The sequence below is a fragment of the Cupriavidus sp. KK10 genome (assembly GCF_018223725.1).
GTDB classification, from domain to species: domain Bacteria; phylum Pseudomonadota; class Gammaproteobacteria; order Burkholderiales; family Burkholderiaceae; genus Cupriavidus; species Cupriavidus necator.
The window spans coordinates 4,404,995-4,633,998 of sequence record NZ_CP073677.1; the positions used below are offsets into that span (position 1 = coordinate 4,404,995).

Below are 229,004 nucleotides of genomic sequence, written 5' to 3' on the forward strand. Positions count from 1 at the left end.
ATGCCTGGTTCTGGGCGTTCCATCTGCGTGCAATTTCACATAGGCTTGCCAGAGCTTCAGCATGGCCGCGGAACCTCGCTGCACGGCATCTCCGGTTTCGATCTCTGCGTGTTCGAACAGTGCAGCGACCCCGGGCAGATCACCGGCGTCCATGCGCTCGGCATAGATGTAGAGGAGATTGGCAAGCTGCACTGCATCGTCGGTCATCGACTTGTCTCCGGTAGATTGGGAGAATTAAAGCAGTCCGGCGATATTCCGGCATCGTCCGCTTGGAGTAAGAAGCCCTCACCCCATCCCCACCACACTGGACAGCAACATCTTCACCAGCACCGCCTGCCGCGTTGCCCCGGTCTTGGCAAAGATGCCCCGCAGGTGTGCCCGCGCCGTGTTCTTCTTGACGCCAAGCCGCATCGCGGCTTCATCCAGCGTTAGCCCGTCGACCATCAGTAAAGCCAGTTCGATCTCGGTCGGGGTCAGGTGGAACAGCTTGCGCAGGTTGGCGTGGGTGTTGCGCGGCGATCCTGCCGGGTCGCGGATGAACACCGCCACTGCGGGTCGGCGTGACTTGTCTTCGCTGCGATAGCTGAGCGGGATCGGCCGCACCAGCACGCTCAGGGGCGTGGGCGCGGCGGGCCGGCTCAGCGTGGTGACTTCGCTGCGCGGTGCGGCCAGCGCGTGGGCCTGGGCAGCGCCTTCCAGGATCTTGCGGAACCTGCGGTTTTCCACCGGGCAGTGCGCGTGCAGCGCGCCGTCTGACAGGTAGAGGCCGTCGCGCGCCTGCAGCAGGCGGCCGGCGACGTCGTTGGTCCGGATGGTCCTGCCGTGCTCGTCCAGGATCACAGTGCCGACCTGCAGCCGGTCGACGGCATCCGCGTACAGGGACCGTTCAGAAGCAAGAACGTCGAGCGCGGCATGCAGGTCCACTGCGCGCTTCAGGTGCGGCAGCAGGCCGTGCAGCAGTGCCTTGTCGGCCTCGCCGAAGTCCTGTCCCGCGTCGGTGCGGCTGATGAACAGCGCGCACTCCACGCCGTCGGGCGTGACCAGGTTGGCCGCCAGGATATAGCGCAGGCCCAGTGGTTGAAGGTATTGAGTGTAGAACGGATGCGCCAGCCAGCCGGCTTCGCCAAACAGTTCGTCGGCGCTGAAGAGCCGGTCCGGGTGCAGGTCCAGGAAGGGGCACAGCGCGTAGTACTGCTCGCTGTATGAGGGCTCGCCCGGCAGGTGCGGGCCGTAGTCGGAGGCATTGACGATCAGGCCCGGCCGGTCGGTGGCCGGGTGGCGCAGCACCAGCGTGACGAAGGTGGCGCCCAGGCGCTGGCGCACGCTTTCCAGGAAGCCGGCCCAGGGCACGGCTTCGGTCGGGCCCTGGTAGAGCTGGGCGAGCAGGGCGCTCAGCTCGGCGGCCGGCAGGGGGTCTGGCAGCATGATGGCGGTGCGACGGTTTGCTCCCCTCTCCCGCATGCGGGAGAGGGGCAGGGGGTGAGGGCCGGCGGTGGCATACCACCAGCCCGATCGTGGACATTCCCGCCCTCACCCCAACCCTCTCCCGCAAACGGGAGAGGGAGCATCCAATCGGTCATGCAAAGGCAATGACTTGCGCCAGACGTGGCGGCAGTCCAGGGCAGGAATCCCTGTCCCATCGTACCGACCCCGTCCGTCGCCTCATCGTCCGTTCGGCCTAGGGTTTCTCCCGCAGCCACGCCACGATCCGCTCCGCCGCCTGCTCCGCCGTGTCGACGGTGGTGTCGATGCGGATCTCGGGCCGCTCGGGCGGCTGGTACGGCGAGTCGATGCCGGTGAAGTTCTTCAGCTCGCCGCGCCGCGCCTTGCGATACAGGCCCTTGGGGTCGCGTTGCTCAGCCACCGCCAGCGGCGTGTCGATGAAGACTTCGACGAAATCGCCGTTGCCGGCGAGCGCGCGCGCCATGTCGCGCTCCGAGCGGAACGGCGAGATGAAGGACACCAGCACGATCAGGCCCGCATCGAGCATCAGCCTTGCCACTTCCGCCACGCGCCGGATATTCTCGACGCGGTCGGCCTCGGCGAAGCCCAGGTCCTTGTTCAGGCCGTGGCGCACGTTGTCGCCGTCGAGCAGGTAGGTGTGGTGGCCCAGCGTGTGCAGGCGCTTTTCCACCAGGTTGGCGATGGTGGACTTGCCTGCGCCGGAGAGCCCGGTGAACCAGACGATGCGCGGCGACTGGTGCTTGAGCGCGGCATGGGCGCGGCGGTCCACGTCGATGGCCTGCCAGTGCACGTTCTGCGCCCTGCGCAGCGCAAAGCGCAGCATGCCGGCGCCGACCGTGTTGTTGCTGAGGCGGTCGATGATGATGAAGCCGCCCAGCTCGCGGTTGCGCGCGTAGGGATCGAAGGCCACCGGCTGGTCCAGATGCAGGTTGCACACGCCGATCTCGTTCAGCTCCAGCGTGCGCGCGGCCAGGTGTTCGAGCGTGTTGACATTGACCTTGTACTTGGGCTGCGCCACGGTCACGCCCACGGTGCGTGTGCCGAGCTTGAGCAGGTAGGGGCGCCCGGGCAGCATGGCGTCCTCGTTCATCCACACCAGCGTGGCCTCGAACTGGTCGGCCACCGCCGGCGGGTCTTCCGGGCAGGCCAGCACGTCGCCGCGGCTGATGTCGATCTCGTCCTCCAGCGTCAGCGTCACCGCCTGGCCGCGCATGGCGTGCTCGCACGCGCCGGCGGCGCCAACGATGCCGGCCACGCGGCTCTCGCGGCCCGAGGGCAGCGCGCGCACGCGGTCGCCGCGGCGGATCTCGCCGGCGCTGACGGTGCCGGCAAAACCGCGGAAGTCCAGGTTGGGCCGGTTGACCCACTGCACCGGCAGCCGGAACGATTCGCCCTGCACGGGCGCATTGTCGATCGGCACGTTCTCCAGGTGGGCCATCAGCGTCGGGCCGTGGTACCACGGGGTATTGGCGCTGGGCTCGGTGATGTTGTCGCCGCGCAGGGCCGACATCGGAATGCAGGTGATATCGGTCAGGCCGATCTGCCGGGCAAACTCCCGGTACTCGTTCTCGATGCGCGTATGGACCTCGCGCGAGTAGTCGACCATGTCCAGCTTGTTGACCGCCAGCACCACGCGGCGGATGCCAAGCGTCGCCACCAGGTAGCTGTGGCGGCGCGTCTGGGTCTGCACTCCGCGGCGCGCATCCACCAGCAGGATGGCCAGGTCGGCGGTGGAAGCGCCGGTGACCATGTTGCGCGTGTACTGTTCGTGCCCCGGCGTGTCGGCCACGATGAACTTGCGCTTGTCGGTGGCGAAGAAGCGGTAGGCCACGTCGATGGTGATGCCTTGTTCGCGCTCCGCGGCCAGGCCGTCCACCAGCAGCGCGAAGTCGAGGTTCTGGCCCTGCGTGCCCATCTTCTTCGAGTCGGCTTCCAGCTGGGCGAGCTGGTCTTCGAACAGCATCTTCGATTCATACAGCAGCCGGCCGATCAGCGTGCTCTTGCCGTCGTCGACGCTGCCGCAGGTGATGAAGCGCAGCAGGCTCTTGCTTTGCTGGGCGCGCAGGTAGTGGGCGATCTCGCCCGAGGTGCCGGTGGCTTGCGCGGCGTCTTGCGCAAGCGCGGGCGCGGTGTCGATCAGGGTTTCCATCAGAAGTATCCCTCCTGCTTCTTCTTTTCCATCGAACCGGCTGAGTCGCTGTCGATCAACCGTCCCTGGCGCTCCGAGGTGGTCGCCAGCAGCATTTCCTGGATGATGCCGCCGAGGGTGTCGGCCTCGCTCTCGATCGCGCCGGTGAGCGGGTAGCAGCCCAGCGTGCGGAAGCGCACCTTGCGCAGCTGCGGCGTTTCTCCGGGGCGCAGCGGCAGGCGCTCATCGTCGACCATGATCAGCGTGCCGTCGCGCTCCACCACCGGGCGCTCCTTGGCGTAGTAGAGCGGCACGATGGGAATGTCGTTCAGGTAGATGTATTGCCAGATGTCCAGCTCGGTCCAGTTGGACAGCGGGAACACGCGCAGGCTTTCGCCCTTGCGCTTGCGGGTGTTGTACTGGCGCCAGAGCTCGGGCCGCTGCATCTTCGGGTCCCAGCGGTGCTGGGCGGTGCGTACCGAGAACACGCGCTCCTTGGCACGCGACTTTTCCTCGTCGCGGCGCGCGCCGCCGAAGGCGGCGTCAAAGCCGTAGTGGTCCAGCGCCTGCTTCAGGCCCTGGGTCTTCCACACGTCGGTATGGACGGCGGAGCCGTGCTCGTGCGGGCTGATATTGCGTGCCAGCCCCTCGGGGTTGACATGCACGCGCAGGTCCAGGCCAAGGCGCGCGGCGGTCTGGTCGCGGAATGCGATCATCTCGCCGAACTTCCACGTGGTATCGACGTGCAGCAGCGGGAACGGCGGCCGCGCGGGGTGGAAGGCCTTCATGGCAAGGTGCAGCATCACGGCGCTGTCCTTGCCGATGGAATAGAGCATGACGGGGTTTTCGCATTCCGCCACCACCTCCCGCATGATGTGGATGCTCTCCGCCTCCAGTTGCTCCAGGTGGGTCAACATCGGGATCTCCTCTTGGTTTGCCGGCGCCGTGCAGGGATGTCGCGGCGGTCAGGCATGGACACAAGGTAGCGAGCCGGGGCCCTTCGCCACTTCGTCCGGGCGGACTAAGAAATGGCGGGACACGGCGCGCATTTCCTAGTCCACCCGGACGAGGCTGGGGCGGCCCCGCGCTGGGTATCGTTGCTTCGCCGACGAACCACGGGAGCAGGCAGATGGCGAACTCCGCCGAAGAACAATTGCTGTGCGGCCAGACCTGGGCCGAGTTTTGCGAGGTCCTTAAGCGCAGCGGGCGGCAGATCCTGCGCCCGGAGGCGCCGGCGGACGCGCTCACGCGCGCCGAGGGCTTCCGCTACCTGAGCCGCCTGCTGCGCATTGCGCTGGAGATGCATGTGGAATTCGCCGATCCGGCGTTTCCCGACTTCTTCTCACCGTCGCACGAAACCGCCAAGATCGGCGCGGACAATCCGGACAATCTCTATCGCTACGCACGCCTGGACGGCGGTGCCGAGTACCGCATCCGCGGCCGGCGCGGCACGGTGGCCTACCTGAGTTTCGGTACGCAGAAGGGCGGCTACGAAACCGACGGGCGCATGGTCCAGACCGGCTTTCTCGACAGCAACAAGCTGGCAGTGGCGGCGGATGGCAGTTTCGAAATCGTCCTCAGCGCGCGCCAGCACGAAGGCAACTGGGTGCGCATGGAGCCGGGCACCAATGCGCTGGTGGTGCGGCAGACCTTTATGGACCGCAAGGCTGAGACCCCGGCCGAACTGCACATCGAGCGCCTCAGTGGCAGCGACAAGCCGCCCGTGCTCGATGCCGAGCGCCTGCACGGCGGCCTGCTGCGCGCCGCGGGCTTTGTCGAGGGCACCGCGCGCATCTTCGCCGACTGGGCGCAGGGCTATGGCGGCCATGTCAACGCACTGCCGCCCGCCGATCAGGCCGTATGCCAGGCCGCAGGCGGCGATCCCAACATCTTCTACTACCACTCCTGCTGGGCGCTGGCGGACGACGAAGCGCTGGTGGTCGAGGTGGACCGGGTGCCGGCCTGCGATTTCTGGAATTTCCAGATCAACAACTACTGGATGGAGTCGCTCGACTACCGCTACCACGACATCTGCCTGAACAAGCACAGTGCCCGGCTGGATGCCAGCGGCGGCGTCACCGTCATCCTCAGCGCGCGCGATCCTGGCCTGCCCAACTGGCTGGAGACCGCGGGCCACCGCAACGGCACCATGTGCTGGCGCTGGGTGGGGGCGGCGCAGCCGGTGCATCCACGCACGCGCGTGGTCAAGCTTGAATCGCTCAGGAATGAATGCAGGGAGAACGTATGAACACCATCGCATCCGAACACACCACGGTGCTTGACGTGGAGCGCTTGCTGGCACAGGCCAGCGAACAGGCCGGCGGACTGACTGACTTTGGCCCGGGCGACTACCGCGAGGCGCTGGAGGTGCTGTCCGACTCGCTTGCACGCGAAGCCGGGCTGTCGCCGCAGGGCGCGCAGATGCTGCAAGGCAAGCTGCAGGCGCAACTGGTGAACCGGCTGGTGATCCAGGACTACTGCCGGCGCCATCCCGAGATCCTGGAAGAGGGCGTCGACGATCCGCTGGTGATCGTCGGCCTGCCGCGCACCGGCACCACGCTGCTGCAGCGCATGCTGGCCACGGACGCGCGCTTCCACTCGGCGGCGTGGTGGGAAACGCGCTACCCGGCGCCGCTGCCCGGCGAGGACGTGCGCGGCGCCGGCCGGCGCATCGGGCTGGCGCGCGAGGAAGTGGCGCAGATGATCCGCTTTATCCCGGACATCCTCGCCATCCATCCGCTCGACGCCATGGCGGCCGACGAGGAATTCATGCTGATGGAGCATTCCTTCCTGTGCGCGATGGATTCCTACGCCAACGTGCCGTCCTATACCGACTGGCTGGCGCGGCAGGACCGCACCCAGGTCTATGCCTACCTGAAGACCATGCTGCAGTTCCTGCAGTGGCAGAAGCGGCAGCGCGGCGAGGCGCCGGCGCAGCGGTGGGTGCTGAAGACGCCGCAGCACCTGCATACGCTGGAAATCCTGTTCCGGGTCTTCCCCGGCGCGCAGGTCGTGCTGACCCATCGCGACCCCGCCCAGACCATTCCGTCGATGGCCAGCATGGCGCATACGCTGTGGAAGCTATACGCCGATGCGCCCGACGCCGTCACGGTGGGGCGGCAGTGGGGCGGGCAGATGCAGCGCGCCACCGCCCATGCCATGACGGTGCGCGACAGTCTGCCTGCCGACCGCTTCCTCGACGTGCGCTTCGAGGATACGGTGAGCGATCCCTTCGGCGTGGCGCAGGCGGTCTACCGCTTTGCCGGCATGCCGCTGACCGAGTCCGCCCGCGCCGGCATCTGGGCATGGATGGAGGGCAACCCGCGCAACCAGCGCGCGGCGCACGCTTATACGCTGGAGCAGTTCGGCCTGAGCCAGGAACAACTGGAACGCGATTTCGCCGGCTACCGCGCGCGGCACATCCTGAAGCAAAACTAAGACAGCGCACTGCGCATCACAGGAGACAACACCATGCTGTTGAAGGACAAGATCGTCATCGTATCCGGCATCGGCCCCGGGCTGGGCGTCAAGCTGGCCGTGGAGGCGGCGCGCGAAGGCGCCCGCGCCGTTGCCATCGCCGCGCGCACCGCGGCGAAACTGGACGACGCCCAGGCCCGCATCGACGCACTGGGCGCCGACTGCGAAGTGCTCAAGGTGGTGACCGACATCACCGACCGGGCCCAGTCCCGGCATCTGGCCGGCGAGACCATGCGCCGCTTCGGCCGCATCGACGCGCTGGTCAACAGCGCCTTCCAGCACGGCAACTTCCCCGAGCCGGTGGAAGCGGCCGACCTGGATGTCTGGCGCCAGGTGTTCGACACCAACGTGTTCGGCACCATGACCCTGACGCAGGAGGTGGCGGCGCTGATGAAGCCGCAGGGCGGCGGCGCCATTGTCATGATCAACACCCAGGCCACGCGCAAGCCGATGCCCGGCGAATCGGGCTACGCGGCGTCCAAGGGCGCGCTGGCAGTGGCGGTCAAGTACCTGGCGCGCGAACTGGGCCCGCATGGCATCCGCGCCAACAGCATCTTCATGGGCTGGATGTGGGGGGAGCCGGTGCAGGGCTATGTGCGCCACGCCGCGGCCGAGCAGGGCGTGAGCGAGGACACCGTGATCGCGCCGGTGGCCGCGCAGATTGCGCTGGGCCGCATGCCGACCGACGACGACTGCGCGCGCGCGGCGCTGTTTCTCGTGTCAGACTACGCTAGGGCCATCACCGGCGCTTCGCTGGATGCCAACGGCGGCGATTTCATGCCCTGAGTCCTGACCACACCTGCCATGACACGCTACTTTGCCTTCAACGGCGATGCCGACGGCCTGTGCGCCCTGCAGCAGCTGCGCCTGGCGGATGCCGGCGACGCCACGCTGGTCACCGGCGTCAAGCGCGATATCCGGCTGCTCGAGCGCATCGACGCCGGGCCGGGCGACACCGTGACCGCGCTGGACATCTCGCTCGAGCAGAACCGCGATGGCCTGATGCGGCTGCTCGGCGCCGGTGCGCGGGTGGACTACTTCGACCACCACCATGCCGGCGAACTGCCCGGGCATGCCGGCCTGCGCGCGCATATCGACGAGGGGCCGGAGGTCTGCACCAGTATCCTGGTCGACCGCCACCTGGACGGCTGCCACCGGCGCTGGGCGATCACCGCCGCGTTCGGCGACAACCTGGGCGGCGTGGCGCGCGCGCTGGCGGCGCAGGCGGGGTTGGGCGAGTGCGAAACCGCGGTGCTGGAACAGCTGGGCACGTGCCTGAACTACAACGCCTATGGCGAGTGCGTGGCGGACCTGCATTTCGATCCCGCCGAGCTGGCGCGGCACATGCTGCCGTTTGCCGACCCGCTGGCGTTCGCCGCGCAATGCGGGGCCTATGCGGTGCTGTGCGAGGGCTATGAGGACGACATGGCCCGCGGGCGCTGCCTGGCGCCCGCGCACGAAGTGCCCGGCGCCGCGCTGCTGGTGCTGCCGGACGCGCCGTGGGCGCGGCGCGCGATCGGCGTGCTGGCCAATGAACTGGTGCGCGGCCGGCCCGGCGACGCCATCGGCCTGCTCTCGCCGAAGTCCGGCGGCGGCTTTGCCGTCAGCGTGCGGGTGCCCGCGCACAGCGCCACCGGGGCGGCCGATTTCTGCCGCGGCTTCGAGACCGGCGGCGGCCGGCGCCTGGCAGGCGGCATCAACCACCTGCCAGACGCCGAAGTGGAGCGCTTCACGCGCAGCTTTGCCGATTGCTTCGGCTGCCGTTCCTGACAGTTCAGCACGGCGGCACGAACTCGGTGACCTCCAGGTCGAAGCCGGTGACGGCGCGATACGGCACCGGATGGCTGAGCAGGCGCAGCTTGTGCGCCCCCACATCGCGCAGGATCTGCGCCCCGACCCCCAGCGCGCGTTGCGCGAAGGCCGGCGCCGGCGAGGCGGCGGCCGGCGCTGCCAGCCGGTCCAGCCGCTGCTGCGGCGATTCACGTTCATCCAGCAGCACCAGCACCCCGCAACCTTCGGCGCCGATGCGCGCGAGCGAGCGCTCCAGGTTCCACGCGGGCTGGGCCGGCGTGCCGAAGCCCAGCACGTCGCGCTGCATTTCCACGGTCTGAACGCGTGTCAGCACCGGCTGCCCAGGATCGGGCTGGCCCAGCACCAGCGCCAGATGGAGCGCATCGACCGGCGTGTCATGGTAGGCGTGCACGGTGAAGCATCCGTAGGGCGTGGCCAGTTCCGTCGAATGCGTGCGGCGCAGTGCGCTTTCGGTCAGCAGCCGGTGGTGGATCAGCCCGCTGATCGAAACCGCCGGCAGGCCATGGTGCCGCGCGAAGGCTAGCAGCGCGGGGCCGCGCAGCAGGTCGCCATCGTCATCGAGCAGCATCGCATAGGCGCCGGCGGCGACGCGCCCGGCCAGCGCCGGCAGGTCGGAGCAGGCCTCGGCAAAGCCCGCGCGGCGCAGCACGCCGTCGGGCTGCGCCACCACCGGGAAGATGTGGCCGGGCTGGACCAGGTCATGCGGCTGCGCGCGCGCTGCCGCCGCCACGCGCAGCGTGAGCGCGCGGTCGGCGGCGGAAATGCCGGTGCTGACGCCGCTGGCCGCTTCGATCGACACCGTGTAGCGCTCGCGCTGGCGGTGGTTTGCGGCCATCGGCGGCAACTGCAGCAGCGCGCGGCGCGCCTCGGTGATCGCCATGCAGACCAGGCCGCGCGCCTCGGCGGCCATGAAGTTGACATCGGCCTCGCTGGCGCGTTCCGCGGCAACCAGGACGCAGCCAGTGGCTTCGTCGGTCTCGTCTTCGATCACCAGCACACGCTGGCCCGCGACCAGCGCCGCGAGCACGTCGGCCATCGGCGGCAGGGGGGTGGCGGGGCTCATGCTGCCTCCTGTCGGGCCACCAAAGGCCTGGCGCAGCGACGTAGCGGCCGCATCCAGCGCATCGCTGGCGGCATCGATCATCCCTTGCATGCTGATAAAACCGTGGAACTGGCCCGGCCAGCGGCGCACGGCGCCGCCGCCGCCCGCGCGCTGCAGGGCCTCGCCATAGGCCTCGCCCTGGTCGCGCAGCGGGTCGTATTCCGCGGTGATGATGGTGGCCGGCGGCAGGCCATGCAGCTCGCGCTGGTGCAGCGGGCTGGCGCGCACATCGGTGGCGTCGGCCGGGTTGGCCAAGTACTGGGCGCGATACCAGTCAAGTTCCGCGGCGCCGAGGAAGTAGCCCTGCGCGCATTCGCGATAGCTGGCGCTGGCGGCCGCGGCGTCGCTGCAGTCCAGGTAGGGGTAGAGCAGCAGCTGGTGCCGCAGCGCGATGCCGCTGCCGCGCAACTGCTGGCAGGCCACGGCGGCAAGGTTGCCGCCGGCACTGTCGCCAGCCACAGCCAGCCGGGCCGGGTCGGCGCCCAGTTGCGCCGCATGCGCGGCGGCCCAGCGCACGGCCGCGACGGCGTCGTCGGCGGCGGCGGGGAAGCGTGCTTCCGGCGCGAGCCGGTAGTCGACCGACAGCACCAGCGCGACGCTGCGGCGCGCCAGGCTGCGGCAGATGTTGTCGTGCGAATCGAGGCCGCAGAGGACAAAGCCGCCGCCATGGAAATAGACCACGAGCGGCAGTGCCGTGCTGTCGTCGGGCCGGTACAGGCGGGCCTGCAGCGGGCCTGCGGCGCCAACGATGGTGAGGTCCTGCTGCGTGGCGACGGTGTCGCCGGGCGCGAACGCGGGCATGGCCGCCAGCGCGGCGCGGTAGTCGGCGGCGCGCAGGGTGGAAAAGTCGGGGCTGGGCATGGCGGCCATGGCTTCAAGCACGGCGCGGGCCTGGGGATCGAGCGGCATGGGGTCTCCTGGATTGCAGTGGGGAAATCGGTGTCAGAGCGCGAACGCCGGCGGGGTGCCGGCGGCAATGCCTTGCGCGCGCGCCAGCGCCGCTTGCACGGCCTGCTCGTGCGGCAGGATCCAGAACCGGCCGGCCGAGACCCCGTCCAGAATGTAGCGCGCGACCGCGTCCGGCGTCATGCCGGCGGCAATGCCGCTGCGCAGCGCGCCGTTCATCTGGTCCACCTCCTGCGGCCCGCCGCCGTCCAGGCCGGCCGCGATGCCGGTGGCCACCGGACCGGGGCAGACCACGGACACGCCCAGCGGCAGGCCCGCAGCCTGCAGCTCCAGCGCGAGCCCTTCGCTGAGCGCCACCACCGCTTGCTTGGACAGCGTGTAGGGGGCCAGCCAAGGCCCCACGGCGAGGCCGGCCATCGAGGCCACGTTGACGATATGGCCGGCGCCTTGCGCCGCCATGCGCGGCACGAAGCAGCGCAGCGCGTGCAGCACGCTCCACAGGTTGACGCGCATCACGTGGTCGAACACCTCCGGCGGCAGCTCCCAGCAGCGGCCGGTGGCGAGCACGCCGGCGTTGTTGACCAGCAGGTCGACACGGCCCAGGCGCAGGAAACTTTCCTCGCACAGGTGCTCGATCTGCCGCACGTCGCAGACATCGGTAGGCACGGCGATGACGTTTGCCCCCTGGCCGGCAAGCGTCTCGCGCACCGCTTCAAGCGCGCGGGCGTCGATATCGGCCAGCGCCAGCGCGTAGCCTTGCGCTGCCAGGGCCTGCGCGAGCGCGCGGCCGATGCCGCTGGCCGCTCCGGTGATCACTGCGGCCTGCTGCCGCGGGTCTGCCGCCATGGTCATGGTTCTCCGTGAAAAGAAGGCGGCGGGGATCGCCGCGCATGGCTGACTTGTAGCGGCAGCGCGGCGGCACGGCATCGTCTGTTTGGGTAGGAGGGCGGCGTCACATGGTGTCTAGGGGTTTGCCCTTGAACGCCCTGGATGGGTCTGTCCTTAGTCTGTTTGGAGTATGTGTTCGGCCCGCCGGCGCGTGAGGATTGGCCTGTCCCGCAAGACTAGTCCGGCCAGCGTTTGTAGCCGGTCTTGACTAGGGCAAACCATGAAGGCGGGGGCAAGCCGCGACCCCTATGCCGTCCCTATAATCAGGGCACAAAAAAGGGCCACAGAGCCCGTAGCAGGCCAGCGCCGACCCGGCAAGTCCGAAGCGCTGAGCACGCCACAATGGAGACAGAGGAAATGCTGATGGAGGTTAGCCAGAACCAGGCGACCGCACACCTGTTCGCACAGGCAACGGTGTCGCTGTCGGAGTTCAGCACATTGCTGGGCAATATCTACCAGGGCCCGATGGAGCAGGTGCCCTGGGGCAAGGCACTGGAACAGATCCGCCGCCAGCTCAACGCCAACTATTGCACCCTGATCCTGCGCTCGCCGGCCACGGACCGGCCCGGGCTGATGGTCAATGCGTCCGAACATGGCTCGACCTTGCCCGGCGAGACCTCCTACAACAACTACTACTACGCGCTCGACCCGTTCATCGGCCTGCCGTCGGACCGGGTGGTGACCATCGATGAACATCTCGGGCCCGGCGCCTGGTGCCAGAGCGAGCTCTACCAGCAGTTCCTCAAGGACATCGGCATCCGCTACATCCTTGGCGCAGACCTGCGTACCGATGACGGCGTCGAATGCCGCTTCCGCGTGTGCCGCGAGCATGACGGGCGTGACTTCTCCGCCGCCGACAAGGCGCTGTGCACCGCGCTGCTGCCGCACCTGAAGCGCGCGGTGGACCTGCACTCGCGCATCGACGTGGTTGAATCGGAACGCACGGTGTATGCCAGCGCCATCGACCGCATGCTGGTCGGGATGGTGATCCTGGACGAGTCCGGCGCCATCATCAAGACCAATGCCGCCGCCGATGAAATCCTTGGCGCCAAGGATGGCATCCGCGTCGCCAAAGGCGGGCTGGACGTGGAATACGGCCAGGAGAACCGCAAGTTCCAGCGCCTGCTGCGCCAGGCCATGATGGGCCACCTCGGCACCACGCCGGCGCTGATGGAGGCGATGTCGATCACGCGCCCGTCCGGCAGCGCCAGGCTGGGCGTGCTGATCCGCACCATCCCGCTCAGCGAGTGGTCCGAGGACAACCGCAAGCGCCCCGCCTGCGTGGTGTTCATCCGCGACCCGGAGCGGCGCTCGCAGGCCTCGCACGAGGTGGTGCGCCAGCTCTTTGACTTCACGCCGGCGGAGACGCAGCTGGCGCTCCAGCTGGCCAACGGGCTCACGCTCGATGAGGCCGCGGACGAGCTCGGCATCAGCAAGAACACGGCGCGCGCGCACCTGCGGGCGATTTTCTCCAAGACCGGCGTGACCCGGCAGGCCACGCTGGTGCGTATGCTGCTGAGCAGCGTGATTTCGCTGGGCTAAGCGACGTAACGCACGTCAAGGCTTTGCGCTGAGCACCAGCGCAAAGCCTTCCGGCGTTTCCAGCACCGCGCGCGTCTCATGCGGCCCCTGCGCCGCGGGCAGCGTCACGCTGGCGCCGGCACCCACCAGCCGCGCCATCGCCGCGGCGATATCGTCACCCTCATCCACCTTGAAGGCCAGCGCGGGCTGGTCCACCAGGCGTTCCTCGCCGGCCACCAGCGCCAGCGTCAGCGCGCCCGCGTCGAGCGCGCAATAGCGGCTTCCGTCGCGAAATTTCACCGGTAGTCCAAGTCCTTCCGTGAAGAACGGCAGCGCGGTGTCGATGTCCGCGACGGGGTAAAGCAGCAGCCTGGCTTGCATGATGTCCTGATCCTCCTGGTGAAAGCGGGCGTGATGCCCGTGGCCAATGATAGGGATGCTCCATGTCCTGCTCATAATCCAATCAGACGATGTTGCAACGCCTTGCGCCGACCACACTGCGATCACACAGGCCGCTTCGGGCCGGTGGCGCGGCAACCGGCGGCGCCCCGGCGGCGGTCCTGAACCATCAATGCCAGAGAAGGGGACTGCAATGCGTTTTTCACTGATCTATGAAGCCCAGACCGTCGATGCCTCGCGTGCCGGCGACCACAAGGTGTTCGATGAAATCATGGAACAGGTGGTGCTGGCCGAGGACATGGGCTTTGACGTGGTCTGGGCGGTCGAGCACACCGCACTGACCAACTATGCGCACATGAGCGCGCCGGAGACCTTCCTGGCCTTCGTTGCCGGGCGCACGCAGCGCATCGGCATCGGCCACGGCGTGGTGTGCCTGCCGCCGGCGATGAACCATCCGGTCAAGGTGGCCGAGCGCATCGCCACGCTGGACATCCTGTCCGGCGGCCGCGTGCACTTCGGCGTGGGCAAGGGCGGCACCCAGCAGGAGGCCGGCACCTTCGGCTACGACCTGAACAGCCTGCACCCGATGATCGACGAATCGATGTACCTGATCCCGAAGATCATGACGCAGGACGAGATCGAGCACGACGGCGAGTTCATCAAGATCCCGCGCCGCCCGATCCACCCCAAGCCGCGCCAGGACCCGCACCCGCTGATGTACCTGGCCTGCACCAATGCCGACACGCTGCAGCGCGCCGGCGCGCGCGGCATGGGCGCGCTGGTGCTCGGCTTTGGCGGCCCCGAGGATGTTGCCAGGAAGAACGAAATCTACCGTACCGCGTGGGAGACCCGCAAGCCGGAGGACCAGGTGGGCTTCCGCCCGCACCAGCACCTGGCCGCGCTGTGCCCGACCATCGTGCTGGAAGACGGCCTGGCCGCGCGCAAGATCGGCATCAAGGGCCAGCGCTATTTCATGGAGTCGCTGTCGTACTGGTATGCCGGCGGCGAGCGGCCGGACCCGTCCACCTGGGACGACGAGCATGTCACCGCCACGGACGCGCAGGGCAAGGCCGTCATCAACACGAAGTTCGCCTCCGAGAAGGTCTCGGTGGATTTCAGCGACCCGTCGATGATGATGCTCAACCCCAACCATGCCTACGGCACCGTCGAGGACTGCATCGGCTACGTGCAGCGCCTGATCGATTCCGGCGCCGACGAGATCCTATTCATCTGCCAGATGGGCACGGTGCCGCAATGGGCGCAGCTGGAAACCATCCGCAATATCGGCGAGCACGTGATCCCGCACTTCCGCAAGCAGGGTCGGAAGCTGCGCGCGCTGGCTTGATCACGGCTACGTCACGCTGCGGTTTTCTCCCCTCTCCCGCTTGCGGGAGAGGGGCAGGGGGTGAGGGTAGGCGGTGGCATACCGCAGGCCTTACTTCGCAGGACACGCCCGCCCTCACCCCAACCCTCTCCCGCAAGCGGGAGAGGGAGCACGCAAGCGGAAGCTGAAGGGCCTGAAGCACATAGCTAGTCCCAACAGACGATGGCACCCCGCCCCGCCGGTGCAAACATCGATGCCAGCCCAAGACAAAGCGACATAGCAACAAGGAGACCGCGGTGCATCACGACAACAATCCCAAGGAACTGGCGGAACGGCTGATCGCGCGTGCCGAACAGATGATTCCGGTGCTGGCCCAGCGCGCCGCGCAGGCCGAGGCCGAAGCGCGCATTCCCGCCGAGACCATTGCCGACATGCAGGCCGCGGGCTTCTTCAAGGTGCTGCAGCCCCGCCGCCACGGCGGCTACGAGCTCGATCCGCAGACCTTCTTCCGCATCCAGATGGCGCTGGCCAAGGGCTGCATGTCGACCGCCTGGGTCTATGGCGTGGTCGGTGTGCACAACTGGCAGCTGGCGCTATTCGACGAGCGCGCGCAGCAGGAAGTGTGGGGCAGCAACCCTGCCACGCTGATCGCCTCGACCTATATGCCGGTGGGCAAGGTCACGCCGGTCGAAGGCGGCTATCGCTTCTCCGGCCACTGGAAGTTCTCCAGCGGCAGCGAGCTGTGCGACTGGATCTTCCTGGGCGGGCTGGTGCCGCCGGCCGAGCCGGGCGGCGCCTATGACTACCGCACCTTCCTGCTGCCGCGCTCCGACTACAAGATCGTGCGCAACTGGGATGTGCTGGGCCTGCGTGCGACCGGCAGCCACGATATCGTGGTCGAGGACGTGTTCGTGCCCGATTACCGCACCCACCGCGCCGTCGATGGCGCCATGGGCACCAGCCCGGGGCTGGCGGTCAATGACGCGCCGCTGTACCGGCTGCCGTTCGCGCAGATCTTTGTGCGCGCGGTGTGCACCGCCTGCATCGGGGCGCTGGAAGGCACGCTCGATGACTTTGTCGCCTATGCCGACGGCCGCGTCAGCAGCAACGGTGGCGGCAAGACTGCGGAAGACGGCGGCGCGCAGATGGCTTGCGCCAACGCGCAGGTGGCCATCGACGAGATGCGAACCATCCTTGAACGCAACTTCGACGAGCTGCTGGCCGTTGCGCGTGAAGGCGGCCAGGTGCAGACCCCGCGCCGCCTGCATTTCCGCTACCAGTCCGCGCAAGTGGCCGAGCGCTGCGCGCAACTGGCCAACGGCCTGCTGCGCTATGCCGGCGGCAACGGCATCTACCGCAGCAACCCGATGGTGCGCCGTTTCCTCGACCTGCATGCGGCCCGCGCCCACTACGCCAACAACCTGGACCGCTTCGGCCAGAACCTGGGCGGCGTGATGATGGGCCGCGCCAACACTGACTTCTTCATCTGAGCCGCGCGCCGGCACGGAGACCCAATATGAGCCAGAGCAGAGCGCGCATGCAGCCCAGCGAGTTTGACGTGGTGGTGGTCGGCTCGGGCGCCGGCGGCATGCTGGCCGCCTGCCGCGCCGCGGACCGCGGACTGTCGGTGGTGGTGCTGGAAAAGAGCAGCCAGTACGGCGGCACCTCGGCGGTGTCCGGCGGCGGCATCTGGATTCCGCTCAACCACCATATCGCGCCGGCAGGTGGGCGCGACGACTACGCCACGGCGCTGGAATACATCCTGGCGTGCGCCGGCGAGCACGGCGATCCGCAGCGCGTGCGCGCCTATCTTGAGCAGGCGCCCCGCATGCTCCAGTACCTGGAGCAGCAGGCCGGCGTGCGCTACTACACGCTGCCGCGCTACGCGGACTACTTCCAGAAGGTTCCGGGTGCGATGCCGGGTTACCGCGCGCTCGACCCGATGCCGTTCGACGGCGCGCAGCTGCGCGAGGAATTCTCGCGGCTGCGGCCGCCGTCGCCAGGCACGCTGGTGGGCGGGCGCGTGGCCGTGACCTCGGCCGAGGCGCATGCGCTGCTGTGCCGCGCGCCCGGCTGGCTGGGCCTGGCGGCGCGCCAGTTTTCCCGCTACTGGCTCGACCTGGGCTGGCGCCGCAAGACCCGGCGCGACCGCCGGCTCACGCTCGGCAACAGCCTGGTCGGTGGCCTGCGGCGGGCCATGATGGACCGCGCGATCCCGCTGTGGCTCGATACCGCGCTGCAGGACCTGATCGTCGAGGACGGCACCGTCCGCGGCGTGCGCGCGGTGCAGGACGGGCGCGTGGTGGAGATCCGCGCGCTGCGCGGCGTGATCCTGGCCGCCGGCGGCTTCGAGCGCAACCAGGCCATGCGCGAACAGTACCTGCCGCAACCGACCCAGGCCGCCTGGAGCGCGACGCCGCCCAACAACACCGGCGACGGCATCCGCGCCGCCCAGGCCGCCGGCGCCGGCGTGGCGCTGATGTCCCACGTCTGGGGCGCACCCACCGTGCATGTGCAGGGCGAGGAAAAGCAGCGCGCGCTCTTTATCGAGCGCGCCATGCCCGGCTGCCTGGTGGTGAACGGGCAGGGCCGGCGCTTCGTCAACGAGGCCGCGCCGTATTCCGAGTTCGTGCCCGCCATGTACCGCGACCACGAGAAGACCGGCAGCAGCGTGCCGGCGTGGATGGTGTTCGACGCCACCTTCCGCCACAAATACCCGTGCGGGCCGATCCTGCCCGGCTCGGTCATGCCGGACCGCAGCATTCCGGCAAGCCTGTCCGGCATCCTGGTGCGCGCCGACTCGCTGGCACAGCTGGCGCAGCGGATCGGTGTCGATGCCGGCGGCCTGGCCGACAGCGTGGCGCGCATGAACCGCTACGCGGCCACCGGCGTGGACGAGGAGTTCGGCAAGGGCGACAACCTGTTCGATACCTACTACAGCGACCCGGCAGTGCAGCCCAACCCGTGCCTGGCGCCGATCGGCAAGGCGCCGTTCTACGCCGTGCGGCTCGATGCCGGCGACATCGGCACCAAGGGCGGCCTGGTGACGGACGCCAGCGCGCGCGTGCTGCGCGACGACGGCACCGCCATTGCCGGGCTCTTCGCCATCGGCAATACCAGTGCCTCGATGATGGGCACCAGCTATCCCGGCGCGGGCTCCACCCTGGGCCCGGCCATGACCTTCGGCTTTATTGCTGCCGACGTGCTCTCCCAGAACGCGCGCCAGCCTGCCGCCGCGCCCCATGCTCAAACCGTACAGGAGGCCTTATGAGCGCCAACCTCGAACCCAGCACCGCGCTGCGCGATGACATGCTGATGGCGATGCGCCGCATGGCGCGCTCGGTGGCGGTGATCAGCTGCCGCCATGGCGAGCGCCGCTATTCGATGTCCGTGACCGCGGTCGATTCGCTGTCCGCGGACCCGCCTTCGCTGCTGATCTGCATCAACCGCAATTCGTCGATCTACCCGCCGCTGGACGCCGGCGCGGACTTCTGCATCAACCTGCTGGCAGCCGACCACCGCGATATCGCGGTGGATTGCAGCGGCCGGCTCAAGGGCGAGGAACGCTTCACCAGTGGCGAGTGGGAGGACGACCTGCTTGGCGTGCCGTGCCTGCGCGACGCGCAGGCGAATCTGGTGTGCCAGCAGGATGGCCGCTTCGACTACGGCACGCACGCAGTCTTCATCGGACGCCTGCGCGAGGTAAAGCTGGCTGGCGAGGTGTCGCCGCTGGTCTATGTCGACGGTGCCTATACCACGTCCGCGCCGCTTGGCGCACTGTGTTCGGCCTAAACCGGGAGCGCAAGCCAGCATGTACCCTCCGACCGATTCCGCCACGCCGGTCCACGCGCCGCTGCGCCTGGACGATCCGGCCGCACACCCGTGGCAGGCCGCCTGCGATGCCGTGGTGGTGGGCTTCGGCGCTGCCGGGGCCTGCGCCGCGCTGGAAGCCGCGCATGGCGGCGCGCGCGTGATCGTTGCGGAACGCTTCGAAGGCGGAGGCGCCAGCGCCAGGAGCGGCGGGGTGGTCTACGCCGGCGGCGGCACGCGCTACCAGTCCGCCGCGGGCTATGCCGATACACCGCAGGCGATGGCGGACTACCTGCGCCAGGAGACGGGCGGGGTCGTCAGCGATGCCACGCTGCAGGCGTTCTGCCAGCGCAGCCGCGAGATGATCGGCTGGCTGGAAGGCCTGGGCGTGCGCTTTGCCGCCACCGTGCCGCCGCGCAAGACCTCGTATCCGGCGCAGCCCTATTACCTCTACTACTCCGGCAACGAAGCGGTTACCGGGTATGCGCAGCATGCCGCGCCCGCGCCGCGCGGCCACCGCGTGAAAGGCCCCGGCATGTCCGGCCGCATGCTGTATGGCGTGCTGCGCGCCGCCGTGCAGGCCCGGCCGGAGGTGACGGTGATGCGCCAGACCGCGGCACGGCGGCTGATTCTCGACCAGGACGGCGCGGTCGTCGGCATCGAGCTGTGGCAGCTGCCGCCGGGCCGCCACCAGAAGCGCCACGCCCGCCTGGCGCGCCTGGCCGAGCGCCTGCACAACGCAGCGCCTGCGCTGGCCGACCTGCTGCGCGAGCGCGTGCTGCAACTGGAACTGCGCCATGCGCGCCCGGTTGCGGTGCGCACCGGCGCGGTGGTGCTGGCCGCCGGGGGCTTTATCTTCAACCGCGCCATGGTGGCGCGCCACGCCGGCAAGTATCTGCAGACCTGGCGCCTTGGCGCGACCGGCTGCGACGGCAGCGGCATCCGCCTCGGCGAGTCGGCGGGCGCGGCCACGCGGCACCTGGAGCGGGTCTCGGCATGGCGCTTCATCAATCCGCCGTTCGACTGGGCGCGCGGCTGCGTGGTCGATGCGCAGGGTGCGCGCATCGGCAACGAGGAAACCTACGGCGCCACCCTTGGTCACGCCATCTGCGAACGGCACGGCGGGCGGGCCTGGCTGGTCCTGAACCGCGAACTGGCGCGCGCCGCTCTGCGCGAATGCCTGGGCGGCCGGCTGTGGGCCTTCCAGGCCTTGCCCGCGGCGCTGCTGATGTTGGCGGGGTCGCGGCGCGCCGCCAGCCTCGAGGCGCTTGCCAGCAAACTGGGCATGCCCGGCGCGGCGCTGCGGGCCACTGTCGATGCCTATAACGCCGCGGCCCGCGGCGAGATCCCCGATCCGGCCGGCAAGTCGGCGCCGATGTGCGCGTCGCTCGAAACCGGGCCGTGGCTTGCCATCGACATCTCGGCCAACAGCCGCGTCTTTCCGTGTCCTGCCATCACGCTGGGCGGCTTGTCAGTGGAAGAGTCCAGCGGCCGTGTATTGGCTGCCGCTGGCGGGGCACCCATTCCAGGGCTTTATGCCGTGGGCCGTACTGCCGTCGGCATCGCATCCAACCATTACGTAAGCGGCCTGTCGCTTGCCGACTGCATCTGGTCGGGGCGCAACGCGGGCCGCCACCTGACACGACAGCCTGCCGGCGACCGGCAGGCACACACCAACGAGGAGACTACCCATGAGCCAACGTACTGAAGGAAAGATCGCCATCATCACCGGGGCCGCCAGCGGCGTCGGCAAGGAAGACGCACTGCTGCTGGCGCGCGAAGGCGCGCGCGTGGTGCTGACCGACCTCAACGAGGAAGCGGGCCATGCCCTGGCGCGCGAGATCGGCGAGACCGCGCTGTTCGTGCCGCATGACATCGCCAGCGAAGCGGGCTGGCAGCAGGTGATGGCGCGCACCGAAAAGCAATTCGGCGCGCCCAGCGTGCTGGTCAACAATGCCGCCATCCTGATGCTGGGTTCGGTCGAGGACGCCACGCTGGAGCAATGGCAGCGCGTGATGCGCATCAATGCCGACGGCTACTTCCTCGGCTGCAAGTACGGCGTGGCCGCGATGAAGGCGGGCGGCGGCAGCATCGTCAATATGTCGTCGGTGGCGGCGCTGGGCGGCATGGGTGCGTTCTGCGCCTACAGCGCCAGCAAGGGCGCGGTGGCCGCGCTGACGCGCGCGGTGGCGGGACACTGCAAGCAGAGCGGCTACCGGATCCGCTGCAACTCGATCCACCCGGACGGCATCCTCACGCCGATGACCGCGGCCTTCCTGCCGGGCGGTGCCACGGCCCTGCCGGAGGAGGTGGGCGGCGCCGAGCCGATGCAGCGCATGTGCCATCCGCGCGACGTGGCCAACCTGGTGCTGTTCCTGGCCTCCGACGAATCGCGCTTTATCAACGGTGCGGAACTGCGCATCGACAACGCGCAGACCATCATGGGCGTGGCCTGACCCCGCCCCGAGCAAGAGAAGGACATCATGGCGCCAGTGCAATTCCACCGGCTGCAGATCGCCGAAGTCGTCACGGAAACGGACCAGGCGCATTCGCTGGTATTCGCGCTGCCGGACGGCCTGCGCGATGCGTTTGCCTACCGTCCCGGGCAGTTCCTGACCCTGCGCGTGCCCGTGGACGGCGTGCCGCTGCAGCGCTGCTATTCGCTGTCGAGCACGCCTGAGGTGGACAACGCCCTGCGCGTGACGATCAAGCGCGTGCAGAGCGGGCGCGTGTCCAACTGGATCTGCGACCATCTGGGCGCGGGCGATACGGTCGAGGTGATGCCGCCCGCCGGGGTGTTCACCCCGCCTGCGCTGCATGGCGATTTCCTGCTGCTGGCCGGCGGCAGCGGCATCACCCCGGTGCTGTCGATCGCCAAGGCGGCGCTGCGCCACGGGCGCGGCGCGGTCACGCTGGTCTATGCCAACCGCGACGAACGCTCCATCATCTTCCGCGAGGCGCTTGCCGAACTGGCGCGCAGCCACCCAGGCCGGATGCTCGTGATCCACTGGCTCGACAGCGTGCAGGGGCCGCCGACGCAGCGCCAGATCGAGGAACTGGTGCGGCCGTGGAGTGTGGCACAGTGCTTTGTCTGCGGACCCGGCCCGTTCATGGACGGCGCCCAGGCCGCGCTGCAAGCACTGGGCGTGCCGCGCGGGCAGCTGCATGTGGAGCGCTTCGTGTCCTTGCCCGATGTGCCGGTGGCAAAGGCGCCGGCAAGCGGGGCCGCCAGCGCGGGGGACACCCCCCCGGCGTCCCCCGCGCCCGCGATGCGCGGTGCCGCACTGACCGTGCAGCTCGACGGCGAGACCCACCATGTCAGCGTGGCGCCGGACGAAACCGTGCTCGACGCGCTGCAGCGCGCCGGCGTGGCCGCGCCCAACTCCTGCCGCGCCGGGCTGTGCGGCGCCTGCATGTGCCAGGTGACGCAGGGCGACGTGACGCTCGGCGAGAACCATGTGCTCGACCGCGCCGACCTGGAGGCGGGCTGGACCCTGGCTTGCCAGGCCCGCCCGTCCAGCGGCGAAATCCACCTGAAGTTCCCGGATTGACATGACCCCATCTGACATCATCGACGCCATTGCGGCACCGGCCGGCCTCGACCTCGCCGCCGCCAACGACGACATTGCCGCGACCATTCCCGAGCTGGTGCGGCGCGCGGCCAGGCGCCACGGCGAGCGCATCGCCATCCAGGAAGACGGGCTGCGCCTCACCTACGCCGCGCTCGACGCCAGCCGGATACAGGCGGCCAGGGCGCTGATGGCGCTGGGCGTGCAGCCCTGCGACCGCGTTGCCGTCTGGGCGCCAAACTTCTCCGAATGGATCATCGCTGCGCTGGCCACGCACAGCATAGGCGCGGCGCTGGTGCCGCTCAACACGCGCATGAAGGGGGCCGAAGCCGGTGCCGTGCTGGCCGACAGCGGCGCGCGCCTGCTGTTCTGCGTCGACGGTTTCCTCGGCGAAAGCTATCCGCAGATGCTGGCGCCGCACCGCCCCGCCACGCTGGAACGGCTGGTGATCCTGCGCCCCGGGCAGGGCCGGGCGCCGGGCCCCGACGAGCTGGCATGGGAGGCCTTCCTCGCGCTGGCGCCACAGGCGGACATGGCGGCGTTCGCCAAGCGCGAGGAAGGCGTGCGCGGCGACACGCTGATGGACATCATGTTCACCTCGGGCACCACCGGGCGCCCCAAGGGCGTGATGACCGCCCACGCGCAGAACCTGCGCGCCGTCGACGGCTGGGCCGCCATCACCGGGGTGCGGCCGGGCGACCGCTACCTGATCGTCAATCCGTTCTTCCATACCTTCGGCTACAAGGCCGGATGGCTCGCCGCGCTGTCGCGCGGGGCCACGGTGCTGCCCCACCTGGTGTTCGACGCCGAGGCCGTGATGACGCGCGTGGAGAACGAACGCATCACGGTGCTGCCCGGGCCGCCGACGCTCTACCAGACCCTGCTCAACGCGCCGCGCCTGCGTGAGTTCGACCTGTCATCACTGCGTGTCGCGGTGACCGGCGCCTCGGCGATTGCGCCCGCGCTGATCCAGCGCATGCGCGACGAACTGGGCTTCGACACCATCATCACCGGCTACGGCCTGACCGAGTCGTGCGGCTTTGCCACGCTGACCCGCGCCGGCGACGACGCCGAAACCGTCGCTGCCACCTCCGGCCGCGCCATGCGGGGCATCGAGATCCGCTGCATTGACGGGCAGGGGCAGCCGGTCGCCACCGGCGAGCCGGGCGAGGTGCTGGTGCGGGGCTACAACGTGATGCAGGGCTACTTCGGCCTGCCCGAAGCCACCGCCGAAGCTATCGACAGCGACGGCTGGCTGCATACCGGCGATGTCGGCACGCTCGATGCGCGCGGCTACCTGCGCATCACCGACCGCATCAAGGACATGTTTATCGTGGGCGGCTTCAACTGCTACCCGGCGGAGGTGGAGAAGCTGCTGGTGGCGCATCCGGCCGTGGCCCAGGTGGCGGTGGTGGGCATGCCGCACGAGCGGCTGGGTGAAGTGGGGCGTGCCTACGTGGTGCTGCGCCACGGCGCGCGCGTGGACGCCGAAACCCTGATCGCCTGGGCGCGCCGGCACATGGCCAACTACAAGGTGCCGCGCGAGGTGCTGTTCGTGACGTCGCTGCCGGTCAGCGCGGCAGGCAAGGTGCTGAAGTACCAGTTGCGCGAAGCCTGATGAACAAGGAACCGATCATGACCGACATTGCTGCCATTGCCGACCGCGTCGCGCGGCTTGAAGCCGCGGAGGCGATCCGCGCGCTCAAGCTACGCTACCTGCGCGCTTGCGATGACAAGGACCCGGACGCGATGCGTGCCTGCTTCGTGCCGGACAACGCGCATATCCACTATGACCGGATCGGCAGCTTTGCCGGCCGCGAGGCGCTGGTGCAGTGCTTTGCGGAGCTGGCGTGCCGGCCGACGTTGCGGGAGATGCATTTTGCGGGGCAGGCGGATATCCGTGTGCTGGATGACAACACGGCGCAGGGTAGCTGGGATCTGGCCTACCTGGCGCTGGATGATGCCAGTGGTTCGCGTACCTTCCTGACCGGGCGCTATGCGGATGAGTATGTGCGGGTTGATGGTGCCTGGCTGATCCGGTCGACGGGGTTCACGACGGGGTTGTTGTCGCAGGGAGGGTAGGAGGGCCGCGCTTGTTTGCTCCCCTCTCCCGCTTGCGGGAGAGGGGAGCGCATGCAAGAGGTGGTGGCAAGTTCCAACGCTCGCGCGCGCCCAATTCCTATTCCACAATCGCCGGATGCACCGGTGGCGGCCCGCCCAGTGCCTGCCGGTACGACGGCGGCTGCACCCCTTCGGCATCGACGATGCCATAGGCCAGCGCCGCCTCGGCGCCGATCAGCACGCGGCCGGATTTGTCCATCAACGCGGGATCGCGATACAGCGCATCGATAATGCGGCCCGTGAACTCCGGCGTCTCCGCCACCGGCGCGAAGCCCGCGTACTTGTCCGGATGCTTCTCCCATACCCGCAGCGTGCGGGCCGTGCGCAGTGGCCCCATCCACAGCGACACCGCCGCGACGCCGCAGGGCCGCAGGTCGACCGCCATGTCGTGCGCGAACTTGTCGATGCCCGCTTTTTGCGCCCCATAGGCCGGACCGTGCATATAGCAGTTGGCGCCGAATGACGAGGTGAACACGATCAGCCCGCGGCCCTGCGCGGCCATGATGGGCGCGGCATGCCAGCTGGCGACGTAGCCTGAGCGCAGGCCCACGTCGAGGATGCCGGCCATCTCCAGCGGCTTCTGCCAGAACGGCCCCGGCATGATGAGCTCGTCGTGCAGGAAGGTCGCATTGTTGACCAGGATGTCGATCCGACCGGATTCCTCGCCCACACGCCCGAACAGGCGCGCCACCTGCGCATCGTCGCGATGGTCGCACGCGACCGCGATGCCGCGCCCGCCCAGCGCATCGATCTCGCGCGCCGTGGCGTGGATGGTGCCGGGCAGCGGCGCGCTGCCTTCCTGCTCGGTGCGTCCGGTCACGTACACCGTAGCGCCTGCCGCGCCGAGCGCCAGCGCGATGCCCTTGCCGGCACCGCGCGAGCCGCCCGTGATGACGGCGACGATGGCCTGTTCCGCCTGCTTCATGTGTGTCTCCTGTGTCATTGATGTCATCGAAGCTTGGGGCGGGCGCGGCGTCGTTACATCCTTCGTTCGGACTACTCGGTACCCGGTCCGGATACTCCACGCGGACGATGGCCCCCGGCCCGGCAAGACCGACGATAGTCCCCATCCCAACGACTGCCCGCGCGGCGTATCGCGGCGCTGGCGGTCACAACAAGGAGTGAGACTGGCCATGTCCGAACTGGAGTGCAAAGAAGCCATCCATGCCCTGACCTGCCGCTATGCGCAGGCGGTGGACCGGCGCGATTTCCCGAAACTAGCAGCGCTGTTCACGGCGGACGCATGGCTGAGCGGGCCGGGCTTCCGCATGGACGGACCGCAGGCGATTGCTGACGGCATGGCATCGCTCGGGCAGTACAGCGCCACGCAGCATCACGTGCACCAGCAACTGGTCGAAGTCGATGGCGATACCGCGACCGGCGAGACCTATTGCGTGGCCAACCACCTGTACGAGCAGGACTGCGTGCCGCGCAAGCTGGACTGGGGCATCCGCTACCAGGACCGCTTCGTGCGGCGCGACGGCCAGTGGCGCATTGCCGCGCGCGAGCTGTTGGTGGACTGGACGCAGGACCTGCCGCTGCGGGGGGCATGATGACGACCCGTGTACTGGAAGGCAAGACGGCCCTCGTCACCGGCGGCGCCGGCGGCATCGGCGCGGCCAGCGCGCTGGCGCTGCTGCGCGACGGCGCGGCGGTGGTCCTCATGGGGCGGCGGCGCGAAGCGCTGGAGGCGGCACGGCGCAGCCTGCGCGCGCAGGTGGCCGGCGCCACCGTGGCAATCAGCGTCGGCGACGCTTGCCGCGAGGATGACGTGCAGGCCGCGCTGCAGCAGGCCTGGGAGCTGGAGCGGTGCCTCGACATCGTGGTCGCGACCGTTGGCGGCGGCGGTTTCCGTCCGCTGCTGATGCATGACGCGGCCTCGCTGATGGCGGAGCTGGAGCTGAACATCGCCAGCGCGTTCCTGGCGGTGCGCCACGCGTCGCCGCTGATGGCACCGCGTGGCGGCGCGATCGTCTGTATCTCGTCGAACGCGGCGCGCATGACCTGCCGCTGGCTGTCGGCATACTGCGCCGCCAAGGCGGGGCTGGAAGCGTTCGTGCGCGCCGCGGCCGAGGAGCTGGCGGGATGCGGCATCCGCGTCAATGCGGTGCGGCCGGGGCTCACCCGCTCCGGCGCGACCGGACCGATGTTCGACAACCCGGCCATCCTCGACAAGTTCGTCGCGCAGATGCCGCTGGGCCGCGCCGGCGAACCGGACGACATTGCCAGCGCGGTGCGCTACCTGGCGGGGCCGGAATCGGGCTGGGTGACCGGACAGAGCATCGCCGTGGACGGCGGCAGCGAGCTGCGCGGCAATCCCATCCTCGATGAAACCGTGGCGGCGGTGTATGGCGAAGCCGCGCTGCAGGCCGTGCTAGCCGGCAGGATTCCCGAAGCCGGCTGAAGCCGGCAACCCAAGGAGATAAGCAATGAATCAAGTCAGGGACAAGGTTGCGCTGGTCACCGGCGCGGCCAGCGGGGTAGGGCGCGCCGACGCGCTGCTGCTGGCGGCCGAAGGCGCGCGCGTGGTCATCAGCGATGTCAACCAGGAGGCCGGGCAGGCACTGGCCCGCGAGATCGGGGATGCGGCCATGTTCGTGCGCCACGACATTGCCAGCGAAGAGGACTGGCGCAAGGCCATGGCCGCCACACAGGACCGCTTCGGCCGGCTCGACGTGCTGGTCAACAATGCGGCCATCTGTCCGCTCGGGTCGATCGAGGAAACCTCGCTCGACAGCTGGCGGCAGGTCATGCGCGTCAATGCCGACGGCTATTTCCTGGGCTGCAGGTTCGGTGTGCAGGCAATGAAGGGCAACCCCGCCGGGGGCTCCATCGTGGTGATGTCGTCGGTGGCGGCGCTGGGCGGGCTGCCGATGATGTGCGCATACAGCGGCGCCAAGGGCGCCGTTACCGCGCTGACGCGCAGCGTCGCCGTGCACTGCAAGCAAAGCGGCTACCGGATCCGCTGCAACTCGATCCATCCCGATGGCGTCTGGACGCCGATGACGCAGGCGCTGGTGCCGGACCTGGATCCGGCCGCGCTCGGCATCGGCACCGACCCGATGGCACGCATGTGCCAGCCGGAGGATGTGGCCAACCTAGTCCTGTTCCTGGCTTCGGACGCGTCGCGCTTTATCAATGGCGCCGAATTGCGCATCGATAACGCGCAGTTGATCTCGGGGCTGTAAGAGCCGCTGCGGCGGCCGGCGCAAGCAGGCCGCCGCAGCGCCGAGCTAGTGTCCCGAGTCAGAAATTCGTAGACAAAATCGCTTGATGCTGGCGAGGATGTCATCGGCGGACTTTGTCCACACGAAAGGCGTGGGGTTGGCGTTGTTCAGGTCAAGGTATTGGCGGATAGCTTGCTCAAGTTGTCGGGTTGAGCGATGCGTGCCGCGGCGGATGTATTGTTCGGTGATGGTTGCAAACCAGCGCTCCACCTGATTGATCCACGAGGCGGAGGTCGGTGTGAAATGAACATGGAAGCGTGGATGGCGAGCGAACCAAGCCTTGATCGACGCCGTCTTGTGCGTGCCGTAGTTGTCCATGACGAGATGCACATCGAGCTTGGGTGGCACGTTGGCTTCGATCGTGCGTAGAAACTGCAGGAACTCACTGCTGCGATGTCTGCGATGCAATTCACCGATAACTTTTCCTGTGGCGATGTCCAGCGCGGCGAACAACGTTGTCGTGCCATGGCGCATGTAGTCATGCGTGCGTCGCTCGGGGATGCCTGGCGCCATCGGCAAAATCGGCTGCGTGCGGTCCAGCGCCTGAATCTGGCTCTTCTCGTCAACGCACAACACCATGGCCTTGAGCGGTGGGTCGAGGTACAACCCCACGATATCTCGCACCTTCTCCACGAACAATGGGTCGCTGGACAGCTTGAAGGTCTCCTGTCGATGCGGCTGCAGCCCAAAGGCGCGCCAGATACGCGTCACGGTCGACTGCGACAGATCTGCCGCGCGAGCCATGCTGCGCGTGCTCCAGTGAGTAGCCCCGGCTGGCACGGATTCGAGCGTCTTGGCAATAATCGCATCGACCTGTGCGTCAGCGATGGTCCTCGGCGCCCCTGGGCGCGGAGCATCCAGCAGCCCATCCAGGCGATCCGCGACGAATCGCGAGCGCCACTTGGAAACCGTATGCACGTCGACACGCTGCTTTGCGGCAACGGTCTTGTTGTCCAGGCCTTCAGCACTGGCCAGCACGATGCGCGCGCGCAAAGCCAACGCCTGTGCCGTCTTGCGCCGCATCGTCAGCGCCTTGAGCTGCTCGCGTTCAGCCTCACTCAAGATTAGTTCCGCCTTTGGTCTTCCCCTCATCGCTACCTCGCCCCGTGCGTGCCTTCAATGCAGAGTACAACGCGAGCCAAATAATGCAATCAATTTCTGACTCATGACACTAGCTGTACTGCGCCACGATCTCGCCGACCGTGCGCAGGATGTCGCGGCGCCGATAGCCGAGCAGGGCGGTCTCGGCCGCATCCGGCTCGTAGTAGAGGGTGTTGCCCCTGCCGAAGCAGATGGCCGAGTCCGGCAGCAACGGGTGCTCCTGGTCGATGACAGGCGGCACCGGGCGGCCCGCGTCGCGGAAGAAGGCGCCGAAATAATCCTGGAACGACAGGTTCTCGTCACCTACCAGGTAAGCCTTGCCGTTTTCACCGCGCAACAGCGCGCCTTCGATCGCTTCCGAGAGCGAAGTGGCCGAGATGAAATTGACGCCGCCGGGCGGCGCGAAATCCGGCATCGGCGCAAAGTTGCCGCGGGCGTAGTCGGTATAGGCCTTGAACATCGGGACCATCAGGCCCGGCACCGTGCCCACGACGAATGGCGCGTTCACGCTGCTCACGCGGAAGGCATCGGTGGCCAGCGCGCGCACGCCTTCATCGGCCAGCTTGCGCGAGCGGATATAGGCGTTGTCCTCGGCCAGCTGCGGCTGCGCCTGCGGGTAGAAGCTGCCGACGTAGACGGCGACCCGGATCCCGGCAGCGCGCGCCGCGCGCAGGAAACGCGGCACGCCCTCGATGTTGGCGCGTTCCCAGTGTGCGGCTTCGTCGCCGCCAGGCGGCACGTGGCGCACGTCGTTGCCGGCGGCGAAGACCAGCGCGTCGAAGGCGCCGAGCTGCGCGGCCGGCACGTCGTTGGCGATGTAGTCGCAGCGCAGGAAGTCCAGCCCGCCCAGCGCCGTGCCAGCCGCGGGGCGGTTGCGCCCCGCGATGGTGACCTCGTGCCCGCGGCTGCGCAGGTGCAGGGCCGCGTGGCCCCCGATCATGCCGGTGCCGCCGACGATCAGTATCTTCATGCTTGTCTCCTTGGTGGGGTGGTGTGGCCGCGGTGCGCGGCCATCAGAGGTTCATGCCGTTGCCGGCGATGACCGGCATGTTGGTCCACGCGCCCTTGAGGTCGCGATACCAGCCGGCCGCGGCCAGCGCGCCGCCATTGACATGCAGCGCCGTGCCGGTGATCCAGGCCGCGCGCGGGCTGGCCAGGAACAGGATGCCGTCGGCAATGTCGCGCGGCGTGCCGAAGCGGCCCAGCGGAATCCAGCGCGGGATATGGTGCTGGTGTTCCGCCGCGACCATCTGCGACACCGGAACCTGCGGCGTTTCGGTGGTCTCGGGGGCGATCAGGTTGACGCGGATGCCCGCCGGCGCCAGCTCCAACGCCAGGCTCTGCGTGAAGCCGGTGATGGCAGCCTTGAAGGCGCCGTAGACGCTGCAGTACGGAATGCCGCGGAAGGCCTCGATCGACGACACCGTGACGATGCTGCCGGCAGCACTGCGCCGCAGCAGTGGCAGCATGGCGCGCGTGACGGTGAAGACGTGGCCCAGGTTGGCGGCGTAGAGGCTGGCGATCTCGTCGTCGGCATAGAGCTCGAACGGCTTGGCGATGCGCAGGAAATCGCCGACGTTGTTGACCAGCACGTCCAGCACTCCGAAACGCTGTTCGACCTGCGCAGCCAGTTCGCGCACGATGCCGGCATCGGTGGCATCGCCCTGTACCACCAGCATTTCCGTGCCGGGCTTGTTCAGCAACTCCCGGGCCTGCTCGGCGCGCTGTTCGTCGATCTCGATCAGCGCCACGCGCGCACCCTGTTCCAGGAAGGCTTGCGCGGCGGCGAGCCCGATGCCGGCGCCGCCGCCGGTGACCAGCACGGTCTTGTCGGTGAAATCCATCTGAGTCGTTCTCCTTCGGTTGCACTGTGGTGTGCGGCCATTTGATCGGCGGCAGGCGCGATGGGCATCGTCCGATTGCAGGTCAGGGAAAACACTTAGATGGCGCGAACCAGGGCAAACAAGAGCGCCGCGTGACGGACATCGGCAGGCAGCCTCCCTATAATCTGCGCTGCCCAGGTGCCGCAGAGCACCGGTCAGTCCACGCATGGGGTGTGGAAACAGGAGACAGACAATGTTGATGGCGACCGTTGAGGCGCAAGGGGTGGCGTCGCCCTGGTTTGCGCAGTCCGGACTGAGCCTGCCGCATTTCAGCGCGCTGCTGGCGGCGGTCTATGAAGGGCCGATGGAACCCGTGCCCTGGGGCCGCGCGCTGGAAATGCTGCGCAAGCAACTTGGTGCCAGCTATGTGAGCTTCATCCTGCGCTCGCCCGCGAGCGACCGCAGTGGCATCGCGGTGCACGCGTCGCAGCACGGCACTTCGCTGGAGGCCGAGGCGTCGTACAACACCTACTACTACGCCATCGATCCCTTTATCAACCTGCCTACCGACCGGGCCGTGACGGTCGACGAAGCGATGGGCCCCGGCAACTGGTGCCGCAGCGAGATCTACCGGCAGTTCCTGCAGCCACTTGGCGTGCGCTACCTGCTGGGCGCGGACATCCGCACCGAAGACGGGGTCGAGTGCCGGCTGCGCGTCTGCCGCCAGCACGACGCGCAGGACTTCTCCGAGGTGGACAAGGCGGCCTGCGCCACCATCCTGCCGCACCTGAGGCGCGCGGTCCGGCTGCATTCCAGGCTGGATGTGGTCGAATCGGAGCGCAGCCTCTATGCGGGCGCGATCGACCGCATGCTGGTGGGCATGGTCATCCTCGACGCAGCCGGCGCAATCCTGAAGAAAAATGCGGAAGCCGATGAGATCCTGGCGGAGAACGACGGCATCCGCCTCAATGGCGGCAACTTCGAGATCGCCTACGCACAGGAAAGCCGCAAGTTCCAGTACCTGCTGCGCCGCGCCCAGATGGGGCACCACGGCAGCGCGCCGGCGCTGGCCGAAGCCATGTCGATCACCCGCCCCTCGGGGCGCGGCAAGCTGGGCGTGCTGATCCGCACCATTCCGCTCAGCGAATGGTCGGAAGACCACCGGCATCGCCCGGCCTGCGCTGTCTTTATCCGCGATCCCGAGCGCAAGTCGCGCGCCTCGCACGAGGTGGTGCGCAAGCTGTTCGACCTCACGCCCGCCGAGACCGCACTGGCACTGGTGCTTGCCGACGGCATGACGCTTGACGAAGCCGCCGAGGCGCTGGGCACCAGCAAGAACACGGCGCGCGCCCACCTGCGCGCGATTTTCTCCAAGACCGGGGTCACGCGGCAGGCCACGCTGGTGCGCATGCTGCTGAGCAGCGTCGTGACGCTCGGCTGAGCGCCATGGCTTGATCCACGCACGCGTGTTCCAGGACGCGCGTAATGCCCTTATGGCCCGATGATCGGTCCTCCTAGTCCGAATGGAGGATGAGACCCGCCATCCGCGCCCCTAGCATGCATCCGACAAGCGGGCGCGGCACACGGACGGCACCTCAGACGGACGCAGCGGCGCGTGCTGTCCACGCCCGGTCCTGTTCTGCGCACGCATCAACCTGTCCGGCCCCGGCCGGCACCAGTACCAGGGAGCGTGGAGCATGGAAAAAGTCATCTATATCGTCTGGCGCGAATCTCAGACCGAGCCGGGGGAGTTCGCGCGCCGGCTGCGCACGACGCTTGCGGACAAGCTATTGGCGCTGGGCGCGCGCGGACTGCAGGTGAACGTGGCCGATGACGCGGTGTTGCCGGCCGCGGGCCTGCGCCAGGCGAATACCCGCCCGCAGATGGATGGGCTGGTCTCGGTCTGGATGGACAGCGCCATCGACTGCCTGCGGCAGCCGTTCGACCAGGCGATCGAGGCCGCCGTGGGCCGCATGGCCGGCTACCTTGTGACGGAGTCCCAGCCCATCCGCAATACACGTTTCCCGGCCGCGCCGGGCGAACGCACGCCCGGCTTCGCGCAGCTTGCCTTCCTTACCCGGCCGCCCCGGCTTACGCCGCAGGCCTGGCTGGACATCTGGCACAACCACCACACGCCAGTGGCGGTCGAGACCCAGGACAACTTCCTCTACGTGCAGAACGTGGTGGTGCGGCCGGTCACCTACGCCGCGCCGCACTACGACGCCATTGTCGAAGAGGGCTTCCCCGATGCGGCGATGACCGACCCGCAGGCGTTCTTCGACGCGGCCGGCGACGAAGGCAAGTTCCAGCGCAACCTGCAGGCCATGATGGAAAGCTGCCAGCGCTTCATCGACTTCGACAAGATCGACGTGATTCCCACCAGCCAGTACCTCGTGCGCCCGGCGGCGGCCTGACGCCCGCGCCGGACCGGCTAGTCCCACTGGACGATGTGCCGGGCCGCAGCGCACGGAAGAATGGTCCCATCAGCCAACAGTGGCAACGAACCTGAGGAGACCGGCATGTTGGATATCCGTGCGCTAGGCTACATCGTAGTCGAGTCCACCGACCTGGGGCAATGGCGGCACTATGCCGAACAGGTGCTGGGCATGGCCTGTTCCGGCGCCCCCGGCGGTGCGCTGTACGTGAAGATGGACGAGCGCGACTACCGCTACCTGGTGGTGCCGGGCGCGCGTGACCGCTACCTGGCATCGGGCTGGGAGCTGGCCGACGAGTCGGCCTACCGCCATGCGCTCGACACGCTGCGCCAGGCCAAGGTGGAGGTCGTGCACGCCAGCGCCGCGGAACTGGCACAGCGCCGCGTGCAGGCCATGGCCTGGTTTTCCGATCCCTCGGGCAACCGCCATGAGATCTCCTGGGGCATGCGCTCGGACTTCCTGCGCTTTGTCTCGCCGCTGGGCGTGCCGCGCTTCATCACGGACCCGATGGGGGCGGGCCATGCGGTCCTGCCCGCGCCGGCCTTCGACGAGACCTATGCCTTCCTGTGCGAGGTGATGGGTTTCGGCCTGTCCGACATCTTCCGCGTGCGCTTTACCAACGACCCGGCCGAACCGGAAAAGCGCATCCACTTCCTGCATTGCGGCAACGCCCGCCACCACAGTCTGGCGATCTTCGAGATGCCGTCGGAATCCGGCTGCATCCACGTGATGGCCGAGGTCCCCGACATGGCCGAGGTGGGCCGCGCGCTGGACCGCGTGCAGCAGCACGGCGTGACGCTCTCGGCCACGCTGGGCCAGCACTGCAATGACCGCATGACTTCCTTCTACATGAAGACCCCCGGCGGCTTCGACCTCGAATTCGGCCACGGCGGCCTGGTGGTGGACTGGAGCCACCACGCGGCCTACGAGGCCACGCGCGTCAGCCTGTGGGGACACGACTTCAGCATCGGATACCGCTAAACACACCATGACCAAGACAATCGACAAGACCATGAGCGCGGCCGACGTGGTCGGCCGGCTCGCCGATGGCATGACCATCGGCATCGGCGGCTGGGGCCCGCGCCGCAAGCCGATGGCGCTGGTGCGCGAGATCCTGCGCTCGCCGCTGAAGGACCTGAGCGTGGTCGCCTACGGCGGCCCCGAGGTGGGCATGCTGTGCGCGGCCGGCAAGGTGCGCCGGCTGGTGTTCGGCTTCGTCTCGCTCGACGTGATTCCGCTCGAGCCCTACTTCCGCCAGGCGCGCGAGCGCGGCGTGCTGGAAGTGACGGAGCTGGATGAAGGCATGCTGCAGTTGGGCCTGCGCGCGGCGGCCGCGCGCCTGCCGTTCCTGCCGACGCGCGCCGCGCTGGGCACCGACGTGCTGGACATGAACCCCCAGCTGAAGACGGTGCGCTCGCCCTATGCCGACGGCGAAGTGCTGGTGGCGATGCCGGCAATCAAGCTCGATGCCGCGCTGTTGCACGTGAACGACAGCGATGTGCTCGGCAACACCCGCATCGACGGGCCCGATCCGTTCTTCGATGAATGGTTCGCACGCGCCGCGCACCGCTGCTATGTGAGCTGCGAAACGCTGCACCCGCGCCTTGAGGATGAAGACCTGGCGCGCGCGCGCAACAACGCCTTCGAGCGCTCGCTGGTAAGCGGCGTGGTGCACGTGCCCGGCGGCGCCCATCCCACTTCCTGTGCGCCGGCCTACGGCTGGGACCTGCCCGCGCTGAAGGCGTACTGCGCCAGCGCCGAGGCCGAGGACGGCTTCCGCGCCTACCGCGACGAGGTGGTGGGCGCGAGCGAAGCGGCCTACCTGGAGCGCATCGGCGGCCTTGGCCATGTGCACGACCTGCCGCTGCCGGTACTTTGAACCCGCCAACCCAAGGAGCGACCGTGAGCGCCACTTATGAATTCACCCGCGCCGAGCTGATGATTGCCGCCGCCGCCCGCGAATGGCGCGACGACGGCGAGGTGCTGGCCACCGGCATCGGCACCGGCCCGCGCATCGCCGCCGGCCTGGCGCGGCTTGCGCACAATCCGGGCCTGCTGCTGACCGACGGCGAGGCCTACCTGGTGGAAACGCCGGTGCCGCTGGGCCCGCGCGAGCCGGGCTACAAGGTGCGCGCCAGCGGCTGGATGGGCTACTCGCGCGTGTTCGACTGCCTGTGGGGCGGGCGGCGCCACGCGCTGGTGATGCCGACGCAGATCGACCGCTTCGGCCAAACCAATATTTCCTGCTCGGGCGGCACGCATGCGCAGCCCAAGACCCAGCTGCTGGGCGCACGCGGCTTTCCCGGCAACAGCATCCACCACGCCAATTCCTTCTTCGTGCCGGCCCACGGCACGCGCGCGTTCGTCGCCGGTGAAGTCGACATGGTCTGCAGTGCCGGCTACAACCCGGCCCGCCAGTTGGAGGGCATGCGCAGCTTCGTTGACCTGCGCGTGATCGTCACCGACCTGTGCGTGATGGATTTCGGGGGGGCTGACCATGCTATCCGCGTGCGCTCGCTGCACCCGGGCGCGAGCTTTGACCAGGTGCAGGCGGCCACGGGCTTTGCGCTGGCGAATACACCCGGCGAGGCCCTGCCGGAGACGGCGCCGCCGACACCGGAAGAGCTGCGGCTGATCGCCCAGCTTGATCCGCACAACCTGCGCGCGGCAATCGTGCGCGGCAATCCTTCCGGACGCGTGTGAGGCCGACATGACAACGCCAGCTTTCGAAGCCATCAGTCTTGGCCCCAATGCCGAGGTGCTCTACCAGGTCGCGGACGGCATTGCCACCGTGACCATGAACCGGCCGCAGTTCCACAACGCGCAGAACTCCAAGATGACCTACGCGCTGGACGAGGCCTACCGGCGCGCCGCCGCGGACGACGCGGTCAAGGTGATCGTGCTGCGCGGGGCCGGCAAGCATTTTTCGGCCGGGCACGACATCGGCACGCCGGGACGCGACATCAATGTGTCGTTCGAGCGTGCCTCGCTCTGGTATGACCATGTCAACAAGCCGGGCGGCGAGTTCCTCTATGCCCGCGAGCAGGAGGTCTACCTGGGCATGTGCCGGCGCTGGCGCGAACTGCCCAAGCCGACCATCGCCATGGTGCATGGCGCCTGCATTGCCGGCGGGTTGATGCTGGCGTGGGTGTGCGACCTGATCGTGGCGTCGGACGATGCCTTCTTTGCCGATCCGGTGGTGCGCATGGGCATTCCCGGCGTGGAATACTTCGCGCATCCCTACGAGCTGCATCCGCGCATCGCCAAGGAGTTCCTGTTCCTGGGCGAGCGCATGGGCGCCGAACGCGCCGAGCGCATGGGCATGGTCAACCGCGTGGTGCCGCGTGACGCGCTGGAAGACACCGTCTACGGCATGGCCGCCAAGGTCGCGCAGATGCCGCGGCTGGGCCTGACGCTGACCAAGCAGGCGGTCAACCATGTGGAAGACCTGCAGGGCAAGCGCACCGCGATGGATGCCGTCTTTGCCTGGCACCACTTCGCCCATGCGCACAATGAACTGGTCAGCGGCGACAAGCTCGGCGGCTATGACGCGCGCGCCATGGCCGCTTCGCAACGCACCGGCGGCGAGGACAAGGCATGAGCACCGCGAGCCTGCACACCGTGCTGTGCGACCTGCTGGGCTGCCGCTACCCCATCGTGCAGACGGCGATGGGCTGGGTGGCGGATGCGAAGCTGGTGGCGGCCAGCGGCAATGCCGGGGCCTTCGGCTTCCTGGCCGGCGCCACCATTCCGCCCGGCGAAGTCGAGCGCGAGATCCTGCGCGTGAAGGCGCTCAGCGACCGGCCCTTCGGCATCAACTTCCACATGTTCCAGCCCAACGCGGATGAAGTGATCGAGATGGCGATCCGCCATCGCTTGCGCGCCGTCAGCTACGGGCGCGGCCCGGACGCGAAGATGATCGGCAAGCTCAAGGCGGCTGGGGTGGTCTGCATGCCGACCGTCGGCGCGGCCAAGCATGCGGCCAAGGCCGTGGCACTGGGCGCGGACGTGGTCACCGTGCAGGGCGGCGAGGGCGGCGGCCATACCGGCGGCACGCCGACGACGCTGCTGCTGCCGCAGGTGCTGGACAGCGTGAGCGTGCCGGTGGTGGCCGCCGGCGGCTTCTTCGACGGCCGCGGACTGGCTGCGGCACTGGCCTACGGCGCGGCCGGCGTGGCCATGGGCACGCGCTTCCTGATGTCGGCCGAATCGCCGGTGCCGGCGCCAACGCTGGAGCGCTACGTCAAGGTGCGCGACCCGGCCAGCATCCGCGTATCGCTGGCCATTGACGGCCTGCCGCAGCGAATGATCGACAACGACCTGCTGCTGGCGCTGGAGAAGGCCGGTCCGCTGCGGCGCACCTGGCTGGCGCTGGCGGCCGCGCGCAAATGGCAGGCGCGTACCGGCATGCGCAGCGCGCAGATGCTGGCCACCGCCTGGCGCGCGATGCGCGAGCAGGACTACAGCGCCGCCCAGACCCTGATGGCCGCCAACGCGCCGGTGCTGATCCAGCGCGCCATGGTGGAGGGATGCCCCGATGAAGGCGTGCTGCCCAGCGGCCAGGCAGCCGCGGCGATCCGGGCCATCGAATCCTGCGAGCAGATCGTGGCCGGCATGGCCGCGCAGGCGCAGGCGCGCCTTGCGGCGCTGGCTGGCGCCGCACTGGCTGCAGCGGCCTGACCCACAGACAGAGGAAACCATGCAAACGAACAAAAAGACCGGGCCGTTCCGCATCGACACCGCCGACGGCATCGCCGAACTGGTGATCGACCATGCGCCCGTCAATGCGCTCGACAGCGCCGGCTGGCATGCGCTGGCCGCCGCGATCGACCAACTCGGCACCGATCCCGCCGTGCGCGTGATCGTGCTGCGCGGCGAAGGCCGCGGCTTCTGCGCCGGCGTCGACATCAAGGAGCTGGCCGCGCACCCGCAGCGCATCGTCGATGTCAACGCCGGCAACTACGCCACCTTCCGCGCCGTGCACCGCAATCCCAAGCCGGTCATCGTGGCCGTGCACGGCTTCGTGCTGGGCGGCGGCATCGGCATCTGCGGCGCGGCCGACATCATCGTGGCCGCGGATTGCGCGCGCTTTGGCGTGCCGGAGATCGACCGCGGTGCCATGGGTGGCGGCGCCCACCTGCAGCGCATGTTCGGCGTGCAGAAGGTCAGGGCGATGTACTTCACGGGCGAGATGATCGATGCCGCCGAGGCGTACCGGCTGGGCGCGGTCGAGCGCGTGGTGCCGCGCAGCGAGTTGCGCGACGCCGCCATGACGCTGGCCCGCCAGATCGCCGCCAAGAGCCCGGCCATGCTGCAGCTGGCCAAGGAAGCGCTCAATGGCGTGGAAGACGGCAACCTGGAGGACAAGTACCGCTGGGAACAGGGTTTCACGCTGCAGGCCTATATGAGCGCCGATTCCGGCGAGGCGCGTGCCGCCTTCGTCGAAGGCCGCGAAGCCCGCTTTGCGCAGGGGGAGCGCGATGCAGCTTGAATACACCGACGCCCAGCGCGCCTTCCGCGCCGAGGTGCGCGACTGGATGGCCGCGCACGTGCCGCGCACGCCGCTGGCGAGCTTCGATACCGAAGCGGGCTTCGCCCAGCACCGCGCCTGGGAAGCCACGCTCAACCAGGGCCGCTGGAGCATGGTCACGTGGCCGGCCGAACTGGGCGGGCGCGGCTGCGACCTGATCGAGTGGCTGATCTTCGAGGAAGAGTACTGGCGTGCCGGCGCGCCGATGCGCGTCAACCAGAACGGCATCTTCCTGCTCGGGCCCACGCTGATGGAATTCGGCACCGAGGCGCAGAAGGCGCGCTTCCTGCCGCGCATGGCCTCGGGCGAGCATGTCTGGGCGCAGGGCTGGTCCGAGCCGAACGCAGGCTCGGACATGGCCGCGATCCGCTGCAGCGCGATCCGGCAGGGCGATGACTATGTGATCAACGGCCAGAAGATCTGGTCGACGCGGGCGGTGTGGGCGGACTGGCTGTTCGGCCTGTTCCGCACCGACCCGGCCTCGACGCGACACCATGGCCTGACCTTCATCCTGATGCCGCTGGACACGCCCGGCATCACCGTGCGCCCGATCCGCCAGCTCAACGGCCAGACCGGCTTTGCCGAGATCTTCTTCGACGACGTGCGCGTGCCGGTGGAAAACCGCCTGGCCGCCGAAGGCGCCGGCTGGCAGGTGGCCATGGCCACCGCCGGCTTCGAGCGCGGCCTGATGCTGCGCTCGCCGGCGCGCTTCCAGGAAACCGCACGCGCGCTGGTCAGGCTGTACCAGGCCAACCGCGAGGCGGCGGACCGCGACCCCTCGCTGCGCGAGGCAGTGCTGCGCGCCTGGATGGACGCCGAGGCCTACACGCTGTCCACCTACGCCACCGCGAGCCGCCTGGTGCGCGGCGGCCATATCGGCGCGGAGTCGAGCACGAACAAGGTGTTCTGGTCCGAGCTGGACATCCATATGCACGATACCGCGCTGGCCATCCTGGGGCAGGCGGCAGAGGTCGCGCCCGACGGCCAGCCGCCGGGTTCGCTCGGCCACTGGCTGGACGGCTTCCTGTTCTCGCAGGCCGGCCCGATCTATGCCGGCACCAACGAGATCCAGCGCAACATCGTCGCCGAGCGCCTGCTCGGCATGCCGCGCGCATGACGGCACCCCGGGGAAAACACCATGGATTTCGCATTGACCGAAGAACAAGAACAGTTTGCCGAGGCGATCCGGCGCTTCCTGATGACCGAGATGACGCCCGAGCTGACGCGCGAGCTGTGGGCCACCGAGTCCGGCCGCTCCGACGCGCTGTGGCGCCAGCTTGCCAACCAGGGCCTGACCGCGGTGATGGTGCCGCAGGAGCAGGGTGGACTGGGGCTGGGGGACGTCGAATGGGCGCCGCTGGCGCAGGCCTGCGGCTACTTTGCGCTGCCCGAGCCTTTGCTCGACACTGCGCTGGTGGCGGCGGGGCTGCTGCGTGACGCGCTTGCGGCGGCGCCGAACGCCTCGGCGCGCGAGCGCTGCGCCACGCTGCTGGAGCGCATCGCCGCCGGCGATGCCCGCGTGGCGGTGGCGCATCCGCAAGAGCGGCTGGTCGCTGACGCCCATGTGGCCGACGCCATCCTGTGCGCGCACGAAGGTGCCGTGCACCTGCTGCGGCCCGACCAGGCCGTGCTGACGGCGCGCACCGGGCTCGATCCTTCGCGCCGTCTGTTCGAGCTGGCCTGGACGCCGGCCGCGGATACCGGGCTGATTTCGTCCGGCAGTGGCCTGTGGGACAGCGCGCTGAACCGCGGCGCGCTCGGCGTGGCCGCGCAGCAGCTGGGCCTGACCCAGCGCATGCTGGACCTGGCGATCGACTACAGCGCGCAACGCAAGCAGTTCGGCAAGGCCATCGGCGCCTACCAGGCGGTCAAGCACCTGCTGGCCGACGTGGCGATCCAGCTTGAATTCGCCCGGCCGGTGCTGCTGCGCGCCGCCGCGGCGCTGGCGCATGGCCTGCCCGATGCGGGCCTGCATGTCTCGCACGCCCGCGTGGCCGCCGCGCGCTGCGCCTGGAGCGCGGCGCGCCAGGCCATCCAGGTGCATGGCGCAATGGGCTACACCTGGGAGCTGGACCTGCAGATCTTCACCAAGCGGGCCTGGGCCCTGGCGGGAAGCTGGGGCGACCGTGCCTTCCACAAGGCGCGCATTGGCGCGCACATCCTTGACGGCGCGCATGACATCGGCGCTGGCGCCACCTTCGCCTGAATCCAAAGAGAGCAAAGACCATGAAAGACGCCTATATCGTTGATGCCCTGCGCACGCCCACCGGGCGCCGCAAGGGCGGACTGTCGCACATGCACGGCGCCGACCTGGGCGGCTTCGTGCTGGCCGAGCTGGTGCGCCGCAACGGCATTCCCGCCGAGGACTATGACGACGTGGTGTTCGGCTGCGTCGACACCATCGGCCCGCTGGCCGGCAATATTGCCCGCAGCGCGTGGCTGGCTGCCGGCCTGCCGCTGACGGTGCCGGGCGTGACCGTGGACCGGCAGTGCGGCTCCTCGCAGCAGGCCGTGCACTTTGCCGCGCAGGCGGTGATGAGCGGCACGCAGGACGTGGTCATTGCCGGCGGCGTGCAGACCATGACCCAGATCCCGATCTCGTCGGCCATGCTGGCGGGGCAGGCGCTGGGTTTTGCCGACCCGTTCTCGGGCAGCAAGGGCTGGCAGGCACGCTTTGGCGATGCGCCGGTGTCGCAATTCCATGCCGCGCAGCGCATTGCCGATCACTGGAAGTTGTCGCGCGAGGCCATGGAAGTCTACGCGCTGGAAAGCCACCGGCGCGCCGCTGCGGCCATCGAAGGCGGCCGCTTTGGGCGCGAGATCGTGCCGTGCGAAGGCGTGAAGCATGACGAGACCCCGCGCCCCGATACCACGCTGGCCAGGATGGCTGCGCTGGAACCGCTGATGCCCGGCAGTTCGCTGACCGCGGCCGTGTCCAGCCAGACCGCCGATGCCGCCGCCGCGCTGCTGATCGTCTCGGAAGACGCGCTCAAGCGCTACCAGCTCAAACCGCGCGCGCGCATCGCGCATATGAGCGTGCTGGGAGATGACCCGCTGTGGATGCTGACCGCGCCTATCCCTGCGACCAAACGCGCACTGGAGCGCAGCGGCCTGCGCCTGGCCGATATCGACGTGGTCGAGATCAATGAAGCGTTCGCCTCGGTGGCGATGGCATGGCTGGCCGAGACCGGCTACGCGGCCGAGCGCACCAACCCCAACGGCGGCGCCATCGCACTGGGCCACCCGCTGGGCGCCACCGGCGCGCGCCTGATGACCACGCTGCTGCATGAGCTGGAACGAACCGGCGGGCGCTACGGCCTGCAGACCATGTGCGAAGGCGGTGGCCTGGCCAACGTCACCATCATCGAACGCTTGTAAGGAGACCGCCATGGGAATCTGCGACGCACGCACCGTCATCATCACCGGCGCCGGCGGCGGGCTGGGCCGTGCCTATGCGCTGGCCTTCGCCGCCGAGGGCGCCAATGTGGTCGTCAACGACATCCGGCTCGAGGCGGCCGAGGCCGTTTGCGCGGAGATCCGCGCGGCCGGCGGCAGCGCACTGGCCAGCGCTGACGACATCACGCAACTGGCCATCGCGCAGCGCATCGTCGATGCCGCGGTCGAGGCCTTCGGCGAGGTGCATGTGCTGGTCAACAACGCCGGCATCTGCCGCGACCGCATGTTTGTCAGCCTGACCGAAGCGGACTGGGACGACGTCATGCGCGTGCACCTGCGCGGCCACTTCTGCCTGGCCAACCTGCTCGCCAAACGGTGGCGCGATGCCGCCAAGGCCGGCCGCGCCGTCGATGCGCGCATCATCAACACCAGCTCCGGCGCAGGCCTGCAGGGTTCGGTCGGACAGTCGAACTACGCCGCCGCCAAGGCCGGCATTGCCGCGCTCACGCTGGTGCAGGCCGCCGAGCTGGGCCGCTATGGCATCACCGCCAATGCCCTGGCGCCGGCGGCGCGCACCGGCATGACCGAAGACGTGTTCGCCGACATGATGCGGGCGCCGGCCGCCGGCTTTGACTACTATGACCCGGCCAACGTCGCGCCGCTGGTGGTGTGGCTGGGCAGCGCCGCGTCCGCGCAGGTCAACGGGCGCATGTTCGAGGCGGCCGGTGGCATGGTCTCGGTGGCCGACGGCTGGCGCAGCGGACCCAAGACCGACAAGGGATCGCGCTGGCAGCCGGCCGAACTGGGCGCAGCCGTGGCGGAACTGCTGGCGCAGGCGCAGCCGCCCCAGCCGGTCTACGGCAGCTGAGCGCGACGGCCATGGACTTCTCCCTTAGCGTCGAACAGCAGATGGTCCGCGACAGCGCGCGCGACTACCTCGCCGCGCACAGCGATTCGGAGGCGGTGCGGCGCGTGACCGAGGTAGGCCCGGCGCACGACGAGGCCCTGTGGCAAGCGGTCGCGGGCGAACTCGGCTGGTGCGGCATCGCACTGCCCGAAGCCGTGGGCGGCGCCGGCCTGGGCGCGCCCGGGCTGGTGCTGCTGCAGGAACAACTGGGCCAGCGCCTGGCCTGCGTGCCGTTCTGGTCCGCCGTGTGCGTGGCCGCCCCCTGGCTGCAGGCCAGCCTGGGCCCGCGTGGCAGCGCGCAGTGGCTGGAACGGCTGGCCTGTGGCGAGCTTCGTGCCGCCGCGGTGCTGCCGGACGATGGCCGCTGGCAGTATGACGGCGCCGTGATTGGCGCGCAGGCAAGCACGGATGGCTTCGTGCTGCGTGGCTGCGCTGCCCAGGTGGCCGATGCCGTCGGCGCTGACTGGCTGCTGGTGCCGGCCCGACTCGAAGACGGCGTGCCTGCGCTGTTCCTGCTGGAACCGACAGCACTGGCACAGGATGCGCGATTCATGCTGGCGCCGCTCGATACGCTGGACCGCACGCGGCCGCTGGCCGCGCTGCGGCTGGACGGGCTGCCGGTGCCCGCCAGCGCTTGCCTGGCGCGCGCGGACGCGGCGGCCTCCGGCCTGGCCCATGCCTGGTGGCACGGCAAGCTGATGCTGGCGGCGGAGCAGCTTGGCGCGGCCCAGCAATGCCTGGACCTGACCGTGGCCTATGCCTCGGAACGGATCCAGTTCGGCCGCACCATCGCTTCATTCCAGGCGGTCAAGCACCGCTGCGCGCAGATGATGGTGCTGGTCGAGGCAGCGCGCTCGGCAGTGTATGGCGCGGCGCAGGCGTGGGAAACGAGCGATGTGGCCGATGGTACCGGCATCCGCCTCGACATCGCCGCCGCATCCGTGGCCGCCGACGATGCCCTGCGCTTCTGCGCGCAGGAGGCCATCCAGTTGCATGGCGGTGTCGGCTTCACCTGGGAGTACGACCCCCAGCTCTATTTCAAGCGCGCGCAGGCCGCCAGCCACTGGCTGGGCGGTGCCGGCGCGGCGCTGGCGTATCTCGCAGCAAATGGCCCGCACGCCTGGAGGACAGCATGACAGCGAATCACGAGGCGGCATTTCGCGCCGAAGTCGCGCAGTGGATGGCCGCCAACCTGGCCGGCGAGTTCGCCTGCCTGAAGAACCGCGGCGGCCCCGGCGACGAAGAGGCCTATCCCGAACTGCGCAAGGCATGGGAGCGCCGGCTGGCCGAAGGCGGCTGGACCGGCCTGGGCTGGCCGCGCGCGCATGGCGGGCGCGAGCTGCCGGTCATGCAGCAGGTGATCTTTCATGAGGAATATGCGCGGGCGGCGGGGCCGGGGCGCATGGGCCATATCGGCGAGGGGCTGATCGGCCCGACCCTGGTCGCCTTCGGCACCGAGGACCAGAAGGCGCGCCTGCTGCCCGGCATCCTGAATGGCACCGCGTTCTGGTGCCAGGGGTATTCGGAGCCTGGGGCGGGCTCGGACCTGGCCAATGTGCGCACGCGGGCGGAGCGCGATGCGGCCAGTGGCGACTGGCTGGTGAGCGGCCAGAAGGTGTGGACCTCGCTCGCGCACGATTCGGACTGGATCTTCGTGCTGGCGCGCTGCGAGCCCGGCTCGCGCGGCAGCAAGGGCCTGATCTTCCTGATGCTGCCGCTGGACCAGCCCGGCATCGAGATCCGGCCGATCCGCCAGATGGGCGGTGGCGCCGAATTCAATGAGGTGTTCTTCGACGGCGCGCGTGCCGCCGCCGCCGATGTGCTGGGCGCGCCCGGCGATGGCTGGCGCATCGCCATGGCGCTGCTGGGCTTCGAGCGCGGCATCTCCACGCTGGGCCAGCAGATGCAGTTCACGCATGAACTGGAATGGGTGGCGCAGACCGCGCGCGACAACGGCAGCAGCCGCGACGCGCTGGTGCGCCAGCGCATTGCGCGCGCCTGGGCCGGCCTGCGCGTGATGCGCGCCAATGCGCTGCGCATGCTGGCAGGCGCGGCGCAGGCAGGCCAGGACGGTGGCACCGCGCTGCAGCGCGAGGCGCTGATCTACAAGTACTACTGGTCCAACTGGCACCGCGACCTGGGCCAGCTGGCGCTGGACGTGCTGGGCCCGCTGGCCAATGTGCTGGACGCCGGCGACACGCGCCGCACGCGGCTGCAGCAGATGGCGCTGTTCTCGCGCGCCGACACCATCTACGCCGGCACCAACGAAATCCAGCTCAACATCATCGCCGAACGCGGCCTCGGCATGCCGCGCGAAGCACGAGGACAGCCATGACCCTGAACACCGAAATCCCCAGCGCCCCAGCCTATGTGCCGGGCCATCAGCTGCTCGCCGGCAAGAGCGTGCTCATCACCGCGGCGGCGGGCGCCGGCATCGGCTTTGCCGCCGCGCGCCGCTGCGCGGAGGAGGGCTGCCGCGCGCTGATGATCTCCGATGTTCACCAGAAGCGGCTGGACGAAGCGGTCGGGCGCCTGCGCGCGGAAACCGGCCTGCAGGCGATCCATGGCCAGCTTTGCGATGTGTCGGATGAAGCGCAGGTGCGCGCACTTGTGGCCGCCGCCGAAGAAGTTTTGGGCGGAACCGACGTACTGATCAACAACGCCGGCCTGGGCGGCTCGCGCCGCCTAGTTGATATGGACGATGCCGAGTGGTCGCGCGTGATCGATATTTCCCTCACGGGCACCTTCCGCATGACGCGCGCGATGTTGCCGCACATGCAGGCGCGCCGGCGCGGCGCCATCGTCAACAACGCCTCGGTGCTGGGCTGGCGTGCGCAGAAGGAGCAGTCGCACTACGCCGCGGCCAAGGCCGGGGTGATGGCGCTGACGCGCTGCAGCGCGATGGAGGCCGCCGAATTTGGCGTGCGCATCAATGCGGTGGCGCCCAGCATCGCGCTGCATGACTTCCTGAAGAAGTCGGCGCCGGCCGACCTGCTGCGCCAGCTCAGCGAGCGCGAAGCCTTCGGGCGCGCGGCCGAGGTGTGGGAGGTGGCCAATGTGATGGTGTTCCTGGCCAGCGACTATGCCTCGTACATGACGGGCGAGGTGCTGCCGGTGAGCAGCCAGCGGGCTTGAAGGGAAACAGTTGGGACCGGGAACAACGCAGGAACCAGACATGCCAAGAATCTTCCGTTCTGCCGAAGACATCCACGCCGCCGTCGGCCAGCGCCTCGGCGAAAGCGCCTGGACCCAGATCACCCAGGAACAGGTCAACCAGTTCGCCAATGCCACCGGCGACCACCAGTGGCTGCACGTGGACCCTGAGCGCGCCGCGCAGGGCCCATACGGCGCCTGCATCGCGCACGGCTACCTGACGCTGGCGCTGGTCAACCAGTTCCTGCCGGAACTGGTCACGGTCGAAGGCATGAAGTGGGGCGTCAACTACGGCTGCGACAAGGTGCGCTTCCCGGCGCCGGTGCGCGTGGGCGCGCGCGTGCGCGGCGTGGGCGAGCTGGTGCGGGCCGAGACCTTGCAGGGCGGCGTGCAGTCGGTGGTGCGCATGACCGTGGAAATCGAAGGCGGGGACAAGCCGGCCTGCGTGGCCGAGACCATCAGCCGCTATTACTTCTGAACAGGAATCCAGAATGAAAGAAGCAGTCATTGTCGCCGTCGCGCGCACACCGATCGGCAAGGCCTTCCGCGGTGCCTTCAACGACACCGAGGCCCCGGTGCTGGGCGGCCACGTGGTGCGCGCGGTGGTGGAGCGCGCCGGCGTGGATCCGTCCGAGGTGGAAGATGTGCTGATCGGCGCGGCCGCGCAGCAGGGCACCCAGGGCTACAACCTGGGCCGCCTGTGCGCGGTGGCGGCCGGCCTGCCGGACAGCGTGCCCGGCATGACCATGGACCGCATGTGCGGCTCGGGCCTGATGACGATCGCGGCGGGCGCCCGCGCGATCCAGTGCGGCGAGGCCGACATCATCGTGGCCGGCGGCGCGGAATCCATCTCGCTGACGCAGACCAAGCACAAGAACAGCTACCGCGCCCAGTCCGAAGCGGTGCTGGCGCGGCAGCCGGCAGCCTATATGGCAATGATCGAGACCGCCGAGGTGGTGGCACGCCGCTACGGCATCAGCCGCGCCGAGCAGGATGCCTACGCCTGGCGCAGCCAGCAGCGCACCGCCGAGGCACAGCGGCGCGGTGCCTTCGACGACGAGATCGTGCCGCTGGAAACGCGCCGCGCGCTGTTCGACAAGGCCGGCACGCTGACCGGCCACGAGACCGTGCGGCTTGCGCACGACGAGTGCAACCGGCCCGATACCACGGCCAGCAGCCTGGAGGCGCTGAAGCCGGTCTGGAGCGGCGGACAGGCTGTGGCCGCCGGCGAGCACATCACCGCCGGCAATGCTTCGCAACTGTCGGACGGCGCCGCCGCGGTGCTGCTGATGAGCGCCGACGAGGCCCGCCGCCGCGGCCTGCGCCCGCTGGGACGCTACCGCGGCATGGCGGTGGCGGGCTGCGCGCCGGACGAGATGGGGATTGGCCCGGTGTTCGCCGTGCCCAGGTTGCTCGAGCGCCATGACATGACGGTGGCGGATGTGGGCCTGTGGGAGCTGAACGAGGCCTTTGCCTGCCAGGTGCTGTACTGCCAGCAGAAGCTGGGCATCCCGGATGCGCGGCTGAACGTCAACGGCGGCGCGATCTCGATCGGCCATCCGTTCGGCATGTCGGGTGCGCGCATGACCGCGCACGCGCTGATTGAAGGCCGGCGCCGCGGCGTGCAGCAGGCGGTGGTGACCATGTGCATCGGCGGCGGCATGGGCGCCGCCGCGCTGTTCGACATCCTGTAATCACAAGCAGCCCCTGCAGGGACCGGCCCGCAACGAGGCCGCCTGCCATCACTCCAACCGGAGGAGACATCATGAAACGACTGATCGGCGTCGCCATGTCGCTGGCCGTGCTGGCCACCGCGGTATGGGCCTTCGCGCCGCGCCCGCTGCCGCCGTTCGCGGCTACGACGCTGCGCCCGGACGGCCTGCAGGTCAACGGCATCGCGCGCGCCGGCGAGCGCCTGGTGGCGGTGGGCGAGCGCGGCCAGATCCTGTTCAGCGACGACCAGGGCCGCAACTGGCGCACGGCCGTCGTGGATCATCCGCAAGGCGCCGCGCTGACCCAGGTGGTCTTTGCCGACAGCCGCCACGGCATGGCGGTCGGGCACAGCGGCTGGATCCTGCGCACCGAAGACGGCGGTGCCCACTGGCAGCAGGTGGCCTTCGACGCGCGCTCGTCCGATCCGCTGCTGGGCGCCTGGGCGCAGGCGGGCGGCCCGTGGTTCGCGGTCGGCAGCTTTGGCCGCTTCCTGGTCTCGCGCGACCAGGGCAGGCACTGGGAGGCGGCCGCAGACAAGGCCATGCAAGACCGCCACCTCAACGGCATTGCCGGCGATGGGCAGGGACGCCTGATGCTGGTCGGCGAAGCCGGCCTGGTGCTGCGCTCGCCCGACGGCGGCAGCCGCTGGGAGGTGGTGAAGTCCCCCTACGAGGGTTCGCTGTACGGCGTGCAGCCGCTGCGCGACGGCGCCTGGCTGGCTTTCGGCATGCGCGGCAACGCCTTGCGCAGCGAGGACTTCGGCGCCACCTGGCAGGCCGCGGACACTGGCCTCAAGACCTCGTTCTTCGGCGGCGTCGAGCTGCCCGATGGCCGCATCGTGCTGGCCGGGCAGGGTGGCACGCTGGTGATGTCCGCCGACGGCGGGCGCCAGTTCACCGCCTTGCCCGCCGGCAGCCCGCAGACCCTGGCCGCGCTGGCCCCTGCCGGCAAGGACACGCTGGCGCTGGGCGGCAATGGCGGCCTTGCCGGCGCCACGCTCGCCGCCAACCCCCGCTGACCCTGCCTGACCCTGGCTAACCGAATGCGAGAACGATCATGACCCGCCCCCATTCCTCCGGCCGCCTGGGCCGCCTTGTCGATGCCTGTGCCAGCCTGCTGATGCACCGGCGCCGCCTGCTGCTGGTGCTGTGCCTGGCCGTGACCGTGGCGCTGGGCGTCTCGGCCACGCGGCTGCGGCTCGATCCCGGCTTCAACAAGATGATCCCGCTGCAGCACCGGTACATGCAGGTGTTTACCAAGTACGCGAGCACCTTCTCCGGTGCCAATACGGTGCTGCTGAGCCTGCGCTGGAAGGGCGACGGCGACATCTATAACGCGGCCTTCATGGACAAGCTGCGCCGCGCCACCGATGACGTGTTCTTCATTCCCGGCGTGGACCGGTCGCGCGTGTTCTCGCTGTTCACGCCCAATGTACGCTACACCGAGGTGACGGAGGCGGGCTTTCGCGGCGACGTGGTGGTTCCGGGGCGCTTCTCCGGCACGCCGGCCGAGCTCGATAAGGTGCGCCGCAACGTGGCGCGCTCCGGCCAGATCGGCCGCCTCGTCAGCAACGACCTGAGGTCCGCGCTGATTCGCGCGGAGCTGCGTGAGACCGATCCGGCCACCGGCAAGACCATCGACTACGGTTCGGTCGCACGCCAGCTGGAGAAGATCCGCGGGGAATTCAGCGGCACCGACGTCGAGGTCAATATCGTCGGCTTTGCCAAGCTGGTGGGCGATGTGGAAGAGGGCATCGCCGGCGTGATGGGCTTCTTCGCGCTGGCCTTCGCCGTGACTGCGCTGCTGCTGTGGCTGTACACGCGCTCGCTGCGCATCACGCTGCTGTCGCTGGTGGTGGCGCTGCTGCCCGTGGCCTGGCTGCTGGGCCTGCTGCCGCTGCTGGGCTACGGCATCGACCCAATGTCGATCCTGGTGCCGTTCCTGATCTTCTCGATCGGGGTCTCGCACGCGGTGCAGATGACCAATGCCTGGAAGCAGGAAGTGGTGCAGGGGCATGGTGCGCTGGACAGCGCCAGCGCGGCCTTCCGCAAACTGTTCATCCCCGGCACGGTCGCGCTGCTGACCAACGCGCTCGGGTTCATGGTCATCATGCGCATTGAGATCGACATCGTGCGCGAGCTTGGCATCACGGCCTGCCTGGGTGTGCTGCTGATGATCGTGACCAACAAGGTGTTCCTGCCGATCCTGCTGTCGTACACGCAGCTGGAGCCGTCGGCGCTGGCATCGGCGCAGGCCCGGCGCGCGCAGGGAACCGGCGGGCTGTGGCAGAAGTTCGGCGCGCTGGCGCGCCCGGGACCGGCGCTGGGGGTGTTCGTGGCCGCGCTCGCGCTGCTGGCGGCCGGCGCCATCGATTCACGCGGCCTGAAGATCGGCGATGTCGGCAGCGGCGCACCGGAACTGCGCGCGGATTCGCGCTACAACCGCGATAGCGCCAGCATCGTGAGCCAGTACAACATCGGCTCGGATGCACTGACCGTGGTGGTGGAGCCCACCGGCTTCGACGACGGCTGCCTGCACTACCCGGTGATGAGTGCGGTGGAACGCTTCGAGATGCATATGCGCGGCGTGTCCGGCGTGCAGTCGGTAGTGAGCGTGTCATCGCTGGCCAAGGTGGTGATCGGCGCCTACAACGAGGGCAACCCGCGCTGGGAGGCGCTGCCGCGCAGCAGCGAGGGCCTGAGCCAGGGCGCCAAGGCCTTCGACCCGGACAACGGCATGAATACCTCGAACTGCCAGGCCATCCAGGTGCTGATCTACACGGCCAACCATGAGGGCGCCACCATCGCCCACATCATCCGCGAGATCCGCCGCTTCACCGCCGCCGACAAGACCCCCAAGGTGGCGTTCCGCCTGGCCGGGGGCAATATCGGCGTGATGGCGGCCACCAATGAGGCCGTGGAGGAAGCCGAAGTGACCATGCTGCTGTCGATCTTCGGCGCGATCACGCTGCTGTGCCTGCTGACGTTCCGCTCGTGGCGCGCGGTGCTGTGCATCATCGTGCCGCTGACGCTGGTGTCGGTGCTGTGCAATGCGCTGATGGCGCGGCTTGGCATCGGGCTGAAGGTGTCGACGCTGCCGGTCATCACACTGGGCGTGGGCGTTGGCGTGGACTACGGCATCTACCTGTATGAGCGCATCCAGCACCAGATCCGCGAGGAAGGACAGGCCTTGCCGCAGGCCTTTGCCGAGGCCATGCGCCAGCGCGGTTCGGCGGCGCTGTTCACGGCGCTGACGATGTGCATCGGCGTGGGCACCTGGGCCTTTGCCGCGCTCAAGTTCCAGGCCGACATGGGGATCCTGCTGGCCTTCATGTTCCTGGTGAACCTGTTCGGTGCGGTATCGTTGCTGCCGGCGCTGGCTGCGTGGCTGGGGGTGGAGGAAGAAGAGCGTGCACGCGTGGCCGCCGGTGGTGCCGGTGGCGCCGCGCGCGGCGAGACGGTGCCGCCGGCGCACGCCTTGAAATCCGACGTGGTATAGGGCCGATGTCCCGGAGAAACAACATGCACGATAACCAGGCTTCCGCGGCGGCGGCATTCACGCCGGTCCGCATCGGCCCGCTCACGCTGCGCAACCGCTTGATCAAGGCCGGCGCCAACGAGGGCATGACGCCGCAGGGCCTGCCGACCCAGGCCCTGGTCAGGCACCACCGCGAGCTTGCCGCGGGCGGCGTGGGCATGACCACGGTAGCGTATGCGGCGGTGGCCGACGACGGCCTGACTTTCTCGCACCAGCTCAGCATGCGCCCGGAGCAGGTTGCGCCCCTGCGCGTGCTGACCGATGCCGTGCATCGCGATGGCGCTGCGGCCTGCCTGCAGATCACCCATGCGGGCTCGTTCACCACCATGCGCCACGGCGGCAGCCGCGCGCCGGGCAGTGCTTCGGCCGGACTCAATGCCTTTGGCATGCTGCATGGCGTGTATTTCCAGCGTGCCATGCGCGAGGCGGACATGGCACGCGTTGCCGGCCAGTTCGCCGCGGCAGCGCGTCTGGCGCGCGAAGCCGGCTTCGATGCGGTGGAAATCCACATGGGGCACGGCTACCTGCTCAACCAGTTCCTGTCGCCGCTGAGCAACCGGCGGCGCGATGCGTTCGGCGGCGGCGTGGAGAACCGCACCCGCTTTCCGGCCGCGGTGCTGCGCCAGGTGAAGGACGCGGTCGGCGCCGAGCTGGCGGTCTGCTGCAAGCTGAGCGTCAGCGACGGCGTGCCGGGCGGCAACGAACCTGCGGATTCCGCCGTGACTGCGCGCCTGCTGGAGGCGGAAGGCGCCGACCTGCTGACCCTCAGCGGCGGGCGCAACGTGGAGAGCCCGTGGGCGCTGTTCGGCAGCCCCATGCCCACGGCGCAGATGAAGGCCGCCGCACCGACCGCGGTGGCGCGCTTCGGCATCACCATGCTGGAAAAGCGTACGCCGCGCGCGCTGGCCTTTCGCGAGCTGTATTTCCTGGAAGCGTCGCGCGTGGTGCGGCGGGCGGTGCGCATGCCGCTGGCCTATATCGGCGGCGTCAAGTCGATCGGCAATGTCGCGCAGCTGATGGAAGAGGGTTTCGACTGCGTCGCGCTGGCGCGCGCGCTGATCCACGATCCCGCGCTGGTCGCCAACTGGCGCAGCGGTGCGGTGGCGCATTCGGCCTGTGACAGCTGCAATGGCTGCGTGGCCCGGATCTACGATCCGGCCGGCGTCAGTTGCGTGCACGGCCCGGGCAATGATCCGGCTCTGACCAGGATTGCCGCGCTGCAGTAGTCCGATGGGACGATGAGCCGCCGGCCAGACGCTCTTATCTTGAAGGTCCCACGGGAATTCAAGGAGACAGACGCCATGACCGCTGACGGCAACCAGACTGGCTACAAGGCCGGCTACAAAATCGAATCACGCCCGCCCGAGGCCCGCTTCGCGCGCGGCTGGCATTGCCTCGGCCTGGCCGATGGCTACCGCGACGGCGTGCCGCACACGCTGAATATCTTCGGCCGGCGCCTGGCGGCATTTGCCGACTCGACCGGCGCGATTCGCGTGATCGACGGCTACTGTCCGCACATGGGGGCGGACCTGAGCACCGGCACCGTGCAGGGCGACAACCTGGTCTGCCCGTTCCACGGCTGGCAATGGGGCGGCGACGGCGGCTGCAAGTCCATCCCTTACTGCAAGCGCGTGCCGCCCAAGGCCCGCGTCGGCGCCTGGGAGACCTGCGAGCAGAACCGGCTGCTCTTCATCTGGCACGATCCCGAAGGCCGCCCGGCCCCCCCCGAGGTGGCGATCCCGCGCATCGAGGCCTGCTTCTCATCGGATTGGTCGGACTGGGCCATCGACGAGATGCTGATCCGCACCAACTGCCGCGAGCTGGTCGACAATATCTCTGACATGGCGCATTTCGGCACGGTCCATGGCGCGCCGGTGGACTACTTTGCCAACCTGTTCGAAGACCACAAGGCCACGCAGCTGATGATCGGACGCAGTGCTCGGCTCTCCGGCGATGCACAGCTGACGGCGCTGTCCACGTACTTCGGGCCCGCGTACCACATCACCGAGATGAGCGGACAGATGGGCGACCAGCAGATCCACTCGATCCTGCTCAACTGCCATGTGCCGATCGACCTCAACAGCTTCGCGCTGCGCTACGGCGTGCTGGTGAAGAAGATCCCGGGGCTGTCCGAGGAACAGAACCGTGCCATGGCGCAAGCCTATGTGGAGCAGGCCAAACAGGCCTTCTACGAGGACGTGGCGATCTGGGACAGCAAGATCCGCATCGACAACCCGCTGCTGTGCGAAGGCGACGGGCCCATCTACCAGATGCGTGACTGGTACCAGCAGTTCTACACCGACGTGGAACAGGTGCGGCCGTCCAGCGTGGCACGGCGCACGTTCGAGCTGAACCCGGGCGGCATCGAGCCGCCGGCGCTGCGGCATGTGTTCGAGGCCTGATCGACACCGTCATGGAACTCAACCACATGAAAACCGTAGTTATTACCGGAGCCGCGTCCGGCATGGGTGCGGCCGTGCGCCAGCGCATGCTCGCGGACGGCTGCCGGGTCATCGGCATCGACCTGCGCGATGCCGACATCCTTGCCGACCTGTCCAACCCGCAGGGCCGCGCGGCCGCCATCGACGCCGTACTGTCGCGGTCGGGTGGCCGCATCGATCAGCTGGTCTGCTGCGCCGGCCTGGGCCCGCATGTCGAACCCGCCACGCTGGTGGCATCGGTCAACTACTTCGGCGTGGTGGCGCTGCTGGATGGCCTGTTCGAGGCGCTGCGCCAGGGCTCGGATCCGTGCGCCGTGGTGGTGTCGTCCAATTCGGCCACGCTCCAGTCCTGGGAGGGCAGCCCGCTGCGTGATGCCTACCTTGCCGGCGACGAGTCCGGCGTGCGCGCGATGGTGGCAGCCGCCGCGGCGGCGGAAGCCACCCGGGACCAGGCTGGCTATATTGCCTATGCCAGCTCCAAGCATGCGGTGGCGGCGGCCGCGCGGCAACGTGCTGCCGCGTGGGGCCAGGCCGGCGTGCGCCTCAACGTGGTCGCGCCGGGCGCGGTGGAAACGCCGCTGCTGCAGGCAGGGCTGAAGGACCCGCGCTATGGCGACGCCATCCGCGATTTCCTGCCGCCGTTGGGCCGCCGTGCCCAGCCTGAAGAGGTGGCCGCGCTGATCGTCTTCCTGTGCGGGCCGCAGGCGGCCTACATCCATGGCAACGTGGTGTTCATCGACGGCGGCCTGGATGCCGCGCAGCGACCGCTGAACTTCTGATCTCCTGGTCAATGGGGCATCCGCCGCGGCTCGCGGCGGATGCCCCATTTTTATTTGATGGCGTTCCGGACTTACGCGACCACGACATCGTCCTGCATCCGGCGTTCGCGTTCGCCGGGATACAGGGCTTCCTTTTCGAGGTAGAAGCAACCGGCGCAGCCCGGGTTGCAATCGGAGCGGCTGGGCTTTGCCATGTAAAAACCCCCAAAAGTCGTCTCCGACTTCTGGGGGCAGTTCAGGGCGGGGAGGGGAGCGCGACCGGGCGCCAAAGGCTGCGCCCGGCCGGATATCACGATCGGATCAGGTACCCGACCCACGCGCGGCGTCCGGGGAGAAGAACGCCTCGTTGAATTCCGGACTGTTGTTCAGCGTTGCCATCGGGCCTTCGTTGGTCAGGCGGTCCGCCAGGTAGGCACCCGAAATCAGGTCATGGTAGAACACCGTGGTCGGATAGTAGCGGCGTGCATCATAGGTGTACACCGAGGCCTGGAGATTGGTGCGCCACAACTGGCCGCGGCCATCGTAGTTGTCGGCCGCCAGGGCTAGCCAGCTGTCTTCGTCGAGATACAGGACGCGCTTCGCATACTGGTGCCGGAAACCGGACTTGAGCGTTGCTTCCAGTACCCATACCCGATGCGGTTCATAGCGCATGACGTCCGGATTAGCGTGGCCATTCGTGAGCAGCTCCTTGTACTTGACGGAAGTGCTCAGCAGCTTGTAGTTGTGGTACGGGACGAAGATCTCTTTCTTGCCGACGATCTTCCAGTTGTAGCGTTCGCCCGAGCCGTTGAAGAGCCGGTCGTCGTCCACGGTGCGGAAGCCGCCGGGGCCCTGGGGCTGGTCAAAGCCGAATTCCGGCGCCTGGCGCACCCGCCGCGTGCCCGGGTTGTAGATCCACGTGCGGTTGGTGTCAGAACCCTCCTGGTCCCAGACCGCGTAGCCAACGATCACCTGGCCGCGGTCACGCAACGGCAGGTCCGTGGCGGTGCGGAAGAAGGAGCGCTCGTTGATGGCGTTGTGCGGGTCGAACTTGCCGTTATTGCGCGGCGACAGGATGCTGTATGAGACGCGTCCCCACGCGATCGAGCCGTTCGGATAGACCACGGCCTGGTCGAACTGCGCCTTCTCGGTGCCGATGGCCGACGAGAAGCGCTGGTTCCACAACAGCTCCATCGCGGTTTTCGGAATCGGGTAGGGAACCTGGGGTCCCGCTTCCTTCAGGCCGTTGGCATCGCTCGTCATGCTGACGGTGGCGGCGTAGGTGCGGATGTCCTTGTAGACGGCGTCCTCATACCGGAAGTCGCGATGGCTGGGGTAGACCGGCATCTTGAAGGTGTCGGGGTACTTCTTGAACAGCGCCTTCTGCCCGTCGCTGAGCCGCTCGGCATACTGCGCCATGTTCTGCGCGGTGATGACGAACAGCGGCTTCTCATCGGCATACGGGTCCGGATAGCGTTCGCCGCGCTGGTATTTGACATGGGCCGGCGTGCCCAGCCACTTGCCGGACCATGCCGGGACCTCGCCGTCCTTGCTGGCGGCACGCTCGGCGCCCATCGGCGTGAGGGGGCCATCCAGTTGCTTGAGTTCCTCCGGGGTGACCTTCGCCCACGATGCCGCCGCCAGGGCCATGCTGGTGAGCAGCAGGCCACCGCGTATCAGTTGTCTTGTGCTGGATTTCATTGAAGTCTCGCTCCTTGTAAAGAGGAATTGCCGGCGCTGGCTGTGCCTGTGCCTGTGGTGACAGCGTAGTGATGGCGCGGCGGCGGGGAATCGTTGGAACGGACTAGTGGATTTCCCTAGCCTCCGGCGTGGCGGAGGGCTGGGTGTGGCGCGGGGGGCCAATCCGGGTGGCGTGCCAGCATCCCGCGAGGATTGCGGGAGCGTACCGGGGCGGTACGGGAAGGGGAGGGGGAGCGGGAGCTGAAACGGCGCGAGGCCGGGCAAGTGCCCGGCCTCGCGCCAGCGTGCGGCCAGCGGCCGCAGCCAGGGTCAGGCTTCCATCACTTCGCCGAAGCGCTGCAGATGGTAGTCGCTGTCGCCCAGCAACTGGTCCAGCATGGTCAGGCGCTTGAAGTAGTCGCCCACGGACAGCTCATCCGTCATGCCCATGCCGCCATGCAGCTGCACGGCCTGCTGGCCGACGAAGCGACCGGCACGGGCCAGCGTCACCTTGGCCGCGGACAGCATGCGGCGGCGCGTGGCGGGATCGGCCTCGTCCAGCGCCTGGACTGCGACGTAGGCCATCGACAGCGCCAGTTCCTTCTGCACCAGCATGTCGGCCATGCGGTGCTGCAGTGCCTGGAAGCTGGCCAGCGGCTTGCCGAACTGCTGGCGCGTGCCCAGGTACTCGGCGGTGATCTCGATCAGCTTTTCCATGGCGCCGGCGCCCTCGGCGCACAGCGCGGCAACGCCATGCTCCAGGCCCACGCCCAGCGCGGCCAGGCCGTCAGCGGGCTCGCCCACCAGCGCGCTGGCCGGCACGGTCACGTCCTGCAGCGACAGGTCGGCGGCGCGCAGGCCGTCGATGGTGGGATAGGCGGTGACGCCCAGGCCCTTGCTGTCGCGCGGCACCAGGAACAACGCAATCTCATTGCTGCCGGCCACGCGCGCGGTCAGCAGGTAGGCGTCGGCGGCACCGCCGTGCCAGACCACGCTCTTGATGCCGTTGAGCACGTAGCCGTCGCCGCTGCGCTCGGCGCTGGCGCGGGCCGATTCCGGGCGGTAGCGGGTGGTCGGCTCCAGGTAGGCCAGCGTGACGATGCGCTCGCCCGAGGCGATCGCGGGCAGCCATTCTTCCTTCTGCGCGGCGCTGCCGTGGGCGGCCAGGATGGCCGCGGCCATCACGCCGCTGGGCGTGACCGGCTCCAGCACCAGGCCGCGGCCCAGTTCGCGCTGCACCACCAGCTGGCTGGCGGGGCCTTCGCCGAAGCCGCCGAAGTCGGCCGGCACGGTCAGGCCCAGCACGCCCATTTCAGCGAGCTTGTTCCAAATGCCGCGATCCAGGCTCTCGCCTGCGCGCGCGCTCTTGCGGCGGGCCTCGAACGTGTATTCGGTATCGATGAAGCGACGCAGGCTGTCCGCCAGCATCTGTTGCTCTTCGCTGTAGGTGAAGTCCATGTCAGCTATCCCTTCAGAAACCCAGGATCATCTTGGAGATGATGTTCTTCTGCACTTCGGTCGCGCCGCCGTAGATCGAGGTCTTGCGCATGTCGTAGTAGGTGGAGGCGGCAGGGGCGGCCCAGTCAGGGCCCGCCACCGGCTGCGTCGCGCCCGGCTCAAGCCATTCCGGCGAATACGGCCAGGCGTTGGGGCCGGCCACTTCCATCATCAGCATGCCCAGGTCCTGCTGCACCTCGGAGCCGCGGATCTTGACGATTGAGGCCTCGGGGCCGGGGGTGCCGGCGGCCTGCGTGGCGACGCGCAGCAGCAGCATTTCCAGCGCCATGATGTCCATCTCGACGCGGGCGATCTTGTCGCGCATGCGCACGTCTTCGATCAGCGGGCGGCCGGCGCCGTCGGTGGCCTGGCTGGCGTAGTGCTTGAGCAGGCGCAGCTCGCGGTGGCAGTGGCCGATGCCGGCAATGCCGGTGCGCTCATGGCCGAGCAGGTACTTGGCATAGGTCCAGGCGCGGTTCTCTTCGCCGACCAGGTTCTCGACCGGCACTTCCACGTCTTCGAACCAGGTCTCGTTGACGTCATGGCCGCCGTCGAGCGTCTTGATCGGGCGCACCGTCACGCCGGGCGACTTCATGTCGATCAGCAGCATCGAGATGCCTTCCTGGGCCTTGGCCTCCGGGTCGGTGCGCACCAGGCAGAAGATCCAATCGGCAAAGTGGGCCATGGTGGTCCAGGTCTTCTGGCCGTTGACGATGTACTTGTCGCCCTTGCGCACCGCGCGCGTCTTCAATGAGGCCAGGTCGGAACCCGAGCCCGGCTCGGAGTAGCCCTGGCACCAGAAGTCGTCGATATTGGGGATGCGCGGCAGGAAGCGCTGCTGCATCTCGGGGCTGGCGTACTTCATCAGCACCGGCCCGATCATGGTCAGGCCGAACGGCAGCATGCGCGGCGCGCCGGCGCGGAAGGTCTCGATCTCGAAGATCAGGCGCTGCAGCGCGGTCCAGCCGGTGCCGCCCCATTGCCTGGGCCAGGTCGGCGCACCCCAGCCGCGGGCCTGCAGGATGCGGTGCCAGCGGATGTAGTCGTCCTTTTCCACGCGCTGGTGGTTGAGTACCTTGTTGCGGATGTCTTCCGGCAGGCTGGCCTGCGCGAATGTGCGGACCTCCTCGCGGAAGGCCTGTTCCTCGGCGGTGAAACGCAAATCCATCTGAATGTCCCCTGTGGTACGCGGGCCGCGCGGCGCTTTTGGCTCAGCCTGGTTGTGCGGTGCGTCAAAGCGGCGGCCCTCACTGTGCCGGCCGATTGTAGGGGCCGGGCGCGATTCCTTGCTTCATCAATGATAAAGCCGTCCTTCGTGGAGGCGGAACCACCTGCGCCGGGTGGTGGCGGGGCGGACGGCGGCTGGCCAGTGGCGTTGACGAACACGGCCTTAGTGAATTCCAAATGGCTCCGGCACGGGGCTTGCCGCAAACTGATGCAGCCAGTTTCATGTGGCCGGGTGCATTCCGCCGCATATCCGACTCAGCCTGCATCGAGAGACCCACCAGCACCATGTCTTCCTTCCGCCCCGAATATATCCACGACATCCCCCGCTACTGGGCCGCGCAGACGCCCGACGCGCCGTGCCTGCACGAGAACGGCGCCGTCATCAGCTACGGCGAGCTGTGGCGGCGCATCGAGGCCGCCCGCGACTGGCTGGCGGCGCAGGGCGTGGGCGAGGGCGACCGCGTGATGGTGGTCGGCGAGAACTGCAACGAGATGGTGGTCACGCTGTTCGCCAGCAGCCTGCTGCACGCCTGGCCGATCCAGGTCAACGCGCGCCTGTCCGCGCGCGAGATCGACAATATCCGCGATCATGCGCAGCCGGCGCTGGTGCTGTTCACCGGCCATGTGTCCGACGTGGCCGCGGCGCACGGCGAGCGGCTGGGCGCACAGGCCACCGGCTGCCCAGTGTTCGACGCTGGCATGCGGGTGGTGCGCGCGGCCACCCCGCCGCAGCGCGAGCCGGCCGGGCTGGCCCGCAGCGTCGCCACGCTGATTTATACCTCCGGCACCACCGGTGCGCCCAAGGGCGTGATGGTGCCGCATGCGGGCCTGACGCAGTTTGCGCGCATCTCCGCCACGCGCGACATGGGCCCGGCCGACGTGGCCTACGGCGCCTTGCCGATGTCGCATATCTTCGGCATTGCCACGGTGCTGATGGCCACGCTGTATGCCGGCGCCAGCCTGTTCCTGCGCCCTCGCTTCGACGCCAATGAAGTGTTCGAGTCGCTGGCGTCGCCCGGCGTCACTATCCTGCAGGGCGTGCCGACCATGTTCACGCGCATCATGGCGGTGGCGCCCACCGTCGGCGCGAAGCCCGGCGCCTATCCGCGCCTGCGCTACCTCTATACCGGCGGCGCGCCGCTGGACCCCACGCTCAAGCGCGAGGTCGAAACCCTGTTCGGCCAGGCGCTGCACCATGGCTACGGCATCACCGAATACGCCGGCTCGCTCTTCATCACGCGCATGGAAGCCCCGCGCGCCGACTGCTCGGCCGGCTATATCGTCGAAGGCGTGGAGATCGAGATCACCGATGCCGAAGGCAAGCCGCTGCCCGCCGGCGAGCGCGGCCAGATCCGCGTGCGCGGCCCGGGCGTGATGCTGGGCTACTACCACAACCCCGAGCAGACCGCCGAGGCGCTGCTGCCCGGCGGCTGGCTCAACACCGGCGACCTGGGCTACCTGGATGCCGACGGCGCGCTGTTTATCTCCGGCCGCTCCAAGGACCTGATCATCCGCTCCGGCTTCAACGTCTACCCGATCGAGGTCGAGTCGGTGATCAACGCCTTCCCCGGCGTGCGCCAGTCGGCCGTGGTGGGACGCACCACCGCCGACGGCAACGAGGAAGTGGTGGCCTTCATTGAAATGCAGGACGGCGCCGAGCTTGACCGCAAGGCGCTGGACACCTACCTGCGCGAGAGCCTGGCCCCGTACAAGCGCCCGGCCGAGGTCCGCACCGTCGAGGTGATTCCGACCACGGCGAGCGGCAAGCTGCTCAAGCAGCCGCTGCGCGCCTTGCTCGATTAAGCGCCCGCCGGGCATGCTGGCCCCGGGCAATATCAGCCATACCTGGAGGAGACAACAATGAAGACATGGACGACACTGGCAGCCCTGACCGCCACGCTGCTGGTGCAGGGCGCGGCGTGGGCCGCCGACGCCTACCCGTCGCGGCCGGTCAAGCTGCTGGTGGGCTACGCGCCCGGCGGCCCGGTCGACACCGCCGCGCGCATCTATGCCGAGCAGCTCGGGCGCGCGCTCAAGCAGCCGGTGGTGGTGGACAACCGTGCGGGCGCCAGCGGCGCGATCGCCGCCGACATGACCGCCAAGGCGGCGCCGGACGGCTACACGCTGTATTTCGTCGCCAGCCCGACCATGACCATGACCCCGCTGATCCAGCACTCGGTCAACTTTAACCCGGTCAAGGACTTTACCTATATCGGCCTGATCACCGATTACACCAACGTGTTGCTGGTGAACAAGGACTTCCCGGCGAAGAACGTGGGCGAGCTGGTCGACTATGCGCGCAAGCACCCTGAGGGGGTCTCGTTCGGCTCGGCCGGCATTGGGGCATCGAACCATCTGTCCGCGGAACTGCTGGCTCAGATGAACAACGTGAAGATGCTGCACGTGCCGTACAAGGGTAATGCGCCGGCCATGGCTGACGTGATGAGTGGCAAGGTGACGTTCATGTTCGACATTACCGGGACGGCCATCGGGCATATCAATGGCGGCAAGGTGCGTGCGCTGGCGGTTACGTCGAAGACCCGCAACCCGGCGCTGCCGAACGTGCCGACCATGATCGAGTCGGGGCAGAAGGGCTATGACCTGACTGGCTGGTATGCGCTGGTGGGGCCGCAGAAGCTGCCGGCGGATGTGGTGGACAAGCTGGTCAAGGCGCAGAAGGCGGTTGGGGAGGATGCTGCTTTCCGGCAACGTATGACGGCGGGGGGGTATGACGTCAATATCAGCACGCCGAAGGCGCTGGGGGATCGGATTCAGCGGGAGCTGGCGCTTTGGGGTGGGGTGGTGAAGGCGGCGAAGATTCAGGCGGATTGAGGGGGGAGGGGCTGGATGGGGGTGGGGGTCTTGGCTGGCGTGTGGTTCTTGACTAGCGTGGGCTGTTTCGCCGGCGTAGCCGGCGACCTACTTTCTGTCCGAGCGACAGAAAGTAGGCAAAGAGCGCGTCGCCTGGGGGCGGCTGGCCATAAATTGCACGGTGTTGGTCATATGGCGGCGGTGCTTGCCGTTTTGCGTGGTTGCGGAGGTGTCAGGAATTCTGTGTGCTGAGGTCGGTTAAATAAATCTCAGCGTAGGGCGTTGGTGAAGCGGTCACCGAAGAGAATGGCGAACTGGTTGGCCGCTTGTTTCCAGGTGATGGGCGGCATCTTCCAATCTTTCTCGATGTTGCGCAAGGCCAGGTAAAGCAGCTTGCTGGCGGCTTCGTCGCTGGGGAAGTGGCCCCGGTTCTTGACGATCTTGCGCAACTGCATGTGCATGCTCTCGATGGCATTAGTAACCGGCATGATAGGAACCGGTGCCCGTCCTCTCCTCACCGCGTAACTTGGTGTATGGTTCGACCATCCGGGACAAGGGGCACCGGGGAGCACTTCGGGTGGGCAGGCCGTTCATATACGTTGAGCTGCGAGCTCGTGTTAGTAGTTGGCCGCCCCTGCGACCCGCCCGGTTGCGCTGCGAGCGCGAATCCGTAGTTGTCGTGCTGTCCCCCCGGCTCCCATTTGCGATGTTTCCCATGGGAGACGCCAATGCGAGTGATAGGACTGGATGTATCGCGATCGGTGGCCGAAATCGCCTATTTGGAGAACGGCCTGCTACGCGCCGGCGGGCGCGTCGGACTGCGACGCGACGAGCTGGAACGCTTTGCTGACAAGCTGAAGCCCGACGACCACGTGGTACTCGAGGCGACCGGCAACACGATCGCCATCGCGAACGTACTGACAGGTCATGTCGGCAAGGTGATTGTCGCCAACCCCTTGCAAGTCCGCCTGATCGCTGAAGCCCGCGTGACGACGGATAAGATCGATGCGGCAATCCTTGCGCAACTCTATGCGAGTGGCTTCCTGCCCGAGGTCTGGATTCCAGACGAGGCCACGCAAGCGATGCGGCGGCAGGTGTCGCGCCGCGCCCAGATCGTGCGGCAGCGGACGCGGCTCAAGAATGAGATTCACGCTGTCCTTGCCGCCCATCTCATCGAACGGTGTCCCGCCACAGACCTGTTTGGCAAGAAAGGGCGGGCCTGGCTGAGCCTGCAGCAGCTACCCATGGACGAGCGCATCGGGATCGACCAGCGGTTGCATGAGCTCGACCGGCTGGCAGAGAATCTGCAGCAGGTTGAGCGCGTCCTGGCCCAATCCGCTATTCTGGACGACAGGCTGCGCAAGCTGCTGACCATCACCGGCATCAACACCACCGTTGCGATCGGGTTGATCTCGGCCATTGGCGATATCGCTCGCTTTCGCTCGCCGGAGAAACTGGTCAGCTACTTTGGCCTCAATCCTTCGGTCTACCAATCCGGCTTGCAACCAGCAAAGCACGGACACATCAGCAAGCGCGGACATTCCTATGCGCGTGCCATGCTGGTCGAGGCTGCCTGGGCCGCGGCCCAAACGGCCGGCCCCGTCCGAGCCTTCTTCCTACGTATCCGGGATCATCGCGGTCAGCAGATCGCGGCCGTTGCCACGGCACGCAAGCTGGCGATCATCGTCTGGCACGTCCTCATGCGTAACGAATCCTTCGCCTGGGATCGCCCGGCGCTCACTGCGCGCAAGGCCCGTGAGCTGGAACTGCAGGCAGGCAGGCCTCCTGCGCGTCGCGGTAGCCGCAAGGGGTCTGCCGCCGCCTACAATCTGAAGTCCGTCCGGGATCTGGAGCGTGCGGCCGGCGAGCAAGCCGAGCAGGCTTACCAACGCCTGTTCTCGCGCTGGAAGCAGGCGCGACCGCAGGCAAGTGCGGTACGCGCTCCGTGGCCACCGATACGGACGCCATAAACGACCGAAAGCACACCGGGCGCTTGTCAACTTCATCCGTGGTGTAGATGATTCTGCGCACTTCCGGCGGATAGGCGAAGAACGGGATGACCTGCTCCCATTGCCGCCGCCACATGTCGGCCACCGTCGGGAATTTGCGGCCCCAGTCGCTGCCGGCAAAGGCATCCAGCGCAGTGGCAGCGGCATCGGCCGTGGCAGCCTGGTAAATCGGCTTGAGTGCGGCCGCCAGGCCCTTGCGATCCTTCCAGCTCGCCAGGTTGAGCGAGTTGCGGATCAGGTGGACGATGCAGGTCTGGATTTGCGCGGCCGGGTAGACGGCCTCGATGGCCTGGGGGAAGCCGCGCAGGCCATCGACCACGGCGATCAGGATGTCCTCCAGGCCGCGGTTCTTCAGTTCGTTGAAGACCTTGAGCCAGAACTTGGCGCCTTCGGTCTGCTCGATCCACAGGCCGAGGACTTCCTTGCGCCCATCGGCGCGGATGCCCAGCGCGAGGTACACCGCCTTGTTCCTGACGGTGCCTTCGTCGCGGATCTTCAGGCGCAGCGCGTCGAAGTAGACAATGGGGTACATCGCCTCCAGCGGGCGCTGCTGCCATTGTTCGACCTCGGCCAGCACTTCGTCGGTGATGGTGGAAATCAGGTCAGGCGAGACCTGCAGCCCATACAGTTCCTGCAAATGGCCCTGAATCTTACGCACGCTCATCCCGCGTGCATACATGCTGATTACGTGGTCGTCGAAGCCGGACAGCCGGCGTTGGTACTTGGCGACCAGTTGCGGCTCGAAGGTGGCTTGCCGGTCGCGCGGAATGTCCAGTTCCAGCTCGCCGTTGGGCGTGATGACGGTCTTTGCACTGCTGCCGTTGCGGTGATTGCCGCTCTTGCCTTGCTTGGCCTCGCTGGCCAGATGGTGCGTCAGTTCGGCGGCAAGCATACGCTCGGCCAACTGCTTCTTGAGCAAGCCGGCCAAGCCTGATTCTTTCGATATCGTCTCATGACCTCAACACACAAGAAATCTGACAGGCTCGTGGTTGCCCGTTCGACCCAGCTACGCTCCCTGTCTGGTGCCTACGTCCACGGACTATTGGACGAACCCGATTAGGCTATTGGCAACCTGCTAACCAGGTCATCGGTGGGACGCCTTCGGCTGCGCTGCGCGCACTCAGTATCGCAGGTCGGGTGCCCAGGCACGGAATGCGTCGCTGCTGGCCCGCCACCTCAAGTGAGAATGAGCGGCGGGCCTCCACTTCTACGTTACAGAGGTCAGCAATGCACCAGTCCAACATCGAACCCGATGCCTTCACCCCACCTCGACTTGATGATTCGCTTTCGTGGTTCAGTCCCGAAACCCGCCGCGCAGCGCGTGAAGACGCGCTGCCTGTTCCTCGGCAACTCTTGCTATTGAATCTGTTGGATCAGGCCGATGCGGTTCCGCGAGGCGCGGCCTGCGTGCTGACGTTGGTTACGCACAGCGAATGTGACGCACAGGAAGAGGGAAGCGTAGCCTTGCGGCCGGCTACGTTGGATGCCTTGCGAGGGCTCTGCCGGGCCTCCCTTGGATTGTTGGCCGACAGGGTAGAAGAAGTCGCGGAGGGAATTGAGGAGGCGATGGTCGGGTAACCAATCGCGGCCCATGATGTCGGGTCGGCGGAAGCAGTTGGCCAAAGTCCGACCTTTCCAAAGCCAGAGATGACTGCATGCGACGCATATCGCATGCAGTTGGCATTCAATGGGAATACCGACACCGCAAGAATCCATCCCGCGCCGTGCCGCCGGGCACGAAGCACGCCGAGGACTCGTCCGGGGAACTGACCTCCCGAAGGGACGGAAGGACCATCTGTGGCCGTGTCTGCATGGGTTCTGCTGGCCGCAATTTTGGTATAAAATTTTATACGGATTGTGGGATGGAGAAAGAGATTCGCTGGGTCGGGTCAGCCTACGACGACCTGCTCGCTTTCCCCGCGGAGGCCCGCCAGCAGGCGGGATTCCAGTTAGGCAAGGTCCAGGCGGGGCTGGAACCAGAAGACTGGAAGCCCTTTGACGACATAGGTACTGGCACTCGCGAGATTCGCCTGCGTGATGCGGGAGGGAATTTCGAGTGATGTACGTCGCCAAGTTCGAGGAAGCCGTGTACGTCCTGCACTGCTTCCAGAAGAAGACGCAGGCGACGAACCTGAAGGACAAGCGCATCGCCGAGGCTCGCTATCGAGCTATCGCCAACGCGAGGAAAGGCAAGTCATGAAGATCGACACTGAGATCCGCCACGTAACCAAGCCAGTCGCCAATCTGTTCCTGGAACTGGGGTTTTCGCCCGAGGAAGCCAAGCGGCTGCAGGCGGCGTCGAAAAAGCAGATCAACGACACGAAGCTGCTCAAGGAACAGCTCATGGCCGAACTGGCGGCATGGATTGAGCAACACCACCTGAAACAGGCGGAGGCCGCCGAGATCCTGAGGGTGTCTCGTCCGCGCGTGTCGGACGTAGTGAACCGAAAGACGGCCAAATTCACCATCGACACGTTGGTTGAAATGTTGAGCCGCATTGGCAAGCCCGTCCGCTTGGCAATCGGCCGGTAAGCCAGGGGCGCGCAGTAGCGGCGCGCCGCAAACCTGGCAAACGTATGCATGAGCCCACTGATTCATTTAGATGGCAGGCGCTGGCCAGTCTCAGTGAATCAGTGGACTAGACTTCTCTCCGTCACCTCGCCCCTACTGCTAGCAGGAAACAGAAGGAAAGCAGCCGCCTGCAGCATCCGCGGCCCTTGCCTTTTACCCTTCCACCTCCGCCCACCCCTGCATCGCCTGCCCGCCAGCATTATCGCCAGTCCACAGCACCAGCCGCCCAGCCTGCGCCGGATCGGCTGCGCCGCCGACGATGATGGTGTCCTGGTCGAACAGCGGCGCCAGCCCGCGGAAGCCAAAGCGGCGCACGCGCGCCTGCGGTTGCTCGCGCGCCACCAGGTCCAGCATCAGCATGGCCTGCATCGGCCCGTGCACCACCAGGCCGGGGTAGCCCTCGACCTCGCGCGTGTACTGGCGGTCATAGTGGATGCGGTGGCCGTTGAAGGTCAGTGCCGAGTAGCGGAACAGCATCACCGGGTCTGCCTGCAGCGTGCGCTGCCACTGCGCGGTCTGCTCCAGGCGCGGGCGCGGCGGCTGCGGCTTGGACGGGTCGGGCATGGCGCGGTAGACGATATCGTGGCGCTCGTTGACGGCAGTCTTGCCGTTGACGGTCAGTTCGTGATCGACGGCGACAAACCACAGTTCACCGGTGCGCCCGGTCTTGTACTGCACGTCCTTGATGGTGGAGGTACGCGTGACGGTATCGCCGATATGCAGCGGATGGCCGAAGGTCAGTTCGCTGCCGGCCCACATGCGGCGCGGCAGCGGCACCGGCGGCATGAAGCCGCCCAGGGTGGGATGGCCGTCGCGTCCCAGTTCATGCTGCGGCGCGCGCGGCAGGAAGTAGAGCCAGTGCCACAGCGGCGGCAGCGGGCCGGCGGCAACGGCCTCGGGGTCGAGGTCGAAGGTGGCGGCGAGGCCGGTCACCGGTTCCGGCGACAGCGTTTCGGTGCGCGATTCGCTGCGGCCGATCCAGCCGCGCAGGCGTTCGAGTTCAGGAGTGGCGTCAGTCATGACAGTAGGCCTTGTAATGCGTGAAGGTTGTCGGGCGGCGGGTTATTGCGCTAGTGCCAGCAGCCGGCGAGCCTGCTCGATCACGGGCCGGTCCACCATCTTGCCATCGACCTGCACCGCATGGCTGCCGCTGGCGGTAGCTTCCAGCACGCGGCGGGCCCAGTCGAGCTGCTCGGGGCTGGGCAAGAAGCCTGCGCGTACCGCGCCCAGCTGGGCCGGGTGGATGCAGAGCTTGCCGGCAAAGCCGAGTTCGCGCGCATAGGCAACGTCGCTGGCCAGCACGGCTTCATCCTTCAGCGCGGTGGTCACGCCGTCGACCGGCGGCGGCAGCCCTGCCACGCGTGAGGCCAGCACGATGCGCGCGCGTGCAAAGGCGAGCGCGTCGCGCGTGTGGCTGCAGCCCAGGTCGACCGCATAGTCGAGCGAGCCGAAGGCAAGACGTGCGACGCCGGTGGCCACGGCGTCGATCTGATGCAGACCGAGCGCGGTTTCGATGATCGCGACAAGCTCGCCCTGCGGGTTGATCGCATGCAGGGCCTGCGCGATGGTGGCCAGCGCTGCGGCATCTTCTGCCTTGGGCACCAGCAGGCCGGCCAGCGCGGTGCCCGGCGGCAGCGCGCGCAGCCAGGCCAGGTCGGCGGCAAAGGATTGCGAGGCGCTGTCGTTGATGCGGACAAAGGCGTTGGCCGCGGGCCGTCCGGCCAGCCAGGCAGCGATGGCTTCGCGCGCGGCGGGCTTGGCGTCCGGATGGACCGCGTCCTCGAGGTCCAGGATCATCACATCGGGGCCGGCGGCCGCGGCCTTGTCGAAGCGTTCCGGCCGGTCGCCCGGCACGAACAGGTAGGTGACTGCAGTGGACATGTCTTGGTTCTCAGCCTGCGGCGGGCAGCCAGTCGTTGACGTTCGGGGCCTGTTCCAGCGCCCACACGCGCTGGATGATGGCACGCATTTCGGCATCGCTTGCGCCGTGGCGGAACGCGCCCAGTTGCAGCGCTTTCGCTTCCAGTTCCGGGCGCGACAGGGTGTTGTCGGGATCGCCCTTCGGTACGTCGACGCGCGCCGCCAGCGTGCGGCCGTCGGTGGTCCTGACGGTCACGCGGCCGATCCACTGGCGCGGGTAGGCGGCGTTGATCTCGGCATCCAGTTCCATGCCGACCTTGCCGCGGAAGGCGGTCACCTTCGGGTCCTGGAGCGCATGCTGCTCGAACTCGCCCAGGCCCGCATGGCCGTGCACGGCCACCAGCCCCAGCACCGTGCCCATCGAGAACTTGGCCTGGTGGATGGTGGTGGGGTTGACCACGGGGCCTAGCACGTCGATGGCGCCCTGGTGCACGTGCGTGGTGACGCTGGCGACCTGGTCGGCGCTGATGCCTTCGCGCTCCATCAGCGCCTTGAGCGCATCGGCGGCCGGGTGCGTGTGGCGGCATGAGGCGAAGAACTTGAACGAGGTCTCGGCGGTGGCCCAGCGCGTGCCCAGGCCGTCGGTCAGGCAGGCGGGGTTGGCATCGCTCGACATGCCGGCAGCCATGCCCTGCGCGCCTTCCAGGATCTGCTTCGCGCCGGTGAAGCCGGCCCGCGCGAGCCACGCCGACTGCAGGCCATCGGCCGCGGCCTTGGCGGTATGCAGCTGCTTGGAGTCGGCGGCGTCGCGCAGGAATTCCCACAGGCCCGCGGCCTGCGTGCCGGCCGAGCCCAGTGCCTGGTTGATGCCTTCTGCATCCAGGCCGTAGAGCTTGGCCACGGCGGCGGCGGCGGCCAGGGTGCCCACCGTGCCGGTGGTGTGGAACACGCGGTAGTGCGAACGGCCCATGAATTCGCCGATGCGGATCCCGGCCTCATAACCGGCGATCGAAGCCAGCAGCACTTCGGCGCCGGTCTTGCCCTCGGCCTGCGCGGCTGCCACCACGGCGGGGAACACCACCGCGGCCGGGTGCAGCACCGAGCCGTTGTGCACGTCGTCCTGCTCGACCACGTGCGAGGAGGCGCCGTTGATCAGCGCGGCAAAGTAGGGCGAGGTGCGGCGGCGGTCCACCAGCACTTCGGCGCCGCCTTGCGCCGGACCCATGGCCGCGGCGAACTCCTGCAGCTTGCGCACGGCGGGCGCGTCCTTGCCGGCGATGGCCGAGGCGATCCAGTCCAGGAACAGGTCCTTGGTGCGCTCGATCACGGGCGCGGGCACGTCGGCCAGCTTGAGGTCGGCCAGGAAGTCGCAAAGCTGGCGGGTCGGGTAGGTGGTGTCTGCGGGTTGGCTCATGCCGGCTCCGGAGATTGAGTAGGGGCTTGCGGAAAGGAAAAATGGCGCCCGGTCTTCCCGGGCGCCGGCATTGGCTCAGATGGTCTGCTTGTCCGCCAGCGCGGCGATGTCGCTGTCGGCGTAGCCTAGCTCGGCCAGGATCTGGCGGCTGTGCGCGCCCAGCGCGGGCACATCGCCCATCACCGGCTCCACGCCCGACAGGTTGGCCGGCGGCAGCAGCGCGCCGATGGTGCCGCCGGGCACCGCGACTTCGCGCCAGCGGTTGCGGGCGGCCAGTTGCGGGTGGTTCCAGACGGCTTCGATGTCGTTCATCGGCGCGTTGGCGATCTGGGCGGCGTCCAGCAGTGCCTCCGCCTGCGACACGGTCATCGCGGCAAAGCGATGCTCGATGATCTCGGTCATCGCGGGGCGGTTCTTGACGCGGCCGGAGTTGGTGGCGAAGCGCTCGTCCTGCAGCAGCTCGGGCTGCTCCAGCACCTTCTCGCAGAAGGCACGCCATTCACGCTCGTTCTGCAGGCCGAAGATCACGCTGCCGCCGTCGCCGGTGCGGTGCACGCCGTACGGCGCGATGGCCGGGTGCGAGGCGCCGAAGCGCGCCGGCGGCGTGCCGCCGTAGTGGCCGAAGTAGAGCGCATAGCCCATCCATTCAGACAGCGCTTCGAGCATGGTGACTTCCACGCGCACGCCCTCACCGGTGCGCCCGCGCTGCAGCAGCGCCGACAGTATGCCGGTGTAGGCGTACATGCCGGCGGCGATGTCGGCAATCGAGATGCCCGCGCGCGACGGCTCGTCGGGGCCGCCGGTGATGCCGATCAGGCCGGCCGCGGCCTGGATCAGCAGGTCATAGGCCTTCTTGTCGCGATAGGGTCCGGCATCGCCATAGCCCGAGATATCGCACACGACCAGCTTGCCGTAGCGGGCGTGCAGGGTGTCGAAATCCAGGCCCATGCGCGCGGCGGCGCCGGGGGCCAGGTTCTGCACCAGCACGTCGGCGTCGGCCAGCAGCTGGTGCAGGACCTTCTGCGCCTCGTCCTGCTTCAGGTCCAGCGTCAGGCTTTCCTTGCCGCGGTTGAGCCAGACGAAGTGCGAGGCCTGGCCATGCACGGTCTCGTCATAGCCGCGGGCAAAGTCGCCCGCGCCGGGGCGCTCGACCTTGATCACGCGCGCGCCCAGGTCGGCCAGCTGGCGCGTGGCGAAGGGCGCGGCCACGGCGTGCTCGAGCGAGACCACGCGGATGCCGTCGAGCGGGCGGATACCTTTGGGGGAATGGGACATGCAGGGGCCTTAGAACGAACGCGGCAGCTCAAGCACATGCTCGGCCACGTAGGACAGGATCAGGTTGGTCGAGATCGGCGCCACCTGGTACAGGCGCGTCTCGCGGAACTTGCGTTCGATGTCGTACTCGGCGGCAAAGCCGAAGCCGCCGTGCGTCTGCAGGCAGACGTTGGCCGCTTCCCACGAGGCGTCGGCGGCCAGCAGCTTCGAGATATTGGCTTCCTTGCCGCACGGCTTGCCGGCGTCGAACAATTGCGACGCCTTGTAGCGCATCAGGCTGGCGGCCTCGACATTGATGTAGGAGCGCGCGATCGGGAACTGCACGGCCTGGTTCTGGCCGATCGGACGGTCGAACACGATGCGGTCGCGCGCATAGTTGCTGGCGCGCTCGACAAACCAGTAGCCGTCGCCGATGCACTCGGCGGCGATCAGGATGCGCTCGGCGTTGAGGCCGTCAAGGATGTACTTCAGGCCCTTGCCTTCCTCGCCGATCAGGTTTTCTGCGGGGACTTCCAGGTTGTCGAAGAACAGCTCGTTGGTCTCGTGGTTGACCATGTTACGGATCGGCTTGACCGTCAGGCCCTTGCCGATGGCATCGCGCAGGTCCACCACAAACACCGACAGGCCTTCGGATTTGCGCTTGACCTGATCCAGCGGCGTGGTGCGCGCCAGCAGCAGCATCAGGTCCGAATGCTGCACGCGCGAAATCCATACCTTCTGGCCATTGACGATGTACTTGTCGCCCTGGCGCACCGCGGTGGTCTTGAGCTTGGTGGTATCGGTGCCGGTGGTGGGTTCGGTCACGGCCATCGACTGCATGCGCAGCTCGCCCGAGGCGATGCCCGGCAGCCAGCGCTGTTTCTGCGCTTCGGAGCCGTGGCGCAGCAGGCAGCCCATCACGTACATCTGGCCGTGGCAGGCGCCGGAATTGCCGCCGCTGCGGTTGATTTCTTCCATGATGACCGAGGCCGCGGTCAACGACAGGCCCGAGCCGCCATAGGCTTCGGGGATCAGCGCCGACAGCCAGCCTGCCTGGGTCAGCGCCTGGACAAAGGTCTCAGGAAAGGCGTTCTGCTCTTCCACCCGTTGCCAGTACGCCGAATCGAAGCCGGCGCAGAGGTCGCGCACCGCTTCGCGGATTTCGGGGTACAGCTGGTCTGGATCCGGATGTGCGTGCATGGGGTAGCCCCGCTCAGATTGAATGGGGCCATTATTCCCGAGCCCCCGGCACGCTGAAATTCGGATTTGCGAAAGAGCGGCTTAGGTGGGCCGGAAGCGGGGGCGGCGGAAGCTGCATGCGGCGCCGGGCGCCTGTAGATGCGCAAGAGGCCGGCGCAGCGGCCTCTTGCGAAGGGATGGCAGGCAGGCCGGGCCTGGGAATCAGTGCATAAACAGCCAGATCAGGACGAGGATGAAGGCCGGGACGCCAAGCAGCCAGGCGAGTAGATAGGGCATGATGCAACTCCTGTTGATGACGGTAATCAGTGATTCCAATATAGGAACGCCTCCATGGCGGCACTGTCGGGGAGCTTCCGCTTGCGGTGTAGGACGCAGCCGCGCGCACCTGGCGGGCGGCCCGAACGATGTGGCGCCAGCGCCTTGCGGCCCGCCGGCCCGGTTGCCGGCGGGCCATCCCGTGCTACGCTCAGGTCTGCACCAAAGCACCCGGAGGCGAGCCATGGACGGGGTCTGGTCTGAAGTTTTCAGGGTCTTGCGCGCCGAGTTCGCCGATGTGCCGGACGCTGGCGAGGCCACCCGCATCCTGACGCGCCTGTTCATGGCGATGCTGCTGGGCGGCCTGATCGGCTATCAGCGCGAGGTCTCCGGCAAGGCAGCGGGGCTGCGCACCCATATGCTGGTGGCGCTGGGCTCGGCGCTGTTCGTGCTGGTGCCGCTGCAGGCCGGGGTGCCGCTGGGCGACATCAGCCGCGTGCTGCAGGGGCTGATTGCCGGCATCGGTTTCCTTGGCGCCGGCGCGATCCTGAAGCACAGCGACGAAGCCCACATCGAGGGCCTGACCACCGCGGCCAGCATCTGGATGGTCGCGGCCATCGGCGTGGCTGCTGGCCTGGGGCGCGATACCACTGCGCTGATCGCCACCATCTTCACGCTGGTCATCCTGCAGGTCCTGCATCGCTGGAAATAGCGCACCCGCACCCGGCGCATCCGGCACCCGTGCCGCCTCGCGTGCGCCGGTCTGTTCGCTTGCCCGCCAATTTGCGCCATTTGCCACGGCAATGCGCGCCAGCGCACGCTGCCCGCGCGCGGCGCGCCCTATGCTGTGGCACAGGTTGCGCCGCGATCCACAGGCGCAGCCGTGGCAGAGCAGGGGGAGGTAGCGATGAAATCATCAATTCGTGACGACGCGGCGCTGGCCGCATTCGTGGGGCCGCGCTATGCGTACTACAGCCAGCGCTGGTCCCTGGCCGAGACGCGCGGCGGCATGTCGTGGAACTGGGCGGCGTGCCTGCTGGGACCGTTCTGGATGGCCTACCGGCGCATGTACTGGCAGGTGGGGGTCTTTGCGCTGATCGTCTGCGCCGAGCCTGTGCTGCACGCGCTGTTCGGGCTGAAGATGCCGCTGGCAGTCCGGCCGATGCTGTATGCCATGGCGCTGCTGCTGGGCATGTATGGCAACCAGATCTACCGCTGGCATGCCGAGGCGACCATCCGGCACCTGCGCGAGTACCATTTTTCACCGGAACTGGTGTACGACTCGCTGGCGCGCAGTGGCCGCACCAGCTGGCCCGGTGTGTTCGCCATGGCCCTGCTGCTGGTGGTGATGGCGGTGTCGCTGAGCCCGCTGGCGGGGCTGGTGGTGCAGGGCAGCGGGCTGGCCTCCGGCTGAACGGCCGACGACTTACCCGTCTTACACTGGCTCGCGCGCCGCGTCGACCAGGTACTGGATCAGCGTTTCGGCAAACTGGGGCAGTTCGCGCCCCGGGCGGCGCACCAGGCGCAGCTCGCGCTTGGCCCATTCGTCTTCCAGCTGGATAAAGCGCAGCACCTTGCGGCTGGCGTAGCGGCGCGCGCAGCTGTTGGGCACGATGGCGATGCCCGCGCCGGCCTCGACCATGCGGCATACGGCATCGAAGCTGCCCACCTGGATGCGCAGGCTGATGCGCTTGCCCATGCCGCCGGCGATGCGGTCCAGGAACGACTGGATCGCGCTGAACTGGTTCAGGCCGACAAAACGGCAGGTATCGAGCAGGTCGGCGAAATGCAGCCGCTTGAAGGCGGGCAGCGGGTGGTTGACCGGTGCGATCACGATCAGTTCGTCGCTGCACAGGTGCATCGCGTCCAGGTCCTGGGTGGCGACTTCACCGGCCACGATGCCCAGGTCGGCGGCGCCGGCGCTGATCGCCGAGACGATTTCCTGCGACAGGTGCTCTTCCAGCTCGATGTCCACGTCCGGGTTCTCGCTCAGGAAGCGCGATACGCCGGTGGCCAGGAACGAGTTGGTGGCGGTGGTGTTGGCCAGCAGCCGCACGCGGCCCTTGACGCCCTTGGCATAGGGCCGCAGGTCGGCGTGCAGGCATTCCAGTTCGCGGAAGACCTCGCGCGCGTGGCGCAGCAGCGCATCGCCCGCCGGCGTCAGGCGCACACCCTTGACCTGGCGGATCAGCAATTGTGTCTGGAACGCCTCTTCCAGCTGCTTGATCCGGGTGCTGGCCGCGGGCAGCGACAGGAAGCTGCGTTCGGCCGCGCGGGTCAGGTTCTCCGTCTCGCCGACGTTCAGGAAGAGGCGGAGGTCGGTCAGGTCGTAATGCATGGGCTTCCGTCAGGCCAAAGGCCAGTTTTGTGATTCGTGAATTCCAAAGTCTCGGCCGTCAATTTATCGTATCCACTGCGGCGTGGACATCCGGATTGACCGCATCGGCGGGCGATGCCCGCGGCGCAGGGGTGTTTCGCCGGGTTTGCGGTCGGTGACCGCACAAAAAAGTATTCAGAGGAGCAGCGCAATGAGCGGTTTGATGTCAGGCAAGGTCGCCCTGGTGACGGGCGCAGGTGGTGGAATCGGGCGCGGCATCGCGCTGGCACTGGCCGCCGCCGGCGCCAAGGTGGTGGTGAATGACCTCGGCGTGTCGATGACCGGCGAGGGCGGCGACGCTGGCCCCGCACAGCGCGTGGTGGAGGAAATCCGCGCCGCCGGCGGCGAGGCCGTGGCCAATACCGACAGCGTGTCGACCTGGAACGGCGCCAATGCCATCGTGCAATGCGCGCTGGACAACTTCGGCCGCATCGACGCCGTGGTCAACAACGCCGGCAACCTGCGCGACCGCATGTTCTTCAAGATGAATGAAGAAGAATGGCGCTCGGTGATCGACGTGCACCTGCACGGCACCTTCTTCGTCAGCCGCGCCGCGGCCAACTACTTCAAGGACCAGGAGAGCGGCGCCTACGTGCACATGACCTCCACCTCCGGCCTGATCGGCAACCTGGGCCAGGCCAACTATTCGGCGGCCAAGCTGGGCATTGCCGCGTTGTCCAAGTCGATCGCGCTGGACATGCAGCGCTTCAACGTGCGCTCGAACTGCATCGCGCCGTTCGCCTGGAGCCGCATGACCAGCTCGATCCCGGCCGAAACGCCGGAAGAAAAGGCACGCGTGGCCAAGCTGCAGAAGATGGAAGCCGGCAAGATCGCGCCGGTGGCGGTCTACCTTGCCAGCCCGGCCGCCAGCGAAGTCAACGGCCAGATCTTCGCGGTGCGCGCCAACGAAATCATCCTGATGAGCCAGCCGCGCCCGGTGCGCTCGGTGCATATGAGCGATGGCTGGACGCCTGAGACCGTGGGCGAGATCGCCATGCCGGCCATGCGCTCCAGCTTCTTCAAGCTGGAGCGTTCGCCCGACGTGATCAGCTGGGACCCGATCTGATGGCGGGCAGCCAGGCCCCGACGCACGGCGCGCTTGCCGGCGTGCGGGTGCTGGACCTGTCGCGCATCCTGGCCGGTCCCTGGTGCGCGCAGAACCTGGCGGACCTGGGCGCCGAGGTCATCAAGGTGGAGCGGCCCGGCGCGGGCGACGACACCCGTTCGTGGGGGCCGCCCTGGCTGCCCGGCGCGGACGGGCAGCCGTCGCGCGACGCCACCTACTTTGCCGGTGCCAACCGCGGCAAGCAGTCGGTGACGCTCGATATCGCCAGCCCGCAAGGGCAGGAGATCGCGCGGCAACTGGCGGCGAAGTCGCAGATCGTGCTGGAGAACTACAAGGTCGGCGACCTGAAGCGTTACGGGCTGGACTATGACAGCCTCAAGGCGATCAACCCGTCCATCGTCTACTGCTCGATCACGGGCTACGGCCAGACCGGGCCGAGCGCGCACAAGCCCGGCTATGACTTCATCTTCCAGGGCCTGGGCGGCCTGATGAGCGTCACCGGCGAGCGCGACGACCTGCCCGGCGGCGGGCCGCAGAAGGTGGGCGTGGCGGTGGTCGACATGCTGACCGGCATGTATGCCACCGTGGCCGTGCTGGCCGCCTTGCGCCATGCCGAACGCACCGGCGAGGGCCAGCATATCGACATGGCCCTGCTCGATGCGGTGGTGGCGGTCGGCGCCACGCCGATCATCGCCCAGCGCGTGACCGGCAAGGCCATGCCGCGCTACGGCAACGCGCACGCCAATATGGTGCCCTACCATGTGTTCGCCACCGCCGACGGCTACATGATCGTCGCGGCCGGCAACGACGGGCAGTGGCAGGCGTATTGCCGCGGCGTCGAGCGTCCCGACCTGGCCGCCGACGAGCGCTTTGCCACCGGCCCCGGCCGCATCATCCATCGCGACACGCTGGTGCCGCTGCTTGAGGCGCATATGCGCACGCGGCCGACGGCGCACTGGGTGCAGGCGCTGGAAGCGCAGGGCATCCCGTGCGGGCCGATCAACGACTACGGCCAGGTGCTGGAAGACCCGCAGGTGCGGCATCGCGAGCTGCAGGTCGACCTGGTGCGCGACGATGGCAGCCTGTGCCCGACCGTCAAGAGCCCGCTGCGGCTGTCCGCGACCCCGGTGCAATACGACGCCCCGCCGCCGCGGCTGGGCGAGCATACCGGGCAGGTGCTGGAATCGGTGCTGGGCCTGTCGGCCGAGCGCATCGCCAGGCTGCGCGAGCAAGGCGTGGTCTGACTGGTGACGGGTGCCTGGCAGGCAACTGCCGGGCACCGCCTGCTTCCGGGCGGATCACCAGGCCTCTGCACAAAGTCCCCCCATCGCCTAGGCTGTCTGGGTAGCGGCCCGAACCGTGATTCCCGGGATCCCCACAGGAGACAGCCATGAACGAAGAGACCTTCAACCTCAGCATCCGCAAGTTCCTGAAGGTGGTCGGCGTCAGCTCACAGCGCGAGATCGAACAGGCGATAGCCAGGGCCATGGCCGACGGTACCATCGCCGGCAATGAGCACTTGCCGGTGTCGGTGACGCTGGAACTGGCGGGTGTCAAGCTCCAGGCGCGCTTTGAGGGTGAAATCCAGCTTGAGTAAGGCGGTCATGGCGGTGCTCGTTTTGGTTCTGTTTCTTGCGTGAAACGCCAAAAGGATGACCCCGCCCGGTCCTTTTGTTGCGCCATCTAATCCATCCGCAGTATGGGCGCGCAGGGCCCCTTCACATATTCTTCCCGGAAACGTCGAACCAATGGGACCGGGGGGACACCATGGCTGGATGCAACGAGCGCATGCCTTGCGCAGGGGGCGCGGTATGTGCAGGCCGTGCAACGCGACGTGCGCAAGCGTGGGTTGCACGCCACCGCACGGGCCACGGGCCACTCTGAAGCGCGGGGGCCGTTGCCATGCATGCCGCCGCCACTACGCCCGCAAGGAACATCGAGGACACCGGCTGGAACCTGCCGGATCCGCCAGGTCGGCACGCGCGCCCCGATGATCCGCTGCTGGCGTGCCTGCTCTGGCTGGCCCGGCGCTTCCAGCGGCCAGTCGCGGCCGAAGCCCTGATTGCGGGCCTGCCGCTGGAGGCGGATCGCCTGACCGCTGCCTTGTTTCCACGCGCGGCCGCACGCGCCGGCATGTCGGCGCGGCTGGTCAAGCGCCCGCTGGACGACATCCCGGACCTGGTGCTGCCCGCCATCCTGCTGCTCGACCAGAGCGAGGCCTGCGTATTGCTGCGCCGTGGCGACGAGGGCATGCTGCTGGTCTCGCAGCCGGAGTGGGGCGACGGCGAGCAGCCGGTCCGCCAGGAAGACTTGCTGGCCCGGTACACCGGCCATGCCATCTTCGCCCGGCCCGCGCACCGCTTCGAGGCGGCGGGCGATGCCGGGCCGGCGTCGCCGCATGGATGGTTCTGGGGCGTGATGCGCCAGTCGTGGCCGCTCTATGGCGAGGTGCTGGTTGCCTCGCTGCTGCTCAGCCTGTTCGCGCTGGTCATGCCGCTGTTCACCATGAACGTCTATGACCGCGTGGTGCCGAACCATGCGCTGGAAACGCTGTGGGCGCTGGCCATCGGTGTGGGCCTGGTGCTTGGCTTCGAACTGGTGATGCGTACGCTGCGGGGCTATTTTGTCGACGTGGCGGGCCGGCGCATCGATGTCACGGTCTCCGCGACGGTGTTCGAGAAGGTGCTGGGCATCGAGATGAAGGCGCGGCCGGCGTCGGTGGGCAGCCTGAGCAGCCAGCTGCATGAATTCGAGTCGGTGCGCGAGTTCCTGACCTCGGCCACCATCACGACCCTGGTCGACCTTCCGTTCGCCGCGGTCTTCATTGCGGCCATGTTCTGGGTCGGTGGCCCGCTGGCCTGGGTGCCGCTGCTGGCGGTGCCGCTGGTGATCGGCACCAGCCTGCTGCTGCAGGGGCCGCTGTCGCGCGCGGTACGCGCCAGCAGCGCCTGCGCGGCCCAGCGCCAGGCCGCACTGGTCGAAACCCTGGTGGGGCTGGAGACCATCAAGACCAGCGGTGCCGAAGGTGCCGCCCAGCGCAAATGGGAGCAGGTGGTCGGGCAGATGGCGCAACTGGGACTGCGGGCGCGGCTGCTCTCCGCCTGCGTGATCAACCTTTCGCTGTTCGTCCAGCAGGCCGCCACGCTGGTGGTGGTGGTGATCGGTGTCTACCTGATCGCCGACGACCGGCTGACCACGGGCGGCCTGATTGCCTGCACCATCCTTGCCGGCCGCGCGCTGGCGCCGCTCTCGCAAGTGGCCGGGCTGACCACCCGCTATCACCAGGCGCGCACTGCGCTGGCCGGCATTGACCGCATGATGGCGCTGCCCGTCGAGCGCCCGCCCGGCAAGCATTTCCTGCACCGCCCGCCGCTGCGCGGCGAAATCGAGTTCCGGCAGGTCAGCTTTCGCTATCCGGGCCGCGACATCGCGGCACTGGATGGGGTCTCGTTCCGCATTGGCAGCGGCGAGCGGGTTGGCCTGATCGGCCGCATCGGCTCAGGCAAGACCACCATCGAGAAGCTGATCCTCGGCCTGTACGCACCGGATGCCGGCACCGTACTGGTCGACGGCGCGGAGGTGCGCCAGCTGGACCCGGCCGCGTTGCGGCGCGACATCGGCTATGTGCCGCAGGACGTGATGCTGTTCAGCGGGACGCTGCGCGACAACATCGTGATGGGCGCCCCGTACGCCGACGACGAAGCCGTGCTGCGCGCGGCGCGCCTGGGCGGCGTGAGCGACTTTGTCGATCGCCTGCCGGACGGCTATGACCTGCGCCTGGGAGAGCGCGACGAAGGCCTTTCGGGCGGCCAGCGCCAGGCCATTGCCATTGCCCGTGCCGAGTTGCTGCAGCCGCCGCTGCTGCTGCTCGACGAACCCAGCAGCGCCATGGACAACCGTACCGAGGAGCAGTTCAAGGCGCGCCTGGCCTTAGCGCTGGGCGGGCGCACGCTGATCCTGGTCACGCATCGCGGCTCGCTGCTCAGCCTGGTCGATCGCCTGATCGTGATGGACCAGGGCCGCATCGTCGCCGATGGCCCCAAGGCCGAAGTCCTGAATGCGCTCGCGGGGAGGAAGCTCCATGTCGCTTCAGCCTGATCCGCAACGCATGGGGCCAGTGCGGCGCCTGATCGCCGCGCTGAGGCCGCGTGCCGACGACACCGCCTTCATGTGCGAGCGCGATGCGGCCGCGCTGGCGCAACCGCGCTATTTCACGCACTGGATCCTCTGGTCCGCCCTGGTCTTCGTACTGGTGGCGCTGGCCTGGGCCGCGCTGGCGCAGGTGGACGAGGTGGCCGTGGGCGAGGGCAAGGTGATCCCGTCGAGCCAGGTGCAGGTGGTGCAGAACCTCGAAGGCGGGATCATCGCCGAGATCATGGTGCGACCGGGGCAGGTGGTGAACAAGGACCAGCCGCTGATGCGCATCGACGATACCCGCTTCACGGCTTCCTACCAGGAAGGCCGCACCAGGGACGATGCGCTGGTGGCACGCATTGCGCGCCTGGGCGCCGAGGCCGACGGCACGGCGTTCGTGGCGAGCGCGCCGGCCGATGCCGAGGGCCGCCGCTTCGTGTCCGAGGAGCGCGCGCTGTTCGAGTCGCGCAAGCGCGCGTTCGATGCCAATCTCGCCGTGCTGCGCCAGCAGTCAGAGCAACGGCGGCAGGAGCTGACCGAGAAGCGCTCGCGCGAGCAGCAACTGCGGCAGAGCCATCGGCTGGTGGCGCAGGAGCTGGCCATGATGCGCCCGATGGTGGCGCAGGGCGTGGTGTCCGAGGTCGACCTGCTGCGGCTTGAGCGCCAGGCCAATGACCTGAAAGGCGAACTCGAGGCCGCGCGGCTCGCCATGCCGCGCCTGGAGGCCGCCTACCGCGAGAGCCAGCAGAAAGCCGACGAACTGGGCACGCATTATCGCGCCGAGGCCATGAAAGAGCTCAACCAGGCCAAGGCCGAACAGGCCGCGCAGAGCGCCACCAACACGGCGCTGCAGGACCGCGTCGATCGCACCCTGGTGCGCGCCCCGCTTGCCGGCGTCATCAAGCAGATCAAGATCAATACCGTGGGCGGCGTGGTGCAGCCCGGCATGGACCTGCTGGAGATCGTCCCGCTGGAAGACACGCTGTTGGTCGAGGCGCGCGTGCGGCCTGCCGACATTGCCTTCCTGCGGCCCGGCCAGCCGGCGGTGGTCAAGCTGTCGGCCTACGACTTTTCGATCTATGGCGGCTTTGCCGGCACCGTGGAGCATATCAGCGCCGATACGCTGACACCGGAGCGCCCGGGCGAGCGCCCGGAAAGCTACTACCTGGTGCGCGTGCGCACGCGCGACAACCGGCCAGGCGGCAGTGCCGTGCAGGTACCCATCCTGCCCGGCATGGTGGCCACGGTCGATGTGCTGACCGGGCAGAAGACGGTGCTCCATTACCTGCTCAAGCCCATCATCAAGACCAGGGAACTGGCGTTCCGGGAACGATAAGAACGGGGCGGACTGCCCACGACGATAACAAGCAAGGCATGGCCGGCAGGCCGGCATTCAGGACGGAGAGTAATCATGGCAACCCTGACAGGTAGCAACGGCAGCGACAGCATCAGCGGCACCACGTCCGCCGACACCATCCTGAGCGGCAATGGCAATGACTACGTCAGCGCCGGCGATGGCAACGACTATGTCGATGCCGGCAACGGCGACGATATCGTCGAAGGCGGCAGCGGCGACGACACGCTGCTGGGCGCCAACGGCAAGGACCGCGTGTTCGGCGGGCTCGGCAATGACAACTTGTCGGGTGGCAACGGCACCGACGCGGTCTATGGCGGCAGCGGCGATGACGTGATCGGCAGCATCGACGGCTCGTCGGCGCTTTACACCGGCGACAATGGCGGCGATACGCTGTATGGCGACGGCTACGACAGCTACGCCGACTACCTGCTCGGTGCCGGCCATGAGTCAGCCCGGCCGGGTAACGACCGCATCTATGGCGGCAACGGCGACGACCTGATCTACGGAGACAACGGCAACAATGCCGCCCTGGGCGGCGATGACATCATCGCCGGTGGCAACGGCAAGGACACCATCTACGGTGAAGGCGGCAACGACAAGATCTCCGGCGGGGCAGGCGGCGATACCCTGAGCGGCGGCAGCGGCGCTGACGTCTTTGTCTATAACGCCGTCTCCGACTCCACCGCGGCCGGCATGGATGTGATCACCGACTTCCAGCGCGGCGTGGACCACCTCGACTTGCGGCCCGTGCTGGGCGACACTGGCTTTGAATGGGGTGGCCGCCAGCCCACGGCCCACGGCGCCTGGTTCCAGCAATCGGGGGGCAATACCTATGTCTACGTGGATGTCGACGGCAATCCCGTCACGGCGGAAATGGTCATCAAGCTCAACGGCCTGCACGAACTGAGCAAGTCGGACTTCGCTGGCTACGACAACCATGCGCCAACGGCAGTGGCCGATACCCACGCGATCGGCGAGAACAACTCTCCGAATCCGATCACCGGCAATGTGCTGTCGAACGACAGCGACGTCGATGCGGGCAACGTGCTGGCCGTGGCCAATCCCGGCACCTATGCCGGCCAGTACGGCACGCTGACGCTCCACACCGACGGCAGCTACAGCTATGAGTTGGACAACGGCAATGGCCAGGTGCAGGCATTGCGGCAGGGCCAGCAAGTCCAGGACACGTTCAACTATGAGGTGTCCGACGGGCAGGCCGGTGCGGCTTCTTCGCTGAGCATCCGGATTACGGGTGCCAACGATGGAGCCACCATCACGGCCTCAGCCAGTGAAGACAAGGCGGTCACCGAAGCCGGCGGCGCAGGCAATGCTGAAACTGGCGACGCATCCGCCAGCGGCAAGCTGACGGTCACTGACGTCGATACCGGTGAAGCACACTTCGCCGCGGTGGCGCCGGAGAGCCTGGTCGGGCAGTACGGCACCTTCGCCTTCGACAGCAACACCGGCGCCTGGAGCTATACGCTGGACAACACCAAGGCCGATGCGCTGATCGCGGGCCAGCAGGTCAGTGATTCGCTGACGGTGTCCTCCGCCGACCAGACGGCGCAGCAGATCATCAAGGTCGACATCACCGGTGCCAACGACCACGCCACCATCTCGGCCTCGGCCAGCGAGGACAAGGCAGTGACCGAGGCCGGCGGCGCAGGCAACACCGATCCCGGCGACGCATCCGCCAGCGGCAAGCTGACGGTCACTGACGTCGATACCGGTGAAGCGCACTTTGCCGCGGTGCCGCCGGAGAGTCTGGCCGGGCAGTACGGCACCTTCAACTTCGACAGCAACACCGGCGCCTGGAGCTATACGCTCGACAACACCAAGGCCGATGCGCTGATCGCGGGCCAGCAGGTCAGTGATTCGCTGACGGTGTCCTCGGCCGACCAGACGGCGCAGCAGACCATCAAGGTCGACATCACTGGTGCCAACGACCACGCCACCATCACAGCCTCGGCCAACGAAGACAAGGCGGTGACCGAGGCCGGCGGCGCCGGCAACACCGATCCCGGCGACGCCTCCGCCAGCGGCAAGCTGACGGTCACTGACGTCGATACCGGTGAAGCACACTTCGCCGCGGTGGCGCCGGAGAGCCTGGCCGGGCAGTACGGCACCTTCAGCTTCGACAGCAACACCGGCGCCTGGAGCTATACGCTGGACAACACCAAGGCCGATGCCCTGATCGCTGGCCAGCAGGTCAGTGATTCGCTGACGGTGTCCTCCGCCGACCAGACGGCGCAGCAGACCATCAAGGTCGACATCACCGGTGCCAACGACCACGCCACCATCTCGGCCTCGGCCAGCGAGGACAAGGCAGTGACCGAAGCCGGCGGCGCAGGCAACACCGACCTCGGCGACGCATCTGCCAGCGGCAAGCTGACGGTTACCGATGTCGACACCGGTGAAGCGCACTTCGCCGCGGTGGCGCCGGAGAGCCTGGCCGGACAGTACGGCACGTTCAACTTCGACAGCAACACCGGCGCCTGGAGCTATACGCTCGACAACACCAAGGCCGATGCCCTGATCGCGGGCCAGCAGGTCAGTGATTCGTTGACGGTGGCTTCGGCAGACCAGACGGGGCAGCAGATCATCAAGGTCGACATCACCGGTGCCAACGACCACGCCACCATCTCGGCCTCGGCCAGTGAAGACAAGGCGGTCACCGAAGCCGGCGGCGCAGGCAATGCTGAAACTGGCGACGCATCCGCCAGCGGCAAGCTGACGGTCACTGACGTCGATACCGGTGAAGCACACTTCGCCGCGGTGGCGCCGGAGAGCCTGGTCGGGCAGTACGGCACCTTCGCCTTCGACAGCAACACCGGCGCCTGGAGCTATACGCTGGACAACACCAAGGCCGATGCGCTGATCGCGGGCCAGCAGGTCAGTGATTCGCTGACGGTGTCCTCCGCCGACCAGACGGCGCAGCAGACCATCAAGGTCGACATCACTGGTGCCAACGACCACGCCACCATCACAGCCTCGGCCAGCGAGGACAAGGCAGTGACCGAAGCCGGCGGCGCAGGCAATGCTGAAACTGGCGACGCATCCGCCAGCGGCAAGCTGACGGTCACTGACGTCGATACCGGTGAAGCGCACTTTGCCGCAGTGCCGCCGGAGAGCCTGGCCGGACAGTACGGCACCTTCAACTTCGACAGCAACACCGGCGCCTGGAGCTATACGCTCGACAACACCAAGGCCGATGCGCTGATCGCGGGCCAGCAGGTCAGTGATTCGCTGACGGTGTCCTCGGCCGACCAGACGGCGCAGCAGACCATCAAGGTCGACATCACTGGTGCCAACGACCACGCCACCATCACAGCCTCGGCCAACGAAGACAAGGCGGTGACCGAGGCCGGCGGCGCCGGCAACACCGATCCCGGCGACGCCTCCGCCAGCGGCAAGCTGACGGTCACTGACGTCGATACCGGTGAAGCGCACTTCGCCGCGGTGGCGCCGGAGAGCCTGGCAGGACAGTACGGCACCTTCACCTTCGACACCAACACCGGGGCCTGGACCTACACGCTCGACAACAGCAAGGTGCAGTTTCTCGCCGCAGGCCAGCATGTGACCGACTCGCTGTCCGTGCAATCGGCCGATCTCACCGCCACCCAGGCAATCACAGTCAACATCACCGGCGCCAACGATGCTGCTGTGAACGCCATGCCCACGGCACAGGTAGTCAACGAAGACGCGCCGCTGGTATTCAGCACCACCAATGGCAACGCCCTCAGCATCTCTGACGTGGACAACGGCAGCCATACCGTGACGCTCAGTGCGACCTCCGGCACGATCAGCCTGAACGGCTTCGCGGGGCTGCAGTTCCTGGCGGGCGACGGCACCTCGGACAGCACCATGACGTTCACGGGCAGTGACGCGGCGATCAATGCCGCGCTGAACGGCCTGCGTTTCGTCGGTGACAAGGACTATGCGGGCGCAGCCACGCTGCAGATGCAGACCAGCGATGGCGCCTCGGTCGATAGCGACTCGGTCGCGATTGCAATCAATCCGGTCAATGACGCACCAGTGGCGGCAGCGGACGTGATCTACGCCTCGAACAATACCAACGGCATCCTGATCCCTGTCAGCGCACTGCTTGGCAATGACGGCGATGTCGATGGCATGGCCTTGTCGGTGATTGCGCTGGGGTCTGCCACGGGCGCGGTCAGCAACCTGGCGTTCGCGCCGGGGACCAATAACAGCTACGTCATGTTCAACACCGACAACGGGGCGTCGGGCAGCTTCAGCTACACCATTTACGATGGTGCGGGCGGCACCAGTACGGCTACCGTCACGGTCAATGTCTCGTCGACCAACGGGTCGGCCGACGTGTCGCTGGCGGGCCTGAACTACCAGGCTTCCTACCTGGATGGCGGCAGCAACTCCGATGCGCTCACGGGCGGCGCCACCGGCGACGTCTTTATTGGCGGCAACGCCGCCGATACGCTCAAGGGCGGCACCGGCGACGACGTGCTGCGCGGTGGCATAGGCGACGACACGCTCGACGGCGGCACCGGCATCGACATGCTGGACTTCTCGGATGCGAGCGGCGCTGTCACCTTTACCCTGACCCAGAGCGGCAGCGGCACCCTCGTCAACCTGACCAGCGTCGGCCTGGACCGGGATACCTACAGCAATATGGAGGGCGTGATCGGTTCGCGCTTCAGTGACACACTGACCGGCAGCTCGTCCGGCGACATCATTCGCGCCGGCGCGGGCAATGACACCATCGACGGCGGTGCAGGCATCGATCTGCTGGATTTCTCCGATGCCACCGGCGCGATCTCGCTCACTCTGACACAGAGCAGCAGTGCCACGGCGCTGAACCTGGTTGCGGTCGGCCTTGGCACCGACAGCTACAAGAACATGGAAGGCGTGATCGGTTCGGCTTTCAACGACAACCTGATTGGCTCGAGTGGCATCGACGTGCTGCGGGGCGGCGCCGGCGATGACAACCTGACTGGTGGCGGCGGCAACGACACCCTGATTGGCGGTGCGGGTGTCGACACCCTCACCGGCGGTGCAGGCAGTGATACGTTCGCCTTTCTCCGGGCCGACTCGGCCTCGGTGGACAAGGTCACCGATTTTGACCGGGCGCCCGTGGCCGCGGGCGGCGATGTGCTGGATTTGTCCGACCTGCTTTCCGGCGTCACCGTCACAGCTGCCAATGCCGGGCAGTTCATTCGCCTGTCGGAAGTCGATGGCAACACCGTCGTCAGCCTGGATCGGGATGGCAGTGGCACGGCGGCTGCATTCCAGGACGTGGCGGTGCTGCAGGGCGTGGTCGGGCTCGATCTCAACACGTTGTTGAGCAACGGCAATATCCACACCGCCTGAGGCGTGCGATCGGTGGCGGATTCAGAGAGGGAAATGCAGGGCAGCAGTAAAGCCGGAATCCGGCGCAGTTGAAAACCATAATAAACGGGTAGCGCACCGCTTCCCGTCTCACGCAGGCGCCGGCCAGCGTGATACGCGGCAGCGGGTGCGCCCGAGTGGGGGAAGCATGACAACGACATGGTGCCGGCTGGCACATGTACTGCTATGGGCCGCCATGGTGGTGCCGCATCACGCGGCAGCCCAGGCGCTGCGCCAGGCAGTCGAGCAAGCCGTGCATACCAATCCCGAAGTGCTGGCGGCGGGCAGCCGCCGGCTGGCCGCGGACGAGGGGCTGACGCAGGCGCGCGCCGGTTACCTGCCGCGGGTCGATGTCAATGCCGCCACCGGTCGCGTACGCCTGGACAGCCACAGCACCCGGCTGATGGGCCTGTCCGACTCTTCCTATGCCAGTCATGCGGCCGGCGTTACGATCTCGCAGATGCTGTTCGACGGCTTCGCCACCAGCAGCGATGTGGAGCGCCAGGGCGCACGGATCGACGGTGCGGCCTACCGGGTCGGCGCGACTGCCGAAGACATCGCGCTGCGCACGGTCGGCGTCTATGTGGAGGTCCTGCGGCGTCAGGAAACGGTGGTCATCGGCCTGGCCAATCTGGAAGCGCACCAGCACATCTATGACCAGATCCGGCTTGGCGCCGACAACGGGGTGCTGCGCCGCGCCGATCTCTATCAGGTCGAAAGCCGCCTGGCGCTGGCCAAGGCCAGCCTGCGGGCGGAGCAGGGCAGCTTGCAGGACGCCATGACAGCCTACTTGCGCGTGGTCGGCGCGCCGCCGGAGGCCTTGTCCAGGCCGGACTCGCTGTCGACGCTGCTGCCTGCCACCGAACGGGAGGCGCAGCAGGTGGCAAACGCCAATCACCCCGCGCTGGGTGCTGGGCAGGCCGATATCGCCGAAGCCCTGGCCGGACGTTCGCTGGCCAAGTCCGCGTTGTGGCCAAGGCTGGATCTCGAGGTCGGCGTGGCGCGCGACCGCGACCGCGTGCTCGGCACCACCGACGAGCGCAGCGTGATGCTGCGCGTGCGCTACAACCTGTTTCGCGGCAACGCCGACAAGGCGCGCATCAACGAGGCCGGCTACCAGGTCCAGGAAGCAGAGCAGAACCTGGACCGGCTGCGCAGGCAGGTGCAGGAGGCCGTATCGCAGGCCTATAACGCCCACCTGACGGCGCAGGACCGGCTGGTGAGCCTCAAGCAATACGTGGAGGCCAGCGACGCCACGCGCGTCAGCTACGGCAAGCAATTCCGGATCGGGCAGCGCAGCCTGCTTGACCTGCTGAATGCCGAGAACGAGTACTTCAGCGCCCGCACGGCCTATGTGACCGGCCAGTACAACGAACTGGCCAGCCAGTACCGCATCCTTGCCGGCATGGGCTTGCTATTGGCGACCCTGCAGGTGCCGCCGCCTCAGACGGGGATGGTGCAGGTGGGGCAGCGGGCAGCGCCGCCGGTGGGACAGAGGTAGGGGGGGACGGTACCGGGCAATCCGGCAGCCATGCTTTAGCCGCCGGCCACCGGAGATCCTGACCCGGCCCGCATCAGCCGGGCACAGCCTCTCCCCGCAATCCCCGCATCCGATACTCTCCCGGCGCCACGCCGGTCCATTTCTTGAAGGCCCGGTGGAACGTGCTCGGCTCGGAGAAGCCAAGCCGCAGCGCCACGTCCTGCAGCGTCATGCCGGGGCGCTCCATCATGCCGATGGCCACGTCGCGGCGCAGGCTGTCCTTGATGCTCTGGTAGCCGCTGCCCTCGTCGCGCAGCCGGCGGCGCAGCGTCTGGGGCGTGAGCCGCAGCACCTGCGCCATCTGTTCCAGCGACGGCAGTTCGTCATCCAGGTGGGAACGCAAGTGCTGCCGGATACGCTCGGCCAGGCAGCTGTTGTCGCGGTAGCGGATCAGCAGGTTGCGCGGCGTCTCGCGCAGGAACGCGCGCAGGCTGGCGGCGTCCTGCATCACCGGCAGGCGCAGGCTGGCGGCATCGAAATGCAACACGGAGACAGGCTGCCCGTAATGTACCGCGGTCTTGAAGACGCGCTCGGTCTCTGGGCCGCCCTGCGACGGCGCGGCGCTCAGGTCGACCCGCGCCAGCGGGATATGGCTGGCGACCAGCCAGCTGAGCAGTGCGTAGGCATGGAACACGAAAGTCGATTCGGCAAAGCTGCGGCAGGCCGAGGCCGGCGCGCGCGGATGCAGCACCACTGAGGCGGTCTTGCCGTCGGCGCTGACATGCAGGCGTGGCGCGAAGGCGTCGATATGCAGCCGGTACAGGCGCAGCCCGGCGCGGATGGCGTCTTCCAGCGTGGCGCAATGGATCAGATTGCGGCACGCCTGCGCAAACACGCCCGGGGTCACGGGCCGGTCCAGCAGCCCCCACAGTTCATCGCGCATGACGCGGCGTAGCGTGCGGATCAGCGCCGCGTACTGGCCCTGGGTGACGCGCGCATTGGGCGAGGCCAGCAGCGCCGGTGAAATTCCGGCCCGGCGTAGCAGCGCGGCAATGTCGTGGCCCAGCCGGTGCGGGCCCAGCAGAATGTGATCCACATGCTGGATCGCAATGGTGTGGCGCGCCGAGGCCTGTGGCGCGGCCTGCGCCGGGGTCGCCGGGGCCTCGGCACAGCCTGGGACATGGCCGTGCCCGAGCGCCGGCGGCAGTGCGCTGCCGGCGAGGTGCAGCTTGCCTGGCACGGGCGGGCGCAGCGATGACAGGACAGCGGTATGCATGGGTCTCCTCATCACGGTGACGCGTCGGCGCCGGCACCGCGGAACGGCTGGTTCCGCGGGCGTTCCCGGACGTTTCGCCACATCGTCTCGCCACCTTAGCAAGCCGCGACCGCGCCGCACAATCGGGATTTGCCAAAGGCTGCCTTCCATCTGAGCGATTCGGCCAATCATTTTGGCCTGTCTGGTCATTGTCCACGCACCGCAGCATCGCGCACTCTGCGGCTGATACCGATACAAGGCCGGCGCACCGGCCCGGACGGGACCAGAAACGGGGCAAAGACCCGTTCCCGCCTCAGAAAAAGACAATGGAGACAACACATGCAGGCAGATCGTCGTAGTGCGTTGTGGCGCTTTGGCGCCGGGTTGCTGGCCGTGGCCGGGGTGCTCGGTGCAGGTGCCGCCTTCGCCCAGGGGCAATTCCCATCGAAGACGGTCCGGCTCGTCGTGCCATACCCGGCCGGCGGCGCCACCGACGTGCTGGCGCGTGCCATTGCCGACGGGCTTGGCAAGGCCTGGTCGCGCCCGGTGGTGGTAGAGAACCGCCCCGGCGCGAGCAGCATGATCGGCTCCGAGGCCGTGGCCCGCGCCGAGCCTGACGGCCATACCGCATTGCTGACGATCACCACCCTCGTGCAGGCACCCAGCCTGTATGCGAAGCCGCCGGTGGACCCGGTCAAGGACTTTGCCGCGGTGTCGGAGCTGGGCACCACCAACCTGGTCTTTGCCGTGCACAACTCGGTGCCGGTCACCAGCCTGAAGGAATTCATCGAGCTGGTCCGCGCCAAGCCCAGGCAGTTCTCCTACGGCTCCTACGGCACCGGCTCAAGCGGCCACCTGTACGGCGAGATCTTCAAGGAGTCCGCCAAGCTGGACATGGTCCATGTGTCATACAAGGGTGAGGCGCCGGAGCTGAACGACCTGCTGGGCGGCCAGGTGCCCGCCGCCATCATCTCGGTGATGGGCGCCAAGCCGCACAACGCCTCGGGCCGCCTGCGCGCGCTGGCCGTGACCGGCGGCGGCCGCTCGCCGCAGTTGCCGGATGTGCCGACCTTTCGCGAAGCGGGCGTTGCCGGCATGGACGGGTTGGGATGGTTCGGCCTGTTCCTGCCTGCCGCCACGCCCCGGGCCATCGTCGACAAGTACTCGGCCGACGTCAATCGCGTCCTGACCCAGCCGGACATTCGCAAGCGCATGAACGACATGGGCATCGTCCTGACCGGCAGCACGCCGGATGCGTTCGCGCAGACCGTCCAGGCTGACTACGCGCGCTGGGGCAAGGTCATCCGCACCAACAACATCCGCCTGGACTGAGTTCTTCCCGACTGACCCGTATCGATTGCTGCAAATGAAGCCTGCTACAAGTACCAATCAGCCGTTCCGTTCCCCCGCCTGGCCGCCCGGCCTGCCGGCCGCGCTGCATACGCCGCGCACCAGCCTGTTCTACAACGTCGAGGCGGCGGCGCACCGCTATCCGGACAAGACCGCGATCCAGTATTTCGGCACCGCGATCTCCTACGCCCAGCTGCAGGACGAGATCGAGCGGATGGCGGGCTACCTGCAGCAGGCCTGCGGCATCCAGCCGGGCGACCGGGTGCTGCTGTTCAGCCAGAACTGCCCGCAGTTCATCATTGCCTACTACGCGATCCTGCGCGCCGAAGGCGTGGTGGTCCCGGCCAACCCGATGTGGCTGGAGGTCGAACTTGCCCATGTGGTGCAGGACAGCGGCGCGGTGGCGGCCTTTGCCGGCAGCGAGCTGTACCAGCGCGTGGCGCCGCTGCACGGCCCGGCGCTGCGCCATGTGATCCTGCACGACTATGCCGGCATGCTGCGCGACGACGGCGGCCTGGCGGTGCCGGCCTGGCTGCGCGAACCGCTGCCCGCGCCGCAGGCTGCGCCGTCCGGCGCGATGCCGGTGGCCTGGGACGCGGCCAGCGCCGCCGGGCACCGGCCGCTGCCGCACCAGGCCGGCTACGACACGCTGTGCATGCTGGCCTATACCTCCGGCACCACCGGACATCCCAAGGGCTGCATGCATAGCCACGGCACGCTGATGACCGCGGCGGCCGGATCGGTGATCTGGCGCGGCGCCACACCCGAATCCGTGGTGCTGGCCGTGGCCCCGATGTTCCACCTGCTGGGCATGCAGAACTGCATGAACTCGCCGCTCTACCTGGGCGCCACCGTGGTGCTGATGCCGCGCTGGGACCGCGCGCTGGCCGCGGACCTGATCGAGCGCTACCGCGTCTCGGTCTGGGGCGCGCCGCCGGCGATGATGGTGGACTTCTTCTCCCAGCCGGGCATCGATGCGCGTGACCTGTCGAGCCTGGCCTACGTGGGCGGCGGCGGCGCGGCCATGCCCGAAGCGGTGGCCAATATGCTGCAGGAGCGTTTCGGCCTGCCCTACGTCGAGGCCTACGGCATGACCGAGACCGCGGCCTTCATCCTGTCCAACCCGCGCAACCAGCCCAAGCGCGAATGCCTGGGCATCGCCACCTTCGGCGTGGACGCGCGCGTGGTCGATCCCGAGACGCTGCAGGAACTGCCCCACGGCGAGACCGGCGAGATCGTGGTCCACGGCGGCCAGGTGATGCAGGGCTACTGGCACAACCCGGAAGCCAACGCGGCCACCTTCATCGAGATCGGCGGCAAGCGCTTCCTGCGCACCGGCGACCTCGGTTTCATGGATGAGGAAGGCTACTTCTTCATGCGCGACCGCCTCAAGCGCATGATCAACGCGTCCGGCTACAAGGTCTGGCCGGCGGAAGTGGAGAACCTGCTGTACGGGCACCCGGCCATCCACGAAGCCTGCGTGATCGCCGCCCGCGACCAGCGCCGCGGCGAGACCGTCAAGGCCGTCGTGGCGCTGCGCCCGGAAGCGCGCGGCACGGCCGAAGCCGACCCCGAACGCATCATGGCCTGGTGCCGCGAGCATATGGCCGCGTACAAGGTGCCGCGCATCGTCGACGTGGTCGATGCGCTGCCCAAGTCGGCCACCGGCAAGATCCTGTGGCGCGCCTTGCAGGAGCGCGAGATGCAGGCGGACAACCCGAGCGCGTGACGCCAGCGGCGAATTCAGCAAAGAGAGAGACAGCATGCAGCAAAGCAGACGCAACTGGCTGGCACAGGCCGGCACCCTGGCCGGCGCGGCCATCCTCGGCGGCGCGGGCAGCGCCTTCGCGCAGCAGCCGTATCCCGGCAAGCCGATCCGCATGATCGTGCCGTACCCCGCCGGCGGCGGCACCGACACCGTGGGCCGCCTGATCGGCCAGCGCCTGGCCGAAAGCCTGGGCCAGCCGGTGGTGGTGGAAAACAAGCCCGGCGCCAGCGGCATGCTGGGCAACGACACCGTCGCCAAGGCGCCGGCGGATGGCTATACCATCCTGCTGGCGATCACCGCGCTGATCCAGTCGCCGGCCCTGTACAAGCGCACGCCGTACGACGTGGCCAGGGACTTCACGCCGGTCTCGCTGATCGCCAAGTCGTCCGATCTGTTCGTGGTGCCCAACCGCGTGCCGGCCAGCAATATGCGCGAGTTCCTGGCGCTGGCCAAGGCCGGCAAGCTCAGCTATGGGTCCTACGGCAACGGCACCTCGTCGCACCTGCACGGCGAGTTGCTCAAGCAGCAGGCAGGCATCGACCTCGTGCACATCCCTTACAAGGGCGCGGCGCCGCTGATGAGCGACCTGCTCGGCGGCCAGGTGGACAGCGCCTTTGTCGATGTGACCTCGGCCAACCCGTACCTGGGCAGCAACAAGTTCAAGATCCTCGGCATCACCGGCACCCAGCGCTACAAGGCGCTGCCCAATGTGGCGACCTTCACTGAACTGGGCCTGCCGGGGTTCGAGCCCAACGGCTGGTACGGGCTGTTCCTGCCGGCCAATGCGCCCAAGGATGTGACGGCGAAGCTGGCGGCCGAGGCCGCGCGCATCGTGCGCCTGCCCGAAGTGACGCAGAAGCTGGCCGGCATGGGCCTGCAGCCGGTCGGGTCCACGCCGCAGGAACTGGCAGCCGTGGTCACCGGCGACACCCCCAAGTGGGCCAGGATCGTGCGAGACGCCAATATCCAGCTCGACTGAAACCCGCCCCCCTGGAGCCCACCGATGGAAACCATCCGCTTTGCCGTCGAGGACGGCGTCGCGACGCTGACGCTGGACTCGCCGGCACGCAAGAACGCGCTGTCCTTGCCGATGCGCGACGAGATCGGCGAAGTGATTCGCCGGGTACGCGCCGACGACAGCGTGCGCGCGCTGATCCTGACCGCGGCCGGCACCGATTTCTCGTCGGGCGGCGACATCAGCTCGATGCAGGTCGAGATCAACGCCGAGCAGGGCCGCAAGCGCCTGCACAAGGTGCACGGCTGGCTGGAAGACCTGATCCAGCTCGACGTGCCGATCATCGCCGCGGTGGACGGCGCGGCCTATGGCGCGGGCTTCAGCCTGGCGCTGACGGCCGACATCATCCTGGCCACGCCGCGCGCGCGCTTCGGGCTGCCATTCCTGCGCATGGGGCTGATCCCCGACTGTGGCGTGCTCTACACGCTGCCGCGGATGATCGGCCTGCAGCGGGCCAAGGCGCTGATGTTCTCGATGCGCGAGCTGAACGCCCAGGCCGCGCAAGACCTTGGCATCGTCATGGAAATCGTGCCGGCGGACAGCCTGCAGGAACGCGCGCGGGCGCTGGCGCAGGCCTTCACCGAGGCCTCGCCGGTGGCGGTGGGCCTGACCAAGCAGGCACTGAACGCCTCGCTGAATCAGGACCTGCACACCATGCTGGCGATGGAGGCGGACGGGCAGGGCATTGCCTTCTCGACCGCCTATCGCCGCGAGGCTGCCGACCGCTTCATGGCCAAGCAGCCGCTGCGCTACCGCTGGCCGGACTGAGCGGCGGCGCCGGTCATGCTGCCCCGCAGCATCCGGCTGCCGTCGTTTACTTATATAGGCGGGCGCCAGCCGGACGGCGTCGCGCGCCTGTTTTTCCTCTCGTTTACCCTGATATCCGCACACCATATGGGATCCCACGACCAGCACACGGCGCCCGCCGTACGCCAGACCCCCTGGATGACCGAAGACCTGGGGATGTTCCAGGAAACCGTGCGCCGCTTCATCGAGCGCGAACTGGCGCCCAACGAGGCCCGCTGGGCCGACCAGGGCTATATCGACCGCGAGGTCTGGCGCCGCGCCGGCCAGATCGGGCTGCTGTGCGCCAGCATCCCCGAGGAATACGGCGGCGGTGGCGGCACCTTTGCCCACGAGGCCGTCATCACCCAGGAAATGTCGCGCGCCGTCTGCACCAGCCTTGGCAATAATGTGCACAGCGGCATCGTGGCACATTACCTGCTCAACTACGGCACGGAAGCGCAGAAGAAGAAATGGCTGCCGCAAATGGCCAGCGGCGAAATGGTGGCGGCCATTGCCATGTCGGAACCTGGCGCCGGTTCTGACCTCAAAGCGATACGCACCCGCGCGGTGCGCGAACAGACCGAAAACGGGGACTGCTATCGCATAAACGGTGCAAAGACCTTTATCACAAACGGGTATCACGCCGACCTGGTCTGCGTGGTGGCCAAGACCGATCCGGAAGCCGGTTCGCGCGGCGTGTCGCTGGTCATGGTCGAGACGCGCGACCTGCCGGGCTTCCGTCGTGGGCGCATTCTCGAGAAGATCGGGCAGAAAGGGCAGGACACCGCCGAGCTCTTCTTCGACGACGTGCTGGTGCCGTGCGCCAACCTGCTGGGCACGCAGGAAGGGCAGGGTTTCTACCAGCTTATGCAGCAACTGCCGCAAGAGCGCATGATCATTGCGCTCGGTGCCGTGGCGACCATGCAGCGCGCCATCGAGCTGACCACCGAATACGTGCGCCAGCGCAAGGTGTTCGGCCAGCCGCTGGCCGATCTGCAGAACACACGCTTCAAGCTGGCGGAGTGCAAGACGGTCGCCACCATTGCCGCGACCTTTGTCGACGATTGCATGCTGCGCCTGATGGACGGCAAGCTCGACGCTGCCACGGCCGCCATGGCCAAGTGGTGGTGCACGCAGCAGAACTGCCAGGTCATCGACGAGTGCCTGCAGTTGCACGGCGGCTACGGCTACATGCTTGAATACCCGATCGCGCGTATGTATGCGAACGCACGCGTGAGCAAGATCTTCGGCGGCTCCAACGAGATCATGAAGGAGCTGGTCGCGCGCACGCTTTGATGCGTCCGCTATCAGCAATGTCCGCGTGCTAGTGCGTGCAAACGCGTAAGAAAATGCGGAAAAACGAAAGCCGGCACCAGTGCCGGCCTTCGTGCGTATGGTTACAAAACCGGATGTGCACGGATGGCGGGAAAGGTGTAAGGTGTTTCACAAGCATGGTCAATGGCCCGTCGCGTGCGGGGGCAAGGCCCGAGCGGAAATCCAGCCAAAAGCTGAAGCGAAACATGCAGCAAATGCAGCAACGAAACAGCCGTTGCATCGATGCAAGATTCGTCAACTCGGACTCCACCATCGCCGTTATTTGACTATGATGAAGTAAAGACTTCGCAACATGACAGGTCGCCAGGCCGGGGTGGTGTGCCGCGAACGTTGCGCGAAGCCTTAGGGGTAGCACGCCTCGGACGTGAACTCTGACGGGAGTGAGGTATGGACATTTTTGGCCATTACGCTACGCGCTTCGAAGCTCGCAAGGAAGAGGAATACAGCATCCAGGAGTACCTGGAGATCTGCAAGAAGGATCCGACTGCCTACGCGACTGCTGCTGAGCGCATGCTTGCCGCCATCGGCCAGCCTGAGTTGGTGGATACCCACCACGACCCCAGGCTGTCCCGCCTGTTCTTCAACAAGGTCATCCGCATCTATCCGGCCTTCCGCGACTTCTACGGCATGGAGGACACGATCGAACAGATCGTCTCGTTCTTCAAGCACGCGGCGCAGGGCCTGGAAGAGCGCAAGCAGATCCTCTACCTGCTCGGGCCCCCGGGCGGTGGCAAGTCCTCGCTCGCTGAAAAGCTCAAGGCGCTGATGGAGGAGATCCCCATCTACGCGCTCAAGGGTTCGCCGATCCATGAATCGCCGCTGGGGCTGTTCGCGCCAGAGGAAGACGGCAAGATCCTGGAAGAGGACTACGGCATTCCGCTCCGGTATCTGAACACTATTGCCTCGCCCTGGGCGGTCAAGCGCCTGCACGAGTTCAACGGCGATATCACCAGGTTCCGGGTGGTCAAGCTGCGCCCTTCGGTGCTGTCGCAGATTGCGATCTCGAAGACCGAGCCTGGCGACGAAAACAACCAGGATATTTCCTCGCTGGTCGGCAAGGTCGACATCCGCAAGCTGGAAGATTTTCCGCAGGACGATCCGGACGCCTACTCGTATTCCGGCGGGCTCTGCCTGGCCAACCGCGGCCTGCTTGAGTTCGTTGAAATGTTCAAGGCGCCGATCAAGGTCCTGCACCCGCTGCTGACGGCAACGCAGGAAGGCAACTACAAGGGCACCGAGGGCTTCGGCGCGATCCCGTTCGATGGCATCGTCCTGGCGCACTCGAACGAGGCGGAGTGGACGACCTTCAAGGCGGACAAGAACAACGAGGCTTTCCTGGACCGGATCTATATCGTCAAGGTGCCGTACGTGCTGCGAGTGTCCGACGAGGTGAAGATCTACGACAAGCTGCTGCGCAGCAGTTCGCTGTCGGCCGCGCCGTGCGCGCCCAACACGCTGAAGATGATGGCGCAGTTCGCGGTGCTCACCCGCATCAAGGAGCCCGAGAACTCCAATGTCTTCTCTAAGATGCGCGTCTATGACGGCGAGAGCCTGAAGGACGTGGATCCGAAAGCGAAGTCGTACCAGGAGTACCGCGACTACGCCGGCATCGACGAAGGCATGAACGGGCTGTCGACGCGCTTTGCGTTCAAGGTCCTGTCCAAGGTCTTCAACTTCGACAACACCGAAGTGGCGGCCAACCCGGTGCACCTGCTGTATGTGCTCGAACAGCAGATCGAGCGCGAGCAGTTCCCGCCGGAGCAGGAATCCAAGCTGCTGTCTTACATCAAGGAGTACCTGACCACGCCGTTCGTGGAGTTCATCGGCAAGGAGATCCAGACTGCCTATCTGGAGTCGTATTCGGAGTATGGGCAGAACATCTTCGACCGCTATGTGGTGTTCGCCGACCTGTGGATCCAGGACCAGGAGTACCGTGATCCCAACACCGGCGAGATCCTCGACCGCAACGCGCTGAACGACGAGCTTGAGAAGGTGGAGAAGCCCGCGGGTATCTCGAACCCGAAGGACTTCCGCAACGAGATCGTCAACTTCGTGCTGCGGGCACGGGCCAACAACAGTGGCAAGAATCCGGTCTGGACCAGCTATGAAAAGCTGCGGATGGTGATCGAGAAGCGCATGTTCTCCACTACGGAGGACCTGCTGCCGGTGATCTCGTTCAACGCCAAGTCTTCGCGCGAAGACCAGGACAAGCACGAGAACTTCGTCAACCGCATGGTCGAGAAGGGGTACACGCCCAAGCAAGTGAGACTTCTGGTGGAGTGGTATCTGCGCGTAAGAAAGTCATCGTAACGGCGCCGCGGAACAGGTCTCTCAACGAGGGCAACTTATGGCTACGGTCATCGATCGGCGCGAGAACGGCGGCAACAAGAGTGCCGTCAACCAGCAACGTTTCATCAAGCGCTACCGCGAGCAGATACGGCAGGCGGTGGCAAAGGCGGTGTCCGGCCGGAAGATCATGGACATCGAGCAGAGCGGCCAGGTGTCCATTCCGGTCAAGGACATCTCCGAACCGATCTTCCACCACGGCCCGGGCGGGCGGCGCGAGTGGATTCACCCTGGCAACAAGAAGTTCGTCAAGGGTGATTCCTTCGACCGCCAGCAGCAGGGCGGTGGCGGGACCGGTTCGCGGGCCAGCGACAGCGGCGAAGGCGAAGACGATTTCGTCTTCACGCTGTCGCGCGAGGATTTCCTGAACTTCTTCTTCGAGGACATGGCGCTGCCGGACCTGGCCAAGCGCCACCTCGCCAAGATCGCCGAGGTGCGCAAGGTGCGCGCCGGCTTTTCCATCGACGGCACGCCTGCCAACCTGTCGGTCCTGCGCACCATGCGCAGTTCGCTGGGGCGGCGCATCGCCTTGTCCAGCCCTTACCAGAAGCGCCTGCGCGAATTGGAGCTGGAATACAGCGAGGCGCTGGAAAAGGACGGCCCCTATGCCGAAGGCACGCTCGAGGTGATGGAGAAGATGCGGCACCTGCGTGCCTGCATCGACCGCGTGCCCTTTATCGAGAAGCTCGACCTGCGCTACAACAACCGCGTGCTGAAGAAGCGCCCGCAGGCCCAGGCGGTGATGTTCTGCCTGATGGACGTGTCCGGCTCGATGGACGAGAGCCGCAAGGACCTGGCCAAGCGCTTCTTCATGCTGCTGTACCTGTTCCTGAAGCGCAACTACGAGCGCATCGACGTCGTGTTCATTCGCCATCACACGGTGGCGAAGGAAGTCGATGAGGAAGACTTCTTCCACTCGCGCGAGTCCGGTGGTACCGTGGTGTCCAGTGCGCTGAAGCTGATGGTGGAAGTGATCCACGACCGCTATCCGCCAAGCCAGTGGAACATCTACTGCGCGCAGGCGTCAGACGGGGATAACTGGGCTGGTGATTCCGAGTTGTGCGGACGCCTGCTGCGCGACTCGATCCTGCCACTGGTGCAGTACTATGCATATGTTGAAGTCGCATCGGAAGAGCCGCAGAACCTCTGGGAAGAGTATCTGACGGTCAAGGGACAGTTCGACCACTTTGCGATGCAGCGCATCATCGGCGCGGACGAGATCTACCCGGTGCTGCACGACCTGTTCCAGAAGCGCGCAGCATAGGGTGGCGCCGGTCCTGGCCTTCCTTGCGGCGGGCCACAGTGAAGGCAAATGGCGAGGCAACGCGGACCACGCGGCGCGGCGATGCCGTGCGCGCGGGAGGGGTCTGGCGCCTTGCCCGGGCAACAAGGGGCGAAGATGGCTTATCTCTCCACGGGTTCGGAATGGACCTTCGAGCTGATCAAACGGTATGACCGCGAGATCGCCCGCATCGCCGGCGAATTCGGGCTGGATACCTATCCCAACCAGATTGAGATCATCACCGCCGAGCAGATGCTCGACGCCTACGCGTCGGCAGGGCTGCCGGTCGGCTACAGCCACTGGTCCTACGGCAAGCACTTCCTGGCGTCCGAGCGCAGCTACCAGCGCGGCCACATGGGGCTGGCCTACGAGATCGTCATCAACTCCAATCCCTGCATCGCCTACCTGATGGAGGAGAACACCATGCCGATGCAGGCGCTGACGATCGCGCACGCCTGCTACGGCCACAACGCCTTCTTCAAGGGCAACTACCTGTTCCGCACCTGGACCAACGCGGACGCCATCGTGGACTACCTGCTGTTTGCCAAGAACTACGTGGCCGAGTGCGAGCAGCGTTACGGCGAACGCGAGGTGGAACTGCTGCTGGACTCTTGCCACGCCTTGCAGAACTACGGCGTGGACCGCTACAAGCGCCCCAAGAAGCTGTCCATCACCGAAGAGAAGGCGCGCCAGGCCGATCGCGAGAACTACCTGCAGATGCAGGTCAACGACCTGTGGCGCACCCTGCCCAAGAGCCGGCCGCATGCGCTGGCGTCGGACGACGACGCGTCCGAGGGGGAAATCATCTTCCCGCCGGAGCCGCAGGAGAACTTGCTGTACTTCATCGAGAAGAACGCGCCCAAGCTGGCATCGTGGCAGCGCGAGATCGTGCGCATCGTGCGCAAGATCGCGCAGTACTTCTATCCGCAGCGCCAGACCAAGGTCATGAACGAAGGCTGGGCCACGTTCTGGCACTACACCATCATCAACCAGCTGTACGAGGAAAAGCTGGTCAACGATGCGTTCATGATGGAGCTGCTGCAGGCGCATACCAACGTGATTTACCAGCCGCCGTACAACAGCCCCTACTACAGCGGCATGAACCCCTACACGGTTGGTTTCCTGATGTTCCAGGACCTGCGCCGCATGTGCGAAAACCCGACCGAAGAAGACTACCGCTGGGCTCCGGAATTCGCCGGCAGCGACTGGCGCAAGACGCTGGACTTTGCCATGCGCAACTTCAAGGACGAGAGCTTCCTGCTGCAGTTCCTGTCGCCGCGCGTGATCCGCGAGCTGAAGCTGTTCTCGGTGCTGGACGATGACCGCGAAGGCAAGCTGCGCGTCACCGCGATCCACAACGATGAAGGCTACCGCGCGATCCGCCAGCTGATGGCGGCGCAATATGACCTCTCCAGCATGGAGCCCAATATCCAGGTCACCAATGTCGACGTCGGCGGCGACCGCTCGCTGACGCTGCGGCACCTGCAGAACGACCGCCGGCCGCTGGCGCACAACTTCGACGAAGTGATCCGGCACGTGACCCGGCTGTGGGGCTTCACCGTTCGGCTCGAGGTGGCCTACGAGGACGGCCGCACCGAGCTGAAGTACGAGTGCAAGCCGGAACGGCGCCACCGCCGCCCACACGGCGGCGGCCTCAGCCTGGCCGCCTGATCCCGCAATTGCCGGGGTTAAGCCCCGCCGCTCAGGCGGCGGGCGCGGGCTCGCACCATTCGCGCACCAGCTCCACCGCGTTGCGGCCGGCGCTGGCGCACACCGCCTCGCCCAGCACCCGGCTCCACCAGCGCTCCGACCCGTCCGCCATGCGCCACGCATGCAGCCGGCGCGTATAGAGCTGCAGGTCGTATTCCTCCGTGATCCCGATGGCGCCGTGCACGGCGTGGGCGATGGCGGCCACCGGCGTGACCGCGTCGCTGGCGCGCAGCTTGCCGATGGCCGCGCGCAGCCGGTCGGGCGTGCCGGTGCCGCTGTCGCAGGCAAGCTGCGCCGCCACGCGTGCCGCGGCAACGTGCTCGGCCATCTCGCTGACCTGGTGCTGGATCGCCTGGAACTTGCCGATGGCGCGCCCGAACTGCTGGCGGTCGTTGGCGTACTGCAGCGTGAGGTCGAGCACGTGCGACAGCGCGCCGGCCAGTTGCGCCGTGTGCAGGCAGGCGCCCAGCGTGCGCAGGGTGCCGGCGGGCAGTGCAAAGTCCGCTGGCGCCGAGGCGTCAGGGCGCGGCACGCGCAGCGTCAGGTCGTGATGGGCGCCGGTCGCTTCGGCGCGGGCGTCGGCCGCCGCCAGCAGCAGGCAACGTTCGCCATCCTGCAGCAGGAACCACTGCGCATGGCGGGCGTCGGCCACCAGCGCAGCGCCGGCGCCGTCTTCAAAGCCGGCGAGTGCGACCGGGCCGGCGGGCAGGGCGATGCCATGCGCCTGCAGCAGCGCGCGCGCAAAGATGGTCTGCGCCAGCGGCAGCGGCAAGGCGTGGCGGCCGGTGACAAAGAGCACCGGCGCCAGCTCGCGCAGCGGCAGCGCGGCGCCGCCGGCGGATTCGGGCAGCAGGCAATCGGCAAAGCCGCTTTCCAGCAGCGCTTGCCACAGCGGCTGCGGGTCGGCCTGCTGTTCCAGCGCGCGCACGGTGGCGGGCGGGCAGCAGTCGCGCAGCAGCGCGTCGAGGGCGTCGGAGTAGTCGTTATGCATGGGTATCTCGTTCAGGATGGCGGTCGACGGAGGCGGATTCAGCGCAGGCCGAGTCCGCGCGCGATCATGCCGCGCAGGATTTCGCGGGTGCCGCCGCGCAACGAGTACGACGGCGCGATCTGCGTGACATAGGCCAGGGTGCGGTACAGCGCCCCATCGGCCGCCAGCGCGGGTTCATCGCCGAGCGCGGCTTCCACCAGTGCCGGAATCGACTGCTCGAAGGTTGTGCCCAGGTCCTTCACCAGCGCGGCCTCCACCACCGGGCTTTCACCGGCGGCGAGCCGCGACGTGACGGCCAGCGACATGGCGCGCAGCACCGCCAGGTGGCCGGCGAGCCGGCCCGCGGTCACCGTGTCGCGCCGTGCCGGCGGCAGCCGACGCATGGCGTCGAGCCAGGTGTCGAGCAGCACCACGCTGGAATAGAGGCGCTCGGGGCCGCTGCGCTCGAACGCCAGCTCCGCGTTGACCTGCTCCCAGCCGCTGCCTTCCTGGCCGACCAGCGTGTCCGGGGCCAGCGCCACGTCGTCGAAGGTGACTTCGGAGAAGTGCGCATCGCCCGCCAGGTCGTGGATCGGCCGCACCGTGACGCCCGGTGCGTGCAGGTCGACGATGAACTGCGACAGCCCGGTCTGCCGGTCCTGCGGCGTGCCCGAGGTGCGCACCAGCGCGATCATGAGGTGGCAGCGGTCGGCATTGGTCGTCCAGATCTTGCGGCCGTTCAGGCGCCAGCTGCCGTCCGCCTGGCGCACCGCTCGCGTGGCCACGCTGGCCAAGTCCGAGCCGGAGTTGGGCTCGCTCATGCCAATGCAGAAGAAGGCCTCGCCGCGGCTGATCGCCGGCAGGTAGCGCGCCTTCTGCGCGTCGTTGCCGTAGCGCAGGATCAGCGGGCCGCTCTGGCGGTCGGCGATCCAGTGCGCCGACACCGGCGCGCCGCAGGCCAGCAGTTCTTCCACCAGCACGAAACGCGAAAACGGGTCCAGGCCCGCGCCGCCGAACTGCGCCGGCAGCGTGATGCCGACCCAGCCGCGCGCGGCCAGTGCCCGGCTGAAGGCGGCATCGAACCCCATCCACGAGCGCGCGCGCGTTTCCGGCGGCAGCGCGGGCAGGTGTGCATCGAGAAAGGCCCGCACCTTGCCGCGGAACGCCACGGCGTGCGGCGGCAGGGAGGTCAGGCTGAAGGTGGAAAGCAATGCGGTCACGGTGAAATCCTGTGTCTGGTATTGGCTGGTGGCAGTGGTCTCAGTCCAGCGTCGCGCCTGAATCCTTCACGACCTTCTGCCAGCGCGTCATTTCCGCGCTGAGGTAGGCGGCGTAGGCCTCCGGGGTCGACCCGCGCGGCTCCGCACCCTGCGCGGCCAGGCTTGCGCGCGTCTCGGGGTGGGCCAGCGCCTTGGTGGCGGCGGCATTGAGCTTGCGCACGATCTCGGCCGGTGTCCTGGCCGGCACCATCATGCCCTGCCAGGCGCCGACCTCGAAGCCCGGCTGCACGGTTTCGGCAAGGGTCGGCACGTCCGGCAACTGGGCGCTGCGCGTGGTGCTGGTGACTGCCAGCGCGCGCATGCGCTTGTCGCGGATGAAGGGCAGCGATGAATTGATGGTGTCGGCCATGAACTGCACCTGTCCGCTGGCCAGGTCGGTCAGCGCCGGTGCGCTGCCCTTGTAGGGCGCGTGCACCGCCGACAGACCGTTGGCCTGCAGGAACATGAAGGCCGCCAGGTGCGTCACGTTGCCGTTGCCGGCCGAGCCATAGGTGAGCTTGTCGGGGTTGGCCTTCAGGTACTGGATGAACTCTTTCACGTTCTGTACCGGCAGCTGCGCGTTGACCTCCAGCACCAGCGGCACCATCGCCGTCAGCGCCACCGGCGCGAAATCGCGTTTCACGTCGTAGCTGAGCTTGTGGTAGAGCGCCGGGCTCAGCGCGATCGACGAGGTGTTGTACAGCACCGTATAGCCGTCGGGCGGCGCCTTGGCGACAATCTCCGCGCCGATATTGCCGTTGGCGCCGGGCCGGTTGTCGACCAGCACCTGCTGGCCGAGCGCCTCGCTCATGCGCCGTGCGATCACGCGCGACACCAGGTCGGTCGGGCCGCCCGGCGGGAACGGCACCACCATGCGGATCGGGTGCGACGGATAGGCGGCATCGGCGGCCGCCGCCGGCTGCGCCAGCACCGCCGGCAATACGATGGCTGCCGCGGCAGCCAGTGTCGTGATGAAAGTCTTTGCCTTCATGTGCTTGTCTCCTCCGTCCATGCAGCCACGCGGCGGGTGCCGCCGTGGGTTCAGCGTCCCGCCAGCAACCGGCGCGCGGTGTAGGTCATGACCTGCTCACCGCGCTGGTTGAATACCTCGATGCGCGAATCCACCACGGCGCGTCCGCTGCGCGAGGTCGGGCGGATGCCGGTCACGGTCACGGTGGCGTGGATGGTGTCGCCCACCATCACGGGCGCGTGGATCTGTTGTGTCAGTTCCAGCATGGCCAGCCCGGTGCCCTGGATCATGGTCTGCAGGATAAAGCCCTCGATAAGCGTGTAGGTCAGCGCCGCCGGTACCGGCCGGCCCTGGATGGCGCCACCGTCATAGCCGGCTTCGATGAAGATGGCCTCGACCATGCCGGTGACGGAGATGAAATTGACCAGGTCGGTCTCGGTCACGGTGCGGGCGAAGGTGCGGAAGGCCTGGCCTTCCTGCAGGTCTTGCCAGTAGAAGCCCTGGCCGAGGCGGGGCAGTTCTGCATGCGTCATGGTGTCTCCTTGGCGGGTGCGCAGCGTGCGGCACCGCTTTGTTGCAATTGCGCGATCGCTTCTGCGGATAGTCCCGCCTGCGCCAGCACGCTCCCGGTGTGCTCGCCCAGCCGCGGCGGGATGCCCAGCGGCGCGCGCTGGCTGTCGAAGCGCACCGGCGCGCCGGGAAAACGCAACGTGCCCATGGCCGGGTCTTCGACGGTTTCGAAGAAGCCGGTGGCGACCAGGTGCGGATCGGCCGGCAGATCGTCGAGTTCATTAATGCGCGCCACCGGGATCTGCAGGCGTTCGCACAGCTCCACCCAGTGCGCAGTGGTCTGTCCCAGCACGATTTCGCCGGTGAGCTCGTACAGCGTCTCGATATGCCGCGTGCGTGCCGCGATATCGGCAAAGCGCGCATCGGCGGCCAGCCCGGGGCGATCGGCGGCGTGAAAGAAGTCGCGCCAATGCACATCGGTGTACGGCATCATGCAGACATAGCCGTCGGCGCTGCGGTACGGGCGGCGCAGCGGCGCCAGCACGCGGGGGTAGCCGCTGGGGCCGCGCGGCGGCTCGAAATGGCGGCCGTAGAAGTGCTCGACCAGGTTGAAGGCGACCATGGATTCGAACATCGGCACCTCGACCAGCGTGCCGTGGCCGGTGCTGCCGTCGGCATTGCGCCTGGCGCGCCCGGCCAGCGCCGCGCAGACCGACAGCGCTGCCACCAGCCCGCTGGTCTTGTCCGCGGCGATGGTGGGGAAGTAGCGGCTGTCGCCGGTTTGCGCCGCCATCAGCGCGGCATTGCCGGACAGGCCCTGGATGATGTCGTCGTACGCTGGCCGGCCGCCATAGGGGCCATCCTCGGCAAAGCCGAGCAGGCTGACAAAGACCAGCTCCGGGTGGCGCGCCCGCACGTCGTCAGGCGCCAGCCCCAGCGCGGCCAGCTTCTGCGGGCGCATGCTGTGCATCAGCACGTCGGCGCCGGCCAGCACGCGGTCCAGAGCGGCCTGCGCAGCCGGCTGCTTCAGGTCCAGGACCACGCTGCGCTTGCTGCGGTTCACGCCCAGGAAAATGGCCGCCATGCCGGGCTCGGCGGCGGGGCCGGTGCGGCGCGTGGAATCGCCCTCGGGCGGCTCGACCTTGATCACCTCTGCGCCAAGGTCGGCCAGCCACTGGCTGGCATACGGCCCCATCACCACCGTGGACAGGTCGACCACGCGGATGCCTGCAAGCGGCAGCATGTTGTCTCCGATCTTGTTGACTGTGGGGCACAGGGTAGATCAGCAGGCGAGGCCTGGTCTAATATTAGTTTTTTAGAAATCGATATTCAGAGGATATTAACGAGCCATGGACTTCCGCCAGCTGCAGCAGTTTGTCGCCCTGGCTGAGACGGGCAACTTCCACCGCGCCGCCGAACGCCTGCACATGGCGCAGCCGCCGCTTTCCATTTCCATCCGCAAGCTCGAGGACCAGCTTGGGACGGCGCTGTTCGTGCGCACTTCGCGCGGGGTGCGGCTGACACAGGCGGGCGAGGCCGCGCTGCACGATGCGCGCCGTGCGCTGTTTCATGCACAACAGGCACGTGCCGCGGCAATCGCTGCAGGGCAGGGCGAGCGCGGCGCGCTGCGCATCGGCTTTATCGGGTCGGCGACGTATGCGCTGCTGCCCAAGCTGATCCCGGCGTTCCGCGCGGCGCATCCCGGCATCGAGCTGATCCTGCATGAATCCACCACCGCCGCGATTCTGGACCGCCTGGAAAAGCACCAGATCGACGCCGGCCTGGTGCGCTTCCCGATCCTGAACACCGGCAACTATTCGCTGACGCCGCTGGAAAACGACGTCTTTGTCGCGGCGGTGCCGGCTGACAGCCCGCTGGCAAGCGCAGACGCCATCCCGCTGCGCGCGCTCGCGGACGAGCCTTTCATCATGTATCCGGCGATGCAGGTGCCCAATCTGCACGCGGTGGCCATGCTGCTGTGCCAGCAGGCGGGCTTTGTGCCGCGCGTCACGCAGGAGGCGGTGCAGGTGCAGACCCAGGTCAGCCTGGTCGAGAGTGGGCTTGGCGTGGCCCTGGTGCCGAGCGTGGCGGCACGCTACGCCAACCGGCGCGTGCGCTTCCTGCCATTGTCCAGCCCGCGTCCGGCCGGGCGCATCGGCATTGCGCTGGCGGCGCGGCCCGACGACGGCGACCGCCAGGTGCAGCGCTTCCTGGCGGCGGCGCAGGCGGCGGTGAACTGATGGGAAGGCGGGTGGTGCAGCGTCTCAGGCGGCGCGCGTGCGCGGCGTGCGCGGCCGCGCGGGCGGGGTCACGCCGGCGCGCTCCAGGTTCACGCCCGGCAGCAGGTGCAGCAGCCGCACCAATTCCGACTGGCGATGCGTGCCGGTCTTGCGCAGCGTGTCGCGGATATGCACGCGCACGGTGTGGGGCGAGAGAAATTCGCGCTCGGCAATTTCGTTGAGGGTTTCGCCGGCAGCCAGGCGGATCGCGATAATGCTTTCCTTGCGCGACAGCCCGAACAGCGAGGTCAGCACGCCGGCATCCAGCACCGAGCGCGATTCCGAGTTGCCGAACAGCATCATCGCGGCCGGCAATTGCCACGGGCCTTCCACCGGCTGGCGCGACACCAGCGGCGTGACGATGATCGGCACCGGCTGTCCGCCCGAGGTGATGTGCATCCACGAGCCGGAGGCCGCCTCAGTGCCGCGGGCACGCATGGCACCGTCGAGCAGCTTGCGCAGCACCGCCTGCAGCGTGTCGCTGTGGGCGCGCAGCACGCCGCCCTGCAGCGACAGGTGGCCGTCGGCCTGCACCAGCGCCTCGGCCCAGCTGTTGGCGTAGCGCACGCGCAGGTCCGCCTGCAGCACCATCACGCCGAAATCCAACGTATCCAGCCCGGCCAGGCCCAGACTGGCCAGCCCGCTCAGCTCGAAGTTGCGCTGCTGCATCCGTGCCGCGCGCACCCAGTGCGGCATCACGTGGGCCAGGCGCCGCTCGCGCTGGCCTGTGCTGATGCTGCCCGCGCTGGTGCCGCTCATCAGCACGCAAACCTCGGCGTTCTCAATCAGGCGGATGCCTTGTTCCAGTCCGCTGCAGGCCAGCGCAGCCGTGGCTGCGTCCGCCATGCCGCCATCGTACGACGCCGCCAGCGCGGACGTGCCGTCGCAGGCCAGCGCGGGGGCGTCATTGGGGGGGCAGCAAGCGCCCGGATGGGGCAGGTCGAGCGGACCGGGCAGCCAGTCGGGCATGCTGACGCCGCTGGTGAAGCAGCCGTGCGGGGTCACGCCAAGGCGGGCATGGCCGGCAAGCTTGTCCCAGATCAGGTAACGCGGGCTGCCTGTGCAGGTGTAACGGGAAAAGAGGTCGAGGGCGGCGGGCATGACGGCAACGTCCAGCGCGGACTCGTAGATTGAGTCGACCAGACGATGGAAGTCCTCGTCCGTAGTCGGGTGTTCGCCCATGTTCAGATCCCCCCGGTGGCAAACGCCTATTGCTCTGCGCCACGGCAAGTGGCTACATCTTTTTGTGTTATCGGTTCCGTTCTGGCGTTCTGTACTGCGCCGATACGGATGCTGCTGGCGGCGCGCATTGTCCCGTCATGTCCGCCGTACCGCAATCATGCCAAACAATGTTGTTTGTCTTATCCCCCGTATCGGGGGGGGGAAACCCGGATTGCGCGGCGTAACTCCCCGCCAGGCCGGGCAGGGGCGTGATCATGTCGCGGCGCGATGGTAATACCCGAGAAGAAAAGAAATTTCCAGCGCTGAAATAGTGAGCGACGTTCCACATGCGCCACGAATCTGTTGGCGCTTGCGCCACAGGTTCGACCCAGCAAGGCCACAGCATTTGTTTGAGTGACAGCATTGGTGTAATAATGCAGTCATTGACTGCATCCATGGAGGCGATCATGCCGATCCTGACCGTTAGAAATGTGCCCGACGACGTGCACCGTGCGCTGCGGGTCCGTGCCGCCCAGAACGGACGCAGCACTGAAGCTGAGGTGCGTGAGATCCTGGCCAGCGCGGTGATGCCGCAGAAGCGCGTGCGCCTGGGCGATGCGCTGGCGATGCTTGGCCGCGAGATCGGCTTGTCGAATGCGGACGTTGAAGCGATCGAGCAGGGCAAGGACAAGGCAGCGGCCGAGCCGGTGAGGTTTGAATGATCGTCCTGGATACGAATGTCATTTCCGAGGCCATGAAGCCGGAACCGGCTGACTCCGTGCGCTGCTGGCTCAACGACCAGGCCGCCGAGACCTTGTACCTGTCCAGTGTGACGCTGGCCGAACTGCTGTTCGGCATCGGCGCGCTGCCCGCGGGCAGGCGCCGCGCCATGCTGGCCGCTGCGCTGGACGGCCTGGTGACGCTGTTCGAAGGGCGCATCTTGCCGTTCGACACGAATGCGGCCCGGCACTATGCGGAACTCGCCACTGCCGCCAGAAGCCGTGGCCGCGGCCTTCCCACGCCGGATGGCCACATCGCCGCGATTGCCGCGGCCAACGGCATGATAGTCGCGACGCGGGATGTGTCGCCCTTTGAAGCGGCCGGGCTGCAGGTGCTCAACCCGTGGCTGGCGCCGCCTCCGTCGTGAAGAGGAACGCCCGCGCCAACCGCATTGCTACTGTCCCTGAATCGTCGGATCAGCCGCCCGCTGGGTCGCTTTTTCGTTGGCGCTTTCCGGATCCAGTAGTTGCGCTGCGCCGCCACCCACCTGAATCGTCAGGCTCGGCGATGCCATGCGGATGCCGCTGGCGTCGAAATTGCGCTTGAGCCGCACATTGAAGGCGCGCGTGATCTCGGCCTGCATCAGCGGCCGGGTCTTGAACTGTGCCATCACCACCGGCCCGTTGGGGTCGAAACGGTCCAGCCCCAGGATGTCCAGCCCAGACATCAGGTTGCGCGCGTAGCGATGGTCGCGCGCCAGTTCGGCGCCGGTGGTGCGGATCAGCTCCAGCGCCTGGTCCAGGTCGCTCTGGTAGGTGATGCCGATGTTGAACACCGCGTAGGCATAGCCGCGCGACAGGTTCTTGACTGCCTTGATCTGGCTGTACGGCAGCGTGTGCAGCGCGCCGCGGCCGTCGCGCAGCCTGACCGTGCGGATGGTCATGGCTTCGACCACGCCGGCGTGGTCCGGCAGTTCGATCGAGTCGCCGATGGCGATGGAGTCCTCGACCACGATGAACAGCCCCGTGATCAGATCCTGCACCAGGCTTTGCGCGCCGAAGCCGATGGCCAGGCCGACCACGCCCGCGCCGGCCAGCAGCGGCGTCACATTGACGCCCAGGTTGGCCAGCACCGCGATCACCGTGATCACCAGCAGGCCGATGAGCGAGGCGTTGCGCACCAGCGGCAGGATGGTCTTGACCCGCAGGCTGGGCTGCGCGCCGCGCCCGTGCGCCGGCGACAGTGATTGCATGATGGCGGTGTCGATCAGCAGCCAGACCAGCCAGGCCAGCAGCACGGTGCTGGTGACGCTGAAGACCGTCTCGGTGAGATGGCGGCCCGCGGCGGACGACTCGGCCAGGCGCACCAGCGACGTGCCCCAGATGCGCATCACCATCTCAATGAAGACCGCCCAGATCAGCACGCGCACCAGTGCCAGCGCAAAGCGCCCGAAGCGCTGCAGGTAGGCCGAGCGGCGGCGGTCGCGGATGCGCGGCGGCCGCGCGGTGGCCTTGGGCGAGTGCCCCGCCACCATCGTCAGCAGCAGCCCGGCGAGGAACAGTGCCACCGATGCCACCGTGCGGCGCAGGAACACATCCGCATGGCCGGTGGCCAGGATGGTGCCGACCACCGATGCCACTACCACCGCCAGCACCGGCAGGTGCCAGGCCTGCCCGGCCAGCCGCAGCAGGTCGGTCGCGGCCGGGTGGGCCTGGCGGAAGGCCAGCGGCCGCTGGCTGATCAGCTGGCCGATCTGCCGGCGGAAACACAGCGCGAACGCGCCGATGCCCAGGGCTGCGGCGATATTGGCCACGGTGGCCACCAGCGCGCACAGGTTGGTGCCGAGCACGGCGATCACGCGGCTGTCGGTGGCGCCGTCGCCCAGCGCCGCCAGCGCCCCCGTGCAGATCAGCAGCCACGGTGAGCGCGCCAGCAGCTGCCGCACCGCCAGCTGCCGGTGCGCGCTGCGGAACAGCGTGAAGATGACCTGGCACACCGCTGCCGCGATCGCTCCCGCCACGATTGCATACGCTACCAGCACGGCGGCGACGCTGGCCGGCGATTGGGCAAATACGCGTTGGGCCAGCAGCGAGGTCAGCCCGAATGCCACCACCCAGGGCCCGATATGGCGCAGCATGAAGACGCCGACGTCGACCCACGATGGCAGTTCGGGCAGCTTGCCGCGCTCGGCGCGCGTGGGTTTGCGCGCGCGCCGGCGCCGGATGCGGTGGCCGATCTCCCACAAGACCCCGCCGCTCACTGCCCAGGCTGCCAGCACCAGCGCGAATTCACGCAGCGAGGCCAGCGTCGTGCGGGCGCCGTTGTGGGTGAGCGCGGCGTGCCATTCCTCGCCCGCGAAGCGCGTGCGCCAGCGCCAGAACTGCCACGGGCCGCGATCCTTGCGCAGATGGGTATCGACTTCGTCCAGCACTTCAGCGACGGCACCGATCAGGCCGGGCGCGGAGGCACCGGCCGGGGCTGCCGCGGCGGAGGCGGGCGCGGCCCCGGAGTCACCCAGCCCCTGGCGCATGGTTTGCAGCTGGCCCACCAGGGCGCGCCGCTCGCCGTCGTTCTGCAGCGTGGCGATCACCTGGTCCAGCGACTGCGCCAGCGGCACGCTGGCGGCGGGTGCGCTGGCCGGCGCCGCGGGCTTATCCGCCTTGCCCAGCAGTGCGGCGAGGGAGCCGGCCGGGGCGGCGTGCGCCGGAATGGCGCACAGCAGCGTCAACAGCGCGGCCAGCACGGCGAACGCACGCAGCACCGGCCGCAGTGCGGCATGCCAGCGGGGCGCAGGGGTGGGGGCGTGGTGTTCGGGTTTGTGCATGGTTCGTAGTCGGTTGCCGGTGCCGGGCGGCGCCGGAATGGCCGTCGATCGCGTCACTGTAGCGCATTGGTCGCGCCGGGTGCCGGAGCGCGCCGCAGGCACGCGCCATCCTCATTCGTCGCTTCGGACGATGCGTTGCAACGGCCGATCCACGAATCTCGACCCCACTCCGGTACAGGCGATTTTTGCGCCTGCCGGCTTCATCAAACCGCGGGGCCGCGCTGGATCCGGCCGGGCCAGGAACAAGAGACAAGGGAAGACGATATGGAACTCAATGCATCGGTATCGGCAGTGGTGACGGGTGGCGCTTCGGGCCTGGGCGCGGCGACGGCACGTGCGCTGGCAGCGCAGGGCGTGCGCGTGGCATTGTTCGACCTCAACGTGGAGAAGGGCGAAGCGCTGGCGCGTGAACTGGGCGGCGTGTTCTGCCAGGTCAACGTCACCTCGGAGGCCGAGGTCGAGGCCGGCTTTGCCAAGGCGCGCGCCGCCATCGGCCAGGAACGCATCCTGGTCAACTGCGCCGGCACCGGCAACGCCATCAAGACCGCCTCGCGTTCCAAGGAAGCGCCGGACCAGATCAAGCATTTCCCGACCGATGCCTTCGAGCGCATCATCCAGATCAACCTGATCGGCACCTTCCGCTGCATCGCACGCTCGGCCGCGGGCATGCTGACGCTGGACAGCGCCGGCGGCGAGCGCGGCGTGATCGTCAATACCGCGTCGGTGGCGGCGCAGGACGGCCAGATGGGCCAGGCCGCGTACTCGGCATCGAAGGCCGGCGTGGTCGGCATGACGCTGCCGATCGCGCGAGACCTGGCGGGTGAAGGCATCCGCGTCAACACCATCTTGCCGGGCATCTTCAATACGCCGCTGCTGCAGGGTGCGGCAGAGAACGTCAAGGCCGCGCTGGCCGCTTCGGTGCCGTTCCCCAAGCGCTTGGGGCAGCCGGAAGAGTTTGCCTCGCTGGCCGTCGAGATGTGCCGCAACGGCTATTTCAACGGCGAGTCGGTGCGCCTGGACGGCGCCATCCGCATGGCGCCGCGCTGAGCGTAGCGCCAGCACATCGTCGTGTCCGGGCCCGCGCACCGCTGGTCCGGACACTATCAGAATCAGGAGGCGCGGATGGACTTCAGCTATCTGACGACACTGCCCCACGCGGTACGCCACTTCGCGCGCCTGCGGCCCGAGGCGGTGGCGTATGCGTTCGAAGGCCGGCAGACCACCTATGCCGGGTTCGAGTGGAACACCAATCGCGTGGCACAGGCCCTGCTGGCTGAAGGCGCCGGGGTCGGCGAGCGCATCGGCTATATCGGCAAGAACAGCGACCACTATTTCGAGCTGCTGCTTGGCGCGTCCAAGATCGGCGCGGTGATGACGCCGGCCAGCTGGCGCCTGGCGCCGCCCGAGGTGGAGTTCATCCTCGGCCATTGCGATGCCGTGGTGCTCTTCGTCGGGGCGGAATCGGCGGCAATGGTCCGGAACCTGCTGCCCGCGCTGCCGATGGTGCGCAAGGTGGTGGTGATGGAGCCGTGCGCCGAGCAAAGCGACTGGCAGTGCTACACCGGCTGGCGCGACGCGCAGCCGGATACGCCGCCCGCGCACCAGCCCGCCGCGCATGACGTGCTGCTGCAGCTGTACACATCCGGCACCACCGGCCGGCCCAAGGGCGCGATGCTCACGCACCGCAACCTGACCATCGGCACCGAAGTCAGCGAGCGCGAGAACGTGCGCTGGTCGCACTGGGTCGCCGACGATGTTTCGCTGGTGGCGATGCCGGTGGCGCATATCGGCGGCTCCGGCTGGGGCCTGCGCAACCTGCTGTCCGGTGCCAAGGGCGTGGTCGCGCGCGAGTTCGATCCGCGCGCGGTGCTCGACTTTATCGAGAAGGAACGTATCAGCAAGCTGTTCCTGGTGCCGGCCGCGATGCAGATCGTGCTGCGCGACCCGCGCGCGCGCCAGGTGGACTACTCGCGCCTGAAGTACCTGCTGTACGGCGCCGCGCCGATTCCGGCGGCGCTGCTGCGCGAGGGCATCGAGGTGTTCGGCTGCGGCTTCGTGCAGCAGTACGGCATGACCGAGACCACCGGCACCATCGTGGCGCTGCCGCCCGAGGACCACACCACCGAGGAAGTGCCGCGCATGCGTGCCGCGGGCAAGCCGCTGCCTGGCGTGGAGATCAAGGTGGTCGACTATGAAGGCCGCCAGCTCGCGCCCGGCGAGGTCGGCGAACTCGTGGTGCGCTCGCAGCACAACATGGCCGGCTACTGGAAGCAGCCCGAAGAGACCGCGCGCACCATCGACGCCGAAGGCTGGCTGCGCACCGGCGACGCGGGCTACATGGATGCCGACGGCTACCTGTACATCCATGACCGCGTCAAGGACATGATCATCAGCGGCGGCGAGAACGTCTATCCGGCCGAGGTTGAAAGCGCGATCTACGGCCACCCGCAAGTGGCGGACGTGGCGGTGATCGGCGTGCCCGACGAGAAGTGGGGCGAGGCGGTCAAGGCCATCGTCGTGCTCAAGCCCGGGCAGGCGCCGGACCAGGCCGGCATCATCGCGTGGACGCGCCAGCGGCTGGCGGGCTTCAAGGTGCCCAAGAGCATCGAGTTTGTCGAAGCGCTGCCGCGCAACCCATCGGGCAAACTGCTGCGGCGCAAGCTGCGCGAGCCGTTCTGGGAAGGGATGAACCGGCGGGTGAACTGACGCTGGCAAGCAGCAAGCCAAAGCACCAAAGCAAAACCCGCCGTGACTGGCGGGTTTTGTTTTGCCTGCCGGCATTGCTCCGGCCTCAGTCGGCCTGGATGCCGAACTCCTTGACCACCTTGGTATAGCGGGCCGTGTCGGCTGCGATCAGCTTTGACAGCACCGCGGGCTCGCCGCCCGAAGGCGTGACCGCGATGGTGGCCATGCGCGCCACCACGTCGGGCATCTTCAGGATCTCGTTGACGTGCGTGTTGAGCGTGCGCACCAGGTCGGCCGGCATGCCCTTGGGCCCGAGCAGGGCCTGCCAGGCGCCGATTTCCACGTCCTTGTAGCCCAGCTCGGCCAGCGTCGGCACGTTGGGCGCGAACGGCGAGCGCTTCTGGTCCGCCACCGCCAGCGGCACCAGGCTGCCGTTGCCGACGTACTGCGAGATCGCGCCGTAGGTGATGTAGGTCACCGGCACCTGCCCGCCGATCACGTCGACGATGGCGGGCGCCAGGCCGCGGTAGGGCACCTGGCTGATCTTGATGCCGGCGGACTTGTTGAACAGTTCGCCCATGATGTGCATCGGCGAGCCATTGCCGGGCGTGGCATAGGTTTCCACCTTGCCGGCCTTGGCGCGTGCCACCAGGTCGCTGACCTTGGTGATGCCGGTGCCCTTGTTGACGACCACGAACAGCGACTGCGTGCCGATCTGGCTGATGGGCGTGAAATCGTGCTGCACGTCATAGCTGGCGCCGGCGCCGGCCTTGAGCACCAGCGGCGCGATGGCGACGGTGTTGGGGGCCAGCAGCAGAGTGTAGCCGTCCGGGTTGGCGCGCGCCACGTAGGCGCTGCCGATGGTGCCGGCGGCGCCGGTGCGGTTTTCCACCACCACCGACTGCTTCAGGCGCGGGGCGAGCTTTTCGGCGAACATGCGCGCCAGCACGTCGACGTCGCCGCCGGCCGGGTAGGCCACAACGATGGTGATGGGCTTGTTCGGGTACGCACCCTGGGCCAGGGCGGTGCCGCCGGTGGCAGCGACCAGGGCGGTCGCGGCGGCCAGCGTGGCGAGTACTTTGCGGCGTACGGACTTCATGATGTTCAGACCTCTGTAAGACGCGGCGCCCGGACGGGCCGGGGCCAATGGCTGTGTTGGCGTCCGGCGCGTTGCATGCGCCGGACGGTACCGCCGGGGGGCGCGGAGGAAATCAGAAAACGTGCTTGATGCCGATCATCGAGCCCCACTGGTTCTCGCCCGGGCGCGGGTTCGAGCCAGGCGAGCCGCCGCTGACTGACATGGCCAGCTGGCCGCCGTTGTTGATAAAGCCGGCGGTGGCGTACACCGAGGTGCGCTTGCTGAAGCTGTACATCGCGCGCAGCGTATAGAGCATGGCCTGGTTGTCGCTGCCGTGGTAGTTCAGGAAGTAGACCTGGCCCGCCAGGTTGACCGCGGGGGTGATGTCGTAGGACGCGCCGGCGTAGTACAGGTCGCTGATCGGCGTGCGGCTGCCCTCGTTGTCGCGGCGGATCCAGCCGGCGCCGATCTTGGCGCGCTGGAACAGCATGTAGCCGCCCAGCGACAGGCGGTCGTCGGTCAGGTTGCTGTTGGTCAGGCCACCGAAGGCGCCCGGGCCGCCGCGCTGCGAGTCATACGCGGCGGTGACGCCCCAGGTCTTGTTGTCGTAGCCGAGCATGGCCGACCACTCGCGGCACGCCTTCTTGTCGGCGGCGTTCTCGCCGGCGCAGTTGGTGCCCGAGGGGCTGGGGCCGGCGTTGACCGCGTCGCGCCCGAAGCTGTAGGTGGCGCCCACCACGAAGCCGTTGAAGTTGGCCTTGTACGACACCGCGTTGTCGGCGCGCGTATTGGGCAGGTAGCTGTCGAGCGAGCCCGAGCCGTACACGTTGGGCCCCAGGACGTCGCTGTCGAGCGTGGCCCAGAACAGCATGGTGTACTGCCGGCCGAACGACAGCGTCCCGTACTGGTTGGTCAGCCCGACCAGAGCCTGGCGCCCGAACAGGCGGCCGCCCTGATTGGAGGTGCCCGAATCCGGCGAGAAGCCCGACTCCAGCACGAAGATGCTCTTCAGGCCGCCGCCCAGGTCTTCGGTGCCGCGGATGCCCCAGCGCGAGGGCACGGTCGCGGTCAGGTTGGGCATGCGCACCAGGCCGTTGCCGTTGGCGCCGACATTGCTCACATACTCGACGCCCGTGTCGATGACCCCGTACAGGGTGACCGAAGATTGTGCCGAGGCCAGCAGGGGGAAAGCCGCGGCCAGGCCTGCGGCAATTCGTGCAAGTTTCATCTACCAGTTTCCTTCCGTTTTCCGTTTTGTCGTCTTGTTGTCCGCTGCCACTACGGATGGCGGCCGCGAATGCTGTTTCGGTCTCTTTTGTGTTTTATATATGAAACATCAAACAACATAAGAAACGTTAGGCAAAATATAGCCGTGAGTTTCCACAAGATGTGAGGAGGGTTATCCCTAGTGAGGCGGCGCCACGACGGCTAACGCCGGCTCTGCGCACAGGTTTTCGCTCTCCCTATCGTTAACCCTCATCCCGGTTGGACCCCGACACGCCTATGCTTCAAAAGTTTTATTCTCAAACCTAAGTTTTATATATGGAACAAAATCAGCCTCGCAAGCCAACTGAGCCAGACCGGCAGTTGCTGGAAGCCCTCGACAGCGGGTTTGCCCAGCGCGTGGTGCAGGTGGGCGCGGGCGGCGAGCGCGTGGCCTACCGCTGCGGCGGGGGCACTGGCCCGGCGGTCGTGCTGCTGCACGGCATCAGTTCCGGCGCGGCGTCGTGGCTGCCGTGCGCGAGCCTGCTGGCCGCGCACGCGCGGGTGATCGCCTGGGATGCGCCGGGCTATGGCGATTCGTCGCCGCTGGCGCAGGCGCGGCCATTGGCATCTGACTACGCGCAGCGGCTGGACGGACTGCTGCAGGCCCTGGGCGTGCAGCCGGCGCTGATCGTCGGGCATTCGCTGGGCGCGCTGATGGCGGCGGCCTATGTCGCCAACGCGCGCCAGCTGCCCGCGCGCCTGCTGTTGCTCAGCGTGGCGCAAGGCTACGGCGGCGCGGGAAGGGAAGCCCAGGCAAGGGAGGTTGCGCGCCAGCGGCTGGAGGCGCTGGAATCCCTGGGCGTCGATGGCCTGGCGCAACGCGGGCCGGCCCGGCTGCTGAGCGAAGAGGCCGACCCCGGCGCACAGGCATGGGTGCGCTGGAACATGCAACGGCTGAACCCGGACGGCTACCGGCAGGCGGTGGCGATGCTGTGCGGCGACGACATCCACGCCTACCTGGCGCAGCGCCCCGATGCCTTGCCCACGCAGATTGCCTGCGGCAGCCATGACGTGGTCACCACGCCGCCCGCCTGCGGCACGCTGGCCGAACGCTTCGGTCTGCCGTTCTCGCTGATCCCCGATGCCGGCCACGCCTGCTATATCGACCAGGCCGCCGCCACCGCGCGGCTGATCCGCTCGGTGCTGGACGACATCACCTGAAGCCACCGCGGCGGCGCCTGCCGCCGCATCCCACGTGGTGGCGCGCACCTTGCGCCACCCCTTCCAGATTTCGTAGTGCCGATCGCGGGTTAACCCCAGTCAATTTTTGTGGCCGCGTTGTCTATAGTCGTACCTGTGTTCAATATCTAAACCAGTGTTTCATTAGTAAAACGTAGCCAGGCGATCGCAAGACCGGTCGACGCGGCACGCGGAACACGGTCCCCCCGCTGCAAGACATGGAGCAAAGCGCAATGGAAAGCCTCACGTACAACCCGAACCTGGTGCCCTGGGAGCGTCCGGCGCCGAACAACGTGGCAGGCAAGGGCCATATCGAGCAACCCGGCAAGGTCGCCAACATCGTCTGGCAGACCCGCGCCGCCGCACCGACCGCCTATGAGAACGCGCTGGGGGATGCCCTCGAAGCCGCGTTCGAAGGCGGCGCGCAGAACCCGCAGGACATCGTGCGCGCCTTCAACGACGCCGGTTTCCTGGGCGTGGACGGCCAGCCCTGGACCGAAGAGCGCTTCCTGTCCGAAATGCGCCGGCTGGGTGCCTGAGCCCGCCCCAGTCCAAGTCCAGCCTCGAAGCGAGAAAACCATGGAATCGAACAAGCAAGCCCGCACCGAAGCCCGCCTGAACACCGGCCTGCGCAACTACTGGTACCCGGTCGCCGCCTCGTGGGCGGTGTCCCATGCCCCGATCGGCATCACCCGCCTGAGCCAGAACATCGTGCTGTGGCGCGACGGCGAAGGCCAGGTCCACGCCCTGGAAGACCGCTGCCCGCACCGAGGCGCGCGCCTGTCGATGGGCTGGAACCTGGGCGACCGCGTTGCCTGCTGGTACCACGGCGTCGAGGTCGGCGGCGACGGTCAGGTCAAGAGCGTGCCGGCGGTGGAAAGCTGCCCGCTGGAAGGCCGCACCTGCGTGCGCAGCTACCCGGTGCAGGAAAAGGCCGGCGCCATCTTCCTGTGGTTCGGCGACCAGGCCCCGCAAGGCGAGGGCAGCCCCGACGAACTGCGCCTGCCGGAAGAACTGGTCAGCGAAGAACACAGCAACTTCCTGTGCGTGGCGCACTGGGACTGCAACTACCGCTACGCCATCGACAACGTGATGGACCCGATGCACGGTGCCTACCTGCATGCGGTGTCGCACTCGATGGCCAGCGGCGAGAAGTCCGCCGTGATGCAGGTGCGCGAGACCGAGCATGGCCTGGTGTTCGAGAAGACCGGCCAGCGCGGCGTCAATTTCGACTGGGTGGAATTTGGCGAGACCGGCACGCTGTGGCTGCGCCTGGCGATTCCGTACCGCGCCAGTGTCGGCCCGGGCGGCCCGTTCGGCATCGTCGGCATGGCCACGCCGGTGGATGAAGACCACTGCATGGTGTTCTTCTGGCGTACCCGCCACGTGCAGGCCTGGGAGCGCGACGTGTGGCGCTTCCTGTATCGCAACCGCCTGGAGCAGCTGCACTGGGACGTGCTGGAGCAGGACCGCGTGGTGCTGGAAATGATGGCCCCGAACGCGCGCGACCACGAGATGCTGTACCAGCACGACGCCGGCATCACCCGCGTGCGCCGCCTGCTCAAGCGCCGCGCCGAGCAGGAAGTGGCCGACGAGCCCGTCGCCATGCTGCAACCCGCCGGAGCCGCCAGCCATGCCTGAGGCAAACACCAACAACACCTTGCTGGCCGGGCGCAAGGTGCTGGTCACAGGCGCCGCGCGCGGACTGGGCCTGGCCTTCGTCAAGGCGCTGGCCGAAGCCGGCGCCACCGTGGCCATGGCCGACATCCTGGCCGAGCGCCTGCAGCAGGAAGCCGACGCCCTGCGCGCCCGCGGCCTGAAGGTGGTGCCGGTCACGCTGGACCTGTCCGATCCGGCCTCGGTGCAGGCTTGCGCCGAGGCCGCGGTCAAGGCGCTGGGCGGGCTCGACGGCCTGGTCAACAACGCCGCGGTAACGGATTCCGGCGGCCGTGACGCCGCCACCATCGACATCGCCACCTGGGACCGCGTGATGAACGTCAACGTGCGCGGCACCTGGCTGATGACCACCGCCTGCCTGCCGGCGCTGCGCGCCAGCGGCCGCGGCGCCATCGTCAACCTGGCTTCGGACACGCCGCTGTGGGGCGCGCCCAACCTGCTGGCCTACGTGGCGAGCAAGAGCGCCATCATCGGCATGACCCGGTCGCTGGCGCGTGAACTGGGCAAGGACCAGATCACGGTGAACGCCGTGGCCCCGGGCCTGACGCTGGTGGAAGCCACCGAATACGTGCCGCAGCACCGGCACGACCTGTACCGCGAGCAGCGCGCGATCACGCGCGAGCAACTGCCCGACGATGTTTGCGGCGCGGTGCTGTTTGCACTGTCCGACCTCGCCCGTTTCGTGACCGGCCAGACGCTGGCGGTCAACGGCGGCTTTGTCATGCATTGAACCAACCGATCCACTGAAAACAGAAGGAATCCAAATGAGCGATCTTTCTCAACCACAAAACATCAAGCGTTCCTGGGACCAGCCGGAGGACGCCTCGTTCGACCAGTGGATGGAAAGCCGCGTGGCGCGCTTCTCCACGCGCAAGTACGACTGGGACGCGCTGAAGTTCCAGGCCGACTACGACCCCAAGTACCGCCGCGCGCAGATGCGCTACCTGGGCACCGGCGGCACCGGCGTGGCCGCCGACACCAACACCGTGCCGAGCGAGCATTTCACCTTCTCCACGATGATCATCCCGGCCGGCCATGAAGGCCCGTCGCATATCCACACCGATGTGGAAGAGGTGTTCTTTATCCTGCGCGGCAAGGTCAAGCTGATCCTGGAAAAGGACGGCGAGCGCTTCGAGACCATCCTGACCGACCGTGACCTAGTCTCGGTGCCCCCTGGCGTCTACCGGGAGGAAATCAACATCGGCGAGGAAGACGCGCTGATGTGCGTGATGCTGGGTGCCAAGAAGCCGATCACGCCGACCTACCCGCCCGAGCATCCGCTGACGAAGATCAAGCGCTGATGCCGGCGAACGTCCGTCAGCACGCATCCACCGAAGCCATGAGCAGCAACCCCATTCCGGCCACGCCCGCCGCCAACGAGACCCCGGACAAGTACATCGTTCCGGGCCTGGAGCGCGGCCTGCGCCTGCTGAGCGAGTTCAGCAGCAAGGACCGCACCATGTCGGCAGCGGAACTGGCGCGCCGTCTGAAGGTGCCGCGCTCGACCGTGTTCCGCCTGCTGGCCACGCTGGAAATGCTGGGCTTTGTGGAACGCGCCGATGGCGGCCGGGATTTCCGGCTGGGCATGGCCGTGCTGCGCCTGGGGTTTGAATACCTGGCGTCGCTGGAGCTGACCGAGCTGGGCCGCCCGCTGCTGGAGCGGCTGCGCGACGAGATCGGCTACCCCAGCAACCTGGTGGTGCGCGACGGGCGTTCGATCGTCTACGTGGCCAAGGCGGTGTCGCCGCGGCCGTTTGCCAGCTCGGTCAACGTCGGCACGCGCCTGCCCGCGCATGCCACGGTGCTGGGGCGCGTGCTGCTGGAAGACCTGTCGCTGGCGGAGCTGCGCACGCTGTACCCGGAAACGCACCTTGCGGTGTTCTCCGAGAGCACGCCGCGCACGGTCGACGAGCTGCACGAGATCGTCCAGCGCGACCGCGAGCGAGGCTACGTGTTGCAGGAAGGCTTCTTCGAAGCCAGCATTTCGACCATTGCCGCGCCGGTGCGCGACCGCACCGGCAAGGTGGTGGCGGCGCTGGGCGCAACCATCCCCGCCGCGCATATCGATCCGGCGCAGCTGGATGCGATGGTGGAGAAGGTCAGGGATACCGCGGGCGAGCTGTCGCGCCTGCTCGACTACCGCCCGTCGCTGCACAGCAGCGGCGCCAAGGTGGTGAATCTGTATCGGGAGTGAGGACAATGTCCATGATTGAACTCGGCGGCAAGGTTGCCGTCGTTACCGGCGGGTCCTCCGGCATCGGGCTGGCGACCGTCGAGCTGCTGCTCGAAGCGGGTGCCGCCGTGGCCATGTGCGGCCGCGACGAGAGCCGCCTGCGCAGCGCCGAGGCGCAGTTGCGCGAGAAATTCCCCGGATGCCGGCTCTATGCCGCCACCTGCGACGTGCTCAAGCCTGAACAGGTCGCCGCCTTTGCCGCTGCCGTGCAGGCCACGCTGGGCAACGTCGACATGCTGGTCAACAATGCCGGCCAGGGTCGGGTGTCGACCTTCGCCAACACCGAAGACGCTGCCTGGATGGAAGAGCTGCAGCTCAAGTTCTTCTCCGTGATCCACCCGACGCGCGCCTTCCTGCCGCAACTGGAGAAGTCAGGCCAGGGCGCCATCGTCTGCGTCAACTCGCTGCTGGCGCAGCAGCCGGAGCCGCACATGGTGGCGACCTCCGCCGCGCGTGCCGGCGTGCTCAACCTGGTGCGCTCGATGGCCACCGAGTTTGCGCCCAAGGGCGTCCGGGTCAACGGCATCCTGATCGGGCTGGTCGAATCGGGCCAGTGGCGCCGCCGCTTCGAGGCGCGCCCCGAAGCAGACCGCCACCTGGACTGGGCCGCATGGACCGCGCGCCTGGCCCAGCAGAAACATATTCCCCTTGGCCGCCTGGGCCTGCCGGTCGAGGCAGCCCGCGCCATCCTGTTCCTTGCCTCGCCGTTGTCTTCGTACACCACGGGCAGCCATTTCGATATCTCCGGAGGACACTCCCGTCATGCCTAATCAACACCAGTACGAACAACAGCAGGTCACCGTCGGCTGCGCCATCACGGCGTTTCTCGAGCAGTGCGGCGTCAAGGCCGCCTTCGGCGTGATCTCGATCCACAATATGCCGATCCTCGATGCCATGGGCGAGCGCGGCAAGATCCGCTTCGTGCCGGCGCGCGGCGAAGCGGGCGGCACCAATATGGCCGACGCCTATGCCCGCACCACCGGCGGCCTGGGCGTATGCCTGACCAGCACCGGCACCGCCGCGGGCAACGCCGCCGGCGCCATGGTCGAAGCGCTGACCGCCGGCACGCCGATGCTGCACATCACCGGCCAGATCGAAACGCCGTACCTGGATCAGAGCCTCGCCTACATCCACGAAGCCCCGGACCAGCTCACCATGCTCAAGGCTGTGTCCAAGGCCGCCTTCCGCATCCGCAGTGCCGACACCGCCATCAGCACCATCAAGCTGGCCGTGCAGACCGCGCTGACGGCGCCGACCGGCCCGGTCAGCGTGGAGATCCCCATCGACATCCAGGCCGCGCTGATCGACATGCCGGCCGACCTGCAGCCGCTGCCGGTGCCGCAGCACGTGCCGTCGGCGCACGCGCTGGACGCGCTGGCCGAGCGCCTGGTCAAGGCCAAGCGCCCGCTGCTGTGGCTGGGCGGCGGTGCGCGCCACGCCAGCAAGCAGGTGCAGCGCCTGCTGGACCTGGGCTTCGGCGTGGTCACCAGCACGCAGGGCCGCGGCATTGTGCCGGAAGACGATCCCCACTCGCTGGGTGCCTTCAACCTGCACAAGCCGGTCGAAAACTTCTACCAGACCTGCGATGCGATGCTGGTGGTGGGTTCGCGCCTGCGCGGCAATGAAACCCTGAAGTACGAACTGAAGCTGCCGCGCCCGCTGCTGCGCATCGACGCCGACCCAGCCGCCGAAGGCCGCTGCTACCTGAGCGACTACTTTGTCAGCGGCGACGCCGCGCTGGCGCTGGACGCCCTGGCGGATCGGCTCGAAAAGCGCATGCAGATCGATCCGGCCTTCGCCGCCGACCTGCGCCGCGCGCACGACACCGCCGTCAACAGCCTGGTCGACGGCCTGGGCCCGTACTCGGCGCTGGTGCAGGCGCTGCAGGGCGCGGTCGGCCGCAGCTTCAACTGGGTGCGCGACGTGACCGTGTCGAACAGCACCTGGGGCAACCGCCATCTGCGCATCTTCGATTCGCGTGCCGGCGTGCATGCGCTGGGCGGCGGCATCGGCCAGGGCCTGGCGATGGGCATCGGCGCCGCGATCGGTGCTGCGGCGACCGCTTCGGGCAAGAAGACGTTCACGCTGGCCGGCGACGGCGGCTTCATCCTGAACCTGGGCGAACTGGCCACCGCGGTGCAGGAACGCGCCGACATGGTGATCGTGCTGATGAACGACAAGGGCTACGGCGTGATCAAGAACATCCAGGACGCGCAGTACGGCGGCCGCCGCCACTACGTGGACCTGCATACGCCGGACTACGCCACGCTGGCAAAGTCGCTGTCGCTGCGCCATGCCCGCGTGAGCAACCTGGCCGAGGTCGACGCCGCGCTGGAAGCGGCCACGGCCGAGTCCGGCCCGTTCCTGCTTGAAATCGACATGCTGTCGATCGGTTCCTTCAAGACCATCTTTGCCGGCCCCCCGGTGAACAAGGACAACGAAGAGCCGGCGCGCGAACAAACCACTGTCACCGCCTGAGGGAGACCGGAGATGCTGCATGTGTCCATGGTTGGCTGCGGCGCGATCGGCCGCGGCGTGATGGAATTGCTCAAGAGCGATCCTGACGTGGTGTTCGACATGGTGATCGTGCCGGAGCACACGATGGACGAGGCACGCGACGCGGTCTGCGCGCTGGCGCCGGGCGCCCGCGTGGCGACGCACCTGGACGACCAGCGTCCCGACCTGCTGGTCGAGTGTGCCGGCCACCATGCGCTGGAAGAGCACATCGTGCCGGCGCTGGAGCGCGGCATCCCGTGCATGGTGGTGTCGGTGGGCGCGCTGTCCGAGCCCGGCATGGCCGAGCGGCTGGAAGCGGCGGCGCGCCGCGGCGGCACGCAGGTGCAGCTGTTGTCGGGTGCGATCGGCGCGATCGATGCGCTGGCCGCGGCGCGTGTCGGCGGGCTGGATGAAGTGATCTACACCGGCCGCAAGCCGGCTCGCGCCTGGGCCGGCACGCCGGCCGAGCAGCTCTTCGACCTGAATGCGCTGACCGAGGCGACCGTGATCTTCGAAGGCACGGCACGCGACGCGGCGCGCCTGTATCCCAAGAACGCCAACGTGGCCGCCACTGTGTCGCTGGCAGGCCTGGGGCTGGACCGCACGTCGGTGAAGCTGCTGGCCGACCCGCATGCGGTGGAGAACGTGCATCACGTGGAGGCGCGAGGCGCTTTCGGCGGCTTCGAGCTGACCATGCGCGGCAAGCCGCTCGCGGCCAACCCCAAGACTTCCGCGCTGACGGTGTTCAGCGTGGTGCGCGCACTGGGCAACCGCGCGCACGCGGTATCGATCTAGTCCCGGCAGCCACGCCCTACAGACTTAGCAGGCAACGACAATGAAGACGCAAGAAGTACTCCCCATCTGCATCGCGGGCGAATGGCGCCTGGGGACCGGCGACCGCTATGGCACGCGCTACCCGGCTACCGGCGAAGTGGTGGCCGAACTCAACGCCGCCAGCCTGTCGGACGTGGAAGAAGCGGTGCAGGGCGCCCACCAGGCCTTCCTCACCAGCGGCTGGGCCCAGCGCAAGCTGCATGAGCGCGCCGCGGTCCTGTACCGCGTGGCCGAACTGATCCGCGCCCAGGGCGAGCAACTGGCCCAGCGCCAGCGCCTGGACAACGGCAAGCCGATCAGCGAGACGCGCGCCCTGGTGGCCAGTGCCGCCGGCACCTTCCAGTTCTTTGCCGCCGCCTGCGAGACGCTGGAAGAAACCATCACGCCGCAGCGCGGCGACTGCCTGACCATGAGCGTGTACGAGCCCATGGGCGTGGTCGCGGCGATCACGCCGTGGAACTCGCCGATCGCCAGCGAGGCGCAGAAGATGGCGCCGGCGCTGGCCGCGGGCAACGCCGTGGTGGTCAAGCCCGCTGAAGTCACCCCGCTGATGGCGCTGGAACTGGCGCGCATCTGCGAAGAGGCCGGCGTGCCCAAGGGCCTGGTCAGCGTGCTGCCGGGCAAGGGCTCGGTGATCGGCGACGCCATCACCAAGCATCCGCTGGTGCGGCGCGTGTCGTTCACCGGCGGCACCACCACCGGCAAGCACATCGCCCATATCGCCGCCGACAAGATGATGCCGGTGTCGCTGGAACTGGGCGGCAAGTCGCCGACCATGGTGTTCGACGATGCCGACCTGGACCATGCGGTCAACGGCGTGCTGTACGGAATCTTCAGCTCGTCGGGCGAGTCGTGCATCGCCGGCTCGCGCCTGTTCGTGGCACGCTCGCAGTACGAAGCCTTTATCGACCGCCTGGCCGCGGGCGCCGCGCACCTGCGCGTGGGCGACCCCGCCGATGAGCGCACCCAGATGGGCCCGCTGATCACCGACCGCCATCGCGACAGCATCGAGTCGTACGTCGCCGCCGGCGTGGAAGAGGGCGGCCAGCTGCGCACCGGCGGCCTGCGCCCCGACGTGGCCGGCCTGCCCAACGGCTATTTCTACACGCCGACCATCATCGAAGGGCTGGATAACAACGCCCGTATCTGCCAGGAAGAGATCTTCGGGCCGGTGCTGGTGGCGATCCCGTTCGACGACGAGGACGACCTGATCGCGCAGGCCAACGACAGCGTCTATGCGCTCGCCGCCGGCATCTGGACGCGTGACTACAAACGCGCCTGGCGCGTGGCACGGGCCGTGCAGGCGGGCAACGTGTGGATCAACACCTACAAGCAGTTCTCGATCGCGACGCCGTTCGGCGGCTGGCGCGACAGTGGCCTGGGCCGCGAGAAGGGACGGCTTGGCATCCTACAGTACATGGAGCAGAAGAGCGTGTACTGGGGCCTGAACGAACAACCGCTGCCGTGGGCCAACCACTGAACCCGGCAGGCTGGAGAGAAGCAATGATCAAGGTATTGGGGATCGACGAGATCGTCTACGGCGCGGATGACTTTGACGCCTGCCGTGGCTTTTTCACCGACTGGGGCCTGGCCATCAAGCGCGACGACGCGCAGGGCCTGGATTTCGAAACGCTCAACGGCTGCCGCGTGCTGGTGCGCCGCATCGACGACGCCACGCTGCCGCCCGCGATCGAAGCCGGCCCGACGCTGCGCGAAGTGGTGTGGGGCGTGGACTCGCAGGCCTCGCTGGACCAGCTCGCCAAGACGATTGCCGACGCACCGGGCTTCGTGAAGCAAGGCGAGGGCGATACGATGCGCATCGGCTGCACCGACCCGAACGGCCTGGCCGTGCGTTTCCAGGCCACGCGCAAGCATGACGTGCAGGTCGAATGCGCACTGATGAACACGTGGAACGACAAGCCGCGCCTGAACCAGCGCAGCCCGATCTACGACCACGCCACCCCGATCGAAGTGGGCCACGTGGTGTTCTTCGTCAAGGACGTCAAGGCCACGGAGCGCTTCTATGTCGAGAAGTTCGGCTTCGTGCCGTCGGACCGCTATCCGGACCGCGGCGCCTTCCTGCGCTGCACGCCCGAAGGCGGCCACCACGACCTGTTCCTGCTGCAGCTGCCGGAACCCAAAAGCGGCCTGAACCACGTCGCCTTCACCGTGCGCGACATCCATGAAGTCTTCGGCGGCGGCATGCATGTCTCGCGCAAGGGGTGGGACACGCAGCTCGGCCCGGGCCGGCACCCGATCTCGTCGGCCTACTTCTGGTACTTCAAGAACCCGGCCGGCGGCCTGATCGAGTACTACGCCGACGAAGACCAGCTGGACGAACACTGGGAGCCGCGCGCTTTCGAGCCGGGGCCGACCATGTTCGCCGAATGGGCGATCGAAGGCGGCATCGACGGCAACACCCGCCGCCAGAAGAACGCGGGCGGACCGGCAGGCAAGTTCCTGACCGAGAAGCGGTAAGTCAGCAGCAATCGAAGGAAGCAGCAATGAGTGCCCACCAGTCCCTGACCCTGCGCGTCCACGCCATGCGCTATGAAGCGCGCGGCGTGGTCAGCATCGAACTGCAAGATCCCGAAGGGAAGACCCTGCCCGAGTACAGCCCGGGCGCCCATATCGACCTGCACCTGGGCAACGGCCTGGTGCGCAGCTACTCGCTGTGCGGCGCGCCCGAAGCGCGCCAGCGCTATACCGTGGGCGTGCTGCTGGACCGCGGCAGCCGCGGCGGTTCGCGCTACGTGCATGAGCAGCTGCGCGTTGGCACCACGCTGACCGTGGGGGCGCCGCGCAACAACTTCGCCCTGGACGAAAGCGCCGCGCACACCGTGCTGGTCGCCGGCGGCATCGGCGTGACGCCGATCGTCTGCATGGCGCGCCGGCTGGCCGAACTGGGCAAGTCGTTCACGCTGATCTACTGCGCCCGTTCGCGTGCCGAGGCCGCATTCGTCGAACAGCTGTCGGCCCATGGCGATGCAGTGCGCTTTCACTTCGACGACGAGGCCGGCGTGCCGCCGGACTTGAACGCGATGCTGGCTGGCCAGGACCCGCAGACGCACTTCTACTGCTGCGGCCCCGGCCCGATGCTGAAGGCGTTCGAGGCTGCCTGCGAAGCGCATAGCTACCCGAACGTGCACATCGAGCGCTTTGCCGCCGATCCCTCGACCGAGGCGGTGCAGGAAGGCGAGTACACCGTGTCGCTGTCGCGCACCGGCACCACCGTCAAGGTGCCGTCCGGCAAGTCGCTGCTGGACGCGCTGCTCGATGCCGGCGTACAGATGGACTACAGCTGCCGCGAAGGCGTGTGCGGCTCGTGCGAGACCGCGGTGCTGGAAGGCTGCCCCGACCATCGCGACAGCGTGCTCAGCAGCAGCGAGCGCGCCAGCAACAAGACCATGATGGTGTGCGTGTCGGGGTGCAAGGGCAGCAAGCTGGTGCTCGACCTGTAATCCTGCCGCACAGCCTTTGGACACCGATGGTGTTCCCCTCTCCCCTCATGGGGAGAGGGCAGGGTGAGGGGTGGTTTGGCAAGGCACCACGCCACCAGAACCGCCGCCCCTCACCCCTGGCCCCTCTCCCGCATGCGGGAGAGGGGAGCAAACCTCCCGCATGCCGGGCCGCCCCAAGAATCAAACCGAGACATCCCGTGCTGACCCAGAGACAAGACGCAGCGTCCCCCGGCGCACCGGTGGCCGCCACCGCAGGTATCGTGACCACGGCTGACAGCGCCGGCCAGAGCGCAGCGGCGGCCCGCAGCGGCCCGCTCACGCGCGGCAATATCGTTGCCCGCATCGAGCGCATGCCGGGAAACGCCATGCATATCCGCGCCCGGTTGCTGATCGGCCTGGCCACCTTCTTCGATGGCTTCGACGTGATCGCCATCGCCGCCACGCTGCCGCTGCTGATCGCGCAGTGGTCGCTCACGCCGGGCCAGATCGGCTTTCTGATCGCGGCGCCGTCGGTCGGCCAGTTGGTCGGGGCGCTGCTGTTCCCGGGGCTGGCCGAGCGCTTCGGCCGGCTGCGCTCGATCGGCTGGAGCGCGGGCATCATCGGGCTGATGAGCCTGGCCTGCGGCTTTGCCCCGTCGTTCGAGATCTTCGCGCTGCTGCGCATCGTGCAGGGCCTGGGCCTGGGCGGCGAACTGCCGGTGGCGGCCACCTATATCAACGAGGTCACGCGCGCCCATGGGCGCGGGCGCTTCGTGCTGCTGTACGAGGTGGTGTTCCCGATCGGGCTGATGGTGTCCAACGGCATCGGCGCCTGGCTGGTGCCGCACTACGGCTGGGAGCTGATGTATTTCATCGGCGGCGTGCCGCTGGTGCTGTTCTTCATCCTGCGCCGCGTGATCCCGGAATCGCCGCGCTGGCTGGCCGAGAAGGGCCGGCTGGACGAGGCCGATGCCGCGCTGTGGGCCTTCGAGGCGCGCGCCAGGACGCCGCTGCCGCCGCTGGGCGACACCAGCGCCTACGAACGCATGGCACAGCACCCGCGCCGCCGCGTGCGCGACCTGGTCAGCAAGCCCTATATCGGCCGCACGCTGGCGGTGTGGATGCTGTGGGCAACCTGCGGCTTTATCCAGTACGGGCTGTCGACGTGGCTGCCCACGGTCTACAAGACCGTCTACCACGCGCCGCTGCAGCTGGCGCTGAACCTCGCCGCCGGCGCCTCGGTGCTGGGCGTGGTCGGTTCGCTGGTGTGCGCGATGATTGTGGACAAGGTCGGGCGCAAGCCGGTGATCAATGTGTCGTTCCTGCTGTGCGCGCTGTCGCTGGTGCTGGCGGGGGTGTTCCACGCGTCGAACGTGTATGTGGTCGCGACCCTGTGCGCGCTGGCGATGGGGTTCCTGGCCAGCGGCTTCATCACCGCCTATGTCTATACGCCGGAACTGTATCCGACCAGCGTGCGGGCGATGGGGTGTGGGCTGGGTGGGGCGTGGCTCAAGCTGGCGGCGATCTTCGCGCCGGGGCTGATTGCCAGCACCATCGGCAGTGGTGATCTCAGCATTGCCTTCTTCGCGCTGTCCGTGGTGCCCGCGCTGGCGGCTGTCACGGTACATTTCCTTGGGATTGAGACCAAGGGCCGCGTGCTGGAGGAGCTGGAGGTCTGAACGGGCGTTGCTCGTCCCGTTCCCTTGGGGGCTGCACCGTGATCCGGTGCAGCCCTTTTTCTTTGCGCCGGAAGCTCAGCTCATCCGCGCCCCGGTAACCGCCACCACCTTCGCCCAACGCGCGATTTCCCCCTGCAGGAACTGCGTGAACTGCGCGGCATCATTGCCCACCGGCATCAGCCCTTCGCCGGCCAGGCGCTTGCGCATTGCCGGCGACGCGACCGCGGCGCGCACGGCTTTCTCCAGCTGTGCAACCACGTCCGCCGACATGCCGGCCGGCCCGAGCAGGCCGTACCACGAGCTGTAGTCGAAATTGGGCACCACGTCGGCGATCGGCGCGATCTGCGGGAACGCGGGCAGGCGCTTCAGGCTGCTGACGCCCAGCCCCTTGACCTTGCCGGCCCGCAACAGCGGCTGCACCGTGGCGACGTTGCCCAGCAGCAAGTCGGCCTGGCCGGCGACCACGTCGGCGATCGCGGGGGACGCGCCTTTGTAAGGCACGCTGACCAGGTCAATGCCCGCCTCTTGCTTGAACATCTCGCCGGCCAGGTGGTTGGCGCTGCCGAGGCCGGCCACGGCGATGCTGAGCTTGCCGGGCCTGGACTTGGCCAGCGCGATCAGCTCGCGCACGTTGTTCGCGCCCAGGTCGGGGCGTGACACCAGCAGCAGCGGCGAGGTGGCGATCAGCGAAATCGGCGTGAAGTCCTTGATCGGGTCGAACGGCTTCTTGTCGAACAGCGCGGGATTGATGGCGTGGCTGGTGTAGCTGAGCAGCAGCGTGCCGCCGTCCGGATCGGCCTTGGCCACCGCGCTCGCCGCGATGTTGCCGGCTGCGCCGCCGCGGTTCTCGACGATATAGGGGTGCTTCAGGCGTTGCTCCAGTTCAGCGGCCAGCGCGCGCGCCACCAGGTCAGTGCCGCCGCCGGGCGTGGCGCCGACCAGCAACTTGGTCACGGCCGGGGCGGCCTGCAGGGTGCCGGGCAGCATTGTGCTGGCCGCCAGCAGCGCCAGGAATTCGCGTCGTTGCATGGGTTGTCTCCGTTTCTCTCTTTATGTACCTGGACGATGGGGGCATCGTTGCGGGGGCTTCTGGCCTGCCTCTGGTGGGCGGAATGCCTTACAGCATGTGCGGGGCAACGTGGCGGCGCGTGCCGTTAGTCGTCGTCCGCATAGCGGCGGCCGGCGTCGAGCAGCTGGGGCGTGCCGATCAGCCGGTTCAGTGCGTCGAAATCGTTCATTTCCTCCATGAATGCGCGTGTGCTGCCGTCGGCCCTGAGGCCGGCGAAGTAGCGCTGCAGCTGGCGCGAGGCGAAGCGCACGGTGCCGCCCGGGTAGATCACGATGCGGTAGCCGCGCCCGCCCAGTTCGGCCGCGCTCTGGATCGGGGTCTTGCCGCCCTCGACCATATTGGCCAGCAGCGGCACGCGTGCGGCGAAGCGGCCGCAGACGCGGTCCATGTCGGCGGCTGACACTACTGCCTCGATAAACAGCGCGTCGACGCCGCAGGCCAGATAGGCTTCGGCGCGCTCGATGGCGGCGTCCAGGCCTTCCACGGCGACGGCGTCGGTGCGCGCCAGGATCAGTGTGTCGGCGCTATGGCGCGCGTCGAGAGCGGCACGCAGCTTGCCGCACATCTCGCGCACCGTGACCAGCGACTTGCCGGCGAGGTGGCCGCAACGCTTGGGAAAGCCCTGGTCCTCGAGCTGGATCATCGCCGCGCCGGCGCGCTCGAAAGCGCGCACCGTGCGCTGCGTGTTGAGCGCGTTGCCGTAGCCGGTGTCGCCGTCGACGATCACCGGCAGCGACACGCGGTCGGTGATGCGCGCCAGCACGTCGGCGGTCTCGGTGGCCGTGGTCAGGCCCACGTCGGAGTGGCCCAGCAGCGTGTAGGCGACCGCGCCGCCCGACAGGTACAGCGCCTCGAAGCCGGCCTGCTCGGCCAGCAGCGCGCTGAGGGCATCGTAGACGCCGGGCGCCAGCACCGGCTCGGGCCGGCGCAGGCGTTCCTTCAGCGAAGGGGAGTGCGTGCTGTCGCCGCTCATGCCGTGGCGCCCGCGGCCGCCTTGGCCGCATGCCCGGCCAGGATGCGCACCATGTCTTCCTGGCGCAGCTGTGGGCGCCAGGTCTCGAACAGCATGCCGAGCGCCGCCGCCTGGCGCTTCTCATAGTCAAGGAATTCCTGCGTGATCTCACTGCCGCGCACGCCGCCGCGCACCGATCCGGCACGCACGTCGCCGTAATATTCCTTCCAGTCTTCGGGCAGCGGCTGCGAACCCGGCACGGCCAGCCACAGGCGGAACAGGTGGCGCTTGCGGTCCGGCTCCTCATGGTCCTCGAACGGCGTGCGCGAATGCAGCGTGACGTAGTTGTTCAGCAGCTGCATGTCGCCTTGCTCCAGTTCCATGGTGAAGCACAGCAGCTCGCTCGGCATCAGCTCGTCGAGCAGGTCCAGCGCCTCGACCTGCGCCGGCGTCAGGCGCGGCAGCTCGGCAAAGTCGCGCTGCGCGGCGTCGGTGTTCTTGCGGTTGGTGCGCGCGGAGAAATACTCGGGATGGCTGCCGAAGACCGGGCAGCGGTAGTACGGCGGCTGGCTGGGGTCCTGCGTGCCTTGGTAGCTGTGGAAGAAGGTGTCCTTGAGTACCGGGATCAGGTCGGGGCGGCGGCGCTGCACTTCCTCATACAGCGCTATCGAACTGGTCACCTTGCTGGTGCCGCCCGCGCGCGCGGTGCGCCGGCACAGCAGGCCGACCACGTCGCACGAGTCCTGGTGAAAATCCAGCCCGGCATTGGTGTTGTAGCCGCGGCCGCCCTTGACCTTGTATTCGCCGCCTTCATTGCGCACGTCGTTCATGAACTGGCTGGCGCGGTTCTGCGTGCGGCCCACGCCCATGTACAGGCTCATGCCCCAGTAGGCCAGGCGCGATTCCTCCTCGGTCCATTCGTCGACCGGAAAGCCCTTGAGCAGGCACATGCCCCAGCCGCCCTGGGTGATGTCGATGGCGCGCCTGAGCACGGCGCGGGCGGCGTCATTGAGCGGAAAGTCGGCCTGCTGCATTGCCAGCAGCGGCTTGTTCAGTGTCCTGGCGTGGTCGAGCGCGTCACGCATGCCCTGGACTTCGGCCTCGTTCATGCGCAGTACCCAGGAGCGGTCCTCGCGGGCTTGCTGGGCGGTCCAGGCGACGGGGCGTTGCGATGCGGCGATGACTGACATGTCGGGGGCTCCTCCGTGTTTTGCGTAGCGTGCAGTGGTTGGGTTCGATCTGTGTTCGATCCCGTGAGCCCAGTCTAGCGGCGTGCCCTATCATTAGAAAAGCGAACTTATTTGAGTTACTTCATAAGATTTTTTGATGAAAATTGAGACCTTCCATACGCTTGAGGGCGTGCTGCAGACCGGCACCTTCGCCGGCGCCGCGCGTCAGGCCAACGTCACCCCCAGCGCTGTCAGCATGCAGATGAAGCAGCTTGAGCAGTACCTGGGCAAGCCGCTGTTCGACCGCTCCGGGCTGCAGGCGCGGCCCAACCAGCTCGCGCGCGAGGTGGCCGACACCATGCGCCAGGCACTGCAGAACCTGGAAGCGCTGCGCTCCGGAAGTGGACTGGCGGTGGAGGGGGTAGTGCGGCTGGGGGTGATCGAGTCGCTGCAACCGGTCGTGCTGCCCGGCATCGTGCGCTATGTGCGCGAGCGCCATCCCAGGCTGGAACTGCGGCTGGTGCGCGGGCGCAGCAGCACGCTGACGGCATCGGTCAAGGCAGGCGACATCGATGCGGCGCTCGTGGCGCAGCCGGCAGCCGGCGGTTCGGCGCGGCTGCGCTGGACCCCGATGATGCGGCGCGAACTGATGCTGATCGCACCACCCGCGTCCACCGAGACCAACGTGGCCTCGCTGTTCCGCCTGTACGACTGGATCCGCTACGACCGCAATACCGTGTCCGGGGCGATGGCGGCGCAGTACGTGCATGCGCACGTGTCCGAAATCCGCGGCACGCTGGAGTTCGACAGTGCGCCGGCGATCGTGGCAATGGTCAGTGCCGGGCTGGGGGTGTCGATCCTGCAGGGGCCCGACCCGACGCTGGTGCAAAACTACCCGGTGCGGCTGGTGCGGCTGGGCCGCTCGGCGCCGGTGCTGACCCTGTCGCTGGTGACGCGCAAGGGGGATGACGACAACCGCTCGGTGGCGGCTGTGCGTGACGCCATGCGGCTGACGCTGGCCTCGTACCAGCGCCAGAGCGTGGCAGCGCGCCACTGAGGCGGCGGGAGTGAAGGCCGGGTTGGGGTGCCCGGCAAACGCTGGCTGTGGCGGCTCCGGGCGAGCAAGTCGTCCGGAAGCCGCTTTCCTTGTCAGGCCTGCGCGCGCAACAGCTTGCGCAGCCCCTGGTAGACCGCTTCGCGCTCCTCTGGCGACAACTGCCGTATCACCTGCGCCTGCCCCCGCCGCGCCAGCGGCATCACCTGGTCGTGCAGTGCCGCACCAGCTTCGCTGATCGCACAGATCAGCTTCTTGCGCGGCGTGTTGCCGGCCGAAGTCAGCTGCACTAGCCCCCGTTCCTCCAGCAGCCGCAGCGTGCGGCTCACCAGCGCCTTGTCCGAGGTCGATTGCGTCACCAGCTCGGCAAACGGCAGCTCGCGCGCGTGCGCCAGCAGCGCCAGGATGCGCCACTCCGGCACGGTCAGGCCGAACTGTTCCGCATAGGGCTTGGTCACCGTGCTGCGCAGCGCGGTGACCAGCTGGCTCAGCATCGTGGTCAGGAAATTGTCGACGGTCAGGCCGCTGCCGGCCTCGTCGAGGTCGGTCCACGGGCTGGTGATGTCGGTGTCTGGCGCGGGCTGGCCCTTGGCGGGCGCGGCGTCACGGGGCATGCGTTCCTCTTGATCGGGTCTGCCGGCCGTCATGCGGGGCCGGTTTGCGGGCCAGATTGTCTCACAGCCGCTAGCCAATTCCGCCACCGTGTGTCGCTTTCACGGCAACGGGCAAGTCTAAAAAATTACCATGTCAATTGGTATTTAACGTAAGTTGAGTTGTCAATATTGACGACCTAGGATTAATAACGTTCCTGATGTGAACGTACGTTTTACTAATAAAACAACCAAAAGTGTTGTAACCCGAGCCAACCCTGTTTTCGCGGTGCGCAAAACAGCCCACTCCAACCGCGAATGCGCCCCCACAGGAGCTGTTGATGAGACACGAACGCCCCCGCCGCCTTTTCCTTGCCGCCACTGCCATGGCCGCGCTCGCGCTTGCCGCGGGCAGCGCGCTGGCCACCGCCGCGTATCCGGCCAAGACCGTGACCATGGTCGTGGCCTATCCGCCCGGCGGCGACACCGACGCCATGGCCCGGCTCTATGCCGATAAGCTGTCGGCGCGCCTGAAGCAGCCGGTCATTGTCGAGAACCGCCCCGGCGCCGGCGGCGTGGTCGCGCCAGCTTTGTCAGCCGCGCGCCGGCGGACGGCTACACGCTGCTGTACACGCCCAACCCTTTCACGCTGGCGCCGATGGTGCTCAGGCTGGCGCCGTCGGCCAGCTATGACCCGCTGTACGGCTTCACCCCCGTGATCCAGACCGCGGTGCAGGCGGTGCTGCTGGTGGCCAACCCGCAGGCGGGCATCAAGACCGTGGGCGAGATGATTGCCGCGGCCAAGGGCGGCAAGACGCTGACCTATGGCAGCCCGGGCGCGGGTTCGCCGATGCATATCGCCGGCGAGATGCTGAACCGCGCCGCGGGCGTGAAGATCCAGCACGTGCCGTACAAGGGCGTGGCGCCGGCGGTCAACGACGTGGTGGCGGGGCACGTGAACTTTGCCTACGTCACGCTGGGCCCGGTGGCGCAGTACATCAACACCGGCCGGCTGATCCCGCTGGCGATCACGGACGCAAAGCGCTCGCCGCTGCTGCCCAACGTGCCGACGCTGGCCGAGCTTGGCTACAAGGACGTGGTGGTCGGCGCCTGGCATGGCGTGATGGCGCCCAAGGGCACGCCGCCCGAGGTGGTCAAGGTGCTGAACCAGCAGCTCAACGACGTGCTGCGCTTGCCCGACGTGACCGAGAAGATGGCCACCTTCGGCGCCAGCCCGGTGGGCGGCGTCCCGGCCGCGCTGGAAAAGGTCAACGCGGCCGACTACGAGCGGCTGGGCAAGGTGATCCGCGACCTCGCGATCGCGGCGGAATGACGCACCGCATCGCATTCATGCAACCAGACAAGCAGGAGGCCGGCATGAGCAAGGCCATCGTGGGAAGCTCCACGCCGCAGGTGACCGCGCGGGAAAAGGTCATGGGGCGCGCGCGGTATGCCGGCGACATCAAGTTGCCCGGCATGCTGCACGCCAAGGTGCTGCGCAGCCCGCACCCGCACGCGCGTATCGTGCGCATCGACACCGCCGCGGCGAAGGCGCTGCCCGGCGTCAAGCTGGTGGTGACCGGGCAGGATGTGCCCACCCGCAACTGGGGCCCGCACCGCAAGGAGCAGCGCATCCTGGCCTGCGGCGTGGTGCGCCACGTCGGCGAGGAAGTGGCCGCGGTGGTGGCGGTCAGCGAGGAAATCGCGCGCGACGCGCTGGACCTGGTCCGCATCGAGTATGAGGCGCAGCCCGCGCTGCTGACGCCCGCAGCGGCGCTGGCCGAGGGCGCACCCGAGATCCATGCCGGCACGCGCAATATCGGCCATGAGATGCACATCGTGCGGGGCGACGTGGATGCCGCGTTCGAAGCCTGCGCCGCGGTGTATGAGGCCACCTACGACATGCACTCGCAGTATCCGGGCTACCTGGAGCCGATGGCCTCGGTGGCGGCGCAGGACGGCAACGGGCGGCTCACGCTGTGGGCCTCGACCCAGTCCGTGTTCCTGGCGCGCGCGCGGCTGGCCGAGGCGCTGGACCGGCCGGTCTCGACCATCCGCGTGGTGCAGGCCACCACCGGCGGCGGCTTCGGCGCCAAGATCGTCGAGGAGAACAACAGCCTGATCTGCGCCTTCCTGGCCAGCCGGCTGGAGCGCCCGGTGCGGCTGGTCAACAACCGGCTGGAAGACTTCCAGGGCGCGCGCGCCAGCGTGCCGATGAAAGTGTGGCTGCGCATGGGGCTGTCGGCGGACGGGGTGATCCTGGCCAAGGATGTGCGCATCACGGCCGAATGCGGCGTTTACTCCGGGCTTGCCGGTGACGTGATGCACGTCACCGTCATGCGCAGCGACAATATGCACCGCGTGCAGAACGTGCGCTCGCACGCGGTCATGGCCTATACCAACAACCCGCCGCGCGGCGCCTTCCGCGGCTTTGGCGGGCAGCAGATGCAGTTTCCGCTGAACTGCCACCTGACGGTGCTGGCCGGCATGGTCGGCATGGACCCGGTGGAGGTGCACAAGCGCAATGCGATCGGCGCCGGCGAGACCAGCGTGCATGGCTGGAAGATCAGCAGCACCGGCATGGCCGAGTGCCTGGACATGACCCGCAAGGCCATCGGCTGGGACGAGAAGCGCGCCGCCCCGCGCAGCACCGGCACGCGCCGGCGCGGCGTGGGCATTGCCGCGGCCATGCACGTCAGCGGCAACCGCACGCTGGGCAACTGGGACGGCTCGACCATCCTGCTCAAGGTCAACGAGGACGGCCGCGTAATGCTGCAGACCAGCGAATGCGACATGGGGCAGGGCGCCAACACCATGCTCAGCAAGATCTGCGCGCAGGAGCTGGGCATCCCGCTGTCGCACATCACCGTGATGGCGCCGGATACCGATACCGCGCCGTTCTGCCTGGGCTCGCTGGCGTCGCGCGTGACCATCATCGCCGGCAATGCAGTGCTGCGTGCCGCGCGCGAGGCGCGGCAGAAGCTGCTGGCACTCGCGGCGGAGAAGCTCGGCGTGGACGCGGAACAACTGGAGATTGCCGATGGCCGCATCGCCGCGCCGGACCAGCCCGACAAGTCCGCCACGCTGGCGGAGATCGCGCGGCTGCATATCTTCCGCCACGGCGGCGAGGGCATCCATGTTCGCGCCACCTATGACGCGCCCACGGTGATGCACGATGCCGACTACTACGGCAACGTCGCGCCCGCGCACTCCTTCGCGGCACAGGCGGTGGAAGTGGAAGTCGACACCAGCACCGGCCAGGTTACCGTGATCGACAGCTTTGTCGCCGACGACTGCGGCAAGGCCATCAACCCGCTCGCCGTGCACGGCCAGACCCACGGCGCGACCGTGCAGGCGATCGGCTGGACCCTGTACGAGAACCTGCAATATGAGGATGGCCGCCTGATGAACGGCAACTTTGCCGACTACACCATGCCTACCGCCGACGCAGTGCCGATGCTGCGCACTGACGTGGTGGAATCGAACGATCCCAACGGCCCCTATGGTGCCAAGGGCGCCAGCGAAACCGCGATCCTGCCGGGCGCGGCGGCGATCGCCAATGCCGTGTTCGACGCCGTGGGCGTGCGCATCCAGTCGCTGCCGATCACGCCGGAGAAGGTGCTGGCTGGCCTGCGCGAACTGAAGCAGAAGGAGGCCGCCCATGCGTGACTTTGCATTCCTTGAGCCGGCCACCGTGGCCGAGGCCAGCCAGATGCTGGCCGACCTGGGCGACAGTTGCCGCATCCTTGCCGGCGGCACCGCGCTGATGCTCGGCATGCGCCAGCGCATGCTGACGCCCGGCCACCTGGTCTCGCTGGGCCGGCTTGATGCGCTGCGCGGCATCACCTTCGATGCGCGCGAGGGCCTGCGCATCGGCGCGCTGACCTTGCATGCCGAGGTGGCGCGCTCGCCGCTGGTGCAGGCGCACTACCCCATGCTGGCCAGCATGGCCTCGCGCGTGGCCAATCCGCAGGTGCGCAACCAGGGCACCATCGGCGGCAACCTCTGCTATGCCGACCCCGCCACCGATCCGCCGGGCTGCATGATGGCGCTGGGCGCGCGGATTGTGGTCAGCGGCCGAGGCGGCGAGCGCGAGATCGATATCGAGGACTTCCTGGTCGACTACTACGTCACGGCGCTGGCGCCCGACGAGATCCTCACGCAGATCCGCGTGCCGGCGCCGGGTGCCGGCGCCGATGGCCGCTATGCGCGCTTCCTGCGCACCGCCGCCGAGCACCGGCCGCTCGCCAGCGTGGCGCTGGCGGTGCGGCGCGAGGGCGCGTTCTGCGTCGAGGCCCACCTGGCGGTAGGCGCGTCCACGCCGATTCCGGCCCGGCTGCGCCGCGCCGAAGCGCTACTGGCCGGCAAGGCCGTCACCGCGGAACTGGCCGAGGAAGCGGCCGCCATTGTCGCCGCGGACATCAACGCGGTCTCGGACATGCGCGGGTCCGAAAGCTACCGGCGCGAGATGGTGCGGGTAGTCGCGCGCCGCACCATTGCCGAGCTGTTCGGCGTGGCATCGGAGTAAGGAGTCCTCATGAACCAAGTCAGCATCGAACTCACCGTCAACGGCGAAGAACACCAGGTGGAGGTGCCGGCGCGGCGCCTGCTGTCCGACCTGCTGCGCGACGACCTGAACCTGACCGGCACCAAGCGCGGCTGCGAGACCGGCATCTGTGGTGCCTGCTCCGTGCTGGTCGACGGCGAGGTGGTCAAGTCCTGCCTGATGCTCGCCGTGCAGGCACGCGGGCGCCATGTGATGACCGTGGAGGGGCTGGCCGCCGACGGCCAGCTGCATCCGCTGCAGCAGTGCTTCATGGACAACGGCGGGCTGCAGTGCGGCTATTGCACCCCGGGCTTCCTGATGGCCTCGTGCGCGCTGCTTGCCAACAACCCCAACCCTACCGAAGACGAGGTCCGCCACGGCCTGAACGGCAACCTGTGCCGTTGCACGGGCTATGTCGGCATCGTTGAATCGGTCCTGTCCGCCGCGGAGAAAATGCGTGGAAATTGAAAAGACCCTGGTCACCGCGGCGCCGCCGGCGCGCGTGTGGGAGCTGCTGCTCGACCCCAACGTGATGGGCGCGTGCGTGCCCGGCATGGAATCGATCGAGGTGCTGAGCGATGTCGAGTACATCGCCCATATGGCGGTCAAGATCGCCTTCATCAACGCGCGCTTCCGTCTGCATACCAAGATTGTCGAGACACGCGCGCCGCATTACCTGCGCACCGAGGGCACCGGCGAGGATGCTTCGGTGGCCAGCTCGCTGCGCCAGTCGAGCGAGCTCTTCCTGACCGCGCTGGACGATGGCGACACGCAGGTGCGTATCAAGGTGCAGGTGGACGTGCTGGGCCGGCTGGGCACGTTCGGCCTGAGCGTGATGAAGACCAAGGCCGACCGCATGTGGGACGAGTTCGGCGCCAACCTGCTGGCACGGCTGTCGCCGCAGGAGGCGCAAGCAGCGCCCGAGCCGGCGGCGAAGTCCGCACCTGCGGCACCGGTGGCATCGGCCGCGGCGGTCAACGGCCATGCGGTGCTGCCGGCGCAGTCCACGCCGCCGGCACCCGCCGCCGCCGGGCTGTTCTCGCGGCTGTTCGGGCGCGGCGAGGCCGCGCGCGGGCCGCTGTCGGACATCTGCGTCGAGCTGCGCCGCCGCGACGAGACCATCGTGGTGCGCTGGCCCGCCGCCCAGGGCGAGCAATGCGCGGCCTGGCTGCGCGACTACCTGCGCCCAGGGGCATAGGCGGGCCCGGGGCGGGGTCTGCCGGCAATACGGGTACCCTACGGGGTGCAGGCGTGATATATGAGAGCGTTACGCCAAGACCGAATATTGCAGAGACAGACCATGACGACCGATTCGCCGCAGGAAGACACGCAGGAAAGCGGCCAGGAGGGCGCCCAAGAGAGCGCCCAGGACAAGTACATCGTGCCGGGGCTGGAGCGCGGCCTGCGGCTGCTGGCCGAATTCAGCAGCCGTGAGCGCACCTTGTCGGCGGCCGAGCTGGCGCGCCGGCTCAAGGTGCCGCGTTCGACCGTGTTCCGGCTGCTGGCCACGCTGGAAATGATGGGCTTCGTCGAGCGCACCGACGGCGGGCGCGAGTTCCGCCTGGGCATGGCGGTGCTGCGGCTGGGCTTTGACTACCTGGCTTCGCTGGAGCTGACCGAGCTGGGCCGCCCGCTGCTGGACCGGCTGCGCGACGAGATCCACTATCCGTGCAACCTGGTGGTGCGCGACGGGCGCTCCATCGTCTATGTGGCCAAGTCGGTGGCCTCGCGCCCGTTTGCCAGCACGGTCAATGTCGGCACGCGGCTGCCGGCGCATGCCACCGTGCTGGGCCGCGTGCTGCTGGAGGATCTGTCGCTGGCGGAGTTGCGCGCGCTGTATCCGGAGGAGCGCCTGGAGGTGTATTCCGAAAGCACCCCGCGCACCGTCGAAGAGCTGTACGACATGGTCCAGCGCGACCGCCAGCGCGGCTATGTGCTGCATGAAGGGTTCTTCGAGGCCAGCATCTCCACCATCGCGGCGCCGGTGCGCGACCGCAGCGGCAAGGTGGTGGCGGCGCTGGGCGCGACCATCCCGGCCTCGCGCATCGATCCGGACCAGCTCGACAACGTGGTGGAACAGGTCAGGCGGGCGGCGGCCGAGCTGTCGCGACTGCTCGACTACCGGCCGGAGGTGCCGAAGCCGTTCGCGTGACGGCAACGCGCGCCGCCTGCCATCCGATGGGAAGCAATATGCAGCAATGCAAGAGATACAACAGGTCGCCGCGCCGGCGGCAATGGCTGGTTGGCACGGCGCTGGCCGCTGCGGTGGCGGCGTGCGTGCCGTGGCAGGCGGTACAGGCCGCCGGTTGTGCGAACGTGCGCATCGTGGTGCCGTTCCCCGCCGGCGGCCCGGCAGACCAGCTCGCGCGCACGCTGGCGCACGGGCTGCAGCAGCGGCGCGGCACGCCGTTCGTGGTCGACAACAAGCCTGGCGCCAACGGCAATATTGGCATTGACACGGTGCGGCGCGCACCGGGCGACGGCTGCACGCTGCTGGTGGCCCCGGCGGGCAACCTGACCATCAACCCGACGCTGATGCCGGCGCTGACCTACAACGTCGAGCGTGATTTCCGGCCGGTGTCGCTGCTGGCGGGCTCGCCCAACGTGCTGGCGGTGCATCCGTCAGTGAAAGCGAATTCCGTGCAGGAGCTGGTCAGGCTGGCCCAGCAGGCAGAGAAGTCCGGCAAGCCGCTGGGCTACGCCAGCCCGGGCGTCGGCAGCGGCCTGCACCTGGCCGGCGAACTGTTCCGCAACAAGGCCGGCATCACGCTGCTGCACGTGCCCTACAAAGGCACCACGCAGGCGCTCAACGACGTGGTGGGCGGGCAGGTGCCGGTACTGTTCGGCACATGGCCGACGCTGGCGCCGTTCATCCAGTCCGGCGCGCTGCGCGCGCTGGCGGTGACGCAGCCCAGGCGCTCGCCGGCCGCGCCGAACGTGCCGTCGCTGGCCGAGCAGGGCGTGCCCGGCATCGACGTCAGTTCCTGGTATGCGCTGCTGGTGCCCAAGGCCACGCCGCAGCCGGCGGCCGATGCGCTCAGCGCCGACGTGCGCGCGCTGCTGGCAACGCCCGCGGTGCGTGCCGAGCTGCAGCGCCAGGGTATGGAGCCGGTGGGCAGCACGCCGCAGGCGCTCGAGGCCCGCATCCGCGAGGAAACCGCGGCGTGGGCGAAGCTGATCAAGGCGTACGGGATTACCGCGGAGTAGTGGCACAGCGGTACCCCATCAGGCCCGACAGGTCGCGCGCGGCCTGCCTGACTTCCTTCGCCACGCGCTCGCGCAGCGCGCCATCGGCTTCAAAGCGCTGCTGCGGTCCCGCCACGCTGATGGCGGCGATCACGTCGCCGTCGGCGCCGCGCACCGGTGCCGCGCAGGAATCGATGCCCGGTTCATAGGCGGAGAAGCTCCAGGCGCAGCCGCGTTCGCGGTCGGCGGCAAGGATATCGGCCAGCCGCGCGTGGGTGGCCGGGCTCTGGCCGGTGACCGTCGGCAGCGGATCGGGCCCCAGCAGCTCGCGCAGCGTCTCCGGCGGCAGCTCGGCAATCAGCATCCGCCCGGGCGTGGTCAGGTGCGCGGCAACGCGGCTGCCCACCTGGATATTGCTGACCAGCGAGGCCGCGGGCATCTGCCGCAGCAGGTAGAGTGCATCGCCGCCATCGCGCACAGCCAGGTAGGCCGACAGCTGCAGCGACGCGCTCAGCCGGGCCAGCACGCGTGCGGCAAAGCTGGTCAGGTCATTGGTGGCCAGCACGCGCGAGGCCAGCTTCAGGAAGTTGAAGCCTACCTGGTGTCCGCCTTGCGGCAGGCGTTCCACCATGCCCTCATGCTCCAGTGTGTCCAGCAGCCGCATCACGGTGACGCGGTTCACGTCGATGCGCCGGCCCACTTCGCTCAGGTTGGCGGTGGCGCCGCCCTCGGCGATGAAGCGCAGCAGGCGCAGGCCGCGGATCACCGGCGAGACCAGCTGGGCTTCGCGGGCGTCTTCCGTATCGGCATCGTCGGCAAGGTCAGGCTGTGGGCGGGACTTGGGCATGGTGGTGTCTGCTGTCAACGGAAAACGGCCGCGCAGGCGGCCGTGCCGGCGGAAACGATCGCCTCGGCTTCAGCCGAGGGCGACGTTCCAAGCGTCGTAATCGTACACCCAGTCGGCATTGCCGCCTTCCTTCAGCCAGGCATTGCTGCGCGAGCCGATCTGGATGCGGCTGGTGCGTTCGTGGCGCGCGGCCTGGTAGCGCGCCAGCGCGGCGGGCACGCCTGCGGCACCGCCGCGCGCGCTATCAGCGAGGCAGCGTGCGAGCACTACACCGTCTTCAATCGCCATGCCTGCACCTTGCGCCATGAACGGCATCATCGGATGGCAGGCGTCGCCCATTATCGTGACCGGGCCGGCGGACCATGCCGGCAGCGGGTCGCGCACGTACAGCGCGGAGATCAGCACCTCGTCGCAGGCATCCAGCAGTGCGCGGGCCTCGGGGTGGAAGCCGGCATAGGCGCTGCGCAGGTCTTCCACGCGGCCCGGCGTGGTCCAGGACTCATGGCGCCAGGCTTCCTGCGCGACGGTGGCGAACATAAAGATGTCGCGGCCGCGGTTGAGCGGGAAGGTGACGATCTGCGTGGCGGACTCCGGGCCCCACCATTTGGTGAAGGCGCCCAGGTTGGGCACGCCGGCGAGGCGCTCGGCCGGAACGACCGCGCGGTAGGCCACCACGCCGGTGAAGATCGGGCTTTCCTGGCCGAACAGGGCGGTGCGCACGGTCGAGTGGATGCCGTCGGCGCCGACCAGCACATCGACGCGCTCCTTTGCGCCATTGGCGAAGCGCAGCGTGGCGCCATCGGCATGCGGCTCGATGGCCACGGCCTTGTGGCCAAGGCGCACGCATTCGGACGGCACGGCGGCTTCCAGTGCGGTCATCAGGTCGGCGCGGTGCATGGTCAGCTGCGGGGCGCCGTAGCGGCGCTCGGCGTCTTCCTGCATCGGCAGGCGGGAAGTTTCTTCGCCGGTGTCCCACATGCGGCTGATGCGGTGGCTGGGGCGTGCGGCGGTTTCACGCAGGGCGGCGCCGATGCCTAGCCCGTCGAGGGCGCGTACGGCGTTGGGGGTCAGGTTGATGTCGGCGCCTACGCGGGCGAAGCGGGGGGCTTGTTCGTAGACGATGGCGTCCATGCCGAGCTTGCGTAGTGCGATGGCTGCGGCGAGGCCTCCGATGCCGGCGCCGTTGATTCCGATCTTTAGGGGCATTTTGTCTGCCTGTTGGCTGTGTTTATGTTCAAAAATGTACTATATGTTCATAAAAATATATGGGCGTGAGGGATGAGCCGTCAATTAAGGGTGAACCCTAGGAGAGAACCCTAGGAGGGGCTTTCAGCGCTTTTGGCGGATTGGAGCGGTCGGTCTGTGGCTCTTGGCAGGCGTGGGCTGTTTCGCCGGCGTAGCCGGCGAGTCACTTTTTGTCCGAGCGACAAAAAGTAACCAAAAAACGCGTCGCCTATGCGGCTGGCAATCAATTCCACGGTGTTGGTGGTTCGCACGGTGGTGCTTGCCGTTTGGGCGTGGGTGCCCTTTCGACCCTGCTACGCCATGTGAGTGTGGGGCAGTGCCTGCGTTAAGGAATTGCTGATCAATAGCAACCGCGCTGGAGATCGATGGCTGTTTGGCGACTGATTTTCACCATGCGGAAAAAGAGGGAGATCTGAGCCCGATTTCGCGCCGCATGCCCCCATCTCGCGCCCTTTCGGGCTCGATTTGCATGTTCAAGACGGATTGCTCCCCTGAAACGCCAACAACGGCTTTTTGGCGATCACCAGATTTGCGAGACCAAACAGGCTGAACATCTGTGCCGTGTTCTTGGCCAAGCCCTTGTAGCGGGTCTTCTTGTGACCAAACAAGTTCTTCACCACGTGAAAGGGATGTTCCACCCGCGCCCGAATCTGGGCCTTTTTGCGCTCCACTGCCTTCGTCAGATCCTTCCACCGACCTGCCGGCATCTTTTCAACCTTGCTGCGCTTTGCCGCTACGTGCCAGCTTATGTCAGCGCGGATCGTCCCTTGCTCTTGGGCTTGTTTGATCTCATCCCTGCGCTCCACACCTGTGTAACCCGCATCAAGATGCACTTGGCTTTCCTCGCCATGCAGCAGGTGATGGGTGTGAGCAATATCGCTTTCGTTCGCCGCCGTCGTGTGCAAGCTGTGCACCAGTCCCGAGTCGGCGTCGGCGCCAACGTGCGCCTTCATTCCAAAATGCCACTCGTTTCGCTTCTTCGTCTGGTGCATCTCCGGATCGCGCGACTTGCTCTTATTCTTGGTCGAACTCGGTGCCGCGATCAGCGTGGCATCGACCATCGTGCCCTCTCGCATCAGCAGTCCCCGCTCACTGAGCACGGCCTTGACCTCATCGAACATCGCGGCAGTCAACGCGTGCTTCTCGAGCAACCGGCGAAACTTGAGCAGCGTGGTCGCATCCGGCGCCAACTCTTGCGACAGATCCACCCCCACGAATTGACGCAGCGCCTGGCTGTCGTAGAGGGCGTCTTCCACGGCTTCGTCACTGAGACTGAACCACTGTTGCAGACAGTACATCCGCAACATCCTCTCCACGCCAATCGGCTGCCGGCCAACACGGCCGCTCTTCGGATACAGCGGCTCAATCAACGCGGTCCACCGTGCCCACGGCACGATCCGATCCATCTCCAAGAGAAACTTCTCGCGTCGTGTCACGCGCTTCTTCTTCGCGAACTCGACATCGGCAAAGCTCGTTTGTTTCATCCTTGTCTTTGTTTTCCATGCCTTCACCATCAACGCGCGACACCTTCCGCCAGATGACCTGTGGCTGAATTGATCAGCATTTCCTTAACCCACTATTGAACGATCCCCATGCAGGGCGTAGGCCGCCTGCTGCAAACGGCATTGCGGGGACGCCTACGGCCGCTGCGCAGGCCCAAAGTGCCCTGTCGGTTTTTCTGCGTTTGCGCGGAGCGCAACCGAAGGCGTTGATGCGATATCGCCAAACTCCAAAAAAAAACAGCCGCACACGGCGGCTGCTCTTGAAACCATCACTGGTACACAAACGCTCAAAGCCCCAACACAAGCTTGGCAATGATATTGCGCTGGATCTCGTTAGACCCTCCGTAAATCGACGCCTTGCGATAGTTGAAATAACGCGGCGCCAGCACGGCAGCATATTCAGGCCCGACACGCGGCGCGGCCTCGCGTCCCTGCAATTGAGCCCAGGTGTCCTGCACGAACGGCAACGCCGCCGGCCCCGCGGCTTCCACCGCAAGTTCGCTGGCCGCCTGCAGGGTTTCAGTGCCCGTGAGCTTCAGCATGCTCGACGCGGCCCCGATCGAGGTCCCGGATTCCACGCCTGAGAACACCCGCAACTCAACCGCTTCAAGCGCGGCAGCACGCAGGTGCAGCGCCGCCAGCTTGCGGCGGAAGGCGGGATCGTCCAGCAAGCGGCCACCGTCGTCGGCAGGCTGCTCCGCGGCAATATCCGCGATCTTCGACAGCTGCTTGCGCAGCATCGGGCTATACGTACCGCCGCGCTCGAATTCCAGCAGGTACTTGGCATAGGTCCAGCCCTTGCCTTCCTCCCCGATGCGGTTCGCCACCGGCACGCGCACGTTCTCGAAGAACACCTGGTTCACTTCCTGCTGGCCGGTCATGGGACCGTCCAGCGTCGGCAGTGCTGACACCGTGATGCCGGGGGTATGCAGGTCGAGCAGCAGGAACGAAATCCCTTCCTGGCGCTTCGATTCGCGGCTGGTCCGCACCAGGCAGAACATCCAGTCGGCCCACTGCGCATGCGTGGTCCAGATCTTGGAGCCGTTCAGGATGTAGTGCTCGCCGTCGCTGTCGGTGCCATGATCGGCGCGCATCTGCAGCGAGGCCAGGTCGGAGCCGGAGTTCGGTTCGGAATATCCCTGGCACCACCACACATCCGAGCTCAGGATCGGCGGCAGGAAGCGCTGCTTCTGTTCGGGCGTGCCGTACTTCATGATCACCGGCGCCACCATCTTCAGGCCCATCGGCGACACTGGCGGGCAGCCCGCGGCGGCCAGTTCCGACTGGAAGATAAAGCGCTCGGTCGAGCTCCAGCCCGGGCCGCCATATTCTTTCGGCCAGTTCGGCGCGGCCCAGCCGCGCGCGTGCAGCGCCTTCTGCCAGCGCAGTTGCGCGGCCTTGTCGAGGTAGCCGTTCTTGGACTGCGCCATCATCGCGCGCAGGTCGGCGTCATAGGCCTGGGCGATCCAGGCGCGCACGTCTTCACGGAACTGCTGGTCTTGCGGGGAGAAATCGAGATTCATCGACGGGCCTCGCTGGGTAATCGTCTGTGTTCGGGAATGCCGGCTTCAGGCCGCGGCCTGGGCGGGGTAGAGCAGGTCGGCGTAGCGGCGCAGGTGGTGCTCGGCCGAGCCCAGCTGCAGGTCGATCGCGGTGACGCGCTTGAAGTAGTGGCCCACGGCCAGCTCTTCGGTGACGCCCATGCCGCCGTGGATCTGCACCGCCGCCTGGCCGACAAAGGCACCGGCCTGGCCGGCCTGGATCTTGGCCGCGCACGCCGCCTGGGCGCGTGCCTGCGGTGCGCTGGCGGCCTGCATCGCCGCCACCTGGGTCAGCGCCACGGATTGCTCCAGCTGCATGTACATGTCGGCCATGCGGTGCTGCAGTACCTGGAAGGTGCCGATCGGCACGCCGAACTGCTTGCGCTGGCGCGCATAGTCGATGGTGTCGGCCAGCATGCGGGCCATGGCGCCATTGGCTTCGGCAGAGAGCGCGACCATGGCTTCGTCGCACAGTTGTTCGATCAGCGCAAAGGCTTCGCCTTCCGCGCCGATGCGCTGGCTGGCCGGCACCTGCACGTTGTCGAGCAGCACCTCGGCGGCGCGCAGGCCGTCGAAGGTCGGGTACTCGCGCAGCGTCACGCCCGGCGTGTCGCGTGCAATCCAGAACAGGCTGATGCCGTCCCGGTCGCGGCGCGCGCCGGAGGTGCGGGCGCTGACCACCAGGTGGGTGGCGAACGGCGCGCCGACCACGGCCCGCTTGTGCCCGCTCAGCTTGTAGCCGTTGCCCTGGCGCGCGGCGCTGGCCTGCACGTCGTGGCGGCAATAGCGGCTGGTGGGTTCGGCGTGGGCCCAGGCGGCGGTGGCTTCGCCGCCGATGATGGCCGGCACCCACTGCGCGGCCAGCTCGGGGCTGCTGTGCATCAGCGCGCCGCCGCCCAGCACCACGGTGCCCAGGTAGGGCTCCAGCACCAGATGGCGGCCCAGCTGCTCCATCACGATCATGTGCTCGGCCGCGCCGCCGCCCAGGCCACCCAGCGTCTCGGGGTAGGCCGCGCCGAGAATGCCGAGCTCGCGCGCGAATGCGCGCCAGCAATCCGGGCGCCAGCCCGCGGCGGACTGCACGGCAGCGCGGCGGGCTTCGAAATCATAGTGGTCGGCCAGGTAACGCGCGAGCGTGTCGCGCAGCATCGACTGTTCTTCGCTGAACTGGAAATCCACCTTGGCTCCTTTGGAATGGGGGTGAGGCGTGATTGCGGTAGTCTGGCGGGCATCATCGTGCCAGGCCGCCCGGTGGCGCATCGTCGCATCGGACGAAGCTGTCCCGACGCGCCCGCGGCCCTGTTTTGCGGCACTGCGGCAAAGCGGCGGCGGTGTCGCTTCGTCGCTTCCGACGATTGTTGAACCGGCCGACGTTCCGAGAATGCGGGATCGGCATCCGCCAACACACCGACACCCGTCGAGGAGTTCAACGCCATGCATCCGCACATCCACGCGCAGCGCACGCCCGACAAACCAGCCGTCATCATGGGCAGCAGCGGCGCAGTCGTCACCTACCGCGAACTGGACGAACGCTCGAACCAGGTCGCCCATCTGTTCCGCAGCCAGGGACTGCAGCCCGGTGACCGCGTGGCGTTCATGATCGAGAATCATCCGCGCCTGTTCGAACTGTGCTGGGGCGCGCAGCGCAGCGGCATTGTCTATATCTGCCTGAGCACGCGGCTGAACGTGGCCGATGCCGCCTACATCATCAATGACAGCGGCGCGAAGCTGCTGGTCACCACGCACGCGCAGGCCGAGGTCGCGGCAGCCCTGGCCGGGCAGACGCCGGCATTGCGTGGCAGGTTGATGCTGGATGGCACCGTGCCGGGCTATGACGCGTACGAGACCGCGCTGGCGCGCTGCCCGGCAACGCGCATCGATGACGAAGTGACCGGCGGCGACATGCTGTATTCGTCCGGCACCACGGGCCGGCCGAAGGGGGTGTATGCGCCGCCGTCGAGCGCGAATATCGAAGATCCCACGACCCTGACCAGCCTGTGCCAGCGGCTCTATGGCTTCGATGCCGAGACGCGCTACCTGTCGCCCGCGCCGCTGTACCACGCGGCGCCGCTGCGCTACAACATGACCGTGCAGGCGCTGGGCGGGACCGCGGTGGTGATGGAGCATTTCGATGCCGAGCACTACCTGCAGCTGGTGCAGCAGCACCGCATCACGCATACGCAGCTGGTGCCGACGATGTTCTCGCGCATGCTCAAGCTGCCCGAGGCGCAGCGGCAGGCCTATGACGTGTCGTCGCTGCGCGTGGCGATCCACGCGGCCGCGCCGTGCCCGGTGCAGGTCAAGGAAGCCATGATCGCGTGGTGGGGACCGGTGATCTGGGAGTACTACGCAGGGACGGAAGGCAATGGCGTGACCGTGGTCAGCACGCCGGAGTGGCTGGAGCGCAAGGGCACGGTGGGCCGGGCCATGGTCGGCAAGCTGCGCATCTGCGGACCGGACGGCGCGCTGCTGCCGCCGGGCGAATCGGGCACGATCTACTTTGCCGAAGGCCGCGCCTTTGCGTACCACAATGACGAGGCCAAGACCGCGGAGTCGCGCCACCCGCAGCAGCCGGACTGGAGCACCATCGGCGATGTCGGCTACGCGGATGCGGACGGCTACCTGTACCTGACCGACCGCAAGGCCAACATGATCATCTCCGGCGGCGTCAACATCTACCCGCAGGAGGCCGAGAATCTGCTGATGACGCATCCCAAGGTGATGGACGTGGCCGTGATCGGCGTGCCCAACGAGGACTTCGGCGAAGAGGTCAAGGCCGTGGTGCAGCCGGCCGACATGGGCCAGGCCGGGCCCGAGCTGGCCGCGGAACTGATCGCGTTCTGCCGCGCCAGCCTGTCGGCCATCAAGTGCCCGCGCTCGGTCGACTTCGAGTCCGAGCTGCCGCGCCTGCCGACCGGCAAGCTGCTCAAGCGGCTACTGCGCGACCGCTACTGGGCCGGCCACGCCAACAAACTGGTGTAGGCCGCTTGCCGCCGCCCGCATTTTCGCCAGTGCGGCGGTTTACGTCATAATCCTCCGTTACATCACAGCCACGGCCGCCCGGCTGCATCCGCAGCGCGGGCGGCGCATCGCGCGGCCTGCAACGGCAGCGATGTGCGGGAGACGACAACAGCCAATGGCAAGTATCGAGGAGACCGGACGGCGCCCGCCGCCGCCCGCCGGCGCCGCATCGCTGGCGGCCAAACTGCGTCCGCCGCTGCTGACCCCGTTCCAGGTCGAGCGCGCGGCGATCTGCGAGGCCGTGTGCGCGGCGGGCTTTGTCAAGCTTGTGCTGGTGCGCGCACCAGCGGGCTTCGGCAAGACCACGGCCATGCTCCAGTGCCGCGCGCGGCTGGAGGCCGCGGGCGGGCGCACCGCCTGGCTGACGCTGGACCGTTCGGACAATGATGCCTCGCGCTTCCTGGGTTCGGTCGAGGCTGCCATCGCGCAGGGCCTTGGCGGCGGCGGGCCCGGCCGGTCCGCGCACGGGGCGCTGGCCCAGGATCCCGGCGAGCAGGCGCTCGCGCTGATCGACCGCCTGGCCAGCCACAATGGCGCCTTCACGCTGTTCCTCGATGATTTCGAAGCGATCCAGAATGCCGCCGTGACCGGACTGGTCTGGCAACTGGTGGAAAGCCTGCCGCCCGGCTGCCGCGTGGTGATCGGCACGCGCTGGGTGCCGGAATCCGGCCTGGGCCGCTTGCGCGCACGCGGCGAGCTGCTTGAGATCGAGCCCGCGCAACTGCGCTTTTCCGCTGGCGAAACCGCGTCCTTCCTGCGCCATGCGCGCGGATTGAAGCTGGAGCAGGCGGCCATCAGCGTGCTGCACCGGCGTACCGAGGGCTGGGCCACGGCATTGTGGCTGGCGTCGGTGGCGCTGGAGCGGCGCAGCCAGCCAGAGGGCTTTATCGCCGGCTTCTCCGGCTCCAACGCGGCGATCGCCGACTACCTGGTCGAAGACGTATTCCTGCACCTGCCCGAGCCGGTGCGTGACTTCCTGCTGCGCACGTCGATCCTGGACCAGTTGTGCGGGCCGCTGTGCGACGCCGTGTGCGAGCCCGCGACCGCTGGCAGCAGCGACGAGATCCTGGCGTGGCTGGAGCGCGCCAACCTGTTCCTGCTGCCGCTGGAGAGCGAGCGCTATGGCGAACGTGGCTCCGGTTCGGCATCGGAACAGTGGTACCGCTATCACAGCCTCTTTTCCGGCTTCCTGCGCGGCCAGCTGGCGCAGGCCATGCCTGACGCCGTGCCGCAGCTGCACCTGTCGGCATCGCGCTGGTATGAGTCGCAGGGGCGCCCGGTGCCCGCCATCGAGCATGCCTTCGCGGCCGGTGCGCTGGCGCGCGCGCTGCCGTTGCTGGACGGCGCCGCGGACGACCTGCTGGCGCAGGGCCGCATGCGCCTGCTGACGCGCTGGCTGGAGGCGGTGCCGGCGGAAGAACTGGCGCGCTGGCCCAAGCTGCAGATCGCACGCGTCTGGGCGGTGTCGTTCACGCGCGGCCCGGCCGAAGCCATTGCCCTGCTGCAGCAGATCCCCACCGAGGGCGCGGCCGGCGACCTGCTGGCGCATATCCGCGCGCTGCGCCACATGCTGCTGAACATGATGGACCGCTTCGACGATGCGCGCGCCTTCGCCCGCAATGAGCTGCCGCCGTTGCCGATGGGCTATGCCTTCCCCGATGCGATCCTGGGCACGTCGATGGCGCGCCTGGCTGCAGTCGCCGGCGACTACCCGGAGGCGCGCCGGCTGCTGCAGGTGGCGCGGCACGCGGTGCGCGGCTCGGACAGCAATTTCAACAAGATCTTCTCGGAATCGGTCGAAGGGCTGATCGACCTGCGCCAGGGGCGGCTGCAGCAGGCGCTGGCACGGTTTCGCATCGCCGCCAGCACGATGCTGCCGAACCGCTTCGGGCCCACCAACGGCAACGCCATGGCCGGCATCCTGCTGGCGGAAGGCCTGTACGAAAGCGGTGATTCCGAGCGCGCCAGCCGCCTGCTCAACGTCTACCTGCCGCTGTCGCGCGACCTCGGGCTGCCTGACCAGATCATCACCGGGCACACGGTGCTGGCCCGCATTGCCTTCGAGCGCGGCGAAGCCGACCAGGCGCATGAATGGCTGGCGCAACTGGAGGCGCTGGGGCACCACCGCGGGCTGACGCGGCTGGTGATGGCGGCAATGCTGGAGCGCGCACGGCTGGCACTGCGCCAGGGCAATGTCCACGCGGCGCAGGAGGCGATCGAACGTGCCGCCGATCCGGCGCTGTGGCGCACGCGGCCCGGGGTCAGCTCCTTTGCCAGTGATGTCGAGGACATCACCCTTGGCCGGCTGCGGCTGGACCTGTATGCGCGCCCGGGCACGCCGGTGCGCGAGGCCATCGAGCGCGAGCTGGCGGCTGCCGCGGGCAACCAGCTGATGCGCCGCGCGCTCAAGCTGCGCATCCTGCTGGCGCAGGCGTGCCAGCGCACTGGTGACGGCGCGCACGCGCTGGTGGTGATGGGCGAGGCGCTGCGTTTCGGCGCTGCCGAAGGCTTTGTCCGCATCTTTGCCGACGAGGGCGACGATGTGCGCAGGCTGGTGGCCGATGCCTGCTCGCGCCAGTCGGCCAGCCTGCCTGCTCCCTACGTGGAAAAGCTGCTGCAGGCTTGCGGCCAGGCCGGGGGCGAGCAGGCCGCCGGTGCGGGCCGGCCGGCACCGGCCGCACTGGTTGAGCCGCTGACGCCCAAGGAGCAGAAGGTGCTGCAGCTGCTGGCCGAGGGCTATTCCAATGTGGCCATGGCCGAGCGGCTGTTCGTGTCCGAAACCACGGTGCGCACGCACCTGCGCAATATCAGCGCCAAGCTGCACGCCAGCAACCGCACCCAGGCAGTGGCCATCGCGCGCCAGCTCGGGCTGCTCTGAGGCCGCGCCGCAGCCGAAGGCTGCGCGCGCGGTTGCGGCTCAGATGCCCATGAACTCCGTGAATTCGTCCAGCGGCGCGCGCACGGCGCGCAGCTGGTTGGCGGGCGCCTCGGGGTCTTCGTAGCCGATCGCCATGCCGGTGAACAGCATCCGTTCGGCCGGCAGCGACAGGAACTTGCCGATGGTCTGCGGGTACATCGCCCAGCATTCCTGCGCGCAGCTGTCCAGCCCTTCTTCACGCAGCAGCAGCATCACCGTCTGCAGGTACATGCCCAGGTCCGACCATTGCGGCGGACCCATGCGGCGGTCCACGGTGCAGAACAGCGCCAGCGGCGCGCCGAAGAAGGTGAAGTTGTTGGCAAACTGCGCCAGCCGCCGCGCCTTGTCCTCGCGCGGGATGCCGAGGTAGTGGTAGAGCGCCTCGCCCACCTGGAAGCGGCGGTCGCGATAGGGCGAGACCAGCTCGCGCGGGTAGATGTCGTATTCGCGCTCGTCACCCGCGGGCGCCTGGGCGATGCGCTCGCGCATGATGGCGCGCAGCCCCTCCAGGGCCTCGCCGCCGACGACATGGATATGCCAGGGCTGCAGGTTGCCCCCGGAGGGGGCGCGCGCGGCGGCGTCGAGCACGCGGCGGATGGTGTCGGGCGCAACGGCCCGGGGCAGGAAGCCGCGGACGGACTTGCGGCTGGCGACGGCTTGGCTGACGTTCATGCGAATTCCGGAAAGGTTGATCGACGGGCGCGCTTCAGATGAAGGGCGGCTCGCTGGTCCAGTCGAAGAAGTCCGGCATGTCGTGCGACACGGTTTCCGGGAAGGCGGCGGGACGCTTCTCCAGGAAGGCGCTGACGCCTTCCTTCACGTCGGCGGAGCGCCCGCGCGATTGGATCGCGCGGCTGTCGAGCTTGTGCGCTTCCATCGGGTGGCTGGCGCCGGCCATGCGCCAGATCAGCTGGCGCGAGATCGCCACCGAGACTGGCGCGGCATTGGCGGCGATCTCGCGGGCAATGGCCTGGGCGGCAGGCAGCAGGTCCTCGGGCGCGTGCAGTGAGCGCACCAGGCCACGTTCATGCGCTTCCTGGGCGGAGAACACGCGGCCGGTATAGCACCATTCCAGCGCGGTCGAGATGCCGACCACGCGCGACAGGAACCACGACGACGCCGCTTCCGGCGTGATACCCCGGCGCGCAAAGACAAAGCCGAACTTGGCGTCGGTCGATGCCAGCCGGATATCCATCGGCAGCTGCATGGTCACGCCCACGCCTACCGCGGCGCCGTTGACCGCGGCGATCACCGGCTTGAGGCTGCGGAAGATGCGCAGCGACACGCGCCCGCCGCCGTCGCGGTGCGCGGTATCGGGGCTGGCGCCATAGCGCTTCTCGAAGTCGAAGGTGGCGCTGCCGCCGGACAGGTCGGCGCCGGCGCAGAAGGCGCGGCCCGAGCCGGTGACGATGACGGCGCGCACGTTGTCGTCGGCATCGGTGGCGTCGAACGCGGCGATCAGCTCATGCATCATCTGCGCGGTGAACGCATTGAGCTGGTCCGGGCGGTGCAGGGTGATGGTGGCGACACCGTCTTCAACGGCGTAGCGCAGGGTTTCGAACGAAGGCGTGGCTTGCGTCATGAGGGCTCCTGCCGGGAAAAGGGGGAGGGGTGCCGGGGTGGGGAAGACGGCACGGGAGATCGCCCAACACTAGTGCAGAATGCGCCGCCCGCAATCGTCGCTTCCGACGAGGCCGGAAATCGGTGCTCGGTCGTAGACTGACGGGGATCAAGCGGCAGGACCGGCACACCCACGACCATACCGTAACACCGTGCGCGCCCTGCCGGCGCAGACAGCAAAGGGACATCCATGAAGACACGAATCACCGAACTGCTTGGCATCCGCTACCCGATCATCCAGGGTGGCATGCAATGGGTTGGCTACGCCGAGATGGCCTCCGCCGTTTCCAACGCCGGCGGGCTGGGCATCCTCACGGCGCTGACGCAACCCACGCCCGAGGACCTGGCCAACGAGATCCGCCGCTGCCGCGAGATGACCGACAAGCCGTTCGGCGTGAACCTGACCCTGCTGCCGTCGATCAATCCGCCGCCGTACGCGCGCTACCTCGACGTCATCATCGAGAGCGGCGTCAAGGTGCTGGAAACCGCCGGCAACAATCCCAAGGAACATATCGCGCGCGCCAAGGCCGCCGGCATCAAGGTGATCCACAAGTGCGTGGCGGTGCGCCATGCGCTGTCGGCCGAGCGCCTGGGCGTGGACGCGGTGTCGATCGACGGCTTCGAGTGCGCCGGCCACCCCGGCGAGGACGACGTGCCCGGCATGGTGCTGATCCCGCAGGCGGTGCGCAAGCTGTCGATCCCGGTGATCGCCTCCGGCGGCATCGCCGACGGACGGGGCATGGCAGCGGCACTGGTGCTGGGCGCCGAGGGCGTCAACATGGGCACGCGCTTCTGCGCCACGCGCGAGGCGCCGATCCACGACAACGTCAAGAAGGCGCTGGTGCAGGCCAGCGAGCGCGATACCAACCTGATCTTCCGCACGCTGCACAACACCGCGCGCGTGCTCAAGAACGCCGTGTCGGACGAGGTGGTGAGCATTGAACGCCGCCCGGGTGGCGCGCAGTTCGAGGACGTCAAGCACCTGGTTGCCGGCGTGCGCGGCAAGGCGGCGCTCAAGGCGGGCGAGACCGACGGCGGCATCATCAGCGCCGGCCAGTGCGTGGGCCTGATCGACGACGTACCCAGCTGCGAAGAGCTGATCACGCGCATGGTGGCCGATTGCCGCGAGCACCTCAGCGTGGCCTCGCGCTTCTTTGCCTGACGCCATGGCCGAGGCCGAGATCGAGGCGGCGATGACCCAGGCCATCGCCGAGCCGGGCGAAGCTGCCGGCGGGGACGTGCCGGAGGGCTTCGCCCCGCTGCGCCGCCTGAGCGGCTACATGGCGGGCTTCGGCCAGCTCTACCTGCATGCCGGGCGCCGCACGCTGGCGGTGCGGATCGACGAGAGTCACCTGAACAACCTGGGCATCCCGCACGGCGGCATGCTGGCGACGCTGGCCGATACCGCCATCGGCATGATGATGTCGCTGGAAACCGGGCGCTCCAAAAGCGCGGTGACCGTCAACCTGAGCCTGGACTACCTGGATTCCGCGCGCCAGGGCGACTGGGTCGAGGCCCGCGTGGAGTTCGACAAGCTCGGCTCGCGCCTGCGCTACGGCACCTGCCGGCTGGTCAGCGGCGAGCGCTGCCTGCTGCGCGCGACCGCCATCTTTGCAGTGCTGGCGCCGCGCACCTGAGGCCTGCGGCAAACTTCGTCGCTTCCGACGACGCTTGCCGCCACCCGCGGCGCAACAATGCAAAGCGACACTGCCGGCGCCAGATGCCGGCACTCCGGACAACACCATGGCTGCCCCGGCAGCCTGCACCGAACCAAGGAGATCACATGGCAGAGGCATATATCGTTGCGGCGGTCCGTACTGCCGGCGGCCGCAAGGGCGGCAAGCTGTCGGGCTGGCATCCGGCCGACCTGGCCGCGCAGGTGCTGGACGCACTGGTGGAACGCACCGGCGCCGACCCGGCGCTGGTCGAAGACGTCATCATGGGCTGCGTGAGCCAGGTCGGCGAGCAGGCCGGCAACGTGGCGCGCAATGCCATCCTGGCCTCGCGCCTGCCTGAAAGCGTGCCCGGCACCTCGGTGGACCGCCAGTGCGGTTCGTCGCAGCAGGCACTGCACTTTGCCGCGCAGGCAGTGATGTCGGGCGCGATGGACATCGTCATCGCCGCCGGCGTGGAAAGCATGACGCGCGTGCCGATGGGCCTGTCGTCTCAGCTGCCGGCCAAGAACGGTTTCGGCGTGCCCAAGAGCCCCGGTGTCGAGGCGCGCTACCCCGGCGTGCAGTTCAGCCAGTTCACCGGCGCCGAAATGATCGCGCGCAAGTATGACCTGTCGCGCGAGCAGCTGGATGCCTACGCACTGCAGAGCCACCAGCGCGCCATCGCCGCCACCAAGGCGGGCCGCTTCACTGCCGAAATCCTGCCGGTGGAAGTGCGCACGGCTGACGGTGCCAACGGCGAAATGCACACCACTGACGAAGGCATCCGCTATGACGCCACGCTAGAAAGCATCGGCAGCGTCAAGCTGATCGCCGAAGGCGGCCGCGTGACGGCTGCCTCCGCCAGCCAGATCTGCGACGGCGCCGCCGGCCTGATGGTGGTCAACGAGGCCGGACTGAAGAAGCTCGGCGTCAAGCCGCTGGCGCGCGTGCACACCATGACGGTGATCGGCCATGATCCGGTCGTGATGCTGGAAGCGCCGCTGCCGGCCACGGAAGTCGCGCTGAAGAAGGCGGGCCTGCGCATCGGCGATATCGACCTGTTCGAAGTCAACGAAGCCTTCGCCCCGGTGCCGCTGGCCTGGCTGAAGGCCACCGGAGCCGATCCGGAGCGCCTGAACGTGCATGGCGGCGCGATCGCGCTGGGCCATCCGCTGGGCGGCTCGGGCGCCAAGCTGATGACCACGCTGGTGCATGCGCTGCATACGCACGGCAAGCGCCACGGCCTGCAGACGATGTGCGAAGGCGGCGGGCTCGCCAACGTGACCATCGTCGAGCGTCTGTAAAGCTGTAGCAGCCGGGGCGTGCCGCGCAGGGATGCCGCGCGAGGATTGCTGCAGCAAGAGGTAGTAAAGGGAGAAGGACCGGCGGCGCGGGCATGTCAGAGTGCCCGCGCCAGCAGCTGGAACAAAAAGGGCCGCGATATTGCGGCCTTTCTTGTTTGCGGTGTGTCGCGCGTCAGGCGAACGTCACTGCGCTGCGCCGGTCGGCGCGTTCCAGGTGCGGCACGTTGTTGAAGCTCAGCAGCCGCTGCACGCCGCGGCCGACGATGATCTCGCAGAACGCCGTGTTGCGGAATTGCAGGTTCATCTCGATGGCGGCCTGGGCCGGTGCGCCAAGCAGGTCGGCCGTGGCGCGGCCGATGGCGCCACCGGAGCTCACCACCAGGATGGCATCCTCGCGCGTCGTGCCTTCGCTCGCGTGCGCCAGGGCGCCGGCAATGCGGGCGCCGAAATCGGCCCAGCTCTCGGGCATGTCGGCCAGCCCGTCCTGGGTCCATGCGGCGTAGGCCGCGCGGAAGGTGCGCCAGTAATCGTTGTAGTCGCCGTTCTGGTGCGCGCGGTGGTCGGCGCCGCCGGTGTGGCAACGGTACAGCGCCTCGCCGTCGTATTCGTTCAGGCCCGGGTGCGAGACGATCGCTGCCTGCGGCTGACCCATGCCGGCCAGGATCTCGCTGGCGGTGTCCTGCTGCCGCACTAGCGTGCCGGCTACCACGCGGCTGAAGCTGACGCCGCGCTCCTGGAAATACTCGCCCAGCCAGCGCGCCTGCTGGCGGCCGGTCGGCGACAGGCAATCGTAGTTGGCGGCGCCAAACGAGGCTTGTCCGTGCCGGACGAGGAAAAGCGTGGCCATGAGCGGTCCCGGTGAACGTTGATGCGGATAGGGCTGCGCCCGGCGCGCCGTTTTGCGGCAGGCCCGGGGCGCCGGGCACGGGGCCCGGCGTGGGCACATTCTAGGGAGGTCCGGCGCGCCAGCCAAGCAAGCGCTGCGCAATTCATGGCAGCCATGGCCTGGCTGCATTACCGCGGGTGGCGTGGGCCGGTGGTGTGCTCAGGCCGGCTCTGCGCAGGTGATGCCGAGATAGCCGGCCATCAGGCGGTTGAGTTCCGGGATCATCTGTTCGTCGTCGAGGTGCAGTGGGCCGGAATCATTGAGCACGGCATTGACCAGCACGCTGAACACCGCCTGCATGGCAAAGCGCACGCGCAGCTCGGCGGTCTCGGCAGGCATCGCCAGCCGTGGCACTAGCAACTGCACCATGCGCTCCACGATGGCTTCACCGCTCTGGCGGTGGGGCACCCATTCCTCGGGCCGCGTGGACGCATGCCGCAGCGATGCCCGGATCACGCCGCGGTTGGCCAGGGTGCCGAGCACCATGAAGCGCGCGGCCTTTTCCAGCAGCACCGGTGTCGGCACGTCCTCCCAGCGCTCCTGCGCCAGGTAGCGCTCGGTCGACGCGGCGGTTTCTTCCATGACCAGCGCGCGCAAGGCCTCGAAATAGGCCATCTTGTCGCGGAAGCGCCCATAGAAGGCGCCCACCGATACCTGGCACGCCGCGGCGATCTGCGCCACGGAAACGGCAGCAAAGTCACGCGAGGCAAGCAGTTCGCGGCCCGCGCCCAGCAAGGCCTGTTCGGTCTCGCGCGCACGGCGCTGGCGCGGCGGCTGCAGGATCGAGGGGGTATCGATACGGGGAAAGGAGGCGTTGGCGGTGAAGCCGGATTGGGTCGCTGACATAGGCACTCCGTATTCGAATTCTGATTCGAATTTGAAAATACCGGTGCGCGCCGCGACGCGTCAAGGGTTTTGTCGGGTGGTGGCCCGGCGTGGCGGGTGGGTGGGCTGCGCCGGAGGTGGCGGTGCGGCGCGCACGCTGCGCCGCTTGCCTCAGCGTGGGTCAGAGCGAGCTGAACACGGTGCCCAGTCCGTAGGTGAAGGCTGCCGCCATGCCCCCGATCAGCACCTGCCGCAGCGCCGAGAACCATCCCGGGCGGCCATTGAACGACGAGGTGCCCCAGCCCACCAGGCCAAGGCCGGCCAGGCACGCGACGATGCTGCCGAGCTGCGCCGATGGCCCTGCGGTCACGAAGAACGGCAGCAACGGCACCAGCGCACCGCTGCTGTACAGCACGAAGGAAATTACCGCCGCCTGCACCGGGTTGCCGCCGCGCTCCTGCGGGTTGATGCCCAGCACTTCGCGCGCAAAGGTGTCCAGGGCCGCGCGCGGGTTGCGCATGATCTCGTCGGCGGCGCGCCCGGCGTCGGCCGGGAGCACGCCCTTGCCCTCGATCACCGCGACCAGCCGCTGCCGGGCCCGGGCGGCATCATGCGCGAGCTCGTGCGCCATGTCGCGCAGGCGCTTGTTGTTCATCTCGCGGCTGTTGGTCACCGACAGCCATTCGCCCAGCGCCATCGAGCAAGCGCCCGCGGTCAGGCCCGCCAGCCCGGCCAGGATGACGGCCTCGCGCGAGGCCGCCGCGCCCTCCAGGCCCATCACCAGGCAGAAGCTTGACACCAGCCCGTCGTTGACGCCCAGCACGGCTGCGCGCAAGGCGTTGCCGCTCGGTCGATGGAGCAGGCGCCGCACGCGGGTGCCGAAGCCGGTTGGAGTGGGGGCGCTCGACAGGGGCATGGTCTTTTTGCGATGGAACGTTGTCAGTTGAAGCGCGGGCTCAGGTCATCCCGCATCCATTCGATAAAGGCGCGCGTGCGTGCCGGCAACAGCCGTGCATGGGGATAGATCAGCGACAGCGGCCATGCCGGTTGCTCGAAATCCTCCAGCACGATGCGCAGTTTACGCGCCTCGACCAGTTGCGCGACCTGGTAAGACAGGAAGTGGCCGAAGCCCGCGCCTTCGGCACAGGCAGCCACGGCGGGCGCGGTCTGGTTGAATTCCAGGTTGCCGGACACCTGCACGTGGAACTCCCGGCCGTCTGCCTGGAAGGTCCACCAGTGCGCGTGGTTGCCGGTGAAGCGCACGCAGTTGGCGCTGGCCAGTTCCTCGGGATGGCGCGGCACGCCGTGCTTGCGCAGGTAGGCGGGCGTGGCCACCACCACGCGGCGGATGCGGCCGACGGTCTGTGCCACCAGCGTGGAATCGGCCAGCGGGCCGATGCGCACGCCCACGTCCAGGTCTTCTTCAAGCAGGTTCACCACGCGGTCGGTGAATTCCATGCGGCAGCGCACGCGCGGATAGCGCTGCACGAAACGTGTGACCGCCGGCGCCACATACATCTGCCCGAACAGCACCGAGGCGGTCAGCGTGAGCTGGCCGCTGGGTTCGACATGGCTGGCGGTCAGGCCGGCCTCGACCTCGTCGATGGTGGCCAGGATGCGCCGGCAGCTGTCCAGGTAGCTGCGCCCCTCGCCGGTCAGCGACAGCCGCCGCGTGGTGCGGTTGAGCAGCCGGACCTGCAATTCGGATTCCAGTGCCGCCAGCGTGCGCACCACCGCCGGCAACGAGGTATGCAGCGTCGTGGCGGCTGCCGTCAGGCTGCCTTCGTCGACGATCCGCACAAAGGTCTGCATCGCGCGTAGCTTGTCCATGGCGCCACACATTACTCCATTTTTTGGAGTAGTCAAATATCAATTGCCCTATTTATTGCAACGGGTTCGGCGTCCAGAATCCGGCTATCCCAACCGTTGAGGAGAGTGCCATGCAAGAGTCCAACCGCCCCGCCAAGCCGCTGGTGCTGTACCGCTCGCCGGTGTCCGGCCACGCCCATCGCGCAGAACTGTTCCTGGGGCTGCTGGGCTTGCCTTACCGTCTGGTGGACGTTGACCTGCGCGGCGGCGAGCAGCGCAGCGAGGCCTTCCTGCGCCTGAACCCGTTCGGCCAGGTGCCGGTGCTGGACGACGACGGCGTGGTCGTCGGCGATTCCAACGCCATCCTGGTCTACCTGGCCACGCGCTATGACGACGGCCGCTGGCTGCCGCGCGACCCGGTAGGCGCGGCGCGCGTGCAGCGCTGGCTGTCGGTGGCCGCCGGCGACATTGCCTTCGGGCCGGCGGCGGCGCGTCTGGGCGTGCTGTTCGGCAGGCCGGTGGCGATGGACGATGCCATCGCCCGCGCGCAGCGGCTGTTCACGCTGATGGAAACCCTGCTGGCCGGGCAGCCGTTCCTGGCGGCCGACCATGCCACCATCGCCGACGTGGCGGCCTACAGCTATATCGCCCGCGCCGAGGAAGGCAACGTGCCGCTGGCGCCGTACCCCGCGCTGAACGCCTGGCTGCGCCGCATCGAAGCCTTGCCCGGCTTCGTGCCGATGCTGGTGTCGAAAGTCGGCCTGGCCGCGTAGCGCCTGCCGGTCCCGCGTATCGACAATCTATCGGACAAGGATAAGGAGCCCGTCATGGATCTGCCCACATGGCCGCACGCCGGCCTGCCATTCCACGCCGGCGAACTGGCCGCTCAGGAGCGCGCCGGCAAGCGCGAACGCATGGCCGCGTCCGGCCCGCGGGTGATCCGTGGCGAGATGCCGGAGCAGCACCGCACGTTCTTTGCGCAGCTGCCGTTCCTGCTGGTTGGCGCCGTCGATGCCGACGGACAGCCCTGGGCCACGATGCTGGCCGGGACGCCGGGGTTTGCGCATACGCCTGACGCCACGCACCTGCGCATCGACGCCGTGCCGCTGCCCGGCGATCCGGCGGCCCCGGCACTGGCGCAGGGCGCGCGTATCGGCCTGCTCGGGATCGAGCTGCCTACGCGCCGGCGCAACCGCATGAACGGGATCATCGCGGCGCGCGACGAGGGCGGGATGACGGTCGAGGTCGAGCAGAGCTTTGGCAACTGCCCGCGCTATATCCAGTTGCGCGACGTGAGCCTTGCCGAGCCGGCGCCCGCGCCGCCCGCCTGGCACGGTGAAGCGCTGGACGAGCAGGCGGTGGCCTGGCTGCGCGGCGCCGATACCCTGTTCATCGCCACCAGCCACGCCGCGTCGCCGCAGGACGAGGGCGAGCACACGGGCGGCACCGATGTCTCGCACCGCGGCGGCAAGCCTGGCTTTATCCGCGTGGACGAGGCCGGCACGCTGACGTTCCCGGACTTCAACGGCAACAACTTCTTCAATACGGTCGGCAACCTGCTGGCCAATCCGCGTGCCGGGATTCTGGTGCCGGATTTTGCCGATGGCTCGCTGCTGCATGTGGGCGGGCGCGCCGAGGTGATCTGGGAGGGCGAGGATCTGGCCTCGTTCACCGGCGCCGAACGGCTGGTGCGGTTGCATGTCGAGCGCGTGATACGGCGGCCGGCGGTGCTGCCGCTGCGCTTCGGATTTCGGGAGTATTCGCCCGTGCTGGCGGACACGGGCGCGTGGCCGGCGCGCTGAGCCGGCGGCTCGAGTCTTTCGTGTTGTCATGAAAATGACATCAAAAAGTCACAAAAGAGTCACAATGGCGGTTGGCGACTGTCCGTAGCACGCCGACCAGGGCGCTGGCGGGCAGCCCTGTATCAAGGAGAAATCAACCGTGGACAAGACGAAGAATAAGCTGCAAGCCCGCCGGGACATCCTGAAACACGCACTGCTGGCCCTGGCCGCCGCGCCGCTGGCGCTGGCGGCGGGGACCGCGCAAGCAGCCTGGCCGGAAAAGCCGATCCGGCTGGTGGTGGCATTTCCGCCCGGCGGTCCGGTCGACACGCACGCGCGCCTGCTGGCCGAAAAGCTGCAGCCGATCCTTGGCCAGACGATCGTGATCGACTATAAGGCCGGCGCGGCCGGCAATATCGGCTCGGACAACGTCGCCAAGTCCGCGCCGGACGGTTACACGCTGCTGCTGGCCAACACCGGGCAGATGGCCATCAACAATTCGCTCTATCCCAAGCTGCCCTACAGCATGCCGAAGGACTTCGCGCCGGTGGCACGTACCGCGCTGATCCCGCTGGTGATGGTGGTCAACAACAACGTGCCGGCGCGCGACCTGAAGACGTTCATCAGCTATGCCAAGGCCAACCCGGGCAAGCTGAATTTTGCGTCAGGCGGCAATGGCGGCATCTCGCACCTGATGCCGGAAATGTTCAAGCAGGCTTCGGGCACGTTCATCGTCCATATCCCGTACAAGGGCAGCTCGCCGGCGCTGACCGACGTGATGGGCGGCCAGGCGCAGATGATGGCCGACTCGATCCCGCTGTTCACGCAGTACATCAAGGCGGGCAAGGTGCGTGCGCTGGCGGTGACGTCGCCGCAGCGCTCGCCCGCGCTGCCGGATGTGCCGACGATGCAGGAGGCCGGGCTGAAGGGCTTCGAAGTGGTGGGCTTCTACGGCATGTTGGCGCCGGCGGGCACGCCCAAGGACGTGGTCGCGCGCCTGTCCGGTGCCTTGCGCACGGTGCTGGCCGACCCCGACACCAAGGCGAAGCTCGAGCAGCAGGGTGCCGAGCCCGCATGGCAGTCGCCGGAGGCCTTTGCCGCCACGATCACTGTCGAGCAGAAGCGCTGGGGGCAGGCGGTGAAGGCGTCGGGCGCCAGTATCGACTGAGCCGGGCTGGCACCCGCGGGCGCCGTGGCTCAGCTGTGCCCCCGATATTTCAGGCTGGCGCAGTGGCCGATGAGCGTGGTGATGCAGCAGGCATCGCCGCGCCACTCGCCGCCGATCACGATGCCGTCCTGGCCGGTCACCAGCTTGCGCTGGCATTGGCCCGGCACCGGCGTGCGCTCCATGCCGGCATCGCGCGGGCCGCTGCCCGGCGCGCGCGCGGGCGCAACCGAATCGTTCCAGACATAAGCCGTGCCGGAGGGCAGCGCCTGCACCGCTTGCGGTGGACCCCACTGGCGTTTCGCCTCATCGATGGGGACGTTTTTCCAGGAATCGAAGACGTCCTGCATGGCGCTGGCCTCCAGGCCGGCGCAGGCACCGGTGATGGCTGCCGCCCACAAGACGGCCAGGCTTGCACGCAGGCTGGCGGCGCCGTGGGCCGTTTCGGCAGGAGGGACTGGGTTGGCTGGCATGTAGGCTCCGCGTCGGCGCGGCCGGCTGCAAGGGCCGGCCTGTGCAGGCTAACGGAGCCGCGCGTCTCGCTGCAAGCGCACTCTGCGCGATGACGCACAGAGCGTGGCCGGCTTCAGTCGGCGAACAAGCCCAGGGGTTGCTGCGCGGCAGCCGGCGGCGCCTTGCGGGCAGTCTGCCCGGCCGGGATGCGTGCCGGGCGTGGTGCCTCGGCGGGGGCCTCGGGGGCGGTCAGCGTGAACGGTCTGTGCACGGACAGCGGCATCGCCTGTGGCATCCATTGCGCCAGCCGCGGCGCGAGGATCTGGTACGTATCGAGGTCGAAATGCGCTGGTGCCGCCGCCAGCGCCTGCGCTTCTTCCAGCGTGGCAGCGCAGCCCAGGTAGCACCAGTCGTCGGCGACATGCCACCAGGCGCGTCCGTCGTGCTGCTCGCGCCAGGCGGCCGGGCCATCGAAGGGCCAGGGCATCAGCGCGATCGGCGCCAGGGCGGCGGCTAGCCGGGCGCGGTGCGCGCTCGACGGCTCGGCGCCGACGCAGGCCCCGGCGCAGCGATGGACCTGGCGCGCAAAGCAGGGGCTGCCACGGCGGGTGGTTTTCTCCAGCGACAGCGTGGCCAGGCACAGGCCGTGCTCCTGCGCCAGTGCGCGCAAGCGAGCCTCGGCCGCGCCGCGGTTGCCGAACACGCCGAACAGGTCGCGATGCCGGCAGAAATCCGTATCGCGATCCGAGCGCAGCCGTGGCACCGGCAACTGCTGCGGCAGTTCCCAGGCAAAGAGCCGGGCATTGCGGCGCAACAGCTGGTTGTGCACTGGCTGCATCGCCTTGACCAGCCGGGCCTCCAGCAGCAGAGCGCCGGTCTCGCCGCCAGTCTCGCGCCATTCCACGCGGCGTACCAGCCGGGCCAGCCGCATGTCCTTACCGTACCGGTAGTCGCCGGAGAAATGGGCGCCGATCCGTTGCCGCAGGTGCACGCTCTTGCCGACATAGAGTGGCACGTCCTGGTCGCCATAGAAGATATAGACGCCGGGCGCCGCCGGCACGTCTTCCAGCGCGGTTTCGTCCAGGCCGGCCGGCAGGCTGGCCCGCCGCACGAGCGTGCGCACGGCCGATTCCACCAGTTCGACGGAATACGTGGCATGGATCTTCTGCCAGAACTGCCACAGCAGCTCGGCATCGGCCAGCGCGCGGTGGCGGCCCTTGGGCGTCAGGCCGAAGCGTGCGATCAGCGCGTCCAGGCCGTGGCGTTCCACGGAAGGGAACAGCGAGCGCGACAGCCTTACCGTGCACAACACGTCGGCCCGGAAGGTCATGCCGGCACGCCGGAAGGCGTTCTTCAGGAAGCCATAGTCGAAGCGCGCGTTGTGCGCCACGAACAAGCGGCCTTGCAGGCGCTCGGCAAGCGATTCCGCCAGTGACTCGAAGGTCGGCTGACCGTGCACCATCTCTTCGGTAATGCCGGTCATGCGCTGGATGAACGGCGGGATCGACATGCCGGGGTCGAGCAGGGTGTCCCATTCAATGATGCCGTCCGGGCCGACTTCGACCACGCCGATCTCGGTGATGCGGTCGCGCTGGGCGTCCGCGCCGGTAGTCTCCAGATCGACAAAGACAATAGGGCGCGACAGCGCTGCGGCGAGAGACTGGGCGTCGAGCAGGCGCGCACCGTCCGCTGGCAGGCGCGACGGCAGGTAGGTAGGCATGTCAGGCATCTGCCGATTTTAAGGGCGCGCTGACGGCGGCACGAAGAAGTTTTCAAAAACCCCTTGCCAACCCCGCTGCGGTCACTTAATATTCGCCCCCTCGCAACACAACGCAGCGCTGCAAAGCAGACGCAGCAAGGGTTTGCGGGGTCGACCGGGTAGGTTGGCGCAGCGAAGTTAGCGCGCCGGCCGCAGCGAAAAAAGTTGCTGAAACGGTTGACGAAACGAAGAAAGCTCTGCATAATCTCGTTTCTCTGCTGCAGACAATGCAGCAGCGCTGAACGGCAAAGCCGGCAGCGAAGTTCTTTAACAACCAAACAACCGATAAGTGTGGGCGCTGGGTAGCGGACGCCGCTGTCTTCGGACAGTGTTGCTTCACAAGTTATACAGTGCTCGCACAGCAAAACGTGACTGGGTCTTCGGATCTGGTCAGTCAGTTTTCTGAGAGTGAGCGACCGCTCGAAAGAGCGAGGGAGCCGCGAGGCTTCCACACAGAGATTGAACTGAAGAGTTTGATCCTGGCTCAGATTGAACGCTGGCGGCATGCCTTACACATGCAAGTCGAACGGCAGCACGGGCTTCGGCCTGGTGGCGAGTGGCGAACGGGTGAGTAATACATCGGAACGTGCCCTGTAGTGGGGGATAACTAGTCGAAAGATTAGCTAATACCGCATACGACCTGAGGGTGAAAGCGGGGGACCGCAAGGCCTCGCGCTACAGGAGCGGCCGATGTCTGATTAGCTAGTTGGTGGGGTAAAAGCCTACCAAGGCGACGATCAGTAGCTGGTCTGAGAGGACGATCAGCCACACTGGGACTGAGACACGGCCCAGACTCCTACGGGAGGCAGCAGTGGGGAATTTTGGACAATGGGGGCAACCCTGATCCAGCAATGCCGCGTGTGTGAAGAAGGCCTTCGGGTTGTAAAGCACTTTTGTCCGGAAAGAAATGGCTCTGGTTAATACCCGGGGTCGATGACGGTACCGGAAGAATAAGCACCGGCTAACTACGTGCCAGCAGCCGCGGTAATACGTAGGGTGCGAGCGTTAATCGGAATTACTGGGCGTAAAGCGTGCGCAGGCGGTTTTGTAAGACAGGCGTGAAATCCCCGAGCTCAACTTGGGAATGGCGCTTGTGACTGCAAGGCTAGAGTATGTCAGAGGGGGGTAGAATTCCACGTGTAGCAGTGAAATGCGTAGAGATGTGGAGGAATACCGATGGCGAAGGCAGCCCCCTGGGACGTCACTGACGCTCATGCACGAAAGCGTGGGGAGCAAACAGGATTAGATACCCTGGTAGTCCACGCCCTAAACGATGTCAACTAGTTGTTGGGGATTCATTTCTTCAGTAACGTAGCTAACGCGTGAAGTTGACCGCCTGGGGAGTACGGTCGCAAGATTAAAACTCAAAGGAATTGACGGGGACCCGCACAAGCGGTGGATGATGTGGATTAATTCGATGCAACGCGAAAAACCTTACCTACCCTTGACATGCCACTAACGAAGCAGAGATGCATTAGGTGCCCGAAAGGGAAAGTGGACACAGGTGCTGCATGGCTGTCGTCAGCTCGTGTCGTGAGATGTTGGGTTAAGTCCCGCAACGAGCGCAACCCTTGTCTCTAGTTGCTACGAAAGGGCACTCTAGAGAGACTGCCGGTGACAAACCGGAGGAAGGTGGGGATGACGTCAAGTCCTCATGGCCCTTATGGGTAGGGCTTCACACGTCATACAATGGTGCGTACAGAGGGTTGCCAACCCGCGAGGGGGAGCTAATCCCAGAAAACGCATCGTAGTCCGGATCGTAGTCTGCAACTCGACTACGTGAAGCTGGAATCGCTAGTAATCGCGGATCAGCATGCCGCGGTGAATACGTTCCCGGGTCTTGTACACACCGCCCGTCACACCATGGGAGTGGGTTTTGCCAGAAGTAGTTAGCCTAACCGCAAGGAGGGCGATTACCACGGCAGGGTTCATGACTGGGGTGAAGTCGTAACAAGGTAGCCGTATCGGAAGGTGCGGCTGGATCACCTCCTTTCTAGAGGCTTGTGTCTCAAGCCTAGCGTTCACACTTATCGGTTTGTTTGCTGTTACAGCCAAGGGTCTGTAGCTCAGGTGGTTAGAGCACCGTCTTGATAAGGCGGGGGTCGTAGGTTCAAGTCCTACCAGACCCACCAAGTTATCCGAAGGGGGATTAGCTCAGCTGGGAGAGCACCTGCTTTGCAAGCAGGGGGTCGTCGGTTCGATCCCGTCATCCTCCACCACTACCTGGTACCTTGGATTGGTTGTCAAATGAAAGCGCTTCGCGACGCTGAGTTGCGAGTGTTTCCATTTGGCATTGCCAAGCGATCGAATGATCGGCTGTTCTTTAAAAATATGGGATGTAGTAAAGGTGTCGCGAAGCGTTGATGAGACGCTGCAGTACAAAACGCGATACCGGGTTGTGATTGTATCAACCAAAATGTATTTAAGTGATCGAAAGATGACTTGGAATACGGCACAAATGCGAGAACTCATCCTGTAGCGACTGTTTCGAGCAATCGAGACACACTCGTTATAGGGTCAAGCGAACAAGTGCATGTGGTGGATGCCTTGGCGATCACAGGCGATGAAGGACGCGGTAGCCTGCGAAAAGCTTCGGGGAGCTGGCAAACAAGCTTTGATCCGGAGATGTCCGAATGGGGAAACCCGGCCCGTATGGGTCATCCCTGACTGAATACATAGGTCAGGGAAGCGAACGCGGCGAACTGAAACATCTAAGTAGCTGCAGGAACAGAAATCAACCGAGATTCCCAAAGTAGTGGCGAACGAAATGGGAAGAGCCTTGTACTCTTTAGCAGCATTGTTAGCAGAACGGGATGGAAAGCCCGGCCATAGCAGGTGATAGCCCTGTATGCGAAAACAGCGTTGTGGAACTAGGTGTACGACAAGTAGGGCGGGACACGTGAAATCCTGTCTGAAGATGGGGGGACCATCCTCCAAGGCTAAATACTCGTGATCGACCGATAGTGAACCAGTACCGTGAGGGAAAGGCGAAAAGAACCCCGGGAGGGGAGTGAAATAGATCCTGAAACCGCATGCATACAAACAGTCGGAGCCTCGTAAGGGGTGACGGCGTACCTTTTGTATAATGGGTCAGCGACTTACATTCAGTGGCAAGCTTAACCGATTAGGGAAGGCGTAGCGAAAGCGAGTCCGAACAGGGCGTTGAGTCGCTGGGTGTAGACCCGAAACCAGATGATCTATCCATGGCCAGGTTGAAGGTGCGGTAACACGTACTGGAGGACCGAACCCACTAACGTTGAAAAGTTAGGGGATGAGCTGTGGATAGGGGTGAAAGGCTAAACAAATCTGGAAATAGCTGGTTCTCTCCGAAAACTATTTAGGTAGTGCCTCGTGTCTCACCTTCGGGGGTAGAGCACTGTCATGGTTGGGGGGTCTATTGCTGATTACCCCGCCATAGCAAACTCCGAATACCGAAGAGTGCAATCACGGGAGACAGACATCGGGTGCTAACGTCCGGTGTCAAGAGGGAAACAACCCAGACCGCCAGCTAAGGTCCCCAAATATAGCTAAGTGGGAAACGAAGTGGGAAGGCTAAAACAGTCAGGAGGTTGGCTTAGAAGCAGCCACCCTTTAAAGAAAGCGTAATAGCTCACTGATCGAGTCGTCCTGCGCGGAAGATGTAACGGGGCTAAGCTATATACCGAAGCTGCGGACGCACAGTAATGTGCGTGGTAGGAGAGCGTTCCGTAAGCCTGTGAAGGTGTCTTGTAAAGGATGCTGGAGGTATCGGAAGTGCGAATGCTGACATGAGTAGCGATAAAGGGGGTGAAAGGCCCCCTCGCCGTAAGCCCAAGGTTTCCTACGCAACGTTCATCGGCGTAGGGTGAGTCGGCCCCTAAGGCGAGGCAGAGATGCGTAGCTGATGGGAAGCAGGTTAATATTCCTGCACCGTCGTATGATGCGATGGGGGGACGGATCGCGGAAGGTTGTCCGGGTGTTGGAAGTCCCGGTCCCTGCATTGGAGAAGGCGCTCAGGCAAATCCGGGCGCGGAATTCAAGGATGTGGGGCGAGCGGCCTAGTGCTGCGAAGCAATTGGAAGTGGTTCCAAGAAAAGCCTCTAAGCTTCAGTCATACGAGACCGTACCGCAAACCGACACAGGTGGGCGAGATGAGTATTCTAAGGCGCTTGAGAGAACTCGGGAGAAGGAACTCGGCAAATTGGTACCGTAACTTCGGGATAAGGTACGCCCTGGTAGCTTGACTGGCCTGCGCCAGAAGGGTGAAGGGGTTGCAATAAAATGGTGGCTGCGACTGTTTAATAAAAACACAGCACTCTGCAAACACGAAAGTGGACGTATAGGGTGTGACGCCTGCCCGGTGCCGGAAGATTAAATGATGGGGTGCAAGCTCTTGATTGAAGTCCCGGTAAACGGCGGCCGTAACTATAACGGTCCTAAGGTAGCGAAATTCCTTGTCGGGTAAGTTCCGACCTGCACGAATGGCGTAACGATGGCCACACTGTCTCCTCCCGAGACTCAGCGAAGTTGAAGTGTTTGTGATGATGCAATCTCCCCGCGGCTAGACGGAAAGACCCCATGAACCTTTACTGTAGCTTTGCATTGGACTTTGAACCGATCTGTGTAGGATAGGTGGGAGGCTTTGAAGCGTGGACGCTAGTTCACGTGGAGCCGTCCTTGAAATACCACCCTGGTTTGTTTGAGGTTCTAACCTTGACCCGTGAATCCGGGTCGGGGACAGTGCATGGTAGGCAGTTTGACTGGGGCGGTCTCCTCCCAAAGTGTAACGGAGGAGTTCGAAGGTACGCTTGGTACGGTCGGACATCGTACCTAAAGTGCAATGGCAAAAGCGTGCTTAACTGCGAGACCGACAAGTCGAGCAGGTGCGAAAGCAGGACATAGTGATCCGGTGGTTCTGAATGGAAGGGCCATCGCTCAACGGATAAAAGGTACTCTGGGGATAACAGGCTGATACCGCCCAAGAGTTCATATCGACGGCGGTGTTTGGCACCTCGATGTCGGCTCATCTCATCCTGGGGCTGTAGCCGGTCCCAAGGGTATGGCTGTTCGCCATTTAAAGAGGTACGTGAGCTGGGTTTAAAACGTCGTGAGACAGTTTGGTCCCTATCTGCCGTGGGCGTTGGAATCTTGACGGGGGCTGCTCCTAGTACGAGAGGACCGGAGTGGACGTACCGCTGGTGTACCTGTTGTCTCGCCAGAGGCATCGCAGGGTAGCTATGTACGGAAGAGATAACCGCTGAAAGCATCTAAGCGGGAAACTCGCCTGAAGATGAGGATTCCCTGGAGGCTTGACCTCCTTGAAGGGTCGTTCGAGACCAGGACGTTGATAGGCTGGGTGTGGAAGCGCAGTAATGCGTTAAGCTAACCAGTACTAATTGCCCGTAAGGCTTGATCCTATAACCAGTGTGTTTTGCCTGGTGTGTGATCGCGACTGTGCCGAAACAGTTGACACAAGACGCACAACCCCAACTACATCCCTATTCGCAGCGTTGACCTCAACCTCAGCGCTGCAACCCCTTATGCCTGGTGACCATAGCGAGCTGGAACCACCCCTTCCCATCCCGAACAGGTCCGTGAAACAGCTCCGCGCCGATGATAGTGCGGATACCCGTGTGAAAGTAGGTCATCGCCAGGCTCTTATTCCCAAAACCCCTCGACAGCGTGTGCTGCGAGGGGTTTTGTTTTTTCCGGCTCGGAATCTTGCGGGCTCAGTAGTCCGCCAGCTTCTCGCCGTCGACTTCCAGGAGCTGGTCCAGGCGCAGGGTCTCGCCAGTCTTGAGCGTCAGATACTCGGCGCCGCCCCGGCTGTACACGTCGGCAATGGTCGCGGTGCGCTGCTGGAGCAAGCCATCGGCGTCGCGGTAGTGGATCTGCGTGGGCCTGCGCACGGTGGCGAGGTCTTCCAGGCGGTCGTGGAACTCGCAGCTGATCGGGCTGTACTGGGCGGCTGTGCTGGTCATGGCCATGTATCCGGTGTGCTGGTTCATTCGTTGTCTTTCACCGACTGGATCAGGTTGTTGCGCAGCGACGCAACCGCCTTCTGGATCCGGGCGAATTCGTCCGGGGCCAGGCCGGTCGCTCCGGCGAGGCTGGATTCCAGGCGCCGCTCGCGCAGCTTGCGGCCGGCCTTGGTCAGGCGCACGCGTACCTGGCGCTCGTCTTCGGGGTCGCGCTGCCGCTCCACATAGCCCATCGCCTCCAGCTTCTTCAGGATCGGCGTCAGGGTGTTCGATTCGAGAAACAGCTTCTCCCCCAGGCTGCCGACGGTCTGGTCGTCCTGCTCCCATAGCGCAACGATGGTGATGTATTGCGTATAGGTCAGCCCCAGTTGCTCAAGGATCGGTTTGTAGGCCTTGCCGAAGGCGAGGTTCGCGGAATAGACCGCGAAGCACAGGAAGTCTGAGAGCGTCGGGGTTGCGGCGGGCTTGTCGGTGGGTTTCATTTGCTGCCTCGTTGGCCAAAGACGGATGGATCGCAAGCGTCAATTATAGGTCGTGTGCGATTTGATCGCAGGTGCTATAACTTTCCGCGGCGGCGGTTCCTGGAGCCCGAGGAAAGGGCGCCAGGAACCGGCGGAGAATCGTGCGCACGATCTGGCCGCCGCGGCGCTACGCGGTCTCAGGCCCGTGCGCCGTCGAGGTAAGGGTCGATGCCGCGGGCGCCGTCGTAGTACGGGCTGCGCGTGCCGTGTACCGAGCGTGCGCCGTCGGTGTACGGATCGGCTGCGCTGGTGACCGAGCGGGCGCCCTCGGTGAAAGGGTCGCGCGCCGAACCGGCGGCTTGCGCGGCGGCGGCGGTCAACAGGGCGGCGGCGACAACGGTGTAGCGGGCGATGGAGGTGAGCGTGGTCATGGTATGCATCCTTGTATCATGTGATTTATAGTCGTATGCGAGTATATCGCATGCGACTAATGTGAAATAACGAAAAGGTCAAGGGAGTTACGACGTAAACACGTTCAGCGCCACCTCGATATTGCCGCGGGTTGCCTTCGAGTAGGGGCAGATCGCATCGGCGGCGTGAGCGAGTTGCGTAGCGACATCCTGCGGCAGGCCCGGCGCGCGCAGGTTCAGGCGTGCCTGCAGGAAATATTCCGCGCCGGTCTGGCCCAGGTCGACTTCGATGTCCACGGCCAGGTCGGACGGCAGTTCCAGCTTCATCTCCTTGGCCACCAGGCCGACTGCGGCGATGTAGCACGCCGACCAGGCGCCCGCGAATAGTTGTTCCGCGGTCGGATGGGGCTGGACGGTCGTGAACACGTGCGCCGGGTTGGTGCTGTTGCCGGGCGACAGCGCGATGTCCAGTGTGCCATTGTGGCCACGCGAGGTAACGCCGGCGCTGCTGTGCATGGTGTGGGTCTTGCCGGTGGCGAGGACTTTTTCGATCTTGCTCATGGAATGGATCTCTGCTGGTTGTCAGTTGTAGTTAAATCGCATCCGTTTAGATCGCATGCGAGTGAATGCATATTGGAACATGGGTCTTCCCTTGTCAAGGAAAAATATCGTGTGCCCGGAAGAGGGCCGGAAATGCGTCCTTGCCTACGTCAGTGCCGTTTGACATCTTAAGACGACTGGTCATATTATTCCGCCATGGCACGCACTGCAGACAAGACCGACATCCCCAACCGCCTGACGAAGGCGGGGCGCGAACTGTTTTCGCGCCACGGCTACAACGCCACCGGCATCCAGCAGATCACCGATCACGCCGGCGTGCCGAAGGGCTCGTTCTACAACCATTTTGAGAGCAAGGAAGCTTTTGCCGCGGTCATCGTCGCGCAGTATGCGGACTACCTGCAGCGGTCGTGGGAAGCCATGATGGAAGCCGCGCCGCCAGAGCCGATGGCGGCAATCCGTTACGTCTTTACCCAGATGATTGCCTACCACCTCTCCAGGACGGTGCAGGCGGGGTGCCTGATCGGTAACTTTGCGGCGGAAATCGCCTTGTCGAGCGACACCTGCCGGTCAGCCCTGCAGGCAGCCCAGATGGCCTGGCGCGAACGCCTGGCCGGCATGATCAGCCAGGCCCAAGCGCAGGGCGCAATCCGTACGGACATTGCGCCTGCCGAGCTGTCCGGGCTGGTCTGGGATGTCTGGGAGGGCGCCTTGCTGCGCATGAAGCTCGAACGCTCAGTCGAGCCGCTGCGCCGCAGCGTCGACCTGATGTTCGACCACCTGTTCCAGCCGGCTGCTACGCACGTTGTGGCCGCTGCAAGCCTTAGACCAACCACGGAGTAAGCCATTCATGGGCGCACAGAAAGAAGCCTTTCTCGCGGATGCTTTGTTCCAGCCGATCAAGCTGGGCAAGCTCGAACTTGCCAACCGCATGGCCATGGCGCCGCTCACGCGCAGCCGGGCCGACGACAACCTGGTGCCGACCGACATGGTGGTCGAGTACTACAGCCAGCGCGCCAGCGTGGGCCTGATCATCGCTGAAGCCACGCAGGTCTCGACCACTGCCCAGGGCTACACCAATACGCCGGGCATCTACACCGCCGAGCAGATCGCTGCCTGGAAGAGGGTAACCGACGCGGTCCACGCGAAGGGCGGCAGGATCTTCCTGCAGATCTGGCACACCGGCCGCATGTCGCACACGTACTTCCAGCCGGATAATCAGCCCCCGGTCGCCCCGTCGGCCATCGCCGCCAATGCCAAGACCTACATCAACGGCAAAGGCTACGTCGAATGCTCGGTCCCGCGTGAGCTTGAGGCTGCAGAGATCGCTGGCATCGTGGACGACTTCCGCATTGCTGCGGCCAACGCCGTTCAGGCTGGGTTCGACGGTGTCGAAGTCCATGGTGCGCACGGCTACCTGCTTGACGCTTTCCTGCGCGACGGCACCAACAAGCGCACCGACGCGTATGGCGGCAGCATCGAAAACCGCGCGCGCTTCCTGCTCGAAGTCATGGCTGCCGTGGTCAAAGAGATCGGTGCCGACCGGGTCGGCGTTCGCCTGGCACCGGTATCGCCCGTCAACGACGCGTTGGAGAGCAATCCGCAGCCGCTATTCGAACATGTCATGCGTGAACTGGAGAAGCTGCACCCGGTGTATATCCACGTCGTGGAAGGCCACACCGGCGGTCCGCGCGACAACGCGCCTTTCGACTATGAAGCGCTGCACCGCCTGTACACCGGCGTATGGATGGTCAACAACGGCTACTCCAAGGAGATGGCCGAAGAGGCGATTCGTCGTGGCAGTGCCGACATGGTCTCGTTCGGCCGCAAGATGATTACCAACCCCGACCTGCCGCGCCGCTTCCGCGAAAACACGCCGCTGAACCGTCCCTTTGAAGACGCTTCGCTGTACGGCGGCAATGGTGCGCACGGCTACGTCGACTACCCGGAACTGGGCTGACGCCGGCAAAAAAGCGCCCTTTGGAGCCGGGAGAAATACGTTCCAAAGGGCGCACAAGCGCATTTGAAGATGGCTGCCTGCCTGAGGCAGGCCCGCTGTGCACGGGCTTATGCCAGGGCGCCGTCGGTATAGACGTCGAACTTGCGCGCGGGATCGGCTGAAGGACCGCTGCGGTCCATGCCTGCCAGGGCGCCGTCGGTGTAGACGTCGAATTTGCGGGCAGGATCGGCCGACACGCTACCGCGGTCCAGGCCAGAAACGGACTGCTCGCTGACGGATGGAGCCTCAACGCGGGTACCGTCGATGAAGACGTCGAAGCGGCTGGTCCGCGCACCGTCGCTATAGACGTCGCGCATGTCGACGCGGAAGGTGTAGCCGGACCTGTCGCCGGCAGGAGCGCTGTCGCGGGCGGCGGCATGGGCAATGCCGGCAGTGCAGGCGGCTGCAATCGCGGCGCTGGCGAAGATCGTGTTGGCGAGCTGGCGGATCATGGCGGTACTCCGATTTGCGGTAAGAAGGGCAGAACGCTGCGGGCGTCCTCTCGCTTATACGCAGAAGCTGTGCCACCGGATGCGGACCGGCAAAAATGGAGCCGCAGCCCCGTCATCAGCGAATTCCGCCCGGTTGGCGCAGCAAATGTTGGGCAGAAACAAACTAGCGGCGTATCAGCCGCCCGCCCAAACCAACAGCTTCAGCCGTCAGCCGCTTCCCGCGCCGGCATCCCCGCCCCCGACTAGTCCCGACAGCATCAGGCTGGCCATGCCAATGCGGGCATTGCCCGCGCTGATGGACGGCGCCTGCGTCATGTTCCCCCTGTAGAATCGGCCTCCACGCAACCCTGGAACGTCCCGCATGGACTCTCACGCCCCGGATCGCGGCGCGCTGGTGCCGCTGGCCTATCACGCAACGGTGGTCGATTACCTGCGCCGCCATGAGCCCGAGGTCTGGCGCTGGGCCGGCGCCCGCGCGACCGGCGCCGATCAACGCGAGGCACTGCGCTCGATGCTGTTGCGCGACACCTACCGCATCGAGGCGGACGCGCATGCCGACGTGCACGCGGCGCTGGCCGAGGCGATGGCGCGGCTCGGCATGGACGCGCCCGCGACGCTCTACCAGTCCCCGGGCCAGGACATGAACGCCTCGCTGGTCTACGTGCCCGGCGAGGTCCACATCGTCCTGCAGGGGCCGCTGCTGGACCGGCTGTCGCCGCCGGAGCTGCTGGCGGTGTTCGGCCATGAGCTGGCCCACTACCTGCTGTGGTCGCGCGACGACGGCCAGTTCCTGGTGGCCGACCGCATCCTGAACGACGCGCTGGCCGCGCCGGGCGCCAGCGCCAGCCATCGCGAGACCTGGCGCCGCTACGCGCTGCACACCGAACTGTTCGCCGACCGCGGCGGTGCCGTGGCCGCGGGCGCGGTAGCGCCGGCCGTGTCGACGCTGGTCAAGGTGCAGACCGGCATCGGCAGCGTGGACGCGGCCGCCTACCTGCGCCAGGCGGCCGAGATCGAATCCCACGAGGCGGGCGCAAGCGCCGCCCACAGCCATCCCGAGACCTTTATCCGGGCCCGTGCGCTGGCGCTGTGGTGGGAAGGCGCGGCCGATCTCGATCCATGGATCGAAACCCGGCTGCACGGCCCGCTGGCTCTGGAGAAGCTGGACCTGCCGGGACAGGTCCGCCTGCGGGCGCTGACGCGCGGCTTCCTCGCCCACTTCCTCGCCGGCACGCCGCTGGCGAGCGAGGCAGTGCTCGCGCAAGTGCGCATGATGTTCCCCGACTGGCGCGACGACGAACCGGTGATCGGCCCAGACGGGTTGGGGCCGGACGTGGCCGACGACAGCGTGCGCGCCTACCTCAACACACTGATGATGGACCTGGCGCTCGCCGACCCCGACCAGCAGGACGCGGCGCTGCTGCGCGCCGGCCAGGTGGCGCAGGCGCTGGGCAGCCTGGAAGCGCTGCAAGGCAACCTGCGCCGCGACGCCGGCTTCGGCAAGCGCGAGCTGGACCGCTTCCAGCGCCAACTCCACCGCGAACTGGCCAGGGAGGGCCGGGCATGACTGACAGCAAGACTCACGGCACCAACACCGTTCCGGATATGACCGGCAGCAGCGAGCCGCGCACGCTGCGCGCCCTGGTCGACGCGCAGGCGGGCGCGGCGCTGCCCACCGACGACGTCCTTGTGCTGGTGCTGCCGCTGTTCGCGCAGGTCGCCGCGCTGCACGCGCATGGCAGGGTGGCCGCGCTCGACCCCGACAGCATCCTGGTGGACGAGGACGGCGGGCTGCGCCTGCGCCGGCCCGATGGCGAAGCGCCCGTCATGGACATCGGCGCGGTGCACCGCGTGCAGCCGCATCCGGCCTCGGGCCTGAACATCGTCGGCGCGCTGCAGCTCGGCCACGCCGATGACGGACAGCGCGACCAGGCCGACCTGGCGCTGCAGCTTGACGCTACGGCGCCGGTCGAACGCCCGGTCTATCTACGCGGTCCGGCCAGCTGGGAACGCCTGCTTGGCCACCACGACGAGATCGGCGACGTGTTCCTGCTCGGCATGGTGCTCGCGAGCCTCGCCTGCGGCCTGGACTTTGCCGATGAGGACGACCTGCGCAGTTTCGTCGCGCAGCGCCGCAACCTGTTCCTGTTGCACGAGCGCCTGCATCCGATCGTCGCGGCGGTGATCGTCGAGATGACCGAGATCAACCGCCACGACCGCGCCACCGATGTCGCCGCGCTGGCGACCCGGCTGCGCACGTGGCGCGAGCAGCCGCTGGGACTGGACGTTGAACGCGCACTGGCCGGCACGACCGGCGCCACGCCGCGCCGCGCCGCCGTGCTCACGCACCTGCGCGACCGCCTGTTCGATCTCTCGCGGCGCAACCGCCTGCTGCACTTCCGTCCGACCGCGGCCACCGTCAACGTCACCGTGGCCAGCGTGCCGCTGATGCTGCAGATCGAAAGCGTGCGGCCCGAGCATATCTGCACCTGGGGCGGACCGTTCGCGGCCGACCTGGTGGCGGGCAAGCCGGTGTCGTTGCAGCAATGGCTGCGCTTCGACGACCAGCCCTACCTGCCGGCGTCGCTCGACCGCCTGATCGCCGAGACCCGCCGCGACCGCGCCGAATACGGCTTCAGCAACCTGCGCCTGGTGGTGGCGTTCCTGCGCTGGCACAACCTGAAGGAGGCGCCGGACGAGCGCATCGTGACGCCGCTGCTGTGGCTGCCGGTGGAGCTGGTCAAACGCAAGGGCGTACGCGACCAGTACGTGATCCAGTGCGCGGGCGGCGAGGCCGAGTTCAACCCGGTGCTGCGCCACTACCTGCACCAGCTGTACGACATCCGGCTGGACGAGACCGTGGATCTCGACAAGACCTCGATCGAGGAGATCCATGCCGGCATCCTCGCGCAGATTCGCCGCTCCGAGCCCTCGGTCGAGTTGCGCCTGGTCGACAAGGCCGCGGTGCAGCTGGTGCGGCAGAAGGCGCTGCAGCGGATGCAGCAGTTCCAGCGCCGCAGGCCGGGCACGGCCGCCGTGCGCAGCGGCGGCTGGCTGCCGCCGTACAGCTATGCGCAGGACGACTACCGGCCGCTGGGGCGCGCGCTGTTCGAGCATTGGGTGCGGCCGAGCGAACTGCCGCAGCGCTTCGAAGCGGGCGCCGCGCCAGGCGCCGGCCCGCGGCAGCCGCACATGGGCGGCTCCGCCGCCGCGCAAAGCGAAGAGCGCCAGGGCTACGTGCTGGAGGAGTCCGAGGGCCACCGTTATGCCTGGGACCTGGACCTGACGCAGGTGACGCTCGCCAACTTCAACTACCGCAAGATGTCGCTGGTGCGCGACTACGCGCAGTTGCTGGACGAGCCCGGCGCCAATCCGGCGTTCGACCGCGTATTCTCGATCGATCCGCGCGACGTGGAGACCCAGGCGCCCGCACCGCTCGCACCGGCCGAGCAGTGGAACGTGGTGGCGGCCGACGCGACCCAGAACGCAGCGGTTGGCCTGGCGCGCAGCCAGCGCAGCTTTATCATCCAGGGCCCGCCGGGCACGGGCAAGTCGCAGACCATCACCAACCTGATTGCCGACTACGCCGGCCGCGGCAAGCGCGTGCTGTTCGTCTGCGAAAAGCGCGCCGCGCTCGACGTGGTGTTCCATCGGCTCAAGCAAAGCGGGCTGGACTCGCTGTGCTGCCTGATCCACGACTCGCAGACCGACAAGAAGGCCTTCATCGCCGACCTGCGCGGCTGCTACGAGCAGTGGATCGCGCAGCCGCATGACGGCGACGCGCTGGCGGCACGCCGCACGCAGGTGGCCAAGGCACTGGCCGCGCACCAGCAGCGTATCGACGCGTTCGAGGTCGCGATGGCGGCAGTGCCCGAGGCACTCGGCGACAGCGTGCGTGCGCTGCTGCGCCGCGTCACCGCGCTGCCGGCCGTGCCGGACGCGGGGCCTGCGCTGCGCGAACGCCTGCCGGCGCTGGCCGCTTGGGACCGTCAGCGCGATCTCGCGCACCGCGTGCACCGCGCGATGCGCGAGCGCTTCGGTCTCGACAGCCTTGCCGCGCATCCGTTCGCGCGCCTGTCCCCGCAACTGCTGGCCGACGAGCGCGCCTATGGCCGCGCCGAGCAGCTGTGCCATGACGCCGAGGCGCTATTCGATGTGCTCGACCCGCTGCTGGACAGCACCGCAAGCCTGACCAGCCAGGACACTGCGCTGGAACAGGCACGCGCGATTGCCGCCGACAGCCAGTGGCTGCTCGACACCGGCCTCGCCGCCCACCTGGACCTGCTCGATCCGGCCTCGCCGGCGCAAGGCGCGCTGCGCGAGGTTCGCGCAGATTTGGAGCGGTGCGCGCAGGCACTCGCCGACGCGCAAGCCGCAACCTCGAACTGGCAAGACAAGCTGAGCCCCGGCGATACCGAATCGGCACTGGCACTCACGCGGCGGCTGGAGCCGTCATTCGCGCGCTGGCTGCAGCCCGCATGGTGGCGCCTGCGCGGCGAACTGAAGCGCCGCTATGACTTCGGCAAGCACGCCGTCCACCCGGGCTACGGCAAGGTGCTGGAAGCGCTGGCCGCCGAGCACGCCGCAAGCGCCGCGCTGGCAGCGGCCGATGCCGACAGCCGCCGCCGCTACGGCGTGAGCGAGATGCAGGCCTTCCTGCGCGCGCTCGGCGAACTCGAGCAGCGCCTGCAGTCAGGCGCAGGCCCGCGCGAGCTGGTCGCACACCTGCGCCAGGCCGTCGATCCGGTCGCCGCGGCGCGCGCCGAAGCCGGTGCGCGCGAGGCGCTGGCGAAGCTCGCGCAGCGTGTGCGCGACGGGCTGGCGCTGGCCGCCGACGCACGCCTTGGCGACATCGCCGAACTGCTGCGCGACCTGCGCGAGGCACTCGATGACCTGCCAGACCTGTTGCCGCTGTTGCGCGCGGTGCATGCGGGCGACCCCGCTTGCGCCGCCACGCTGCAGTGGCTCGATCATGCACCGGCACAGCTCGAGGCGCTGGTGGCCGACGAGGCGCTGCGCCGTCTCGCGCGTGAGAACCCGGTGCTGGCGCGCTTTGGCGGCGCGGCGCTGGCGCAGGCCGCGCGCGCCGTGGCGCAAGGGCAGCGCGAACTGCTCGCGCTGAACGCGCAAGTGGTGCGCGCCACGCGGCACAGGCAGTTCGCCGAGAACGTACGCGTGTCCTCGCTGTCGGCCACGATGCTGGACGCCGACAGCAAGGCGTTCAAGAAGCAATACGCAACGGGCCGCCGTGAACTGGAGCACGAGTTCGGCAAGAGCATGCGCCACCGTTCGATCCGCGATCTCTCCGACGACGAGACCGGCATCGTCATCAACGACCTGAAGCCGATCTGGCTGATGAGCCCGCTGTCGGTATCCGACACACTGCCGCTGTCGCCGGACCTGTTCGACGTGGTGATCTTCGACGAGGCCAGCCAGATCCCGACCGAAGAGGCCGTGCCCGCGCTGAGCCGCGCGCGCCAGGTGGTGGTGGTCGGCGACGAGATGCAGCTGCCGCCGACAAGCTTCTTCACGGCCGGCGGCGCCGAAGGCGATGACGAGATCGTGGTGGAAGAGGAGGGCGACCGCATCGCCATCAACCTCGATTCGGACAGCCTGCTGAACCAGGCCGCGCGCAACCTGCCTGCCACGCTGCTGGCGTGGCACTACCGCAGCCGTCACGAATCGCTGATCAGCTTTTCCAACGCGGCGTTTTACGACGGGCGCCTCGTCACCATTCCCGACCGTTTGCTGGAGCAGGCCGAGGACGAGGCGCCTGCGCTGCGCTCGGACCAGGAGGATGCCGGCATCGCGGGCGCCGACGCGCTGCTGGCGCGGCCGGTCAGCTTCCACCGGATGGCAGACGGCGTCTACGCCGACCGCCGCAATGCGCCCGAGGCGGGCTACATCGCCCGGACCGTGCGCGAACTGTTGCGCCGCGAGACCGGGCTGAGCCTGGGCATCGTGGCGTTTTCCGAGGCGCAGCAGGGCGCCATCGAGTCCGCGCTCGAGACGCTGGCCGCCGAGGACGCGGACTTCGCGATGCGCCTCGAACGCGAGTACGTGCGCGAGGACGACGACCAGTTCAACGGGCTGTTCGTCAAGAACCTGGAGAATGTCCAGGGCGACGAGCGCGACGTCATCATCCTGAGCATCTGCTACGCGCCCGGGCCGGACGGCAAGATGCTGATGAACTTTGGCCCGATCAACCAGCGCGGCGGCGAGAAGCGCCTGAACGTGATCTTCAGCCGCGCGCGCCATCGGATGGCGGTGGTATCGACGGTCCAGGCCGAGGCGATCACCAATGTGCACAACGACGGCGCGGCCGCACTGCGCGCGTTCCTGCAGTTCGCACAGGCCAGCGCGCGCGGCCAGTTCGAGCGCGCCCAGTCGGTGCTGGGCGCATTGAACCCCGGCGCGCGCGACGCCTTTACGCGCGAACCCACGCCGGACAGCATCCGCGACGCACTGGCCGAGGCGCTGCGTGCGCGCGGCCACCAGGTGCACGCCAACGTCGGCCGCTCGCAGTTTCGCTGCGACCTGGCCATCGCCGATCCGTCGGGACAAGGCTACGCGCTGGCGATCCTGCTCGATACGCCGTCCGAGGCGGTGTCGGACACCGCCGAGCGCTATGTATTCCGCCCCGGCATCCTGCGCAGCTTTGGCTGGCGGGTGCTGGACATTCCGGGCAAGGACTGGCTCGACGATGCGGAAGCGGTGCTGGCCCGCATCGAGGCCATGCTGGCCGATGGCGAGGATCGCGCGCTGGACGTCGAGGTCGAGATCCCGGTGCCGTTGACGAAGCCTGCCGCGGTGCAGGATGCGGCGTCAACGGGCGAGGCCCGGACGGACGCGGCGACGGCATCGGCTGCGCAAGCGGAGCTGGTGCGGACGCTGCGCTTCGAGCAGGGCACGTCGCGCAAGTTCTGGCGTGCCAGCGTGCGCGGGGCGGAGCTCTCCGTCACCTATGGCCGCATCGGCAGCACAGGGCAGACCAGCGTAAAGGCGTTCGACAGCGCCGAGCGGGCGCGGCGCGAGGCGGACAAGCTGGTGGCGGAGAAACTGCGCAAGGGCTACGTGGAGGTGTAGCGCCTGGACAGGACGGCCGGAGGTACTAGCCGCCCTCGTCCCTGGGCCAGAAGGTAATGAGGATATTGGAGGGCGCGACGCCGTTCTCGTCGCGCGGCAGCGGGTCGGACCGCTGCACCGCGCGCAGCACGGCGTTGTCCCAGGCCGCATTGCCGCTTGACTTGGCGAGCCGCGCCGACAGCACTGAGCCATCCGGCGCCATGGCCACGGCTACCACCGCCGCCGGATTGCCGCTGACCTCATCATTGAAGATGATATTCGGCTTGACCCGCTGCCGGACCCGCTCGGCATAGCCGGACGAAGGCTTCGCGCCGGAGCCGGAACCGGCCCGCGTGCCCGTATTGCCCGCCTGGGCCCGCAACCGCGCCAGTTCGCCCTGGCGCTGGGCATTGTCAGACTGGCGCTGCGCTTCCATTGCCTTGCGCTGCGCCTCCTTGCGCGCGGCTTCGGCACGGGCTTGGTTCTCGCGCTGCCGCGCTTGTGCTTCGTCGCGCGCAGCCTGCTGGGCCTTGCGCTGCTTTTCCTGCAGCGAGATGTCGGCCTCTTCCTCTTCGACCGGCTTCGGGCTTGGCACCGGCGTGATTGCAGGCGCTGGCGTTGCGGCTTCCGGGATCGCGTCCCACAGTTCGGCCGCGACACCCTCCGGCGCCGCGCTGCGCCAGCGCACGCCGTAATAGAGCAGGACACCCAGCAGCAGGTGCATGAACAAGGCCAGCAGGAAGCACGCCAAGGTGCCCCGTTCAGGCGCTGGCTGATAGGGATAGGCGACGGTCTGCATGGATCACGCGCCCTGTCGCTGCTCGTTTTGCGCTTGCTCTCCTAGGTACCGCCGGTTCCGCCGGCGGACGCATCCGCGTGCCTCTCCAGTTTCAGGTACGAGTCAGCCGCGACCAGGCCGAACACGATGTGGGCAATGGCGGTCACCCAGCCGCGCGCTTCAGCAAACCATGGGAAGGCGGCAGTCATGCCGTGGAAATTGACCAGGTACAGGACCAGGCCGAACAGCGCCCCCACCACCGAGGCCATGCCGACGCTCGAATCAAAGCGGAACGGCGCCATGATCGTTGCCAGGATTACCGCAAACACGACAGAGAGTACGAAGTGGACCACCACGGCCGCTACCAGCACGCTCATCTGGAAGGTGGCAGCTTGCGCCAGCACATCCGGGCCCAGCATGATGGCCGCGATCATGGTCAGCGGCCTCCAGACGCTGGCCCCCATCAACATGGCCGCCAGCAAGTCGAGCACCAGGAATACGACCCCGGCGACTAGACCCGCCAGCGCCGCTGCACGCCAGTCCGGCCACCGGTGCGTGTAGCGATGCGATTGCATATGAAGTTCCATGACATCCTCCTTTGATGCGGCAGAAACCAGAGCCGCTTTCCAAGGCGCAACTTCATTCTATGGGGTGCAACCGCATCAACCAAGCGCAGTCAACGCTGCAAAATTTCGGGCGGGCGTGGCAGGGCGCCAGTGTCTCTTCAAAGGCTCACGGCAGCGGGCGCTTGCGTCCTAGCCCTTCGTGAAGATCTCCAGAAAGTGCTTGCTCGGATCCTCGAAGTAGATCCGGCGGCCGCCATCGTCCGTGTTGACCTCGCCGGGGCGGCGGCGGTACGGGTCCGCCCAGTAGGTCAGGTTGCGCGCGCGGACGCGGGCAAAGCCCTGATCGAATTCGGCGTCGCTGACCAGGAAAGCATAGTGCTGCATCGCAATATCACCTTCCGCGTCCATGAAGTCCAGGGTCACGTCATTGTCCAGCCGGACGCCGAGAAACGGCCCGAACGGCTCGGCCGGGGGGCGTCCGAGGATTTCGCAGAGGAAGTCGGCTGAGACCTTCTTGTCATGAGAAAAGACGATGGTGTGGTTGAGCTGGATGGCCATGTCGCAATCTCCGGGAAGGACAGGATATACGCAAGGAACGGCGAGCAGCCGGCCGGGAACGGCCAACCGGCCGTTACGCAGAAGCGACACGAGTCTGCTGCCGCAACGCCGGCGGATGAGCCAGGACGGGCAGGGTGAGATGACGGACTGGCTACGGGCGAAAGCGTGCAAGGCACGATGTCAGCCCTGCTCCCAAGCGCTGCACCATCCCTTCGCCGCGACATCTTTGCCGCCGAACAGCGCACAACCGCCGCCAGTGCTGCCCTCGTCACCCTGGTAAAGCTGGCAGTTGGCGCAGGTCTGGGATGGCTTGTGGCTAGGGTATTTCTGTGGGTCAACCGTGGAGGAATCGGCCTTGTAGCCGACCTTGAGCGCTTGCGGCTCCTGCTCGCCCAGCATGGCCGCGGCGCGGGCCGGCCGACTCCCAAGGACCACTGCGGCAACCATCCCGGTAGTCAGCGCGAGCGGAAGGTAGCCAAGGATCTGTCGTCTGCGCGGCATGGCGGGGATTTCTCCGTGGGCGGTGGGCGGCATGTGCCTGCCGCATGGGGCAGAGGTTACTGCGGATTGAGGGGGAGAAGCAATGTCGTCAAACCGCCGCGCCCGCGCAGCCGGCGCTGGTCGCCGGGCGAGAGGTGCAATACGTCGGTGGTGCCGACCCGGATGCTGCCGGCGATCTCGCAGCCGTGGCGTGCAAAGCCCATCAGCGCCAGCGCGGTGGTGGTCTTGCCCGAGCCGGACTCGCCGATCAGTGCCAGCACGATCTCGAAGTCCACACCATCGACCAACGTCGCCTGGCCTGCGGTGATGCGCAGATTGCTGACCTTTACGGACGTGCCCATTTATTTGACTCCGTTACGTGCCGAGCGACCCGGCAGATTGTCGATGACGAGGTTGACGGCGAGGGTCAGGCTGGCGATCGCCAGCGCCGGCGCCGCCACGGCCATGCTGCCTTCAGACAGCGCGCCAAGGATCACCGACGCATCGCGTCGCGAAGACAATGAACAGCTCGTAGCGCTTATCGAATCCCGCTTCGGGCGATTGGACTTCGCCTTCAACAACGCCGGTGGCCATGCCGATTTCAAGCCCATCGACCAGACTTCGGTAGATGAATCGGAGTGGGTGATTGACCTGAACTTCAAGGGCGCATATTACGGCGTCAAGTACCAGGTCGAAGCAATGCTACGCCACGGCGGCGGCACCATCGTCAACAACGCTTCGATTCTTGGGCTACGCGGAATGAACGGAATCGCCCATTACGTGGCGAGCAAGCACGCGGTTGTCGGTCTCACAAAGGCTGTCGCAAAGGAGTATGCCGGCCAGGGTATCCGCATCAACGCGGTGTGCCCGGGTGCGACGCAGACGCCAAACTACATGCGCTCGACCAATGGCGATGTGCATCTGCTTGACGACATGATTCCGATGCAGCGGCTCGGTCAGCCGGAGGAAGTTGCCGAAGCCATTTTGTGGCTGCTCTCGGACAAGGCAGCCTATGTCACGGGTGCAACATTGTCGGTGGATGGCGGCATGACTAGCTGAGCTTGTCGCGTGCCGGATGCTACGAGACTTATCCTTGATCTCTTGTTGATGGCATGACATGTCGACTAGCAATGGAACCGGCGCGCGCTGGTCGGTCATGTGCGAGCCGGCGGTGTGACGCAGCCAGTGCGCCGAGGCACTGGCCAACACATCGGCCTGCGCCTCCTACTCGGGCCCGCGCGCCCGCAGCCGCTCAACGGTTAAAGTGAAGGTGAGCGTGGTCATGATGGTCGTGTTAACGGTCATTGGTACGGCAACACTCAACGGGTTCAACCCAGAAAGCTATTTCTGTTGCGAATCGCCGCCCACCCATCAACCGGATCAACGAACTCCTGCCTTGGCCGGTCGCTACAGAACTGCAGCCGCCCATTGACACTGCATTCGTCTAACTACCGAAGAGGCCCACCGAATCTACGAGTCTCGGACCGTTACCAGCGACACACGGTCGACGACTGGCGCCCGCCAGTTGCAAATGCCTCACGCGGCGTCCGGCGCCCCCATCAGCGCCATTAACGGCGCCATGCATGGGCTGGCCGCCGCCAGTGCGCGCTGTTCGTCGAGGATGTCCTGCAGGATGGCATGCGTCGTATCCGGGTTGGCCAGGACCACGCGGAAAACGGCAATCGGGCGGCCACCCCACTGAGTCGACATCAACTGCGTGCGCGATACGAACGAGCGGCCGACATCGCGCTGCATTTCCTGAATGCTGATGGTCAGCGCATCCAGCGCGTCCAGGATCTTCTCGCGCCTGTCGGCCGAAGCCGTTGCCAGCGCGGCGCGCACGGTCTCGGGCACATGGCGATAGGTCAGAATGCAAAGCTGCGGGTGGCTATCGAGCTCGAAATCCGGCTGCTGCGCAATCAGGGATGCAAAGTATTGAGCGTTATCGATGCTTCGATCGATCAACTGCGCCAACCCCTTGCGACCGAGCAGATGAAGGTTCGCATAGAGCATGACTGCCGCCGCGCCGCGCGATCCTTCGAGCGTATGGCGCCCCAAGTCCACCGAGCCCTTGCGCACGATGTAGTTCGCATGCTGGATGATTTCCTGCGTCCACGCCGGGCTCCGGAACAGCACCATGCCGGCACCCATCGGCACGTAGAACTGTTTGTGCGCATCGATGACGACGGAATCGGCACGCTCGATGCCCGCGAAGCGCCAGCGCTCGCGCTCCGACAGCAGTGTTGCGCCGCCCCATGCGGCATCCACGTGGAAATGGCAGCCGGCCTCATGAGCAACATCCGCAATCGCGTCGAGTGGATCGACCGCGCCCGTCTCCGTCGTCCCCGCTATGCCGACGATCGCCATCGGCCGGATGTTGCGCTGCTGCAGGTCACGCATGGTGTCGCGCAGCAAGTCGATGCGCATGCGACCGTCTGCATCGACCCCGACCGGCACGAGATTGTCGCGCCCGATGCCAAGGACGTCGGCTGCCTTTCGCAACGAGTAGTGCCCGCGCTCCGAGACGACGATTGCAAGCCCGTCATGGCCGTAATGGCGTAGCGCAGCTACCAGTCCGGCGCGATGGATGCCGGCGAAGCCATCACGCGCGCCCAGCAAGTTGTTGCGGCTCGCCCATAGCGCGGTGAGGTTGGCGACAGTGCCGCCAGAACAGATCGCGCCGAGCGCGTGGTCGGCATCGTGCAGCCATCTCGCATAGAACGCGCTGTCCTGCCCAAACACCAGCTTGTGCAGCATGCCGATGACCTGGCGCTCGAGCCCTGTCAGCGCGCCCGAAGTCTCGAGCTTCACGACGTTCTGGTTGAGCGCTGCCACCACCTTGGCCAGCGAGGGCATGAACGACGGCAGCGACGACGTCATGTGTCCGACGAAAGTAGGCGATGCCACGGGCATCACGTGCCGAAACACGTCGTTGAGGAGATGATCGGCGTGCGCTTGCGGCGATGTCGGAGTCTCGGGCAGCTCAACCGACGCGAACACCGCCTCGCGTGTGGCGCACGCGCCAACCGGATCAAAACGCTCGCCCGCAAAGAAATCCGCCGGATGCTCGGCGATCAATCGCTCGAGCGATTCGAATGCACCCAGATCCGCGTCGAACCAGCGCAAGGGGCAGTCGTCGCCCCCGTCCGTGCTTTGTGAGGTCTCTTCGCGAGAGATGTCCGGCTTCATTTTCATTACCCAGTTCAATCCAGTAGCGCCATGGTGCGCCGGGCATTATGCCGGATCGGACGGATGCGGATTGGCCGAGGGCCCCGACCGGCACCTTTGACGACGTCGCCGCTGCCCGTTGATGACCATCAATCGCCTTCTCTATTGGGCGCCCTGCGGAGCGGTCAGCACCAGCACCAAATACCAGAGGGTCTCTGGAGATGATCGCATGCCTCAAGGGGGTGAATATCCATTGATGGATCCAGGGCGCGCCTCGCTGTCACTCCGATTGCTCCAGCAGCCGGGACCTAGCTGCGCCAAGCGCGCTCGAGCATCTGGCGTCACGCGCATAAAAGCCACGTTCTTTATTACTTCTGGGAATATGTATCATTTCGGGGGCTTTCTCCCGGCACGCCCCCGTATCGGGCGTCTGAAAGTTCTGGTTCCCGAAAAGTAAAAGCCCCACACTCTGGGGAAGTGTGGGGTTCAGGAGAGCGGAACCGGGTTGGGGGAGGGTGTCCCCGACCGGGATTTGCAGGCCTTAGAGGGGGGCGCGGTCGGACGCAATGTAGTACCTGGCGCCGTCCGTATAAGTGTCGAATTTGCCGCTTTTTGCGCCGTCAGTATAAACATCGTACTTCCCAGACCGCGCGCCGTCAGTGTAAGTATCGAATTTGCCACTCTTGGCAAACGCCGGCGCAGCCGCCAGGGTGGCGGCGAGTGCGGCGACAGCGACTAGGGCACGGCGATTGGTATTCATGGCTCACCTCTTCCTTCAAAACTGGTGAATGCCATTCCTTTTGGTTCAGTGTTGTTGCACTGCGGCATTCGATGAGCGCAATGTTAGGGATTTCCCTTGTGGCGGTAAACCCTTACGCTCACAATGATCGGTTTCAAAACCCACAATAATCTGCCCTGAACCGGAAAAATTCTGGCAGCCACGACCGGCATGGATCGATCAACAATACGGCGAATTGACCACGCCATTGCATGTCGTTGTCCATCGAGCGCGCCCGACCCGAAGGACGAAGCCGGCGCGCGGCACGCGCAGGCACCCGAGCCAGCACAGGTCCTAGGTCAGTAGTTGCTGCCCCACCCGATCCGATGCCGCTCCTGCGTCGCCCGGTGCCGCGCATCCTCCTCGCTTTGCAGGTAGCCGCTCGTCGTCGACAGCGAGCTGTGCCCAAAGTTGTCGCGCACAAAGCGCAGGTCGACCTGCTGGTCGGTCATGTGCGAGCCGGCGGTGTGGCGCAGCCAGTGCGCCGAGGCGCTGGCCAGGACATCGGCCTGCGCTTCCCACTCGGGCCCGCGCGCCTGCAGGCGCTAGGCCGCCATGCCGAACACCTCTTTCAGAATCAGGTGCAGAGCCCCGCGTGATGGGCCTTCTCGCGACCCGTCTCACGGCCGATCACCGACAGCACCAACGGGCGCGTTTTCCCAGGCTGCGGGTTAGGCGAGTCCGTGGGCGCGGCGGTAGCGCGCCAGCTCGGCGATGAACTCGTCGGAGGCCGGTACCAGGCGCACCTTGTTTGCCCTTGCCGGTCACCTCCAGCCACCAGCGCTCGATGCCTTGGGCATCGCGCCGGCAGAAGAACGCACCCATGGTCGTGGCTGTCAATTCGGACGCCCGCAAGCCACCCAGATAGAGCACGGTCAGTATCCATCGGCAGCGCGCCGCATGCAGGCGCGCGCGCGCGGTGGCGGTCGGCATCGCCGCGACGGTGTCTTTCACGGTCGCCCACCAGTCATGGCTCAGGTAGCGCGTGATGCGCGGCCTGGTGGGCGCGCGCCGGCGGCGGGCGAGCGCGAGCGGGTTGCCAGCCAGGTAGCCGGCCTCGGTCAGCCAGGCGAAGAGGGCGTTCAGGATCACCATCGCCTAGCGCACGCTGCCGGCCGACAACGACCCGGCAAAGGGGCGCCAGTCCGAATGGCTGCGCGCGAGCTTCATGCTGCCGCTCAGGACCCAGCGCGCGGCCGGTTGCGGATCGGCCAGGAAGCGCTCGTAGGCGAGCAGGTCTTCGTGCGTGAGCGAGGACAGCGGCTTGCCCAGTTGCAGGACCGCCCACAGGATCAGCCGCTCGACCTCGCGCCGGTAGGTGGGGAGTGTCGCCGCGCTATCGGCATAGCGCGTGAGCCAGGCGGTGACGGCGGCCAGGTCGTCGGCCGCGGCGATCCGCGTGGCCGTGGCTGGGGCGCGATTACTGCCGGCGGCACCAGACAACGGCGGGGTGAGGCGCAGGCTTTCTACCGGTTGAATGGGGAGCAGTTCCATAAGCGAGTGACGGCAGGGGCGTTAGTTTGCACAATTTTGTATCCGATACGTGGCCGTGAAAGCGACGCAGTCCGGGCGTGCGAGAACAAATTTACTTCACAAAATTCTGCACCATTTTGTTCCTCCGGCGAACACTCGAAGCAATTTTGTATCTTCGCCAACGTTTGTTCCATGCTCGTCGTGCGATTTCTCCCGAAGGTGCCCTATGGTTTACAACCATCGCCTCTTGGGCGATCAGCCCATTTTGGAGCGTCGCATGGAAGAGGGCATTGACGACAATTCCTTTTACTCCCGCCGGATGATAGACGGGCGAACCGTCGACACTTCCCACTGGGCCAGCCCCGACGAGGGAGCACTTACTGGTGACCGACGCGTCCTGTACCTTGCGAGAAAGCAGGCGGTTTCGCTGTATCTTTCCGGTGCCTCGGCCGATAGCATCAGGCGGCTGACGTCGCTTGGCACAAGACAGGTCTATCGTCTCATCCGGGAGCGCTGCCTTGAGACGCATCCCGACGGGCGTCCTTATGGCTGGCGCGGACTTGTACCATGGCTCCGAGTCAAGCCATACCGTCGTAGCAGGAAGGTCCATGTCGACCAGTTCGGCCGCGGCGCTGCGGGCGCGATGCAGGCGCTGCTGGATTGCCAGCCGGCGCTTCGTCAGGCATTTGAGGCGCGTATCCTTGCGAGCGCCTCAGCCAAGCGGCTAGTCGAAACTAAACAGTCGAGAAGGCGTCATTGCGCGTGGTTTCTGGACCAATTGCGTAGCTTCGGGTACGAAGCGCGAAACGAATGGCCGTTCAATACATCGAGCCTTGGCTACTATTCGATCTGTCGGTATATCGACAAGGTGCTGTCGGCCAACCCAAGGGCGCTGGCCGCGGCGAGTGGCGGGCCGAATTTGGCTTTGAAGCTGAGGTCCGGTGACGGAACCGGGCGGCCGGTGCTGAGGTTCATGCAACGCGTCGAGATGGACGCGCACAAGCTAGACGGACGTTTCTGCGTGTCGCTTCCGCTCATGGGGGGCGGTTTCAAGGAGAAGATCGTTCATCGTCTCTGGGTTGTTGTGATCCTGGAGGTCATTTCGCGCGCGGTGCTAGGGTACTACTTCAGCGTGAGACGGGAAATATCGAATGATGACGTCATGCGCGCGCTGAAGCGGGCATTGGGCAGATGGTGCCTGCGCCCGGTCAGTTTTTGCGATACGCCGTATCTACCTGAAGCCGGGCTTCTTTCCGCTCTGGGTAACGATTTCGTCGGACTATGCTGGGACGAGACCAGCGTAGATGGCGCGCTTGCCGAGACTTGTCAGCACGTGCGGGATGCGCTGCGCGACAGCGTCGGCTCCACGCTACTGGACCCGAAGACCTCGTTTTCGAAACGTCGAAGCAAGGATGACCGCCCGTTCATCGAGGCGTTTTTCCGCAATCTGGCCGGACAGGGATTTCAGCGTCTTTCCAACACCACCGGCGCCAATTTCCAGGACCGCAAGGGAAGACAGCCGGAAGAGGTCGCCCTGGCGAGTCGATTCCAGTACGAATATGCGGAAGAGCTGCTGGACGTGCTCATTGCCAACTACAACGCGACACCGCACAGCGGGATTGGTAACCGCACGCCGCTCGCGTATGCGAAGTTCTTGTACCACCATTCGCAGCAGAGCTTCCGGCGAGCCGACCCCGCTGTCGTGGACACGCTATTCAGCATCCGCAAGCGCTGCATCGTGCGCGGGGGCGCTGCGAGCGGGCGTGCCCCGTTCGTTGAGTTCCATTACGGCCGTTACACCAACGACGTGCTGCACAACCGGCACGACCTTGTCGGATCCGAGATCTGGGTGGTCTGCCACAAGGAGGATGACTGCCGGGTGGCGCTTGCCTCCACGCTGGACGGTATGTCACTCGGCGTGTTGCGGGCAGCACCGCCTTGGAACATGTCGCCGCACAGCCTGTCGCTACGTGCTGCAATTTGCCAGGCGTGCTCTCACGGAAAGTTTGCGATCCCGGCAGGCGTCGACGCCATCGATGTCTTCATGCGCTACGTGGAGAGCCAGGCGCACAACCGCTTGCCGGTCCATCCGGCCTACCTCGAGGCACGGCGCATACTGACAGCCGCAGCCGATTCATCAATCGGGCCTTCCATGCTGGATGCAGCAATGGCTCGGGCCAAGGCAGGCAGCAGTTTTTCGAACCATAGCAAGGGGTCCGCGCAGGAGCCGACGGCAAGACGCGCGCAGTCTGGCGCCGCGGACCCGCCGAAGCCTCCTGCGGGTTCCACGCTGCCTCCGCGTCGAATGGCGCAGTCGAGGTAAGCCATGTCCTTCTCACTGCCCGAGCGCATCGATCCACGGCACTGCATCGTGACGAAGCAGTACGCGGTGTATACACCGCCCATGCACGAAATGATCGAGCAAATCGGCGAATGGATCGACCAGCAGCGCCCCGGCGGCTATATCTATGGCGCGTCACGCCTGGGCAAGTCCCGTTGTTTGCAGTGGTACGTTGCAAACGAATTGCAGGAGCGCTTCAAGGCCGTCATGCCCCTGGTGGTGTGGAATCGCCGCCCCGACAGTCAGAGTAGTGAAGCGGGATTCTGGCACCAGCTCCTACTCGCCTCACGCTTCGAATTCGCCAACCCGGCAAAGCCACCGAAGAAAGCCGAAGGCATATACCTGTGCAAGCAACGCTTCATCGCCATTGCGAACAACGCGCAACGGAACTACGTGGTGCTGCTTATTGACGAAGCGCAGGACCTGACGTTGCGGGAGTGGAAATGGCTGGCCGGCCTGCAAAATGAGCTCGATTACGAGGGCTATTTACTCAGCGTATTTTCAGTCGGCTCACACCAGTTGAACTATCGCCACGAATATATGGCCATCACGGGCAACGCTCACGTCGCCGCGCGCTTTATGGCAGCGCATGCGCGCTTCCACGGCCTGCGCTCCCCCGAGGAGATCGGGTACGTGCTCAACGGCTACGATATCGACTCCGAGTGGCCGCCAAGCAGCGGCGTTCCGTACTTGGAGTACTTCGCACCGGCGGATTATGCGGCAGGGCGCCGGCTCGCCGAATGCGCGGCGCAGCTGTGGAAAGCGCTGATGGAGCTTTCGCCCGAATCGGCGCGCCGGCATTTCGAGTTTCCAATGCAGCATGTCGCGAAAGCGACCGAGGCGATACTCTTCCAACTGGCGCGGGGCGAAGACTGGGACGACGTGACCTCCCACGAGAGCTGGTTGCGAGAACTCGCAAAAGCGAACTTCCCGGACCACATGAGGATCATCTCGACGGGTAGTTGACATGGCGGCCTACCCATCGGTGAACTGGTGGCCGGGAAACCTCCGTCCGTACGAGTCGAGGCTGTCGTTCGTCGCCCGCTTCTGCGCACTGAATGGCATCAACGTCCGAAAATGCGCGAAGTTTTTGAGTGTGGAGCCCGATAGCAACACGCCGCTTCCGATCGACGAAATCAGGCGTCTGGCGTCCGTGCTCGGTGAGACCGCGCCGCTTGTCGAAGACGTTTTCTCGCCTTCCATACGGTTCATCGATGTCGGCCGTTATGGCCCGCCTCCCGATAGTCGCGAGCGAGGTGCCATCCGCTATTGCGAGACCTGTGTGCAGCACGGCTACCACAGCTACCTGCATCAGCTTGGGTGGCTTTCGCGGTGCCCATTTCACCTGAGCGAGCTGAAAACGACCTGGGCGCAGAAGCACACCGCCAGCCTCGTGTCGCAGCGCGTGGGCGCGTTGGAGTTCGTGATGCGGCAACGCTGCAGGACGTGGCCGCACGGCATTGATGCCGGCTTTCCCGCCCGAGAGCAGGGGCGTGTTGCGTCGCTCGCTGGCTGGGTCGCACGGGCGAGCGTCGCTGCCGCGCGTATGTCGCTCGGCGAGATCTGGTCGTCGGGCAACGATGGCATGCCGGGGGCCGTCTCCCTCGACCAAGCGTTCGGCCAGCTGCGCACGCTTGAGCCCCCGCCCGAGGACATCGAGCAGCTCCTTATCGAAGCCGGTGATCGGTGGACTCTGGAAAGCCACGCGTTTGCGCGGCAAGCGAAAATCCAGCTCGGCCGCCTCAGGTTGTGCCACCTCAGCTTTGCCGAAGTTCTTCACTTCTATATACGCATCAACGCCGCTTCGGCGAATCCGTCTTCGTTTGTCACTCGCCTGCATGCCATGCAGGACCGGCAGACTCGCCATGGCACCTGTCGCTGTCGGTGGAGGCTGACCAAGGCGGGATGGCTTTCCCGCTGGGTCAGCGTGCATCCGGAGGAGGGGCCCCGCTGGGGCCTGATCTGCCCATACGATATCGCGCTCAACGAACTTCAACTCGGCTGGGGCCGTTCGGACCTGGTGCTCTCCAATCGGCAGGCGGAGCAGGAACGGCGGCGCTTCTCCTGCGTTTCTCACGCCATGCGCGACTTGGGCCTCATCCGCTATACACGGGATGCAGCGGTAGCGCCGGCGGGTTATCTATATGCCGATCAGGACGTCTGGACCTGCTGCGGGTGGGTCCGGGAATCGGCGCTAAGCGCAGTGCTCGATATGGCGGTCGCGTGGGAAGCCGAGCTGACGTTCGACGCGCTGACCACTTGGCTAGATGACATCGATCGGGGTGTCGATCCACTTGAGCGCGACGATTCCAAATCTTGCGTCCGCCTGTGCGAAACCGACGATGGCCTGCTGCTGATCAAATGGACGAGGGCAGAAGCGAATGTGCGTCGGGGGCGATCCCGGATCTGAACGCGACGCACCGTGGGCAACGTGAAAGCCGTTGGCTTGCGGCGTATCGACGCCAGAGTTTCGGCCCAGGGGGCTCGGAACAAAATTGTGCAGAAAACGGAAACAAAATTGTGCAAACCAACGAGGGGCACATCGTTTTGCATCAAAACACCAGAATGATAGACATAAGCGCAGTTATGTCTAAAGTATTCGCCTAGAAAGTAGTTTTTATACGTATTACGTAATAATATTTTTATGTCACTCCACTCATTTTGCCCTGATGCTCGCTGCCGACATGGATCTGAACGACGCCACCCTGCAGGCCGCGATGGCCAACGACATTGCCGAGCTGCGCAGCCGTTTCCCCGAAACCCGCGCGCTGTACCGCGAGGTCTGCGGCCTGCTGTTCTTCCGCTATGGCGTTACGCCCACCGCGAACAAGCTCTATAGCCTGGTACGCAAGGGCAGCATGGGCACGCCCGCTGAGGTGCTGCAGGCGTTCTGGCAGGAGCTGCGCGGGCGCACGCGCGTCACCATCGACCATCCCGACTTGCCGGATGCGTTGAAGGACATCGCCGCCGGGGCGGTCCAGACCATCTGGCAGGCGGCCAACGAGGCCGCCACCGGCGAGCTGGTTACGCTGCGCGCCGAGGCCCGCCATGCGGCCAGCGTCGCCGAGGCCGAGCGCGACGCGGCGCGGACCGAGACCGCGGCAGCCCGGGAGGAGGTGGCCGCCACCTCTGCGCAGCTGGCCGAGGCGCGCCAGGCGCACGACGCCGTGCACGCGGAGCTGGCCGCGGAGCGGCAGGCGCACGCGGCGACCCAGGCCCGGCTGGAGGCGGGGCGGGCGGAACTGGACGCTGCCGGGCGGCAGCTGGCGGAGCTGCGCACCCAATTCTCGACCGAGCTGGAGCGCGCCCGCGAGCAGGTGACCCTCGCGCAGGAACGGGCCGAGGCCAGCGAGCGGCGGAGCCTGCGCGAGCTGGACGCCGAGCGTACCGCGCGCCAGAAGAGCGAGCGCACGGCCGAAGAGCTGCGCGGCGAACTGGTGGCGGCGCGCAGCGAGGCCCGCGACGCGGCCGTGGCGCAGGCCGAAGTCCGCGCCCGGCTCGAGGCCCAGGCCGCGGCGCTCACTGAGCGGCTCACCGAGCGGCTCGCGGCCGCCGAAGCGGCGCAGCGCCAGGCAGGCGTCGACCGGGACGCGGCGCAGGCGAAGTTGGGCGCGGCGCAGCGCCGGGCCGAACGGGCCGAGGTCGAAGCGGCGCTGGCGCGCCAGTTGTTGGCAGAATTGCGGGTGGCGCCACCCGGGCGGGAGAGCGGGCGGCGGCGCAAGGCCGGCGGCCCGGCGCCGACCGACAAGCAGGCGCAAGGCGAAAAGCTGGACGAATAGCAAGAAGACAAGCAGGGCGCGCCGACGGCCGCCTCCAACCCGGATGACAGTAGCGACAGCAGTGACGACAGCAATGACAGCAAAAACTGAGCGGGCGGCGGCGATCCGCTGGATCCAGGCGGAGATGGCCGACTACGGGCTGACCATGGAGGAGTTGGCAGCGGCGGGGTGCTTCGATCCGCCGCCCCCTCCGCCACCGCCGCCACCCGCCCCAGCGCCACCGCCACCACCAGTGGTCTGCTACCGCAACGCCGCGGGGCAAAGTTGGGACGGGCAGGGCGAGATGCCCGACTGGCTGCGGCGGGCGGTCAATGCGGGGCAGAGCGTGGAGTTTTTTCGGGTCGGATAGAACTGATCGAAAGGTTGCAGCCTTGCAGCGGGCCGAATCCGAGGGGGCGTTCGAACGCCCAACTGCTGGCCGGGTGGGGATGCGATGCTTCAGGTGTACGCCCGTCCGACAGCGGAGAGTATCGCTGCGAAGTTGGGCTTGACTGGTCCCTGAGCAAATGGATTGGGCGCGGTTCTCGAAAGGGGCCGCGCCTTTTTGTTTGCTGGTGGCGGTAGTAAGGGGAGACCGCGCCAAAGCGGATTGCTCCCGCGATAACGCCATGGGTGCTATCGCGAGCACGGGCGAGCGGGCAAATGGGGGGCTACATTCGCTGTACCTGTTGCGCTAAGGCGCATACGGGGTCGCCGCAGAACTCGGGGAATATTGCATCAAGGCCGAGTTCGCTCGAATAGCTTCCCGTGAGTTGCAGTCATACAGGTGCCGGCACGCAGGGGCGGACGCCACGGGCCAGAATCTCCATGACTGGATGGCAACGCCGCAGCGGGTGCGTCGCGGCGCGGGAAGACTCGGCCCGCGTGGCGTTGTTCCGCCATCGCTCCTGCGTTGCCGCGTGCCGTAGATCGCGGCCACATAGGAGACCATCATGCCACTTGCAAGAACCACACTCGTGCTTTGCGTCATGTACCTCGCCCTCGCAACGGGCGGATGCGCGCCAGTGGACCCGGCCACAGCCACAACCACATCGTGCATCACGCTGGCGCAATGCGACCTCTATTCAGGCTGAATCGCAAGGGAGGCCCTCGACGTCACGTCCCGGTGCTGCGCTCGTGCATCCCGGCTGGCAGCTCTCTCCATGATTCCTGACGGAGACCCATTATGATTCCCGTTCTTCCGATGAAGCCCGCCCGGCGGCCACCCCCGCGCCTTGCAAGCAGCCTCCTCATGCTGGCGGCAGTTGCCCTGGCTGCTGGTTGCGCGAGCCCGGCATGGCAATCTGTGGCGCCCGGCGCCAGCGAGGCAGAGCTTCAGGCCCGGCTGGGTGCGCCGCGCGAGATCTATCAATTTCCAGATGGCTCCCGGCGCTGGCTCTATCCCGCGCCAGGCGAGACCAGATGGGCCGCCGACATCGGTCCCGACCGGCGGGTCGTCAGCGTCCGGCAGGTGCTGAGCGCGGAGGAGTTTGGCTGGGCCAGAATCGGCGAATGGACCACGCGCGATGTCCTGACTCGCTTCGGGAAGCCCGCTGAGATAAGTCGCTTTCCGCGCATGCTCCGCGAGGTCTGGGGCTACCGGTTCGCACAAGATGGCCTGGAGTACGCGACGATGAACTTCTACTTTGATCCTGCTGGCGTCCTGCGCCTCACCCAAGTGATTCCGGATTTCCTGACGGAGTCATAGGCAATGCCACGTGCGCCATGGGCTCGTCCTGGCGTTGTACCCTGCCGTTCCGTATATCGCCTGGCGTCGCGACTCTATTCCCGGAACGACCTCCGAAAAAAAACGCGGCGCCGGGAATAAATCGCGGTGTCAGGCGGTTTTACATGGGCCAGGGACAGGAGAACACCGTGATCGCAACCGACAAGTCCAGCCGCTTCTCGGAAGTGGCGTTACCGCATCTGGACGCGGCCTATAACCTGGCGCGCTGGCTGAGCGGCAGCGCAAGCGATGCGGACGATATCGTGCAGGATGCCTACCTGCGTGCATTTCGGTTCTTTGAAGGCTTTCACGGCGACAATGCGCGCGCGTGGCTGCTGGCCATCGTCAGGAACACGTGGTTCAGCGAATGGCGCAGGCGCTCCGATGCCGCCGATGGCACACCGTACGACGAAACGCTGCATGGCGACGAGCGCTTGCCGGGTTGGATCGACGATATCGGCAGCAATCCCGAAACGCTTGCAGTGCGCCACGGCGATGTGGAACTGGTCCACCGCGCGCTCGAACGTTTGCCGGTCATCTATCGCGAAGTGCTTGTCCTGCGTGAGCTCGAAGAAATGAGCTATCGCGATATCGCCCTGGTTGCCGACATTCCAATCGGCACCGTGATGTCGCGCCTGGCGCGCGCACGTCACCTGCTCTGCGCGGCAGTGCGCGCCGAGCAGGCGAGGGTGCGCGGCGGCATTGGCGGCATCGCGCTCCGCCCGGTGCGGGGTCATTCAACGGGAGCGAATCATGAATGATGATGCGATGGAAAACTCGCTGCACGGCATGCTGCACGACGGATCGCTCTATCACCGCGCGCCGGCGCATCTGCCTGCGCGTGTGCTGGCCCGACTGCCGCGCCAACCGCGTTCTCGCATGGCCCGCTTCACCTGGCCCACGCTTTCCTCCGGCGGCGCGCTGGCGTGGGCAGGCGGCGGTCTTGCCGGGGTAGCGGCCTCGGCGCTGGTGTTGGGCGCGCTCACCCTGGTGCGGCCGCCGCAGGCCGATGCACTGGGGCAGGCGATCGTATCGAGCCACGTGCGCGCGCTGTTGTCGCAGCACCCGATCGATGTGGTATCGACCGACCAGCACACAGTCAAACCGTGGTTCAACGGCCGGCTCGACTATGCGCCGCCGGTCACCGACCTCGCGGCGCAGGGCTTTCCGCTGGCAGGCGGCCGGGTGGACTATATCGACCGCCGCACCGTTGGCGTACTGATCTACCGTTACCAGCAGCATCCGATCGATCTCTACATCCTGCCGGCGACGAACGGCGCATCGGCACCGGCAAGCTATTCCACTGACGGATACGCGATTGCCCGCTGGCACCAGCACGGCATGAACTTCTGGGCCATCACCGATGCCGAGCCCGCGCACCTGCATGCCTTTGTACAAGCGCTCCGGGCCACGCAAAACGAGCAGGAATAAACCGCGCTCAGCCAGCGTCTTACTAGTGCACGGCGCACTGGTTTCCGCGGGATCCTGGATCGCCACGGAGACAGAGCGTCGTGCAGCACCAGGGCACAGCCCACGTGGTGACACGCTCTGTGCCTCGCGCCCTGGACTTACCGCATCTGGAGATTGTCATGAAAATCCTGATTCCGCTGGCTGCTGCCGCGCTGGCATCCTTCGCAGCCCAATCCTATGCCTTTGCTGGTCGCACCGACAGTACCTGCGCCGACTGCAATACCCACGTTGCCGGGCCTCGTGATCCGTTCACCAACGGCGCGAAGACAGGCAAATTCGATGTCTTCACGGACGGTGAGAAGGTCACGGACCCGCGCGATCCGTTCACCGACGGCGCTCACGCCTGAAATGCTGCCTTTGTGCCGCCGCCGCACGGTAACCGCTGTCGTGGGTTCCTGTGCGGCGTGCCGAACGGTCAGTTCTTCCAAAACGGCGGCCTGTACCTGGGCGGCGGATCGCGCATGAAGCGTACTGTGGCGGAGCGACTGAAGTCATCGGGGACGAAGCTGTGCGTGCCGAGACGTGCCCAGATTGCGGCGACCCTGAGGAGGCATCGACCTGCTCCGTACTTTCCACCTTCCGATTGCGCACTTACACCCTTCGGCGGCAACCAAGTGCACCGGGTCTGCCGTTGCAGCAACGCATTGCATCGCCCAACCCTCAGAGACCATCTTTCCAGGCCCCATGCTGAAGTACCACCCTGTAGCCGTCCGGATCCTCGAAAGTGAGCCCCTCCCGGTCCCAGTAAGGGTTGCGCGACGGCACGGCCTCGAAGCCCGGTTGCGGCATGCGCTCGACTGCCGCCTGCCACACCGCGTGGTCTTGAATATAAAACACGACAAGGTTGTCCTGCGTCGGCGCCCGCCCTGCGCCGTGCCCCCGGTGGTGTGTGAACTCAAAGTGATTGGTGCCCTGAGGGACCCCAAGCATGAGTCCGTCAAAGCCTTCGTGATCTTCGAACTCCCCGAGGACCTGCAGACCCAGGCCGTCGCGATAGAACGGCAAGAGCGCCTTGATGTCGTCTGTTGGCCTGGCGACCCGCAGCTTGGAGGTGGGTATAGTCATGTTGCTCCTAATTTAGCTGGCAGCGTCTGCCCGGTCACGGTCAGCGGCGCCACGGGCGGCCGTGCCGGAGAGGCGCAGTCAGGCCCGAGGCATCTGTGCCGACTTGGACAGCACGCGGACAGTTACCGGCTCTTCGCGGCCTCGCAGGCGTGCGGAAAGTTGCGGCAGGTCGGCGGCCAAAACGCCAGCATGCTGGAAGACCTGTTCTGAGACGATCGCCTCGCAAGCGAGCTCTTTTGTCAACTGCTCAAGTCTCGAGGCCACGTTCAACGGGTCACCAATCGCAGTGAACGCGACATGCTCGCGAAAACCAATCTGTCCCATTACCGCCCGGCCGCAGTGCAATCCAATGCCAAACCGGATCCTGGTCTGCAGTTGCTGCTCGAGTGCAACGTTGAGTTCGTCGATGCTGGATGCCACCAGCGGCACCGCGCTTAGCGCCTGACGACAGGCGGCGGACGGCTCGCCGCTTAAGCCAAAGATCGCGAGCACTGCGTCCCCCAGGAACTGGTTTGGCACGCCGCCTGCCTGGACTACTGCGGAGCAGACTGCACTCAAGAAGCGACTGACCACGAATAGGCTGTCGAACGGTAGTTGTGCCGCCGCAAGCTTCGTGGAATCCCGCATATCCACGAACATGAACGCCGCGAATTGCTCATGCGGCATGACGTCCCACTGGCGCCGTTGCAAGAAGGCCGTGGATGCAGCCGGTGGCACCAGTGGCCACACGGAGAGGTCGTGGGTCGGCCGCAACTGGCAGGCGAGGCGCACTGTCTGCGAATCCGCTCCCAGCCGCTCTAGAACACGCCGCTCTGCCTCGGCCGGCGGGGACAGCGGCACATCGCTGAGCACGCGTACCCGGCACAAGGTGCATCGGGCGCGGCCGCCGCAGGTGCTGGCATGGGGAACGCCGGCCATGCGGCTGGCCTCGAGAACCGAAAATCCGAGCGGCGCGAATACCTTTCGTCCGTCCGGATACAGCACGCAGACGCGCCCAACCCGGCGCTCCCGCACCGTGCGCACCAGCCGCGCTGCGAGCACCAGCAGCAGAGCACCACCAGCGAAGAGCAAAAAATCGTTGCGCAGCTCGATGAGCCAGAGATTTTGCAGCTCTGTTCCGATGACCGTCGGCCGGGTCGCCGCCGCGCGCCAGACGGGATCCTGTGCAAGCGCCATCACTTCCCGTCCGCCCTGCAAGAAGCCTAGCAGCGCGAGCACCGGGAGCAGCACGGCGATGCTCAGCAGCACGCTCCGCCACGCACCAAACCATGGTTTCAACCGCAACCAGAACCAGATGCCGTAACACCCGTGCAGCCAGGCGACCACCAACAGCATCAGCTGCACACGACCGAAGAACGGTGAGGTGATCCAGAACGAATACAGCAACTGTGCGTAACCCTTGTTCAGGCCGAACGCGGCAAAGGCGACCCGCGTATTGACAACATGGTTGGCTAGCAGCGGCGGTATGCACAAGCCGAGGACGAGTTGCGCGACCTCACCTGGCGTCCAGTTCAGCGAGCGCCGTTCGTATAGAGCCCACAGACCCAGGAAGAAATGCATCACCAGCGCGCTGTACAGCACGGCCGTTCCGAGCCATCCCTGCCAGATGAACTTCTGCACAAGCAGATCACGCTCCAGCCATGCGAGCGAGATATTCCCCAGCGAGTGATTCAGGAGGTGCGTCCCTACGTAAGTGAACAACACCAATCCGGTGGCCAGCCGGACCGTTCTGACCCCCGCGGGCCGCAATCGTTGAAGATAGGGAAAGCGCGACATGCTCGACTCTCCAAGCTCTCGATGCGCCAGTCTTGATTACCCATCGCAACAAGCCGCACCCGATCAACATCCATGTGACCGAGCCACGATGCGTGCGCCGTGCTTCACCTATACGGGCAGCGAGTTGTCACCTCGGCCACCAGATTGCCGCAGGAATGAACTACAGGGCAATTACCAATGCCGGCCAAGCTGAACGCTTCATAACGGACCTGCGTGCGCATCCTGCTTCCGGGCCGACGCAGTGCGGTGCTTACGGTGGAATAAAACGGATGGCTTGACAGTCTAGCACTTGAACCCAATCGAGAGGGCCCGTCGGATAGTCCGGCGATCTACCTCTCTAACCTTAATCGTGAGGGCATTATGTCGTCAGATCTTCCATCCGATTCGTCGCGCCGCGCCGCGTTGAAGTGTCTCGCCTTCGGTGGTGCGGGGACCGTCTTTGTCTTGGCCGGCGGTGTTTTCGCGCCGGTGGAGTTGGCCATTGCCGCCTCAGGGAAGGACCCTTCAGTTGCCGCGGGGGTCCCCCTTTTCCTGCAGATCAGCGACACCCATATTGGCTTCAATAAGGAAGCCAATCCCGACGTAGCGGGCACGCTCAAGAAGACGATCGACTACGTCAACGCCATGCCGATCAAGCCGGCGCTGACGATTCACACCGGCGACATTACGCATCTTTCCAAGGCGGAAGAGTTCGACCACGCGGCCCAATTGATGTCGGGCCTGAATATCACCGAGTTGCATACCGTACCTGGCGAGCATGATGTGACCGATGGGCCCGGGACGGAATACTTCAACCGTTTTGGTCAAGCCTCTGGCAATAGGGGCTACTACAGCTTCGACCACAGGGGCGTGCACTTCATCGCCCTAGTCAACGTGATGCATTTCAAGCCGAACGGTTTGGGGGGCTTGGGCGACGACCAACTCGCATGGCTGAAAGCGGATCTGAAGGAGCGCTCAACCAGCACACCGATCGTCGTCTTCGCTCACATGCCAATGTGGACGATCTACCAACCGTGGGGTTGGGGCACCGGCGATGCCGGTGAGGCAATGAGCAATCTGAAGCGCTTCGGCTCGGTCACTGTCTTGAACGGCCATATCCACCAGATTGTGTCGAAGGTGGAGGGCAATATCACCTTCCATACGGCGCGCTCGACGGCCTATCCGCAACCGACGGCCGGCAATGGTCCCGGACCCATGCCGCTGACGGTACCGCGCGATCAGCTTTCCAAGATGCTTGGCGTGACCAGCATCAAGATCTTGCGCCACCCGCTCACAGCGACGCTTGCCGACACAACGCTCGCCTGAATTGCCACGTACTGCTCACCAGCCAGGACCCGCATCATGTTAACGACTATCTTTCGCCGCGCCTATGTCGTCCCCCTCGGGGCCGGTATGCTCATGGCGGCATTGGTTTTCCAGTTCTCCGTCGCGCAAGCTCAGCAGACTAATGTCGTCGTTGTGAAGAACTTCACGTTCTCGCCGATGTCGCTCACGATCAAAGCCGGCTCGACCGTGACCTGGAAAAATCTCGATGGCGAACCGCACACGGTTGTCGACGACGCCGGTCTGTTCCACTCCAGCGCGCTCGATCAGAACGACACGTACAAGTTCAGGTTCGATAAACCAGGTGTCTACAAGGTCTTCTGCGGGATACACCCGCATATGAAGGCGACAATCAGCGTCCAGTAGGTGCGCTCTACAGGCTTTGGCGCCGCACATGACTTCCCCTCCTGTTCAGATTGATGGACGCGATCGTTATCGCGGGACGGGGAAGTCGTTAATATTTGATGAGCTCGCGTATTGCAGGTCCGCGGCTGCCCCCTGATCGGGCCGTAGAAAAATCGGGTCTCACACTGAGTTAATAATTTGTCATCCTGTCAACGCGATTGAGGCGTTCCTCGCCGCGCTCGCCGCCACGCTGACCCAATCAGGCATCCGATCCCAGTGCCAGGTCCACCAGATGGATCGTGCCGCTAACTCCGTCGACAGGCTGCTCAGGAAGGACGTGTTTCTCGCCAAGATAGCCCTGCCTGCGAGCCTGTTGATAGCTGGCTCGCGTGGTAAGGCCTCGCGTGCCCTGAGTCTTGTTCTGCTTCTCAAGCTTGGCCGCCAGATTGACCGTGTCGCCGATCACCGTGTACTCAAGTCGACTGCCGTGCCCAAGTATGCCGAACAGCACCGGACCACTTGCCATCCCGGCGCCGACGTCAGGTGCCGGCTGGCTTTTGGACTGGCGCTGGACCCGCCACTGGTCGACCGCTACTAGGATGGCATCGATGGCGTGCAAGGCATTGGCCGCATGGCGATCGTCGGCAGTGACCGCGCCAAAGCTGGCAAGGATGCCGTCACCCATGAACTTGTCTATGCTGCCGCCGTGCGCTTTGACAATCGGCACAACCAGGCTCTGGTATTCACCCAGCAACTGGATCAGTGCCGATGGCTGTAGCATGGCAGCCGCCTGAGTGAAGCCGCGCATATCGAGGAACACAATCGACGCGTCGCGCAGTTCGGCGTGGCCGGCCATGATGTTTGCTTCGAAGTCGGTGATTCGATTGGCCACGGAATCGTCAAAGAATAGCGACAGGTCCGCAACCGCCTGCTGGCCCCTGACGGCCCTGACCACAAAGCCGCGCGCCCTGGCCAAGGCCAACGCCAGCACCGCGCTGACGATCAGGATGGATAGCAGCTTGTCCAATTCCGCGCCGTAGTGAATCTGGGTCGAGCGCAATGCGGTGACATAGTCCCAGGTGATAGGGTTGCCGCTCGCGTGTGTCAGCGCGTAGTGCAGCAACAGCAGCCAGCCCAACGTCGCCGTGAGGCCCGACAGTGCCACCCAGAGCGGTTCGAAGCGCAAGGCACGCAAGGCGATCAGGCTGAAGATATAGGCGAATTCGGTGGTTTTCAGGTACATCTGGGCTGGTTGCTCGTACTGCAGGTGGTAGGCCCAGATGACGAAGATCAGGACCGCCATTTCGGCCACCACGCTCAGTCCCACCATCCAGTTGGCCAGTTGCCCGGTCATGGCAAGGTAGAGCCGGACCAACGCCAGCACCGCGAACAGCGAGATGCCGAGCGGTACCGCGCGTATGGGCGCGTCGGGTGAAAAGCCCGGGGGAGTTTCGAGATACAGGACCGCGAACAGGAGCAACACCAGCAGTTGCAATGACGTCACCAGCAACTCACTCAGGTACTGTTCGCGCTCCAACTCCCGCCGAACGCGTGGCGGCAATTGCATACCCTGGCCAAACGCGGAGAGCTTCGCTGCGAGTCTCGCCGCGATCCTTGCCGCGATGCGCTGCGATTGCTGCCGGTGCGGCGCTGGCACCATCTGTCCTTCCTCTTGCATCGCCCTGTCCCGCGGCCGCCGCTCAGGATGCGGCGGACTTGAGGCTGCCGCCCGCGATCCGCGTGCAGGTGCCGGCGGGCAGCATCAGCCATTCGTCGGCGGCGGCATCGTAGCGGGCGCGGCCAGCGCAAGCGTGCAGTGCGGTGCCGCAGTCGTTCTTGCCTGCCCTGGCCACGCCGAAGCACCGTTCACGGTCCAGGGCAAAATGTGCCGAGGAACTGGCCAGCAGATGCGTGTTCTGCCTGATCGCAAGCCCGACGGCAGCGAGCGCGCTCGCGATCACCAGGGCGTTTCCGATTCGGTGGGTCATGCTTTCTCCTTCAGGCAGTCGGCAGTTCAGCACGACTGGTCCGGGTTGTCCCTGCCTATGAATGCGGGGCGCCGGGAGTCGCAACGGCCTGGCCAAGCCGACGCTGGAGCCGTTGCGCGAACGCGATGGTGACGCACATCGTGCCGAAGGCTATCCACGCATACGGCCACAGCAGCGGCATGCCAACCAGCAGCAGCCCATCGTTCCCGCCGGGGATCAGCAGACTGCCCCAGCCCATGATGGCGCCGCCGATGAAGCAACGCAGACATTGCGCAAAGGAAATCCCGGTACCTTCCAGGCGGCCGGCGCTCATCCCGCCAAGGACAGCACCGGCGAGCAAGCCCAGCGACAGCAATGCCCGTGCCGGCAACATGCCGGCGCCGCCACGCGCCAGTTCGGCCAGCACCTCGGTGTATGACCAGGCCCCCGCCAGCAACAGGAGCAGCAGGAATGTGAGTCCGATCACCGTAGTGGCGTGGTGCGGCGACCAGATCCGCGCGCCAGCGCGTTCATGCCATCTTTGCCCCAGGGATGCAAAAGCGCATTTTCGTCTCACCCGGAGCCACGGACGGAGCAGCCGCCACCCGACGTAGAGAAGGAAAAGCACGGTCAGCAGCGGCGCAGCGCGCCACACCGGCGAAGTGGCGGCGAGCACCGGGCGCTCCGCCTGGGGCCACAGCGCAAGCAGCCCCACGCAGCCCACGTAGTATCCGACGGGCGTTGCAGCGTACGCCCATTGCCCGCTGCCCAGCCTGGCGACGGCGCCGAATACGCACGCGCCATTGATAAAGGCGCCCAGTCCGAGCAGGGCGCCTCCCAGGACGGTCAAGGCATCGACCGGATAGCCAGATGGCATAGCCGGAAGCAGATCCAAGCGCTGCGCGATCAGCAGCCCGCCACCTACGTACAGCGCGGCTTCCGCCATGGCAAGGAGGCGCTTGCAACTGCGCGATGACGTGATCTCGCGGACCGCGGCAACCGCACAGGTTGCGCCGCGCTGGATGGCGAATCCCATCACGGCGGCGCAAAGCAGGGCGCCGCCAAAGGAGGGGCTCAGCAGCATGAGTTTCATGGGCGTTTCCTCCTTGAGGAATCCGCGCTGACGGCCGCGTGTGCGCTGCGTTGGTTCAGAGAAATTCCTGGTCCAGGTCTACGCTGCACCGTTCACCGATTGCGGTGTAGTTCTGCTGCAACCAGCGCCCGGCTTCGTCCCTGCCCTGATCGCGCAGGTAGCAAAGAAAGTCCCAGTCGGCGTTGAGCTTGCTGGAGACGCCGAGCGCCATCATGGTCTGGTCCGAGCGGATCGAGTGGATCAGCATTTCCTTCATTTCCCCGTGTTTGACCTTGCCATCCTGGATGAGCTTGGTGACGAAGCTGATCGCGCGCAGTTCGCGGATCAACGAGGAGTTGAAGCTGACCTCGTTGATCCGATTGAGGATCTCCGCGGCGGTCTTCGGCACGCCCTTGCGCACGATGGGATTGATATGGACGATCACCACATCCCGTGCACCACAGTTGTAGATCAGCGGGAAGATGGCGGGGTTACCGACATAGCCGCCATCCCAGTAGTGTTCCCCGTCGATTTCCACCGCCCGAAACAGGAACGGCAGGCAGGCTGAAGCCAGCACCGCCTTCAGGCAGATGTCTTCGCGCGAGAACACGCGTACTTTTCCGGTCTCGACATTGGTCGCGCACAGATAAAGGTGGATCGGGCAGTGCTGGTTAAGCGCGTCAAAGTCGACATGGCGGGCGAGGACGTCGCGCAGCGGGTTGAAGTTGAGCGGGTTGAACTGGTAGGGCGACAGCACCCGCAGCATGATGTCCGTCAGCAGGTACATCGGCGAATAGTCGAGCCCGTAACCGTTGTGCAGCAAGTTTTCCCATGGCAGTTTGCGGAACGGGCTGCTGGCGCGCGCGGTGCTGGCAACGTCCCGCCAGAAGTCGTGCAGGGCGGTGCGGGCGCGTGGCGGCCCACCCTGAAGCAGGCCGTACGCGAGCACTGCGGCGTTCATCGCGCCGGCGCTGGTGGCGCTGACGCCCTCGATCGCAAGCCGGCCGTCTTCGAGCAGACGGTCCAGAACGCCCCAGGCAAAGGCACCATGGGCTCCCCCGCCTTGCAGCGCCAGCGTGACCGGCTTTACGGCTTGGCCAGCTTCGCCGGGATCTTGCATTCCAGGATCGGTCGACATGTCTTGTTCCTCAGTGCTGAGTCCAGCCACCATCCATTGCGAGTGCGGTGGCGGTCATCGAGGCTGAATTGTCCGAGGCCAGAAACACGGCCAGGGCGGCGAGTTCATCAATCCGCACGAACTCCTTGCGCGCCTGGTGCACCAGCATGACATCGCGCACGACGTCGGCGGCCGAGATCCGGTGCGCGCGCGCCTGGTCGGCAATCTGCTGTTCCACCAGCGGCGTCTTGACATAGCCGGGGCAGATCGTATTGCTGGTAACCCCATACTCGGCCGTCTCCAGCGCCACAGCCTTGGACAGCCCGATCAGCCCGTGCTTGGCGGCAACATACGGCGCCTTGAACGGCGAGGCCACCAGGCCGTGGGCGGAGGCGATATTGATGATGCGGCCCCAGCGCCTGGCCTTCATGCCGGGCAGGACGGCCTTGATCAGGTGGAACGCCGAGGACAGGTTGATGGCAACGATAGCATCCCACCTGTCGTCCGGCATCTCTTCGGTCGGGGCCACATGCTGGACGCCCGCGTTGTTCACGATGACGTCAACCTTGCCGAACTCAGATGCAGCGAATTCGGCCATTTCTCGAACCTGGCGAGGCTGGCTCATATCCGCCGGCGAATAGCGCACGCGCACGCCATGTTCGCGCTCCAGTCCCGCACGCGTGGCTTCAATATTGTCGGCATCGCCGAAGCCGTTCAGCAGGACGTCGGCGCCATGGGCGGCGAAGGCGCGCGCAATGCCGAGCCCGATACCGCTGCTGGATCCGGTGACGATGGCGGATTTTCCTTCAAGCATGATGATCTCCTGTCAGCGTGGGTGCGGGAGTCGCGTGGAGCGCCCGTGGTATCCCCGAAAGGTCAGGTGCTGCGATGGGGGTGGCCGACGCATCCGGCGCGTGTGGGCGGTGCGGTGGCAGTGTCTCGCGTGGCAACTCGTCTGCCTCGCTGGTGCGTGTAAAGCGCAGGTGAGTGATGTCGGTCGGGAAAAACATGGACCAGCTCCACTCGGCCCAAAGGCGCAGCTTGCGGCCGAGCGTCGGCATGCGCATCAGGTACACCGCACGCCAGGCCAGCCAGGCCGGCAACCCTGAGAAGCTGAAGCCATAGACCTGGGCAACGCCCTTCATATGCCCGATGCTGGCCATCGCGCCCTTGCTCTGGTACGAGAACGGCTTGCTCTCACGCTGTTCGAGGTGGCCGGCGAGGTTGTGGGCAAGCTGGCGCGCCTGGGCCACGGCGAACTGCGCGGTTGGCAGCGAATCCTCGTCGGTGGCAGCGTTGGCAACCCGCGCGCAATCGCCGATGGCCCACAGTCCGGGCATGCCGCGCACTGACATATCCGGGTTGGTCTCGATGCGTCCGCGCAGGGTGGCCAGCGCGAGATTGCGCTCCAGGGTGGTGACCAGCGGGTTTGGCCTGATGCCGACGGTGCAGATCACCGTTGCCCCCTCGATCGTTTCGCCGTCAGCCAGCACCACCGTGTCGGCTTCGAAGCGGGCGGCCCGGGTACCGAGCCTGAGTCGGATGCCGCGAGCGGTCATATGGCGTGCCGCGGCCAAGCCAAGCGAGGCGGGCAGCTCGGGAAGCAGTTGTCCGGTGTCATGGAGCAGCGTCACCGCCAGCTCTTCGCGCTTCACGCGCGGGTAGAAGCGCCGGATGCTGCAAAGATAATCGGCGAGTTCACCGGCAACCTCCACACCCGAGAAGCCCCCGCCCACCACGATGAAATGTCCCAGCCGCCGGCGCAGGACGAGGTCCGACTCCAGTTCCATGCGGGCCAGCTGGCGCAGGACGCGGTTGCGGATAAACAGGGCGTCACCCACAAGCTTCAGGGGCAGGGCGTGCTCGGCCATGCCTGGCACCAGGTCGAGATTCGCACGGGTGCCGAAGGCAAACACCAGATGGTCGAAGGGAATTTCGCGCAGGCCCGCCAGGGTCGTGCAGGACAGCTTGCCCTGTGCGTAGTTGACGTCCTGCACAGTGCCCATGATGAACTGGGTCCGCCTGAGCATCTGGCGGATCGGCACGATCACGTGTTCAGGGAAGACCGAGGCACCCACCACCTCGGCCAGCATCGGGTTGAAGGTGGTGTAGCTTTCGTCGCTGACGAGGATCAGCCGGTGAGTCATCGGCAGTAGCTTCTCCAGCGTCTGGGCCAGCGTGGTGCCGGCGAATCCACCACCGATGATGACGATGTTGTTCTCTGCAAGCATGACGGTTCCTTTCGCCCTGGCGCGGCGCCTGGGGCTTTCGAGCTAATGGCTGCCCTTGCCGCGCAGCAGGAAGCGGTCGATCAGGTGGTCCAGCGACAGGCGGCCGGGGCCGTGCAGCATCGTGACCAGCAGCAGGAGCCCCCAGTACTGGTGGTCTTTCAGGCCAACTTCGCCCAATCCCGGATACGAGATCACCGCGACCATGTTGAAGACGAACAAGGCAAGCGCGGCCGCCCGCGTACCGAGGCCGAGCACGAGCAGCACCGGCAGGCACAGCTCCGCGGCAGTGCCAAGATAGGCGGCCAGGGTCGGGCTCAGCAGTGGTACGGCGTACTCGCTTTCAAACAACGCAAGCGTGGTTGACCAGCTGGCGAGCTTGGTCAGCCCGGACTGGAAGAACACCAGGCCGATCAGTACCCGTATGCCGAGATCGAGCACGGGAGTGAGCATTTCCAGTAGACGGATCGCCGCCTGCCCGGCTGCGATGACGCGCGAAGTCTTTGCGCCGGCAACATGCAGTGGCGCGGACGACAAGGGGGTGGTGCATTTCATTTGGGCTACCTCACGAAGCGGTCAGGAATTTGGGGCGCGTCCGGGCAGCCGTGACCCACGTGTCACGGCGTTCCGCTGCGGGCTGGGGTGCCGCTCAGGCCGGGTGGGCCGCCTTGGCGGCCGGGCTGAGCTCGCCGCTCTTGCCACCTGGCTTGGCGAACTCGGACGTCTGCAAGCGGCCTCCTGAAATCTTTTCGCAAGTGCCCGTGGGAACCAGGATCCAGGCTTCCGCGTCGCGGTCCATTTTGGCCGTGGCGGCGCAGGAACTCTTGCTGGTGCCGCAGTCGTTCTTGCCAGCCTTGGCAATGCCCGCGCATTTTTCATTGCTGCCTGCCGCTGCCATGGCCTGGGAGGTGGCGCCGGCAATGCCAAGTGCCAGCATGCCTGCAATTGCGCCGCGGATGATTTGATCGCTGTTCATGATGCACACTCCGTATTCGGTTGGGTTCAGGACAGGAGGGATACCTGTCTCTGGACTGCAGTATGGAAAGGCGAGCTCACGCTTGTTTCGCTCAAATTTCAAGTTTTCTTCACGACGGCGTGGGTGGTGACAGGCCGCAGCCATGGCCACGCCGGCGGAGGGCTTTCCATCCACGAAATGCGTTCTAGAATGGTTCAGTGGCTCCCACGCCGCAAACCGGGCGGCAAGGACGGTCATGCCGATATCCCGCAGGTTTCAAGATGAGGTAAAGCCATGTCGCGCCAGGTTCTGGTGATCGAGGACGACGCAGATATCGCCGAACTGGTACGGCTGCAGGTGAGCGGCCTGTCTTGCGACGTGAAAGTGATCAACCATGGCAGGGCGGGACTGGAAGAGGCACTGAGCCGTCCCTATGACCTGGTCATCCTGGACCTGATGCTGCCGGGTGCCGACGGGCTGGAAATCTGCCGGCGTCTGCGTGCAGAACCGCGCTATACCCCCATCCTCATGCTCACGGCACGCTCTACTGAACTGGACCGGGTGCTGGGACTGGAGATGGGCGCCGACGACTACCTGACCAAGCCCTTCAGCGTCCTGGAGCTGACCGCGCGGGTCAAGGCGATCTTCCGGCTGATCGACACCCTGGCCAACCCGCCATCGGGTGGCCCCAGGGCAGTGCAGGTCAAGGCCCTGCACATCGATATCGACAAGCGTGAAGTGAGCGTGCGCGGCGCACCTATCTGCCTTACCGCCAAGGAATTCCAGCTGCTCCTCTACTTTGCCAGCAATCCGGGGCGCGTCTTCAGCCGCGCCCAATTGCTGGATCAGGTCTGGGGCTATAGCCATAGTGGCTACGAGCACACCGTAAGTTCGCACATCAACCGACTGCGCGCCAAAATCGAGCTCGACCCCAACGAGCCAGAGTACATCCAGACCGTATGGGGCGTGGGCTACAAGTTCAGCAACGCGTAGCGGGGGAAGAGAAAAGAAGGGGGAAGGGGGCTACATGTTCCAAACCCTGTACGGGAGACTGGCGGTGGTGCTGATGGCGGTGTTCATTACCATCGGTGCGCTGATGATCCTCGCCTCTCAGAAGATGATCGAGACGCAGCGCCTGATCGAACTGGCGACCGACCTCATCATCGGTACGGTGGCCTTCAGCCTGGTGGCGGCGCTGATCGTGTTTCGGCTGTTGACGGTGCGGCTACGCGTGCTGTCGGAAGCCATCGAGACATTCCGGGTGGGCGGTTTCTCCACGCCGGTGCGACTGGCGCAAGACGGCCGTGCGGACGACGAGATCCAGAAGCTCAGCACGGCCTTCGAGGAAATGTCCGAGCGTATCGTCACGCAGTTCGCCCAGCTGTCACAGGTGGACCAGCAACGGCGCGAGTTGCTTGCCAATGTCTCCCACGATCTGCGTACGCCGCTCGCATCAATGCAGGGTTACCTGGAAATGCTGCTGCTGAAGGCCGAAGAGCTGACGCCCGAAGACCGCAATCGCTACCTGCAGGTGGCCACCAGGCATTGCGAGCGGCTTGGCAAGCTGGTGCAGGACCTATTTGACCTGACCAAGCTGGAAGCGCGGGAGGTTCAGCCGCGCCTGGAGAGCTTCCCGTTGTCGGAACTGGCGCAGGACGTGGTCCAGAAGTTTGCTCTGGCGGCAAACAAGCGCGGACTGGCCCTGCTGGCGACATCGGGTCCCGGGTGCCCGCCAGTGAATGCCGATATCGGCATGATCGAGCGGGTGCTGGAAAACCTGATCGAGAACGCCATGCGCTATACGCCTGCTGGCGGAGAAATCAGCGTCGATGTCCAGGCCGCCGGGGAGCGCGTCGAACTGACCGTGCGCGATACCGGCCAGGGCATAGACGCGAGCCAGGTACAGGGTGTGTTCGACCGCTATTACCGGGTGGAGCGGACGGAGTCTGACAATGGCAGCAACGTCGGTCTCGGGCTGGCCATCAGCCGGCGCATAGTCCAGTTGCACGGCGGCGAGATCCGTGTGCGCAGCGCGCTCGGCAAGGGCACCGCCTTTACGATCGACCTGGCGCGGGGATAAGGCAGGCGGCGCACGCGTCGAAGTCAATGATGGTCGCGTCCAGGATGCGTCGCTGGATAAAGTCGGCCAGCGCGAAGCCGTGCGCAGCCTGCAGCGCCTGTTGATATGCCGGCTCGAGCGCGGCACCGCCATCCAGTGCCTCGAGCATGGTGTATTCGCCGACCGACAGGGACTGCACTTCAACCACAAAGCCGCTGCGCCTGACCAGCAGCCAGTCGCCGCCGATGTCGACGTCGATCTCGGTATCGTCGGCTGTATCCGGCTGGTTGGCCCGCCAGATATGCAGTACAGGAAACGGCGACGCGAGCAAGCGGCAGGCTGGGTTCAGCGTCAGGCGCAGGACTGCGGCATCGGCCTCGGCGAGCGCGCCCAGGCGGTTGAGCGCGAGCGGCTCGGCATCTGCCGCGTGGAACACCTCATGCATGAGCCATTCGAGCCTCGCCACATCGGGCAGGTAGCGCAAGCCCGCCGCCGGCCCGAATTGCGCGAGGAAGTTGGGAAAGCTCTTGCCGAAGCGCTGGATGTCGCCACTGGTAGATGGGCAGGCCCGGATATACCGGGCCGCCGTGGCATCGAAGAAAGATTCGCCCACCAGGCGCTCGATCACGGGGAATACGGCGCGCAGGGCCTCGCACAAGTTGTGGCGCACGTTGCTGGCATAGATGCCGAGGCACCGCTGCCCGTCAATGGCGCCGCCAACGATGTGGTCGGACAGTGCAGCCGTGTCCTGCTCGAGCACCGCCCGGGCAAAGCAACCCTGGATTTCATGCAATGAAGGCATCGTCGGTCTCCAGCATCTGGTCGGCCCTGCGGGCTTCTTCGAGCAGTACCTCGAGCGGGGGAATGTCGGTATCCCACTCGATCAGGGTGGGAACCGGGCCAAAGCGGGCGAGCGCATGCCGATAGAGGCTCCATACCGGCTCCGCCACACGCTGGCCATGGGTGTCGATCAGCATGCCGCCGCTGTGGTCAAAGCCGGCCAGGTGGATCTCGTTCACGGCGCCCACGGGAATCGCATCGATATAGCCCGATGCATCGGTGCCGTGGTTGACCGCGTTGACGTAGATGTTGTTGACGTCAAGGAGGATGCCACAACCGGTTCGCGCCACCAGCGCCGCGATGAATTCAGGCTCGGGAATCGTCGAGTGGGTGAACCGGAGATAGCTGGTGATGTTCTCCACCAGCAACTGCTGTTGCAGGTAGTCTTGTACTTCCGCCACGTGCCCGCACACGATGGCGAGCGACTCCTCGGTGTAGGGCAGGGGCAGCAGGTCGTTAAGGTAGCGGCCTCCGATGCGGCCCCAACTCAGGTGTTCGGATACCAGCCCTGGCTGGAAGCGCCGGATCAGTGCAGCCAGACGCTGCAGGTGTGCGCGATCCGGCCGGTCCGTAGCGCCCAGGCACAGGCCGACCCCGTGCAGGCTCAGCGGGTAGGTAGCCCGTACCTGCGCGAGGTAGTGAAGGGGCTGACCGCCATCACCGAAGTAGTTTTCACTATGGACTTCGAACCATCCTGTGGGCGGTGTTTCCGTCAGGACCTGCCGATAGTGTGGCGCGCGCAAGCCGATCCCGGCGCCGGACGGGACGGGGGCTCCCAGATTCGGGTGGAGGCTGGTGGTTGGCATCGGAGGTCCTGTCGGTGGCGATTTCACTCAGTGTCACTCTGGCCGACAAAGATCACGAAACTCTCACGCGGCGTTCAATTAAATCCGTCGATTAGCGCCAATGGGCAGGCGAGGGCGTGTTTCCGCGGCACTGGTTGGTGGCGGGATCGTGGGCTATGTTAGGAAGGGCTCGCGCCGGCATGTCACGCGTGGGTGGCACAGACGCGGCATTCCTCGACAGTGGCTGGGCAAGGTGTAAGGCAAAGGCCATTTTGTTGGGATACGAGTCTGCACGGACGGGGGCGGAACCGGAAAGGATATCAAGATGCGCCTGAGAGGAAAGCTGCTGCTGCCGCCGGCGTTGATCAGCGTAGTGCTGATTGGCTACCTCTTGCTTGGCTGGGTGCCTGGCGCCGGCCCACCCGGCACACGCACTGGCATCGCACTGGTTGCGGCAATCGGGCTGGCGCTGCTGCTCGGCGTCCTCGCACTTGCCATTCACGTCTACTTGGGACGTCCGCTCGGCGCGCTGCTGCGCAACTGTGCCGCGTCCGAGGCCACACGCGATGATGGCATCGGCCGCGGCACACCCAATGAATTTCATCAGATTCGCCAGCTCGTCATGGACCTGCGTGCCCGCGCAGAGTCCTCGCAAAGCGCGCTGGCGTTGTCGGTGGAACAGCGCCAACAGCAGGAAATCGCGCTGCGTTCCAGCGAAGAGCGCTATGCCTTGGCCATGCGCAGCGCCGATGACGGCCTGTGGGAATGGAATTTCCAGACCAACCAATTCCACCTGTCGCAACGCTGGAAGGCCATGCTCGGCTTTGAAGAAAACGAAATCCCGGACAGCCTGCAGGCCTGGAAGGAACGGGTGCATCCCGCCGATTTGCTGGCCGTCGAGCAAGCGTTGGCACGGCATATCGAAGGGGCCAGCCCGCGTTATCAACAACAGTGCCGATTACTGCACAAAGACGGACAGTATCGGTGGGTCAATTCCCTGGGCAGCGCCATTCGCCATGCCAACGGCAAGGCATTGCGGCTGGTCGGCCTGGATACCGATGTGACCCGGATCAAGCGCGTCGAGGACATTCTCAGGCACATCGTCGAAGGCACCGCCGGCACGTGTGGCGACGAATTCTTTCGCGCCCTGGTGCGCCACTTCGCCGCCGCGCTGGACGTCCCCTGCGCCTTCGTCACTGAATGTACGGGGTGGCCACCACGGCGGGTCCACACGCTGGCCTTCTGGTTCAAGGACGACTTTCGCGACAACGTCGAATATGACCTGGCCGGTACGCCTTGCGAAGCCGTTTTCGAGCACGGCGCGCCGGTGTTCTATCCGGAAGGGATTGGCAATCTGTTTCCGCGGGAGCAGGGCTTTGAATGCTATTACGGCTTGCCGATCCAAGACAGCCGGGGCAAGGTGATCGGGCATATGGCCTTCCTCAATATTCGAAAGATGAAAGAGGAAGAAGTCTTGATGGATTACGTGTACCGCATCTTTACCGCGCGCGCCGCCGCCGAGATCGAGCGTAAGGCCGTTCTCGAACACCTGACGCGAGCGCAGGCAGCGTCCGGCGCCGGGTAGTGCCGTGACCAGCGGCGTGATACACAGCGCCGGCACGCAGCTACTTAACATCTCCGCCCGATACGGCGTTCTTGCCCGCATGGGGCTGAGCGCGACCAAGCCACCAAAGGCATCACCGGTCGACTCTTGCCGGCGCGATGGTGCGCCGTGACGAAAATTTGAACTTTGGCGGATGGAAGCGTGAGTTCTGTTGCACACACTACGGACCAAGGACAGCGCGTCAGTCTGTCCGAGACGAAACCCGTGATGGCCCCGTCATGACCATGTCGAGGCGCGTGACAAGGAGATGGAAATGCTCAAGAAAGTCGTATTGCTCGTTGCGGCCGGTGCCGCGCTCAGTGCCGGTGTCGCCAATGCTGCCATCGGGATGCGGGATATTTATACCGATGGCGCTGTGATGGGGCCGCGAGACCCCTATACCGATGCTGGTAGAGCTATTACCGAAAGGCGGGATGTGTTTATGGATGGCGCGAGAATCACCAACCGCGATGGGTACATCGAAGAGAGCTCACAAAGGTAATTGCCGACTGACTTGAAGAAGTACCCCAAGTGATGGGCGCGCCCTCTTTGCGACCATTTGCGAGCCCCCCGAAGGATCCCTTTGCGGGGGTGTTCCATTTTGAAGGCCACGGTGCATCGGGTACAGGAAGGCGCGTTTGACGACGCCGTCGCGCACATGGCCAGTGTGTTGCTGTTGATGCCTGTCGAGGCCGTGAGCAGACGACGCCCTTGACGATGGCCAGCCCAAGCCCGAGGCTCTGCCGGGCTGTCGCTGCGCGCCCCGTCGGCACGGTAGAAGCGGTCAACCAGGCGGTTGGCACCTCTAAACACAAATCTTCTGCCAAGCCCTGTCTCCGCCTTACGGCAGCGCCGGCCTCGCTTTCGCCCACATGCTGCGGCCAACCGCGCGCTAACCAATCGAGCCTAGGAACGCATCCAGACCAACATTCCATAGAACAGCACCGCCAGGAAAAGGGTCTCCGGCACCATCAAAGCCACGGGCTTCCAGCCCACACCGCCACCAGCACGGCGGCCGCTTGTTCGCCCAGGTGGGACCCCACGCGATGCGGATCGGGATGATGCTGCCGGTCAGCCCGGCGGTGCCCGAAGCGACCCGCTCGCGCGTCCCGCCGCAGGCTGACGGAGGGCCGATTGCAGGTTTGGCAGAGTTGGGAAGTTTGGTAGCCCCGCTGCCGCGCCGCTTCAATTCTTGAATTCGTGCGGCGCATCGTATATTTTCGAGGGGCATTCCGGTGGTTGCCGGCCGTGCCGGCCGGTGCCTGTCACGATGATCGGGTTCATACAAGCCGCACTCGATAACGCATGCCCGGAACAAGGGCTGTCAACCCCGTCCGCGCAGTGCGCGCGTGACCCTGCGCAGTTGCTTATCGCTGCCGCCTTGCTCCTGCCCATCAGAAAGGAGCTGCCATGGATGCAGTCCGGACATTGCTCGAAACCCAGCCGCTGCTCACGCTGTTCCTCACGGTTGCACTTGGCTATGTCATCGGCGAGATCAATATCAAGGGCGTGTCGCTCGGTTCGGGCGCGGTGCTGTTCGTGGGGCTGGCGATCGGCGGGTTCGCGCCGAAGTCCGCGCCGCCTGCCATCCTTGGCACCCTAGGGCTGCTGCTCTTTCTCTATGGCATTGGGATCCAGTACGGGGAGCAGTTTTTTAAGGGTCTGACCAGCCCAGATGGCATCAAGGCCAACGCCGCTGCGGTCCTTGGCGTGGTTGGCTCCGGACTGGTCGCGGTTGCGTTGGTGCCGCTGGTCGGCGTAAAGCTCGACGAGTCGCTAGGCATGTTCGCCGGCGCGGGCACCAGTACGGCAAGCCTGCAGGCCGCGATGGCGGCGATGAAGAGCGACGGCGCCGCGGTGGGCTACAGCGTCGCGTACCCGGTCGGCGTGGCAGGGCCGATCCTGTTTCTGTATGCCCTCACCGCGCTGCTCAAGCCGAATATCGTGCGGCCGCCACCAAAGCTGATTGAGACCGCCGAGATTGCGCTGACAAACCCGGCGTTTATCGGCGTGCGGCTGTCGGAGGTGGTAGCGCGCCTACCGGACGGGGTGGCGATTGCCGCCGTGCGTCGCGCCCACCACAACCACCCGTCCGCCGACGACCTAGTCCTGCAGGCCAACGACGTGCTGCTCGCGACCGCCACCGACCCGGCCGTGCTGCGTGAAGCCACCTCGCTGTGCGGGGAACTGCAGCCGGGCCGCATGACGAGCCATCGCGAAGACCTGGACTATATGCGCGTGTTCGCCTCAAGCCGGCTCGTGGTCGGGCACACGCTGCGCGATATCCGTTTTCCCGAAGGCATGGTCTGCTCGATCGCCCATGTGCGGCGCGGCGATGCGGACCTGATGCCCCGCGATGACCTCACCCTCGAGTTCGGTGACCGCGTCGGCCTGCTGGTCAATCGCGCCCACATGAAGCCGATTCGCGCGCTGTTTGGCGACTCCATCAAGGGCACCGCCGAACTGAGCTTTATCTCGATCGGCATCGGCGCGGCCCTCGGGCTGCTGGTGGGGCTGATCCCGGTGCCGATTCCCGGCGTCGGCACGCTGGCGCTGGGGCTCGCCGCGCTGCTGCTGGTTGCGCTCGTGCTCGGCCGGGTGCGCCGTCTCGGGCCGTTCGTCTGGGCCATGCCGCTGTCGGCCAACCTGGTCCTGCGCAACTTCGGGCTGACCATCTTCCTCGCACAGGTAGGCATTGCATCCGGGCCGAAGTTCTTCGCCACCATCGGCGTGACCGGGGTGTCCTTCCTGATCTATGGCGTGGTGATTCTGCTTGCGCTGCTGCTGATTACTGCGATCTTCTGCCTCTGGGTCTTCAGGCTGCCGTTCGACCTGGCGGTGGGCGTGATCTGCGGCGCGACCGGCAATCCCGCCATCCTTGCCTTTGCCAACCGCGTCGCGCCCACCGACCGGCCCGACCTCGGCTACTCGATGATCTTCCCGTCAATGACCATCGTGAAAATCCTGTTCGTACAGGTCGCCGCCACACTGGCTGGCGGATAGTGCAGGGCAACCTGGGCGAAGCGCGCCATGCGATTCGCCGCGGAGACACATCATGGAAATCGCCGTTTTCAGCGCAAAGTCCTACGATCGTCAACATCTCGATGCCGCGAATGCGGCCGAAGGCCATCAGCTCAAGTACTTCGAAGTTCCCTTGGACAGTGAGACGGTGGGCCTCGCCGCGGGCCACGGCGCAGTGTGCATCTTCGTCAATGACCGGGCCGATGCGACCGTGCTGGAAGCGCTCGGACGCGGCGGCACCAAGCTGGTCGCGCTGCGCTGCACGGGGTTCAACAACGTCGACCTGAAAGCCGCGCAGGCGCTCGGGATCAAGGTAGTGCGCGTTGTCGACTACTCGCCCAACGCGGTCGCCGAGCACGCGGCGGCCCTGCTGATGGCGGTCAACCGCAAGATCCACCGAGCCTACAACCGCACGCGGGACTTCAATTTCTCGCTTGAAGGCCTGATGGGCTTCGACCTGTGCGGCAAGACCGTGGCCGTGATCGGCACCGGCAAGATCGGGCGCGTGTTTGCGAAAATCATGGTTGGGTTCGGTTGCAACGTGATCGGCTACGACAAGTACCCGTCCCCGGAATTCGAGGCCCTTGGTGGACGCTACGCGTACGAGGGAGAAATCGGCGCAAGCGCGGACTGCATCTCGCTGCACTGCCCGCTCACGCCCGAGACCTATCACATCATCAACGCCGAAACGCTGTCGCGCGCCAAGCCGGGAGCCTTGCTCATCAACACTAGCCGCGGCGGGCTGATCGACACGGAAGCAGTCATCGAAGCGCTCAGGAGCGGGCAACTCGGCGGGCTGGCGATCGACGTGTACGAGCAGGAGGCGGACCTGTTCTTCCGCGACCTGTCCGGCACCATCGTCGACGACTCCGTGCTGCAGCAGCTAATCACCTTTCCTAACGTGATCGTGACCGGGCACCAAGCCTTCCTCACGCGCGAGGCCGTGACGACCATTTGCGAAACAACCTTGCGCAGCGTGACGGAGTTCGAAAGCGGCAAGTCGCTCACGAACGAAGTCGGCGCCAGTTGAACACGGCTGTCGGCCTCATGTCGCGCCCCGCTAATGGCTTAAACCGCTCCCCGAAAAGCCCGCCGCCCAATCCACGATCGCGCGCACTCGAGACGCCAGATGCCGGGAGAACGAATACAGCACCACCGGCAAATCTGGCCACCGCCACGGCGCCAACAACTGCGACCAGCCGGCCAGCACGGATCGTGCAGCGTTCCGTGCGCGGCTAGCGAATCGGGACTGGCACACAGCACCTCCGGCACATCCGCCAACCGCTGACCACCAGAGACGAATCGCGCGGATGACCGCGCGCACCTCGCGGTAGATCCTATCGCCCAGCAGGTCGACCAGCCGGGTCGCCGCTGGTGACGAGCAAGTCGAGCTGGGGATAACGGTCGCAGTACCAGGACGTGCTGCTCGAAGCGGCGCCCTGGCAGCGTGCGGCCGCTTGCTCCATCCCACGAATCGGTGCTGGCCTGTTCAGCATGACAGTGGCCGCGTGGGGTAAGGCGATGTCTAGAAATATTCTTGCCACTCCGGGGTCGGCTTGCCATCTTGTAGCGCTATTGCGGTTGCGAAACATCCACGGGGCAGATCACCGTCGAAAAGGACCCACAGCCTCGAAATGACTAGCATGTGCGGCGGCGGCAATGTCATTGTGCGCGGCAGGGCAGTTATCTCCGGAATGATTGCCGGCGACTTGCTGGTCGACGGGGGAACGGTAGAACTGCGCAGCATGGTGAAAGGCTCTGTGTACGAAGGCAGCGGCCAGTTCCACGGTGGGCCGACTGCGCAAATCATGGGAAAGCGCATCAGGCGATCCGTGGCAGCGTAAGACCCGGCCTCTGGCCACGGCTTCTGTAGCGCTTGGCATGAAATGCAAAGTCGATGGAATCTGTTGCAAAGCGCCGGCACGCGCCCGGTTCTACATTGGTCTCCATACGCGGCGCACCTCGCGCCGCCCTTGACCCAGGAGACTAAAGCTGTGGAAAAAATTGTCCGGATGTACGAGATCGGCGGGCCGGAAGTGCTGCGCTATGAAAGCACTGAAGTGGGCGACCCCGGCCCCGGCCAGGTACGCATCCGCCACGTGGCGGTTGGCCTGAACTATGCAGATACGTATTTCCGCAACGGGACTTACCGCGTGCCGCTGCCCTCGGGCATGGGCGTGGAAGCGGCTGGCGTGGTGCAGGCGATCGGCCCGGACGTCACCAATGTTGCCGTCGGCGATCGCGTGACCTATACCGGCTTCATCAATACCCTGGGCGCGTACAGCACCTCGCGCCTGGTGCCCGCCGCAGCGCTGATCCGCCTGCCTGAGACGATCAGCTTCGAGACCGCGGCGGCCATGACCATGCGCGGGCTGACCTCGGCTTACCTGATGCGCCGCATCCACGCCTTCAAGGCAGGCGACAGCATCCTGCTGCACGCCGCGGCCGGTGGCGTGGGTCTGATTGTTTCGCAGTGGGCCAAGCTGCTGGGCCTGACCGTGATCGGCACAGTTTCCTCCGAAGCCAAGGCCGAGGTGGCGCGGGCGCACGGCTGCGATCATGTCATCAACTACAGCCATGAAGACGTGGCGGAGCGGGTGCGCGCGCTGACCGATGGCGTCGGCGTGTCGGTGGTGTTCGACAGCGTGGGCAAGTCGACCTTCATGGCGTCGCTGGATTCGCTCAAGCGGCGCGGCACCATGGTATGCGTAGGCACCGCCTCGGGCCCGATTCCTCCGTTCGACCCGGTGCTGCTGGCAATGAAGGGCTCGTTGTTCCTGACACGTCCTGCGCTGGCGGACTACATCGCCGACCCGGCCGAAAAGGCCGAACTGGCCGGCGAACTGTTCGATCACGTCGGCGCGGGCCGTATCCGCATCGAGATCAACCAGCGCTATGCCCTGGAAGATGCGGTGCAGGCACACCAAGACCTGGAGTCGCGCAAGACCACAGGCTCTTCGATCTTCGTCATCTGAGGCAACGCCATGCAAGTCCAACAAACTACCTGCGCGCTTGGCGCCGAACTGAGTGGTGTCGACCTAGCCGATGCGATTCGCGACGACGGCCTGTTTGCCGAGATCCGCGCCTTGCTGCTGGAGCACCGCGTTCTGTTCCTGCGCAACCAGCAGTTCAGCCGCGCCGAACATGTCGCCTTTGCCCGGCGCTTTGGCGAGCTGGAAGACCATCCCGTCGCCGGCAGCGATCCCGAGCACCCGGGCCTGGTCCGCATCTACAAGACCCCGGACCAGCCCAACGACCGCTACGAGAACGCCTGGCACTCCGATGCCACCTGGCGCGAAGCCCCGCAGTTCGGTGCCGTGCTGCGCTGCGTGGAATGCCCGCCAGTTGGCGGCGACACTATGTGGGCCAATATGGCACTTGCCTATGAGCGCCTGCCTGCGTACATCAAGGAGCAGATCGCCGACCTGCGCGCGCGCCACAGCATCGAGGCCTCTTTTGGTGCGGCGATGCCGATCGAGAAGCGCCTGGCGCTGAAGGCCCAGTATCCCGACGCGGAACACCCGGTGGTGCGCACGCACCCGGATACCGGCGAGAAGATCCTCTATGTGAACGCCTTCACCACGCATTTCACCAACTACCACACGCCTGGGCGGGTGCGCTCCGGCCAGGACGCCAATCCGGGCGCGGGCGACCTGCTGCGCTACCTGGTCAGCCAGGCGTATATCCCCGAATACCAGGTGCGCTGGCGCTGGGAACCCAACTGCGTGGCGATCTGGGACAACACCGCCACCCAGCACTACGCCGTGATGGACTATCCGCCTTGCCACCGCAAGATGGAGCGCGCGGGCATTATCGGCAGCAAGCCGTACTGATGGACAAGGCAGGACAAGCAATGCAAGACAACCTGATTACGGCCGCACAGTCGGCCTACGCTTACCCGCTGCTGGTCAAGCAGCTCCTGATCAACTCGGTCAGTCTCTACGGCGACCAGGAGATCAGCTACCGCGGCCAGATGCGCTACACCTTCCGCGATTTCCGCGGCCGCATCGGCCAGCTGGCCTCGGCGCTCACCGCGCTCGGTGCCGGCCACGGGACCACCGTGGCGGTGATGGACTGGGACAGCCATCGCTACCTGGAGTGCTACTTCGGCGTACCCATGATGGGCGCGACGCTGTTCACGGTGAACGTGCGGCTGTCGCCCCAGCAGATCCTGTACACGCTGAACGACGCCGGCGCGGACGTCGTACTGTTCCATGCGGACTTCGCGCCGGTGCTCGAGCAGATCCGCGGCGAGCTGACCTGCAACCCGCGCTTCGTGCTGATGGCCGACGGCCAGGACGCACCGGCGCTAACCTTGCCGCTGGCGGGGGAGTATGAGGCGCTGCTCGACGACGCGTCGCCCGACTTCGAGTTCAGGGACTTCGACGAGAACACCAAGGCCGCGACCTTCTACACCACCGGCACCACCGGCGATCCCAAGGGCGTCTGCTACAGCCACCGCGAGATCGTGCTGCACACGCTGGCATCGGCAACCAGCCTGTGTTCGCCGCGCGAGGGCCAGCGCATGCATCGTGAAGACGTCTATATGCCGATCACGCCGATGTTCCACGTGCTGGCATGGGGCATCCCGTACATTGCCATGATGCTGGGCCTGCGTACCGTACTGCCGGGCCGCTACGCCCCGGATGCGCTGCTGAAGCTGCGCGAGACCGAGAAAGTCACCTTCTCGCACTGCGTGCCGACCATCCTGCAGATGCTGCTGCAGTCCGCGCAGGGCAGCGCGCAGGACCTGTCGGGTTGGAAGATCATCATCGGCGGCTCGGCGCTGCCGCCCGCGCTGTGCGAGGCGGCGCTGGCGCGGGGCATCGACATCTTTGCCGGCTACGGCATGTCCGAGACCGGCCCGATCGTGTCGCTGGCCCAGATTCCGCCGGGTTGTACGCCCAGGGACCGCGCCGAGGAAGTCCGCATGCGCTGCTCGACCGGCCGCCCGGTGACGCTGGTGGACTACCGCATTGTCAGCGAAGACATGCAGGACTTGCCGCGCGACGGCAAGAGCCGCGGCGAGATCGTGCTGCGCGCGCCGTTCCTGACCAAGGGCTATTTCGGCAAGCCGCAAGCGTCGGAAGACCTGTGGTCGGGCGGCTTCCTGCATACCCAGGATGTCGCGGTGATGGGCGAGGACGGCTTCGTGCAGATCGTCGACCGTATCAAGGACGTCATCAAGACTGGCGGCGAATGGGTGTCTTCCATTGAAGTGGAGAACCTGATCACGGAGGTGCCGGGGGTGCAGGAATGCGCCGTGATCGGCGTGCCAGATGCGAAGTGGGGCGAGCGGCCGATGGCCTTCGTCGTGCGCAAGGCGGGCGCCGAAGTCAAGGCCGAGCAGATCCGCGACCAGCTGATGGCGCACGCGGATTCGCGCCGGATCAGCAAGTATGCCGTACCGGAGGCCGAGCGCATCACCTTCATTGAAGCGATCCCGAAGACCAGTGTCGGCAAGATCAACAAGAAGCAGCTGCGCGAAGACGCAGCCTGAAGGGTAGTAAAGGGAATTCGCGGCAGTCCTCGGGCGGGGACTGCCGCTTTTTTTTGCTTTATCGCCGATCGGTGTTTGACATGAGGGGCTAGGCCTCGGGTTGGTGGCAGACTACTTCGATGTTGTGCCCGTCCGGACCAATGACGACCGCTGCATAGTAGTTTGCGTGGTAGTGCGGTCGCAGGCCAGGCGCACCGTTGTCCTTGCCACCCGCCTCCAGAGCCGCGCGATAGAAAGCTTCGACTTGCTGCCGAGTCTCGGCCGCGAACGCCAGGTGAATATGCGCCGGCTTTTCCTTGGGAGGGGTATAGCTTGCGCGATGGCTGGGAGAGAACCCGCAACGGTGGGTTCTTTCGCTCGCGTCACGGGCAAAAGCAAAGCGCCTCCCGAAGGAGGCGCACAGGCTGCCGGCGTGTGGCCGGGGTCAGGGCTGGATATTGAAGGTCTTTACGATCGCAGCATTGCGCTCAAACTCGGCATTCAGGGACTGGTTCAGTTCCGACAGCGTCTGCTCGCGCATCGGCTCATAGCTCAATGCCTGCATCCGTTCCTGCACCTTGGGCGTTGCCGCCGCCTTGTAAGTGGCGGCCTGGATCTTCTGCGCCAGCTCTGCGGGCACGCGCGCCGAGGCAATCACGCCGACCCAGTTGCTGAACTCCACATCCGGATAACCCAGCTCCGCGAAGGTCGGCACCTGGGGCAGCAGCGGCGAGCGGTTCTTTGAAGCCACTGCATAGGCTTGCAGCTTGCCGGCCTTGATCATCGGCAGCGAGGTCACCATGCCGTCGTACATCAGCGCGATCTGGCCGCCCATCACCTGGGCCAGCGCCGGCGAGGAGCCGGCAAAGGGAACGTGCGCAAGGTCGAGCCCGGCCTTCTGGTTCATGATCACGCCGGCATAGTGGGATGCGGTGCCGGCGCTATAGGAGGCAAAGCTCAGCTTGCCAGGGTTGGCATGCACGTAGTTCACTAGGCTCTTGAAGTCCTTGGCGGGCAGGGACGGCGCGCCCACCAGCAGCAGGCGCGAGCGTGCCACCGCGGCCACGGGCCGGATATCCTTCATCGTGTTGTACGGCGTCTTGAGCACGTGGGGGACTTCAGTCAGCACATTGGTGGCCGTCACCATGATGGTCTGGCCGTCAGGCGGTGCCTGCAGCATGGCGCTGATGGCGATGCCGCCGCCGGCGCCCGGCTTGTTGTCGACCACGACCGGCTGGCCGAGATCCTGCGACAGCTGGTCGGCCAGAAGGCGGGCAATCACGTCCATGGTGCCGCCGGCAGGGGCCGGCACCAGCATGCGTACAGGCTTGTTGGTCCACGCCATGGCCGAGGGCATGGACAGGGCCATGACGGCGCTGACGGCGGCTAAGGCGGCGTGGCGCAGGCGAAAAAGGGCAGGGCGTTGAGGCATCTGTGTCTCCGTTGAAAGTCTAGGGTATGGATACGCCCATGCCAGCCTTCTTGTCGGGGGCAGTTACACGGGATATTGCAGAAAAATCGAGGCGTGGGCGCAATGCCGCCGTCGCCAGGGTGTTCAGGCGGTGGCCCGGGTGGCGCGCTGCTTCGCGCGCGCCAGCGTGTGCAGCATGGCTTCCAGCAGCGCGGCGGGAGGCCGCGCGCCAGACACGCTGCGGGTGCCGTCGAAGATAAAGTGCGGCACGCCTAGTCCGGCACGCAAGACCGGTTCTTGCGGGCCGCCGAGTGACGGCAGCCAGTCCAGGTCACGGTGTGCATCCGCATCGGGTTGAGCCGGGACCTGATCCGGAATCGCGACGCCGCAGGTCGCGGCGGCCTGTCGCAGCACGCGCGGATCACCGATGTTCTCGGCGCGCAGGAAGTAGCGCGTGAACAGCTCGTCGATCAGCGCAGCGGCCGCGTCTGCCCCTGCCTGTTGCCGGGCAAGGCGTACCAGGCGATGGGCCAGCAGGGTGTTCGGGAAGGTCTCGATGCGATCCAGTGCCAGGGTGAGGCCGGCATCTTGTGCCGCGGCACAGACCTGTGCCTGGCGTGCCGCCACTGCCTGGGGGCTGCCCAGGCGTGCCACATAGAAGTCGCGGTAGGGCAGGCCGGCCGGCGGCATGGCCGGAATCAGCGGATAAGAACGCCATTCCACCTGCACGGCGACGTCGGGACGCTCCCGCCCGAGCAAGGCGATGGCGCTTTCCAGGTGCTTCTTGCCGATCAGGCACCAGGGACAGATCAGGTCGAAATAGGCCTCGACCGAAAGCGTGGACGGATGGTTCATG

At 66.7% G+C, this 229,004-nt stretch carries 192 protein-coding genes, 2 tRNA genes, 3 rRNA genes and 11 pseudogenes (1 of these 208 cut by a window edge); 126 read left to right on the top strand and 82 right to left on the bottom strand.

What is annotated here, in order from left to right; all coding sequences use genetic code 11:
• The 4 genes from KB879_RS20560 to cysD all read right to left on the bottom strand — a co-directional run.
• Nucleotides 1–207, bottom strand: partial view of a nuclear transport factor 2 family protein gene (locus KB879_RS20560; RefSeq protein WP_013952267.1) — the 5' end (the start) only. 234 nt of this gene lie to the left of the window's left edge; only the first 207 of its 441 coding nucleotides appear in the window; the start codon lies at nucleotides 205–207; the stop codon falls past the left edge of the window.
• Nucleotides 208–285: 78 nt separating this feature from the next.
• Nucleotides 286–1,425, bottom strand: coding sequence for a helix-turn-helix transcriptional regulator (locus KB879_RS20565; RefSeq protein WP_041228557.1), 1,140 nt, complete (start codon nucleotides 1,423–1,425; stop codon nucleotides 286–288).
• Nucleotides 1,426–1,678: 253 nt separating this feature from the next.
• Nucleotides 1,679–3,613: a sulfate adenylyltransferase subunit CysN gene (gene cysN, locus KB879_RS20570; protein ID WP_013952269.1), complete on the bottom strand. Its 1,935-nt coding sequence runs from the start codon at nucleotides 3,611–3,613 to the stop codon at nucleotides 1,679–1,681.
• Nucleotides 3,613–4,509: a sulfate adenylyltransferase subunit CysD gene (cysD, locus tag KB879_RS20575; protein WP_010814009.1), complete on the bottom strand. Its 897-nt coding sequence runs from the start codon at nucleotides 4,507–4,509 to the stop codon at nucleotides 3,613–3,615. Before cysD ends, cysN begins: the two co-directional genes overlap by 1 nt.
• A 212-nt stretch (nucleotides 4,510–4,721) precedes the next feature.
• Between cysD and KB879_RS20580 the strand changes: the two genes are divergently transcribed.
• The 4 genes from KB879_RS20580 to KB879_RS20595 are packed head-to-tail and all read left to right on the top strand — an operon-like array spanning nucleotide 4,722 to nucleotide 8,839.
• Nucleotides 4,722–5,840, top strand: coding sequence for a DUF1214 domain-containing protein (locus KB879_RS20580; protein ID WP_211979686.1), 1,119 nt, complete (start codon nucleotides 4,722–4,724; stop codon nucleotides 5,838–5,840).
• Nucleotides 5,837–7,030, top strand: a complete 1,194-nt coding sequence (locus tag KB879_RS20585; RefSeq protein ID WP_211979687.1) for a sulfotransferase — start codon at nucleotides 5,837–5,839, stop codon at nucleotides 7,028–7,030. The genes KB879_RS20580 and KB879_RS20585 overlap by 4 nt, the downstream gene beginning before the upstream one ends.
• 33 nt (nucleotides 7,031–7,063) lie before the next feature.
• Entirely contained in the window at nucleotides 7,064–7,855 is a 792-nt protein-coding gene (locus KB879_RS20590) for an SDR family oxidoreductase (RefSeq protein ID WP_153953847.1), read from the top strand.
• A gap of 18 nt (nucleotides 7,856–7,873) precedes the next feature.
• Nucleotides 7,874–8,839 (top strand): hypothetical protein, encoded by a 966-nt coding sequence (locus KB879_RS20595; protein ID WP_013952273.1) that lies wholly within the window; start codon nucleotides 7,874–7,876, stop codon nucleotides 8,837–8,839.
• Between the two features lie 4 nt (nucleotides 8,840–8,843).
• On the opposite strand, the gene KB879_RS20600 is transcribed toward KB879_RS20595, so the two are convergent.
• From KB879_RS20600 to KB879_RS20610, 3 genes and pseudogenes are all read right to left on the bottom strand, one after another.
• Nucleotides 8,844–9,944 (bottom strand): 3,4-dihydroxy-2-butanone-4-phosphate synthase, encoded by a 1,101-nt coding sequence (locus KB879_RS20600; RefSeq protein ID WP_153953845.1) that lies wholly within the window; start codon nucleotides 9,942–9,944, stop codon nucleotides 8,844–8,846.
• A gap of 15 nt (nucleotides 9,945–9,959) precedes the next feature.
• Nucleotides 9,960–10,892 (bottom strand): annotated as a pseudogene (locus tag KB879_RS20605) (alpha/beta hydrolase fold domain-containing protein); the annotation flags it as partial.
• A gap of 33 nt (nucleotides 10,893–10,925) precedes the next feature.
• Complete coding sequence (locus KB879_RS20610) at nucleotides 10,926–11,735, bottom strand: SDR family NAD(P)-dependent oxidoreductase (protein ID WP_041228802.1); 810 nt, start codon at nucleotides 11,733–11,735, stop codon at nucleotides 10,926–10,928.
• Nucleotides 11,736–12,134: 399 nt separating this feature from the next.
• Here KB879_RS20610 and KB879_RS20615 point away from each other — a divergent pair, with 399 nt between their 5' ends.
• A complete protein-coding gene (locus tag KB879_RS20615) occupies nucleotides 12,135–13,319 on the top strand; it encodes a helix-turn-helix transcriptional regulator (RefSeq protein ID WP_153953843.1) in 1,185 nt (394 codons plus the stop codon).
• 15 nt (nucleotides 13,320–13,334) lie between these two features.
• Here KB879_RS20615 and KB879_RS20620 read toward each other — a convergent pair whose 3' ends face one another.
• A complete protein-coding gene (locus tag KB879_RS20620) occupies nucleotides 13,335–13,679 on the bottom strand; it encodes a VOC family protein (RefSeq protein WP_211979688.1) in 345 nt (114 codons plus the stop codon).
• Between the two features lie 211 nt (nucleotides 13,680–13,890).
• Here KB879_RS20620 and KB879_RS20625 point away from each other — a divergent pair, with 211 nt between their 5' ends.
• The 9 genes from KB879_RS20625 (at nucleotide 13,891) to KB879_RS20665 (ending at nucleotide 24,482) form a co-directional block, all read left to right on the top strand.
• Nucleotides 13,891–15,042, top strand: coding sequence for an LLM class flavin-dependent oxidoreductase (locus tag KB879_RS20625; RefSeq protein ID WP_013952279.1), 1,152 nt, complete (start codon nucleotides 13,891–13,893; stop codon nucleotides 15,040–15,042).
• A 275-nt stretch (nucleotides 15,043–15,317) separates the two neighbouring features.
• Nucleotides 15,318–16,511, top strand: coding sequence for an acyl-CoA dehydrogenase family protein (locus tag KB879_RS20630; RefSeq protein WP_211979689.1), 1,194 nt, complete (start codon nucleotides 15,318–15,320; stop codon nucleotides 16,509–16,511).
• 26 nt (nucleotides 16,512–16,537) lie between these two features.
• Complete coding sequence (locus tag KB879_RS20635; protein ID WP_013952281.1) at nucleotides 16,538–18,292, top strand: FAD-dependent oxidoreductase; 1,755 nt, start codon at nucleotides 16,538–16,540, stop codon at nucleotides 18,290–18,292.
• The gene (locus tag KB879_RS20640) at nucleotides 18,289–18,813 is read left to right on the top strand and encodes a flavin reductase family protein (RefSeq protein WP_013952282.1); all 525 of its coding nucleotides are present in this window, start codon (nucleotides 18,289–18,291) and stop codon (nucleotides 18,811–18,813) included. Before KB879_RS20635 ends, KB879_RS20640 begins: the two co-directional genes overlap by 4 nt.
• 19 nt (nucleotides 18,814–18,832) lie before the next feature.
• The gene (locus tag KB879_RS20645) at nucleotides 18,833–20,539 is read left to right on the top strand and encodes an FAD-binding protein (RefSeq protein WP_211979690.1); all 1,707 of its coding nucleotides are present in this window, start codon (nucleotides 18,833–18,835) and stop codon (nucleotides 20,537–20,539) included.
• Nucleotides 20,523–21,287 (top strand): SDR family oxidoreductase, encoded by a 765-nt coding sequence (locus KB879_RS20650; RefSeq protein ID WP_211979691.1) that lies wholly within the window; start codon nucleotides 20,523–20,525, stop codon nucleotides 21,285–21,287. Before KB879_RS20645 ends, KB879_RS20650 begins: the two co-directional genes overlap by 17 nt.
• 27 nt (nucleotides 21,288–21,314) lie before the next feature.
• A complete protein-coding gene (locus KB879_RS20655) occupies nucleotides 21,315–22,382 on the top strand; it encodes a ferredoxin--NADP reductase (protein ID WP_211979692.1) in 1,068 nt (355 codons plus the stop codon).
• 1 nt (nucleotide 22,383) lies between these two features.
• Entirely contained in the window at nucleotides 22,384–24,018 is a 1,635-nt protein-coding gene (locus KB879_RS20660) for a FadD3 family acyl-CoA ligase (protein WP_211979693.1), read from the top strand.
• Nucleotides 24,018–24,482: a nuclear transport factor 2 family protein gene (locus KB879_RS20665; RefSeq protein ID WP_013952287.1), complete on the top strand. Its 465-nt coding sequence runs from the start codon at nucleotides 24,018–24,020 to the stop codon at nucleotides 24,480–24,482. Before KB879_RS20660 ends, KB879_RS20665 begins: the two co-directional genes overlap by 1 nt.
• A 97-nt stretch (nucleotides 24,483–24,579) precedes the next feature.
• Here the strand turns inward: KB879_RS20665 and KB879_RS20670 are convergent, their stop codons facing one another.
• Complete coding sequence (locus KB879_RS20670; RefSeq protein ID WP_211979694.1) at nucleotides 24,580–25,446, bottom strand: SDR family NAD(P)-dependent oxidoreductase; 867 nt, start codon at nucleotides 25,444–25,446, stop codon at nucleotides 24,580–24,582.
• A gap of 208 nt (nucleotides 25,447–25,654) precedes the next feature.
• Between KB879_RS20670 and KB879_RS20675 the strand changes: the two genes are divergently transcribed.
• From KB879_RS20675 to KB879_RS20685, 3 genes are read left to right on the top strand one after another with little or no spacing between them, the layout of a single operon-like run.
• Nucleotides 25,655–26,074, top strand: a complete 420-nt coding sequence (locus tag KB879_RS20675) for a nuclear transport factor 2 family protein (RefSeq protein WP_013952288.1) — start codon at nucleotides 25,655–25,657, stop codon at nucleotides 26,072–26,074.
• On the top strand, nucleotides 26,071–26,925 hold the full coding sequence (locus KB879_RS20680; protein WP_371827368.1) for an SDR family NAD(P)-dependent oxidoreductase: 855 nt from the start codon (nucleotides 26,071–26,073) through the stop codon (nucleotides 26,923–26,925). Before KB879_RS20675 ends, KB879_RS20680 begins: the two co-directional genes overlap by 4 nt.
• A gap of 25 nt (nucleotides 26,926–26,950) precedes the next feature.
• Complete coding sequence (locus KB879_RS20685) at nucleotides 26,951–27,709, top strand: SDR family oxidoreductase (protein WP_153953835.1); 759 nt, start codon at nucleotides 26,951–26,953, stop codon at nucleotides 27,707–27,709.
• A gap of 45 nt (nucleotides 27,710–27,754) precedes the next feature.
• On the opposite strand, the gene KB879_RS20690 is transcribed toward KB879_RS20685, so the two are convergent.
• The 3 genes from KB879_RS20690 to KB879_RS20700 form a co-directional block, all read right to left on the bottom strand.
• The gene (locus KB879_RS20690) at nucleotides 27,755–28,840 is read right to left on the bottom strand and encodes an IS630 family transposase (protein WP_013958932.1); all 1,086 of its coding nucleotides are present in this window, start codon (nucleotides 28,838–28,840) and stop codon (nucleotides 27,755–27,757) included.
• Nucleotides 28,841–28,919: 79 nt separating this feature from the next.
• On the bottom strand, nucleotides 28,920–29,819 hold the full coding sequence (locus KB879_RS20695; RefSeq protein WP_013952292.1) for an NAD(P)-dependent oxidoreductase: 900 nt from the start codon (nucleotides 29,817–29,819) through the stop codon (nucleotides 28,920–28,922).
• A 43-nt stretch (nucleotides 29,820–29,862) separates the two neighbouring features.
• Nucleotides 29,863–30,693: an SDR family NAD(P)-dependent oxidoreductase gene (locus KB879_RS20700; protein ID WP_211979695.1), complete on the bottom strand. Its 831-nt coding sequence runs from the start codon at nucleotides 30,691–30,693 to the stop codon at nucleotides 29,863–29,865.
• A gap of 232 nt (nucleotides 30,694–30,925) precedes the next feature.
• Here KB879_RS20700 and KB879_RS20705 point away from each other — a divergent pair, with 232 nt between their 5' ends.
• The 22 genes from KB879_RS20705 to KB879_RS20810 all read left to right on the top strand — a co-directional run bounded on the left by KB879_RS20705 (nucleotide 30,926) and on the right by KB879_RS20810 (nucleotide 54,563).
• Nucleotides 30,926–32,113 carry a helix-turn-helix transcriptional regulator gene (locus KB879_RS20705; protein WP_013952294.1) on the top strand — a complete coding sequence of 396 codons (1,188 nt, stop codon included), beginning with the start codon at nucleotides 30,926–30,928 and terminating at the stop codon, nucleotides 32,111–32,113.
• 256 nt (nucleotides 32,114–32,369) lie between these two features.
• Nucleotides 32,370–33,086 (top strand): EthD domain-containing protein, encoded by a 717-nt coding sequence (locus KB879_RS20710; RefSeq protein WP_013952295.1) that lies wholly within the window; start codon nucleotides 32,370–32,372, stop codon nucleotides 33,084–33,086.
• Between the two features lie 105 nt (nucleotides 33,087–33,191).
• A complete protein-coding gene (locus tag KB879_RS20715; protein ID WP_013952296.1) occupies nucleotides 33,192–34,088 on the top strand; it encodes a VOC family protein in 897 nt (298 codons plus the stop codon).
• Between the two features lie 7 nt (nucleotides 34,089–34,095).
• The gene (locus KB879_RS20720) at nucleotides 34,096–34,986 is read left to right on the top strand and encodes a CoA transferase subunit A (protein ID WP_013952297.1); all 891 of its coding nucleotides are present in this window, start codon (nucleotides 34,096–34,098) and stop codon (nucleotides 34,984–34,986) included.
• 23 nt (nucleotides 34,987–35,009) lie between these two features.
• Complete coding sequence (locus tag KB879_RS20725; RefSeq protein WP_211979696.1) at nucleotides 35,010–35,810, top strand: CoA-transferase subunit beta; 801 nt, start codon at nucleotides 35,010–35,012, stop codon at nucleotides 35,808–35,810.
• A gap of 7 nt (nucleotides 35,811–35,817) precedes the next feature.
• Complete coding sequence (locus KB879_RS20730; protein ID WP_013952299.1) at nucleotides 35,818–36,708, top strand: enoyl-CoA hydratase; 891 nt, start codon at nucleotides 35,818–35,820, stop codon at nucleotides 36,706–36,708.
• A complete protein-coding gene (locus KB879_RS20735) occupies nucleotides 36,705–37,787 on the top strand; it encodes a nitronate monooxygenase family protein (RefSeq protein ID WP_013952300.1) in 1,083 nt (360 codons plus the stop codon). Before KB879_RS20730 ends, KB879_RS20735 begins: the two co-directional genes overlap by 4 nt.
• A 19-nt stretch (nucleotides 37,788–37,806) precedes the next feature.
• Nucleotides 37,807–38,598 carry an enoyl-CoA hydratase family protein gene (locus KB879_RS20740; protein ID WP_013952301.1) on the top strand — a complete coding sequence of 264 codons (792 nt, stop codon included), beginning with the start codon at nucleotides 37,807–37,809 and terminating at the stop codon, nucleotides 38,596–38,598.
• A complete protein-coding gene (locus KB879_RS20745) occupies nucleotides 38,588–39,754 on the top strand; it encodes an acyl-CoA dehydrogenase family protein (protein ID WP_013952302.1) in 1,167 nt (388 codons plus the stop codon). Before KB879_RS20740 ends, KB879_RS20745 begins: the two co-directional genes overlap by 11 nt.
• A gap of 21 nt (nucleotides 39,755–39,775) precedes the next feature.
• A complete protein-coding gene (locus KB879_RS20750; protein ID WP_153953829.1) occupies nucleotides 39,776–40,843 on the top strand; it encodes an acyl-CoA dehydrogenase family protein in 1,068 nt (355 codons plus the stop codon).
• Between the two features lie 20 nt (nucleotides 40,844–40,863).
• Nucleotides 40,864–42,015: an acetyl-CoA C-acetyltransferase gene (locus KB879_RS20755; RefSeq protein ID WP_153953828.1), complete on the top strand. Its 1,152-nt coding sequence runs from the start codon at nucleotides 40,864–40,866 to the stop codon at nucleotides 42,013–42,015.
• A gap of 10 nt (nucleotides 42,016–42,025) precedes the next feature.
• Nucleotides 42,026–42,901, top strand: a complete 876-nt coding sequence (locus tag KB879_RS20760) for an SDR family oxidoreductase (RefSeq protein ID WP_013952305.1) — start codon at nucleotides 42,026–42,028, stop codon at nucleotides 42,899–42,901.
• An 11-nt stretch (nucleotides 42,902–42,912) separates the two neighbouring features.
• Nucleotides 42,913–44,076, top strand: a complete 1,164-nt coding sequence (locus tag KB879_RS20765; RefSeq protein WP_211979697.1) for an acyl-CoA dehydrogenase family protein — start codon at nucleotides 42,913–42,915, stop codon at nucleotides 44,074–44,076.
• Complete coding sequence (locus KB879_RS20770; RefSeq protein ID WP_013952307.1) at nucleotides 44,073–45,275, top strand: acyl-CoA dehydrogenase family protein; 1,203 nt, start codon at nucleotides 44,073–44,075, stop codon at nucleotides 45,273–45,275. The genes KB879_RS20765 and KB879_RS20770 overlap by 4 nt, the downstream gene beginning before the upstream one ends.
• Complete coding sequence (locus KB879_RS20775; protein ID WP_013952308.1) at nucleotides 45,272–46,075, top strand: SDR family oxidoreductase; 804 nt, start codon at nucleotides 45,272–45,274, stop codon at nucleotides 46,073–46,075. The genes KB879_RS20770 and KB879_RS20775 overlap by 4 nt, the downstream gene beginning before the upstream one ends.
• Nucleotides 46,076–46,115: 40 nt before the next feature.
• The gene (locus tag KB879_RS20780) at nucleotides 46,116–46,571 is read left to right on the top strand and encodes a MaoC family dehydratase (protein ID WP_010813969.1); all 456 of its coding nucleotides are present in this window, start codon (nucleotides 46,116–46,118) and stop codon (nucleotides 46,569–46,571) included.
• A gap of 13 nt (nucleotides 46,572–46,584) precedes the next feature.
• Nucleotides 46,585–47,787, top strand: coding sequence for an acetyl-CoA C-acyltransferase (locus tag KB879_RS20785; protein WP_211979698.1), 1,203 nt, complete (start codon nucleotides 46,585–46,587; stop codon nucleotides 47,785–47,787).
• A gap of 71 nt (nucleotides 47,788–47,858) precedes the next feature.
• A complete protein-coding gene (locus KB879_RS20790) occupies nucleotides 47,859–48,824 on the top strand; it encodes a YCF48-related protein (RefSeq protein WP_013952310.1) in 966 nt (321 codons plus the stop codon).
• Between the two features lie 38 nt (nucleotides 48,825–48,862).
• A complete protein-coding gene (locus tag KB879_RS20795; protein ID WP_211979699.1) occupies nucleotides 48,863–51,304 on the top strand; it encodes an RND family transporter in 2,442 nt (813 codons plus the stop codon).
• Nucleotides 51,305–51,390: 86 nt separating this feature from the next.
• A complete protein-coding gene (locus KB879_RS20800; protein WP_371827419.1) occupies nucleotides 51,391–52,569 on the top strand; it encodes an NADH:flavin oxidoreductase in 1,179 nt (392 codons plus the stop codon).
• Between the two features lie 75 nt (nucleotides 52,570–52,644).
• Complete coding sequence (locus KB879_RS20805) at nucleotides 52,645–53,745, top strand: Rieske 2Fe-2S domain-containing protein (protein WP_013952313.1); 1,101 nt, start codon at nucleotides 52,645–52,647, stop codon at nucleotides 53,743–53,745.
• A 26-nt stretch (nucleotides 53,746–53,771) separates the two neighbouring features.
• Nucleotides 53,772–54,563 (top strand): SDR family oxidoreductase, encoded by a 792-nt coding sequence (locus tag KB879_RS20810; protein ID WP_153953821.1) that lies wholly within the window; start codon nucleotides 53,772–53,774, stop codon nucleotides 54,561–54,563.
• A 71-nt stretch (nucleotides 54,564–54,634) separates the two neighbouring features.
• Here the strand turns inward: KB879_RS20810 and KB879_RS40220 are convergent, their stop codons facing one another.
• The 4 genes from KB879_RS40220 to KB879_RS20830 form a co-directional block, all read right to left on the bottom strand.
• On the bottom strand, nucleotides 54,635–54,757 hold the full coding sequence (locus KB879_RS40220) for a hypothetical protein (RefSeq protein WP_013952315.1): 123 nt from the start codon (nucleotides 54,755–54,757) through the stop codon (nucleotides 54,635–54,637).
• Nucleotides 54,758–54,863: 106 nt separating this feature from the next.
• Entirely contained in the window at nucleotides 54,864–56,243 is a 1,380-nt protein-coding gene (locus KB879_RS20820; RefSeq protein ID WP_013952316.1) for a DUF1329 domain-containing protein, read from the bottom strand.
• A gap of 309 nt (nucleotides 56,244–56,552) precedes the next feature.
• Nucleotides 56,553–57,680 (bottom strand): acyl-CoA dehydrogenase family protein, encoded by a 1,128-nt coding sequence (locus tag KB879_RS20825; RefSeq protein ID WP_211979700.1) that lies wholly within the window; start codon nucleotides 57,678–57,680, stop codon nucleotides 56,553–56,555.
• A gap of 13 nt (nucleotides 57,681–57,693) precedes the next feature.
• Nucleotides 57,694–58,887 carry an acyl-CoA dehydrogenase family protein gene (locus KB879_RS20830; RefSeq protein ID WP_211979701.1) on the bottom strand — a complete coding sequence of 398 codons (1,194 nt, stop codon included), beginning with the start codon at nucleotides 58,885–58,887 and terminating at the stop codon, nucleotides 57,694–57,696.
• A gap of 344 nt (nucleotides 58,888–59,231) precedes the next feature.
• Between KB879_RS20830 and KB879_RS20835 the strand changes: the two genes are divergently transcribed.
• Together KB879_RS20835 and KB879_RS20840 are read left to right on the top strand one after the other, a co-directional pair.
• Nucleotides 59,232–60,749: a class I adenylate-forming enzyme family protein gene (locus KB879_RS20835; protein WP_211979703.1), complete on the top strand. Its 1,518-nt coding sequence runs from the start codon at nucleotides 59,232–59,234 to the stop codon at nucleotides 60,747–60,749.
• A gap of 57 nt (nucleotides 60,750–60,806) precedes the next feature.
• Nucleotides 60,807–61,778, top strand: coding sequence for a tripartite tricarboxylate transporter substrate binding protein (locus KB879_RS20840; protein WP_211979704.1), 972 nt, complete (start codon nucleotides 60,807–60,809; stop codon nucleotides 61,776–61,778).
• A 248-nt stretch (nucleotides 61,779–62,026) separates the two neighbouring features.
• Here the strand turns inward: KB879_RS20840 and KB879_RS20845 are convergent.
• A pseudogene (locus KB879_RS20845) lies at nucleotides 62,027–62,248 on the bottom strand (transposase); the annotation flags it as partial.
• A 252-nt stretch (nucleotides 62,249–62,500) separates the two neighbouring features.
• On the opposite strand from KB879_RS20845, the gene KB879_RS20850 reads away from it, so the two are divergent.
• Complete coding sequence (locus KB879_RS20850; protein WP_371827420.1) at nucleotides 62,501–63,727, top strand: IS110 family transposase; 1,227 nt, start codon at nucleotides 62,501–62,503, stop codon at nucleotides 63,725–63,727.
• A gap of 25 nt (nucleotides 63,728–63,752) precedes the next feature.
• Here KB879_RS20850 and KB879_RS20855 read toward each other — a convergent pair.
• Nucleotides 63,753–64,712, bottom strand: a pseudogene (locus KB879_RS20855) (IS256 family transposase); the annotation flags it as partial.
• 281 nt (nucleotides 64,713–64,993) lie between these two features.
• Here KB879_RS20855 and KB879_RS20860 point away from each other — a divergent pair.
• From KB879_RS20860 to KB879_RS20870, 3 genes and pseudogenes are all read left to right on the top strand, one after another.
• The gene (locus tag KB879_RS20860; RefSeq protein WP_211979706.1) at nucleotides 64,994–65,344 is read left to right on the top strand and encodes a hypothetical protein; all 351 of its coding nucleotides are present in this window, start codon (nucleotides 64,994–64,996) and stop codon (nucleotides 65,342–65,344) included.
• A gap of 284 nt (nucleotides 65,345–65,628) precedes the next feature.
• A pseudogene (locus KB879_RS20865) lies at nucleotides 65,629–65,966 on the top strand (type II toxin-antitoxin system RelE/ParE family toxin).
• On the top strand, nucleotides 65,963–66,298 hold the full coding sequence (locus KB879_RS20870) for a helix-turn-helix domain-containing protein (protein WP_211979707.1): 336 nt from the start codon (nucleotides 65,963–65,965) through the stop codon (nucleotides 66,296–66,298). Before KB879_RS20865 ends, KB879_RS20870 begins: the two are co-directional and overlap by 4 nt.
• 192 nt (nucleotides 66,299–66,490) lie before the next feature.
• Here KB879_RS20870 and KB879_RS20875 read toward each other — a convergent pair whose 3' ends face one another.
• The 5 genes from KB879_RS20875 to KB879_RS20895 all read right to left on the bottom strand — a co-directional run bounded on the left by KB879_RS20875 (nucleotide 66,491) and on the right by KB879_RS20895 (nucleotide 72,065).
• Nucleotides 66,491–67,357, bottom strand: a complete 867-nt coding sequence (locus tag KB879_RS20875; protein WP_013952324.1) for a MaoC family dehydratase N-terminal domain-containing protein — start codon at nucleotides 67,355–67,357, stop codon at nucleotides 66,491–66,493.
• A 42-nt stretch (nucleotides 67,358–67,399) separates the two neighbouring features.
• Complete coding sequence (locus KB879_RS20880) at nucleotides 67,400–68,218, bottom strand: CoA ester lyase (protein ID WP_013952325.1); 819 nt, start codon at nucleotides 68,216–68,218, stop codon at nucleotides 67,400–67,402.
• 10 nt (nucleotides 68,219–68,228) lie between these two features.
• Nucleotides 68,229–69,611, bottom strand: a complete 1,383-nt coding sequence (locus tag KB879_RS20885; RefSeq protein ID WP_013952326.1) for an MmgE/PrpD family protein — start codon at nucleotides 69,609–69,611, stop codon at nucleotides 68,229–68,231.
• Nucleotides 69,612–69,686: 75 nt separating this feature from the next.
• Nucleotides 69,687–70,886: a CaiB/BaiF CoA-transferase family protein gene (locus KB879_RS20890; RefSeq protein ID WP_013952327.1), complete on the bottom strand. Its 1,200-nt coding sequence runs from the start codon at nucleotides 70,884–70,886 to the stop codon at nucleotides 69,687–69,689.
• Between the two features lie 9 nt (nucleotides 70,887–70,895).
• On the bottom strand, nucleotides 70,896–72,065 hold the full coding sequence (locus KB879_RS20895; protein ID WP_211979708.1) for an acyl-CoA dehydrogenase family protein: 1,170 nt from the start codon (nucleotides 72,063–72,065) through the stop codon (nucleotides 70,896–70,898).
• A 499-nt stretch (nucleotides 72,066–72,564) separates the two neighbouring features.
• On the opposite strand from KB879_RS20895, the gene KB879_RS20900 reads away from it, so the two are divergent.
• Nucleotides 72,565–73,032, top strand: coding sequence for an MgtC/SapB family protein (locus KB879_RS20900; protein WP_153953811.1), 468 nt, complete (start codon nucleotides 72,565–72,567; stop codon nucleotides 73,030–73,032).
• 195 nt (nucleotides 73,033–73,227) lie between these two features.
• Nucleotides 73,228–73,734 (top strand): DUF2628 domain-containing protein, encoded by a 507-nt coding sequence (locus KB879_RS20905; RefSeq protein WP_013952330.1) that lies wholly within the window; start codon nucleotides 73,228–73,230, stop codon nucleotides 73,732–73,734.
• 21 nt (nucleotides 73,735–73,755) lie between these two features.
• Here the strand turns inward: KB879_RS20905 and KB879_RS20910 are convergent, their stop codons facing one another.
• Nucleotides 73,756–74,658 carry a LysR substrate-binding domain-containing protein gene (locus KB879_RS20910; protein WP_010813949.1) on the bottom strand — a complete coding sequence of 301 codons (903 nt, stop codon included), beginning with the start codon at nucleotides 74,656–74,658 and terminating at the stop codon, nucleotides 73,756–73,758.
• Between the two features lie 190 nt (nucleotides 74,659–74,848).
• Between KB879_RS20910 and KB879_RS20915 the strand changes: the two genes are divergently transcribed.
• From KB879_RS20915 to KB879_RS20945, 7 genes are all read left to right on the top strand, one after another.
• The gene (locus KB879_RS20915) at nucleotides 74,849–75,763 is read left to right on the top strand and encodes an SDR family NAD(P)-dependent oxidoreductase (protein WP_211979709.1); all 915 of its coding nucleotides are present in this window, start codon (nucleotides 74,849–74,851) and stop codon (nucleotides 75,761–75,763) included.
• Nucleotides 75,763–77,007, top strand: a complete 1,245-nt coding sequence (locus tag KB879_RS20920) for a CaiB/BaiF CoA-transferase family protein (RefSeq protein ID WP_153953809.1) — start codon at nucleotides 75,763–75,765, stop codon at nucleotides 77,005–77,007. The genes KB879_RS20915 and KB879_RS20920 overlap by 1 nt, the downstream gene beginning before the upstream one ends.
• Before the next feature lie 146 nt (nucleotides 77,008–77,153).
• On the top strand, nucleotides 77,154–77,360 hold the full coding sequence (locus KB879_RS20925; protein WP_010813946.1) for a DUF6494 family protein: 207 nt from the start codon (nucleotides 77,154–77,156) through the stop codon (nucleotides 77,358–77,360).
• Nucleotides 77,361–77,665: 305 nt separating this feature from the next.
• Nucleotides 77,666–79,861: a type I secretion system permease/ATPase gene (locus tag KB879_RS20930; RefSeq protein WP_211979710.1), complete on the top strand. Its 2,196-nt coding sequence runs from the start codon at nucleotides 77,666–77,668 to the stop codon at nucleotides 79,859–79,861.
• Entirely contained in the window at nucleotides 79,845–81,233 is a 1,389-nt protein-coding gene (locus KB879_RS20935; protein WP_153953808.1) for an HlyD family type I secretion periplasmic adaptor subunit, read from the top strand. The genes KB879_RS20930 and KB879_RS20935 overlap by 17 nt, the downstream gene beginning before the upstream one ends.
• Nucleotides 81,234–81,308: 75 nt before the next feature.
• A complete protein-coding gene (locus KB879_RS20940) occupies nucleotides 81,309–86,600 on the top strand; it encodes a VCBS domain-containing protein (RefSeq protein WP_211979711.1) in 5,292 nt (1,763 codons plus the stop codon).
• A gap of 166 nt (nucleotides 86,601–86,766) precedes the next feature.
• Entirely contained in the window at nucleotides 86,767–88,119 is a 1,353-nt protein-coding gene (locus KB879_RS20945; RefSeq protein WP_153955474.1) for a TolC family outer membrane protein, read from the top strand.
• Between the two features lie 73 nt (nucleotides 88,120–88,192).
• Here the strand turns inward: KB879_RS20945 and KB879_RS20950 are convergent, their stop codons facing one another.
• Nucleotides 88,193–89,374 (bottom strand): AraC family transcriptional regulator, encoded by a 1,182-nt coding sequence (locus KB879_RS20950; RefSeq protein WP_211979712.1) that lies wholly within the window; start codon nucleotides 89,372–89,374, stop codon nucleotides 88,193–88,195.
• A gap of 318 nt (nucleotides 89,375–89,692) precedes the next feature.
• Here KB879_RS20950 and KB879_RS20955 point away from each other — a divergent pair, with 318 nt between their 5' ends.
• The 8 genes from KB879_RS20955 (at nucleotide 89,693) to KB879_RS20990 (ending at nucleotide 100,906) form a co-directional block, all read left to right on the top strand.
• Nucleotides 89,693–90,685 carry a tripartite tricarboxylate transporter substrate binding protein gene (locus KB879_RS20955; protein ID WP_013952337.1) on the top strand — a complete coding sequence of 331 codons (993 nt, stop codon included), beginning with the start codon at nucleotides 89,693–89,695 and terminating at the stop codon, nucleotides 90,683–90,685.
• 34 nt (nucleotides 90,686–90,719) lie between these two features.
• Nucleotides 90,720–92,432: a long-chain fatty acid--CoA ligase gene (locus KB879_RS20960; protein WP_153955475.1), complete on the top strand. Its 1,713-nt coding sequence runs from the start codon at nucleotides 90,720–90,722 to the stop codon at nucleotides 92,430–92,432.
• A gap of 34 nt (nucleotides 92,433–92,466) precedes the next feature.
• Complete coding sequence (locus KB879_RS20965; RefSeq protein ID WP_153955476.1) at nucleotides 92,467–93,450, top strand: tripartite tricarboxylate transporter substrate binding protein; 984 nt, start codon at nucleotides 92,467–92,469, stop codon at nucleotides 93,448–93,450.
• Nucleotides 93,451–93,474: 24 nt separating this feature from the next.
• On the top strand, nucleotides 93,475–94,254 hold the full coding sequence (locus KB879_RS20970; RefSeq protein ID WP_211979713.1) for an enoyl-CoA hydratase/isomerase family protein: 780 nt from the start codon (nucleotides 93,475–93,477) through the stop codon (nucleotides 94,252–94,254).
• A 126-nt stretch (nucleotides 94,255–94,380) separates the two neighbouring features.
• Nucleotides 94,381–95,568 carry an acyl-CoA dehydrogenase family protein gene (locus tag KB879_RS20975; RefSeq protein ID WP_041228807.1) on the top strand — a complete coding sequence of 396 codons (1,188 nt, stop codon included), beginning with the start codon at nucleotides 94,381–94,383 and terminating at the stop codon, nucleotides 95,566–95,568.
• A 426-nt stretch (nucleotides 95,569–95,994) separates the two neighbouring features.
• Nucleotides 95,995–97,917 carry a PrkA family serine protein kinase gene (locus KB879_RS20980; protein WP_013952342.1) on the top strand — a complete coding sequence of 641 codons (1,923 nt, stop codon included), beginning with the start codon at nucleotides 95,995–95,997 and terminating at the stop codon, nucleotides 97,915–97,917.
• Nucleotides 97,918–97,954: 37 nt separating this feature from the next.
• Entirely contained in the window at nucleotides 97,955–99,217 is a 1,263-nt protein-coding gene (locus KB879_RS20985) for a YeaH/YhbH family protein (RefSeq protein ID WP_013952343.1), read from the top strand.
• 135 nt (nucleotides 99,218–99,352) lie between these two features.
• A complete protein-coding gene (locus KB879_RS20990) occupies nucleotides 99,353–100,906 on the top strand; it encodes a SpoVR family protein (protein ID WP_013952344.1) in 1,554 nt (517 codons plus the stop codon).
• Between the two features lie 31 nt (nucleotides 100,907–100,937).
• Here the strand turns inward: KB879_RS20990 and KB879_RS20995 are convergent, their stop codons facing one another.
• From KB879_RS20995 to KB879_RS21015, 5 genes are read right to left on the bottom strand one after another with little or no spacing between them, the layout of a single operon-like run.
• The gene (locus tag KB879_RS20995; RefSeq protein ID WP_211979714.1) at nucleotides 100,938–101,936 is read right to left on the bottom strand and encodes an acyl-CoA dehydrogenase family protein; all 999 of its coding nucleotides are present in this window, start codon (nucleotides 101,934–101,936) and stop codon (nucleotides 100,938–100,940) included.
• Nucleotides 101,937–101,974: 38 nt separating this feature from the next.
• A complete protein-coding gene (locus KB879_RS21000) occupies nucleotides 101,975–103,135 on the bottom strand; it encodes an acyl-CoA dehydrogenase family protein (protein WP_013952346.1) in 1,161 nt (386 codons plus the stop codon).
• A gap of 40 nt (nucleotides 103,136–103,175) precedes the next feature.
• Entirely contained in the window at nucleotides 103,176–104,165 is a 990-nt protein-coding gene (locus KB879_RS21005) for a tripartite tricarboxylate transporter substrate binding protein (RefSeq protein WP_153955478.1), read from the bottom strand.
• Nucleotides 104,166–104,215: 50 nt separating this feature from the next.
• On the bottom strand, nucleotides 104,216–104,677 hold the full coding sequence (locus tag KB879_RS21010) for a MaoC family dehydratase N-terminal domain-containing protein (protein WP_013952348.1): 462 nt from the start codon (nucleotides 104,675–104,677) through the stop codon (nucleotides 104,216–104,218).
• Nucleotides 104,674–105,897 carry a CaiB/BaiF CoA-transferase family protein gene (locus tag KB879_RS21015; RefSeq protein ID WP_013952349.1) on the bottom strand — a complete coding sequence of 408 codons (1,224 nt, stop codon included), beginning with the start codon at nucleotides 105,895–105,897 and terminating at the stop codon, nucleotides 104,674–104,676. The genes KB879_RS21010 and KB879_RS21015 overlap by 4 nt, the downstream gene beginning before the upstream one ends.
• A 106-nt stretch (nucleotides 105,898–106,003) precedes the next feature.
• Between KB879_RS21015 and KB879_RS21020 the strand changes: the two genes are divergently transcribed.
• Nucleotides 106,004–106,894: a LysR family transcriptional regulator gene (locus tag KB879_RS21020; RefSeq protein ID WP_153955479.1), complete on the top strand. Its 891-nt coding sequence runs from the start codon at nucleotides 106,004–106,006 to the stop codon at nucleotides 106,892–106,894.
• A 24-nt stretch (nucleotides 106,895–106,918) separates the two neighbouring features.
• Here the strand turns inward: KB879_RS21020 and KB879_RS21025 are convergent, their stop codons facing one another.
• The gene (locus KB879_RS21025) at nucleotides 106,919–108,115 is read right to left on the bottom strand and encodes a helix-turn-helix transcriptional regulator (protein WP_153955480.1); all 1,197 of its coding nucleotides are present in this window, start codon (nucleotides 108,113–108,115) and stop codon (nucleotides 106,919–106,921) included.
• Between the two features lie 67 nt (nucleotides 108,116–108,182).
• Nucleotides 108,183–108,563: a hypothetical protein gene (locus tag KB879_RS21030; RefSeq protein ID WP_211979715.1), complete on the bottom strand. Its 381-nt coding sequence runs from the start codon at nucleotides 108,561–108,563 to the stop codon at nucleotides 108,183–108,185.
• On the opposite strand from KB879_RS21030, the gene KB879_RS21035 reads away from it, so the two are divergent.
• Together KB879_RS21035 and KB879_RS21040 are read left to right on the top strand one after the other, a co-directional pair.
• The gene (locus KB879_RS21035) at nucleotides 108,562–108,816 is read left to right on the top strand and encodes a plasmid stabilization protein (protein ID WP_041228808.1); all 255 of its coding nucleotides are present in this window, start codon (nucleotides 108,562–108,564) and stop codon (nucleotides 108,814–108,816) included. The genes KB879_RS21030 and KB879_RS21035 overlap by 2 nt on opposite strands.
• A complete protein-coding gene (locus KB879_RS21040; protein WP_211979716.1) occupies nucleotides 108,813–109,241 on the top strand; it encodes a type II toxin-antitoxin system VapC family toxin in 429 nt (142 codons plus the stop codon). Before KB879_RS21035 ends, KB879_RS21040 begins: the two co-directional genes overlap by 4 nt.
• Nucleotides 109,242–109,268: 27 nt before the next feature.
• On the opposite strand, the gene KB879_RS21045 is transcribed toward KB879_RS21040, so the two are convergent.
• Nucleotides 109,269–111,638 (bottom strand): mechanosensitive ion channel family protein, encoded by a 2,370-nt coding sequence (locus tag KB879_RS21045; RefSeq protein ID WP_211979717.1) that lies wholly within the window; start codon nucleotides 111,636–111,638, stop codon nucleotides 109,269–109,271.
• 264 nt (nucleotides 111,639–111,902) lie between these two features.
• Between KB879_RS21045 and KB879_RS21050 the strand changes: the two genes are divergently transcribed.
• Together KB879_RS21050 and KB879_RS21055 are read left to right on the top strand one after the other, a co-directional pair.
• Nucleotides 111,903–112,685, top strand: a complete 783-nt coding sequence (locus KB879_RS21050; RefSeq protein WP_013952356.1) for an SDR family NAD(P)-dependent oxidoreductase — start codon at nucleotides 111,903–111,905, stop codon at nucleotides 112,683–112,685.
• A 75-nt stretch (nucleotides 112,686–112,760) separates the two neighbouring features.
• On the top strand, nucleotides 112,761–114,344 hold the full coding sequence (locus KB879_RS21055) for a fatty acid--CoA ligase (protein ID WP_211979718.1): 1,584 nt from the start codon (nucleotides 112,761–112,763) through the stop codon (nucleotides 114,342–114,344).
• Between the two features lie 85 nt (nucleotides 114,345–114,429).
• Here KB879_RS21055 and KB879_RS21060 read toward each other — a convergent pair whose 3' ends face one another.
• Nucleotides 114,430–115,422 carry a tripartite tricarboxylate transporter substrate binding protein gene (locus tag KB879_RS21060; protein ID WP_013952358.1) on the bottom strand — a complete coding sequence of 331 codons (993 nt, stop codon included), beginning with the start codon at nucleotides 115,420–115,422 and terminating at the stop codon, nucleotides 114,430–114,432.
• Between the two features lie 112 nt (nucleotides 115,423–115,534).
• Nucleotides 115,535–116,629, bottom strand: coding sequence for a porin (locus KB879_RS21065; protein WP_153955484.1), 1,095 nt, complete (start codon nucleotides 116,627–116,629; stop codon nucleotides 115,535–115,537).
• Between the two features lie 314 nt (nucleotides 116,630–116,943).
• Between KB879_RS21065 and KB879_RS21070 the strand changes: the two genes are divergently transcribed.
• From KB879_RS21070 to KB879_RS21130, 13 genes are all read left to right on the top strand, one after another.
• On the top strand, nucleotides 116,944–117,828 hold the full coding sequence (locus KB879_RS21070; RefSeq protein WP_013952360.1) for an alpha/beta fold hydrolase: 885 nt from the start codon (nucleotides 116,944–116,946) through the stop codon (nucleotides 117,826–117,828).
• A 251-nt stretch (nucleotides 117,829–118,079) separates the two neighbouring features.
• Nucleotides 118,080–118,385 (top strand): recombinase-like helix-turn-helix domain-containing protein, encoded by a 306-nt coding sequence (locus tag KB879_RS21075; protein WP_371827369.1) that lies wholly within the window; start codon nucleotides 118,080–118,082, stop codon nucleotides 118,383–118,385.
• A 40-nt stretch (nucleotides 118,386–118,425) separates the two neighbouring features.
• A complete protein-coding gene (locus KB879_RS21080; RefSeq protein ID WP_013952362.1) occupies nucleotides 118,426–119,487 on the top strand; it encodes an aromatic ring-hydroxylating dioxygenase subunit alpha in 1,062 nt (353 codons plus the stop codon).
• Nucleotides 119,480–120,253 carry an SDR family oxidoreductase gene (locus tag KB879_RS21085; protein ID WP_013952363.1) on the top strand — a complete coding sequence of 258 codons (774 nt, stop codon included), beginning with the start codon at nucleotides 119,480–119,482 and terminating at the stop codon, nucleotides 120,251–120,253. Before KB879_RS21080 ends, KB879_RS21085 begins: the two co-directional genes overlap by 8 nt.
• Nucleotides 120,254–120,287: 34 nt before the next feature.
• Nucleotides 120,288–120,824 (top strand): cupin domain-containing protein, encoded by a 537-nt coding sequence (locus KB879_RS21090; RefSeq protein WP_013952364.1) that lies wholly within the window; start codon nucleotides 120,288–120,290, stop codon nucleotides 120,822–120,824.
• A gap of 38 nt (nucleotides 120,825–120,862) precedes the next feature.
• Nucleotides 120,863–121,717 (top strand): IclR family transcriptional regulator, encoded by an 855-nt coding sequence (locus KB879_RS21095; protein ID WP_041228809.1) that lies wholly within the window; start codon nucleotides 120,863–120,865, stop codon nucleotides 121,715–121,717.
• Between the two features lie 5 nt (nucleotides 121,718–121,722).
• A complete protein-coding gene (locus tag KB879_RS21100) occupies nucleotides 121,723–122,526 on the top strand; it encodes an SDR family oxidoreductase (protein ID WP_013952366.1) in 804 nt (267 codons plus the stop codon).
• Nucleotides 122,519–124,234, top strand: a complete 1,716-nt coding sequence (locus KB879_RS21105) for a thiamine pyrophosphate-binding protein (RefSeq protein ID WP_211979719.1) — start codon at nucleotides 122,519–122,521, stop codon at nucleotides 124,232–124,234. The genes KB879_RS21100 and KB879_RS21105 overlap by 8 nt, the downstream gene beginning before the upstream one ends.
• Nucleotides 124,235–124,246: 12 nt before the next feature.
• Nucleotides 124,247–125,047: an aspartate dehydrogenase gene (locus KB879_RS21110; RefSeq protein WP_211979720.1), complete on the top strand. Its 801-nt coding sequence runs from the start codon at nucleotides 124,247–124,249 to the stop codon at nucleotides 125,045–125,047.
• A gap of 40 nt (nucleotides 125,048–125,087) precedes the next feature.
• On the top strand, nucleotides 125,088–126,566 hold the full coding sequence (locus tag KB879_RS21115) for an aldehyde dehydrogenase (protein ID WP_211979721.1): 1,479 nt from the start codon (nucleotides 125,088–125,090) through the stop codon (nucleotides 126,564–126,566).
• A 23-nt stretch (nucleotides 126,567–126,589) separates the two neighbouring features.
• Complete coding sequence (locus KB879_RS21120) at nucleotides 126,590–127,564, top strand: VOC family protein (protein WP_211979722.1); 975 nt, start codon at nucleotides 126,590–126,592, stop codon at nucleotides 127,562–127,564.
• Between the two features lie 26 nt (nucleotides 127,565–127,590).
• Nucleotides 127,591–128,547, top strand: a complete 957-nt coding sequence (locus tag KB879_RS21125; protein WP_013952371.1) for a PDR/VanB family oxidoreductase — start codon at nucleotides 127,591–127,593, stop codon at nucleotides 128,545–128,547.
• A 239-nt stretch (nucleotides 128,548–128,786) separates the two neighbouring features.
• A complete protein-coding gene (locus KB879_RS21130; RefSeq protein WP_080569583.1) occupies nucleotides 128,787–130,205 on the top strand; it encodes an MFS transporter in 1,419 nt (472 codons plus the stop codon).
• Nucleotides 130,206–130,280: 75 nt separating this feature from the next.
• Here KB879_RS21130 and KB879_RS21135 read toward each other — a convergent pair whose 3' ends face one another.
• The 3 genes from KB879_RS21135 to KB879_RS21145 all read right to left on the bottom strand — a co-directional run bounded on the left by KB879_RS21135 (nucleotide 130,281) and on the right by KB879_RS21145 (nucleotide 133,416).
• A complete protein-coding gene (locus tag KB879_RS21135) occupies nucleotides 130,281–131,234 on the bottom strand; it encodes a tripartite tricarboxylate transporter substrate binding protein (protein WP_153955489.1) in 954 nt (317 codons plus the stop codon).
• 125 nt (nucleotides 131,235–131,359) lie between these two features.
• Entirely contained in the window at nucleotides 131,360–132,247 is an 888-nt protein-coding gene (locus tag KB879_RS21140; RefSeq protein WP_013952374.1) for an oxaloacetate decarboxylase, read from the bottom strand.
• On the bottom strand, nucleotides 132,244–133,416 hold the full coding sequence (locus KB879_RS21145) for a TauD/TfdA family dioxygenase (RefSeq protein ID WP_013952375.1): 1,173 nt from the start codon (nucleotides 133,414–133,416) through the stop codon (nucleotides 132,244–132,246). The genes KB879_RS21140 and KB879_RS21145 overlap by 4 nt, the downstream gene beginning before the upstream one ends.
• A 136-nt stretch (nucleotides 133,417–133,552) precedes the next feature.
• Here KB879_RS21145 and KB879_RS21150 point away from each other — a divergent pair, with 136 nt between their 5' ends.
• Nucleotides 133,553–134,452: a LysR family transcriptional regulator gene (locus KB879_RS21150; RefSeq protein ID WP_013952376.1), complete on the top strand. Its 900-nt coding sequence runs from the start codon at nucleotides 133,553–133,555 to the stop codon at nucleotides 134,450–134,452.
• 92 nt (nucleotides 134,453–134,544) lie between these two features.
• Here KB879_RS21150 and KB879_RS21155 read toward each other — a convergent pair whose 3' ends face one another.
• On the bottom strand, nucleotides 134,545–135,063 hold the full coding sequence (locus KB879_RS21155; protein WP_013952377.1) for a MarR family winged helix-turn-helix transcriptional regulator: 519 nt from the start codon (nucleotides 135,061–135,063) through the stop codon (nucleotides 134,545–134,547).
• 317 nt (nucleotides 135,064–135,380) lie between these two features.
• Between KB879_RS21155 and KB879_RS21160 the strand changes: the two are divergent.
• From KB879_RS21160 to KB879_RS21190, 7 genes and pseudogenes are all read left to right on the top strand, one after another.
• Nucleotides 135,381–136,372 (top strand): annotated as a pseudogene (locus KB879_RS21160) (tripartite tricarboxylate transporter substrate binding protein).
• Nucleotides 136,373–136,416: 44 nt separating this feature from the next.
• The gene (locus KB879_RS21165; protein ID WP_211979723.1) at nucleotides 136,417–138,708 is read left to right on the top strand and encodes a xanthine dehydrogenase family protein molybdopterin-binding subunit; all 2,292 of its coding nucleotides are present in this window, start codon (nucleotides 136,417–136,419) and stop codon (nucleotides 138,706–138,708) included.
• Nucleotides 138,701–139,567: a xanthine dehydrogenase family protein subunit M gene (locus KB879_RS21170; RefSeq protein ID WP_013952380.1), complete on the top strand. Its 867-nt coding sequence runs from the start codon at nucleotides 138,701–138,703 to the stop codon at nucleotides 139,565–139,567. The genes KB879_RS21165 and KB879_RS21170 overlap by 8 nt, the downstream gene beginning before the upstream one ends.
• Before the next feature lie 9 nt (nucleotides 139,568–139,576).
• Complete coding sequence (locus KB879_RS21175) at nucleotides 139,577–140,053, top strand: (2Fe-2S)-binding protein (protein ID WP_010811673.1); 477 nt, start codon at nucleotides 139,577–139,579, stop codon at nucleotides 140,051–140,053.
• A complete protein-coding gene (locus KB879_RS21180; RefSeq protein ID WP_211979724.1) occupies nucleotides 140,043–140,783 on the top strand; it encodes a CoxG family protein in 741 nt (246 codons plus the stop codon). The genes KB879_RS21175 and KB879_RS21180 overlap by 11 nt, the downstream gene beginning before the upstream one ends.
• 102 nt (nucleotides 140,784–140,885) lie before the next feature.
• Nucleotides 140,886–141,737 carry an IclR family transcriptional regulator gene (locus KB879_RS21185; RefSeq protein ID WP_018311864.1) on the top strand — a complete coding sequence of 284 codons (852 nt, stop codon included), beginning with the start codon at nucleotides 140,886–140,888 and terminating at the stop codon, nucleotides 141,735–141,737.
• A 38-nt stretch (nucleotides 141,738–141,775) separates the two neighbouring features.
• Nucleotides 141,776–142,792 (top strand): tripartite tricarboxylate transporter substrate binding protein, encoded by a 1,017-nt coding sequence (locus tag KB879_RS21190; protein WP_013952383.1) that lies wholly within the window; start codon nucleotides 141,776–141,778, stop codon nucleotides 142,790–142,792.
• Here the strand turns inward: KB879_RS21190 and KB879_RS21195 are convergent.
• From KB879_RS21195 to KB879_RS21215, 5 genes are all read right to left on the bottom strand, one after another.
• The gene (locus tag KB879_RS21195; protein WP_013952384.1) at nucleotides 142,779–143,618 is read right to left on the bottom strand and encodes an IclR family transcriptional regulator; all 840 of its coding nucleotides are present in this window, start codon (nucleotides 143,616–143,618) and stop codon (nucleotides 142,779–142,781) included. The two genes, KB879_RS21190 and KB879_RS21195, sit on opposite strands and share 14 nt — an antisense overlap.
• Before the next feature lie 69 nt (nucleotides 143,619–143,687).
• Complete coding sequence (locus tag KB879_RS21200) at nucleotides 143,688–144,824, bottom strand: FAD-dependent monooxygenase (protein ID WP_153955493.1); 1,137 nt, start codon at nucleotides 144,822–144,824, stop codon at nucleotides 143,688–143,690.
• 512 nt (nucleotides 144,825–145,336) lie between these two features.
• Complete coding sequence (locus KB879_RS21205) at nucleotides 145,337–146,347, bottom strand: IS5 family transposase (protein ID WP_211979725.1); 1,011 nt, start codon at nucleotides 146,345–146,347, stop codon at nucleotides 145,337–145,339.
• Between the two features lie 305 nt (nucleotides 146,348–146,652).
• On the bottom strand, nucleotides 146,653–147,888 hold the full coding sequence (locus KB879_RS21210) for an acyl-CoA dehydrogenase family protein (protein ID WP_013952386.1): 1,236 nt from the start codon (nucleotides 147,886–147,888) through the stop codon (nucleotides 146,653–146,655).
• 45 nt (nucleotides 147,889–147,933) lie between these two features.
• A complete protein-coding gene (locus KB879_RS21215; protein ID WP_211979726.1) occupies nucleotides 147,934–149,085 on the bottom strand; it encodes an acyl-CoA dehydrogenase family protein in 1,152 nt (383 codons plus the stop codon).
• Between the two features lie 255 nt (nucleotides 149,086–149,340).
• On the opposite strand from KB879_RS21215, the gene KB879_RS21220 reads away from it, so the two are divergent.
• Both KB879_RS21220 and KB879_RS21225 read left to right on the top strand, forming a co-directional pair.
• On the top strand, nucleotides 149,341–150,888 hold the full coding sequence (locus KB879_RS21220; protein ID WP_013952388.1) for an AMP-binding protein: 1,548 nt from the start codon (nucleotides 149,341–149,343) through the stop codon (nucleotides 150,886–150,888).
• A gap of 154 nt (nucleotides 150,889–151,042) precedes the next feature.
• The gene (locus KB879_RS21225) at nucleotides 151,043–153,805 is read left to right on the top strand and encodes a LuxR C-terminal-related transcriptional regulator (protein WP_041228564.1); all 2,763 of its coding nucleotides are present in this window, start codon (nucleotides 151,043–151,045) and stop codon (nucleotides 153,803–153,805) included.
• Between the two features lie 39 nt (nucleotides 153,806–153,844).
• Here the strand turns inward: KB879_RS21225 and KB879_RS21230 are convergent, their stop codons facing one another.
• Both KB879_RS21230 and KB879_RS21235 read right to left on the bottom strand, forming a co-directional pair.
• Nucleotides 153,845–154,516 (bottom strand): nitroreductase, encoded by a 672-nt coding sequence (locus KB879_RS21230; protein ID WP_013952390.1) that lies wholly within the window; start codon nucleotides 154,514–154,516, stop codon nucleotides 153,845–153,847.
• Between the two features lie 34 nt (nucleotides 154,517–154,550).
• Nucleotides 154,551–155,426 carry a crotonase/enoyl-CoA hydratase family protein gene (locus KB879_RS21235; RefSeq protein ID WP_013952391.1) on the bottom strand — a complete coding sequence of 292 codons (876 nt, stop codon included), beginning with the start codon at nucleotides 155,424–155,426 and terminating at the stop codon, nucleotides 154,551–154,553.
• Nucleotides 155,427–155,654: 228 nt separating this feature from the next.
• Here KB879_RS21235 and KB879_RS21240 point away from each other — a divergent pair, with 228 nt between their 5' ends.
• From KB879_RS21240 to KB879_RS21250, 3 genes are all read left to right on the top strand, one after another.
• Nucleotides 155,655–156,626: a nitronate monooxygenase family protein gene (locus tag KB879_RS21240; RefSeq protein WP_013952392.1), complete on the top strand. Its 972-nt coding sequence runs from the start codon at nucleotides 155,655–155,657 to the stop codon at nucleotides 156,624–156,626.
• 4 nt (nucleotides 156,627–156,630) lie between these two features.
• The gene (locus KB879_RS21245) at nucleotides 156,631–157,101 is read left to right on the top strand and encodes a PaaI family thioesterase (RefSeq protein ID WP_013952393.1); all 471 of its coding nucleotides are present in this window, start codon (nucleotides 156,631–156,633) and stop codon (nucleotides 157,099–157,101) included.
• Between the two features lie 146 nt (nucleotides 157,102–157,247).
• Complete coding sequence (locus KB879_RS21250) at nucleotides 157,248–158,423, top strand: acetyl-CoA C-acetyltransferase (protein WP_211979727.1); 1,176 nt, start codon at nucleotides 157,248–157,250, stop codon at nucleotides 158,421–158,423.
• 172 nt (nucleotides 158,424–158,595) lie between these two features.
• On the opposite strand, the gene KB879_RS21255 is transcribed toward KB879_RS21250, so the two are convergent.
• The 4 genes from KB879_RS21255 to KB879_RS21270 all read right to left on the bottom strand — a co-directional run bounded on the left by KB879_RS21255 (nucleotide 158,596) and on the right by KB879_RS21270 (nucleotide 161,976).
• Entirely contained in the window at nucleotides 158,596–159,270 is a 675-nt protein-coding gene (locus KB879_RS21255) for a histidine phosphatase family protein (protein WP_013952395.1), read from the bottom strand.
• A gap of 198 nt (nucleotides 159,271–159,468) precedes the next feature.
• Nucleotides 159,469–160,155, bottom strand: a complete 687-nt coding sequence (locus tag KB879_RS21260) for a TetR/AcrR family transcriptional regulator (protein WP_013952396.1) — start codon at nucleotides 160,153–160,155, stop codon at nucleotides 159,469–159,471.
• Between the two features lie 160 nt (nucleotides 160,156–160,315).
• Entirely contained in the window at nucleotides 160,316–161,050 is a 735-nt protein-coding gene (locus tag KB879_RS21265) for a VIT1/CCC1 transporter family protein (protein ID WP_211979728.1), read from the bottom strand.
• Nucleotides 161,051–161,073: 23 nt separating this feature from the next.
• Nucleotides 161,074–161,976, bottom strand: a complete 903-nt coding sequence (locus KB879_RS21270) for a LysR family transcriptional regulator (RefSeq protein ID WP_013952398.1) — start codon at nucleotides 161,974–161,976, stop codon at nucleotides 161,074–161,076.
• Between the two features lie 98 nt (nucleotides 161,977–162,074).
• Between KB879_RS21270 and KB879_RS21275 the strand changes: the two genes are divergently transcribed.
• The 3 genes from KB879_RS21275 to KB879_RS21285 all read left to right on the top strand — a co-directional run bounded on the left by KB879_RS21275 (nucleotide 162,075) and on the right by KB879_RS21285 (nucleotide 164,892).
• Nucleotides 162,075–162,716 (top strand): glutathione S-transferase family protein, encoded by a 642-nt coding sequence (locus tag KB879_RS21275; protein WP_013952399.1) that lies wholly within the window; start codon nucleotides 162,075–162,077, stop codon nucleotides 162,714–162,716.
• Nucleotides 162,717–162,770: 54 nt separating this feature from the next.
• Nucleotides 162,771–163,745 carry a pyridoxamine 5'-phosphate oxidase family protein gene (locus KB879_RS21280; RefSeq protein ID WP_211979729.1) on the top strand — a complete coding sequence of 325 codons (975 nt, stop codon included), beginning with the start codon at nucleotides 162,771–162,773 and terminating at the stop codon, nucleotides 163,743–163,745.
• A 139-nt stretch (nucleotides 163,746–163,884) separates the two neighbouring features.
• Nucleotides 163,885–164,892 (top strand): tripartite tricarboxylate transporter substrate binding protein, encoded by a 1,008-nt coding sequence (locus KB879_RS21285; RefSeq protein ID WP_013952401.1) that lies wholly within the window; start codon nucleotides 163,885–163,887, stop codon nucleotides 164,890–164,892.
• 29 nt (nucleotides 164,893–164,921) lie between these two features.
• On the opposite strand, the gene KB879_RS21290 is transcribed toward KB879_RS21285, so the two are convergent.
• Both KB879_RS21290 and KB879_RS21295 read right to left on the bottom strand, forming a co-directional pair.
• Nucleotides 164,922–165,362, bottom strand: coding sequence for a hypothetical protein (locus KB879_RS21290; protein ID WP_211979730.1), 441 nt, complete (start codon nucleotides 165,360–165,362; stop codon nucleotides 164,922–164,924).
• Nucleotides 165,363–165,475: 113 nt separating this feature from the next.
• The gene (locus KB879_RS21295; protein ID WP_211979731.1) at nucleotides 165,476–167,071 is read right to left on the bottom strand and encodes an exonuclease domain-containing protein; all 1,596 of its coding nucleotides are present in this window, start codon (nucleotides 167,069–167,071) and stop codon (nucleotides 165,476–165,478) included.
• A gap of 491 nt (nucleotides 167,072–167,562) precedes the next feature.
• On the opposite strand from KB879_RS21295, the gene KB879_RS21300 reads away from it, so the two are divergent.
• The 5 genes from KB879_RS21300 (at nucleotide 167,563) to rrf (ending at nucleotide 172,736) form a co-directional block, all read left to right on the top strand.
• Nucleotides 167,563–169,094, top strand: a 16S ribosomal RNA gene (locus tag KB879_RS21300).
• A 62-nt stretch (nucleotides 169,095–169,156) separates the two neighbouring features.
• Nucleotides 169,157–169,233 (top strand) — tRNA-Ile (locus tag KB879_RS21305).
• 11 nt (nucleotides 169,234–169,244) lie between these two features.
• Nucleotides 169,245–169,320 (top strand) — tRNA-Ala (locus KB879_RS21310).
• Between the two features lie 296 nt (nucleotides 169,321–169,616).
• Nucleotides 169,617–172,497 (top strand): 23S ribosomal RNA (locus tag KB879_RS21315).
• Nucleotides 172,498–172,623: 126 nt separating this feature from the next.
• Nucleotides 172,624–172,736: ribosomal RNA gene (rrf, locus tag KB879_RS21320) — 5S ribosomal RNA — on the top strand.
• Together the 16S, 23S and 5S rRNA genes with 2 tRNA genes alongside form the textbook arrangement of a ribosomal RNA operon.
• A gap of 73 nt (nucleotides 172,737–172,809) precedes the next feature.
• Here the strand turns inward: rrf and KB879_RS21325 are convergent.
• The 4 genes from KB879_RS21325 to KB879_RS21340 form a co-directional block, all read right to left on the bottom strand.
• A complete protein-coding gene (locus KB879_RS21325) occupies nucleotides 172,810–173,061 on the bottom strand; it encodes a hypothetical protein (protein WP_013956673.1) in 252 nt (83 codons plus the stop codon).
• 23 nt (nucleotides 173,062–173,084) lie between these two features.
• Complete coding sequence (locus KB879_RS21330; RefSeq protein ID WP_211979732.1) at nucleotides 173,085–173,543, bottom strand: MarR family winged helix-turn-helix transcriptional regulator; 459 nt, start codon at nucleotides 173,541–173,543, stop codon at nucleotides 173,085–173,087.
• Between the two features lie 176 nt (nucleotides 173,544–173,719).
• Nucleotides 173,720–173,962, bottom strand: a complete 243-nt coding sequence (locus KB879_RS21335; protein WP_249221172.1) for a hypothetical protein — start codon at nucleotides 173,960–173,962, stop codon at nucleotides 173,720–173,722.
• Nucleotides 173,963–174,040: 78 nt separating this feature from the next.
• Nucleotides 174,041–174,493, bottom strand: a complete 453-nt coding sequence (locus KB879_RS21340) for an Ohr family peroxiredoxin (RefSeq protein WP_153955767.1) — start codon at nucleotides 174,491–174,493, stop codon at nucleotides 174,041–174,043.
• A 195-nt stretch (nucleotides 174,494–174,688) separates the two neighbouring features.
• Between KB879_RS21340 and KB879_RS21345 the strand changes: the two genes are divergently transcribed.
• On the top strand, nucleotides 174,689–175,333 hold the full coding sequence (locus KB879_RS21345) for a TetR/AcrR family transcriptional regulator (protein ID WP_013956677.1): 645 nt from the start codon (nucleotides 174,689–174,691) through the stop codon (nucleotides 175,331–175,333).
• A gap of 7 nt (nucleotides 175,334–175,340) precedes the next feature.
• Nucleotides 175,341–176,450, top strand: coding sequence for an alkene reductase (locus KB879_RS21350; protein WP_153955768.1), 1,110 nt, complete (start codon nucleotides 175,341–175,343; stop codon nucleotides 176,448–176,450).
• A 107-nt stretch (nucleotides 176,451–176,557) separates the two neighbouring features.
• Here KB879_RS21350 and KB879_RS21355 read toward each other — a convergent pair whose 3' ends face one another.
• Entirely contained in the window at nucleotides 176,558–176,941 is a 384-nt protein-coding gene (locus tag KB879_RS21355; protein ID WP_153955769.1) for a hypothetical protein, read from the bottom strand.
• Nucleotides 176,942–177,302: 361 nt separating this feature from the next.
• Here KB879_RS21355 and KB879_RS21360 point away from each other — a divergent pair, with 361 nt between their 5' ends.
• Nucleotides 177,303–178,508: a M48 family metalloprotease gene (locus KB879_RS21360; protein WP_153955770.1), complete on the top strand. Its 1,206-nt coding sequence runs from the start codon at nucleotides 177,303–177,305 to the stop codon at nucleotides 178,506–178,508.
• The gene (locus KB879_RS21365; protein WP_211979733.1) at nucleotides 178,505–184,027 is read left to right on the top strand and encodes an AAA domain-containing protein; all 5,523 of its coding nucleotides are present in this window, start codon (nucleotides 178,505–178,507) and stop codon (nucleotides 184,025–184,027) included. The genes KB879_RS21360 and KB879_RS21365 overlap by 4 nt, the downstream gene beginning before the upstream one ends.
• 25 nt (nucleotides 184,028–184,052) lie before the next feature.
• Here the strand turns inward: KB879_RS21365 and tolA are convergent, their stop codons facing one another.
• From tolA to KB879_RS39455, 6 genes and pseudogenes are all read right to left on the bottom strand, one after another.
• Complete coding sequence (tolA, locus tag KB879_RS21370) at nucleotides 184,053–184,805, bottom strand: cell envelope integrity protein TolA (protein ID WP_153955772.1); 753 nt, start codon at nucleotides 184,803–184,805, stop codon at nucleotides 184,053–184,055.
• Between the two features lie 41 nt (nucleotides 184,806–184,846).
• Nucleotides 184,847–185,371: a hypothetical protein gene (locus tag KB879_RS21375; protein ID WP_211979734.1), complete on the bottom strand. Its 525-nt coding sequence runs from the start codon at nucleotides 185,369–185,371 to the stop codon at nucleotides 184,847–184,849.
• A 168-nt stretch (nucleotides 185,372–185,539) separates the two neighbouring features.
• Complete coding sequence (locus tag KB879_RS21380) at nucleotides 185,540–185,908, bottom strand: VOC family protein (RefSeq protein WP_211979735.1); 369 nt, start codon at nucleotides 185,906–185,908, stop codon at nucleotides 185,540–185,542.
• A gap of 180 nt (nucleotides 185,909–186,088) precedes the next feature.
• Nucleotides 186,089–186,409 carry a high-potential iron-sulfur protein gene (locus tag KB879_RS21385; protein WP_153955775.1) on the bottom strand — a complete coding sequence of 107 codons (321 nt, stop codon included), beginning with the start codon at nucleotides 186,407–186,409 and terminating at the stop codon, nucleotides 186,089–186,091.
• Nucleotides 186,410–186,507: 98 nt separating this feature from the next.
• A pseudogene (locus tag KB879_RS21390) lies at nucleotides 186,508–186,750 on the bottom strand (ATP-binding cassette domain-containing protein); the annotation flags it as partial.
• Nucleotides 186,751–186,879, bottom strand: a pseudogene (locus tag KB879_RS39455) (ABC transporter permease); the annotation flags it as partial. It abuts the pseudogene before it with no gap.
• Here KB879_RS39455 and KB879_RS21395 point away from each other — a divergent pair.
• Nucleotides 186,854–187,447, top strand: coding sequence for an SDR family NAD(P)-dependent oxidoreductase (locus KB879_RS21395; RefSeq protein ID WP_228772626.1), 594 nt, complete (start codon nucleotides 186,854–186,856; stop codon nucleotides 187,445–187,447). The pseudogene KB879_RS39455 and the gene KB879_RS21395 sit on opposite strands and share 26 nt — an antisense overlap.
• An 83-nt stretch (nucleotides 187,448–187,530) precedes the next feature.
• Here the strand turns inward: KB879_RS21395 and KB879_RS39460 are convergent.
• The 4 genes and pseudogenes from KB879_RS39460 to KB879_RS21410 all read right to left on the bottom strand — a co-directional run.
• Nucleotides 187,531–187,642, bottom strand: a pseudogene (locus KB879_RS39460) (integrase); the annotation flags it as partial.
• 282 nt (nucleotides 187,643–187,924) lie between these two features.
• Nucleotides 187,925–189,577, bottom strand: a complete 1,653-nt coding sequence (gene panP, locus KB879_RS21400; RefSeq protein ID WP_153955776.1) for a pyridoxal-dependent aspartate 1-decarboxylase PanP — start codon at nucleotides 189,575–189,577, stop codon at nucleotides 187,925–187,927.
• Between the two features lie 520 nt (nucleotides 189,578–190,097).
• Nucleotides 190,098–190,316 carry a hypothetical protein gene (locus KB879_RS21405; protein WP_153955777.1) on the bottom strand — a complete coding sequence of 73 codons (219 nt, stop codon included), beginning with the start codon at nucleotides 190,314–190,316 and terminating at the stop codon, nucleotides 190,098–190,100.
• Between the two features lie 317 nt (nucleotides 190,317–190,633).
• A pseudogene (locus tag KB879_RS21410) lies at nucleotides 190,634–191,828 on the bottom strand (tyrosine-type recombinase/integrase).
• Between the two features lie 256 nt (nucleotides 191,829–192,084).
• On the opposite strand from KB879_RS21410, the gene KB879_RS21415 reads away from it, so the two are divergent.
• The 9 genes and pseudogenes from KB879_RS21415 (at nucleotide 192,085) to KB879_RS21455 (ending at nucleotide 201,449) form a co-directional block, all read left to right on the top strand.
• Nucleotides 192,085–194,130 carry a hypothetical protein gene (locus KB879_RS21415; protein WP_211979736.1) on the top strand — a complete coding sequence of 682 codons (2,046 nt, stop codon included), beginning with the start codon at nucleotides 192,085–192,087 and terminating at the stop codon, nucleotides 194,128–194,130.
• 3 nt (nucleotides 194,131–194,133) lie between these two features.
• Nucleotides 194,134–195,114, top strand: coding sequence for an ATP-binding protein (locus KB879_RS21420; RefSeq protein WP_013954257.1), 981 nt, complete (start codon nucleotides 194,134–194,136; stop codon nucleotides 195,112–195,114).
• A 1-nt stretch (nucleotide 195,115) separates the two neighbouring features.
• Nucleotides 195,116–196,558: a hypothetical protein gene (locus KB879_RS21425; protein WP_211979737.1), complete on the top strand. Its 1,443-nt coding sequence runs from the start codon at nucleotides 195,116–195,118 to the stop codon at nucleotides 196,556–196,558.
• Nucleotides 196,559–196,817: 259 nt separating this feature from the next.
• Nucleotides 196,818–198,017, top strand: a pseudogene (locus KB879_RS21430) (DNA-binding protein).
• Entirely contained in the window at nucleotides 198,001–198,276 is a 276-nt protein-coding gene (locus KB879_RS21435) for an H-NS family nucleoid-associated regulatory protein (RefSeq protein WP_013956787.1), read from the top strand. Before KB879_RS21430 ends, KB879_RS21435 begins: the two are co-directional and overlap by 17 nt.
• Nucleotides 198,277–199,158: 882 nt before the next feature.
• Nucleotides 199,159–199,614 carry a dethiobiotin synthetase gene (locus KB879_RS21440; protein WP_249221173.1) on the top strand — a complete coding sequence of 152 codons (456 nt, stop codon included), beginning with the start codon at nucleotides 199,159–199,161 and terminating at the stop codon, nucleotides 199,612–199,614.
• 167 nt (nucleotides 199,615–199,781) lie between these two features.
• A complete protein-coding gene (locus tag KB879_RS21445; RefSeq protein WP_013956789.1) occupies nucleotides 199,782–200,393 on the top strand; it encodes an RNA polymerase sigma factor in 612 nt (203 codons plus the stop codon).
• Nucleotides 200,386–201,063 carry an anti-sigma factor gene (locus KB879_RS21450; protein WP_013956790.1) on the top strand — a complete coding sequence of 226 codons (678 nt, stop codon included), beginning with the start codon at nucleotides 200,386–200,388 and terminating at the stop codon, nucleotides 201,061–201,063. The genes KB879_RS21445 and KB879_RS21450 overlap by 8 nt, the downstream gene beginning before the upstream one ends.
• Nucleotides 201,064–201,221: 158 nt before the next feature.
• Nucleotides 201,222–201,449 carry a hypothetical protein gene (locus KB879_RS21455; protein WP_013956791.1) on the top strand — a complete coding sequence of 76 codons (228 nt, stop codon included), beginning with the start codon at nucleotides 201,222–201,224 and terminating at the stop codon, nucleotides 201,447–201,449.
• A gap of 313 nt (nucleotides 201,450–201,762) precedes the next feature.
• Here the strand turns inward: KB879_RS21455 and KB879_RS21460 are convergent, their stop codons facing one another.
• Both KB879_RS21460 and KB879_RS21465 read right to left on the bottom strand, forming a co-directional pair.
• Nucleotides 201,763–202,167, bottom strand: a complete 405-nt coding sequence (locus KB879_RS21460) for a VOC family protein (RefSeq protein ID WP_153955780.1) — start codon at nucleotides 202,165–202,167, stop codon at nucleotides 201,763–201,765.
• Between the two features lie 78 nt (nucleotides 202,168–202,245).
• A complete protein-coding gene (locus KB879_RS21465; RefSeq protein ID WP_153955781.1) occupies nucleotides 202,246–203,943 on the bottom strand; it encodes an adenylate/guanylate cyclase domain-containing protein in 1,698 nt (565 codons plus the stop codon).
• A 360-nt stretch (nucleotides 203,944–204,303) separates the two neighbouring features.
• Between KB879_RS21465 and KB879_RS21470 the strand changes: the two genes are divergently transcribed.
• Nucleotides 204,304–205,248, top strand: a complete 945-nt coding sequence (locus KB879_RS21470) for a metallophosphoesterase (protein WP_153955782.1) — start codon at nucleotides 204,304–204,306, stop codon at nucleotides 205,246–205,248.
• 36 nt (nucleotides 205,249–205,284) lie between these two features.
• Nucleotides 205,285–205,632: a cupredoxin family copper-binding protein gene (locus KB879_RS21475; RefSeq protein ID WP_153955783.1), complete on the top strand. Its 348-nt coding sequence runs from the start codon at nucleotides 205,285–205,287 to the stop codon at nucleotides 205,630–205,632.
• A gap of 238 nt (nucleotides 205,633–205,870) precedes the next feature.
• On the opposite strand, the gene KB879_RS21480 is transcribed toward KB879_RS21475, so the two are convergent.
• From KB879_RS21480 to KB879_RS39465, 8 genes are all read right to left on the bottom strand, one after another.
• Nucleotides 205,871–207,289 carry an adenylate/guanylate cyclase domain-containing protein gene (locus KB879_RS21480; protein WP_211979739.1) on the bottom strand — a complete coding sequence of 473 codons (1,419 nt, stop codon included), beginning with the start codon at nucleotides 207,287–207,289 and terminating at the stop codon, nucleotides 205,871–205,873.
• Between the two features lie 22 nt (nucleotides 207,290–207,311).
• Nucleotides 207,312–207,599, bottom strand: coding sequence for a DUF2282 domain-containing protein (locus tag KB879_RS21485; RefSeq protein ID WP_153955785.1), 288 nt, complete (start codon nucleotides 207,597–207,599; stop codon nucleotides 207,312–207,314).
• A gap of 55 nt (nucleotides 207,600–207,654) precedes the next feature.
• The gene (locus tag KB879_RS21490) at nucleotides 207,655–208,671 is read right to left on the bottom strand and encodes a YeeE/YedE thiosulfate transporter family protein (RefSeq protein WP_153955786.1); all 1,017 of its coding nucleotides are present in this window, start codon (nucleotides 208,669–208,671) and stop codon (nucleotides 207,655–207,657) included.
• A 55-nt stretch (nucleotides 208,672–208,726) separates the two neighbouring features.
• Nucleotides 208,727–209,788 (bottom strand): patatin-like phospholipase family protein, encoded by a 1,062-nt coding sequence (locus KB879_RS21495; RefSeq protein WP_249221174.1) that lies wholly within the window; start codon nucleotides 209,786–209,788, stop codon nucleotides 208,727–208,729.
• Nucleotides 209,789–209,798: 10 nt separating this feature from the next.
• Entirely contained in the window at nucleotides 209,799–210,581 is a 783-nt protein-coding gene (locus KB879_RS21500) for a 3-hydroxybutyrate dehydrogenase (protein WP_305852182.1), read from the bottom strand.
• Nucleotides 210,574–211,998, bottom strand: coding sequence for an NAD(P)/FAD-dependent oxidoreductase (locus KB879_RS21505; RefSeq protein WP_153955788.1), 1,425 nt, complete (start codon nucleotides 211,996–211,998; stop codon nucleotides 210,574–210,576). Before KB879_RS21505 ends, KB879_RS21500 begins: the two co-directional genes overlap by 8 nt.
• Nucleotides 211,999–212,040: 42 nt before the next feature.
• Complete coding sequence (locus KB879_RS21510) at nucleotides 212,041–212,550, bottom strand: DoxX family protein (RefSeq protein WP_211979740.1); 510 nt, start codon at nucleotides 212,548–212,550, stop codon at nucleotides 212,041–212,043.
• Between the two features lie 94 nt (nucleotides 212,551–212,644).
• Complete coding sequence (locus KB879_RS39465) at nucleotides 212,645–213,208, bottom strand: DUF2282 domain-containing protein (protein WP_249221175.1); 564 nt, start codon at nucleotides 213,206–213,208, stop codon at nucleotides 212,645–212,647.
• A 36-nt stretch (nucleotides 213,209–213,244) separates the two neighbouring features.
• Between KB879_RS39465 and KB879_RS21520 the strand changes: the two genes are divergently transcribed.
• Both KB879_RS21520 and KB879_RS21525 read left to right on the top strand, forming a co-directional pair.
• Nucleotides 213,245–213,943 carry a response regulator transcription factor gene (locus KB879_RS21520; RefSeq protein ID WP_211979741.1) on the top strand — a complete coding sequence of 233 codons (699 nt, stop codon included), beginning with the start codon at nucleotides 213,245–213,247 and terminating at the stop codon, nucleotides 213,941–213,943.
• Nucleotides 213,944–213,977: 34 nt separating this feature from the next.
• The gene (locus tag KB879_RS21525) at nucleotides 213,978–215,030 is read left to right on the top strand and encodes a cell wall metabolism sensor histidine kinase WalK (RefSeq protein ID WP_153955790.1); all 1,053 of its coding nucleotides are present in this window, start codon (nucleotides 213,978–213,980) and stop codon (nucleotides 215,028–215,030) included.
• Here KB879_RS21525 and KB879_RS21530 read toward each other — a convergent pair.
• Nucleotides 215,005–215,811, bottom strand: coding sequence for a DUF2063 domain-containing protein (locus tag KB879_RS21530; RefSeq protein WP_153955791.1), 807 nt, complete (start codon nucleotides 215,809–215,811; stop codon nucleotides 215,005–215,007). The two genes, KB879_RS21525 and KB879_RS21530, sit on opposite strands and share 26 nt — an antisense overlap.
• A complete protein-coding gene (locus KB879_RS21535; RefSeq protein WP_153955792.1) occupies nucleotides 215,795–216,655 on the bottom strand; it encodes a DUF692 domain-containing protein in 861 nt (286 codons plus the stop codon). Before KB879_RS21535 ends, KB879_RS21530 begins: the two co-directional genes overlap by 17 nt.
• Before the next feature lie 304 nt (nucleotides 216,656–216,959).
• Between KB879_RS21535 and KB879_RS21540 the strand changes: the two genes are divergently transcribed.
• The 7 genes from KB879_RS21540 (at nucleotide 216,960) to KB879_RS21570 (ending at nucleotide 226,758) form a co-directional block, all read left to right on the top strand.
• Nucleotides 216,960–218,219 (top strand): PAS domain-containing protein, encoded by a 1,260-nt coding sequence (locus tag KB879_RS21540; RefSeq protein ID WP_211979742.1) that lies wholly within the window; start codon nucleotides 216,960–216,962, stop codon nucleotides 218,217–218,219.
• Between the two features lie 292 nt (nucleotides 218,220–218,511).
• Nucleotides 218,512–218,739, top strand: a complete 228-nt coding sequence (locus KB879_RS21545; RefSeq protein WP_371827370.1) for a hypothetical protein — start codon at nucleotides 218,512–218,514, stop codon at nucleotides 218,737–218,739.
• A gap of 908 nt (nucleotides 218,740–219,647) precedes the next feature.
• Nucleotides 219,648–221,240: an aspartate:alanine exchanger family transporter gene (locus tag KB879_RS21550; RefSeq protein WP_153955795.1), complete on the top strand. Its 1,593-nt coding sequence runs from the start codon at nucleotides 219,648–219,650 to the stop codon at nucleotides 221,238–221,240.
• A 52-nt stretch (nucleotides 221,241–221,292) separates the two neighbouring features.
• Nucleotides 221,293–222,288 carry a 2-hydroxyacid dehydrogenase gene (locus tag KB879_RS21555; protein WP_153955796.1) on the top strand — a complete coding sequence of 332 codons (996 nt, stop codon included), beginning with the start codon at nucleotides 221,293–221,295 and terminating at the stop codon, nucleotides 222,286–222,288.
• Nucleotides 222,289–223,252: 964 nt separating this feature from the next.
• On the top strand, nucleotides 223,253–224,233 hold the full coding sequence (locus KB879_RS21560) for a quinone oxidoreductase (RefSeq protein ID WP_035816476.1): 981 nt from the start codon (nucleotides 223,253–223,255) through the stop codon (nucleotides 224,231–224,233).
• A 9-nt stretch (nucleotides 224,234–224,242) separates the two neighbouring features.
• Nucleotides 224,243–225,091, top strand: coding sequence for a TauD/TfdA family dioxygenase (locus KB879_RS21565; protein WP_153955797.1), 849 nt, complete (start codon nucleotides 224,243–224,245; stop codon nucleotides 225,089–225,091).
• Nucleotides 225,092–225,111: 20 nt separating this feature from the next.
• Entirely contained in the window at nucleotides 225,112–226,758 is a 1,647-nt protein-coding gene (locus tag KB879_RS21570; RefSeq protein ID WP_013956804.1) for a fatty acid--CoA ligase, read from the top strand.
• Between the two features lie 88 nt (nucleotides 226,759–226,846).
• Here KB879_RS21570 and KB879_RS21575 read toward each other — a convergent pair.
• From KB879_RS21575 to KB879_RS21585, 3 genes and pseudogenes are all read right to left on the bottom strand, one after another.
• A pseudogene (locus tag KB879_RS21575) lies at nucleotides 226,847–227,056 on the bottom strand (VOC family protein); the annotation flags it as partial.
• Between the two features lie 126 nt (nucleotides 227,057–227,182).
• Nucleotides 227,183–228,169, bottom strand: coding sequence for a tripartite tricarboxylate transporter substrate binding protein (locus KB879_RS21580; RefSeq protein WP_013956805.1), 987 nt, complete (start codon nucleotides 228,167–228,169; stop codon nucleotides 227,183–227,185).
• 123 nt (nucleotides 228,170–228,292) lie between these two features.
• Nucleotides 228,293–229,003 carry a DsbA family oxidoreductase gene (locus KB879_RS21585; protein ID WP_013956806.1) on the bottom strand — a complete coding sequence of 237 codons (711 nt, stop codon included), beginning with the start codon at nucleotides 229,001–229,003 and terminating at the stop codon, nucleotides 228,293–228,295.
• Between the last annotated feature and the right edge of the window lies 1 nt (nucleotide 229,004).

Coding starts and splice junctions, on each gene's coding strand:
- KB879_RS21265 (WP_211979728.1), bottom strand. CDS start 161,050: ATGCCCCTGTCGAGCGCCCCCACTCCAACCGGCTTCGGCACCCGCGTG.
- KB879_RS21075 (WP_371827369.1), top strand. CDS start 118,080: ATGGAAAGCCTCACGTACAACCCGAACCTGGTGCCCTGGGAGCGTCCG.
- KB879_RS21415 (WP_211979736.1), top strand. CDS start 192,085: ATGGAAGAGGGCATTGACGACAATTCCTTTTACTCCCGCCGGATGATA.
- KB879_RS21205 (WP_211979725.1), bottom strand. CDS start 146,347: ATGAAACAAACGAGCTTTGCCGATGTCGAGTTCGCGAAGAAGAAGCGC.
- KB879_RS20655 (WP_211979692.1), top strand. CDS start 21,315: ATGGCGCCAGTGCAATTCCACCGGCTGCAGATCGCCGAAGTCGTCACG.
- KB879_RS21330 (WP_211979732.1), bottom strand. CDS start 173,543: ATGAAACCCACCGACAAGCCCGCCGCAACCCCGACGCTCTCAGACTTC.
- KB879_RS21475 (WP_153955783.1), top strand. CDS start 205,285: ATGTTAACGACTATCTTTCGCCGCGCCTATGTCGTCCCCCTCGGGGCC.
- KB879_RS20600 (WP_153953845.1), bottom strand. CDS start 9,944: ATGAGCCCCGCCACCCCCCTGCCGCCGATGGCCGACGTGCTCGCGGCG.
- KB879_RS21245 (WP_013952393.1), top strand. CDS start 156,631: ATGGCCGAGGCCGAGATCGAGGCGGCGATGACCCAGGCCATCGCCGAG.
- KB879_RS21570 (WP_013956804.1), top strand. CDS start 225,112: ATGCAAGACAACCTGATTACGGCCGCACAGTCGGCCTACGCTTACCCG.
- KB879_RS21275 (WP_013952399.1), top strand. CDS start 162,075: ATGCAAGAGTCCAACCGCCCCGCCAAGCCGCTGGTGCTGTACCGCTCG.
- KB879_RS20735 (WP_013952300.1), top strand. CDS start 36,705: ATGAGCACCGCGAGCCTGCACACCGTGCTGTGCGACCTGCTGGGCTGC.
- KB879_RS21125 (WP_013952371.1), top strand. CDS start 127,591: ATGAGTGCCCACCAGTCCCTGACCCTGCGCGTCCACGCCATGCGCTAT.
- KB879_RS20625 (WP_013952279.1), top strand. CDS start 13,891: ATGCGTTTTTCACTGATCTATGAAGCCCAGACCGTCGATGCCTCGCGT.
- KB879_RS21140 (WP_013952374.1), bottom strand. CDS start 132,247: ATGAGCGGCGACAGCACGCACTCCCCTTCGCTGAAGGAACGCCTGCGC.
- KB879_RS20890 (WP_013952327.1), bottom strand. CDS start 70,886: ATGTCCCATTCCCCCAAAGGTATCCGCCCGCTCGACGGCATCCGCGTG.
- KB879_RS20875 (WP_013952324.1), bottom strand. CDS start 67,357: ATGACTGACGCCACTCCTGAACTCGAACGCCTGCGCGGCTGGATCGGC.
- KB879_RS21065 (WP_153955484.1), bottom strand. CDS start 116,629: ATGAAACTTGCACGAATTGCCGCAGGCCTGGCCGCGGCTTTCCCCCTG.
- KB879_RS21035 (WP_041228808.1), top strand. CDS start 108,562: ATGCCGATCCTGACCGTTAGAAATGTGCCCGACGACGTGCACCGTGCG.
- KB879_RS21520 (WP_211979741.1), top strand. CDS start 213,245: ATGTCGCGCCAGGTTCTGGTGATCGAGGACGACGCAGATATCGCCGAA.
- KB879_RS21045 (WP_211979717.1), bottom strand. CDS start 111,638: ATGCACAAACCCGAACACCACGCCCCCACCCCTGCGCCCCGCTGGCAT.
- KB879_RS20775 (WP_013952308.1), top strand. CDS start 45,272: ATGACCCTGAACACCGAAATCCCCAGCGCCCCAGCCTATGTGCCGGGC.
- KB879_RS21425 (WP_211979737.1), top strand. CDS start 195,116: ATGGCGGCCTACCCATCGGTGAACTGGTGGCCGGGAAACCTCCGTCCG.
- KB879_RS20785 (WP_211979698.1), top strand. CDS start 46,585: ATGAAAGAAGCAGTCATTGTCGCCGTCGCGCGCACACCGATCGGCAAG.
- KB879_RS20885 (WP_013952326.1), bottom strand. CDS start 69,611: ATGAGCCAACCCGCAGACACCACCTACCCGACCCGCCAGCTTTGCGAC.
- KB879_RS21260 (WP_013952396.1), bottom strand. CDS start 160,155: ATGTCAGCGACCCAATCCGGCTTCACCGCCAACGCCTCCTTTCCCCGT.
- KB879_RS21200 (WP_153955493.1), bottom strand. CDS start 144,824: ATGCCCCTAAAGATCGGAATCAACGGCGCCGGCATCGGAGGCCTCGCC.
- KB879_RS20770 (WP_013952307.1), top strand. CDS start 44,073: ATGACAGCGAATCACGAGGCGGCATTTCGCGCCGAAGTCGCGCAGTGG.
- KB879_RS21345 (WP_013956677.1), top strand. CDS start 174,689: ATGGCACGCACTGCAGACAAGACCGACATCCCCAACCGCCTGACGAAG.
- KB879_RS21335 (WP_249221172.1), bottom strand. CDS start 173,962: ATGCATACCATGACCACGCTCACCTCCATCGCCCGCTACACCGTTGTC.
- KB879_RS21135 (WP_153955489.1), bottom strand. CDS start 131,234: ATGCAACGACGCGAATTCCTGGCGCTGCTGGCGGCCAGCACAATGCTG.
- KB879_RS21225 (WP_041228564.1), top strand. CDS start 151,043: ATGGCAAGTATCGAGGAGACCGGACGGCGCCCGCCGCCGCCCGCCGGC.
- KB879_RS21240 (WP_013952392.1), top strand. CDS start 155,655: ATGAAGACACGAATCACCGAACTGCTTGGCATCCGCTACCCGATCATC.
- KB879_RS21055 (WP_211979718.1), top strand. CDS start 112,761: ATGGACTTCAGCTATCTGACGACACTGCCCCACGCGGTACGCCACTTC.
- KB879_RS20940 (WP_211979711.1), top strand. CDS start 81,309: ATGGCAACCCTGACAGGTAGCAACGGCAGCGACAGCATCAGCGGCACC.
- KB879_RS21270 (WP_013952398.1), bottom strand. CDS start 161,976: ATGTGTGGCGCCATGGACAAGCTACGCGCGATGCAGACCTTTGTGCGG.
- KB879_RS21235 (WP_013952391.1), bottom strand. CDS start 155,426: ATGACGCAAGCCACGCCTTCGTTCGAAACCCTGCGCTACGCCGTTGAA.
- KB879_RS20590 (WP_153953847.1), top strand. CDS start 7,064: ATGCTGTTGAAGGACAAGATCGTCATCGTATCCGGCATCGGCCCCGGG.
- KB879_RS21500 (WP_305852182.1), bottom strand. CDS start 210,581: ATGCTTGAAGGAAAATCCGCCATCGTCACCGGATCCAGCAGCGGTATC.
- KB879_RS20970 (WP_211979713.1), top strand. CDS start 93,475: ATGGAAACCATCCGCTTTGCCGTCGAGGACGGCGTCGCGACGCTGACG.
- KB879_RS21555 (WP_153955796.1), top strand. CDS start 221,293: ATGGAAATCGCCGTTTTCAGCGCAAAGTCCTACGATCGTCAACATCTC.
- KB879_RS20645 (WP_211979690.1), top strand. CDS start 18,833: ATGTACCCTCCGACCGATTCCGCCACGCCGGTCCACGCGCCGCTGCGC.
- KB879_RS21095 (WP_041228809.1), top strand. CDS start 120,863: ATGAGCAGCAACCCCATTCCGGCCACGCCCGCCGCCAACGAGACCCCG.
- KB879_RS39465 (WP_249221175.1), bottom strand. CDS start 213,208: ATGACCGTCCTTGCCGCCCGGTTTGCGGCGTGGGAGCCACTGAACCAT.
- cysD (WP_010814009.1), bottom strand. CDS start 4,509: ATGTTGACCCACCTGGAGCAACTGGAGGCGGAGAGCATCCACATCATG.
- KB879_RS21510 (WP_211979740.1), bottom strand. CDS start 212,550: ATGAAATGCACCACCCCCTTGTCGTCCGCGCCACTGCATGTTGCCGGC.
- KB879_RS20870 (WP_211979707.1), top strand. CDS start 65,963: ATGAAGATCGACACTGAGATCCGCCACGTAACCAAGCCAGTCGCCAAT.
- KB879_RS21105 (WP_211979719.1), top strand. CDS start 122,519: ATGCCTAATCAACACCAGTACGAACAACAGCAGGTCACCGTCGGCTGC.
- KB879_RS20585 (WP_211979687.1), top strand. CDS start 5,837: ATGAACACCATCGCATCCGAACACACCACGGTGCTTGACGTGGAGCGC.
- KB879_RS20765 (WP_211979697.1), top strand. CDS start 42,913: ATGGACTTCTCCCTTAGCGTCGAACAGCAGATGGTCCGCGACAGCGCG.
- KB879_RS20565 (WP_041228557.1), bottom strand. CDS start 1,425: ATGCTGCCAGACCCCCTGCCGGCCGCCGAGCTGAGCGCCCTGCTCGCC.
- KB879_RS21530 (WP_153955791.1), bottom strand. CDS start 215,811: ATGCCTTCATTGCATGAAATCCAGGGTTGCTTTGCCCGGGCGGTGCTC.
- KB879_RS20695 (WP_013952292.1), bottom strand. CDS start 29,819: ATGAAGATACTGATCGTCGGCGGCACCGGCATGATCGGGGGCCACGCG.
- KB879_RS21485 (WP_153955785.1), bottom strand. CDS start 207,599: ATGACCCACCGAATCGGAAACGCCCTGGTGATCGCGAGCGCGCTCGCT.
- KB879_RS20670 (WP_211979694.1), bottom strand. CDS start 25,446: ATGAAGCAGGCGGAACAGGCCATCGTCGCCGTCATCACGGGCGGCTCG.
- KB879_RS21505 (WP_153955788.1), bottom strand. CDS start 211,998: ATGCTTGCAGAGAACAACATCGTCATCATCGGTGGTGGATTCGCCGGC.
- KB879_RS20835 (WP_211979703.1), top strand. CDS start 59,232: ATGTCTTCCTTCCGCCCCGAATATATCCACGACATCCCCCGCTACTGG.
- KB879_RS20720 (WP_013952297.1), top strand. CDS start 34,096: ATGACCAAGACAATCGACAAGACCATGAGCGCGGCCGACGTGGTCGGC.
- KB879_RS21435 (WP_013956787.1), top strand. CDS start 198,001: ATGACAGCAAAAACTGAGCGGGCGGCGGCGATCCGCTGGATCCAGGCG.
- KB879_RS21080 (WP_013952362.1), top strand. CDS start 118,426: ATGGAATCGAACAAGCAAGCCCGCACCGAAGCCCGCCTGAACACCGGC.
- KB879_RS21545 (WP_371827370.1), top strand. CDS start 218,512: ATGCTCAAGAAAGTCGTATTGCTCGTTGCGGCCGGTGCCGCGCTCAGT.
- KB879_RS21195 (WP_013952384.1), bottom strand. CDS start 143,618: ATGCCCAAGTCCCGCCCACAGCCTGACCTTGCCGACGATGCCGATACG.
- KB879_RS21580 (WP_013956805.1), bottom strand. CDS start 228,169: ATGCCTCAACGCCCTGCCCTTTTTCGCCTGCGCCACGCCGCCTTAGCC.
- KB879_RS21165 (WP_211979723.1), top strand. CDS start 136,417: ATGAGCAAGGCCATCGTGGGAAGCTCCACGCCGCAGGTGACCGCGCGG.
- KB879_RS20795 (WP_211979699.1), top strand. CDS start 48,863: ATGACCCGCCCCCATTCCTCCGGCCGCCTGGGCCGCCTTGTCGATGCC.
- KB879_RS21550 (WP_153955795.1), top strand. CDS start 219,648: ATGGATGCAGTCCGGACATTGCTCGAAACCCAGCCGCTGCTCACGCTG.
- KB879_RS21455 (WP_013956791.1), top strand. CDS start 201,222: ATGAAAATCCTGATTCCGCTGGCTGCTGCCGCGCTGGCATCCTTCGCA.
- KB879_RS20610 (WP_041228802.1), bottom strand. CDS start 11,735: ATGGCGGCAGACCCGCGGCAGCAGGCCGCAGTGATCACCGGAGCGGCC.
- KB879_RS21090 (WP_013952364.1), top strand. CDS start 120,288: ATGAGCGATCTTTCTCAACCACAAAACATCAAGCGTTCCTGGGACCAG.
- KB879_RS21290 (WP_211979730.1), bottom strand. CDS start 165,362: ATGCCAGCCAACCCAGTCCCTCCTGCCGAAACGGCCCACGGCGCCGCC.
- KB879_RS21470 (WP_153955782.1), top strand. CDS start 204,304: ATGTCGTCAGATCTTCCATCCGATTCGTCGCGCCGCGCCGCGTTGAAG.
- KB879_RS21325 (WP_013956673.1), bottom strand. CDS start 173,061: ATGACCAGCACAGCCGCCCAGTACAGCCCGATCAGCTGCGAGTTCCAC.
- KB879_RS21050 (WP_013952356.1), top strand. CDS start 111,903: ATGGAACTCAATGCATCGGTATCGGCAGTGGTGACGGGTGGCGCTTCG.
- KB879_RS20810 (WP_153953821.1), top strand. CDS start 53,772: ATGAAAACCGTAGTTATTACCGGAGCCGCGTCCGGCATGGGTGCGGCC.
- KB879_RS20945 (WP_153955474.1), top strand. CDS start 86,767: ATGACAACGACATGGTGCCGGCTGGCACATGTACTGCTATGGGCCGCC.
- KB879_RS21350 (WP_153955768.1), top strand. CDS start 175,341: ATGGGCGCACAGAAAGAAGCCTTTCTCGCGGATGCTTTGTTCCAGCCG.
- KB879_RS20820 (WP_013952316.1), bottom strand. CDS start 56,243: ATGAAATCCAGCACAAGACAACTGATACGCGGTGGCCTGCTGCTCACC.
- KB879_RS21465 (WP_153955781.1), bottom strand. CDS start 203,943: ATGTCGCGCTTTCCCTATCTTCAACGATTGCGGCCCGCGGGGGTCAGA.
- KB879_RS21060 (WP_013952358.1), bottom strand. CDS start 115,422: ATGAAGTCCGTACGCCGCAAAGTACTCGCCACGCTGGCCGCCGCGACC.
- KB879_RS21220 (WP_013952388.1), top strand. CDS start 149,341: ATGCATCCGCACATCCACGCGCAGCGCACGCCCGACAAACCAGCCGTC.
- KB879_RS20995 (WP_211979714.1), bottom strand. CDS start 101,936: ATGCATAACGACTACTCCGACGCCCTCGACGCGCTGCTGCGCGACTGC.
- panP (WP_153955776.1), bottom strand. CDS start 189,577: ATGAAGCCGGACATCTCTCGCGAAGAGACCTCACAAAGCACGGACGGG.
- KB879_RS21070 (WP_013952360.1), top strand. CDS start 116,944: ATGGAACAAAATCAGCCTCGCAAGCCAACTGAGCCAGACCGGCAGTTG.
- KB879_RS20965 (WP_153955476.1), top strand. CDS start 92,467: ATGCAGCAAAGCAGACGCAACTGGCTGGCACAGGCCGGCACCCTGGCC.
- KB879_RS20980 (WP_013952342.1), top strand. CDS start 95,995: ATGGACATTTTTGGCCATTACGCTACGCGCTTCGAAGCTCGCAAGGAA.
- KB879_RS21480 (WP_211979739.1), bottom strand. CDS start 207,289: ATGCAAGAGGAAGGACAGATGGTGCCAGCGCCGCACCGGCAGCAATCG.
- KB879_RS20910 (WP_010813949.1), bottom strand. CDS start 74,658: ATGCATTACGACCTGACCGACCTCCGCCTCTTCCTGAACGTCGGCGAG.
- KB879_RS20580 (WP_211979686.1), top strand. CDS start 4,722: ATGGCGAACTCCGCCGAAGAACAATTGCTGTGCGGCCAGACCTGGGCC.
- KB879_RS21365 (WP_211979733.1), top strand. CDS start 178,505: ATGACTGACAGCAAGACTCACGGCACCAACACCGTTCCGGATATGACC.
- KB879_RS21150 (WP_013952376.1), top strand. CDS start 133,553: ATGAAAATTGAGACCTTCCATACGCTTGAGGGCGTGCTGCAGACCGGC.
- KB879_RS20640 (WP_013952282.1), top strand. CDS start 18,289: ATGAGCGCCAACCTCGAACCCAGCACCGCGCTGCGCGATGACATGCTG.
- KB879_RS20950 (WP_211979712.1), bottom strand. CDS start 89,374: ATGCATACCGCTGTCCTGTCATCGCTGCGCCCGCCCGTGCCAGGCAAG.
- KB879_RS21085 (WP_013952363.1), top strand. CDS start 119,480: ATGCCTGAGGCAAACACCAACAACACCTTGCTGGCCGGGCGCAAGGTG.
- KB879_RS21355 (WP_153955769.1), bottom strand. CDS start 176,941: ATGATCCGCCAGCTCGCCAACACGATCTTCGCCAGCGCCGCGATTGCA.
- KB879_RS21490 (WP_153955786.1), bottom strand. CDS start 208,671: ATGAAACTCATGCTGCTGAGCCCCTCCTTTGGCGGCGCCCTGCTTTGC.
- KB879_RS20595 (WP_013952273.1), top strand. CDS start 7,874: ATGACACGCTACTTTGCCTTCAACGGCGATGCCGACGGCCTGTGCGCC.
- KB879_RS20755 (WP_153953828.1), top strand. CDS start 40,864: ATGAAAGACGCCTATATCGTTGATGCCCTGCGCACGCCCACCGGGCGC.
- KB879_RS21420 (WP_013954257.1), top strand. CDS start 194,134: ATGTCCTTCTCACTGCCCGAGCGCATCGATCCACGGCACTGCATCGTG.
- KB879_RS21360 (WP_153955770.1), top strand. CDS start 177,303: ATGGACTCTCACGCCCCGGATCGCGGCGCGCTGGTGCCGCTGGCCTAT.
- KB879_RS21385 (WP_153955775.1), bottom strand. CDS start 186,409: ATGCCGCGCAGACGACAGATCCTTGGCTACCTTCCGCTCGCGCTGACT.
- KB879_RS21585 (WP_013956806.1), bottom strand. CDS start 229,003: ATGAACCATCCGTCCACGCTTTCGGTCGAGGCCTATTTCGACCTGATC.
- KB879_RS21120 (WP_211979722.1), top strand. CDS start 126,590: ATGATCAAGGTATTGGGGATCGACGAGATCGTCTACGGCGCGGATGAC.
- KB879_RS21230 (WP_013952390.1), bottom strand. CDS start 154,516: ATGAACGTCAGCCAAGCCGTCGCCAGCCGCAAGTCCGTCCGCGGCTTC.
- KB879_RS20730 (WP_013952299.1), top strand. CDS start 35,818: ATGACAACGCCAGCTTTCGAAGCCATCAGTCTTGGCCCCAATGCCGAG.
- KB879_RS21565 (WP_153955797.1), top strand. CDS start 224,243: ATGCAAGTCCAACAAACTACCTGCGCGCTTGGCGCCGAACTGAGTGGT.
- KB879_RS21100 (WP_013952366.1), top strand. CDS start 121,723: ATGTCCATGATTGAACTCGGCGGCAAGGTTGCCGTCGTTACCGGCGGG.
- KB879_RS20955 (WP_013952337.1), top strand. CDS start 89,693: ATGCAGGCAGATCGTCGTAGTGCGTTGTGGCGCTTTGGCGCCGGGTTG.
- KB879_RS20745 (WP_013952302.1), top strand. CDS start 38,588: ATGCAGCTTGAATACACCGACGCCCAGCGCGCCTTCCGCGCCGAGGTG.
- KB879_RS21145 (WP_013952375.1), bottom strand. CDS start 133,416: ATGTCAGTCATCGCCGCATCGCAACGCCCCGTCGCCTGGACCGCCCAG.
- KB879_RS20830 (WP_211979701.1), bottom strand. CDS start 58,887: ATGGATTTGCGTTTCACCGCCGAGGAACAGGCCTTCCGCGAGGAGGTC.
- KB879_RS20960 (WP_153955475.1), top strand. CDS start 90,720: ATGAAGCCTGCTACAAGTACCAATCAGCCGTTCCGTTCCCCCGCCTGG.
- KB879_RS21340 (WP_153955767.1), bottom strand. CDS start 174,493: ATGAGCAAGATCGAAAAAGTCCTCGCCACCGGCAAGACCCACACCATG.
- KB879_RS21280 (WP_211979729.1), top strand. CDS start 162,771: ATGGATCTGCCCACATGGCCGCACGCCGGCCTGCCATTCCACGCCGGC.
- KB879_RS21005 (WP_153955478.1), bottom strand. CDS start 104,165: ATGAAGGCAAAGACTTTCATCACGACACTGGCTGCCGCGGCAGCCATC.
- KB879_RS21460 (WP_153955780.1), bottom strand. CDS start 202,167: ATGACTATACCCACCTCCAAGCTGCGGGTCGCCAGGCCAACAGACGAC.
- KB879_RS20690 (WP_013958932.1), bottom strand. CDS start 28,840: ATGAGGGGAAGACCAAAGGCGGAACTAATCTTGAGTGAGGCTGAACGC.
- KB879_RS20710 (WP_013952295.1), top strand. CDS start 32,370: ATGGAAAAAGTCATCTATATCGTCTGGCGCGAATCTCAGACCGAGCCG.
- KB879_RS20650 (WP_211979691.1), top strand. CDS start 20,523: ATGAGCCAACGTACTGAAGGAAAGATCGCCATCATCACCGGGGCCGCC.
- KB879_RS21450 (WP_013956790.1), top strand. CDS start 200,386: ATGAATGATGATGCGATGGAAAACTCGCTGCACGGCATGCTGCACGAC.
- KB879_RS20860 (WP_211979706.1), top strand. CDS start 64,994: ATGCACCAGTCCAACATCGAACCCGATGCCTTCACCCCACCTCGACTT.
- KB879_RS21250 (WP_211979727.1), top strand. CDS start 157,248: ATGGCAGAGGCATATATCGTTGCGGCGGTCCGTACTGCCGGCGGCCGC.
- KB879_RS21170 (WP_013952380.1), top strand. CDS start 138,701: ATGCGTGACTTTGCATTCCTTGAGCCGGCCACCGTGGCCGAGGCCAGC.
- KB879_RS20840 (WP_211979704.1), top strand. CDS start 60,807: ATGAAGACATGGACGACACTGGCAGCCCTGACCGCCACGCTGCTGGTG.
- KB879_RS20825 (WP_211979700.1), bottom strand. CDS start 57,680: ATGGACTTCACCTACAGCGAAGAGCAACAGATGCTGGCGGACAGCCTG.
- KB879_RS21255 (WP_013952395.1), bottom strand. CDS start 159,270: ATGGCCACGCTTTTCCTCGTCCGGCACGGACAAGCCTCGTTTGGCGCC.
- KB879_RS21540 (WP_211979742.1), top strand. CDS start 216,960: ATGCGCCTGAGAGGAAAGCTGCTGCTGCCGCCGGCGTTGATCAGCGTA.
- KB879_RS20660 (WP_211979693.1), top strand. CDS start 22,384: ATGACCCCATCTGACATCATCGACGCCATTGCGGCACCGGCCGGCCTC.
- KB879_RS20790 (WP_013952310.1), top strand. CDS start 47,859: ATGAAACGACTGATCGGCGTCGCCATGTCGCTGGCCGTGCTGGCCACC.
- KB879_RS20740 (WP_013952301.1), top strand. CDS start 37,807: ATGCAAACGAACAAAAAGACCGGGCCGTTCCGCATCGACACCGCCGAC.
- KB879_RS20985 (WP_013952343.1), top strand. CDS start 97,955: ATGGCTACGGTCATCGATCGGCGCGAGAACGGCGGCAACAAGAGTGCC.
- KB879_RS20615 (WP_153953843.1), top strand. CDS start 12,135: ATGCTGATGGAGGTTAGCCAGAACCAGGCGACCGCACACCTGTTCGCA.
- KB879_RS21380 (WP_211979735.1), bottom strand. CDS start 185,908: ATGGCCATCCAGCTCAACCACACCATCGTCTTTTCTCATGACAAGAAG.
- KB879_RS20900 (WP_153953811.1), top strand. CDS start 72,565: ATGGACGGGGTCTGGTCTGAAGTTTTCAGGGTCTTGCGCGCCGAGTTC.
- KB879_RS21020 (WP_153955479.1), top strand. CDS start 106,004: ATGGACTTCCGCCAGCTGCAGCAGTTTGTCGCCCTGGCTGAGACGGGC.
- KB879_RS21110 (WP_211979720.1), top strand. CDS start 124,247: ATGCTGCATGTGTCCATGGTTGGCTGCGGCGCGATCGGCCGCGGCGTG.
- KB879_RS20635 (WP_013952281.1), top strand. CDS start 16,538: ATGAGCCAGAGCAGAGCGCGCATGCAGCCCAGCGAGTTTGACGTGGTG.
- KB879_RS21025 (WP_153955480.1), bottom strand. CDS start 108,115: ATGGGCGAACACCCGACTACGGACGAGGACTTCCATCGTCTGGTCGAC.
- KB879_RS20935 (WP_153953808.1), top strand. CDS start 79,845: ATGTCGCTTCAGCCTGATCCGCAACGCATGGGGCCAGTGCGGCGCCTG.
- KB879_RS21405 (WP_153955777.1), bottom strand. CDS start 190,316: ATGAATACCAATCGCCGTGCCCTAGTCGCTGTCGCCGCACTCGCCGCC.
- KB879_RS21440 (WP_249221173.1), top strand. CDS start 199,159: ATGCTGGCGGCAGTTGCCCTGGCTGCTGGTTGCGCGAGCCCGGCATGG.
- KB879_RS20700 (WP_211979695.1), bottom strand. CDS start 30,693: ATGGATTTCACCGACAAGACCGTGCTGGTCACCGGCGGCGGCGCCGGC.
- KB879_RS40220 (WP_013952315.1), bottom strand. CDS start 54,757: ATGGCAAAGCCCAGCCGCTCCGATTGCAACCCGGGCTGCGCCGGTTGC.
- KB879_RS20685 (WP_153953835.1), top strand. CDS start 26,951: ATGAATCAAGTCAGGGACAAGGTTGCGCTGGTCACCGGCGCGGCCAGC.
- KB879_RS21190 (WP_013952383.1), top strand. CDS start 141,776: ATGCAGCAATGCAAGAGATACAACAGGTCGCCGCGCCGGCGGCAATGG.
- KB879_RS20905 (WP_013952330.1), top strand. CDS start 73,228: ATGAAATCATCAATTCGTGACGACGCGGCGCTGGCCGCATTCGTGGGG.
- KB879_RS20680 (WP_371827368.1), top strand. CDS start 26,071: ATGATGACGACCCGTGTACTGGAAGGCAAGACGGCCCTCGTCACCGGC.
- KB879_RS21210 (WP_013952386.1), bottom strand. CDS start 147,888: ATGAATCTCGATTTCTCCCCGCAAGACCAGCAGTTCCGTGAAGACGTG.
- KB879_RS21375 (WP_211979734.1), bottom strand. CDS start 185,371: ATGGAACTTCATATGCAATCGCATCGCTACACGCACCGGTGGCCGGAC.
- KB879_RS20975 (WP_041228807.1), top strand. CDS start 94,381: ATGGGATCCCACGACCAGCACACGGCGCCCGCCGTACGCCAGACCCCC.
- KB879_RS20920 (WP_153953809.1), top strand. CDS start 75,763: ATGGCGGGCAGCCAGGCCCCGACGCACGGCGCGCTTGCCGGCGTGCGG.
- KB879_RS20780 (WP_010813969.1), top strand. CDS start 46,116: ATGCCAAGAATCTTCCGTTCTGCCGAAGACATCCACGCCGCCGTCGGC.
- KB879_RS21015 (WP_013952349.1), bottom strand. CDS start 105,897: ATGCTGCCGCTTGCAGGCATCCGCGTGGTCGACCTGTCCACGGTGGTG.
- KB879_RS21495 (WP_249221174.1), bottom strand. CDS start 209,788: ATGTCGACCGATCCTGGAATGCAAGATCCCGGCGAAGCTGGCCAAGCC.
- KB879_RS20805 (WP_013952313.1), top strand. CDS start 52,645: ATGACCGCTGACGGCAACCAGACTGGCTACAAGGCCGGCTACAAAATC.
- KB879_RS21030 (WP_211979715.1), bottom strand. CDS start 108,563: ATGATCGCCTCCATGGATGCAGTCAATGACTGCATTATTACACCAATG.
- KB879_RS20925 (WP_010813946.1), top strand. CDS start 77,154: ATGAACGAAGAGACCTTCAACCTCAGCATCCGCAAGTTCCTGAAGGTG.
- tolA (WP_153955772.1), bottom strand. CDS start 184,805: ATGCAGACCGTCGCCTATCCCTATCAGCCAGCGCCTGAACGGGGCACC.
- KB879_RS20705 (WP_013952294.1), top strand. CDS start 30,926: ATGTTGATGGCGACCGTTGAGGCGCAAGGGGTGGCGTCGCCCTGGTTT.
- KB879_RS20915 (WP_211979709.1), top strand. CDS start 74,849: ATGAGCGGTTTGATGTCAGGCAAGGTCGCCCTGGTGACGGGCGCAGGT.
- KB879_RS20675 (WP_013952288.1), top strand. CDS start 25,655: ATGTCCGAACTGGAGTGCAAAGAAGCCATCCATGCCCTGACCTGCCGC.
- KB879_RS20880 (WP_013952325.1), bottom strand. CDS start 68,218: ATGTCCACTGCAGTCACCTACCTGTTCGTGCCGGGCGACCGGCCGGAA.
- KB879_RS21155 (WP_013952377.1), bottom strand. CDS start 135,063: ATGCCCCGTGACGCCGCGCCCGCCAAGGGCCAGCCCGCGCCAGACACC.
- KB879_RS21185 (WP_018311864.1), top strand. CDS start 140,886: ATGACGACCGATTCGCCGCAGGAAGACACGCAGGAAAGCGGCCAGGAG.
- cysN (WP_013952269.1), bottom strand. CDS start 3,613: ATGGAAACCCTGATCGACACCGCGCCCGCGCTTGCGCAAGACGCCGCG.
- KB879_RS20990 (WP_013952344.1), top strand. CDS start 99,353: ATGGCTTATCTCTCCACGGGTTCGGAATGGACCTTCGAGCTGATCAAA.
- KB879_RS21115 (WP_211979721.1), top strand. CDS start 125,088: ATGAAGACGCAAGAAGTACTCCCCATCTGCATCGCGGGCGAATGGCGC.
- KB879_RS21040 (WP_211979716.1), top strand. CDS start 108,813: ATGATCGTCCTGGATACGAATGTCATTTCCGAGGCCATGAAGCCGGAA.
- KB879_RS20665 (WP_013952287.1), top strand. CDS start 24,018: ATGAACAAGGAACCGATCATGACCGACATTGCTGCCATTGCCGACCGC.
- KB879_RS20715 (WP_013952296.1), top strand. CDS start 33,192: ATGTTGGATATCCGTGCGCTAGGCTACATCGTAGTCGAGTCCACCGAC.
- KB879_RS20750 (WP_153953829.1), top strand. CDS start 39,776: ATGGATTTCGCATTGACCGAAGAACAAGAACAGTTTGCCGAGGCGATC.
- KB879_RS20895 (WP_211979708.1), bottom strand. CDS start 72,065: ATGCACGCACATCCGGATCCAGACCAGCTGTACCCCGAAATCCGCGAA.
- KB879_RS20930 (WP_211979710.1), top strand. CDS start 77,666: ATGCATGCCGCCGCCACTACGCCCGCAAGGAACATCGAGGACACCGGC.
- KB879_RS21395 (WP_228772626.1), top strand. CDS start 186,854: ATGCTGCCTTCAGACAGCGCGCCAAGGATCACCGACGCATCGCGTCGC.
- KB879_RS21010 (WP_013952348.1), bottom strand. CDS start 104,677: ATGACGCATGCAGAACTGCCCCGCCTCGGCCAGGGCTTCTACTGGCAA.
- KB879_RS20760 (WP_013952305.1), top strand. CDS start 42,026: ATGGGAATCTGCGACGCACGCACCGTCATCATCACCGGCGCCGGCGGC.
- KB879_RS21535 (WP_153955792.1), bottom strand. CDS start 216,655: ATGCCAACCACCAGCCTCCACCCGAATCTGGGAGCCCCCGTCCCGTCC.
- KB879_RS20620 (WP_211979688.1), bottom strand. CDS start 13,679: ATGCAAGCCAGGCTGCTGCTTTACCCCGTCGCGGACATCGACACCGCG.
- KB879_RS21295 (WP_211979731.1), bottom strand. CDS start 167,071: ATGCCTGACATGCCTACCTACCTGCCGTCGCGCCTGCCAGCGGACGGT.
- KB879_RS21175 (WP_010811673.1), top strand. CDS start 139,577: ATGAACCAAGTCAGCATCGAACTCACCGTCAACGGCGAAGAACACCAG.
- KB879_RS21525 (WP_153955790.1), top strand. CDS start 213,978: ATGTTCCAAACCCTGTACGGGAGACTGGCGGTGGTGCTGATGGCGGTG.